We start from the raw sequence: 220,792 nt of genomic DNA, 5'->3' as shown, positions 1-220,792 counted from the left end.
TTGTTGATGATCTGTTCGCTGTAAACTTTGAAGTCCTCGGAAAGTGCTTCCTGAAAAGCAGTGGCCTTCGCTGCGATAATATGCATGAGCGGTCCGCCTTGCATACCTGGAAATACTGTCTTATCAATCTTCTTGGCGTATTCCGCTTTGCACAATATCATACCGCCGCGAGGTCCGCGCAATGTTTTATGGGTGGTAGTCGTTACAAAATCAGCATATGGCACTGGGTTCGGATGCAGTCCTGTTGCTACCAGACCAGCAATATGAGCCATGTCGACCATTAAGTATGCATCCACCGTATCAGCGATTTCACGGAATTTGGCAAAGTCGATAATCCGAGAGTAGGCACTTGCACCAGTGACAATCAATTTTGGTTTCACTTCTTTTGCCTTTTCCAATACAGCATCGTAATCAAGCTGTTCTGTTTCTGCATCGACACCATAATCGACAAAGTTGTAGAGTTTGCCGCTGAAATTCACCGGGCTGCCGTGTGTCAAATGTCCGCCATGATTTAGATTCATACCCAGCACGGTGTCACCTGGCTCCAGCACGCTGAAATATACAGCCATATTGGCCTGTGCACCGGAGTGCGGCTGTACGTTAGCATGGTCAGCGCCAAATAATTTCTTGGCACGGTCACGCGCCAAATCCTCTACTACATCGACATGTTCACAACCGCCATAATACCGTTTACCCGGGTAGCCTTCTGCGTATTTATTCGTCAGGACAGAGCCCATTGCCTCCATGACAGATTCAGAAACAAAATTTTCGGAAGCGATCAATTCAATTTTATCCTGTTGGCGTTTTCTTTCCGCCTCGATAGCTTCATACAACTCTACATCGGTTTGCTTTACATGGTTCACAAGTAATACCCCCTGTTAAAAGATTAGACTATATGGAAACACTGAAAAGCTCTCACCTTGCAGTAATTCACGCTTCGTATGTTGCGCGGTGTCCGCCAATCAGCTTCGGTCTCGTTTTCGCCCCGTTCACCCGGGCATTTCCGATAGAACGTTGTGCCAAACGCAATGGCACTGCCACATGCTTCAAATGCATGCCAATCATGGTTTCTCCTATATCAATTCCTGCTTCGGCGCGAATGAATTCCACCACACAGGGGTTCTCCATGTGCTGATACGCATATGTTGCCATCGAGCCGCCGGCATGGGGCGCTGGTACGACTGTCACTTCTTCCAAGCCATAAGCTTTCGCCGTTTCACGCTCTACAACAAGTGCTCGGTTCAAGTGCTCACAGCATTGAAAAGCGAGTACGATCCCAGTATATTGCTGCAGCTTTTTCATGGCATTGAACAATATGTCCGCAATTTCCATGCTGCCCGACGTACCGATCTTCTCCCCGGATACTTCACTGGTGGAACAGCCGACGACAAAGATATCGTCTTCTCGCAACAATGAAAGGGATACCCATTCCTTCACAAGCGCCTCCGTGTCAGCCTGAACCAGTTGGTAAAAAGATTTTTCCAATGCAACCACTCCTCCCCGTATATGTACGATGACTTATCTGAAGTTGCTGCCACAATCAAATACTATTCTATCATTCATCCAAACGTATCATGATAAAATCACATTCACAACATAATCATGAATCATAGTTTACCAGCTACTCATGACTTGCTTCATATTCGGTAACTTTATCCACTCTTCTTCCATGACGTCCACCTTCAAAATCCGTTTCCAGCCATGTTTTTGCAATTTCTCTGGCCAGCCCCGGCCCGATGACACGTTCCCCCATCGCAAGCATGTTGGAATCATTATGCTGGCGGGTCAATTTCGCACTATACACATCATGAACCAGTGCACAGCGAATCCCTTTCACTTTATTAGCTGAAATATTCATGCCGATCCCTGTGCCGCAAATCAAAATACCTCGGTCAAACTCGCCGCTTGCGACCCGCTCGGCTGCCGGAAGAGCGTAATCCGGATAATCTACGGAAGTTTCACAGCTGCAGCCCGCATCCTCATAGGCAATATGCATTTCCTCCAACAGATTCTTCACTTCATTTCGCAATGACATACCAGCATGATCCGCGCTGATGATCACTTTCATTCTACCCCTCCATTCCTCATTCTCTGCCTATCTATCATTATTACCAGGCATTCTGATGTATTGTAAGAAAAACTTGGCACCCACATCACTAGATGCACGTTCTTTGCATCCAAGTGACAGCCATTCCCATGTTGCCAAGTACAAAGATTACTATTTCCTTATATTTTGACAAATTCATTTTATCATACTGCCATGAGGCATTTCCAGCAGATATCTGCGCAATCAGCTCTAACCGGAAAAAATATGCGCCTTCTTCATTTTTCAATCTACCTTGCATCTTATGCAGAAGGTGTCCTAGTTATTATATCAAACCCTGGTGATCAAGCGGCGGATACTTGTCATTTGGTTGCGAATACTCGTCATTTCTGGGTGATTACTTGTCACTTTGCGCATTTTACTTGTCACTCGGGCGGAAATTCTTGTCATGATGTCAATACTTGTCACCCGAGCGAGAATAATTGTCACTTGGACAGCAATACTTGTCACTCAAGCGGCAATCCTTGTCCTAAACACGATTACTGGTGAGTTTCTCCCAAAAACGAAGTAAATAAAAACAAGTGAGCTAAAAGTTCACTTGTTTTTTGCCTGATATAAACAGTGGAAAATACAGCTACATGTATTTCACCATTTTCCGTTCCATTCAATCTGATATGTTCTGTTCGATCTGGTTTTGTTTATTCTCTTATCTAACTCATCACTTTTTAGCTGTCTCTATTTTACAATGAACGAGCGGATTTGCTGATTCAGTTCATCCGTCTGTTGTGCCAGTTTCTTGGTCAGCTGATCTACTTTGTCGATGCTTGCGGCCTGTTCATAGACTGAGGCATTCACCTCTTCCGCACCTGCGGAAGTCTCTTCAGCGATCGCCGCAACTTCCTGGGAACGGGAGGCAGTTGATTGGATTGATTCCAATTGTTTGTCAACCAGCTTGGTTATTTTTTCGATTTCCTGTGCGGTTTGCTCAATGGAATTCGCCATATCGCTGATTGTTTGATTGGTGGTTGACCCTTTATCAGCTTCTGCTTTCGCCAGGTTTACATTTTCATTAATCCTGCCGACAACCTGCGCTACGTCTTTCTGGATGGCTGCAATCAATTCTGTAATATTGGTTACCGCGCCTGTACTTTCATCTGCAAGCTTGCGTATTTCATCTGCCACAACCGCGAATCCCCGACCGTGCTCACCGGCATGCGCGGCTTCTATCGAGGCGTTCAGTGCCAAAAGATTCGTTTGGGCGGCAATTTCACCAACCATCGTGATAACCGATTCTACTTCCAATGCATTTTCTTTCAAATGGTTGACATCTCCAAGCGAAGCTTCTTGATTGTCGGCCAGCTGTTGGATCCCATTTACAAGGCTGCTGACAATCTGTTTGCTCTCTGCAAGGGTCTTCAGCATGGCGGTCGATTTTTCTTTGGAGGAAAGGGCAGTTGTTTGCACTTGTCCAGCCAGATTTGTCGCCGTTTCCACCGCTTCTGCGGTGTCTTGGATCGCCTCGGCAGAAGCCTGCGCCCCTTTGGATATGTCATCAATGGATGTGCTTACTAGCTCAGAATGCTGACGCACTTGGTTTGATGCTGATTTGACTTCTACCACCGCTTCATTCGTCAATTCAAAATGAGAGTCGATATTGCGCACCATAGTGCGTAAGTTCCCTAACATGGCGTCAAATGAAACAGCCAGTGCGTGGATCTCATCGTCCGTGCCTTTAACATCGATCGGCTGGTTCAAATAGCCGTCGGCAGCTTTGGCAGCCGCCTTTTCCAGTGTCACGAGCCTTTTCGTTATGAAGCCAGCTGCAACATAAGCTAGAATTCCCGACCAGATAATTCCCAGTAATAAAGTAAGGATGGTAAACAGTGTTAACGAGATGTGCAGATACTCTCTTACATAGTCGAATACAATATACAAAAATAATGCACTTGTCGAATAGGTGATGGTCGCCAATATTGTCGTAAACATCACAAGCTTCACACGAAGACTGAACCGGTACCGCTTCTTTTCCATAATTTTCCCCTCATTTTCTATTTGTCAAGGATGGATTGCAGCCGGCTCTGGCGGGGAAGCTATTCTTTAATCATGGATATCAGGCAATCAATATAATCTTCCAGTTCTTCCAGTGTTTCCTGATAGACTTCCAGGCTCCCGCCAAACGGGTCGGAAATATCATAACTGACAAGATTTTGCTCCAGAAGCTGAATCTCTCTGAAATCCTCGGCCAGATATTCGGACAATTTTTTGCTAAGCTCTGACTGATCCATTTGATGTTCATATTTATGCAAGAATGCCGAGCGTTTTGTTTCATAGTCCGTATACCGTTTTTTCAATTCATCCCATACCTTTTTATCGGCAGTGGAGACATATTCCTTTAGGGTAAAATATCGATCCTGGAATTCAGGAAATTGCATGATTAATGATTGCTTATGGCCCGTTGTCATCGTCAGTACAAGATCTGCCCAATGCAACAGCTCTCTCGTTACCGGCTTGGAGCGATGATCGGAATGGATATTTTTCTGTTGTAATGCGGATGCAGCATGATGACTCATACGCTGGTTCATACTGGCAAATATCCCGGCTGATTTCACTTGGGCTCCCTGGAGTTTTTCTTTGAGCAGTGCTTCAGCCATGGGACTTCGGCATGTATTTCCTGTACAAATAAACAAGATTTTCATTCATTTCACCTTTCTGATACCGCCATTTTCCATTCATGTTCTTTCCTAACTATAGCATATTGCCGGAGCCATTGACTATCCTGCCAGCTATAAGCTTCCATTTACTCAGGGAGAAGCTCAGATGCCAAACACCTGCAGCAGTCCGAAACCGCATAGCACGCTGCCTCCCATAATTTCACTGTATGCACCAAACATCCCCTGGACTTTTCTCCCAAGCAGTAATCCGCCCCATGTAAGGATGGCGCTCACAGTACCAAATACAATGACGGACATAATGATTTTTATTTCCGACATACCAATGCTCAGTCCAAGAGAAAAACTGTCCAAACTGACACTGAACGCAAAAAAAATCAGCCCGATCCCCGCAGTGTGGAAGACTTGTCTGGATTGAAAGTTGAACGCTGAAAAGATCATATGGGCACCAATGCCGAACAGGAGAAAACCACTTGCCGCTGCCGCCCAATCTCCAATGCTGTTGGAAATCAGTTTTCCTGTCAAAATGCCGATAAGCGGCATCACAACATGGAAACCTCCTACTACAATACCAATCATTAAAATCCGTTTAAGCCTCAGTTTCTTCATGCCCAGACCGAGGCTGACCGAGAAAGCGTCCATACCAAGTGCCAGGGCTATACATACTAAGGTGAAAAATTCTTGATATAAACCTGCGAACATAAAACATCCTCCCTTGGACACGCTACTAAAATATATGCATGTCCAAAGGAGGATATGAGCTTACATGTTTTTCCGGTTATTCTGCAGAATGAATTTCTTTGGTCGCAGCTTTTTTCAGCCGATTCATGATTGCCTGGCCAATTCCTTCCTCAGAAAAGGCTTCCGCTACAATCACATCTACACTCCCCGTTTTAAAAGTTCTCAAGCCATCATAGAGATGTGCCGCGACCTCGGCTGGATTGCTCCCAAGCAGTATCTTTTCAGCACAGTGGATAGAGGAAGCTGTTTGGTTACCGACAAGTAATCCCGCTCTTTGTCCACTCGCCTGTAAGCTATCCACCACCTCCTGGATGGTTTGTGTAGTGCCATATACGAGCCATAAAGGCACTTCCGGCGCATAATGTCTATATTTCATTCCAGGTGCTTTCGGTTTTTCACGGCTATTTTTCAATGCAGGGTCCGTAATCACTTGTTCAACGACCTGCAATAACTGCTCTTTCGTTACCCCGCCAGGCCTGAGAATAACAGGTATATCCCCTGTGCAGTCAATTACTGTGGATTCGACACCATATCCTGTTGGTCCGCCATCCAGGAGACCGGAGATTTTGCCATTCAGATCTTCCCAGACATGGTCAGCTAGCGTAGGGCTGGGTTTCCCTGAAACATTTGCACTTGGTGCTGCAATCGGCAGGTCGCAGGTTTTCAGCAAAGCCTGTGCCACAGGGTGTCCAGGCATGCGAACCCCGATAGAATCCAGTCCGGCTGTTACATTCGCTGCACACACACCGCTTGTTTTCAAAACGTAAGTCAAAGGACCAGGAGAAAATGCATCCAGCAGTTTTTCCACATAAACTGGTACATCTTTTACCAATCTAAGCAACTGTTCTTTCGTAGCAACATGTGCAATCAAGGGGTTATCCTGTGGGCGCCCCTTGGCTTGAAATATTTTATCCACAGCAGCCGGGTTCGTCGCATCCGCGCCGAGACCATAAACCGTTTCGGTTGGAAAGGCAACTGTCTTGCCGTCCTGGAGCATCTTAGCCGCAGCTGTTACAGTAGAATCATCATCATTTGCATTCCAACGTTTTGTTTCCATTCACTTGTCCCTCTTTCCTCTATTATATTGTAGTGGAAAGAAAGTTGTTACGCAAAATAAAAAAGTTGCCCACAGAAAATGCCGGCAAAATAATAGAATCCACAGTTTTATCCACATTCGGGATGAAAATGTTTACAATATGAAATTACATGGTTTTAATTCATGTCAATTACACGGTTGAAAAAAGAATACTGCACAAGTTACTCACAAGTGTTTGTGGATAATGTGCATAAAGTCCTGTTTATACACAGATTATACGGAAATAACGCTTTCAGCTATGTATTTCCACACCACCGATGCTGAAAAACGTGGTGCAAAGTACCCGTTTTCCGCACAAAAATAGCCCGTATATACAACCTTTCAGGGTGCACATACGGTCTGTTTTATAAATGACCCATACTAGGAAACTTGATATGCCCACCATTTCCCTTTGTTTTCCTGTTGGCTTTCCAGCTGAATCCCATGCTGTTGTGGACAAAACTGTAAAGCGTCAAGTAAGATGTCCACAACCGGCTGGTGACTCTGAACATAGAGTTTCTCCGCTTGCTTTTCCTTGGCCATCTGGACAATCGTTTCTAATACTACTGGTAATTTACCGGCAGCATCTTTCGCGATATATAGTTGCTTCAGCCAGTAAATACCGTTTTCGACTGGCATCCAGATAAAACATCCCTTAATTACTTCATCTATCACGAGTACGTATCCATGCTGCAGTAAACTGGCTTTTTCCACTTTATCCGCTGTCTGCAGGAAAGTCTCCACTTGCTCCAACGGCATCCGATATGCTGCAATTATTTTCACTTTTTTCACCTCTGGGATAGAATGATAGTTTTGTTATCTATTCTATGCAAAAGAAAGGTAAATTATAACAGCGATTGGAAGATTCAAGATACCCCTTTGCAAAAGAAGCGGACAATCTGTTCAGCCGCTGCCTTCGGTGACTCATATATCAAATTTCCTTTGACATCACGTTTATTGCCTATTTTCAGGAGGGAGAGGAATGCCTGTGAACAAAAAGAAACTGAAAAATCATCCGCGATTTCACCACGTTCCTTGGCATATTGAAAAACAGCCGCTATTTCTTCTTCCAACAACCGGATTGCCAGGGACATTCGTTCCCAATCTTTCTCCAGCAGCACATTCTTCGCGGACTGAAGCAACGCATCAAGATCCAAGTGGAACGTAGCGGTGAGGTGGGATACCGTCACATCGAGCAGGTTTTCCTTCAAGCTTTTCCTTTGCGAAATCATCGCTCGGATGTTCATACGGATTCTCCCCATCATACAATCCATCGATTTCGCGTACAGCTCCGATTTATTGGCGAAATAATAATACACAGTTGCTTTGGTCACATCGGCAGCAGCCGCTATTTCATCCATTGAGATATCCTGGTAGGGCCTTTCCAAAAATAATTTGGCCGACACCTGCAGGATGACTTCATCTGTGGGGATGTGGTTGACCTGATATGGCGGTCTCCCAAGCGGCCGCTTTTGCTTATTGCCCATCTGCTTTCCCTCCGATTTTCCAACCACAAATATTTCAAATTTTAATGGATGCATATTTCATACCGTCTGTTGTGGCTTATATAAAAAACGCCGCTTCCAAACAGCAGTGTGCTTTTAAAGAACAACCTAAATTTATCATACATATTCCGTACACAGCAAACAAATCTTTGTAAATTAACTGTCCAGTATATATAATTATGATGGGTAATCAACAATTTAACAGAAAAGGAGTTTGCGAGATGAATAGAAAACACTGGGGTACCATTGTTTCCGGCGTGAAAACAAGGTGGGTGACAGTCGTCGTCTGGATTGTCATCGTAGCGGTGTTATCCATGGTTTGGCCGCAAATCAATTCCCGTGAAACGGATTCGAATCAATTGCTGCCAGATGATGTCATGTCGGTTCAGGCATCCAAAATTGCGAAGGTGCAATTTTCCAATGACGCTGGAACGCCATTACTGCTAGTCTGGTATCAAAAGAACGGGCTTTCCCAAACGGATTATGAACGGATTAAAAAGCTGTATCAAAGCCTCAGTGAAAATCCAGTGACCAAGCAATCATTTATACCGCCATTATACAAAGCCCCTGCACAGGCGCTTGCAACATCCGTGTCTGAAGATGGGAAAGCATTGACGACTCCCGTCTTTTTCGATAAAAATGCATCCACCAAGCAATTGCAAAAAGGTCTGGATGAGCTGGAGAAACAGTTGGATAAAGCATTTGGCTCAAAAGTTTCAGGCAATGCATTGGATAAAGACGGGCTTCATGTCAGATATAGCGGACCCGTTGGAATTCAGACTGACGCAGTTGCTTTATTCAGCAATGCAGATATAACACTGCTGCTTGCAACAATTGCTCTTGTGCTTATCTTGCTGATCATCTTGTACAGATCTCCGCTGCTTGCTATTGTCCCGCTCATCACGGTCGTTGTCGCATATGGCCTGATCAGTCCGCTGCTGGGAATATTGGCTGACAAGGGTTTGATTGAAGTGGATAGTCAGTCCGTTTCCATAATGACCGTTTTATTATTTGGCGCTGGAACAGATTACTGCCTGTTCCTGATTTCCAGATACCGCGATGAACTGCGGCATGAGCCTGATAAATATCGAGCGTTGGAAAAAGCTTTATCCAATACAGGCGGAGCCATCATGATGAGCTCGATGACAACTGTGCTCGGTCTGCTGACGCTGGGGCTGGCATATTACGCTTCTTATGATCGCTTTGCAGTACCATTCAGCATGTCGATTCTAATCATGGGTATTGCAGCGTTAACCATTCTTCCTTCCTTTTTGGCTATCCTTGGACGGATTGCTTTCTTTCCGTTCATTCCAAGAACGAATGAAATGATGGATAAGCTGGAGGCTAAAAAAGGCAAAAAGCTTAAACGGCCCAAGGATAGAAGTGCCTTTAGCAAAGCTTTAGGAAATGTAGTCACCCAAAGGCCATGGTATGTCATTATCGCATGTACCATCCTTCTAGGTGGGCTGGCATCTTTTGTACCAAAAATGAATTTCACATATGGGCTGCTTGACTCATTCCCGGAAGATATGCCATCACGTGAAGGTTTCACTATTATTTCTGACCACTACCCGCCTGGTGAAGTCGCTCCCTTGCAGGTGATTGTCGATACGCAAGACAAGAATGTATCACTCCAAAAAGATTTGCAGCGGCTGCAATATGTTGATACAGTCAGCAAACCCGTGAAAGGATCACAAAATGACCATTTTCAATCCTATGATGTCACTCTCTCGGTTGATCCCTATTCTCCGGAAGCAGTCGCGCACATCCCAGACGTACAAAAGACAGTAGAAAAGTCTTTGCAGCAGGCTGGCATCGCCAAAGCTGCTGATCATGTATGGTTAGGTGGAGAAACAGCCACATTATACGATACAGAACAAGTGACAAACCGTGATCAGTCTCTCATTGTACCAGTTGTTCTCGGGATTATCGGCCTGCTGTTACTGATTTATTTACGATCGATTGTAGCAATGATCTATTTGCTGGTCACTGTAGTCCTCTCTTACCTGTCAGCACTTGGGTTGGGATGGATTTTACTGCATCACGGGTTTGATGTGCCTGCCATCCAAGGTTTGATTCCATTGTATTCCTTCGTTTTCCTAGTCGCATTGGGGGAGGATTACAACATTTTCATGATTTCCAATATCTGGCGCAAGCGAAAAACGATGCCATTAAAGCAAGCCGTTTACGAAGGAGTAGGTGAAACCGGGAGTGTCATCAGTTCTGCCGGACTCATCCTGGCAGGGACATTTGCGGTACTGGCAGTACTGCCGTTGCAAGTACTTGTTCATTTCGGCACTGTCACAGCCATCGGCATTTTACTTGATACGTTCATTGTCCGACCGTTGTTGGTGCCATCCATCACGGTTGTGCTAGGACGATTCGCATTTTGGCCAGGCAAATTGTGGAAATCAAAAGATGAGAAAGTAAATGTGAATGAATAGAAAATTTATAATGACTAAAAATCCCGCTCTGCCAATTGGTGAGCGGGATTTGTTCATCATTCATTTAAAATAATTTTTCCAGCCATTCGAACAGGAAGAATTTGACGGTCATCTCTTCCTCCTCTTCAGGTTCATCTGTGCCTGCTTCGGCTACACTAATGCCATTGGAGAAATCAAGGAAACAAAGCGGCGGGAACAGTACACACCACCAATTAGCACCTTCGCCTTTTCCCAGTGTGATTAATATGGCTTCATATTCGCCCGCCGGATATACATAGGACCCATAAAGTTTAGTAGGGAAAGTCACATTCTTTCCGTACTTCACTGTATACTGACTGGCAGCATGAGCTTTTTGCAGGGTTTTATCTACAATCGATTCGATTTTTGGAAGGCGTTGTTGAATCAAATGCCTTGCCTTATCAATATCATCCAAATCCTTGACCCATTTGGAAACTTCCTTGTTTACCTCATCACGCACAAGTCGCTTTACGCTTTGATCTTTTTCATCATCACTATTTGCCAGGATTCGCAAGCGGATAGCTTCATCAGGAATGACCTGATACTCATCGTCGGCTCCAGCAGCTGACCGGTTACTATCAGGTTGTCCTGAAAAATAAAAATATATGATGAATAGGATAAGTGCAAAAAATATAATTTTCTTCATTCGTTCCCGCCCCTTTACTTATTGACTTATTTCAAGTATGGGCAGGGGAACTCACTTTTAAACTACCAATCTCGCAAAATATTGTTGCTTTTTTTCCAAGAGTTCTTTTTCATTAAAGTTGGTGGATCCTATCCAGCCATGAGAATGTAATTTTTGAATTCATTTACTTTTATCACCGTCCCCAAAATAATGAACCACGCTTGCAACGTGTTTCTTCGTAATTCAGTGGGTCACCTGGTTTATGAACCACTATCGCAATGCGATTCTTCCTATTTCGGTGGGTCATCACGCTCTTGAACCACTATCGCAACGCAGTTCTTCCTATTTCAGTGGGTCATCACGCTCATGAGCCACTGGCGCAAAGCAGTTCTTCCTAATTCAGTGGGTCATCACGCCTATGAACCACTATCGCAATGCGTTTCTTCCTATTTCGGTGGGTCATCACGCTCATGAGCCACTGGCGCAAAGCGTTTCTTCCTATTTCGATGGATCATCCGTCTATTCAGCTGTAGCAGTGCCTGCCAAACCGAGCTACATGCATAGCCGCACACAACAATAGCAATCAAGCATGACATCGTATTATCATAGCCACGAACGGCATGAACCAATCTGCCAGCAAGAACTGGCACAAAAGTATGCATATCTGTATAACTTCTCGCTTATTTTTTCACGAGGGCGCTGACCATCCGATCTTTGCCGTTCATGTCCTGTAAAACATCCGGTTCGCTCTCTGGGAAAGCATTTACAATTATTTCTTTAACGGCCTGTCCCTGTTGGTGGCCAATTTCGAACATGACTTTTCCTTGTTTTTCCAATACAGCCGGCAGCTGCCTGATGATTTCCCTATATGCAGCCAGACCGTCATCCTCTGCGAAAAGTGCCAGCGCTGGGTCGTAATCCTTGACTGTTTTAGAAAGGCTCTCTGCTTCCGACCAGGCGATATAAGGCGGATTGGAAACAATCAAATCAGCTTTAATGGCCTGATTTGCAATTGGTTCTAAAAAGTTTCCTTGTAAAAAAGTGATGTCAGCACCGTGCTGTTCAGCATTTTTTTTCGCCATCTCCAGCGCTGCGCCGGAGATATCTGTTGCAAAAACGGTCGTTTGCGGCAATTCCAGAGCCAGTGTAATGGCGATGATCCCACTTCCTGTTCCAACGTCTACAATCGTGCAGCTTGGGTGATGTGCGACTATTCCTTTTAGATAGGATATCGCATGATAGATGAGTTCTTCAGTTTCCTGGCGCGGTATGAGCACAGCTTCATTGACGGAAAACCTTCGTCCATAAAATTCTGTATAACCCATCAGATGCTGTACCGGGATACCTGTTTCTGCGTGCTGCCTCACAGCCCGTTCAAATTGCTGCATCACTTCCAATGGGACAGGATCTTGCATCCGAGCAAAAAGTTGTGCACGTGTTACCCCCAGATAATGTTGGAGCAGCATCTGAGCTGCATTTTCCTCACAATGATGTTCTTTTAAAAAAAAGGAAGCCCAATTCAGGACTTCATACTGTTTCTGGATGTTTTCCATCATTTCATTCTCCAATTTGTTCCAGTTTCTTTGTCTGTTCCTCCACAAGTAAAGCGTCGATCACTTCATCCAGCTTGCCTTCCAAAATCTGATCCAGTTTTTGGATGGTAAGACCGATACGGTGATCTGTCACACGATTCTGTGGAAAGTTGTATGTCCGAATCCGTTCGCTTCTGTCGCCGGTCCCAACAGCTGATTTTCGAGATTCGTCGTACTCTGCCTGTGCTTCCTGCTGAAATTTATCATAAATGCGGGCACGCAGTACCTTCATCGCTTTTTCCTTGTTTTTGATTTGTGATTTTTCATCTTGGCAAGACACCACGATGCCAGTTGGAATATGTGTCAGACGTACTGCCGACATAGTGGTATTGACACTTTGCCCGCCTGGTCCGCTGGATGCGAAAGTATCGACGCGGATATCTTTATCGTGGATTTCAACTTCCACTTCTTCCGTTTCAGGCAATACGGCAACCGTAGCTGTCGATGTGTGTATTCTGCCGCCAGATTCCGTTTCGGGAACGCGCTGCACCCGATGTGCTCCATTCTCATACTTCAATTTGGAATAAGCGCCGTGGCCATTGATCATAAAAATGATCTCTTTATAGCCGCCTACCCCCGTTGTATGCGATTCGATAACCTCTGTTTTCCAGCCCTGATTTTCAGCATAGCGGGAATACATGCGGTACAAATCCCCTGCGAACAAAGCAGCTTCATCCCCGCCCGCGGCACCGCGAATTTCAAAAATAACGTTCTTGTCATCATTCGGATCTTTTGGCAGGAGTAAAATCTTCATTTTTTCTTCGTATTCCTCTTTTTGGCTGCTCAAATCCGATATTTCAGTCTTCACCATTTCTTGCATATCACTGTCCAGCTCATCTTCCATCATTTCCTTGGCATCTTTCAGCTGCTGGCTAATATCTTTATAGGCACGATAGGCCGTGACGACATCTTGTAAGTCAGACTGTTCTTTTGAGTATTCGCGAAGTTTTTTCGTATCATTAATAATTTCAGGGTCACTTAATAGTTCATTCAATTTATTATAACGGTCTTCCAAAGATTGCAAACGGTCGAGCATCACGTTTCACCTCACTAAATTAACAGTATCATTATATTATACTCCCGAAGGCAGGTCAAAGTTTGCTCGTATGTAACGAAAAAGCAGCTGAACCTGGGTAGAATGCCCCACCTTCAATCGATGTTATTTCCAATATATTTCATAGGCATCATAGGCACCCGCCGGAACATAGCCAAGTTTCTGCGCCAGTGCTGCTGATGCAGGGTTGGCGGCATCCCAGCTTGGGTAAATCCCTTGTTCCAAGCAGTCCAGTATCAATGATGCTGCCGCAACAGCTGCGAGCCCTTTACGGCGGTAGTCACGCGCTGTGCCTATTTCAATCTCAATTCCCCCATTATAAATACTGTAGGAGGAAGCTGCACATACTACCTCACCTTGATGCATGATGCAATGACCGATACCTCTCTTGCAATAGTCTTCCAGCGACTCAAATTGGCCTGTAAAGTCAGGAGAAATAAGTTGCAGTGACGGCATTGCAGCAATTTTTCCGTCTATTTTCCTCCGTTCAAAATCTTTGGGGAGCTTCCGCAGCAGCCGCCGCAAGTGTAGTGGAGCCAGATCAGCAGCATTTTTTCTAAAAGCGTAGCGCTGAATTTTTTGCATATTATCCTGATGAACTTCCTCTATCCGTTTAGCCCAAGCTGCATTCGCAGGAATCACAAGACATTGAGCCGGTAAATGTTGTACTAATGCTATCGCCGCATCAGATTCAGTATCCCCCGCATAGAAAACAAAATCCCCTACAATGATTTGCGCAGCACCCGGATGGCCCATATGATCGACCCATGCCTGCCCCATATGGCCTTGCAAACAGGATAAAATACAGGTATCTTTCATGTCAGCAAATAAAGGAAACAATTTTTCCTTTACGGTGGCATCAGCTTGATAAATCATATACATCGCCTCCTAAAAAAAACCGGCATCACATGTGATACCGGGGAGTATGCTGGACGTCTTATAAACGAACAGGCATTGAGTCAATCTACTTTATTAAGCAAATCAGGTTTTTGTTTGCTTTCCGGTTTATTTGGCACTTCATGATGGTGACGGCAACGCGGTTCATAAGACTCTGAAGCGCCAACCAGGATGACGGGATCATCATAAGAAGCGGGCTTGCCATCAATCAAGCGCTGGGTACGGCATGCCACAGCACCGCAGATTGGACAAATCGCATTCAGCTTCGTTACTGTTTCTGCAAGGGCCATCAACTTTGGCATCGGATTGAATGGTTCCCCGCGAAAATCTGTATCCAATCCAGCAGCAATGACGCGAATACCCCTGTCTGCCAATTCTGTGATAACATCGACAATTTGTTCATCAAAAAACTGTACTTCATCTATTCCGACAATATCGGGTTTGTCCGTAACCAGGTCAAGGATCTCGGCTGAAAGACGGATCGGGTAAGCAGTAACAGATGTCCCGTTATGCGAAACGACTAATTCCTCCGCATATCGGTTATCAATCGACGGTTTGAACACTTTAACAGCTAAATTTCCATAAGCTGCCCGGCGGATGCGTCGGATCAATTCCTCCGATTTACCAGAAAACATGCTCCCGCAAATTACTTCCACCCAGCCATGCTGATGCATATCAAACATAAGGAAGTATCTCCCTTCGAAATTATTCAGTATGTAGCGTCAGGTAATGCTAAAAAGGAATATTCCATGATTCTTTATTAAAACGAAAACATTCAAGTCATTACGTTATGGGAAAACACGACCATATTTTATTCCTTTCATGTATAACATCACGAAAAGCATACGTTTTTTAGTTTACCACAAATGAGGCTGGAATCACCCTTAAAAAGAAATGACTTGCAAAATATTTTTTTACAATCATCCGCCACTCTTTAGCAAACTCATGATACACCACTGACTCTACGAAAACGTGCAAAAATCCAAATTCAGACCATGAAAAAAATGTACGCAAACAGCGGTGCATGCGTACATTTTCTCTTTGAAGCATTATTTCATATTATATTTTTTCTTGAAGCGATCAACACGTCCGCCAACTTTGTCAGCTTTCTGTTTACCAGTGTAGAACGGATGTGAATCCGAACTGATTTCAACACGGATCAATGGGTACGTATTGCCATCTTCCCATTCGATTGTTTCATCAGAGTACTTTGTTGATCCACTCAAAAATTTAAAATCTGAGCTTGTATCAAGAAATACTACTTTCCTGTATTCAGGATGAATTCCTTGTTTCATGTCTTTCCACTCCTTATTGCCCTGAATCCTTTGGAAACAGAGTTAGTTGAAGAGCCGTCCATAGGTCCAACCTATCTAAACTCACGTAAAGATTATAACAGTGAAGCCTTCTGATTGCAATAGCAAGAAGTCAAAACATGTTGAAAATCCTCATTAAACCATCGGATGTTGGTTTACCGTTTGATCCCACGGCGACGCATTTCTTCGCCCATACTTTTCAGAAATTCCTCATTGGTCTCAGTTGCCTTCATTTTACGCAAGAATCGTTCAAGGAAATCGTTCGAATCCTGCATGGTTTTGCGAATAGCCCACATCTTATCCAGCTGGCTCTTATCAACAAGCAACTCCTCTTTCCGAGTGCCTGAACGCAAAATATCGATAGCAGGGAAAATCCTTCTTTCAGATAAGTTCCTGTCTAAATGCAGCTCCATATTGCCAGTCCCTTTGAATTCTTCATAGATGACGTCGTCCATGCGGGATCCGGTGTCCACTAATGCCGTTGCCAATATGGTGAAACTGCCGCCCTCTTCAATATTCCTTGCGGCACCGAAGAATCGTTTCGGGCGATGGAAGGCAGCTGGATCAATTCCGCCAGACAGTGTACGTCCACTTGGCGGAATAACGAGGTTGTATGCGCGTGCCAACCTTGTGATGCTATCCATTAACACGATGACATCCCGTTTATGTTCAACAAGCCGCATCGCACGCTCCAAAACAAGCTCAGACACTTTAATATGGCTCTCCGGCAGTTCATCGAATGTAGAACTGACAACATCGACATCCGGATGTACACTGCGCTCAATGTCAGTCACTTCCTCCGGACGCTCATCGACAAGCAGAATGATCAGCTTGGCATCAGGATGATTGACAGAAATGCTATTGGCTATTTCTTTCAGCAGCATTGTTTTACCAGCTTTTGGAGGAGCGACAATCAAACCGCGCTGCCCAAAGCCTACCGGCGTCATCAAGTCCATGATTCTGGTGGAGAGCTTGTTTGTTTTCGTTTCCAGCTTCATCAGCCTGTCCGGATAAAGCGCGGTCAAAGCTGGAAAATGCACCCGCTCTTTCGATGAATCAGGATCTTCGTCATTGACAGCGTCTACATGAAGCAGCCCGTAATAACGTTCATTTTCCTTTGGAGGACGCACTTTACCGGAAACCTTATCCCCATTACGCAAATCGAATCTGCGGATTTGTGAGGCGGAAATGTAAATATCTTCCGCACTTGGAGAGTAATTAATTGGCCGCAAAAATCCAAAGCCCTCAGAGGGAATGATTTCCAAAATGCCATCCATGAATAAAAACCCGTCTTTTTCTGCCTGTGCTTTCAAAATAGCGAATATCAATTCACGTTTTGTCAATTTGGAATAATACGAAATCTTGTACTCCCGGGCTAATTCATAAATTTCTTTCAAAGTTGATTCACCCAATTGTGAAATTGTCAAAGACACCCATATCACCACGCCTATTTATTTTCAATTGTTCGTTATATTCATTTGTCCATGTAAAAAAATTCCGTGTACTTCTATGATGTAAAATAATTTTAGATGATTTCATTTGGTAGTTTAGCATGGAATATTTGAAGAAGGTAGTAGAAGTCAGAATAGAAGTTTTTTTACGAGCACAAGTTGAATCCTAAAAATCGATCAGTATGATGTTCATAGTCATATATTTACCAATTACGGGACACGCTAAACCTTTTCATTTGAAAAACAGACCCGTTAGTCATCAGCTGATTAGAACAATTCTTCTTGAACATCTTCCATATTACTTCTTTACAATGAAATATTCAATACTTTTTCTATTATTTCTGCTGTTCCCCTATCATGTAGAAAAGAGGGTGAGACAAAACCCCAGGAAATGTAAAATGTTGAGCGGTACCATCTTGACATGGAACCGCCCAACTTTTTTTATCTAGCTTAGCAATTTCGTTGATTTGCACGCCAGGCGCCCCGACAAGGGGTGTGCATCCTTGGCCGCAAAGGCCGTGTGTAGCTTGCCTTCTCTCATGTACTTTCTAAGAAAATCACTTCCTGCGGGGGGCTTCAGACTCGTGCTGGGACTGCGGTTACGCGTCCCATCGAAAACCATTGTTCCCGCAGGACAAGGAACGCTTCGGCAGCATTCACATTGCACGCAAGAAAAGCGAATTTCTTTTTCAAGGAGTCAGCCGCCTTTCGCTCCCAATCAACTAGATGTGAAATGGAACCTTACAGCTTTTTTAGCTGTTTTTAGCTAGTTCTGTCCCACCCTCTTTTCGTTTTCAGCAAAAATAGAAAAGTATCCGTCCCTGATTCTGTTAAACTTGCATGACCATCACAGTGATGACACCAATGTGTACTTCTCAGAGCAAATCGTAAGTCCCAGATAAAAAGTGATGTTGCATCATACTCCATCTGCTTCGCTTGTAACAACGCTTTACGCTTTTCTATCCTTATTCGGGCTGCATCACTAAATCCGGTTTCTTCGTCAGGCTATGCTGCCCATCGATAAAACGGACTGTACCGCTTTTAGCACGCATGACCACTGTTTGCGTCGTCGCTTTGCTGCCTTTAAACTGGACGCCTTTCAGCAATTCGCCATCTGTTACACCTGTAGCCGCAAAAATGGCATCATCTCCGCCACAGAAGTCGTCCATATAAAACACCTTGTTTAAATCTGTAATTCCCATGTTATGGCAGCGTTGCTGTTCTTCCGCATTCGACGGAATAAGCTGTCCTTGAATTTCTCCCCCCAGACATTTCAAAGCGACAGCGGCCAATACGCCTTCTGGCGCCCCGCCAGTACCAAATAGAATATCGACACCGGTATAGTCGAAGGCTGTATTGATTGCAGCTGCCACATCACCATCGGAAATCAGCTTGATACGTGCCCCGGCATCGCGAATTTCCTGGATCAAAGGCTGGTGACGCTCACGGTCAAGCACAATAGCGACAACATCCTCTATCGCTTTTCCTTTCGCTTTGGCAACAGCCTCCAAGTTTTCCTTCGTCGATTTACTAATATCGACTTTTCCGACTGCCTCCGGTCCGACAGCAATTTTTTTCATGTACATGTCGGGAGCATGCAACAGCTTTGTACGGTCGGCAATGGCAATTACGGTCAATGCATTCCACGTTCCCTGTGCAACAATGTTCGTTCCCTCCAGGGGATCTACCGCTACATCAACAAGCGGTCCGGAGCCGGTGCCAAGTTCTTCACCTATGTACAGCATCGGCGCCTCATCCATTTCCCCTTCCCCAATGACTACTGTTCCCTGCATCGGAATCGTGTCAAACACTTTACGCATAGCAGAGGTTGCTGCATCATCCGCTTCGTCTTTTTTACCTCTGCCCATCCATCGTGCTGATGATAATGCAGCTGCCTCAGTTACTCGTACCAATTCCATTGATAAACTTCTTTCCATATTTTTTCCTCTCCCTTTATATGTGTTCTGCCCTCATCCCAAGAAAGCATTTACTATGAAAGGAAAAATCAGGAATTCTGATGCTGAGAAATTTCTTGTGGTGTCATTTCTTCACGCCATACGTTGGCGCCAAGGCTGGTCAATTTATCAGTAATATCCTCATACCCACGGTCGATGTGGTCCAGACCGGTGATTTCTGTTATCCCATCAGCCATTAATCCCGCAACGACGAGAGCCGCACCAGCGCGAAGATCACTCGCCTTGACACGTGCTCCCTGCAGTCTCACTGGTCCAGAAACTATCGCTGAAGAACCTTCTATTTTGATATTGCCATTCATACGGCGCAGCTCATCGATATGCTTCAGCCTCGCAGAGTAGATCGTGTCTGTGATGACACCTGTTCCAGCCGCCCTTGTCAGTAATGATGTGAGCGGCTGCTGCAAGTCTGTCGGAAATCCAGGGTAGACAAGTGTTTTGATATCCACACTACGCAGTTGTTTACCGGGGGCGATAAGCAGCTGCTCATCCCCGGCCTCGATGGTCACGCCCATTTCACGCAATTTAGCTAAAAGGGATTCCAGGTGCTGCGGAATAACGTTGTCAATAATGACCTCTTCCCCCGCAGCTGCCGCAGCAATCGCATAGGTTCCTGCTTCAATCCGGTCAGGAATGATCGTATGACGGCAGCCATGCAATGATTCTACGCCTTCAATTCGGATGACGTCCGTCCCTACACCTTTGATATTTGCTCCCATGCTTGTCAGCAGTGTAGCCACATCGATAATTTCCGGTTCCTTTGCAGCATTTTCAATGACCGTCTTGCCTTTCGCTTTGACAGCAGCAAGCATGATGTTGATTGTCGCACCAACGCTGACCACATCCAAATAGATGCGGGCGCCGCGCAGTTCTTTGGCTCTGAGATAGATAGCTCCCTGTTCATTGGTAACCTCAGCCCCCAATGCCTCAAAACCTTTGATATGCTGATCGATCGGACGCGGTCCAAGATAACAGCCCCCTGGAAGGCCGATAACAGCCTGGTTGAACTTGCCTAGCATTGCACCCATGAAATAATAAGAGGCTCGCAGTTTCTTCACCTTGCCATTTGGCAGCGGCATGGAAATCATCTTTTCCGGATGGATATGGATAGCGTGATTTCCGGGTTCAAGCTCAACTGATCCGCCAATCTCTTCAAGAAGCGCTGCAAGTGTGTGAACATCGGAAATGCCTGGAAGTCCTTCTAGTATCACTTCTGAATCTGCCAATATTGCTGCAGGAAGCAGCGCAACCGCACTGTTTTTGGCACCGCCGATACGCACTTTCCCGTTCAAGACGTGACCGCCTTCGACTAACATTTTCTGCATGTATTAAACCCCGCTTTTATCTTGTTTGGCGAGCTGACTCGCATAAGAGTAACCTACTTCAATAAGTATAACCTGACATTGGGGATGCAAGACCCCCAGAATAGATGTTTTAGATCTTTGTCCACGGAATTTACTTTTGTTGATTCCAGTCAGAAAGAAACTTTTCAATCCCTTGATCAGTCAATGGGTGCTTGACAAGCTGCTGCAAGACTTTAAATGGAATGGTAGCGATATGTGCCCCGTTCAGTGCAGCCTCCGTGACATGCATCGGATGCCTGATGGAAGCCGCAATGATTTCAGTTTTGATGTCATGACGATCAAAAATTTCTGCAATCGTGGCCACCAGGTCCATGCCATTTTGGCCAATATCATCCAGACGGCCTAAAAATGGAGACACATATGTCGCTCCTGCGCGGGCAGCCAATAACGCTTGGTTGGCATTGAAAACCAATGTAACATTCGTTTTAATGTTCAAGTCGCTGAAGGCCTTCACGGCTTTCAAACCTTCCAAAGTCATCGGCACCTTTACAGTAATGTTAGGTGCAATTGCAGCTAGTTCTTTCCCTTCGGAAATCATACCCTCCGCATCTTCAGAAATTACCTCTGCACTGACAGAGCCAGAAACCTCCGCAGTAATTTCACGAAGACGATCGTGAAATGAAACTCCCTCTTTCGCCACCAGGCTGGGATTTGTTGTAACACCAGCTAATAGCCCCAGTTTGTTCGCTTCTTTGATTTCTTTGATATTTGCTGTATCTACGAAAAATTTCATCTTTTTCTCCATCCCTTCGTTTTTTATATTACCCCTGTATAACTGAATCAAGCTTGCTGGGAAGAACCGAATTCACGCATCTTTCCAATAACTGTTTCTTTAATAGCCTCACGGCTGGGACCCAGATATTTGCGTGGATCATACAAATCAGGTTTCTCAGCTAGCACTTTTCGAATTTTATTGGCTTGCGCAATTTGGTTTTCCGTATTGACATTGATTTTTGCAGTACCTAGCTGAATGGCATGTTTGATATCTTTTTCAGGAATGCCTGTACCGCCATGCAGCACCAGCGGAATACCAGTCAGATTCATGACTTCTTCCATCCGGTCGAAACCGAGATTCGGTTCACCCTTATACGGGCCATGGACTGAGCCAAGCGCAGGAGCAAAGCAATCAACATTTGTTTCTTTTACAAGTCTATCGCATTCAGAAGGAATTGCATAGTTCGCATCTGCTTCATCCACTTTGATATCGTCTTCCTGCCCGCCAACTCGTCCAAGCTCTGCTTCCACGGAAACACCATTGATATGAGCCAGCTCAACGACCTTTTTAGTCATTGCGATATTGTCATCCAACGGCAGTGCGGATGCATCGATCATGACAGAAGTAAACCCGGCATGTATCGCCTTCGCACATTGTTCGAAACTTGAACCATGATCCAAATGAATAGCCACTGGCACACTTATGTTATATTCTTCCATCAGTGCTTTGACCATAGCAGTTACAACTTTGTAACCACCCATATATTTGCCTGCCCCTTCAGATACACCTAAAATGACTGGTGATTTTTCCTCTTCGGCGGCTAAAAGCACAGCTTGTGCATATTCAAGATTGTTTAAATTGAATTGCCCTACTGCATAATGGTTTTCTTTTGCTTTTTGCAGCATTTCTTTCATTGAAACTAGTGGCATGGGATTTTTTCCTCCTTTGGATCAGCAGCTTATCTCCACATGTATAGAATACCAACAAGAGCGTCAACTGGCAACAATGTAAAAACGCAGAATCAACTCCAATATTTTTGAACTATCCTATTTTTTTCATACCATTAGCTTATGCAGCTCAATTGAGCCAATACAAAATTCTTCATCTATGTTTTTGGGATCTTCCATTTCCAGGGGTGGGGGAAATGTTTAAGAATTGCTGGCGGCTGGGTGTCGCCTTGCTCTGCGCCAAGAGCAAGGCGGAAATAATGTGTTGAAAGCAGGTGTTATTTCAGTATTTCTTCTACTTTCTTTAAAACGTCTTCAATATCAAAGGGTTTTGCCAATACATGTTTGATGTTTTTTATCGATTTCTCTTCTGTAGAGACGGTTTCAACCATACCTGTCATTAAAATGACTGGTATGGTTGGGCAAGAATGTGCCATCTCCTTAATGACCTCCATACCATTCTGTATCGGCAATTTATAATCGATCAGCAGCAAGTCGACATTGGTCTGCAGCAGTTTTTCCAAGGCTTTTGGACCAGTATCAGCAGAATCGACCTGGTATCCGGCGTTTTTGAATACTTCTTCTAGCAGAAGCCTGATACCATACTCATCATCAACAATTAAAATACTAGCTTTCACCGATTCATTCCCCCTTCACTATTAGTAATTCGATAGTCATCCAGTAAATTCCTTCTTATGAATCCAATTTCGAAACTATTCAGGCTGTCAAAGCTGCAAAAAACCGCGAGCAGCACATGCTGTCCGCGGTTTTTGAATAAGCCAGGTTATTTTGCTGCTTTTTCCGATGCCGCACCAATGAATCCCGAAAATAAAGGATGTGCATTTGTCGGGCGTGACTTAAACTCAGGATGGTACTGGCAGGCAACAAACCATGGATGATCCTGCAACTCGATTGTTTCGATTAAGCGGCCATCTGGGCTTGTACCGGAAAAGACAAATCCCTTCTCTTCCATTTGCTCACGATAATCATTGTTGAATTCATAACGATGGCGGTGGCGTTCTTCAATCATATCGGCCTGCTCATAAGCAGCCTTTATTTTCGTGCCATCCACTAACTTGCAAGGATATTTGCCCAGACGCAATGTTCCGCCCAAATCACTCAAGTGTTTCTGTTCAGGCAACAAATCGATAATCGGATTCGGTGTCTTCGGATCAATCTCGGCGGAATGTGCCTCTTTCAGCCCAAGCACATTTCTCGCAAATTCAACTGTAGCCAGCTGCATACCTAAGCAGATTCCAAGGAAAGGAATTTGATTGACCCGGGCGTAATGGATTGCCGCAATTTTCCCCTCGATACCACGGTTTCCGAATCCGCCAGGAACAATGATGCCATCTACATGGGAAAGCTCCTGCTCGATCGTTTCCTTGTCCAGGTCTTCAGAGTTGATCCAATGAACATTGATTTCAGCATCGTAAGCATATCCAGCGTGTTTCATTGCTTCAACAACAGACAAATATGCATCTGGCAGTTCTACATATTTACCTACCAAACCAATATCGATTTTTTTCGTCAACCCTTGTACTTTTTCAACGAGTTTTTTCCATTCACCCATATCCGCAGTTTGGCAGGACAGTCCAAGATGATCACATACTAGCTGATCGAGATGCTGCTCCTGCAAAGCAATTGGGATTTGATACAGGACAGAAGCATCACGCATCTCAATCACAGCATGCTCGTTGATGTCACAAAATAGTGCGATCTTCTCTTTCATTTCCTTGCTGATTGCCATTTCTGTTCTAAGGACAATGGCGTCTGGCTGGATTCCAAGGGAACGCAATTCTTTTACACTATGTTGGGTCGGTTTTGTTTTCAATTCCCCAGCCGCCCTAATGTAAGGCACCAATGTACAATGGACATACATCACATGATCCCTGCCGATGTCGCTCTTTATCTGGCGTATTGCTTCCAGGAACGGCAATGATTCGATATCGCCGACTGTTCCCCCGATTTCAGTGATGACTACATCAGCACCGGTTGCTTCCCCGGCACGAACTACTTGTTCTTTGATTTCATTTGTGATATGCGGAATAACCTGTACGGTTGCGCCCAAATAATCGCCACGGCGTTCTTTCTTAATCACACTGGAATAAACCTTTCCAGTCGTGATATTACTGTATTTATTCAGGTTGATATCAATGAATCGTTCATAATGACCCAGGTCCAAGTCAGTTTCAGCACCATCTTCAGTCACAAAGACCTCTCCATGCTGGTATGGGCTCATCGTTCCCGGATCCACATTGATATATGGATCGAATTTCTGGATAGTCACTTTCAAACCACGGTTTTTCAACAATCTGCCCAATGAGGCTGCTGTAATCCCTTTGCCTAGCGATGAAACAACACCGCCTGTTACAAAAATATACTTGGTCACATTTATTCCTTCTTTCTATTCCTGATTCATATGATTAAAACGTTCTACACTGTTTAGGCTTATTTTGCCGCAAACATGTTTTCGAATACAAAAAGCGTACAATCGGCAGCGACTGTAACTTTTTAAATACCAGAATAGGATGCATCGATTTTCCAGCCCAGAAAATAAGAAAAGCGCATCCCCGATTTGCCAGGGGATGCGCTTGGATTTCCAAATTTAAAGAGCCCAATAAAGATTGTACTCATTTGATGTAAAAAAGTCAAGCAGTTATTAAGAAGTATCGGGATGTTGAACCAGCATTTCCGGAAAACAAACCCGCTATCATGAAAGAGAATGTCCTACTTGTTCTCCTCTTCTTCTTCGTCGTCCAAATCGTCTTCATCTTCTTCAAAGTCATCGTAATCTTCTTCATCCAAGTCTTCTTCATCAAGCTCATCATAGTCATTCTCAAATGCATCTGCATCTTCTTCGCGAGGATCATAATCTTCTTTCATATTTTCATCAACCACGATTTCTTCCATATCCAACTCATCATCCAGTTTTTTCTTTTTCGCTGGTGATTTCTTCTTCGTCTTTTTCTTCTTCGGTTCAGCAGTGATATCCTCATCAATTTGCTCTACCGGATACCAACGCTTCAGCCCCCACATATTCGAACCAAGTGTCAGGAATTGGCCATCAACGTTCAAATCTGTATAAAATTGAACCAATGCCTCCTCTTTTCCTTCTCCAGTAAACCCTTTGATGTCAGCAACTTTTTCATAGATATCGTGAAAATCCATCGCCTTTTTTTCTTCCGTTAATATCATGGTTGCCAAATCGATCATCGCTTTATTCTGCAGCTCATCCTTGTTCATGCTCTTCAAACTCATGTTTCGCACTCCCTTTGATATATTCGTACATATGAAAAATCATTGCCTGCCTTGTGCGGGCATGATGGCACTTACCATTTATTCCACATAAATCCTATCATACATTATAAACAAATTATAGTGAAATATGCCAGAAAAAAAGCTGATTCTCTTCGTAGTTTCAGCTAAAACAGATTGCTGTTCCTGCCCATGTATCCCTCATTTATCATATAAGCGCAATGGCATCCTTTCCAAAAAGATGCCATTGCGAAGTAAATTTTATTATATTGGAGAAACTTGCAATACGCGTAAGAGATAGGAAGTCTGCCGATCCACATATTCATTCAATGTGCATTGTTTCTGCAGGATCCATCTTCTGAAGCCCCACATCTGCCCTTGCACGAAAATATTATTGGCTAAAAGTTCAGCATCTGTCATTGATAGATTCTCCGGCAAACAATCCATGATGACATTTTTCAGCATATCGACCATATCCCGCTCTTTTTGCAGTACGTAATCCTGAGAATCTTTCTGCAACGATTTCACTTCCTGATACATGATCAATACTTCCTCTTGCATATCGTTCATGATGTCAAAGTATGCCTTAACTACTCTTATCAAGTTTTCAACCGGTGCATGCTGCAGATCAATTGCCTCTTCCAGCTTGCTTCGCACCTGATTGTAAATCGCATCTACTACAAAAAACAGCACATCTTCCTTCTGGCGGATATATTCATATAACGTACCGATGCTGAAACCGGATTCTTTAGCGATTTCTCTTGTTGTTGTTTTATGAAAACCTTTTTCTTTAAAAAGCTTCATAGCCCCTTTAATCATCTGGCTGCGCCGCTTTTCTACCAGCTCTCTATCCTTTACCACAGACAACCGCTCATGACCCGGCATGAAATACCTCCTTTTCGGGGGACAGCGCCCCGTTTATTTTGTCAGCATTCGTCCGATGACGAGACGTTGGATTTCATTAGTGCCTTCATAAATTTGAGTGATTTTGGCATCACGCATATATCTTTCCACGGGGTAGTCCTTCGTATAGCCGTACCCCCCGAATACCTGAACTGCTTCGGTCGTAACACGCATTGCTGCATCTGATGCAAATAGTTTGGACATGGCCGATGCTTTTCCATACGGCTCTCCCTCACTCTCCAGCCATGCTGCCTGATAGGTAAGCAGGCGGGAGGCCTCTACAGCTGTTGCCATATCAGCCAGCTTGAAGGAAATCCCTTGATGATGGGATATCGGCCTGCCAAACTGTTCCCGTTCTTTCGCATAGACGACAGCTGCATCTAAAGCGCCCTGAGCAATACCGACTGCCTGGGCAGCTATACCGTTTCGTCCGCCATCAAGTGTTGTCATAGCGATTTTGAACCCTTCCCCTTCTGCCCCAAGTATGTTCTGCACTGGGACCCGGCAATTTTCAAAAATGAGTTCCGTTGTCGGGGAAGAACGAATGCCCAATTTCTTTTCTTTTTTCCCAAAAGTGAAACCTTCCATACCCTTTTCGACGATAAATGCACTGATCCCTTTGTGTCCTGCAGGGGGATCCGTCTTGGCAAAAACGATATACACATCTGCCGCTCCGCCATTAGTGATCCACACTTTGCTCCCATTTATCACATAATGATCACCGTCTCTTTTGGCAGTGGTTTTCATCGAGGCAACATCGCTTCCCGCACCGGCTTCAGATAAGGCGTATGCACCTAACGCTTCTCCCGTTGCAAGACGATATAGAAATATTTTTTTCTGTTCTTCACTGCCGTATTTGTAGATTGGCCAGCTGGCAAGTGATACATGCGCAGACAATGTCACCCCGGTAGAAGCGCACACACGGGACAGTTCCTCCACTGCGATCACATAACTGACAAAGTCTGACCCGATTCCGCCAAACTTCTCCGGCCAGGGGATGCCAGTCAGACCCAGTTCAGCCAGTTTATCAAAAATACCACGGTCAAAACGTTCGTTTTCATCACGCGCAGCAGCGGAAGGCTCCACCTCCTTTTTCGCAAAATCCCGGATCATTTTTCGCAGCATCTCTTGTTCTTCTGTCAATTGAAAATCCATTTTTCTCCCCCCACTAACTTTTTAACAGCTGTTTACTGATTACGATATGCTGTATCTCATTCGTACCTTCATAAATTTCCGTTATTTTTGCATCGCGGAAGAGTCTCTCGGCTGGATAATCTTTTGTGTAGCCATAACCGCCGAATATTTGGACTGCTTCTATCGCATTTTTCATAGCTGTACGGCTGGCCATCAACTTGGCCATAGAGGCCTCTTTATTGCATGGCTTATCAAGCTGAAGCATAGAGGCAGCCTGATAAACCAGCAATCTGGCTGCTTCTGTATTCATAGCCATATCAGCCAGTTTAAACGAAACGCCTTGATGCGCAGAAAGTGGTTGATGGAATTGCTTGCGCTCTGCGGCATATGCTGTTGCATGCTCCACCGCAGCTTCCGAGATACCAAGAGCCTGGGATGCTATACCGATTCTGCCGGCATTCAAGTTGGCCATAGCAATTTTGAATCCTTCTCCCTCTTGGCCGAGCATTTGCTTTTCATGGATGCTGCAGCCGTCAAAATGCAACTGTACAGTACTTGTGCCATGCAGTCCCATTTTCTCCTCCATTTTGCCTACGGTAAAGCCCGGTGTGTCCTTCTCCAGAACAAATGCGCTGATGCCTTTTGCGCCCGGCTGATCATTTGTACGGGCGAAGGTGATGTATGTATCGGCATAACCGCCATTTGTGATGAAAACTTTGGAACCATACAATACATAATGGTCCCCCTTCTTCACCGCCTTCGTTTTCAAGTTAGCGGCATCAGACCCCGCTCCTGGCTCCGTCAGCGCGAACGCTCCTAAATATGTCCCGCTTGCAAGCTTCGGCAAATATTTCTGCTTTTGTTCTTCCGTACCAAAATAAGCAATCGGATTTGTACCCACCGAAGTGTGCACAGATAAAATCGCACCAAGCGCTGCGCTGGCTTTGGAAAGTTCATGGACAGCGATGATGTAAGATGTGAAATCCATCCCCCCTCCGCCATATTGCTGTGGCACAAGTATTCCCATCAAACCGATATTCCCCATTTTTGTAATCAGTTCTGAAGGAAATCTATCCTCTTTTTCCATCCGAGGTATTTCGTCCATCACCTCTTTTTTGACAAAATCACGAACCAGCTTCCGCATCATTTTTTGTTCATCGGTCAGATGCAATTGCATGGCGATCCCCCTCTGTGTTCTCATGATGATACTTAACTAATCATATTGATAGAATCCTCTGCCTGTTTTCTTGCCATACCACCCTGCACTGACATATTTTCTTAGTAATGGACATGGCCGGTACTTATCGTCACCGAGTTCTTCGTGAAGGACTTCCATAATATACAGACATGTATCCAAGCCGATGAAGTCCGCCAGTGTCAAGGGGCCCATTGGATGATTCATACCAAGTTTCATAACCGTATCCACATCCTCAATCGAAGCCACCCCTTCGTATACCGCGTACACTGCCTCATTGATCAGCGGCATGAGGACACGATTAGCGACAAAACCTGGAAAATCATTCACTTCTACGGAGGTTTTCCCGAGTTTTTCTGACATACGTGCAATCGCATCATACGTTTCTTCACCTGTTTGCAGTCCCTTGATGATTTCAACTAATTTCATGACTGGTACAGGATTCATGAAATGCATGCCAATCACTTGTTCCGGACGATTGGTCGCAGCAGCTATTTCGGTGATTGGCAAGGAAGATGTATTGGTTGCAAGAATCGCATGCGCCGGTGTGATTTGATCCAGCTGGCTAAACACTGACTTTTTGACGCTCATATTTTCGATTACTGCTTCGATAACTAAATCACATTGTTTAGCCTCATCCATCGCGGCTGCCGGAGTAAGTCTGTGCAATGTTGCTACTTTTTCTTCCCCCGTCATTCGCTGTTTGTCCACAGCTCTTGTGAGGAGTGCGTCGATTTGTTCCATACCTTTTTGCAATGCTTTTTCGTCCATATCATGCAACAGTACTTCGTAGCCCGCTTGGGCACATACTTGGGCAATTCCCGCTCCCATTTGGCCCGCCCCTACGACCATTACTTTCTCAATTTCCATCGCCATTCCTCCTCGTATCGTATAACTAGGCATTGATTTTCAGCCTATCCATTCTGATATATCAAGCTGTTGTAATTCTATTACCTTACACAACAGAAGCTTTCGGCGGGCATGGCTTGAGCCCCCCATTTTTTCTTGCGATATTGCCCAGCCATTCCAATTATTTTGGCACCTCGATCAATATGGCGTCTCCTTGGCCGCCTCCGCTGCAAATTGCTGCGATGCCGCGTCCGCCTCCGCGCCGTTTCAGTTCATGGATCAGTGTCAAAATGATCCGCGCACCACTTGCGCCTATAGGGTGCCCCAGTGCAACGGCACCACCATTCACATTGACTTTATCCATATCCACGCCGGAAATCTTTCCGCTCGCTAAAGAAACAACTGCGAAAGCCTCATTGATTTCGAATAGATCGATATCCGTTTTACTGTAGCCTGTTTTTTCCAGGAGCTTATTGATGACAAGACCTGGCGTTTGCGGGAAGTCCTTCGCCTCCACTGCCACTTCAGCGTGTCCGAGAATGGTTGCAAGCACCTGTTTATCCAGTTCTTTTGCCTTTTCATCAGACATGACGACAAATGCGCAAGCGCCATCATTGACACCTGGCGCATTCCCAGCTGTTACCGTACCCTCCGGATCAAATGCCGGATGCAGCTTGCCTAGCTTTTCCATATTTGTATCTTCGCGGGGAGCTTCATCTGTATCGACTATCGTCACTTGCCCTTTGCGGCCTTTGACTTCGAGCGGGATGATTTCTTCCGCAAATTTGCCGTCCTTGATCGCTTGGATTGCACGCTGATGGCTGCGATAGGCCCATTTATCCTGTTCTTCTCTTCCGACTTCAAATGCTTCGGCAGTGGAGTTTCCATAATTCCCCATATGCACCCCAGTAAAGGAACACGTCAACCCGTCATGAATCATTAAATCCTTCACAGTTTGGTCTCCCATTCTGAAACCACTGCGGGCATTTGCCATAAAATAGGGCGCATTGGACATACTTTCCATTCCTCCGGCTACAATCACTTCTTCATCACCGAGACGGATCAGCTGGTCAGCCAACGTCACACTGCGTAAGCCCGAGGCACATACCTTATTGATTGTTTCTGTTTTGACCTCCCAAGGGATACCGGCTTCCCGGGCAGCCTGACGGGATGGAATCTGTCCCTGCCCCCCTTGCAGCACGGTGCCCATAATCACTTCATCTACCTCTTTGCCGTTCATATCCGCACGGTTCAATGCTTCTTCCATTACTTTTCCGCCCAATTGTGATGCAGTAAAAGATTTCAGAGAGCCCCCCAGCTTTCCAAACGGTGTTCTCGCTCCGGAAACAATAACTGTTTTTCTCATTTGATTATTTTCCTCCTCCGCATTGATAGCGCTTTCTAAAATACGTTCTTTCGCTACGCTATTATCTAAATCCTTATCTACATCGGTTGAAATCTCACAGGGCTGTTTAGACCAATCCAACCCTGTCAACCATTGGCACACCCGGCACAGTCGTTCAGCATTTGACTGAACGCTCGCTCGATTCGCCGGTAATTAAAGGGAGAGAAGACGTTCCTCTCCCCTCTTATCTATCAGTCTATCATTTTTTAGTGATCAAAACCAATGACCCATCACGCTGATTTCTCTTCGTTTCGCGGCAGTACAGACAAGGCCAGAATTTCAGCTACATCCATGGTGCTGATATCCTCCTCCACTTCTTTTGCTTTTGTCCCATCACTAAGCATTGTCAGGCAGTATGGGCAAGCACTGGAAATCATGGTGGGATCGACTGCCATCGCCTGTTCCGTCCTGGCAACGTTGATACGATTGCCAGTCGTTTCCTCCGCCCACATCATGCCGCCTCCGGCTCCGCAGCACATTGCATTTTCTTTGCTTCTTTCCATTTCAACAAGCTGCAGTCCAGGGATGCTTTGCAAGATTTCACGCGGTGGATCATATACCCCATTGTATCTTCCTAAATAACAGGAATCATGATAAGTAAGTCGTTCTTTGATCTCGCGCTGCGGCTTCAATTGACCTTGGTTCACCAAATCATAAAGCATTTGCGTATGATGATAGACCTCCGCTTCAAAACCGAAATCCGGGTATTCATTTTTGAAAATATTGTATGCGTGCGGATCAATGGTAACAATCTTGGCCACACCATTTTTTTCAAATTCCTTGATGTTTTTTTCCGCAATTTCCTGGAATAAAAACTCATTTCCGATCCGTCTTGCTGTATCTCCAGAGTTTGCCTCCTTGTTTCCAAGAATAGCGAAGCTAATGCCAGCTTGATTCATCAATTTCGCAAATGCGATGGCGATTTTTTGGCTGCGGCTGTCATATGCCCCCATCGAACTGACCCAAAAGAGGTATTCAAATTCCTTGTCTTCTTTTTTCAGCTCCTTGACTGTTGGAATATATACATCTTCATCCTGTTCGCGCCATTTGATGCGATCTTTTTTCGAGAGTCCCCAAGGATTACCCTGTCGTTCAATATTCATGACTGCTCGTTGTACATCTGCGTTCATTTTACCTTCTGTCATGACCAGATATCGGCGCAGATCGATAATTTTATCGACATGTTCATTCATTACTGGGCAGGCATCCTCACAGTTGCGGCACGTCGTACATGCACTGAGTTCCTCCTCCGTAATGACATCGCCAATCAAACTAATATTTTCCACAGTTGCAGCAGCCTCACTGCCAGCTGCCCCCGCCAACCGGTTGCCTTTTGTATTGGAAAAAGCGAACGCCGGAACCCATGGTGATTTACCTGTGACCGCGGCACCTTTTTCTGTTAGATGGTCGCGAATTTTGATCATCAAATCCATTGGTGACAGCATTTTTCCAGTAGTGGACGCCGGGCAGACATTCGTACACCGCCCACACTCTACGCAGGCATAGAAATCGATCATTTGCACTTGCTCAAAATCTTCTACTTTACCTACGCCAAAGGAAATATCTTCTTCTGATTCTTCCTCATCAATATCAAAATCGATTTTCTGCAGCTTTCCAGGAACATGCTTGCTCAAGAACACATTCACAGGCGCAGCAATCAAGTGTGCATGCTTGGATTGCGGCACATATACGAGGAAAGTCAAAATGGTGACTGTATGGATCCACCAAAAGATGAAAAACATTACTGCAGCTGCAGTTGGCGACAGCCAGCTGCATGCACCCGCTATTAAACTGGCAACTGGTTCAGACCATGTCAACGCTTCTCCGTGCCATACCATCATCATTGCATTGCCAAACAGCACAGAGATCATCAATATGCCAATGAATAAAAGAACAAGTCCTGCTTTAAATCCTCGTTTCAGCCTGACAAGCTTCTCAATATAGCGCCGATGGAAAGCCCAAACGACCGCAACCAGGATCATCAGGGTAACGATTTCCTGGAAAAAAGTAAAAGCCGGGTAAACTGGTCCGAAAGGCAGATGCGCCCCAGGTGAGAGACCCTTCACAAACATATCGATGGCACCGAACTGTACCAATAAAAAACCATAGAACATCATGACATGATATGTTCCTGATTTTTTATCCTTCAAGAGCTTGGACTGCCCGAAGACAATCTTGATGATCTTCTCGACCCTTTCCTTCAGCTGAAGATCAAATGCTGACTTCTTTCCCATCTTGATGTACGTAACCCTTGTCGCCACCACCCTGGCGAACAAGTAGATGCCATATGCTACGATAGCGATGAATGCTATTGCATTTACAGTCAAAAATACAGACAACTCCAGTTCCCCCTTTGCCGAAATCGATGCTTTTTGGTAACGTTTACATATTTAAATAATCATGTAATCCAAACTATTTATTCTTCCATGCTATCTCTACTATAGATTATGAATGATCATTCAGTCAACTGATATTTTTCTGTCAGTTCATTTTTATGCCATACAGGGAGCAGAGAATTGCTGGATAAACCATCCAAATTCTCTGTCCTTCCATCTCTTTTACAGACGTCCTCACATATTTTTCATTGTTCATGCACATTCTCTATGAACGAATTGATTCGTTTCTTCCCTTTAAGAAAATACACCGCTCTTCCTTCCCCATCTGCTTGGAAAGATTGCAGCCACTTCCGCATTTTACGCTTGCGCGGGTAATATGTCGTGCAGATGAAACTGATGAATTCCCAATCCAATTTTTCAGGGCAGCCCACTCCGAGGTCAGGGCGCGTTTTTCCTCTGTTTTTCAACCAGCGTTTAAAAACCCGATATAAACATATATACAACGGTAATTCCAAGTATATGATCGTATCTGCATGTTCAGCTCTGATTTCATAAGTGCCTGTGTAATTTCCTTCTACAATCCATCTATCACGTCCATGAACAATTTCTCTTTGTGATGATGCAAATTCTTCCATCCCGGTTTGTATCCATCCTGGTTTCCAAAAGAGAGCATCCAGATGAGTCACTTCAATATGTAGTTTGCTTCCCAATTTCTTCGCAAACGTGGATTTACCTGCACCTGCTGAGACTCCCATAACCAAGATTTTCTCCATTTATCCATCTCCTTTACTTGTCAATAGCCTTTACTTCATCATGAATTTTCCAAATAGTTTCTCCATATATTTTTATCATACTATTCCAGGACAGACAAATTATTTTAACAAAAGGGAGGTCCGCTATCATTCCCCGGGAAGCGATTTATCGTCAAAAAATGCAGAAACTCTCAAGGATGAGTGCTTCTGCATTTTTGAGTATCATCGTTTCATTTTTTCACGCTGCATAAGGAGCATTCGGGATATGCTATCCGTTTTACATTTTTTCCGGCGCGCTGACACCAAGTATTTTCAACGCATTAGCAATAGTAGTTCGTACAGCCTTCATCAACGCGATACGTGCCTGTGTCAATGCCATATTCTCTGGAGCAAGCACTTTTTCCGCATTATAGAAGCTGTGCAGTAGTGCAGCAAGGTCAAATACATACTGTGTCACCTTATGCGGCGCCCGCTTTTCTGCAGCATCTGTGATCATCTGCGGAAAGGCAGCTAATTTTTTCAATAAATCCAACTCTTTTTCGGACGTGAGCAAACTTGGATCAAACGTTTGTTCAATATCTGTGGAGATGTTTTTTGCTTCAGCCTGCTTCAGCATCGTACAAATTCTGGCATGAGCGTATTGAACGTAGTAAACCGGATTATCATTAGACTCCGAACGAGCCAGATCAATATCGAAATCAAGCTGCGCATCATTGGAACGCATGTTAAAGAAGTACCGTGTCGCATCCACCCCGACATCGTTCATCAACTCACGCAATGTGACAGCATTTCCGGTTCTCTTGCTCATGCGCACTTTTTCACCGTTTTCAAACAAGTTGACCATCTGAATGATTTCCACTTCCAATTTATCAGAAGGATAACCAAGTGCCTGAATGGCCGCCTTCATGCGCGGAATGTAGCCATGATGGTCTGAACCCCAAACATTGATAAGCGTATCAAAACCACGGTCTAATTTATTTTGGTGGTAAGCGATATCCGGTGTCAGGTACGTGTAGCTGCCGTCACTCTTAATCAGCACGCGATCTTTGTCGTCACCAAAATCCGTTGAGCGGAACCAAAGCGCACCGTCTTGTTCGTAGATATAATCTCCCGCTTTGAGCTTATCCAGGACACTTGCAATTTTGTCATCCTGATACAAGCTTTTTTCCGAGAACCAGCTGTCGAATACGACATGGAATGCCTCCAGGTCATCGGCGATTTTCTTGAATTCGTACTTCAACCCATATTCTTTAAAAAATGCAAGCCGCTCTTCAAGCCCTGTATTCGCCCACCTATCTCCATCTTTTTTTGCCAGCTCCTGGCCGATTTCAATGATATCGGTACCACGATAACCATCGTCTGGCATTTCTCCATCCAGTCCCAAAGCCTGCAGATAGCGGGCATTGATTGACTTTGCGAGATTATTGATTTGGTTTCCCGCATCGTTCATATAATATTCACGTTCGACCTCATAACCAGAGCTTTCAAGGAGATTGCAAACAACATCGCCAAAAGCTGCACCGCGGGCATGCCCCAAATGCAAATCACCTGTTGGGTTGACTGATACGAACTCCACCTGAATTTTTTTGCCTGCGCCAGCTTTGGTTTTTCCGTAATTTTCGCCGGAAGACAAGATTTCACTGACCATATCTGTCAAAAAGTCCTGTTTCATGAAAAAGTTGATGAAACCGGGACCAGCTATATCCACCTTTTCAACGGAGGCCTTTTCCTCATCGAGGTTTGCTACAATGTCCTCTGCAATGAGCTTCGGTGCCTTTTTAGCAATACGAGCCAGCTGCATCGCAATATTGGCAGCAAAATCGCCATGCGCTTTGTCCTTCGGTTTCTCTAAAATAATTTCAGGCAATTGCTCAGGTTCTGCTAAACCGGCATTCAACACTGCATTTTTAATAGCTTCTTTCAGTGTTGCCTGTGTCTGTTCCAATGCGTTCATCAATTTTCCTCCTTAAATTGCAGCTTCAGTTGATGGCCTCGTTCTTCCTGGCCGTTCAATTTCACCGAATACTCTATCGTCAATTCCCCGTTTCCGGCAGATTGCAGATTATAATCGATTTTTCTCGTGTAGGTCTGCATATGCAAACTTCCGTGAGGGTGCGTGTATACATTTTCAGTATTTTTTCCTAAAACGAATTGCTGGTTCATATTCACAGAACCAGTTCGCTTCACATTCACTTTATTTTTTTGGATTGTCATCAAATTTCTCACAGGAGGCAGTTCCTTGTCGATTTGTTCATCAAATATCAGGACATCCAGCTGTCCTTTTCTAGTGAAAGCGCCCTGCTGTGTCGTGGCATGATGTTCCATTTGTCCATTATCATCGATAATTGTCTGCAATGATACGATAACATTTTTTCCCATCGAACCGCCCTCGCCAACTTTTTATCTCATATGAAGGTGTTTTGACATTGTTTCTGCATTTCTTACCATATTCGTTAATTATAGCGATAAAGAAGGTGGTTTATCAATAGTTGCTGGAAGTTTTGTTGGAAAAATATCATTTACAGGGGATCTTGCATATGTAGTGGGGTAATTTCAGACTATGATTCCTGTTGCAAAACATCCTATCCATTATTTCGCTTCTTATCTTCCACATCTGATACTGCTTTCCGACATAGAAGTTTAATTTCCGCCATTTTTTCCCATAATATTTGTAAAGCAGTAAAATCGTACATTGGAGCATACAAACATGAAAAAACAGCGCCACTTCAGCTCTTATCAAAAAATACTCGCCAGAATGATCGTATATCCGGTATTTGCCATTTTACTTGGGCTGGCAGTCATTTATACGGCTGGTTATCTGATGGGAGCACCTGATTTATCGATGGACCATCAGACAGTCTATTACAATCAGGACGGAAAAGAAATCACCAGTGAAACAAAAAAAGAAAAAAAGTGGGTTGCTTTGAAGGACATGTCTCCATATATCATCGATGCAACTATTGCGATTGAAGACCGTCGTTTTTTCGAACACAAAGGATTCGATTTCAAACGGATTTTCGGGGCCATTTATAAAGATATCAGGACAAAGTCTTTGAAAGAAGGAGCCAGTACGCTAACCCAGCAATATGCCCGCAGCATGTACCTATCCACTGAAAAAACATGGCAGCGCAAGCTGAAAGAAGCTTTTTACACAATCAGGCTGGAAATGTTTTATTCCAAAAAAGATATTCTCGAGGGATATCTTAACACCGTCTATTACGGCTATGGTGCATATGGTGCCGACGCAGCGAGCGAAGTATATTTCCAAAAATCCGTATCGGAGCTGACTTTGGCAGAGGCTGCAATGATTGCCGGTATACCGAAAGGACCGACCTATTACTCGCCGTTCAACGATGAGCCGCGTGCCAGAAAACGCCAGCAGCTGATTTTACATGAAATGCTTAAAGCAAAGATGATCGACCCCAAATCGTATACGGCTGCTATCGATACACCATTAAAATATGCCGGCAAGAAACAGGAAGAGGATGTGTCCAATGTCCATTATTTTACCGATACCGTATTACGTGAAGCATCCAGCCTGTTAAAGCTGGACAGACAGGCTGTACAAAATGGCGGTTTTAAAATATACACAACGTTGGATGAAGATGCACAAAAGAAATTGGAAACAACCGTCAAACGAACCGTTCCACATGACAGTGAAATCGAACTGGCTGTCATTTCCATGAATCCTGAAAATGGCGCCATCCATGCACTGACTGGCGGAAAAAGCCATCAGCAAAGCCAATTCAATCGGGCGATTGATGCAAAACGCATGGCAGGATCCAGTTTTAAGCCTTTTTTGTATTATGCCGCGTTGAACAATGGCTATAACCCGACGACAATGCTCAGCAGCAAACCGACAACTTTTCAGCTTGCAAATGGCAACACTTACGAGCCGGGTAACTATAATGGCTATTACGCTGACAAACCGATCACACTTGCACAAGCGCTGGCATTATCCGACAACATTTATGCGGTTAAAACAAATCTGTATCTCGGTGTCGACAAATTGCCAGAGGTAGCAAAAAAATTCGGTTTTACGAGCAAATTGCCCGCTGTGCCCTCTTTGGCACTTGGAACCGCAGCTGTATCACTGAAGGAAATGGTGACGGGATACGGCATGTTAGCGAATGGCGGCCATAAAATAACGGCACATACGATTGACAAAATTGTCGATGCCCATGGACAGACCGTTTATGAAGCGGGATTCAAGCATGAGAAAAACATTCTCGATCCGAAGAAGGCTTTCATTCTGACAGAAATGCTTACGGGCATATTCGATACATCTTTGAATGGATATATGTCCGTAACCGGTTCTTCCATTGCCAACAAACTGAGCAGGCCATACGCTGCAAAATCCGGCACGACAGATTCAGACAGTTGGATGATCGGCTATAGTCCCGACCTGGTAACAGGTGTCTGGACAGGCTATGATGACAACAGAGCCATGAATAAAGTCAAAGAGCACACTTTTGCCAAGGAAATCTGGGCGGATTTCATGGAATCCGCACATCAGAAAAAACCAGTACATGATTTCCCTGTTCCAAAAGGTGTGGTCGCTATTCCTATAGATCCTGAAACCGGTGAACGTGCAACACCATATTGTCCGTCCAGCCGTGTCATGTATTTTGAAAAGGGTACAGAACCGGAAGATTATTGCAATATTCATCATGAACGGGAGCAAAAACCAGAAGAAAACGAAAAAGGAATATTTGAGCGTTGGTTTGATCTATTGTTCGGATAACAGGTTATTAAAAGGACAGAAACTATCCTAAGTTTCTGTCCTTGTTTATGTATTGCCCTATTTTATCTGTCATTTCGCTTTGACAATTTCTCAGTTTTATTATACATTATCTAATGTACGAACAATAATTGAAAAATGACATTTATCATTCGGATATAAGAGGTGTTCATGATGGAAAACGTATTTGATTATGAAGATATACAACTAGTACCGGCAAAATGCATTGTCAATAGCCGTTCTGAGTGTGACACAACCGTGACATTAGGCAGTCGAAGTTTCAAATTGCCGGTAGTACCGGCAAACATGCAGACAATCATCGACGAAAACATGGCTGTTTTTTTAGCCGAAAATGGATATTTTTATGTGATGCATCGGTTTGAGCCGGAAAAACGAATCGCTTTTACCAAGGATATGCAGGAGCGCGGATTATTCGCTTCCATCAGTGTCGGAGTCAAGGATGAAGAATATCGTTTCGTAGAAGAGCTTAAGGCTGAAGGACTAACCCCTGAATTCATAACGATCGACATCGCACATGGGCACTCCAATGCTGTCATTCGAATGATTTCATTCATCAAGGAGCATTTGCCGGACAGCTTCGTTATCGCTGGGAATGTCGGCACGCCCGAGGCAGTCAGAGAGCTGGAAAGAGCCGGCGCTGATGCTACGAAAGTCGGTATCGGCCCAGGTAAGGTCTGTATCACAAAAATCAAAACGGGCTTCGGTACCGGCGGATGGCAGTTGGCTGCATTGAAATGGTGTGCCAAAGCAGCGACAAAACCACTCATCGCCGATGGTGGTATCCGCACCCATGGTGATATCGCGAAATCTATCCGTTTTGGAGCAACGATGGTCATGATTGGCTCTTTATTTGCTGGACATGAGGAGTCACCTGGGCAAACCATCGAAAAAGACGGAGAACGATTCAAAGAGTACTTCGGTTCAGCCTCTGAATTCCAAAAAGGCGAAAAGAAAAACGTCGAAGGGAAAAAAATGCTTGTGCCGCACAAAGGGGCGATTACGGATACACTGAATGAAATGCAACAGGATCTCCAGTCCTCTATTTCTTACGCGGGAGGAGACACTCTGGAAGCGATACGAACAGTAGATTATGTCATCGTCAAAAACTCCATATTCAATGGGGATAAAACATACTGATTTCTTAAATGTCAGGCTGTCCTATGCTTTTTAAAAGCTGATGGACAGTCCTTTACAGTCTTTCGGATACATGCGACCAGGGCCTGCATTTTGTATATGAAAAGAAGCCGATTCTACACACAGTAATGTGAGAGTCGGCTTCTTTTTGTCCTAGTAATGTGCTTTGAGAGCCCATGTATATATATTTTACAAACTTTGTTTGAAAATCACAAGATTTTACAATCATTGTTCATGATTCAGTCACAATTCCGTCAAATTCAGGCTCAGATTCTCTGATTAAAATTCTGAGACCTCTTGGATGGAGTCACATCCCTACACTTTTAATGCTTTTTTCAATTCATCGGTGGAATTATTCCACATATCAGCATTAAATTCAGCTAAAAAATCACCTAGCAGCTTCTTGGAGTGATCGTCCATATGTTCTACGATGATTTTGCCCTTCAGTGATTTTTCCATATACGTCACATGTTCTGCCATCGACTTATATGCCCTTTTATTCGGTTTATCCACCCGCAGTTCACTGCCTGCAACACCTGCATAGTAAGGGCCGTTTTCACCACGTTCTACATTGACCCACACAATCCAGTATAATTTACCGTCAGGAACAGCATCTTTTTCAGGGAAATACTTAACCCGCCGCTCAATTTCACTGCGCGCATGCATGGCAGCCATATCTACGTACGCTCTGTCCTCATTTGGATCCACGATGACCGATGACATATTTTCCAAACTGATGGAGCCAGCCCCGTAACCGCCATGTCCATCATTCGAATCGTCTTTGATAATTGTAAATGAATTTTTGGGCTTCTTTTTTGAAGAATCGTCTGCGCTCATATGATAGCCTCCTTTGCAGTTATCTAATGCCATCATTGTAGCACATCCTTACACGTCTTTTCATGTTTGCGGTCCACCTGCCTCCAAATGGTTCAGCATCGGACAATGCTGCATGTTTTCCAATGGTAGGCTTAATGCAGCTGCCTTAGCTTATCAATCATTTCCCAGGCCTGGGTAAATTCCTCCGTGGTATAGCGTTGCTTTGGCTTCACTTTTTTGACTTTCTCTTCTACTTCGTTGTGGTTCAGATCACGGAAAAAGAGCATGGTTGCAACCAATTCAAGAAAACGGGAGCTTTTATCCATCAAGACTGCCGCTTTCTTCTGATAATCAGGCATGTCCAGGGAAAATTGCTGCAGGAAATCCTGCCCTTGGTCAGTCAGGCAGTAGTGATATTGTATGTAGCTGCTTTTTTCTTCTTTCATCTCGGCAACAAAACCAAGGTTGCACAATTCTTCCATCCGCAACGATAGTTCCTCCGAATAAGGACCATAAAAGTGAAATTGATATTTTTCTTCGAAAGGCACCCCGCTCGACTGCAGAATATAGATCATTTTTTGCAATTTTTTTCTTCCGGTCACCTCACCGACCTGCGAAAAAAAACCTAGAATCCTTGCATGATTATTCAGCATCATTTACAACTCCTTGCCCGTTTAAAATAGTCATGATTCGCTTTACATCGTTGTTTTCCCATTGCTCCATCAGCATGTCCATCGGGAAATACAATTTGTGGTCCGTCCGTTTTTTTCCTGAGATCGCTTCTACGATATCCGATTGTCTGGAAAGCTCTTTTAATTCATTGTTTTCCATCAGCAGATAAATGGGAACCCGTTCACCTTCTTCACCAGGCCTGTAAAAATCATACGGCAGGTCAGAAGAAGAGTCCGCGACAAGATAATAGTCAGGGTTGATGCCCACTTTCTGAAACAACTGATGCAATTCCATCCATTCATTGATCATGTGGTTAGGATTGAACTCGATATACTTGAAGAGCCTCCGATTCATGAATCGTTCACAAAGATCGCTCAAAATCTCGTCTTCTTCCTCCTGCCAAAGCTGGAAATAATAATGTACAATTGCCTCGTCCAAACGCAAATAATCCTTCAGTGTCACCTGGTCAGTGAACAGCGTAATAAAATGGGCCGGCCGCAGTTTGAAAGCATAGTTATTTTCAAATAGATGCTTGACTCTGTGCAATATTTTCGTTAGAATCACTTCTGCACTTCTCGTCACCGGATGGAAATACACCTGCCAGTACATTTGGTAGCGGCTCATAATATAATCTTCCACCGCGTGCATCCCGGTCGATTTAATGACCACCTGTTCTTCCATCGGACGCATGACACGCAATATCCGCTCCATATCAAAGTGTCCATAGCTGACTCCGGTAAAGTATGCATCACGCTGCAGATAATCCATTCTGTCTGCATCGATTTGGCTGGAAATCAGACTGACGACAAGCTTGTTGGCATACGTCTTGCCGATCACATCAGCCACATCTTGTGCAAACCCCTGCCCTACTTTTTCCAGTATCTTATTGACCCCTGTATCTCCCAAAATGATTTTTTGAGTAAACTGTTCATGGTCCAGTTTGAACACTTTCTCGAAAGAATGAGAGAAAGGACCATGCCCTAAATCATGCAAAAGCGCCGCACACAAGCACAGAAGCCGTTCTTCATTATCCCAATTAGGCCGGTCATTGAAATTATAGATAATCCTGCGGACCACCTCATAGACCCCAAGTGAATGATTAAAGCGGCTATGTTCCGCACCATGAAAGGTCAAATTCGATGTGCCCAGCTGTTTGATACGCCGTAATCTCTGAAACTCCGGTGTGCCAATCAGATCCCAAATCACTCTGTCACGCACATGGACATACCGGTGCACCGGGTCCTTGAACACTTTCTCTTCCCTCAATTGCTCATCTTTATATGCCATGTTTCGTTTCAACTCGTTTCTTTTCGACAGTTATATATTATTATATAATAGAGTGCCTGGGTAAAAAAGGGGAACACTAAGATTCCTTCTTGCATTTTCCCTTATACTGAGTCAAACATGCTTCCTAAAGGAGTTTAATATGAAAAACTGGAAAGAAATCATACATCAGCAAACTTTTCGATATATAGACCACACAGCTAAAAAAGAATTTGCATCTGAACCATATACTGCTATGACTTCCTTTGCAGTGGATGATGCTTTGGCCACTTCTGCCAGTGACGGACAGTCCCCCCCTTCTGTCAGGCTGTGGGTCCATCCAGATACTGTCGTACTTGGTATTCCAGATTTGCGCGTTCCTAACTTGGAAAAAGGGGTCCGGCAGCTGCAGTATCTGGGGTACCATGTAGTCGTGCGCAATTCTGGCGGTCTGGCGGTTGTTCTGGATGATGGCGTGCTCAATATTTCGCTTGTGCTGCCTGATGTCAGGCATATTTCCATTCATGACTGCTATGAAGCGATGGTCAGCCTTATCAAGTCGATGCTTTCAGATGTAACGAATGATATTGAAGCCTATGAAATCGTTGGGTCATATTGCCCGGGGGATTATGATTTAAGTATTGGCGGGAAAAAATTTGCAGGCATCTCACAGCGACGTATCAAGCATGCCGCGGCCATCCAAATTTATTTGGATGTTTCAGGCAACAGCCAGGCCCGTGCTGCTGCAGTTCGGGACTTTTACCATGTAAGTGTCCACGGCGAGGTAACAAAGTTTGCCTATCCGGACGTCCTGCCGGAAAAAATGGCATCTTTGTCTGAATTGCTGGATATAGACTTATCTGTCGAGGATATGAAAAAACGGGTATTAACCACATTGCAATCCTTAAGCAGCGAAATCATCACCCCGCCATTTTCAGAAAAAGAAATGCATGTATTTCAAACGAGAATGGGGCAGATGAAAAAACGCAATGAAAAAATTATGGCACTGCTTTCGGGAGAATGACCGATGAAGGTAAACTTCCCCAGCCCCGTCAAAAAAGGCCAGCCCGTACACCGGCTGGCCTTTCTCTTTGACTATGCTTTTTGTGGATGAACTTCCATGTCAAGACATGATTGATACTGTGACTGGACAGGAAATTGGTACTGCGTTTTATCTTTGTGAAATGTAACTGATGACATAGCGAAATGCCTCAAATTCATTCCGCTTGTGCAGCGGTAATCAAAGCCAAATGGTAGACATCCTCTACACTGCAGCCTCTGGAGAGGTCATTTACAGGCTTGTTCAATCCTTGCAATATCGGACCAACGGCTTCAAAACCACCAAGCCTTTGCGCGATTTTATAGCCGATATTCCCCGCTTCCAAACTTGGAAAAACAAATACCGTGGCATCACCTTTAATATCAGCATCCGGGGCTTTTTTAACTGCTACCTCCGGAACGAATGCAGCATCGAACTGGAATTCCCCATCAATCAGTAAACCAGGGTCCTTTTCTTTGGCTAACCCGATTGCAGCACTCACTTTTTCCGTTTCTTCGGATTTTGCCGAGCCTTTCGTTGAAAAACTGAGCATGGCTACGCGCGGCTCTACACCGAAAAGCTTTCCTGTACGGGCACTCTCTACCGCGATTTCTGCCAAATCCTGGCTATCCGGAGCAATATTGATGGCGCAATCAGCAAACACATATTTTTCTTCTTTGCGCGCCATGATGAAAACACCGGATGTTTTACGAATACCCGCTTTCGTCTTGATGATTTGCAAGGCCGGACGAACTGTATCAGCAGTAGAATGTGCTGCACCACTGACAAGGCCATCCGCTTCGTTCATATAAACCAGCATCGTTCCGAAATAATTTTCATCCAATAATATTTTTTCAGCGTCTGCTTTGGTCGCCTTGCCTTTTCTCCGCTCCACAAAAGCATCCACCATCGCATGGAACGCTGCATAATCACGAGGATCGATCACTTCACAATTGGAAATATCCACCTCCAGTTCAGCTGCTTTTCCTTGCACAGCTTCCCGGTTTCCAATCAAGATCGGCTGTAAAACCCCTGCAGCTCCAAGCTGACTGGCTGCCTGCAAAATACGATCGTCCAAGCCTTCTGGAAATACGATAGATTTCTTGTCGTCTTTTATCTGGTCTTTCAATTGTTCAAATAAATCACTCATCACAAATACCTCCTTACAGGTTGTCCGTACTTATATATATCATATTACTTTTTCATTGTTAACAAAAGCGGTACGCTGTATGCAGAGATTGGTAAGGGGTGATCGGGCGGGAAAGTAATTTGATGCAAGCGATTTTAAGCAGCAAGCAAGATCTTTTCAGCTAAACCTGTAACAAACTTCTCACAAGCGGACCCCTATTTTTATGTTATAGTGGAAAGTGGATGAGATATTTTGGATAAGCTATAACTAACCAGATTTGATAAAGGAGAGAGATATAATGGTAGAAGCTGTGGAAACAATGGATGGCTGGTGCTCCTTACATGATTTGCGCACTATTGATTGGAATGCTTGGAAGCTGGCTTCAGAAAGCGAAAGAGAAGCTGCCATCAGCAGTTTCACGAAACTGGTCGAAAAATGGGACGCTGTTGAAGAAGAGAAAAACGGCAGCCATGCGATGTATACAGTTGTCGGTCAGAAGGCAGACCTTATATTCATGTTCCTGCGTCCGACAATGAATGAGTTGAATGAATTGGAAACAGAATTTAATAAATCCAAATTCGCTGAGTACTTGATTCCTGCACATTCCTACGTATCCATCGTAGAACTCGCGAAATACCGCGAAAGGAAAGATGGTGTCGATCCGGAAACATTAAAAGGCACGCAGGCAAGGCTCAAACCGATCCTGCCAAAATGGGAGCATATCTGTTTCTACCCGATGGATCGCAGACGCGAAGGCAATGATAACTGGTATGTACTCGAAAAAGATGTTCGCGCTGAATTGTTGTATGAACACAGCAAAACCGGTCGGAAATATGCTGGCAAAGTGAAACAATTCATTACAGGGTCCATTGGTTTGGACGATTGGGAATGGGGAGTTACGCTTTTTGCCCATGATCCGCTGGAATTCAAGAAAATCGTCTATGAAATGCGTTTTGATGAAGTTAGCTCCCGTTATGGGGAATTCGGTGAATTTTTCATTGGCAACCTGTTGAAAAAAGAAGACATTGCCAAATTCCTGCATGTTTAATATATTGCTTTGACAATGAGGACTGCTCTGTTGTGAGCAGTCTTTTTTGCGTCCTTCACTTCCTGATATTTGTTTTTATTCCTTCGCTCCCCTTGTCATACTTGCCAACACTTCCACATACATTTAAATTGGTACTTCATTTGATGAAACAGGACTTTTCGTTCAATTCAAGCAACGTTGACATTTCAGCTTGGCAATATACATGCACTCCGCATGGCAGGTAAACAAAGATGTTTGTATTTACAGTCAGAAAAGAGGTGTTTGCAGACTTCAAAGTGTATGTGTTCCTTCGTCTTTGTATAGTTCATTTTAATTTCGATCATTGTTCAGTAAAAAATCAACTTCAGGAGGTTTTCGCATGAGTGAAAGTCAAGAAAACTACAGCTATTCAACGTATCCTTATTTTTACTATCCACAAAGTTCTCCAGCATTTTATCCTGGGTATGGCTACAGGCAGTTTGCACAGCAGCCGCCGCAAAACACACAATCTGGAGTGACACCAACACAGCAAGGGCCTGATGTCCCTGGCATGATGCCTATCCAGCAATCATACATCGAAAACATTTTACGTTTGAATAAAGATAAATACGCCATTGTCCATATGCGCTTCGATGACACGCCAAAAATATTTAGAGGAAATATAGAGGCAGCAGGACGGGACCACATTATTATCAAGGACACCCAGACAAATAAAAGATACTTATTGCTGATGGTATATTTGGATTACGTGGAGTTTGATGAAAAAATCAACTACTCGTATCCATTCCAAGGAGCAGCAGGACCGACAAGCCAATTCTCGAATTATCCACCAAGGTAAGGAACAAAAAACACAGAAAACAACAACATTCCACAATGTTTAATCTGCATTATGCTTCACTTGACCTTTTATGAAAGTGAGTGACACTGAGCAGAAAGGAAAGGGCTTATACTTTCCTTCCTGCTAAAAAATAAAAAGATAGCATGGAAAATCGGGAGAAAGCCGATTCAGATGCTATCTTTTCCTTCAATAGGGGTGGGTCCATTGAATCATCCATATAAAAAAATGGTGTTGGCCGAAATGGCAGCAATCGGATTGCCGGCAGTGCTCGTGCTGATCGCCTTGATCAAAGGCTTCGCATTTCTTGTTTTACTGGCAATTTTATCCCTGGCATTGAGCCTGATCCTGAGTGCGATGACCATTTCTTTTACACCGCCTCATATGATGGCTATCAAACAATACGCCCGTGCCGGACTGCTGATTTTTTGCATGATTTATCTGCTGTTCATCTTGCTGTAAAACTACTTAGGCTCTTCCCTTTATAACATCTTGCAATCAAATAAATTTCAATGCGCTATATCCCAGCAAAACCCAAGCGATCAGGAAGGCGACACCGCCGAGCGGCGTAATAATCGCAAATGCCGTGATTTTTGTCGTCGCATAGATGTAGAGGCTTCCGGAAAACAAAATAATCCCGATGAAAAAAATCCACCCGGCCCAAGTGATGCTGGCTGCCTGTACTTTGGCTGCCACGAGCGCGGTGACAAGTAATGCACTCGCATGGAACATTTGATATTGGACAGCTTTTTCCCAAATACCTAATTCATGCTGGGAGAGCTTCCCTTCCAGTCCATGCGCCCCGAATGCGCCAAGTGCAACCGCCAAAAATCCGTTCAGGGCACCTAAAAATAAGAATACCTTCATGAATGACACCTCTTTTTATCGTTAAAAATCAAAAATGGACATGCCGTCCTTTTCCGCTGGTTTTGCTGCAGGTTTTACACTGCCGAGCATGGTTTTAAACTCAGCTTCCGTATAACGTTCACTTTCGCTCGCAGGTTTTTGCAAGCTCTCTGCTTGCTTAGTGGCTCCCTCGGGCGTTGGTCCCAAAAATAGTTCACAAAGCAACTGTATATTGCTGATATGCTTGACCAACTGATCATGATCATGCTGATTGTTTTTCGCTTTTTCCAACTCGTCAGCCATTTTGGCAAAAACAGTTTCATTTTCCACAGACATTTTCCACCTTTCCTGCAAATCTGCTGATTATAGTATAGCATTTTGTTTCTGCACGCCCAAACAGAAGCTATGCCGGAAAGCCACCCCTTGAATAGATTGAGAACAAAAAAAAGTGCCTTTTGGCGAGCTGATAAGCCCCGCAGACCAAAGCACTTTCCGTAAACCGTATTTCAAATTTATAGCATTCATTTTTTATGCTTTTTCATGATACATTCAGCAATTCAACTGCAGTACTTCTGTTTTTTCATCGGGATGATGCACTAACATAGATTGGCGATTGAAAACCCATTGCAAAAATGCTGTTTCTTCTTTTGAAAGCTGCCTTCCGAGTTCCTGCTCTGTTTCAATAAGCAATTGCAAAAAGTCTTTCATACGTCATTGTCCTCTCCCTGATTTCCTTTTCATTTTACAATGATTTTTATGATCAATCAAGTATTATTTTCCCATTTTATGAAATAGTCTGTCATGTTTCTTTTGCTCAAGAATTAAAGTAGGGGTTTCCTAAATTATCAGACAAAAAATACATACGATCGTATGGACATTATCGAAAACTCATAGACTTTTCCAATAGGTATGTGGCCGGCTCTCAAGACAAGTCAGCCTTGGACCAGCCATCTTTTGCAGGAACAGGGAGGTCTCGGTGATCACATCCCAAGAGCTATGATGAAAGTGACCATCCCATCAATGAATCAGCTCGCTTGAGGACTTTCCTTGGGCAACTTCACGGAAACGGCTTTTATAAATAATGTGCTGCCTGGTGAATTTCGTCGGACTGTCAATTCCGGTTACCTCTGCCATTTCAAATAATCCTTCTCTTAAGGAAACAATATAATTACAGACTCGGTATTTTTTTTCATCGACATACAGCGCCTTTTGATACCGCGGATCTGTTGTCGTGACACCGGTCGGACAGCGATTCGTATGGCACACTTCTGCCATGATGCATCCTACACTCATCATGAACCCACGTGCGACATTGACCAGATCGGCTCCCAGGGAAAGAGCCATCGCAATCTTATCTGGTGTCAGCAGTTTGCCTGAAGCGATGATATGTGTCCTGTCCCGCAGATCATATTTACGCAGCAGATCATCGAGCATTGGCAATGCCGAAAAAGCCGGCAATCCGACAGATACCGCAAGTTCATAATAGGTTGCACCTGAACCTCCTTCACCACCGTCTATCGTAATGAAGTCCGGCACGATATCTGTTTCTTTCATTGCTTGAACATATTTTTCAGCTTGTTCTTCACTGCCAATAACAATTTTTGTTCCCACCGGTTTGCCGCCTACACTCCTCATTTTATCTACGAACTCTAGCAGTCCTTTCGCATCGGTGAATTCCTTGAAACGGTTCGGGCTGTTGATCGTTTGATGGGGTACCAGATTGCGGATTTCTGCGATTTCTTCTGTTACCTTTTCCGCTTCGACGTGGCCTCCGCGCTGCTTCGCACCCTGAGCCAGTTTCAGTTCGAATGCTTTGATATTTTCCATGGCGCTCTTTTGTTTGAACAGCTCCCAGGAAAATTCGCCTGCTTTGGTTCTGACTCCATATAGTCCAGAACTGATTTGCATAATTAAATCAACATTTCCCTTCAGATGATAAGGCGAGACACTGCCTTCCCCTGTATTCATCCAGGTCCCGCCGGCCATCCCGAGCCCCAGCGACAATGCCGTGATTGCCCGGTCACCGAGTGCGCCATAACTCATGGCTGATTGCCCGATCAGTCCCTTCACTTTGAAAGGTTGTGTCACCGTGTCCTTACCGAGTATGACCGCGTCTTCATCGGCCAGGTAATATGGGTCGATTTCGGCATCTTCCATATGCTCTTTACGGCTAAACAGCTTTTCATTGTCAATTTGGTACAATTTCGTCTTGATTTTCGGTTTCTGTTCAATCCGCATTTCTTCCCGCTGTTTCGGAAACATATCATTGACAATATAGAAACCGTCATTTTCAAAATCACGCTCAGAACCGAATCCGATCATACGTGCCTTATATTTCGCTGCTTTGTACACATATTCCATTTGCAGGCGATTGAAGGGCTTCCCTTCATTATTATTATTGAAAAGATATTGCCGCAGTTCAGGTCCTGCTTTCTCAGCAAAATAACGCACCCGCCCTAAAATTGGATAGTTCCTCAAAATGGAATGCTGTTCCTGTTTTCCGTCTTCAAAAAAGATGCGCAGCAAAATCAATAACGGTATAATCACTACAATTGCAACGATTGCAATCAAAGCGATTAACAATCCCTTGACTAGCATAACCCTTCCCCCTCATTAAAATAGGTATGGCAAATAAACAATAACAATAATAAATACCCATACAATATCTACAAAATGCCAGTAATACGAAAATATTTTCAATTTTTCCTGGAATAACCCCCTCGGAATGCCGCGAAAATGGTGTCCGAACAGCATAAGCATCCATCCCGAACCAAATGTGACGTGCGCAGCGTGCAATCCAACAAGAACATAGAAAGAAGCAAGAAACACATTTTTACTTGTGGTATATCCTTGTTCCACATAACTATAGAAATCATGCAGCTCAAACCCCAGAAAAACGAGACCGAATAACAATGTGACCCCAAGCCAGGCCAGTAATCTTTTATCATTTTTATCTTGGAAGCCTTTTTCGGAAAACATCAGCGTTCCGCTTGAAGCCAGTAGAAACACTGAAGAAAGCACAAGGCTCTTCACTTCGAAGATATCATTTGGCTTCGGGTCGATCGGCGCCGGCGTGAAAATGATATATGTCGCGAATAGCGTCAAGAACATGACAGCTTCCACGCCCAGATAGATAAAAAACCCAACCTGTTTGTCCTTGAATAATGCTGCCTCATTCTTTGTCATCGGTCAGTTCCTCCTTTTCATAAAAACCTTCACGTTCATCCGTGAACGAACGAATGACCATACATATCAGTACACCGATTCCAGCTGCTGCCGATATCCAGAAGAATTGATATATCATGCTGAAGCCTAGTATAAACAAACAGGCTGTCAAGACCAGTGGCAAGATACTGCTCCTGGATAGCGGGGAAATTCGGTGATTATCCGTCGTCCGCACTTTTCTGTGTGCCATTTTCGCCACCCAGAACGGATCAATATCCTCAACTACCGGCATCGGCTCAAAAGTATGTTCCGGAGCCGGGGAAGATTGTGTCCATTCCAGCGTCCTGCCGTCCCAGGGGTCATTGCCGACTTTTTCCGCTTTCCGATGCGTCTTAAATATATTCCAAAACAAGAACAGAATGCTGATTCCCATTATGAAGGCACCAACAGTCGCGGTGAAGTTGAGTATGTTAAGCCCTTCGTCCGCATCATATGTAAACACGCGACGAGGCATCCCCTGCAATCCTGAAATATGCAGCGGAAAAAATGTGAGATGGAAACCGATTAAAAACAACCAGAAATGCCATTTTCCAAGTTTTTCATCCAACGCATAGCCGAACATTTTCGGATACCAATAATATAGCGCGCTAAAGATTCCCAAAATCGTGGAGGCTAAAATCACATAGTGGAAATGTGCCACAACAAAATAAGAATCGTGGAACTGAAAATCTGCTGCTGATACGGATAACATCACACCAGTCACCCCACCCATGACGAAGGACGGAATGAAACCAAGCGCAAACAACATTGCTGTAGTAAAACGGATAACACCGCCGCGCATCGTGAACAGCCAGTTGAATATTTTGATTCCGGTCGGCACTGCGATCGCCATTGTTGTTATGGCGAAAACCGTATTAGCCATCGGTCCAAGACCGACGGTAAACATGTGATGGGCCCAAACCATGAAGGACAGGAAACCGATCGCTGCCAGCGACAGTACCATGGCGGGATAGCCAAACAATCTTTTTTTCGAAAAAGTAGATATGACATCAGAAAAAATACCGAATGCCGGCAATGCCAGTATATACACCTCGGGATGGCCGAAAATCCAAAATAAATGCTGCCAGTAAACCGGATTGCCACCTTCCGAAGTAAAAAAATTCGTACCGAACAATCTATCAAACATCAATAAGTACAATGCGATAGCAAGTACAGTGAAAGCGATCAGTATCAAAAATGCTGTGATGAGTGTTGCCCAGGCAAACAGCGGCATTCTTGTCAGTTTCATGCCTGGTGCTCTATGTCTTATGATCGTAACCATCAGATTCAATGCCGTGAGTATCGTTCCAAGACCTGATATCTGCACACCGAAAACATAATAATCCGTGTTGACGCCAGGTGTGAAGGTGGGACCCGACAGCGGAGCATACCCTGTCCAGCCAATTGCCGGCGCACTGTTGAAAAAGAACGCCAGATTGAAAAGCATTCCTCCCATAAAAAACAACCAAAATCCAACTGCATTCAAAAAAGGATATGCCAAGTCACGTGCACCGATTTGCAACGGTACAGCGATATTCATCAGTCCAAGCAGCATCGGTGTGGCTGCAAAGAAAATCATCATTGTTCCATGCGTTGTGAACACTTCATTATATTTCTGGAATTGAAATACCCAGAAATCATTATTCGGAACGGCGAGCTGTGTACGAATGAACAGCGCGTCCATACCAGCTCTCAAAAAGAAAATGAAACCGAACAGTATGTACATGATTCCTATTTTTCGGTGGTTGGTTGTACGCATATAATCCCAGATGACAGGAAGCTTTTTCTTTTTCAGCACAAACACAGCCAAGATGATTCCGATGATGATGGTAAATACCCAAGCTGAGATAACGTCTGTTGGAAGATAATACGTTTTTCCAAACAATGGTATATTCATGCTTTCTTGTTCACTCCTCTTTGCAAAATCTATCTATTTTTATGCAAATCCGCCTGACGCTTATTTCATTTCTTCCAAATAGGTGCGATATGCTTTTTGGGAAACTACCCGGACTTCAAATACCATATTGGCATGCTGAATACCGCAATACTCGGCACATTTCCCTTTATATGTCCCCTTTTTAGGATTTTTAATTTCATAGGTGACCTGCTTTCCTGGTATAGTATCGATTTTCCCTGCCAGTGCGGGTACCCAAAAGGAGTGAATGACGTCTTTGGAACTTAAATGCAATGTCACTGTCTCCCCTTCCGGAAGGACCAGTTTGTTTTCTTCCGTTTTGCCATTCGGCTGTGAGAATGTCCATTTGAACTGCTCGGCAGCTACGCCGATATCCATTCCTGCATCCGCATCTGCAGATGTCTGAGGAGATTGGTCATACGTAATTTGAATAGTGGGAACGGCAAGAACAATCAGCAGGATGATCGGCAGGATCGTCCAAGTCAATTCCAACTTTAGATTACCTTTCACATCTTCGGGCAGGAAATCGTCTTTTTCTTTTTTATAGCGGTATTTGATGACAAAGCGTGCAAATAGAATGAACACGACCGCAAGCACTATCATCATCAATCCAAGGCTGAACCATATCAGATAAGCCTGCTCCTCACCGGTTGTGCTTTTTGCATCCAATACAGTGATGCCGCTGCAACCTGCAAGCAAGGGCAGCAAACCGATTACCAACCATTTCTTCATATGCCGCTCACCTTTCCAAAAAATAATTCACTCTGCCTTTCCTTTCCCTTTTCAACTTGGATTAAACATGGTCCATTGTCTATGTTACAAAAACCTCCAAACGGGGTAATAGTCTATCAATCGGAAATTCAAGACGGAGGGATCGTTTTGTTAAAAAAAGAAAGCTTGATATGGACATTATTCATCATCTTAACAATTACTGTTGCTGCCTGCGGTAATGGAAATGATAACGGTTCATATGAAAGATCATCCATCCAGGACAGTTTGGATAACTTGAACCCAAATAAAAAGGAAGACGCGAAAATCCTGTATGGAAGGGAAATATTCAATCATACTGACACAGCAGTCCCTGAAAATGTCGGAAACAAGCTTTCATGCATCAGTTGTCATGGTGATGATGGACTTGATGCGAATTCTCCTATGGTCGGTGTGAATGTTACATATCCAAAAATGCATCACGGGAAATATACAACGCTCGCTGAACGTGTGAATGGGTGCATGGTACGGAGTATGAATGGTCAAAAATTCAAGGAAGACAGCAAAGAACTGGATGCTGTCGTCTCATTCTTGGATTTCATTTCAAAAGATGTGAATTCAAAAAAAGATGTCACGTGGCGTATGGACAATAATATGGAAAAGACACCAGAGCCGGATATTACACGCGGGGCCGAGCTGTTCGACAGAAAAAATTGCATTTCCTGCCATGCCACAGATGGGTCGGGAACAGGCAATGAAACAGGACCGGCATTATGGGGAGAAAATTCCTTCAACGATGCTGCCGGCATGGCCAGGTTTTCCAAAGCAGCGGGCTATATTCAAAATAATATGCCGCGCGGTTTGGAAAACACCTTAACAGATCAGGAGGCTGCAGACTTAGCAGCGTTTATGCTGTCTCACGAAAGGCCAGTTGCTGACAAATCAGAGGTAGGAACCTACCATCTGAATCCCGGAAGAGATTATATCACTAAAGAACGCCGGAAAAAAATCCGCGACAAAACATTTGATTGGGAATCGCTGGACAGTGTGAAGAAAGCAAAGCAATGATTGTGATGCAGCTTTCTTCATCTCAATGGTCGAAAAAATGGAGCCCGATATAGTTTAAATCGGACTCCATTTATTGTAATTCTGCTGTAAGCAGTTATCATTTCCCTTGAAAGTTGTCGGAATACCAACTCAGTTCCTAGTATGCCAAGGACCCGGGCCGTGGTTATTCCTGCGGATCTTTGAGCTTTCTTTCCAGTACACTGATGCGCTCCTTCAAGGCGGCGATATCATCCTTTGTCGCCAAGCTCAACTCTTCACCAAGCTTTTTCATTTGTTCTCTGCGTTCTTCATCCCAGACATCTGTCTGATTTTGCCCCTTCTCAATAAAGCTGTCCATCAACTGTCGGGCTTGGTCTTTTGACAGTTCATTTTTTTCTACAAGTTCATTCAGCTTTTGCTGCAGTTTTTCCTTTCCGGCAAGCGCCGCACCTAAGCCTAACAAGAATCCATTACGAATAAAATCAGCCATATTCCATTCCTCCTGTTATTTTTTTCTAATCATGCGAAAATGCCTTACCAAAAGCAAAAGAAACAAAACCACCCATATACCTTCCCAGCCATATGCCGCCATCTTGCTGATCGGGAAAGGTTTTAAGTACCACAGGATAGTTCCTGTTAAGATAAGGATAAAACAACAAAGCTCCAATGTTAAGTAAAAATGATGCATTTGCTGTTTCTGCTGCTTTTCTTTTTCCCATTGCCTATCTTTTTCCCCATTTTCCAGAAACGCAATCATTGCTTTCGGAAAATGGATCAGCGGCTGTATTGTCGTTTTGTTGATACGCTCTGATACAAAATCGATAATCCCTTTTTTTCCAATCCATCTTTTCACTTTTGGCCTTGCTAATTTGCCGATATTCAAATCCGGCTGCAACGCCAGCAGGATACCGAGAATGATGGAAGCTGATCTTCCAAGAAACGCATATTTCGCTGAAAGCTGAATAGGTTGTTCATGTACGAATTCTTTGATATCATTCATGATTAATTGAATGACATCATTATTCATTTGGAAGGAGCCATTTTTATAGATTTCGACCGTTTGCCGAATCATATGCTTCAATTTATCTTTGTTCGCCCCTGGCAAAATGAAGCCCATTTCCTCCAGTGTTTCTATCATGACATCATAATCATCGATAATCAGACCCTGAATCAGGTATTTAAAAAATCTGATGTCCTGCTTGTGGATGACGCCGACCATGCCAAAATCAAGCAATACAATACGGCCGTCTTTTTGAACCATGATATTTCCCGCATGGGGATCGGCATGAAAGTAACCTTCATGAAGGTATTGATCCAAAAATATCGCAAACAATTTATCTGCCATTCTTTCCGGATGAATATCATGTTCTTCCATGAACTTTCGATTGGTCACCTTTTTTCCGTCAATCCATTCCATCACAAGCACACGCTTCGTGCATAAATCCTCCATATATACCGGAATATGAATATCTTGATCGTCACGATAACGCAGTCGGAAGCTATTTGCAAAACCGAGTTCCTTTTGGAAATCCAATTCCCTGTTCGTTACCTCCACAAATTCCCTGTACAGCGCACGCAAGTCAACTATTCTGCCAATAGAAGTACATGTTTGCAAAATGCGGAATACCAGTTTCAAGGCTTTGAAATCTTTATGGAAGATGTCCTGGATGCGATAGCGCTGCACCTTGATGGCAACCTTTCGTCCATCAGGCAGCACACCGAAGAACACCTCTCCAATCGATGCAGATGCGACCGGCTGCTTATCAAATTGCTTCATGACTTCTTCAGGAGGCGATCCCCATTCTTCCCGCAGCAATTTCTCTGCATGCGCGTATGGATCTGCCGGAACCCGATCTTCCAGTCCTGTCAATTCCCGCAAGAACACAGCTGGCATAAAGTCGGCCCGGGTGCTCAAAAACTGTCCGATTTTAATCAGAACGCCGCCAAGCTTGATCGCCTTTTTACGATATTCTCTTGCCTGTCTGGCCAGTAAATATTCCCATTTTTTCTGGATTTGTTCGTCCCAAAACCGGTGCGTAAAATAAAAACCATAGATTTGAATCATGAATTTGACGACCATCCAAACAATGATGGTCCCTCTGTATAACAGGCTATAAGACAATTTACTCGGCACGTTTAACACCTCTTCCTTAATCTACCCTAAAAAAGTGATTCAATAACTTTGAAAAACGATTGATTATATATCCATATTAATGTATATTTATACATGTTCTATTATTTTTTGCTATAAAATCTATGATTGATTATACTGAAATTAACATATATTACGGGGGTCCTCATGGAACAATTTAAATTTAGTGATCATTTAAAGTTTATCATTCCGTCTTGTATCGGCGTTTTCTTATTTATAATGCCTATCAAAACTTCCGAAGGCTATACAATCCCGATTGGAATGCTTGCTGACTGGGTCCAGGATAAGCTGGCTGACCAGCTGTCACTGATCATGATGGCAATTGTTGTCATCACCGCCCTATTGACCATTCTTGCTTCAATCGCCGGACCGGACAAACTGGCTAAAACACCTTTCTGGCAAAATCTATTATGCGTGAGCAAGTTCTGGCTAATCGCAAGAATTATCGCAGCCATATTCGCAATTATGGTTTACTTTCAGATCGGTACACCTGTCATTTATGGTGATGAAACCGGTGGTATGTTACTGGGAGATTTATTGCATGTGCTATTTGCAGTTTTCCTATTCGCAGGTCTGTTCTTGCCGTTGCTGACAGATTTCGGATTGCTCGAGCTCTTCGGCACCTTGATGACCAAGGTCATGCGCCCGCTTTTCAGGCTGCCCGGCCGCTCCTCCGTGGATGCCCTTGCTTCCTGGATTGGTGATGGGACCATCGGTGTCCTGCTGACAAGCAAACAGTATGAATATGGATTTTATAACAAAAGAGAAGCCGCAGTCATCGGAACAACCTTTTCTGTTGTTTCCATCACATTTACACTCGTTGTCATTAAGCAAGTCGGCCTTGAACGGATGTTCGTACCCTTTTATCTGACAGTAATTATTGCCGGGGTCATAGCTGCTTTAATCATGCCAAGAATCCCGCCGCTTTCGCGTAAGGCAAATACATTCATTTCGGATAAATATAAGGAAGTCGATGAATCCCTCCCGGCTGGGCAGCGTTCTCTTTCTTACGGCTATAAGAAAGCACTCGAACGCGGGAAATTGGAAACAAGTGTCTTCAAATTTTTCAAAGAAGGATTAAAAAATGTACTGGACATGTGGATGGGCGTCGCACCGGTCGTTATGGCACTGGGGCTGATCGCTCTGGCGATCGCCAACTATACGCCTATTTTTCAATGGCTCGGGGTACCATTCATTCCTTTATTTGAACTATTGCAAGTCCCCCAGGCTGCTGAAGCCTCACAGACCGTATTAATCGGCTTCGCAGATATGTTCTTGCCATCCGTGCTGGCATCGTCAATCACTTCCGACATGACCAGATTCGTTGTGGCAGCCTTATCTGTAACCCAGTTGATCTATATGTCAGAGGTTGGCGGGCTCTTATTGGGGTCCAAAATCCCTGTTTCTTTTAAAGATTTATTCATTATTTTCCTGGAACGTACAATCATTACATTACCTGTTATCGCGTTAGCAGCACATATTCTGTTTTAATTAAAACCCACGACTCCCGCAGCGTCGTGGGTTTTGGTATGATGAAACAGAAGACCTGAAAACAGCAGAAACCTGTTTAAGTGACGATACTGCGCGCTCACACCACACTACTCACTCAACAGCAGCCTAAAAAACCGGAAATGAGCAAGCGAGCTCCATTTCCGGTTTAAAGATCACCAATTGTCCTATATCAAACGCTTTTCTCCCGAAGTATTGTTCCTGATGAGGCATCTATTTGCTGAACAGGTGTACGTTGTTTCTTCGATGGTATCATATTGAAAACAATGTTCAGAAATATAGCTGTCAGACTGCCTGTTACAATACCATTGCTTGTCAGTATCTGTACACTTGCCGGAAGATGGTTGAACAAATCTGGAACCACGGTCACACCAAGCCCCATCCCTACGGAACATGCAATGATCATGGCATTTTCCTGTGAATCTCCAACTACCTTGCCAAGCATCTTAATACCTTGCGAAACTATCATGCCAAACATGGCGACCATGGCACCGCCAAGCACCGGATCAGGGATGATGGTTGCCATGGCTGCTACCTTTGGTAAAAATCCAAGTACAACCAACATGCCTCCCATCAGCATGACCACTTTCGAAGAACGAACCCCAGACATTTGCAAAAGACCGATATTTTGTGAAAACGTCGTATATGGAAAAGAATTAAAAATTCCTCCAAGTACAGAAGCCAATCCCTCTGCCCGGTATCCCTTTGCAAGATCCTTTTCCGAGATTTTTTTCTCACAAATATCACTTAATGCAAAGTATGCACCTGTTGATTCAACGAGTGAAACAATCGCCACCAATGTCATTGTCAATATTGGCGACCATTGGAAGGTCGGTAAACCAAAATGGAACGGCTCCACCATATGAAAGTAAGAAGCTTCCATGATTGGTGCGAAACTCACTTTCCCCATGAACATGGCTGCAATAGTACCTGCTCCGAGACCAAGCAAGATAGCAATCGATTGGGCAAATCCTTTTGTAAAACGATAAATGAAAATAATAAAGAGCAATGTACCAAAAGCAAGAGAAATATTGGAAATCGATCCGAAATCGCTCGCTCCGTCGCCTCCGCCCATATTTGTGATGGCGACTGGAATGAGAGAAACACCAATGATTGTCACAACGGAACCTGTGACAACTGGCGGGAAAAACCTTACCAGCTTCCCAAAAAAGCCGCTAATTAACACAATGATGATACCTGAAGCAATAATTGATCCGTAAACCGCTGATACACCATACTGCATGCCAATGGCAATGATGGGGCCGACAGCAGTAAACGTGCATCCCAACACGATCGGCAGACCGATTCCAGTGAACCGGCTTTTCTTGATTTGCAAAATGGTGGCGATCCCGCACATTAAAATATCGATAGAGACCAGATATGTCAGCTGTTCTGAATTAAAACCGAGCTTCCCGCCAATGATGAGCGGAACGAGAATTGCTCCCGCATACATCGCAAGCAAATGCTGGATACTGAGTGTCGTCAGCTTCATGGTGTTTTTCAATTCAGCTGCTCCTCTCGTTGAAAGGTTACTTTGCCTTCTTTCATCGACATAATGTTGGCCAAGGATTCGATGCGGATTCCTTGCTGGCGTATCTTGTCGCCGCCTTTTTGAAACCCTTTTTCTATCACGATGCCTGCCCCGACAAATTCAGCGCCTGCCTGTTTGACAATCTCGATCAGTCCCAGCAATGCCTGTCCGTTCGCCAAGAAATCATCTATTAATAAAACAACATCATCGTCATGCAAAAAGTCTTTAGAGACAGCAATTTCGTTGGCTGTCTGTTTTGTATAGGAATATACCTGAGCTGCATAAACATGATTTTTTAAGGTCAGGGATTTACTTTTTCGGGCGAAAACGACAGGCACACCCATGATAAGGCCAGCCATCACTGCTGGTGCGATACCTGAAGATTCGATGGTGAGAATTTTTGTGATCCGCTCATGGGCGAATCGTTTGGCAAACTCCTCTCCGATTTCCCGCATCAGGTCCGGATCGATCTGATGGTTCAAAAAGGAATCGACCTTTAAAACGGTGTCTGATAATACTTTGCCTTCTTGTAAGATTTTATCCTCCAATGCTTGCACAGCAAAATTCCCCTTCCTGTTAAAAACAATAAAATGAAAAAACCCGGGCAATGCCTCCCTCAATTAATGAGTGAAGCATCCTCCCGGGCTTAATCAGCAAAAGGAAAGAATAAAAATCGACGAAACCGTAAAGTCTGCATCGACTTTCATTCAAAATGCCACTCATAGTCGGTTTATTTACGGTAAACCGGTAGAAACTTACAGGCCGTATTCCTGTCATTATACGAGTGAAGCATATGAAATTTTTAAGAATGTACTTATTATAGCATGTCCTGTGAGAATTTCAATGGTTTTTTTGCAGGAACAGTCCCCCACTGCTTTACAAGTTAACGAAGCAGCGCGGTGGAAGACTCTTCCCATAGTGTTATGATGCATTTTCACCCGCGCGTTTTTGCGTGAGTGTTTTTTTCAGGATAGACATTTTTCCTTCTATAAACGGCTGCCAGACACCCAGTACTGGTTTACTGGACAGCAACAGTACGATGAAGGTTGCGACCAATGCCAGCAACGGCAAATCGAATACGCTGTTTACATTGAAAAAATTTGTTTCCCGGAAAAATTGGATGAAAAATCCATGGAGCAAATATACATAGAGTGTCCTGCTGCCCAATGCTGTAAGGACATTTTCTTTCCGCGGGATCCAAGCTAAAATACTCGCCGCCATTATTCCTGCGGTAATATATACCATGAATCGGGCGATTCCGCCATATTGTGGCAGCCCTAAATCACCATATGATTTGGATGCAAGCAGCCAGCCTGTTTTAATCTCCGGCGCATAATAAATACCGATGGCCACTGCAGCCATGACGAATATAGAAATAATCCTGACACTTTTTCTCCTTAACCACATGACCTGTTCAGTCGTTACCCAATAACCCAAAAGGAAAAATGGGAAGAAGACAAAAGTCCTCGACAAACTGAATGACTGGCCGATTTGTCCAAAATAGCCGACAAGCAGGCCGATTTGTACAGCCACAAGCATTCCCAGTACTGGCGGAAGTTTTTTGAACCAGAACAGGAGAATGTGCCAACAAAACAGGCTGAACAAAAACCACAAAGCCCAATGCGGGTAAAACAAACTGTCTGTCATCCAATTATCCCTGCCTAGCAGGAAATAATAACCACTGTAGATGACTTGAAAAATGATATAGGGAATGAGCAATTTTTTTGCAAGTTTTATGATATATTCTTTATTGCCAGCGCCCTTGGCAAAAAATCCAGCCAGGAATATAAACGCAGGCATATGGAATGTATAAATCCAAGTATATATTGTATTGACACCGTTGGAGTTGTCTGTAAATGGCTGCACCATGTGTCCAAATACTACAAGCAATATCAACAATAATCTCGCATTATCAAAGTATGCGTTTCTTTGCATCGGAATCATCCTTTAAAAAATTTAAATACCTTGCTGCTTCTATTCTACCCGCTAAAAGCTTTCTTCAAGCTGATTTCACGTGGTTGTTAGCAAGTTGTAATTCTAGCGAAAAAAAATTATTTTTTTGTAACATTACCTGTAAAAATACGATAATTTACCATGTAATGGTCAGACACAACATGGCTGCAGGGATACTGTCAGTGAGCAGCAGCATCCCTGTGCATGATCTGCTGGCAGCTGGTTCAGCCTTCAGCAGTTTTTTTCGGCTTAGCCTTCGCTTTCTTAGATTTAGGCTTCGGCTGTTTAGGTTTCGGTTTTTCTTTTTTTGCTTTATCGATAGAGGCTTGCAATGCTGCCATTAAATCCGTCACATTATCCGGTGTAGGCTTGACCGCTTCAGCAGCTGTAGCTGTCTCATCGTTATTTTTCTTTTCCTCAATACGTTCCAGCAAAGCGATACGGTACTCATCCTGGTATTTTTCTGGATCGAATGTCGTTGTCAGCTGGTCGATCAGCAGTTTCGCCGTATCCAGCTCTTTTTTTCCTGTCTGGATTTCCTCTGGTACATTCGGCACTTCACTAACGTTGCGCACCTCATCAGGATAGTGGATGGTCTCCACTACCAATGTGTTCTCGTAAATCCGGATAACAGCCATTTGTTCTTTGGACCGGATCATCATTCTGGCTATTCCAATTTTCCCAGTGTCGTTTAAAGCAGTTCGCAGCAAGGCATATGCCTTCGTGCCCCCCTCATTCGGCGACAAATAATAGCTCTTCTCAAAATAGATCGGATCGATTTCCTCCAACTTCACAAAATCGATGATCTCTACAGCTTTATCTGTCTGTTCCTTTTGCAATGCTTGTAAATCTTCCTCATCCAGTACAACAAATTTATTTTTTGCATATTCATATGCTTTGACAATTTCATCATTGCCGATTTCTCGATCACATACCGGACATACCTTTTCATACTTGATCGGCGATTGGCATTCTTTATGCAGTTGTCTTAATTTCACATCATTATTCTGCGTGGCAGCATGCATTTTTACTGGGATATTGACAAGACCGAAGCTGATTGTTCCCTTCCACATTGTATGCATGGCAAAACCTCCTCTTTTCGAATTAGTTTCTGCATGCACTGTTTTTTTATGCGGGGACAGTTTCCCTTCTGATAAAGCAAGTAACGCCGGAAAAGGAGCATATTCTCCGTATGTTAAACCATGCTAAGAAAATGAGAAGTTTACTAAAGGAGAGCGCCTGAAAATGGATATCATGAAACCAATCGCCAGTGAGGATATACCCATTGGAAAAGAGTGGACCTACGAAGTGAAATATGACGGGTTTCGCTGCACAATACATTGGACGGCGGAGTCAATCCGTTTAATCAGCAAAAACAATAAAGATTTAACAGCAAATTTCCCAGAAATGATAGCTGCTTGCCAGGATTTGCAAACTAAAATCATACCTTCTTTACCACTTGTACTTGATGGTGAACTGTGCGTACTGAATAATTCTTTTCAGGCAAATTTCGGATGGATTCAGAAAAGAGGACGGCTAAAGAATACCGGTACTATTGAAAAAGCCGCTATACAACGGCCCGCAACATATATGGCATTCGATTTGCTGCAGGAAAAAGGCTCCCCTCTTTTGAAAGAAAATCATGAACAAAGAAGAAAAAAATTGCTGCATGTATTTCAGAAGCTCTCGCTTCCAACTAGCCGTATCCAACTGGTTGATTCTTACCGAGATGCAGAAGCGTTGTGGAAATTGATATTTGATCATAAAGGGGAAGGCCTGATAGCAAAGCGTCAAAAAAGCGTCTATGCCCCTGGGAAAAATCACCATGATTGGTTAAAAATAAAAAACTGGCGGATCATCCATGTCATTCTGTCCAGCTATCAGCCGAGCAATGACTACTTCAATGCCGCTGTATGGCGGAACGACTCCCTTATTTCAATTGGCAAATGCAAACATGGACTAGATGCTGAAGCGCGACAGACTGTGACAAAATTATTTATGGAGAGTGGCAGCTTCAATGGGCAAAGCTATACCCTCCCTCCGGCTATTGTCGCTGCAGTTCAAACATTGGATTTGTACCAAGGGGAACTGAGGGAGCCAGCATTTTCTGGTATTGGGGCCGAAGCCGAACCAGCAGATTGCACGTTGAAAACCTTGCAGCGAGAACAAGCCATGCTGCCTGCTGCAGTCGATTTTTCCAAATTCGATAAATTATACTGGCCCAAAGCGGGCATCGACAAATCCGCTTACCTCGTCTATATGCGGGAAATTGCACCGTACATGCTTCCATTTCTGCGCGAGCATTTGCTGACACTGATTCGCTGCCCGGAAGGGGTTGAAGAGGAGTATTTTTTTCAAAAGCATTTACCAGAGTATGCTCCTAGTTTTATCAAGCCTTTTCAGTCAGAAGAGGAGACGTTCATGCTATGTGATTCTCTGGAGAGTCTGCTTTGGTTTGCGAATCATGGCGGGATTGAATTCCATATTCCATTTGAAAAAGCCGGGTGTATGTATCCAAATGAAATCGTTTTTGACCTGGATCCGCCCAATCGGGAACGTTTCGATTTAGCGATCAAGGCAGCGACTATTATCAAAAAGTACCTGGATAAGCTGAAGTTGTCCTCTTTCGTGAAATTATCCGGCAACAAGGGGTTGCAAATTCACATTCCTATCATGGAAAAAAGCATGTCCTATGAACAGACAGCACTGTTTACCCAGGCCATCGCCCAGACGGTCGAAAATCAACATCCTGCCTTTTTCACCACCGAACGGATGAAAAAAAATCGCCATGGCAGATTATATATCGATTATGTGCAGCACGGCAAAAACAAAACCATCATCGCACCTTATTCAGCAAGGAAAACAGAGGAAGGAACAGTTGCCGTACCTTTGCGTTGGGAAGAAGTGGAGCCCAGCCTGGAGCCGCAAAACTTCACTATTAAAAATGTGGTTGCCCGCGTCCAGAATATGGGCTGCCCATTCGCAAATTACGAACTGGTTCGCCAGCAGCAGAATCTCAAAGAGGTATTTACATTGCTTGGAGAAAGCCCGCCGCTTTGAGACATCAAAAAAGCCACAGGGACTTTGTACTGAACAGCACCCTGAGGCTTTTTGCTTTTAGCAATCAAACAGCGATATCTTTTTCAATTGCATCTTTGTCATTGAATTTTTTCATATCCAGTTTTTTCAATATGCGGCTCGTCAACGTGCCGGCTACCATACTGTCATTGACATTGACTGCGGTACGCCCCATATCAATCAATGCCTCGATGGAAATCAACAAGCCCGCCAGTGCAACCGGCAGTCCCATGGAAGAAAGTACAATCAATGCAGCGAATGTTGCACCGCCGCCGACGCCTGCTACACCGAATGAACTAATACCAACGATCAAAACCAGCTTAATCAAAAATCCTGGCGTAAACGGATCGATACCTACTGTGGGGGCGATCATCACTGCAAGCATCGCCGGGTACATGCCAGCACAGCCGTTTTGCCCGATTGTCGCCCCGAATGAAGCAGACATATTCGCAATGCCGTTATCGACCCCGAGTGAATTCCGCTGCGCCTGGATGTTCAACGGAATCGTTCCTGCACTTGACCTGGAAGTAAATGCGAACCCGAGCACCGGAATAACTTTGCGCAAATATACAAATGGATTTAATCCAAACAAGCCGACTAACACTAGGTGGAATACCATGATGACTAGCAGTGCTACATACGATGCGATCACGAATTTACCCAGCTCCATGATGCCCGCAAAGTCAGTGTTGGCTACTGTATTCGCCATTAATGCCAACACACCGAATGGCGTAAGACGCAGGATTAGCGTTACTATTCGCATCACAACAGCATAAAGCGTATTGACAATATTTGTGAACCTTTCTGCCTGCTCAGGGTTTTTACGCCTTAAGCCCAATACAGCGATACCGACAATCATGGAAAAAATGACGACCGCTATGACCGAAGTCGATCTTGCACCAGTCATGTCCTCGAAAATATTGGATGGGATAAAGCTGAGGATTTTTTGTGGTGCCGTCTGGTCCTGGACATCAACCAATTTATCCTGCAGCATCGTGCCGCGTTCTGCTTCCGCCTCGCCGGCATGGATTTGCCCCGCATCCAAATGAAATAATGCTGCTGAGCCGATACCAATCAAAGCGGCGACCATTGCCGTCGTAACAAGAATACCAATGATCCAGGCAGCGATTTTTCCCAACTCAGCCGTTTTTTCCAAGTTGATGATCGATTGGATAATCGACACCATGACAAGCGGTACAACGATCATCATCAGCAATTGAATATAACCGTTTCCGACGATGCTGAACCAATCTGTCGTTTTGACCAGCACATCGGATCCTGTGCCATATATAAGCTGTAAGATTGCACCAAGTACGATCCCCGCTCCCAAACCAGTAAATACGCGTTTTGTAAATGATAGATGTTTTTTCTGCATATATATTAATAGACCGATTAAGATACACAAAACAGCGATATTTACAATGATTAAAAATACATTCACTTCTGTCTACCCCCTGTTGAATAATGTTTTTGCTGATAATGCTTGTGAAGCATTCGCCGTGCTTTAAGCAGGCAAATGAATCAGGATGTTTTTCTTATAAGTATGCACACAGGTATGATCACGCCACTTTTTTTGATAATTCCCATGAAAATACTCGGCTTTAATATTATAATATTTTTCCAAGACTTGCAAGTTAATTTTCTCATGTTGCAACAGGCACTCGCTCATTTCAATAGCGAATGCCTGTGTCTCACTTCGAGTAATCATATACTTTTAGTCATACGAATTTCTTATTTACTGCCAGCTTGCTAAGGCAAATGATTGTTGCAAACAATATTCTACTAACGAGGCAGTAACCGACAGCATTATTGTATGCTCTCCTCCAATTCTATGTCCACATTCCCTTTGATTGCACGGGAAATCATGCAGGAGCTTTCAGCTTGGTGAACGAGTTTTTCCAATTTGCGATAATCTTGGGATGATGCTTCATCTGTCAGAGAAACTGTCGGCCGGTGTATGATCTTTTTATAAGTGAATACACCGTCGGTTACATCAACCACTGCTTCTGAATCCATAGACATCTCCTGCAATGGTAATGCAGCCCGTTCAATCATTGCTGCCAATGTGATAATATAACATGTGGCCGCAGCCCCAAGCAGCATTTCGTCAGGGTTCGTACCTGCTCCCGGGCCATACATTTCCGGAGGAATGGAAATTTTTGTTTTTAAATTACCTGCTTCAATGTAGCCAGTGCTATTTCTGCCGCCTGGCCAGTCGGCTTTTAAATGAAAATGATGCTCTGCCATTTGAATCACCTCACTTTCAGCGTAGCAAAGTAAATCAACTTGAAGCAACTATTTGTCATTGAAACCAAAGCAATGACTCCATCGTATATATAACAGCTGTTCTTGAAAGGAGCATGTCAATGGATGTGAACCAAAGCATCACCACATACACGGACATTTTTGAAACGCTGAAAAAACAACTGCGCTGGAAGGTCTCCGGCAATCAATTGCTGATGACCATCGCCTCCACCTACTTGACAGGTGAGAATACCTTTGACAGTGAACGTTTCTTGGTCATTGCCGATGAAATCAAAGCTCAATCCAAACCTTTTTCTATCTGGCGGTCTCCATCCAGGTTCGGCATTGCTGCTGTGCTGGACGCCCATTTCGATGATGCTGCAGAACAAATCAGACAGCTTTTCCAAGTATACGATCAAATGACCGCGGCAAAATTTCATCGTGGACCTTTTACGTGTATTGCGGCTGCAACCTTATTAATGCAAGGAAAAAATGAGGACATCGACACGGATGTGATTATTGCACGTGCAAAACGAATTTATAAAGATATGAAAGACGAACATATTTTATTGACTTCCTCCCAGGATTATCCGATGGCTATCTCATTAGCATGTCAAAATAAAGAAGATATCATCCAGGAGGCAGAGCAGCATTATCAGCGATTGCATCTCCATGGGTTTCGGAAAGGAAACGACCTGCAATTTCTCAGTCATATCCTTGCGCTGGGGCATCCCTATTCCGGCCAATCCCTTGTCAGTAATACTGCAGATGTGTTCGATGCCTTTAAAGGCATCGATCTTAAACCAAAGCCTTCCTATTATCCGTTTATCGGAATGCTTGCTCTGCTGCCTGATGTAGAGCAGCATGTACAAATGGTCAAAGAGCTATATAGCAAGCTGCGGATGCAAAAGCATTTCAAATGGCAAAAAGACATGAATATCATGTTGGCTGCCGGACTGGTTGTCAAAGATCAGCTGAAAGATCGATCAATTGTAGATGCCAGCCTGTTTACCATCATGGAATCCGTTCTCCAGGCACAACAGGCCGCTATGACTGCAGCTGCTGTCAGTTCGGCTGCTGCAGCACAGAATAATAGCGGTTCCAATTGAACATATCTCCCTGATTTTTCATCTAGATGAGCGGGTAATACTGTTCATATCTTGGATGACAATAATATGGCGGTCTCGGCCCGATTTGCGGTTCCAGGATCGCCTGCTTATTTTCATCATATTTGATGGCAACCTTTTCGTCAGATTCATTCATCAGTAAGTATGTCGCATAAGGACTGTAGAAATCCTTCATTCTCATTTTCCTCTCCTCTGTTTTCTGCCATCTTATTCAACTCCAGGGGAAACGGGAATTTCTCTAGGTATTCCAGGTTATCACGGGAACGTTGCTGCATACAACCGGCTGCATCGCCCTACTACATTCGCACACGCAGCGCCCATGTAGCATATTGTATTTCGGAACGCTTTTCAAGGAGGTTTACAAGCTATATGTCCGATAAAAAAGAACAGCCTGTTTATCCGATGTATCCGAACTACGGGAAAATCACCCGTTATGAAGAAATTGCGATGACTGTGCCCGAGCAGCGGCAATACCGCCAGCCAGGTGAGGAAAATTTGATGGTTCCCAGACCCATCATCGAAAATCCGAATTATCTCGGGAGCGAAAAACTCATTGGGAAAATTGCATTGATTACTGGCGGTGACAGTGGTATGGGCGCCGCAGCAGCCATTGCTTTTGCTAAAGAAGGCGCCGATGTGGCGATATCTTATCTTGATGAACATGCGGATGCCGAGAGAACCAAAGACAGAATTAACGAACTGGGCCAGCGTTGTTTGCTATTGCCTGGTGATTTAAGAAATAAACAGCAATGTGCGGATATTGTGGAGGAGACAGTAAAAAAATTTGGCGCTCTTGATGTCCTATGCAACCATGTGGGCATTCAATTTCAACAACTAAGCCTGCTAGACATCTCCGATGAGCAGTTTGATGATACGATGAAAGTAAATGTCTATGCGCATTTTTATACGACACGCGCCGCATTGAAACATATGAAAGCCGGCGGTTCCATTATCAATACATCCTCTGTGGTCGCTTTTGACGGCAACGAGCAACTGATGGATTATACTGCAACAAAGGGAGCCATTATCGGATTCACACGTGCACTGGCAAAGAATCTGGTAAAGGAGGGTATCCGCGTCAATGCAATAGCACCTGGGCGGATTTGGACGCCGCTGATACCTGCCAGCTTCTCTGCAGATCAGGTGACATTGGCCGGAAACCCGATGGATCGTAACGGCCAGCCTTTTGAAGTTGCACCTGCCTTTGTTTATCTTGCCTCAGACGATGCCAGATTCGTAACCGGGCAAACCCTTCACGTCAATGGCGGACAAATATTTGGATGAAGAACAGGGACAGACCCAATGCCCGATGGTGCACATAGGATCTGTCCGCGTTTCCTTTCACTGGTGATCTAAAATCTCTTTTAAAACAACTGCCTGATTATGTTCTGTGTCTTTAGCACTGTATAGCAATGTAAGGTTTTTGTCATTTTCCTTGGCGAGCTTCTTAAGCTTGTCCAGCGCTTCTTTTTGCTCGTCGTTCTCTTTCAGTTCTGACTTATATTTTTCTTTGAAATCAGGGAACTTATCCGGGTCATGGCCAAACCATTTTCTCAGCTCGCTGGTCGGTCCAGCTTCCTTGATCCAATGATCCACTTTTGCTGATTCCTTACTCATGCCACGCGGCCATACCCGATCAACCAGCACCCTGACACCATCATTTTTATCGTATTCTTCATAAATCCGTTTTACTGAAACCGGCATCATTCATCACCTTCCAATTTATATTTCTACTTTTGGCATACCCTTTATGATTGTTTTTTAACAGTCTCATTCATTACTTGCTTTTTTTGTTGAAGATTTCCCTGCTTTTTTCCCCGAAAAAAACCAGCCCGCCATAGCAATCCCGATCAAGACAACATAAAATATGATTTTCCATAACGTACCATGAGGAAAGTCATGTGGTATCAACGCGACATCTTCATGGGCCAGTACAATCATTGCCAATTTGACACCAACCCATCCAACAATTGCGAAAGCCGCGATTTCCAACCCTGGACGTTTTTTCAACAAATCGACGAATACATTTGCTGCATATCTCATGATAATGAGACCGATCATGCCGCCCGCCAGCACCACCATGAACTGTGCTGTATCCAGGCTGCCAATATGGCCGAGTCCAGTAGCGGGTAATGCCACTGCCATTGCGACTGCTGCCAGGATGGAATCGACAGCAAAGGCCATATCTGCGAACTCTACCTTGAGAACTGTCATCCAGAAATTTCCGTTGGATACTTCTTTTTCAGGTTGTATTTGTTTTTTAACAGGTTGGTTATGCGCTTTATCTGCCAGCTTATCATATAAATGTTTTACTGACATGAGCAGTAAATAAGCGGCACCGATTGCCTGCACCTGCCAAACATCCACCAGGAAAGAAATAACGAACAATGAGCCGAAACGGAGTATGAATGCCCCGCCCAATCCATAAAATAATGCCCTTTTCCGTTGTTTCTCCGGTAAGTGTTTCACCATGATCGCCAGTACAAGCGCATTATCTGCAGCCAGCAGCCCTTCCAGTCCGACGAGTACGAGAAGCACCCATCCGTATTCCATGATCAGATTCAAATCCATGTCTGCCACTCCCTTTTATTGGCAGTAAAGAAAGTATACAATCCTTTCTTTCTGCATAAGTGCAACTATGACATTCACCAAGGCTCTTGGTAAATGCTAGTTTTCTAAGATGGGCATCTTTGCACCATGCAAAAATGGCCCTGAGCCAGCCAGGCCAGGACCATAAAAAAAGACCTTTACCAGCTGACGGTAAAGGTCTTGCTAACAACGTCGGTTGCCAATTTGAGCCGGAGAATTTTTCTCGTAATGACGACTCAAACTGTTCAGCTACTCCCCTTTAGTTAATTCTATTAAACAGGGTTTCACGGAGAAAGTCAACTATTTTTTACGAATAGTCACTTCCCTTTCACTTCTGTTAAAGAAGCATTTATTGGTACGGAAGCGGCTTACATCAGCAGCCAAAATTCACGGGATAGTTAAACATAGGGACTCAGAAGCAAGTTCATATATCATGCAGGGAAAAAACTGCAAAACTCCGATTCATCACTATGTCGCCTATATTTTACCGCCAAACCACTACTTGCATCATATGCCAGAAACAATTTCTTCCATAGTCTGTACCATTGTTTTTTGCAGGGCGGACAATTTTTCTTCACTTGCATGCAAACTTGTTTCACACACTCCGAAATAACATTTGATTTTCGGTTCTGTACCTGAAGGGCGCAGACAGACCCAACTGTTATTTTCCAACATGAATTTCAGCACATTTTCTTTTGGCAAAAGGATTTTCTCGCTTTTTCCATCCGTCTTATCCATACTGACAGACTCCAAATAATCCTCTACACGCAATACTTTCAATCCTGCAATTTCCGGCAAGCTGTTCTTCCGCATTGTCTCCATCAGTATCGCGATTTGTTCAGATCCTTTTCTTCCCTTTAGCGTCATGGAAGACTGGCCTTCCATAAAATAGCCATGTTTTTGATAGAGCAAATCCAGTGCCTCAAGTAACGATTTACCCTGGCTTCGCCAAAAATAGGCCATTTCAGCGGATAATACTGCTGCCTGGACAGCATCTTTGTCGCGTGCAATGCTGCTAATGAGGTAGCCATAACTCTCTTCGAATCCGAACAGGAAGTTTTCACCTGTTTCAGCAAATTCATGTATCTTTTCCCCGATATATTTGAAACCTGTGAGTGTGTCTATGGTATCCACACCATATGAGGCGGCAATAGTGCGCCCCAGCTCAGTGGTTACAATCGTTTTTAATATACGCCCATTTTCTAATTCCTTCTGGTCGGAGTGAGACAATATATAATCGATGAACAATGAACCAAGCTGATTTCCCGTCAAAACCTGGTATTCTCCTGAAGCGTTCCGGACAGCAACGCCGAGACGATCGGAATCTGGATCTGTTCCAAGTAAAATTTCCGCTCCAAGGCTCTCTCCTTTTTCAATCGCCATGGCAAAGGCCTTGTGTTCCTCCGGATTTGGAGAATCGACCGTGGAAAATTCCGGGTCAGGAACTGCCTGTTCCGGCACGATTTCCACATTTGTAAAATGGAGCTGCTCTAATCCCTTCATCACGAGTTTTCCAGCTGTTCCATGCAGTGGCGTGAACACGATTGGCAGTTTCTTCTCTTGTTGTTGTTCAACATCTGATAATCTGGAAATCTCCAGAAGTTTTTCCAAATAAGCCTGATCAATCTCCGCTCCAATCCATCGCAGCAAATCGTGTTTGACAAGGTTATCCTGTGTCATCACCGGCACTGTCAACTCGTTTTCAACCTCTTGTATCTTACGAATCACTTGCTCGGCCTCTTCGGGAACAATCTGTCCCCCCTCTTCATTATATACTTTGAACCCATTATATTCTGGCGGATTGTGGCTGGCGGTGATCATGATACCGGCAGCGGTATGTAAATGACGAACAGCGAATGACAGCAATGGTGTCGGATGTAATGTATCGAATACATAGGAACGGATGCCATAAGATCCGAGCACTTTAGCTGCTTCCAATGCAAATGCTCTGGACATGTGGCGGCAATCATATGCAATCGCTACACCGCGCTTTTTATAATCTGCCGTTGTGTCCCGTAAATACCGGGCCAAACCATCCACAGCCTTACGGACAGTATAAATATTCATGCGGTTTGTCCCTACCCCGATCACACCTCGCATACCACCGGTGCCAAAGGTCAATTCCTTGTAAAACGCATCTTCAAGTCTCACAGGATCCAGCTTAATTTCTTCCAATTCCTCTCTTAATTCCTGATCCAGTGGAGCATATTTGTTCCATGTTTCGTATACTTTTTGCCAATTTGTCATCTGGTACTTCCTCCAACAATATTTATATCAATGTGCCAATTTTATCATATTTTGAAGCAATACACTATTGTACAGCCATGACAGCGCTCCCTGTTTCTCTTTCTATGTCGCCATGCTTCCAGAGCAATTCATCCGATTATTCTATGGTACATTCCCATGTAAATCAAAAATCGTGCATCCTTCTTCCTTTCTATTGCAGCCTTCTTTATCGATTGATAAACTGAAAGCGTAGAGGAGTGAGAAAATAATGAAAGAAAATGCCTCAAAGGAAGAGCTAGAGCATGAGTTGATCAATTTAAAAGCTGATTATGCCCGCATTCAAAGCGATATGGATAAATTGGAATACGTGCGAGGACGTGTTTCTTCAGCAGAAGAACAGCTCATCCGCCTCGAAAAAGAAATTGCTGAGGTGTATAAGCAGCTGGAACATTTCGAATAAAGGCAGACCGGTTTTGTAGCTGATACGGATTGTCTGAGCTGAAAAAAACTTTGTGCTTAGCCCAAACAATTGGCTATCAAATTTAGGCTTGGATGCGCAAATCATTGTCCCGGAGACCTTATGACTCTTCGATCAAAAATAGATAGACTTCATCAAGCCCCGTATCCAGCAAAAATAAATTACTAAAAAAGCCATCAGTTCAGCAGAAGGCCACTGAAAATCTAAGGTTATTTTATGATATAGGTCTTCTGTACACTAAAACCCCCACTAAAATTCTTTTTTTGAATTTTTAGTGGGGATTTTATATTTGGAACGTTCCACGACATCCACATCGGATAAGTCAAAAATGGATTTAAGAAGATGGTATTTGAACATGCGAATGGGCGGGACTGCATCACGTCCGTTGTCATGACAATATTTGTCATTTAATTCATGGCGTACAAAAGAGAAATCTACAAGCTCATTGACCTGGCGCAACATATTATCCTGTGGCACGACAAGATCATAAATTTGTGTAAAAGGACTAAGCGATAGAGATTGCTGGTTTGAGACCATCCGATACACCACCTACATTTGTTGAAGAAATCGTATCCCGTTGATTGTAACGGAGGGTGGCGACTCCTATGTGAAAAGCAACAGCCGAAAATCCCGCAGAAAGCATACTTTGCTTTCAAGGAAGTGGAGGCGTTGCCCGCGGAAAGCGTCCACCTGAAGTAAAAATCAACGGTGCTTCCCGCCATATAAGTTATATTAGCCTTTGGATTTTATTGGTTAATTTCAATGATACAACAAAAAAGCAAACTAGAGCCTTATAAAGAATCTAGTTTGCTTTTTTGAACTTTTTCAGCGGTCTCGTTCAGCTGCGCTGTTCTGATAGCTTTTCCTGTATTACTTGCCTGAAGTCATGCCATTGCTGTTGCCATTTCGCTGGCTTTCCAGCTTCGCCTTAATCTTCGCTTTTTCTTTATTCGGCGGTGTCAGACTGATAATGATATCGCCACTTTCTACATTCGTCTTCATTTCTTCTGTGAAAAACTTGATTTGTCCTGACGGCTTCATCAAATATAGGAAGACAGTGGCGCTATCTTTTTCCTTCATATATTGCTGGAAAGTGAACTGCTCGGTGATCGATGTTTGCCTGAATACAAAATGATTGTCCAGCTTTTCATTCAGGTCATCCATCGTGACATCTTCCTTGAACAAGACACGTCCGCCAACCTTGGAGACGATTTCGTTGGTTGTGTTGATATACATCTTATTATACGGACTGATTTTGAACACATTCGTCCGCCCATATTCCGGCATGAACGTCGTGCAGATCAAGGAATTATATGCCTGATCATCAGTCGCTGCAATCAGATATTCATACGGTATCGTGTCTAGATGATACTCCGTTTGTTCTGATAGCATCTCCCCATGATAAAAAGGTATGCCTGCCTCGCGCACACTTTTAAGATTCTCCCAGGAAGAATCAACCACAATCACTGGAGTGTTGACTTTCATCAAGGATTTCGCCAACTGCACTGTAAAACGATTACTGCCAACAATTAATGCGCCAGGACGTCCTTCCATTGAAAGGTTCAGCTTTTTCGCAAGCGAACGGATAGAAAATCCGTGCGCGACAACTGTGAAAAAGACCAGACCGAAAGTCAGTGTTGTGAGAATCTGCGCATCTTTGTACCCGGCGTCAAGCAAAATTTTCGCGAAGTAGCTGGATACAGTTAATGCCACAATGCCTCTGGGGGCGATCCACCCAACAAGCAGCTTTTCATTGAAAGTCAAATTGGTGCCAATCGTTGACAAAAAAATCGACAAAGGGCGCACCGCAAACATCATCAGCAATACGTAGCCAATAATATTCGGCTGAAAAATGTGCAGCAAAGTTTCCATATTCAGCGATGCTGTCAGCATAATGAATATGGCGGAGATAAGCAATATAGAAACATTTTCCTTAAAGTGCCGCATGTCCGCGACAGAATTGATACCCATATTTGCCAAAGTCATCCCCATCGCGGTTACTGCAAGCAGTCCGGTTTCATGAGTAATTGTATCCGGTATGGTGAAGCTTAAAATGACTGTAATGAATACTGCTGGAGATTTTAAATATTCCGGTATATGACCTGTTTCGAACATCCAGCCAATCCCCCGTCCGCACAACCAGCCAAAAATTAATGCAAAGACAGAGACAGCAAAGAACATGAACAGCTTCGTGCCATCCGGATTTTCAGATGTCATGAAGGCGATGATTTCAAATGCAAATACGGCTAGTAACGCACCAATCGGATCGACAATAATACCTTCCCATTTAAGGATTTTTGCTGGCCTCGGTTTCAGTTTGGACTGCCTCAGCAGCGGTAAAATCACGGTCGGTCCCGTTACAATGAACAGCCCGCCAATGACAAAAGCAACCGTCCAGCTTAATCCAGCTATATAGTGTGCTGTCAGCGAACCCAATATCCATGCGAGAAATGCTCCGAAAGTGGCAATTCGGAATAATGGTTTGCCTAATCCTCGCAATTCCTTGAAGTTCAAGTTCAAGCTGCCTTCAAATAAAATGATGGCAACAGCGACAGTTATAATCGGACTATATAAATCGCCAAAATCCTGCTGTGGATTGATAAAATGAAACACCGGGCCAACAAGCAGCCCTGTAATGGACATGACGACGATCGCCGGCATGCGGTATCGCCAGGCAGCCCATTGCGAACCTATACCCAATAATCCAATCAGCATGATTTCAAAAAGCAATGTAGGACTCATTTCATCCCCCTATTCTTTAATGAGGTGTTGGACAACCTTGCACTCATGGCCACTGCCAAATGCCTTAGGTGCACGTTTGCAGATAGGACAGTATGCTACGATCGATATACTTTCCTATCTGCAAAAGGCTGTTTCTAACCACTCATTTCAATTAAATATAAAGACATTTTATATGCCCGAAGGAAGAAAGTAAACTATTTTAGCCCGCTTTTTTCATACAGAAAACATTATCATTTACCCCAGTAATTTCCAGTTGTGGATTTTCTCGTGAATCGCGTCTATATTTGTTTGGAATCGAAAGTAACTCTCTTATATTGTACTTGCGGAATTGCCGAATGCCAGTACAGCGATACCGTGTTTTCTTGCACTTTCGACAACTCCGCTTGTTCTTAGAGATGTTCCATAACGACTATAAATAAAATGACCAGTGCGAGCAAAATGGTAAGCCCGGAAAACAGCTTGATTGTACCTTTTTTTGTCAGCTTTTTTTGTTCATCTATATCTCGTCTGATCGCTAAATATATAATCACCAATCCTAAAATGAAAACACCGAGAAATATCATGCTTGGCAAGAGGATCACTCCTTGCTGAATTACATCTTAACTTATTTTACATTATAATTTACGTTTGTCGTATTTAAAAGATTCATTACCTCCAGGCAACTGGTCAATGAAAGATTTCCCATGCATGCTTCTTTGAAAATATGATACGATGATGGGAGCCTGGAACCACAAAGGAGGGAATCTGTTTATCCAACAGCCAGTATAGCACTTGCTTTAAATTCTGTCGTGAATCAGCAAATGATGCATACAGGGCGTTGACAACAGATGTGTATGATGGAAACACAAGAGAAGATTCTGCAAACGTACTTTGGCTACGAACATTTCCGTCCTGGTCAACAGGACGTTATCACTTATATGATGCAACACCATAATACCTTGGCTGTCATGCCGACCGGTGGCGGAAAATCGATTTGTTATCAAATTCCCGGCCTCAGTATGGATGGAACAGCTATGATCATATCTCCGCTTATTTCCCTGATGAAGGACCAAGTGGATGCACTGCAAGCCTTAGGAATCGCTGCTACATATATCAACAGCTCTTTGTCGGTCGATGAACTGAAAAAACGGATGCATGACATTGCCATAGGTCGTTACCGTTTTGTTTATGCTGCGCCTGAACGCTTTGAGACAGCTTCTTTCCTTCATGTCATCAAGCGGTTGGATATTTCACTTATCGCTTTTGATGAAGCGCACTGCATCAGCCAGTGGGGCCATGATTTCCGTCCGAGTTACCGTTCGATCGTTCCCGAATTGAAAAAACTCCGCAACGTCCGGGTTTTCGCCGCCTTGACCGCAACAGCGACCGAAGCTGTCATCTCGGATATTCAACGTCTGCTTCATATATCTGATGAGCACGTTGTCAATACGGGATTTGCTAGAGAAAATCTGGCATTCCATGTCATCAAAGGACGTGATAAGACCAGTTATATCCGTGCCTATATGAGTGAACACAGTGATGAATCCGGCATCATCTACGCCGCAACTCGCAAACAAGTGGATTCACTATATGAGAATTTGAAAAAACAAGGTTACTCAGTCGCCAAATACCACGCCGGACTTTCAGAAGAGGAACGAAAAAATGCCCAGTCAGCTTTCATTCATGATGAAAGAACCGTGATGATTGCTACGAACGCATTCGGGATGGGGATTGATAAATCAAACGTCCGCCATGTGATACATTATGCGATGCCAATGAATATCGAATCCTATTATCAAGAGGCCGGCCGTGCTGGACGAGACGGTGAAATGAGCAATTGCATCCTGCTTTTTTCCCCGCAGGATACACAGCTGCAAAAATTTTTCATCGAGCAATCGCAAATGGATGATGACAGCAAACAGCAAGAGTACCGTAAACTGCAAGCAATGATCAATTACTGCCACACACATCAATGTTTGGCAAATTATATATTGGACTATTTCAATGACCCTTCGCCAAAACCTGCCTGCAAGCAGTGCAGCAACTGCTCGAAAAACCATGAGAAGGTCGATATCACTGAAGAAGCGCAAATGATTCTGTCCTGTGTTAAACGTATGGGCGAACAATTTGGCGTCACAATGACTGCAAAGGTGCTCAAAGGATCCAAAGACAAGAAAGTTGCCGGCTTCCAATTTCAAAAGTTATCCACTTTTGGAATTATGTCTGCTTATACAGAAAAAGAATTGATAGAACGTATTCACTTTTTGATTGCAGAAAAATTTCTGAGCATGGAGGAAGGAAAATATCCTAAAGTCCGCCTGAATGCCAATTCAGTCGATGTGCTTAAAGGAAAACAGGAGGTCATGATGCTCCAGGCTCCCATTCCAATATACGCAGAAGAAGCAGACTATGATGCAGGATTATTCACCCAGCTGCGTCAGCTGCGCAAAAATCTTGCCGATGAGCAAAATGTTCCCCCTTATGTTTTGTTTTCCGATGTCACGTTAAAGGAAATGAGCCGCTATATTCCAACAAGCCGCGATAGCATGCTGCAGATCAAAGGAGTCGGAGAGAAAAAACTTCTGCAATATGGAGAGCCGTTCCTAGAGGTTTTAAAGGAATGGGATCAGGCACATTCTACACGCAGCAAAAAGGTGAAAATTGGCGGAGACACACCGACAGTGGTCAAACAAACAAAAACAACTGACGAACGTCCGAGCCATCTCATCAGTTACCAGATGCTGCAGTCTGGAAAATCATTGAAAGACATTGCCGTTATTCGCGAACTGTCTCAACAAACCATTGAAGGACATATATTTAAAGCAGCCAAGGAAGGACAGCCGATCATGTGGGATATCTTTTTCGATGAAGATATTGAAAAAGCTGTCATCGCAGCCCGGGAAAAAATGAAGGAACCAAAATTAAAGGAATTGAAAGAAGCCCTGCCTGAAGAAACGAATTATACTGCCATCAAAGCCGTGCTGGTGAAACATCAATATATGTAATCGAGGGAATCACGCCGTTTGGTTCAACAGATGATAATATAACGGCGGTTTTTAAGAAATAACACCATCCACTTTGGCCAATGTCCCTCAAAGTGGATGGTGTGTTTTACAGAAGAGTGGGTGGGAGTGACGTAATTAAAGTAAAACGCATGATGAATGCATATGAGAGCATACACCAGCTGCATTCAATACTTTAATCCTTTTTCGGGCCTATTTTCTGATAAAAAGAGAGTACAGCCCAAATCGCAGTTGGCAGCACAATCGCCCCGATTATCGCAGATGTCAAGATATCAACTGCAGTATCTGTACCGCCGGCAAATAACAAAATAACGGCAATGAATACAAGAAAAAATGGCATTACTTTCCCTAGATTGGCTAATTTTTTTCTTCCATCTGCCTCCCATTTGTTACTGTATGTCGCGATTGCGGTCCAGACTGCCGGGAAGGCAATTGCACTGCAAATAGCAGCTAATACAAAAAGGGTTGCTTTTAAGGTACCTGAGCTTATCATCGCGCCAACCCATACGAGCGCAGTTATTAAAACAAAAGGAACCACAAATTTCATGATGGGGCCAATTGAACTTTCATACTTTGCAACTGTTGTATCACTGTCAGTATATATCGGCTTTGTACCAGGATGCGCCCGGAACAAATGAATATTTCCTTCTGATGCAACATGCGACCATCCAACCGAAGTAAAAAAGTCAAAGTATTCTTCTTCATCTTCCTTTTCTAACCAACGATAGTCTACACTGTAGATAAAATCCGAGCTTTTTCCTTTTTTAAGCGTGTACCCCATAAACTTAAAATCACTGACATGCCAACCTTTCAAAGAATATCGGCGCAATTTCTCCATGTCTTTATTTTCAGAAAAAGCTAACCCGCCTGATGTGATATACTTTGTTTGTCTCATTCTTCAACCTCCTTTAATCCAGATTCAGCTAATTGAATCAGCAGTTTCCTCAGCTTCAAATCTTCCGCTAATATCTCTCTGCCCTTCTTGGTAAGCAGATAGGTTTTACGTCTTGCATCCGAATCATCATACAAATAAATCCACTCTTGTTTTAATAACTTTTTAATAATCGTATACATGGAGGCTGGCCCTATCGTGATCGCCCCTTTTGTTGTTTCTTCAATCAGATTCATCATAGCGTAACCATGCCTTGGTTTAGTTAGGGTAGCCATAATATAGAACATGGAATCCGTTAATTGTCCAGTTGTTTTCAATCAGTCACCCCCTATATTACTTTAAGATATATCATAAAGTGATATGTGAATTAACATCACTATATCATTTTATGATATATATGTCTATACATTTATTAAATTTAATACATATTCCGTAAAACATTTATAGAATCATGTACGTTACTCTCAGTCGTTCTCCACCCCTTTGTGATCCTGATAAATGCTCATTCATGCAAAACAGAAATACAAATACGAAATAATCAAACAAAATGATCAAAAATGCGTTACAATACAGGTAAAAGTTTTCCAGTTATTTACCATGGAGAATAGAAGCGGGGTACTGCATGTTAAACGAAACTGCACAGGAATGAAGGAGAATTCGCATTACTTTGGTTATCATCGCTATTCTTATGTTATTCACAGGAGGAAGCGACACTGTCACTGTCGACCATGAGTCAAGTATTGACGATTTAAATCTTTATCACGCCAATATGATTCCGTTGGGCAATGGTTATTTTGGGGTGCTAACAAGCGATACAGACAATATCGAGCAAACAATGAGGATATATTTTTTTGATGAAAAGAAGAAGGATGTCATCTTTATCAAGGAAAAAGAACTGAGCGTAATGGAATAGTGTGCAGCCTGCATACAAACATACCCCTTTGAATATACCAAAGGGGTATGCTGAACCATGATATCATTTCACATCTAAAGCCCATGTACCATTACGGAACACTGCCTCTGTTGTACCATCTGCTTTTATACCCTCAATATCCAGCTTTTCCGACCCGATCATGAAATCGACATGATTCAAGCTGTCATTGACACCGTGCTTATCCAGTTCTTCGGCATTCATCTTGGACCCGCCTTCCAAATTAGTTGGATATGCTTTTCCAAGGGCGATGTGACAAGATGCATTTTCGTCAAATAATGTGTTGTAAAAAATTAGCCCTGATTGTGATACAGGAGATTCATGCGGCACGAGCGCCACCTCGCCAAGCCTTCTCGATCCCTCATCCGAATCCAGCAAGTGCTTGAGCACTTCCTCACCTTGTTCGGCTTTGAAATCGACCACTTGACCGTCTTTAAAGGTCAGGCTGAAGTTGTCAATCAGGCTGCCTCCGTAATTCAAAGGCTTTGTACTGGAAACAGTACCATTGACACCGTATTTATGCGGCATAGAAAATACTTCTTCAGTCGGCATATTCGGATTGAATGTGATACCTTTTTCAGACACCGCTGATCCGCCCTTCCAAATATGTCCCTTTGGCAATTCCATTTCCAAATTGGTTCCGGGGGCCTTGAAAACCAATTTATGATAATTTTTCTTATTTAGCACTTCACGAGCTTTTTCCAGTGTTGCATTGTGCTTGTCCCAGGCTTTGATTGGATCTTCCTGGTCGACACGGACAATCTTGATGATCGCCTCCCACAGACTTTCCATTGCATCTTTCTTTGATTTATCCGGGAAAATTTTCTGAGCCCAATCTGCCGTTGGAATCGAAATGATCGACCAAGTGATTTTATCGTTCATTGTATATTTACGAAAGTTCACCAGCGCTTGTGCGGCTGCCTTATTTGCTTTGGCTACACGAGTCGGATCAATGTCTTTCAATAAATCAGGGTTGGTGGAACGGATATTCAGTACTGCCCCGCCGTCCTCTGCAAACGTATCATGCAGCTTTACTTTCCATTCTGGATAATCAGCAATTACTTCTTCTGGCGCATATTCATATTTCAGCAATGTAAGTTCGTCATCCACCCAATTGATATGTACATCTTTTGCACCAAGCTGCCAAGCTTTTTTTGCAACCAATCTGGTAAAATCCGCGCCTTCTATCGGCGCATTGATCATCAATGCCTGCCCCTTCTGTAAATTGACACCCGTTTTCAAAGCTAATTCCGCGTACTTTTCTTTGATTTGGACATCTGTCATCGTTTTTCCTCCTATTTTTTAATCAGCTTCAGCTATTCCTTGAATTGATATCACATGTCCCAAAGGCAATCTCATTACCGCCCGGCAATAAGATCACACCCGAGAAATTGATGAATTGTATTTAATTTTCCTATTGAAAATTCAAAGAACATAGAAATTCGTCATTGTCATTATATCTTTCCTATTACATTTTCGCTAGACAAAAGATTGAAAGTTGTCCGTCTGTTGGAAAAATAACACCGCTCTACTTGGAGCTTCATACTTACTGGAATTCATTACCAAAAAAAATCGTGAAGTTCATGCAGCATTATGGGAATCAACGATAATGTTTATTGTATTTTTCAATAGCTCATTCTATTGATTATATCGGTGAAAACTGATTAAATGACTATAAGCAATATTCTCACGTTTTGATAGCGCTTACAAAAAGGGGACTGATAATGTATGAAGGAACGAGAACAGTTGCAAAAAACACTGAAGCCGCATTGGGTATGGGCCATCGCCTTTGGATCCGCAATCGGCTGGGGAGCTTTTGTTCTGCCTGTGGACTGGATGGGCATGGCCGGGCCATTGGGGGTCATCATCGGTTTTATGATCGGGGCAGTACTAATGATCATCATTGGCGTGAGCTACGGTTTTCTAGTAGAGAAGCTTCCGGTATCTGGCGGGGAATTCGCCTATGCTTACTATGGTCTTGGCCGCTATCATGCTTTTTTTTGCGGCTGGTTTTTGACACTTGGCTATGCATCGATTGTCGCTTTGAATGCCTCAGCCATCGCATTGCTTGGTAAATTTGTTTTGCCGCAAGTGATTGAACAAGGGTACATGTATGATATCGCCGGCTGGCACGTATACGCAGGTGAAATTGTTGTGGCCTGTCTTTCCTTGATTGTATTTGCTTTTCTGAACACGCGCGGAGCCGGGCTTTCAGGGCTTGCGCAGTTTGTATTTTGCGTTTGTCTGATCGTAGGTGTTGTGATATTAACAATTGCAATGATAGTCCATCCTTCCAGTTCTTTTTCAAATCTGACACCTGTTTTCAAACCGGGAATAGGCGCTTTTTCTTCCATTATTGCCATTGTGGCAATTGCGCCATGGGCCTTTGTAGGCTTTGATAATATTCCTCAGGCTGCAGAGGAATTTGATTTTTCACCCAAAAAGTCATTTAAAATTATTGTCATTGCACTGCTTTGTGCTGGTTTGACTTACGGATTAACTATTATTGCTACCGGTGTCGGCCAGTCCTGGTCAAGTGCCGTTGCCGAACAAAATGTTTGGGGAACAGGCACCATCGTCGAAAATACTTATGGAACAGTCGGTGTGCTCCTGCTTTCTTTTGCTTTACTAATGGGCATATTCACCGGATTGAACGGGTTCTATTTATCTACAAGCCGCCTGCTTCTCGCTATGGGCCGCGCCAGAATCTTGCCAGAACCTTTTTCAAGATTGCACCCAAAATACAAAACACCGCATATCGGCATTTTATTTACGCTTGGAATGACATTGGTTGCTCCATTTTTCGGTCGCCAAGCACTAATGTGGGTGGTTGACATGGCGTCCATCGGTGTTACAATTGCTTATTTCTATTCCTGTTTTGTCGCATACCGTCTATTCAAATGGTCTGATAGTTCACCTCAGGCCGCAGTCGGGAAGTCAAAATCAGTCGTAGCTCCGTTCCGAAAATTTATGTCCTTACTAGGAGTCATTTGTAGTGCAGGATTCTTTCTTTTGCTTGTTGTGCCGGGATCGCCTGGATTTTTAGCGACACCTTCGCTCATTGCACTGGCCGTCTGGGTTGTACTTGGTGCTATCTTTTTCCTCGCAAAGCTGAAAAACTACCGTGCTATACCAAAAGAAGATCTGGATCATTATATTTTGGGAGACTTTGCTGATAGCAAAGACAATACAGATGAAGGAAAAGATATGCCAGCAGCGGCAATAACAGCCGCACTGTCTGATAAAGCCGTCAGTGAAGATTAGCATAAGCATACATTCATTAGTAAACCCGATTATCCGTTCATGGATGGTCGGGTTTCTTGTGCATTAGTTTAATAAGCTTATAAAATACCATCTGTCTTTATAATAAGTAAACTGTTATCATGATATTATGAAATATCGTTTAATGGGGAGGCCGCAATATGGATCAGCATTTGCAAGTTTTTGTCACTGTCGCAGAAAAAAAGAACTTTTCCAGAGCTGCGGAAGAACTGCACATGACACAACCAGCGGTGAGTCAGTATATCCGGACATTTGAGGACCGTTTTGGTGCACGGCTGCTGGAGCGTACAAACAAGTATGTTCGCCTGAACAAAGCGGGCGAAATCGTTTATCATCACGCGAAAGAAATCGTCGGTCTGTATGCAAAAATGGAGAGTCTTGTAGATGACTTAACAAACAAAGCCAGCGGCACTCTGTACATCGGGGCCAGCTATACGTTTGGCGAATATATCCTGCCACATGTGATTGCACAACTGCACCAACTGTACCCCGAAATCATCCCTGCTGTCACCATTGACAATACCGCGAAAATCGCCGCTCTCATGATGGCAAGACAGCTTGACATCGGTATCGTCGAAGGCCATTTCAAAGAAGAAAAACAGTTGGAGACAGATGCCTTTGCGGAAGATTCAATGGTATTAGTTGCTTCACCAAACCACCCAATCGCGGTGGGAAATGAAGAAATCACTGCTGCTGATTTAGCAGCTCAGACATGGATTTTGCGTGAAGCAGGTTCCGGCACAAGGGAAGCCAGTGAAATGGTTCTGCAGCGAGGTCATATCACGCCAGCTAACATTATCAGCTTCGGGAGCACACAGGCGATTAAGGAAGCTGTCGGAGCAGGGCTAGGCATCAGTCTGTTGTCGAAATGGGCAGTGCAAAAAGAGCTTCATCATGGGGAGCTAAAGATTATAGAGACGGCAGGCATGCCATTCAGCAGGCAATTTTACATCATTACCGCCTCCCCTTTCCAGACAAAGGCGCTCCAGGTTTTTCTGGAACTGTTGCGGGATAAGCGAAAATGGTCCTTATTTCGCGGGAAAATATAGCTCGCAGGCTGCCTTAATCTTATATGGTGTCTTAGAAGTCAATTTTGTGTGCGAATTACTAATCTTTGTCTTCAGTTCTAACTTCCAAAGGCCCATGTGATAACTGCGATCCTTTTATGTAGCACTTCTGCCTTTATACAGCTTTTTCTTCACAGAGAAACCAGCCCGGCGCTAGTGAGGCACCGGGCTGTTCCATATGCAAACTATATTTATTTCTTCCAGGAGCTATAATCCAAATGCTTATATTTTTCCAGGAATCTGATCGGCATATGCAGTGCATCTTTACGGAATGGAGGAGCCAGTTGCGTGCCGTCCACATAGATATTGAGTACCGTTGGTTTCCGGTCTTTCAAAGCCTTCTCGACAATTGGTGCTACGTCTTCCGCTTTTTCAATTGTGTAACCGGCAGCTCCCATCGATTTAGCCACCTCAGCAAAGTTCGGGCCCTCTATATTAGATCCGATATAACGGTCATCATAATAATCGACCTGGTTCTTTTTCTCAGCTGCCCAAGACCTATTATTGAATACACAAGCGACAACAGGAATATTCTGCTCAACCGCTGTGCTCACTTCGTGCAGGCTCATCCCCCACGCACCGTCGCCGACAATGGCGACAACTGGTGCATCCGGTTCAGCGAGCTGCGCGCCAAGTGCTGCAGGATAGGCAAAACCAGTATTTCCAAAAGTCAGAGCTGCAATATGTCTCCTTGTTTGCGTGAACTTCAAGTAAGCATTTGCTGTCGAAGATACATTGCCGATATCCGATGAAACGATAGCATTGGCTGGCAGTGCTTTTGTAAGCTCCAGCAATGCACGGCGCGGGTTGATCGGATCTCCGTCCACCATTGCTAAATCGACGAGTTCCTGCTCCCATTCTTCTTTGAGCTTGCTCACTGTAGACAATCTCGCTACGTTTTTCTCAGGAGACGGGTCGCCGGCCTGTAATTTTGCCAGAATATCGTCACTTGTCGCCTTCGCATCCCCGATGATGCCGACTGCCACAGGATGCGTCCTTGCGATATGCCTTGGATTGATGTCTACTTGGATGATAGCCGCATCTTTCGGGAAGTAATCGATATCATAGCAAGGCAGGGTCCCGAAAACAGAGAGCCTTGTTCCAATCGCAAGCACCACGTCCGCTTTCTTCAAGGTATGCATAGCAGCCTTGGATCCCATGTAACCAATTGGTCCCACGGCAAGTGGATGGTCTGCTGGGAAAGCGTCATTATGCATGTAAGATACCGCAGCGGGGGCTGTCAGGTGCTCTGCGATCTTGACAACGGTCTCGACACCATCAGAATCGACTGCGCCACGTCCGGAAATGATAACAGGATGCTTGGCATTTTTCAGTAAATCAACTGCCTTTTCAATAGATACCGGATCGCCGCTGCCGCGTTTGTCTGCACGATACTGATGCGGCTGTAAAATCTGTTCTTCCAACTCTCCATAGAATAAGTCACGTGGAATATCGTATAAAACAGGTCCGCGTTCAGCGTAGGCGATCCGGAATGCTGTCCGCAAACAATCCGCCACACGGCTTTTGTGTGTTACCCTTACTGTTTCTTTTGTAATGTCTTCAAAGATGGACACTTGATTCGCTTCCTGGAAACCATCCCAGCCAATTGTAGGTGTCCCGGCAGATGGAGAGATTACAACCATCGGCGTGTGTGCCTGGTTGGCAGCAGCCACAGATGTAACCATATTAGTGATTCCTGGACCATTCTGACCAACAATGACCCCTGCTACCCCGGAGACACGTGTATAGGCATCTGCCATGTGTCCGGCACTTTGCTCATGGCGGACTGGCAAGAAACGAATGCCGGCTGTCGGGAACAAATCCAGCATATCCATGAATGCGGATCCGACGATGCCATATACTTCTTTGACACCTTCTGCAACGAGAGTCTCAACGATTGCTTCACTTGGTGTCATTTTCACCTTTTGCTGTAATTGTTTTTTCACGTCTTCCTGTTGTTTTACCATTAACGATTCCTCCCTTGTTTTCATACCATCCATTATTTTTCCGCTTACATTCTGTATTTCAGGCATTCCCTGCCGGCAGGTGAATCAGATTGCTTTCTACCTTTTGTTCGATGATGTCGTGTAATTCCTTGATGAAATGTTCGGTAATTGATTTAATGACACGATTTTTCGGCAATGCGATATAAAAATATCGAAAGAATGGAATGCCCTTCACTTGATAAATCTTCAGCAGTTTTAGTTTTTGCTCTTTCTTCACAGCATTCCTGGAAACAAAGGAAACGCCTAAGCCTGATTGTACTGTCGCTTTGATCGCTTCTGTACTGCCCATCTCCATCACAATATTCAGCTCATCCAGCAAGAGACCCGCTTTATCCAGATAATCATGCACCACTTCCCTTGTTCCTGACCCCTGTTCACGCATAATGAATGGCAGCTCACGCAATTGCTCCGCAGTGATGTGTGTCATATGTTTCGGAAAATAGTCGGGAGCCGCAATCAATACCAGCTCATCCTTTAAAATTTGTTCGACAAGGATTTGTTTATCCGAAATCGGTGTTTCAATTAAACCGACATCAATCAGCTGATCTTTCACGTTATTAATGATGTTGGCAGAATTGGCTATTTCCACTTGCATATGGACATCCGGATGCGCATCTTTGAACGTCTTCAGGAATTCCGGCAAAATATATTCACCAATAGTCAGACTGCAGCCTAGCCGCAAATCTCCATGAATTGTATTTTCCATCTCCAAAATTTTCTTTTTGGCCAGATCGCTCATATGGACGATTTTTTTGGCGTAACGCAGCAATACATTGGCAGACTCAGTCATTTCCACTTTTTTTGTAGTTCTTTCAAACAGCTTCGTTTGTAATTCTTCTTCCAGAGCTTTAATCTGTGCTGTAATGGTTGGCTGTGTGATATACAGAATTTTTGCAGCTTCTGAGAAACTCTTTTTCTCTGCCACAGCAATGAATGTTTTCAACCTTTCGTGATTCATAGGCAATCACCTTCCTATCCAACCCCGAAGTGCAGGTTTACTCGATACTGCGAATGACTGACTCCACCGTATCTACCATAAAATCCAGATCTTCTTCCGTACTGGATAGAGGCGGAGCAAGAATCAGCACATTATTGAAGCCAGGTACAGTATCACCATTTTTACCGATGATGAGGCCTTTTTCTTTGCACTTGCCTACAATAGCACTCACAGTCGCTTCATCAAGCGGCTGTTTTGTGGCTTTGTCGGCAACCATTTCAATACCTAACAAGAACCCTGCCTGCCTTACTTCACCGACATTTTTGTGATCTGACAGGTTATGAAGCTGACCCAGCTTCAGTTTGCCAAGTTCGCGCACTCTGGCAACGATATTTTCTCTCTCAATTATTTCGATATTTTTCAATGCAACTGCACATGCTGCAGGGTGACCGCCATAGGTTGAAACATGACGCAAATGGTTATCTTTGCCATCGTGTTTGAACACTTCATAGATATCAGATTTCACTGCAGTCGCACCAAGTGGCAAATACCCGCTTGTAAGTCCTTTGGCCATCGTAACGATATCTGGTTCCACTCCTTGAGAATGCATGAAACCAAACATCTCTCCTGTTCTGCCGTATCCTGAAACAACTTCATCCACAATAAGCAGCACATTGTGTTTCTTACATATTTCAGCAATTCGCTGCATGTATTTTGGTGATGGGACGATCACACCGCCCCCGGAGATGAACGGCTCCATAATGAAGGCGGCAACAGTTTCCTCGCCTTCCCAATTAATCATTTCCTCCACCATTTGCGCCGCTTTCAGATCTGACTCTTCCGGATCCCCGCCAAAAATTGAACGATAGCTATAAGGTGGATAGACATGCAGGAAGCCCGGAGCAGAGGGGTCATATTTCACACGTCTATTCGCTTGTGCCGTTGCGCTTAAAGCGCCAAGAGTCGAACCATGGTAAGCCCGGTAACGGGAAATAACCTTGAATTTGCCAGGGTTTCCTGTTTGATTGTGATACTGGCGTACAATCTTGAAAGCCGTTTCATTTGCTTCAGATCCACTATTCGAGAAAAATGTCTGGTATTCACCGCCAAGCAGTTCGCTGATTTTCCCTGCTAGTTTCACTGCCGGAGGATGATTCATCGTCAAGGGAAAGTAAGACAGCTGTTTCATTTGCTCAGCCGCCGCTTCGGCAATTTCCTCACGGCCATATCCAAGATTTAGACACCATAAACCTGAAACACCATCCAGATACTTCTTGCCATTTTCATCGACAAACCAGGAGCCCTTTCCTGAGACTGCCATCATTGTCTGTGCATCCGGGTTATAACGATGCATGGCGTTCCAAAGCTTGGAAGCCGTCTTTGCAGCTACTTCATTTATTTCCGATCCGACCTTCATTTTCATTCCTCCCTTTCATGATAGGGGGTGCTCCCCTGTATGAAGTTATTTGTTACTAGTCCCCGATGCTGACGGCATCTTTGCGAAGCGCTTCTGACAGTGAATTGTATGGGAGCTGATGGGTCTCCGCAACTTTCTCATGGGTGACATAGCCCTTTAGTGTATTGACCCCTTTTGCTAACGCCGGGTTTATTTCCACTGCCTGCTCCAAGCCTTTGTTAGCAATAAAAACGCCATATTGGCAAGTATTATTTGTCAAAGATAATGTTGCCGTCCTAGACACAGCTCCAGGCATATTAGCTACTGCATAATGCAAGACACCATGTTTCAGATAAACAGGATCATCATGTGTCGTCACATGATCAATAGTTGCAATTGATCCCCCCTGATCAACAGCCACATCAATGATTACCGAACCAGGTGTCATCTCTTTCACCATGTCCTCTGAAACGAGTTGAGGTGCTCTTGCTCCGGGGATAAGTACAGCTCCGATCAATAAATCTGCATTTTTGACAGCTTTTTGTATGTTCAACGGGTTGGACATCACAGTTTTGACTGCACCGCCGAATAAATCTTCCAGTTCCCGCAGACGTTTTACGTTTATATCAATAATGGTCACATTCGCACGCAGACCAAGTGCCATTTTCGCTGCATTTGTCCCGACTGCTCCGCCACCAAGAATGACCACGTTGGCCGGCTCTACCCCAGGGACGCCGCTAAGCAGAATTCCTTTTCCACCATTATTTCTTTCAAGGTATTGCGCGCCAATTTGCACGGACATCCTGCCGGCTACCTCACTCATTGGAGCCAGCAGCGGCAATGACCCATCCTGCAGCTGAATCGTTTCATAAGCAATGGACGTAACTTTCTTCTCTACAAGCTGCCTGGTCAATTCAGGCTCAGCAGCAAGATGCAAATAGGTGAATAATAGCAATCCTTCACGCAAAAATGCATATTCAGATGACTGCGGTTCTTTGACCTTCATAACCATATCTGCCGACCATGCATCCTTTGCATTGCTTACAATTTCCGCACCGGCTTGTCGATACTCCTCGTCAAGGAAACCGCTTTCATTTCCTGCATTGGTTTCAACCAGCACCCGATGCCCCGCATTGATAAATGCCGTCACCCCGGATGGGGTCATAGCTACCCGATTTTCATTATTTTTCACTTCACGAGGTACACCAATAATCAAAGTCATCACTCCATTCTCGAAAAGACTTACTCATTTTATAGGTCACGATGTCCGTACCAGTTTCAATGAGTCTATATTCAATATATTCCAACGCGATAATTATTTCAATATATTTTTTCAATTTCGATATTAAAAGAAGCGATAAGACTTATAAACTTTTTTTATAAGTCCTCTACTACCCGAACTTTCGGGACAAATTGATCGTAAATGCATACATATCACTGCGATAATACGCTTCTTCAAATTCGATGATATGACCTTCTTGATCTCTGATCATTCGTTCAGCTATTAAAGCGTATCTGTTTTCATCGATGTCTAATAAAGTATGGTCTTCCGGCAGCAGTGGACCACAGGAAATGGTCTGGTCGGCCACGGCAAACTGAATACCTAATTCGTTTTCAATCAAATCGTAAAGTGTCGCATCATTCAGATCGTACTGAATCAGCCTCTCCCCTATTTCCGGAGGGTAATAATGCCGTTCCACCCCAATGGCTATATCGTCTGCATAACGAATACGCTTGATAAAGTATGCTTCCTTAAAGCCTGTGCGTTCTTCAATATAGTCAGACGTTTTTCTTCGGTAATGTTGTACTAGTCTGGCGCCCGCTTTCATCCCCATTTTATTTATCGTTTCTGTGGTACTGCTCAAATTGCCAAGCCAATCATGAATAGGCTTTAATGAAACGAAAGTACCTTTTCCATGTCTTTTCTCCAGAATTCCCTCCCGGACTAAAACATTTATCGCCTCCCGAACTGTACTGCGGCTGACATCATATTCTTCCATGTATTGTCTTTCACTGGGAATCTGATCGGTCAATACACCTTCTGATACCTGCTTTTCAATGATTTCTTTCAGTTGTATATGTAATGGTAATGAGCTTTTATGGTCAAGTGGCAACAGACCGCCCCCTCTCTGTCTTTTAAATAAGGATAGCAAATTAGGCAATCTATTGAAAGAGAATTCTAATATGAGCGGTGAACGAGCAAATACTTCCAATCCATTTACAGCTTGACAATGTTATGATAAGATAATATATATGAAGTTACTTTTCGTAAGCAGATAAACATCTCTTATTCATTGATTATCGTTGTAGACAAGGGGAGGGATAAAGGATGAGCAATTTATGCCCCAAATTTGAAAAAGCTATGCAACTCTTAAGCAAGCGCTGGGTCGGCTTAGTACTGTCTGAGCTCTTGAGTGGAACGAAGCGCTTTTCTGAGATGGAAGCCGATTTGCCAATCAGCGGCCGATTGTTGTCGGATCGATTGAAAATGCTGGAAAAAGAAGGAATTGTCAAACGTGACGTCTATTCAGAATTCCCAGTACGGATTGAATACTCTTTGACTGAAAAAGGCAAATCCCTGCAGCCTGTCGTCGCTGCAATTCGCCATTGGGCAGATGATTGGGTCCGGCCGGAGGAAGTCGAGGAGCACGTAAATTGAATTACAAAAGGCACCGTTGACTGTACTGAACCCCAAAAGTCAGACCAAAAATCTAACTTTCGGGAGGCATCACAGACCGGTGCTTTTTTCAATGGGAAACTGCCTCTAATAGACCACAGCCATTTCTTCGGCCAGCTTGGGTGATAGAATCTTTTAGTAACGTGATGGTGCAGGTGACTATCATATTGCGAAAATCTTTCTTCACGTGGTCCTTTGATTTACATCGCTTAGCGCTTCCGTTCCTTGCATTTTAACCTCAACCCTTTTTTCACTTTTCCCATGGTATTGATTAATCATGTCAACATTTCTTTTTCCGTTATTGATTTCCTATCTTCCCGGTGCTTTACAAATTGGTTCAAATCCCTTATATCTTTCTTAAAGAGCCAATCTGCGAGATTTTCGATGTCCATTGCAAAAACTCGGTCTTTCACGATACTCGGGACTATTTCTCTAGCTTGATCATAAAAATCCCTTGTTGCTGCAGACATCATATCAACTCCCCGATACTCTGCAGCTTGCATCGCACATATCAATTCAATGGCTATCACACGACGTGAATTTCCAAGCATTTGCAATGCATGTCTGGCAGCGATCGTTCCCATACTGACATGATCCTCCTGATTTGCTGAAGACGGAATGGAATCGACACTTGCCGGGTGGGCCAAGGTTTTATTCTCCGAAACAAGCGAGGCTGCGCTGTATTGCATGATCATTGCACCTGATTCAAGCCCCGGGTTCGGACTCAAGATAGGTGGTAAATCATTCAGTTGCGGGTTGACCAAACGCTCTATCCGCCGTTCGGAAATATTAGCAATCTCAGCAATTGCCAGCTTTAAAAAGTCCATGGCAAAAGCGATCGGCTCCCCATGAAAATTCCCGCCAGAAATCACTTTACCGCTATCAGAAAAAATCAGGGGATTATCTGTCACCGCATTGATTTCCATTTCCAATTTTTCTTTGGCATAGTTCACGACTTGCCATGCTGCACCGAGTACCTGCGGGATACATCTTAATGAATAGGCATCTTGAACACGCAGTTCGCCCTGTCTGGTTGTCAATTTGCTATCTGTTAGAAGCATCTGTATGCGGTTTGCTACTTCCAATTGTTCGGGATGCCTGCGGACCGCATGTAATTCGGGGGCAAATGCATCGATGATCCCCCGCAGACCTTCCATCGTCATTGCCGCAACCAGTTCGCTTTGCAGCAATAACTGCTCCACTTGCAAATAAGTAACCACACCCACAGCCGTCATTGCCTGGGTCCCATTGATCAGTGCGAGTCCCTCTTTTGCTTCTAATTGCAAGGGGGAGATTTTAGCCCGCTTCAATGCATCTTTTGTCGGCATTCGTTCTTCCTGGTAGAACACTTCCCCTTCACCAAGTAAGGCCAAAGCCAGATGAGACAGTGGCGCCAGGTCCCCGCTTGCACCAAGAGAACCTTGCTGCGGAATAACCGGATGGATTCTACAATTCAAAAAATCAATCAGCTGCTGGACTAATGCGACCCGTACACCTGAATAGCCTTGGGCCAAAGCGTTAGCCCGGAGCAGCAGCATCGCCCGGCTGATGGATTCTGCAAATGGTTCTCCCACGCCACATGCATGGGAATGAATCAAATTCAACTGTAATTCCTGGAGATGATCTTGCTCTATGATGACATCACTGAATTTACCAAATCCCGTGTTGATGCCATACATTGTTTTTTTATCAGCAATCATTTTTTCCACTATATCTCTATTGGCAGCTATTTTGACCACTGCAGATGGGGCAAGCCCGACTTTCTCGTTCCCTTCGATAATAGATTTAGCTTCTATTAAAGTGAGTGGTTTATCTGCGAGCATAAACATATACCTTCCTCCTTTTATCACTTTACAGAACTAAAGTGCAATCTAAAAGGAGATCCGCCGCGGCAGATCTCCTTTTATATATATGCCATATATGGTTGTATGATGGTGCATAAAATGCCTGCGCATATCAATCACACCTTGATTTGAATTTTTCCTTTGTATCATTGTAAACGTTTTCACAAGGGTTTACAAGTGTTACCTGAAAAGATAACATTATAATTTGGAATTCGACTATGTCAGTAGGCGTTGACCGCAAAATTTCTTTGATGTTTTCGATTTTTTTATTAGTCAAAATATCCATAGGATGTATTTTATCTTATTTTTGGCTTACTGTTTTTGGCTTAATGCTGGCAAAGTGAAAATCAATGCTATAATACATATGAGTTGCCCCACCCCGGAAAACCACCCTAATACTTCAGTTTAACAGAGAAAATAGAATATGGATAAGGAGGCAATGAAGTGCCTTACAAACCTCGTACGAAATCAAATGAATGATTGATCCTGGAATTAGTGAAGAGGAGGATGCATTTATCGAAAAAGGACAAACAATATTATCTCAATCTTAAAAGAGGCTTTGCCCGCGAAAAACAATTCGAGGCTTTCACTGAAAAACTTCAAAGTGAATGCTTGATACTAAACGATTTATTATTGGAAATAAACCATACGACATTCCAGATTGATTCCCTTTTTATCACACACAGTAAGTTTTATCTCTATGAAGTCAAAAACTATCAAGGCGATTATTATTACGAATCTGACAAGCTCTTCAAAAAACCCAACATAGAGGTTATTAATACACTTCACCAATTAGGAAGAACAGAATCCTTACTACGTCAATTACTCCTTAGTATTGGAATTGAACCTCGAATTAATGCTTTCGTGGTTTTTATCAATCCCAACTTCACGCTGTACCAAGCCCAGATGGACAAACCATTTATTTTTCCAACTCAAATTGAGCAACACATGAAAAACCTCCATGCAATATCATCGAAACTAACGGAAAAACACAAGAATATAGCAGCTCAACTATTGTCTCTAAACATAACAGATTCTCCATTTACTCAAATACCTGCCTACAATTTTGACCAATTGAAAAAAGGAATTATATGTCCGTAATGCCACTCTTCTATCTTAGCTGCGGAAAAAAGAATGTGTGTCTGCACAAAGTGCGGATATAACGAATTAATTTCAAATGCTGTCTTAAGAAGTATCAATGAATACAAGATACTGTTTCCAAATGAAAAAGTTACTACAAATGCTATTTATGACTGGTGTCAGTTGTCACTGTCCAAAGAAACAATAAGAAGGATTCTAGCTAAAAATTTTCACATCTCTGGGGTTCATCAATGGGCTTATTACAAATAAAATCCCGAGCCAAAGCAAGGTATGGTTTTTTTGAGCCATCTTCCTGGTGGTTACGTTCATCCAGCTTACGAAACACTCTTGCTCGGCTCTTTCTGCTATTTCGGTGGGTCATCCGGCCTATGAAACAACTTTGCTCGGCCATTCCCGCTATATCGGTGGGTCATCCGACCTATGAAACAACTTTGCTCGGCTCTTCCCCTTATATCAGTGGTTCACCCGGATTATGAAACAACTGTATTCGGGCATTCCTGCTATATCAGTGGCCGAAGTCCGCCTCAATGCTCAGGCATCTTTATTCATCGTTTCGCGATCCCAGTACACGATTCCATTATCATCGTCCAGTACGTCCTTGTAAAACACGGGATCTTTTTTCTCTTTTCGCTGACGCATATAGTCTTGCAGCACTTTTCTCGCAACAGGGAATAACCTGGTGACAGCGTATAAGTTGATCAATGCCATGACACCCATTGTCACGTCAGCCATATCCCAAACAAGATCGAAGCTTGCGAGCGCACCGAAGATGACCATTAAAAGCACTGCAATCCGATAGATGAACAATCCGGTTTTGTTTTTCTTGATATAAGAAATATTATTTTCCCCATAATAGTAATTTCCTAAAATAGAACTGTATGCGAATAAGAAAATGGAGACAGCTACGAAAATACCTGCCCAGTCACCCAGATGCTGTGCAAAGGCATTCTGTGTCAGCTGGATGCCATCAAGTTTGCTCCCTGCATAACCGCTGGAGGACAATATGATGAATCCAGTTGCGCTGCAGACAAGAATCGTATCGAAAAATACACCCAGCGCCTGAATCAAGCCCTGCTTGACAGGGTGAGATACCTCTGCTGTTGCCGCTGCATTCGGTGCACTACCCATACCAGCTTCATTAGAGAACAATCCTCTTTTGATACCGAATGAAATCGCCGCACCAAATCCGCCGCCAGCAACTTCTTTAATGCCAAAGGCGTTTTGAAAAATCAGTCGGAACATATCTGGAATCAGATTGACATTAACAATCAATATAACTGCCGCAACGATAATATAGAGTATTGCCATCACAGGCACAATGATTTGTGTGACATTGGCGATGCTTTTCAGCCCGCCAAAAATAACGATCGCTGATAAGATAAACAATATGCCGGCAATCAGGTATTTGCTCATATGGAATTGTCCTGAAAATGCCAGACTAATGGTATTGGATTGTACAGAATTGAAAACCAGGCCATATGTAAAAATAATGACAACCGCAAAAATAATTCCAACCCAACGCTGATTGAGACCTTTTTCCATATAATACGCCGGTCCGCCATAATATTGGTTTTTGTCGGGAATTTTATAGACTTGTGCCAGCGTACTTTCCACAAATCCTGTTGCCGCCCCGACTAGTGCAAGCATCCACATCCAGAAAAGTGCTCCAGGCCCCCCCATACCGATAGCGGTCGCCACACCGGCCATATTCCCTGTTCCTACTCTTGCGGCAGCACTAATAGCGAATGCCTGAAAAGAAGAGGTTCCTTTTTTTCCTGAAGCGCTAACCGCTCTCTTGTCAAAAATGACCCGGAACATTTCTGGTAAAAGCCTGAATTGCACAAACTTCGTCCCAAACGAAAATATCAGCCCCAAGCCGATTAGCACAACTACCAGAATATGCGAAACTATCTGTTCATCTAAAAATGCCACCAAATCGTGAAAAGTGCTCAATGTTATTCATTCCTCTCTGTTTCATATTAAGCAAAATATATGTATGCTCTATTTCCTGTTGCATGGTGTTTTCCCTAAATAAAGCGACCTTAAAACAAAAATCTTCAAAAAGTTTTACAGCCTGGAAAATTGCAGACCTCTCATATAAATAAAAGAAAAGCCATGACCCCTTAGGATCGTGGCTTTACCGGACAGCAATTCAAGGTTTTTCAATCCAAGGGTAGTCTGTTCCGAATGCCTCGGCAAATTCCTTCGATTCCTTGCGTCTTTCCTTTCGAGCCTTGGCACGTTTGGGAGCACCCTCATACAGCCTCTTTTCCATCTGTGTCTCAGGCACAATAGGAGAAACAGGGATCGGCCTGCCATTTTCATCTACAGCCACAAATGTCAAAAATGCCGTTGCGCTCACTCTCCGTTCCCCTGTGAGCAAGTCTTCCGTAACAGCTTTCGCAAAAACCTCCATCGACGTTTTATGTGTCCATGTGACGAATGCTTCAATACAAATGGAATCGCCTTCCTTGACAGGCTCCAAAAAATCAACGGAGTCTGTAGATGCGGTCACAACATTTTTCCTTGCATGCCGTACTGCAGAAATAGCTGCTACGTCATCGATATGAGCCATTAATTTGCCGCCGAACAGCGTTTTGTATGCATTTGTATCGGGAGGCAATACATGTGATGTTTTGACTGCCAAAGATTTGGAACATGTTTTTTCTTCCATGCTGAATTCCTCCAATGGGTGATTTCAAATTTGAATGTTTGTATAGCCTTCACCCGGCTATGGATAACATGTATCATAATACCGGGGAAAGCAACCTGGATATCGATTCCTTGAATCGGACACCAAGAGATCTTTTATCATAGAGTTTCTTGGTCATTTGTGTCGATATGGCAATGTCATTCATGAACGCGGCCTCCAATTCCTGAGCGATCGCGATATCATATAGAAATGCGTTCACTTCAAAATTAAGGCGGAAACTGCGCACATCGATATTCGCTGTGCCAACCGAAGCAATTTTTCCGTCCACGACAATTGTTTTGGCATGCAGGAAGCCTTTTTGATAAATATAAATTTCAGCCCCTGCGTTCAGCAGGTCACCAACATAAGAAAGCGTCGCCCAATAGACAAATGGATGATCTGGCTTGTTTGGAATCATTATTTTGACATCGATTCCTGAGAGAGAGGCAATTCTGACCGCATCCCGCAAGCTCTCATCCGGAATAAAATAAGGGGTTTGGATATAGACATATTTTTTTGCCGACAAAATCATCTTGATATAACCGTTTTTAATTTGTTCCCAGTCGGAATCCGGTCCGCTGGATACAATTTGAATGCCAGTGTCTCCGCTCGACTCTGCTGCGTAATAATGCTCCTCGTATCCAATATGGTTTCTTGATGCCTGGTTCCAGTCCAGAATGAACCTTGTCTGCATATTGTGGACGGCATCACCTTCAATACGCAAATGCGTATCGCGCCAATAACCGAATTTTTTGCTCATCCCCAAGTATTCGTCCCCGATATTGAATCCTCCGGTATAGCCGATTTTCCCATCAATAATCGCCAGCTTACGGTGATTGCGGTAATTGATTTTCAAATTGATCTTAGGTATTTTCGGTGGAAAAAAAGCTTCCACTCGGACACCGTGCTTTCGCAAATTGCGAATATATTTAGGGCGCAGCAGCCTGGAGCCCGTATCATCATACAGCACACGCACTTCTAGACCTTCTTTGGCTTTTTCAATCAGCACCTGCGCGATTTCTTGTCCCAGCTGGTCATGGCGGATGATATAATATTGCAGATGAATATGGTCTTTCGCTTTTTTTATATCATTGATTAAAGCATTGAACTTTTCGCGCCCGTCTGTGTATATCTTCACCTTGTTATCCTGTGTGAAAACAGCATCATCATTGCGCAGATGCAGATAAAAAAGATCTTTATAAATAGCAATTTCGGGCTGGCGGAATGTGAATTTATCATCTTCCAGCGCCCGGAGCTGAGCCTGAACAGCAGTTTTCACTCCAAGGCGGCTCTTGGTATCCCATGTAAAAATCCTGCTGGAACTCAATCTTCTTCCAAAAATCAAATACAAAAAGAAGCCTGCAATCGGAATGAACAACAATACCATCAACCAGGCCCAAGTTGATGTAGCATCCTTTCTCTCCAGGAAGATGATTGAAATTCCGAGACCGATGTTAAAAATAAAAATGAAACCGACCAAATAAGCCAGGAGCTCCATCGAACATATCCTTCCTATAAAAGAATTGTATAAGCTTTACTATAGCACAATTGGTAAATAATTTGCCATTTCGAGAACGCCAACTTTTAGCACAGGTCTTGAGAACCGCGAATATGCAGCTGGCTTGCGGACTGGCTGAAGACATGGCAAGGGATGTTTGGTTCAATGCGGCATACATCATTCAGTGATTGGTTTCCAATCCTCAGACGAGATTCGTGTGTGCTGTCTTATTTATCATATGCAGGTGATCCGCTTCATGCCGTCATATGGATATTTCTTTGCAACACACCATATACTTGCACATAATAAAAACGATACCACCCTCCCCTTACGGCAAGAATGGTATCCATTTACATGCAAATATATTAACGAACCAGCTTTTCCGTTTCTGTCATTGTCTTATTATGACTTTTTGATGAACACCAGTCTAATGCTTGCTGCAAGTCTTCCCAGATATCTTCCCAGGCCTCCAGCCCAACTGAAAGGCGGATCAATTGATCCGTAATGCCCATTTCCAAGCGATTTTTTTCCGGCACGGCAGCATGGGTCATTGTCGCCGGATGTTCAATCAATGTTTCTGCATCTCCGAGACTGACAGCAATTTTCAAAAATTGCAGCTGATTCAGTAATGACTGCGCATCTTTTTTTGTGCCTTCCATTTCAAAGGCAATGACTCCGCCGCCACGCTTCATTTGTTGCTGCATGAGTGCGTAATCAGGATGGTCCGCATCTCCTGGGTAGTATACATGCTTGACAGCAGGATGCGCTTTTAAATGCGCAGCTATTTTTTCTGCATTATCGCAATGGCGCTCCAGACGTACCGGCAGCGTTTTTAAACCGCGCAGCAGAAGCCAGGCATCCATTGGACCAATAATGCCGCCGATATCCTTTTGCGTAGTCATAGCCACCTGATCAAGAAAATCTTTTTGACCGACAGCAAGCCCCGCAATCACATCGCCATGACCACCGATATATTTGGTCGCACTATGAATAACCACATCACAGCCTAATTCAAGCGGGCGCTGCAAGTATGGCGAACTAAAGGTATTATCGACCACGACTGGGATGCCGTATTCCTTGGCCACTTCGGCTACCAAGCGCAAGTCTACCAGCTTCATTGTAGGATTGATTGGTGTTTCTACATAGATGCATGCTGTTTTATCATTTATGAGGGAGCGGATGTCCTCCTTTGTTTCCATCTCGGAAAAATCATGTCTAATATTGTATTTATCTTCGAGCATGGTTAAAAGACCGAATGTGCAGCCATAAAGCCCTGAGGAACAGAGAATATGGTCATTGGCTTTTGTCAGTGCAATCAAGATAGCCGAAACAGCTGCCATCCCCGATGCAAATGCCAATCCACGCTCACCGTTTTCCAACGCCGCTATTTTTTCTTCCAATGCCGCTACTGTGGGATTTCCCAGCCGGGAATAAATATAACCATCCTCTTCCCCTGCAAATCTCCTCTCTCCCTGCTCGGCCGATTCAAATGTGAACGTCGATGTTTGAAATATTGGCGTGGTGAGACTCCCATCCATCGTTTTAGCATCGTATCCGGCATGAATAGCTGATGTTTCAAAATGACGATATGTTTTAGACATGGTGGACCCCCTTTTATCAAGTGAAACGATTTAAACGCTTCTTCTATAATTCTATTTTATGTTATTCCCTTCAAATTTGAAAGCGTTTCCTGATAATTCACAAGCAATTCAATTGCCTTTTTGCTATTAATTTTCTAAAATTAGCTTATTTACCAGAACGAGAGGAGATACATATGAACCAGTCATCACAGAAAAACGGCATTATACTTGTTGCGTTAGCGTATGTATTTTGGGGGTTCTTACCCATTTACTGGAAGCTGGCTGATCGGGTGTCTGCCGGCGAGATTCTTGCTCATCGGATTATTTGGTCATTTGTTTTTATGGCACTGCTAGTAACTGTTACAGTCAAATGGCGCCCTTTTATTACTGAATGTAAAGCAATTATTCATGATAAGCGTAAGCTGCTTGGCATAACTTGTGCATCGATCGTCATCAGTTTGAATTGGCTCACCTACATATGGGCAGTGAACGCAAACCATGTCATTCAGGCAAGCCTTGGATACTATATCAACCCATTAGTCAGCGTTTTGCTAGGTATCATCTTTCTGAAAGAAAGCCTAACGCGCAGACAAATTCTATCTGTCGTCCTTGCGGCAGCAGGGGTCATTTACCTGACAATCAGTTACGGTGTATTTCCGTGGATTTCATTGGTACTAGCTATCACGTTCGGCTTATATGGCCTGCTGAAAAAGACCGTGGATATTTCTGCTATGTTCGGGTTGACAGTGGAAACATTGGTTGTAACACCGATCGCATTGATATATCTTGCGTTTTTGCCGGTCCAGGCATTCCATTTCCATTCCCTGTTTACGGGAACCAACATGCTTCTGATGGGTGCTGGTGTGGCCACAGCAATCCCATTGCTTTTGTTTGCTGCAGGGACGAAAACCATACCACTTTCTCTGGTCGGTTTTCTGCAATATATAGCACCGACAATCATGCTTTTACTCGGTGTTTTCTTATATGATGAACCCTTCACAGTTGCTCATATGATCGCCTTCAGCTTGATTTGGTTCGCCTTGATCGTTTACTTGGCATCGATATATCGTCCGAAGAAACAATCCATGCAAGAACATTAATAATTTTTCGTGCCTGCTGTTGACACTTATGTTTTTGTCCGTTATAATACTGATTAATTTCAAAAATCAAATCTCTTATCAAGAGCGGCGGAGGGAATAGGCCCTGTGAAGCCCGGCAACCAAAGAGGGAGCATTGCTCGCTTTTAAGGTGCTAAATCCTACAGATCATACGGATGGTCTGGAAGATAAGAGGAGGATACGCATAAATAAATGCAATCGCCTCTTCTTAGGAAGAGGCGTTTTTTTCATTCCACCTCTTCCTCCAGAACCGAAATCAAAGGAGGAATTTTTCATGTCAGCATTTTCATTCAATCAACCAGAAACAGTATTATTGCACGGTGGCCAGCAGGTGGATCCCGCAACCGGGTCACGTGCCGTGCCAATCTATCAAACAACTTCCTACGTCTTCCGTGACACAGAACATGCTCAAAATCTGTTCGGCCTTAAAGAGCCTGGAAATATCTACTCCCGTATCATGAATCCGACAGTAGACGCTTTTGAACAGCGTGTCGCTTTGCTGGAAGACGGTGTCGCTGCTGTGGCCACATCGTCCGGTATGGCAGCTATCACCCTCAGCATCCTCAATATAGCTGGTGCAGGGGACGAAATCATCGCCGACAGCAACTTGTACGGCGGCACATATAATTTATTTGCTAAAACACTGCCGAAATACGGAATTCATGTTATTTTTGTCGACGGTACTAATCCTGAAGCAATCAAACAGGCGATTACGGATAAAACGAAAGCAGTATTTGCTGAAACAATTACCAATCCAAGCCTGAATGTGTTCGATATTGAAACAGTGGCAGAGATTGCCCACGAGTACGGTATCCCGCTCATCATCGATAATACTTTCGGAGTATATGCAGCCAAACCATTGGTGTGGGGCGCGGATATTGTCGTTCATTCCGCAACGAAATGGATTGGAGGCCATGGGACCACTATTGGTGGTGTTGTCGTAGATGGCGGTCGTTTCGACTGGGGCTCGGGCAGGTTCCCCGAATTCACCGAGCCGGATGAGAGTTATCATGGGCTGAAATACGTAGATACAGCACCTGCAGCGTTCGCGACGAAGTTCCGTGTCCAATTGCTGCGCGATATCGGCGCATGTCTCAGTCCCCAGAGTGCTTTTCTCCTCTTACAGGGACTGGAAACACTGCATCTTCGCATTGAACGGCATCATGCCAACGCGAAAATAATAGCTGACTATCTGAATGAGCATGCGCAGGTGGCATGGGTCAATTATCCAGGGCTGGAATCACACCCTTCTAATAGTCTTGCAAAAAAATATTTACACCAAGGGACCGGCTCAATGATTACATTCGGTATTCAGGGCGGCCGTGAAGCCGGCAGAAAAGTAATCGACAACATCAAGCTTTGGTCACATGTTGCAAATGTAGGAGACGCGAAATCACTTATCATTCATCCTGCATCCACCACTCACCAGCAGTTAAGTGCGGAGGAGCTGGTGCAAAGCGGTGTCAGCGAGGAATTGATTCGACTGTCCGTAGGTATTGAGTCCACTGATGATATCATTGCAGATCTGGATCAAGCGATTGCTGCAGCTACTGATTCGTCGCCAACTGTAGCCTCATCTGAGGATAATGTAGTCCAGTGGCTGTTGCATTCACCTTTTGAGCGAACTGAAAATGGCCCGAGACAAAAGACGATTGCTGTTTTCGGTCTGGACCAGTCAACGAGCACTTTTTATGATCAAATCAAGCATCTGAAAGCACGCGGTTTTCAAATCCTGCCAATCGCATCCAATGCTGGCACTCTTCTGCAGGCGACATCCTATGAACGTTTGCCAGATGCAAAAGAAGATATCGATGCTGTACTCGTTAAGCAGGACAGCATCCCAGCAGACCTGGTAGAACAGCTGATTCAAAAAGATGTGAAAATCATCTGGTTTGAAAATGGCTACCCAGATACTCCAATACTTGATAACGCTGAGGCAGCAGGTGTCACAGTCATTAAAGGACTTGAACTGTATGCGGAAGCAAACCGGATTCGCGGGGGACAGTCTCCCGCTGTGGTAAAGTGGTAAAGCGCTACGGAACTGTAAATATTGGCAGTTTGAATTTAGAATCTGGCGTTTTGTTGGAGGATGTGATTCTGCAATATGAACGGGCTGGACTGTGTGATGGACCAGTAGTGCTGGTTTGCCACGCATTGACAGGTAACCATGCAACGACAGGAACAGAAGATATCCCTGGCTGGTGGAGCGGTTTGATTGGTGAAGGCCGCTCCATCGATACAACCACTTACCAGGTGGTCACATTCAATGTACTTGGGGGTTGCGACGGTTCCACCGGACCCACCTCCATCAACCCCAAAACCGGGCAGCGATATCGTTCCGATTTTCCCGCTATCACCGTACGTGATATGGTGCATGCACAATACAAAGCTTTGCGGGCACTTGGAATCTTAAAAATCCATACTGTCATTGGAGGATCGCTTGGCGGTATGCAGGTCCAGGAATGGGCTCTTCTCTATCCAGAACAGATAGAAAGAGCGATCATCTTGGCAGCGACTCCCACGCTTTCAGATTATGGCATAGCTTATAACCACATAGCCAGGACAGCCATCACTTCTGACCCTGCCTGGCAAAATGGCTTTTATCAAAACAACGAGCGTTTAAGGGGACTTGAAATCGCCAGAATGGTCGGGATGGTTTCCTATCGCAGTGCGCCATTATTCGCAGAACGCTTCCAGCGTAATCACTCTGGAGATGACTTTGAAATTAACGCTTATTTGGATTACCAGGGTGAAAAACTTTGCACCCGTTTTGATGCCAACAGTTACCTTTGCTTGCTGGCGGCGATGGATCAGCATGATATTGGCCATACCCGAGGTGGATGGAAAAAAGCAGCAGCAAGTTTCACAGTACCGATGCTGGCGATCAGTTTTGCACATGACTTGATCTATGAACCTGTGCAAATCAAAGCATTTGCTTCACATGTGCCAGATTGTACCTATCACCATGTGGAAACGACATTCGGCCATGACGGTTTTTTGACAGAATACGAGAAATGGGGAGATGTGGTGCAGCAATTTGTACAAAAGCCCCTTCATGAAAAGGTGGTCCAATGAATAAGCTGCGTATTGCTTTGCTTGGTTTCGGAACAGTCGGTAAAGGGATCTATCAAACAATAGAAGTACAACAAGCACGTTTACAGCAGCTCACTGGCAAGCAGGTGGAGATAGCAGCTATTGTGGTCAAGAGCTTGAAGAACCATAAAAATTATAACGGCCATGCAAAGCTCACCACCGATTTCCAGGAAGTGTTGGGAGACAAAAACATAGATCTGGTGATGGAAGCAATTGTCGGCAAAGAGCCAGCTTTCACTTATTTACAGCAATCCATCCAACAAGGGATGCACGTTGTTACCGCAAACAAAGAAATGTTCGCACAACATGGCCAGGAATTGAAGAAACTCGCCGAAAAGCACTGTGTACAAATCGGTTTTGAAGCAACCACTGCCGGTGGCATCCCTGTCATTGCAACAATCAGGCAACTCTTACAAGTCAACCGTGTGAGAAAAATCCAAGCCATTTTGAACGGCACTAGCAACTATATCCTGACGGAGATGCGCATGAAGCAGCTTTCATTTTCCCAGGCGCTCAAAAAGGCACAAGAACTAGGTTATGCGGAAGCAAATCCTGCCAATGACATTGATGGCCGGGATGCATATTTCAAAGCTGTAATTCTATGCCAGCTGCTCTTCGGAAGCAAGGCAGATAAAGCCCGCTTCAAACAAACTGGCATCCGTGACATTTCCATGTCATTTCTGGATGAACAAGAAGCCGCAGGTAAGCGTGTCAAGCATCTTGTAACGATCGCCGAGACGGAAGACGGGATATACTGTGATATCTCCCCAGCTGCATTGGAACCCGGCCACCCGCTTTATGCGGTAGAGGGAGTCGATAATGCGGTTCATCTGGAAACAGACATTCTTGGTGAGCTTACGTTAACTGGCCCAGGTGCCGGTGCGTTGCCGACGGCGAGTGCGATGATAGAAGATTTTTGCACGATTATTGGCCGCCCGAATGCCTATTCAGCGCATGAAGAACTGGCCTCTATCCACTGATAATGTATTTTATATTACAAACACCTTAAAAATCGCCTAAAATGTGGGCGATTTTTTTCATTCCATATTAAAGTCAGCTATAATGGGTAAGAATATAAATATGTGTAGATATATGTATCTATTAGAAGTTGTCCAAAAAAGCCAGGTAAAAGCGGTCTATCCATTCTGCTGACTGCTACTCAGAGCCAATGCGGTCTTTTTATCTCTCTTTTTGAACAATACTATGAGCATATGAACATATTATATATAGACAACTATATCAGCACAGGTGTGATCAAATGAAACAGATGAAACATAAAAAAACGTGGCTTATCATTGGGATACTTCTATTATTAGCAGGAACGATATTCGCATCGATTATATATATGAACCGACCAGACCCGGATCAGAAACTTACCCATCTGAAAAAAGAACTAAAACCGCAACAGAATAATGCTGCACCAGGAAAAAAAGACGAGCAGCAAAAAAACCACAAATCGAGTCATCAAAAAGACGAAGCATCAAATAAGGATAATCAAATCAGGGAAACGTTTGAAGTCGCACTGCAACAGACCGTTGATTTCTTCTCCAATCGAAAAACGAATTTTGTGGCCATAGGTGATTCCTTAACAGAAGGTGTGGGCGATACGACGGATAATGGCGGATATGTCGGCTTGCTTGATGATACCATTAACCAGGATAAAAAGCTTGCCACATTTAAAAACTACGGCAAGCGCGGCAATCGAACAGATCAATTAATCAAGCGGCTGGATGATCCAGAAATTATGGCTTCTATGAAAAAAGCTGATGTCATCTTGATCACTATCGGTGCCAATGACATCATGGAAGTGTTGAAAGAAAACATTACAGATATTACTTATAGGGCTTTTTCAGAAGAACGCTCGCATTACGAGGATAGATTACATGTCATTTTTGATAAGCTCCGGAGTATGAATGGTGACGCCAAAATTTACCTGATCGGTTTTTACAATCCATTCGAGCAATACTTCCAGAATATCGATGAACTCGATCGGATTGTCGATAACTGGAATGCCACAAGCGAAAAGGTTGTCGAGACATATGACGGTGTCACATACATTCCAACAAAGGATTTATTCCATCATAAGAAGGATTTATTCGCAGCCGACAATTTTCACCCCAACATAACGGGTTATGAATTGATGGCGAAGAGGATTCTTTCTTATATAACAGAATAGGCCAGAGGATCGTATTAAAACTGCCTGGCCACGCAAAAGAAAGGTGGAGAGTATGTCAGAAAAAAGAGTATCACCGAAAAAAAGCAAATGGAAAAAGCTGTTTTGGCTTTTGTTATCTATTGATATCATTATTATCGCAGTATTACTGGCATTTATTTTTTGGCCGGTTCAGGGTGCAGATATGCCGGCAAAACACAATGTGGATGAGGAGCAAAGTTCATCATTCACGATTCGCACCACAAGGAAGAATTTGGATGAACTAATTAATGCTTACTTGGATAAATTATTGCAGGATTCCAAGCATCATTATAAAATCTCCCTCGAGGACGATGTACATCTGATGGGGGAATTACCTGTTTTTTCAACCACAGTCCCATTGTCTGTTCACTTGGAACCCATTGTACAAAAAAACGGAGATGTGGTGCTGAAACAGAAATCCATTTCAATCGGGCTGCTCGAGCTCCCGAACAAAAAAATCATGGAATACATGAAAAAATACTTGCCAATGCCTGAATGGGTAGCGATCGATCCAGCTAAATCAGAGATTTACCTAGCTGTCACCCAGATGGAAATCAAGAGTAACTTTCATGTGAAAGTGGAGCATCTCGATCTGGAGGCAAACAATATCGCCATACAGCTTAAAGTCCCATACCGTACACTGGGTATCGACCCGATCAATACGAATGGGCAATGATGCTTAGCCATATCTTCATAGAGGCCGTGTAAATCAAACATGGCAGGACAATATCTGATCCCGGCCTTTACGAAATAAGCAGCATGCCGCTGTCAATCTTGATAGACAGCGAGCATACTGCTTATTTTATCTTTGACCGTTTCGACTAAGTAAGCAGGCTCCAGCACCTTCGCTTTTGTTTCCCCAAGTGAGAATCCAATTGATCAATCCATCAGAAAGTTTGGCCTTGGTTTTTAATACAAAATGCTCTTCATCGAACTTCCTGATATCTGCTTGATGCCCGAAACGATCCAGCACGACGTTGACCAGTTCATGCTGAAAGCGTATTTTAATCCATATTTCGGATATTCAGTTTGACAAGTTCATAACCCATATTGGCAGACTGGCTGAACACCATCGCTTGCGGCAATGTTTTTGCAAAATGTTCGCTCGTAAGACTTTTCAGCTTGCTCAGCAGCTGTTTTTTTCTTTCGGAGTGACAAATTTGGCTGATCATACCGCATCGATAATCAAGCGCAGCTGATACGTTTCAAAAAGCCTGGATTGATAGCTGTATAATAATTTTCCATGTTTTCCTATATTGCGAACGATCTCAAAATCCATCCCATCCAACGTTTCCAAATCTTTTCTCAAAGTTCTATTGTCATACTTGCCGTTTATTATGTATGCTTCCATCGCATCTTTGATTTCATTCATGGCAAGCTCATTCGATTCGTCGGTACGCCGAAAAAGCATTTCTCGCAATTTTAGCAGCCTATAGCTATTGCTTCGTTCCAGCTTTTGCATATTTTCCCTGCTCATTTTACCGTGAATAAGCAATGCTGAATTCCTGGTCGTGCGAGATTGCTTGCAGGATCAGTCACACCCCTCATTGTAAATCGGGATTGCAATAGTTAACGAGGCATGACTGATACTCAACGCAAGACTAGCCGTTTAATTTTTTGTGACAGCAACACAAATCTTGATTTTCTTTCATTTACCGCAAACGCAGAACTCGTCTCGGCATCCTGTATCATTTTAGTGGCATAATCACCAAGTCTTCCTTCATATTGCAGACATAGCCCTTCGATACCCCGTATGTCTGCTGGCGTGATAAAGCAGCAAGGTTTGGCCAACTGGAAAGAAAGGCTGTCTTTCAGCATCATCGCCACGAATTGCGAGCAGAAAAAAGCATTTTCCCGCTTGATTTCGATTTGAAGCAATACACCAATCAAACCAAGAAAATTATATCGATAACTTCCCTGCTCCGCTTCCATCGCTGAAATATTATGCAACAGCTTCTCATACTCTGCCTCTTCTATGCAAAATGAATAAATAGCACAATCAGCTTTTTTCAAAAAATCACCACGAATGTTTTCCCGAACGAAACCGCCGCTGAAAGGATTTTTCGGCTTCTTCCGTCCAAAGCTGTATACCTTGGTCAATGCATCATCAAACCCTATTGAAACATGATTCAATGAGCATCTGGTAAACAAATTGATCACTTTTGATAAACATGTTCCCGTATCCGTGAAAATAAAGTAAATCATCCTTTCCCCCATGCCTTCCCCCCACTGTACTATATGAATGGTTGCCTTTTCCTGTACAAAAAGACTTGTTCTCTAAATCACCGTCTAATTCCTTTGTCGTATCAAAACCCCTTTATCCAACGCATAAGCGCAATGAAAGCTTACCCTATTTGTCTGTGAATCCCAAGTTTTCTAAATCCATTATACGTTGTTTACCTGGAAAAATATATGCTTTCCTATATTATATGGTGGATTTGGATTGACGAAACCCCTATTTTCCCGTAAGCTAGCTATGATTGAACTATTTATTGGAGGAAAAACCAACACTATGATAACAGTGAATAATGTAAGTTTACGCTACGGCGATAAAAAATTATTTGAAGATGTCAATATTAAATTCACACCAGGAAACTGCTATGGCGTGATTGGAGCGAACGGAGCCGGGAAATCAACTTTTTTAAAAATCCTTTCTGGCGAAATAGAGCCACAGACAGGTAATGTTTCTTTTTCACCTGGCGAACGGTTGGCTGTATTGAAACAGGACCACTTTGCATTTGAAGAATTACCTGTTCTTGAGACGGTTTTAATGGGCCATGAGCGGCTGTATGCGGTAAAACAAGAAAAAGATGCCATCTACATGAAAGCTGACTTTTCCGAAGAAGATGGAATGCGAGCTGCTGAACTGGAAGGCGAATTTGCAGAAATGAACGGCTGGGAAGCCGAGTCGGATGCCGCCATTTTATTGAAAGGGCTCGGTATTTCTGAAGACTTACATGCTAAATTGATGTCCGAGCTGACTGAAGATCAGAAAGTGAAGGTTTTGCTTGCCCAGGCATTGTTCGGAAATCCCGATGTACTGTTGCTTGATGAACCTACCAACGGCCTTGATATTCAAGCGATCCAGTGGCTAGAAGAATTTCTCATCAACTTTGAAAATACAGTCATTGTCGTATCCCATGACAGACATTTTCTAAACAAAGTCTGCACGCATATCGCTGATGTCGATTATGGCAAAATCCAAATTTATATCGGCAACTATGACTTCTGGTATGAGTCAAGCCAGCTGGCTTCAAAAATGGCGCAAGAACAGAACAAGAAAAAAGAAGAAAAAATCAAAGAACTGCAGGCATTCATCGCCCGCTTCAGTGCCAACGCCTCTAAATCAAAACAGGCGACATCACGAAAAAAGTTATTGGAAAATATTACTCTTGATGATATCAAGCCATCATCCAGACGTTATCCATATATCGCATTTTCTCCTGAACGCGAGATCGGCAATGATTTACTCCGTGTCGAAGGACTGAGCAAATCAATTGGCGGCAAGAAAGTGCTTGATAATATCAACTTTACATTGAATAAAGATGATAAGGTAGCGTTTGTCGGAAGTGACGACATTGCCAAAACAACTTTGTTCAAAATTTTGATGGGTGAAATGGAAGCTGATTCCGGCTCTTATAAATGGGGCATTACAACAACTCAATCCTATTTCCCTAAAGATAATGCTGCGTTTTTCGAAAATGGGGATTTGAATTTGGTCGACTGGCTGCGGCAATTTTCTCCTGAAGACGAGACAGAAACTTTCCTGCGTGGATTTTTAGGAAGAATGCTCTTTTCCGGTGAAGAAGCATTGAAAAAATCAAATGTGCTTTCCGGGGGAGAAAAAGTACGCTGTATGCTGTCGAAAATGATGCTTTCCAATGCCAATGTACTTTTGCTCGATGAGCCGACCAACCACTTGGATTTGGAATCCATCACCGCTTTGAATAACGGTTTGATCAAATTCAAAGGTTCGATCCTGTTTACGTCCCATGACCATCAATTTGTACAAAGTATCGCCAACCGTTTGATTGAAATCACACCAAATGGATTGATAGATAAAGAAATGAGCTATGATGAATATGTCCAGGATCGTGAGCTGCAGAATAAAATTGCCGCCATGTACGCTGGATAAGTGAGTAATTCGTGAAGTGACGTCAAGAAATTTTTCCTCTGGCGTCACTTTTTTATATAAAATGGCGCTTGAAAATTGGATCAGCAAGCGTTCGTAGATTAAACCATCGTGCACTGACAGTGTTTGGAATTTACTGTTTTTGATTTCTCTCGTCAGTTGAAGGGGGATATCTTGTCAGATTGCAGCCTTTACTTGTCAGTTGCTCCAGCTTACTTGTTAATCTATAAAAAAACATCTTCCTTTACAGACAAAAAGCGCTCTTCCCATTAGGAAGAACGCTTTACATTCATTTTATCAGATACTTTTTCAAGCATATCTCTGGTCATTGCATCCAAATCATATGCTGCCTGAAAACCCCACTCTTCTTTTGCTGCGGTCGCGTCAATTTGGTTCGGCCAGCTTTCCGCAATTCTCTGCCGCATCGGATCGACTTCAAAACGCAGTTTAAAATCCGGAATATAACGCTGAATTGCCGTTGCAAAATCTTCTGGTGCTGCAGAGATCGCAGCAATATTAAATGCATTGCGATGCTTCAATTTTGCCGGGTCCGCTTCCATCAGATCGACAATCGCAGCGAGCGCATCAGGCATATACATCATATCCATATACGTATTCGGGGCAATAAATGACGTATATGTGTTATGTTTTATTGCCTCATAATAAATTTCCACCGCATAGTCTGTCGTTCCTCCACCCGGCGGGGCGACATAAGAGATTAACCCTGGAAAACGGACACCGCGTGTATCCAGGCCAAAACGTTCGTGGTAATAGTCACAAAGCAGTTCACCAGAAACTTTGTTTACACCATACATAGTTGTGGGACGCTGCAATGTATCCTGTGGTGTCATGTCTTTCGGCGTTGATGGCCCGAATGCACCGATGGAACTTGGCGTGAAAAATTGCAAATCGAGTTCTCTGGCGACCTCCAATGCATTGACCAGACCGCCCATGTTGATATCCCAGGCTTTTTTCGGCGCTTCTTCCGCTTTAGCTGAGAGCATTGCTGCCAAATGCATGACCGTATCCGTCTGATGTTTTTTGGCAACTTCATACAAACGGTCTGCGTCAGTTACGTCGACAATCTCGAATGGACCGTCATGACGCCCCGGCCTTATATCTGTAGCAATAATATTTTCACTGCCATATACATGGCTGAGTTTAGTGACGAGCTCCGATCCAATTTGTCCAAGTGCGCCAGTAACCAGAATCCTTTTCATAGCACATACCTCTTCCCTATTGATACGTTTAATCCATCTTATACGTCAAATTAAATCAAGTTCATTTCTTTACCGACTTTTTCATAAATCGCAATTGCTTCATCCAGCATTTCTTTCGTATGAGCAGCTGTTGGCATATTACGAACTCTGCCTGTTCCCCTAGGCACCGTCGGGAACACAATCGATTTCGCATAAACGCCTGCTTCTATCAAGCGTTTACTGAATTCCTGTGCAGCTTTTTCTTCCCCGATGATACAAGGAGTGATTGGTGTTTCACTATCACCGATATCAAACCCGAGTTTTTTCAATCCGGCTTTTAAATAACGGCCATTTTCCCACAGCTTTTCATTCAATTCACTGCTCTCCATCAAAATCTCGATTGCTTTCGTGCTAGCTGCAGCGTCAGCTGGAGATACAGCTGTGGAAAATAAGAATGGACGTGAGCGTACTTTCAGCCAATCGATCAGATTCTGTTTGCCCGCAACATAGCCGCCAATGACGCCAATTGCTTTCGAAAGTGTCCCCATTTGGAAATCGACTTTATCTTGCAACCCGAAATGCTTCACCGTACCAGCACCTTTTCCGAGAACTCCTGAACCGTGGGCATCATCCACATATGTCAACAGGTCGAATTCCTCCGCTATTTCTACGATTTCAGGCAGCCTGGCAACATCTCCATCCATGGAAAAGACTCCATCTGTAATGATCATGATTTTATTGTACTGCCCGGATTCTTTGGCTGCTTTTGCCTGCTTGCGCAAATCTTCCATATCCGAATGCTCAAAGCGGATGATTTTTGCTTTGGACAGTCTGCATCCATCAATAATGGAGGCGTGATTCAATGCATCTGAAAGAATGGCATCATTTTTATCCATCACGGCTGAAATGGCTGCCATATTGCAATTAAAGCCGGATTGATAAGAAATTGCTGCTTCCGTACCTTTGAACTGGGCGATCTTCTTTTCAAGCTCCAGATGCAAGTCAAGTGTTCCATTTATCGTTCTTACTGCGCCTGCACCTACTCCATGTGAATCGACTGCAGCCTTAGCCACTTTTTTCAAGCGTTCATCTGTTGCTAATCCCAAATAATTATTAGAGGAAAGATTAATCAATTCTTTGCCATGAATCGTTATCTTGGGTCCGTTGGCTCCTTCAACAGGATCAATTTCATTATAAAGTCCTCGCTCCTTCAAATCTGCAATATTTTCATTTAAAAAAACATCCAGTGTTTTGCTGCTCAATGCAAAGGCCTCCTTTATCGTTGTATACATGTGTCCGTTCCAGAAGGACATTCATATACTTAAAATCCTTTATTTATCCATAGTTTAACATACATCAGAAAAAATGTTTACTTAAAATGTACATTTTTTATACCTATTTCATTTGTATTCACTTCTAAACTTACAACATTGTAAGCTTCCGTCATCATAATCAATAGGGACAGCAAACCCGTTTATCATATAATCGTTTTAACAGTTAAAATGAATGGGAGGGAGAATAATGAAGAAATTACTCATCGCTGTTTTCATGCTGATTATTCTCGGATTTTGTGTGTTCGGATATGCCGCCTCAAACAAGCCTGTGACCAATGATGCGGTAAACGAGGATGGACAGACAATCATCACCAACTTAAATTAATGTTTACAGAGGAAAATAAAAAGGAAAACATCAATTAAGATGTTTCCCTTGAAGTTTGGAGATATGGATTATTTGATTATTTAACGATGGTTACATTGACATTTTTTACGCCCCATGCTTTGGCTTTGCCATCATTTGGCATATGGACATCAATTTTATGTCCTTTGATTGCGCCACCGATGTCGCCTGCTGTTGCATAGCCATAACCATCCACATATACTTTGGATCCTAATGGGATCACATTTGGATCAACAGCAATTACTTTTTGATCAGGATTTTTCTTTAAATCAATGCCTGTTGAAGTTACACCTGAACAACCATCGCAATTTGCTGTATAAGCGGTAGCAGTTACAGAAACTGTTTTTCCTTCAGGTGTGCCATTTTCATTGCTCGCTTGTTTTGGTTCAGCTTTTTTAGCTTCCGGTGCTGGCTTGTCTGCTTTTTCTGCTGGCTTAGCAGCACTTTGATCTTTTGATGTTACCGGCGCTTTTTCAGCTGCTGGAGCAGGTTCATCTTGCTTAGGAACGTTTACTCCTTTAATGTCGAGCTTTTGCCCAACAACGATCAAATCTGAATCCAAGTTATTCCAGTTTTTAATATCTTTTATGTCAACGTTGAATTTTTTTGCGATTTTACTTAATGTATCGCCTTTCTCTACTTCATAATCCTCGTTGATGAATATTTTTTGATTTGGGTGGATGACATTTGAATCAAGATCGTTCATCTCCATCAGGTCATCAACAGAAGTATTATATTCTTCGGCGATTTTCCAAAGATTATCTCCATCTTGTACTTTGTACTCCTGCGCTGAAACATTTGTTACAGCCGCGCCAGCAATTACGACACCCATAGCAAGTGATGCTACAACTTTCTTCATTTAGGTAGTCCCTCCTTAAAATCTGACAATGCCTATATTAACACAGTTTCATAGGCTTGTAGGTTACAAGACTTTTAAAAGTCTATTACAAGGATTACCTTAATGAAGGACTTTTATTACAAGTTTGTTAGATGTGTGACATAATTGTCTTTAAAAAAGGATATGTAGTCATTTTGTCTTATTTGTCATTTGGAACATTTTGATTTAATGAATTTCATTATCACAATCTGTATATTCTAAAATATATCTTGTGCATTTTGAAGTATTATTCAGTACCCATAAAATCGTTTTTCTTCCTATATAAATAGGGCTTTATAAAAATAAACAAAAGGACATCCCCAAAATGGGCAGCAAAAAGTTAGAGTTTCATATGAAGATACCTTTTCAATCAGAATTCTCCTTGATTTCAAATGATAGCGTTGCTCAAGCTTTTCAAGATGGCTTCCGTATTCATTCTAAAATGCCCTTGACTTTTCAGATACCTCAACTTCCAAAAGAAAGAGTTCAGTTTTGCGATCAAGTTTCTGGTTCTCGTGTGTATTACCTAGTTTTATTTAGGTTTTTCTGTTATTCACTTTATACACATCGCTGGCCGTTCCACTCGGTTTTCTAACGTTTGCCGTTCCTTCAAAAAATCATTTCTTCCAAAGAAATCATCTGTGGGTTCGTTAAACCAAATGCCATTGCAGTTTCATACTTCAAAACTCCTGTCCTTTTCATAAAGTTTTGTACACCCAGTTTAAATTGAAGAGAATAAACTACATTGTGTCGTTTTTTCTTTAGACCCTCAGTATCGAATTTCCTTATACAGCCACCCACCGCTTAAGTTATGCATCCGTTTTTTGTAATCGCGGCTTGAACTGCGAGTAACCTAACGGAAGATACAAAGACTCCTTCATCCATGAAAAAATCGTCATATTTACTCATAAATAAACACCCCGAAAGTTAGCTTTCTACTCAAACTTTCGGGGTGCACTTCAAATCTGATGGATCCTTTATTAATCTACTTTATTCCGTTACACCAATTTGGTATTTGAACGGTTCTCTATCCTCATGTGCAATAGTGTAATTAGCAACTCGTTTGTTAACCGGAACCAATTGTGCACGGAATAGTGTTGGGAACACCGGTACATCTTCCACCATCAGCTCTTGCCATTTTTTGTAGACATCTTTGCGATAATCCATATCGAAGGCTTTATCAGAAAGTCCTTCTTTCAATAGTTTATCATTTTCTGCACTTTCATAACGAGAGAAGTTGAACATGGCATCTTTGCCATAAAGACCTGATGGGTCTACATCATCACCTGTACCCCATGCACCTTGGAAAATATCAACTTTCGGATCATCATTACCGCCATTTCCTACACGATCATAGAATGCTTCAAATTCCTGCAAGCGACCATCCAACAATTCTACATGAAGGCCAACTTCCTTCCAAGCCTGGATATAGTATTTTGCGATTGGTTCTGCTGTGTCACCACCAGACATAGAAGCAAAGTTGATAACCAATTCTTTGCCATCTTTATCTTCACGATATCCGTCGCCATCCTTGTCTTCAAATCCCGCTTCATCCAAAAGCTCTTTCGCTTTTTCCGGATCATATTTCGGGGTTTCGACATCGTCCGCTCTCCATGTCGGATGAGCAGGATCAATCAATGTATCCGCAGACCAACGCAGACCATGATAGAACTTCTCACCAACAGCATCATTGTCTACTGCATACCACATAGCTTTGCGCAGATTCACATCACCCATTTTCGCATCTGGATTGGGCTTAACCTGGCCTTTTTTCTTATCCCAGGTACCTAGTTTAAAGCCAATATACGTATAGGCCATATCAACGTTACCAAGAAATTCGACATTTTTCATATCTGCATTGTCAGGATATTGGTCAGTAGGGAACGAACTCACCATATCAACTGATCCATTTTGCAATTCTTTCACAACAACAGATGGATCGATTACTTTAATGGTTACTTTATCGAGGTTAGGTTCACCACGCCAGTAGTCCTTGTTTGCAACCAATGTAACAGATTCACCTGGGACAATGCTGTCTACTTTAAATGGACCTGATCCAATTGGGTTTTTACGAACTGCATCCGATTTTGTCATATCTTTTACTGGAATATCTTTAAAAATATGTTTCGGCATAGCATATGGCCAAATACCACCAGCCAACAGGGACGGAGTCGGATCAATAAATGTCATTTTCAATGTTTTCTCATCGACAACCTCCAAGCCGGAAACCTTGTCAGCTTTACCATTATGATACTCTTCCATCCCCTTGATGTTTTTCAGAGTGGAGTCATACCGCGGACCATCATAATCCTTATTAGCAATTGTCTCAATGGCAAATGCCCAGTCTTCTGCTTTCACAGGCTCTCCGTCCTGCCAATTTACATTATCCTTAATTTTAAATGTGTACGTTTTTTTATCGTCACTTACTTCAATGGAAGCTGCTCCATCCTTATAATTGTGATCCTTATCTATATCGAGTAAAGCGTCATCCACCCACTTGAGAATTTGTGAGTCCGGATCTCCATCATAGAAGGTCCAGTTCAGTGTACCTTTGAACGGACTGTCGGAAACAAGCCCGAAAGTAATCTCTCCCCCTTTTTTTACTTCTCCATCATTGGAAGTATCTTCATTGAAATCCTCGATGGAATAAATACCGTCCTCGGATTTACCACCTTTTTCGGCTGTTTTATTTTTATTGCCGCCACCTTTTGCTTTGTCCCCGCTTCCGCCGGAATCCTTGCTGCATGCCGCCAATGCAAGTACCAATACGAGCATCATTGCGAATAACAGCTTTGTCCACTTTGTCTTTCTCATTCGTCTTAACCTCCCCTTTTGATAACGATCATTGTGAGCCGGACGTTGCCGACTGTGTCTTACCCCACTAAATGGAGTACTTTTGCCTGGATAATGATGCATTCTGTTATCACAGTCTGCCGCTACGCCTCACCCCCCTTAAATTGACCATTCCTCTTTTATATTTATTGCATCGTGTGGCCAAACATGTCAGAATATCTTTTACCCCCGCCGCTGTCTCGCATCAGTTGCTCGTTTCAATGCTTCACCGATATTACGAACAGCCAGCATCAGTACCAGAATTAATATTGCTGCTGGTACCCAAATCCACCAGCGGAATTCCAATGTTTGCGGGTTTGTTGCATAGCTTAACAAGGTCCCAAGACTAGGCGTACTTTCGGGAAAACCGAACCCTAAAAATGACAATCCTGACTCAATACCGATGTTACCTGCCAGGTTTAATGTCATGTTAACGATGATAATGGATGTCAGATTCGGAAGCATTTGTGTCAGCATGATTTTCATATTGGAGGATCCCAGTGTCCTTGATGCCTGGATATAATCCAGTTCACGTTCTTGCAATGCCTTGGATCTGATCAGCCTCGCTATCCCCATCCAAAGGAACGCTGTCATAATCAAGGAAAATGATAGAATGCTGTATTTGGGTACCATCGCAACAAACACAATAACAATCATCAAAAATGGTAATACCATGAAGAAATCTAAAATTCTCATTAATACATTATCTACCGCACCGCCAAAATAGCCAGCTATCAAACCAAACAATATTCCTATGACACCAGACATGACTGTCACTAGTATTCCGATCGACAGCGAGTTCCTTGTACCGATAATCAACTGTCCAAAAACATCCCTGCCCCCATAGTCTGTGCCAAGCCAAAATTCACTGGAAGGTGCCTGATGGATGGAAAACAAATCTACTGTTACAATTTCATCCTGATCCATGAATAATGAAATACCGTATACAAAAGCTGTTATTAATACTAGAAAGATTAATGAAATCAGCGCTAGCTTATCGCGGACAATCTCCCTCCAGAAGATAGAAAAACCAGTCGGGCTTTTACTTTCATCTATCTGTTCCACTTCTTCTAAAACCACTGTATTTTTCTCCAATTTTATTCACCCCAGAAATTATCAGTCTGTTTATTTCGAAATTTCCACTTGCAATCATGTTCATAGTGTTTATACATCTTGCATTTCTTATTTGATTCGGATACGCGGGTCGACCAAACTTAGCACAATATCGGATATCAATGTACCCAAAATTGCTGCGATTCCGAACAGCAGTGTCAGTGATGTTGCCACACTATAGTCACGCGTTGTAATGGATTCCAAAAACAACTGTCCCATGCCAGGGTAACTAAAAATATTTTCCACGAAAATGGTCCCACTGATTAATCCGGTAATTTCATATCCAAAGAATGCAGCGATCGGAAGCAGCGAGTTTCTAAGAATATGATTATTATAGACTCTAGATTCCGGTGCCCCTTTGGCTCTTGCTGTGAGAATGAAATCCTTCTGCTTGGTATCAATGATTTCATTACGCAAATATTGTACTGTTCCGACCGTTCCGATCAAAGCCATCGATATGGCCGGCAACAGCAAGTGATACAACTTGCTCGCTATATATTCAAATGAACCCGGTATGAGTCCCGGAGATACACTTCCTCCTGTCGGGAACCAGCCGACCTGATAGCCGAATATCCAAAGCAGGACGAGTGCGAAAATGAATAACGGAGTTGCAAACCCAATATATGTATAACCTGTGATCGCCTGGTCCGCCCAGGAATCGTTATAGCGCCCGCTAATGATTCCCAGCGGTATGGAAATGACATAGATTAGGATTAATGTCGCTAGCGAGAGCCAGAATGTATTGACAAGCCTTTGCCCAATCAATTCAGAAACAGGCATTTTATAACGGAACGATTGCCCCAAATCTCCGTGGAACAAATCTTTTGCCCAATTGACATATTGCACGTACCAAGGGTCATGAAGTCCCAGTTTCTCCCGTAATTCCTCAATCGTTTTCGGATCGATATTCGGATCGATCATCCCTGAAAGTGCGTCACCTGGCATCATTTTGGCCATGATGAAGATCAGGATGCTTAACAAAACGACTTGCGGAATCATGATTAACAGTCTTCTTACAGTAAATTTCCACATACCGTTCAACCTTTCTCTGGCAGGGCAACATAATGTGTGGCCGATATCGGCTGCAAGCCATATGCCAATCCCTGATTGTCAAAGTAGTCATTATATGATTGCTCATATTCTTTTTTTACCTCTTGACGATAACGCATATGCTGCTGTCGTTTGCTCGGATCAATGTCAGGTATCGCTGCAACAAGACGCTTCGTGTAAATATGCTGCGGGGACCTGAAAATATCTCCGGTTGTTCCTTCTTCTACATAGCGCCCGCGATACATGATACCGATTTGATCACACATATGGCGGATGACACCAAGGTCATGACTGATGAACAGATATGTCAAATTCAATTCCTTCTGGATTTCCTGCATGAAATTCAGTACTTGGGCCTGTACAGAAACGTCCAATGCGGAGACAGGTTCATCTGCGATAATCAACTGCGGCTTCAAAGCTATTGCCCTGGCGATGCCGATACGCTGCCGCTGCCCTCCGGAAAACTGGTGTGGGTATTTCACTATGCTCTCCGGACTTAAACCTACAAGCTCGAGAAGCTCCTGCACCCTTTTCCTTTCTTCCTTTCTGCTCATTTTTTCAAAATTACGGAGTGGTTCAGCAATAATATCCAGTACACGTTTTTTTGCATTAAGCGATGAATAAGGATCCTGGAAAATCATTTGTACGTCTTTTCTGAAATCTTGTTTCGCTTTTCGTGTATCTGTGATGTCTTTCCCTTCAAAGAGAACTTTCCCAGAGGTGATATGATTCAACCCAATAATAGCTCGTCCAGTTGTGGTCTTGCCAGATCCAGATTCTCCAACCAAACCATAGGTTTTGCCTCTCTCAATGTTAAGAGAAACGCCATCAACTGCTTTGACGTAGTCTACCGTCCTGCCGAAAACACCACCTTTAATCGGAAAATGAACCTTTAAATCTTTCACTTCAAGAAATGCCATGGTGTTGTGCCTCCTTGCTTACTTCAGGAAAATGGAAATGCTTATAGCAAGTGCAGCGGACATGATGACCTGGTGCTACCTCGTGCATCTGCGGATTCTCCTCGTGCTCAGTTTCCGCGATCCACGGGATCCTGTCTTTAAAACGGCAGCCTTGCCGCGGCAGATTTTTAAGTGATGGTACAATACCCTGAATGACATGAAGCTCAGTTTGATCTTTTTCGGCATTCGGTACAGAGTTCAGCAATGACCTTGTATATGGATGCAGCGGGTTACTGAATAACGTGACAACGTCAGCGATCTCCACAATTTGTCCTGCATACATGACGGCTACTCGATCTGCCATTTCAGCGACAACTCCCAGATCATGCGTGATCAGGATAATGCCTGCTTGCATGTCCCTCTTCAAATTTGTGATTAAGTCCAATATTTGCGACTGAATGGTCGCATCCAATGCTGTCGTAGGCTCGTCTGCAATCAACAATTCGGGATCATTGGCAATTGCGATTGCGATGACGACCCTTTGCCTCATACCGCCTGACAGTTCATGCGGAAATTGCGTATATGTATGTTCTGGCCGGGGGATTCCCACCTTATTTAAAAGATCAATTACTTTTTTCCTTCTTTTGCCTTTGCTTATTGATTTATTATGTAAAAAAATGACTTCGCCGATTTGGTCCCCGATTGTCATCAAGGGGTTAAGCGCTGTCAGCGGATCCTGAAATATCATTCCCATATCCTTTCCGCGCAGCTTATTCATTTTTCCCGAGGTTATATGGGCGAGATCCTGGTCTTTAAAAAATATATTTCCCTCTATCTTGGCCCGGGTGTGCAATCCCATGACGGAAAATGCCAGTGCACTTTTCCCGCATCCCGATTCACCAACCACAGCCAGGACTTCGTTTTTATTTACCGTCAAAGATACATTATCAACGGCCGCATAGTAATCATCTTCAATTCGAAATGATGTCTTCAAGTTTTTAAGCTGCAATAATTCCTGTGCCAAAAAAGACCCTCCTAACATAAGAGAAACTTCCTTATTTTCATAAAAATATCTTGCTGAAAATCAAGGCTATTAGATTTTTAAATGCGTCCCTATTTATACATTTCTGAAAATTCTTATTAGACTATTAGTGTAATGGTTTTGTAATAAATGGGAACTGATTTAAAGTATATATTAATTTCAAATTTATGACAAGACTTTTTTAAATTTTTTTATTCGTAATTCGGGACGTTAGAATTAAAATTCGGTTAAGCATTTTTTTCTTCTTCTTAAAAAAAGAAAAACCGGCCTGACACCGATTTTTCCTTACATTAACACATTAATGGTGTTGCAATTCCATCGCCTTATTTTCCGCATTATAGCGGCTGTCATATAAATGGCATGCAGCCCAGTGGCCATCCTCATATTCTTTGAGCTCAGGAACTATCTTGCTGCAAACCTCCATTGCCATCGGGCATCTAGTCCGGAATCGGCAGCCGCTTGGAGGATTGATTGGGCTTGGAATATCACCCTCAATGATGATACGTTCTCTTGTCCGTTCGACTTCCGGATCGGCTAATGGAATGGCGCTCAACAATGCCTGAGTATAAGGATGCATGGGGCGTTTGTATAACTCATCACTTGTTGCTATTTCAGCCATTGCACCTAGATACATGACCCCGACACGATCACTAATATGCTTGACCATGGATAAATCATGCGCAATAAACAGATACGTCAAATCACGCTCCTGCTGAAGCTCTTTCAGTAAATTGACAACTTGGGCTTGAATAGAAACATCCAAAGCTGAAATAGGTTCGTCCGCAACAATAAAGTCCGGATTTACCGCCAATGCCCTGGCAATACCGATACGCTGGCGCTGACCACCGCTAAATTCATGTGGATAGCGATTGCCGTGATCGCTGTTCAGGCCAACTGTTTGCAGCAACTGGTTAACGACTTCTGACCGTTGTTTGTTATTTTTCACCAATCCATGAATATCAATGCCCTCAGCAATAATGTCCTTCACTGTCATCCGTGGATTGAGGGAAGCATACGGGTCTTGGAAAATCATTTGCATGCTGCGGTTGAATTTTTTCAGATCTTTTTTGCTTTTTTTAGCATGGACGTTTTCACCTTTGAAATTAACTTCACCCTCTGTCGCTTCATACAAACGTAAAATGGTTCGTCCTGCCGTCGATTTTCCGCAACCGGATTCTCCCACCAATCCAAAGGTCTCACCTTTGAATATATCAAAGGAAATGCCATCAACAGCTTTTAGGACATTGGTACTATCAATCTTGAAGTGTTTTTTCAGATTTCTGATTTCCAGCAGTTTTTCTTTTGTATTAGCCATGCACCTCGGTACCTCCTACCTTTGCGTATTCAGGCTGCTCCACTTTTGGTGCCCGCTCATCAAGCAGCCAACATGCAGCATGATGGGATTCGGACAGTTCCGTGTACTGCGGCATTTTTTTGTCGCAGATATTCATTGCAAAAGGGCATCTCGCAGCAAATGGGCATCCCTTTGGAGGTTCCGCCAAATCTGGGGGAGAACCCGGAATCGCTTGCAGTTTTTCTCCCGCATTTTGGTCAAGTTTCGGCATAGAACCCAATAGCCCCCATGTATAAGGATGTTTTGGGTTGTAAAAAATTTCATCAACCTTACCTGTTTCGACAATTTTCCCACCATACATCACAGCTACACGGTGTGCAGAATTGGCAACAACCCCCAGATCGTGGGTAATCAAGATAATAGCAGTGCCTGTTTTATCTTGTAAATCCCGCATCAGATCAAGGATTTGCGCTTGAATTGTCACATCCAAAGCAGTTGTCGGCTCATCAGCAATCAAAACTTTTGGATTGCAGGCTAGTGCAATAGCTATCATGGCACGCTGCCGCATCCCTCCCGAATATTGGTGTGGATATTGATTAATTCTTCGTTCCGGGTTCGGGATCCCCACCAGCTTAAGCAATTCAATTCCCCTTTGAAAAGCCTGTTTTTTCGACATATTTTGATGCTTAATCAATCCCTCTGAAATTTGTTTACCGACTGTCATCGTTGGATTCAGTGATGTCATCGGGTCCTGGAATACCATACTGATGTCTTTCCCGCGGATAGCCTCCATTTGCTTGTCCGATTTTTTTGTCAAATCTTCACCTTGAAATGTAATAGATCCGCTGACAAATTTCCCGGGCGGCATCGGCGTTAGTCGCATGACGGCTTGTGCAGTCACACTCTTGCCAGAACCTGATTCCCCAACGATAGCCAATGTTTCTTTCTCATATAAATCGAATGTAACACCTCTGACCGCTTGCACCTCAGCTCCATATGTGTCAAAAGAAATAGACAAGTTATCTACATCCAATATTTTTTTCATGGTCTTATGTCCCCCTTACTTGCGTTCCTTTGGATCCAGTGCATCACGCAAACCATCACCAATGACATTGAATGCGAGCATCGTTAAACAGATGAAGAATGCCGGAAAAAATAACTGGTACGGGTAGTACTGGAACGATTGCAATGCGTCCGATGACATAGTTCCCCAGCTTGCTAAAGGCGCTGGTACACCCAGACCCAGATAACTTAAAAACGCTTCAGTAAATATCGCGTTCGGAATGGTCAGTGTCAATGTTACAAGAATAGGTCCCATCGTATTTGGTACGAGGTGCTTGAAAAGCAAACGCATATTGCCGGCGCCTAGTGATCTAGAGGCCATGACATATTCTTCTCCCCGCAGCTGCAGGACTTGTCCTCTAACAATTCGGGCCATATTGATCCAGCCGGTTATCGTCATAGCAAGAATCAATGTCCACAAACCCTGTGGCATGATGACCATCAACAAAATAACGACCAACAAATACGGAACACTGTAAAGGATATCAGCGATACGCATCATATATTCATCGATTCTTCCTCCAAAGAAACCAGCCACAGCACCCCAAATGACTCCGACAATCAAGTCGATCAAGGCTGCCATCAGGCCAATGAAAAGTGAAATTTTTGCTCCATACCATGTTCTCGCAAAAACGTCTCTTCCCAGGTTGTCAGTCCCGAACCAATGCTCTGCTGATGGCGATTTATTGGCATCGATCAATTTATTCGAATAGTAATTATGTCCCGATATTGGTCCCCCGGCAAATGACATAATTGCAAGTAATATGATGATGACAACAGATGCAACAGCTATTTTATTTTTACGGAAACCCCTCCAGGCATCACGCCAGTATGAAGTGCTTTTACCAGAGATTTTTTCTGCTTCGGATAGGTCAACATGCAACGGTTTAAAATCATTATTCTGCATTTCTGCTTGTGCCATTATTTGCTTGCCCCCCTTCCAGTAACCTTGATGCGCGGATCAATCATGCCGTATACCAAATCGACAATCAATATGGAGACTAGCAGAAGTATACTGAAAAACACTGTTGTTCCCATAATTACTGTGTAATCCCTGTTTGTGACACTGGTGACAAATTCATTGCCAAGACCAGGAATACCAAAGATTTTTTCAATAATAAAGCTGCCTGTCAGTATGGAAACCACAAGTGGGCCAAGATAGGAAACAACAGGAAGGATAGCATTTCTCAGTGCATGCCTATAAGTGACAACACGTTCTCCAAGTCCTTTCGATTTTGCTGTTTTGATATAATCCGCACTCAGCACATCCAGCATACTGGAACGCATCAGCCTGGCAATGAAGGCCAGTGGCGTGGTGGCCAACGCTACCGCTGGTAGTATCGTGTGCGCAAACGAATCGAATCTGGCAATTGGAAACATGTCCATTTTAATCGCAAAAATGTATTGTAAAATGGTAGCCATGATGAAGCTTGGTACACTGATGCCAAGTACGGCTACTATCATTAGGGAATAATCCGCAAATTTATTATGTCGAATCGCGGCGATTACTCCGAATAATACCCCGAAAGCCAAGGCGATGAAAATAGCTTCTGCTCCTAAAATCACCGAATATGGTGTACTGCGCTTAATGATATCGAGTACATCTTGACCTTTCATCTTGAAAGATGGACCAAAATCAAAAGTAGCCGCCTTGACAAGGTAATCCTTGTATTGCTTGATAATCGGGTCATTCAAACCATATGCTTCTTTCATTTGCTGTTCAATAGCCGGTGATGTTTTTCTTTCTGAGGTATAAGGTCCACCTGGGGCTACTTTCATCAAGATGAATGTGATTGTCACGATAAAAAACATCGAGACGAGAATATATGCGAACCGCTTTAATAAAAATTTCGTCATGAGATGTCTCCTCCACTTCCTTGTTCATTCCATTTAGAGCAACTGCAGTTATAGACCCAAAAAAGAGGGGTGAACAAATCATTCACCCCTCTTTTTTGGCATAAGGTCAACATAATGGAAAGCTGCATTACATTTTGTCAGTCACTATCAATTACTACAAAATGCATTATAGGAGTTATGATCATGATGTAATCTTCCAATGTTGGTGAAATGGGTTTATTTATAACCCGTTTCTGATTTGCTATTCTGCGAGATATCCCCATTTGAATTGAATATTTCCAAGTGGAGAGACTTCCACATTTTTGAGTTTCTCGTTTTGTGTCCAGACGTTTGTATAGAAGTACACAGGTGATAACGGAAGTTCATCCATGAATAAATCTTCTGCTTTATGCAAGATTTCTTCTCTAGCTTTTTCATCTTTTTCTGTTCTTGTCTGCTTCAGCAATTTCTTGTAATCATCATTTTCCCAGTTTGTATAGTTATTGCCGCCTTTGGATTGGAAAATTTCTAAGAAATTGATGGCATCATTGAAGTCACCTATCCATCCCATACGACCGATTTGGAAATCCCCAGCACCCATCGAATCCAGATATACTGCCCATTCCTCGTTGCTTAATTTAACATCCACACCAAGGTTTTCTTTCCACATATCCTGTGCCGCTTGGGCAATAGCCTGATGTCCTTCGTCAGTGTTATAAGAAATTTTCACCGTCGGCAACTTTTTCAAGCCTTCTTCTTTCAAACCTTTTTCAAGATATTTCTTCGCTTCATCTATATCATTATCTTTGAAATATCCTTTTTCATTGTCTTTAAAAATGGAAGGCGGAACCAAAGCCATAGCAGGTTTTTGTTCACCCTTTGTGATATTATCAACAATTGCCTTACGGTCAAGTGACAATGCAAATGCTTTACGGATATTCACATTATCGAAAGGCTTTTCTTCAATATTAAAGGCATAGTAGTAAACCCCTGCTTTATCATTGATATTCAAATCACCGGAATCTTTTAAAGCTGGGATAGCAGCCAAAGGAACAGCATCAAGCGGGTCGCCCAGCCAGTCGAGTTCACCGTTATCAAACATTTGCTTTGCTGTATTTTCATCATCGATCATATACATCGTGATATTTTCCAATTTAACTGTATCGGCATCCCAGTAGTCCGGATTTTTTTCAAGAACAATTTCATCTTTATGCTTCCAGCTTTTCATTAGGAATGGACCGTTAGTTACATAATCATCTGAAACATCGTTCGCCCATTTATCATTGTCCTTGGCTACTTTTTCATTTACAGGAAAATATGTGTATGTCGTAGTTAGATCAAGGAAATAAGCTGTCGGGTTTTCCAATTCCACTACCAATGTATGGTCATCTTTTGCTTCAATGCCTACATCATCCATTGATGCGCCATTTTCTTTGGCATCTTCTGCTCCTTTAATCGGGTATAGCTGGTATGCGTAGTCAGCATCAGCATTTTTGGGGTTAAGAATCCATTTCCATGCATATTCAAAATCCGCTGCGGTTACGGGATCACCGTTGGACCACTTCGCATCTTCACGCAAATGGAAGGTATATGTCTTCTTGTCATCTGAAACGTCATATTTTTCAGCCATGGCCGGCTCAACTTCTTCGTCTTGGTTCATGCGCAAAAGTCCTTCAAATGTTTGGTTCAGCACAGCTCCTGAAGTGGTGTCGGTTGCCAAACCTGGGTGCAATGAAGGCGGTTCCGTTTTGATATTTACTTTTATAGATTGATCATCGGCAGGTTTTGCATTGCCATCATCTGTTTGTTCTGAATTACCATTATCTTTCTTGTCGCCACCTGCTTCTTTATCCTTGCCACCACATGCCGCAAGGAACATTGCCATGGCCAAAATCAAGACAAGAAGCAAAGGCCATTTTTTCAAACTTCTCATGTAGACCCTCCTAAATATGTATTTTTTAAATTCTGATAAATTACAATAAATAATAATTTATCTTCACTTTTATTATACTATCCTTCTAGTAAAATTTCACCATTTTTTTAAAATTATTTTTATCTAGTATTTTTACAAAATACCGCATTGAAAGTTTTCAAATACTATTCCCTTTATTTGGCATAGTAAAAGACAGGACTTACCCTGTTAAAAATGCAGTGATTTTGCATTTTCAACAGGCGTCCTGCCTTTTCGCGATAACTATTATATCTTATAATTGTCCTGATACTGTTTCATTTCTTTTAATGAACATCTTACGTAATGTCCAGGTACAATTTCTCTCATCTTTACCTCTTCGCCTGAATCGTACTGGTGAGAATTAGGGTCATACGACTTCCTTTTGCGTTTACGTTCGTAATTAGGGTCCGGCAAAGGGATTGCAGATAATAGTGACTGGGTATATGGATGCATCGGGTTGCGGTATAAATCTTCAGATGTTGCCAACTCAACCATTTTCCCAAAATACATGACACCTATTCTATCACTGATATATTTTACCATGGAAAGGTCATGGGCAATGAATAAATACGTCAGATCTTTTTCTTTTTGCAGATTTCTCAATAGATTAACAACCTGTGCTTGAATGGATACATCCAGTGCAGATATTGGTTCATCAGCAATAATAAATTCGGGATTTACCGCTAGTGCCCTGGCAATTCCAATTCGCTGCCTCTGGCCTCCGGAAAACTCATGCGGGTATCGATTGGCATGGTCTTTATTCAAACCAACCGTCTCCAGCAGCGCCTGCACTTTGTCTCTTCTTTCCTTATTGTTTTTTGCTAACCCATGTATATCGATTCCTTCTGCAATTACCTCGTTGACTTTCATTCTAGGATTTAGGGAGGCATACGGATCTTGGAAAATCATTTGCATTTGCTTATGAAGCTCATTTAGCTCGGATTGTGATTTTTGAGCATGGACATCTATTCCTTTGTAGAGCACTTTTCCCCCGGTTGCATTATACAAACGTATAATCGTCCTGCCCGTTGTTGATTTTCCGCATCCAGACTCTCCTACTATTCCAAGTGTTTCCCCTTTATAGATATCAAAGGTGACATCATCCACTGCTTTAACTTCGTTCGCTTTTCCTTCATTAAAATATTGCTTCAGCTGTTTTACTTCTAATAATTTCTCTTTTTCCGCCATCTCATATTTCCCCCTTAGCAAACATGTGCATACGCTCTTGAATATCTGCGGGAGGCTCTACCTTGGGCGCGTCTGGATGCAAAAGCCATGTTGCAGCATAATGTGTATTCGAGATTTTAAACATTGGGGGTTCCTGTTCCAAATCAATTTTCATCGCATAGGCGTTCCTTGGAGCAAATGCATCACCTTTTGGCGGGTTTAACAAGTCTGGAGGGGATCCCGGAATGACATATAATTCATCCTCCGTTTCATCCAAAGAAGGCATAGAACTAATCAGCCCCCATGTGTATGGATGTTGTGGGTTGTAGAAAATCTCATCAACCGTCCCTATTTCGACAATTTTTCCGCCATACATAACCGCTACACGATCGGCAACGTTCGCAACAACACCCAAATCATGTGTAATAAAAATAATGGATGTTTCGATTTGTTTCTGCAGTTCCTTCATTAAGTCCAGAATCTGTCCTTGAATAGTTACATCAAGGGCCGTAGTCGGTTCATCGGCAATCAGTATTTTAGGCGCACAGGCAAGTGCGATTGCAATGACTACCCGCTGCCGCATCCCACCGGAAAACTGGTGCGGGTACTGCTTCATTCGCACTTCAGGTTTAGGAATGCCAACTAGCTCCAACAGATGCAAAGCTCTCTTTTTCGCTTCATTTTTTCCTAGTCTTTGGTGCTTAAGCAGTGGCTCCATGATTTGTTTGCCAACAGTCATTGTTGGATTCAAAGAAGTCATGGGGTCTTGGAATATCATGGAAATATCTTTTCCACGAATTTTTTGCATTTCTTTTTCAGTCGATCGTACAATATCTTTATCTTTAAAAAGTATTTCTCCTTTTTTTATTTCTGAATTACTTGTCGGAAGCAATTTCATAATTGATTTTGTCGTGACCGATTTACCAGATCCCGACTCTCCCACTATCGCGAGTGTTTCTCCTTCATATAAATCAAAATTGATACCGCGGATCGCTTGCACTTCACCCGCAAACGTATGAAAAGAAATATGAAGATCCTTCACTTCGAGCATTTTCTTTTCCACTTGTTTTCACCTCACTGTTTAATCACGCATTTTAGGGTCGAATGCGTCTCTCAATCCATCACCAATCAAATTGCAGGCAATCAGGATGACACAGATAACAAGACAAGGAATAATCATCAAATGCGGCAAAAATTGAAATGTTTTGTAGCCATCCTCGATCAATGTACCTAGCGATGCTCTCGGTGCCTGCAGCCCAATCCCAATAAAACTGAGGAAAGCCTCAAAAAATATTGCACTAGGAATGGTAAACATCGTATTGATGATAATAACGCCCGATAAGTTGGGGAGCAGGTGCTTCGTTAACAACCGTTTATTTTTAGCTCCAAGCGTTCTTGAAGCCAGAATGTATTCCTGATCTTTCAATTTCAGGACTTGTCCGCGTACTACCCTAGCCATCCCAACCCATCCAGTAATAACCATCGCAATTGTAATTGACATGATACCTGGTTTTAAGATGAGAAGCATTAAAATAACAACAATGAGGTTTGGTATTCCTGAAATGACCTCGAGAATCCGCTGCATAACGTTATCGGTCCTGCCGCCTGTAAAACCGGAAATTAACCCATAAGCGACACCAATAAGCATATCAATCAACGCTGCTAATAGCGCAATGTAAAGGGATACTCTTGTCCCTAGCCAGACACGTGAAAATAGATCACGACCAAGGCTGTCTGTGCCAAACCAATAGTTTTCTTTTATACCTTGTTGTTTGTAAACATCGGTTTCTACCCCACCAATTTTCTGGGTTCCGTCAAATATCCCAAGTTTTTCGATCCCCGGTATTTTAGGTGGTAGGTTCGCTTTGGTTACATCCTGCTCATTAAGCGAATAAGAGTTAATATGGGGACCAACAATTGCCATAATGATGACCAACGCTAAAACAACTGCGCTGATCAGGGCACCTTTATTTTTTCGAACGCGCAGCCAGGCGTCTTTCATAAAGGAAAGTTGCGGCTTTGCAATCACTTCATTATCCAAATGATCGGTTTGTGCTGGTTCAAATAATTCCTTTGATATTTTTTCAGTGGGATTGTTCATTTCTTAGAGCCCCCTGCCAATCTGATTCTTGGGTCGATAATGCCATAAAGGATATCAACAATTAGAATGATTACTGTCAATAAAAACGCAAAGAAGATCGTCGTTCCCATAATAATTGGAAAGTCGTTAGTCTGTATCGACTTAACAAACTGCTCACCGATTCCAGGGATGGCAAAAATTTGTTCAACAACCATGGACCCCGTCATCAAACCGACTGCCATTGGTCCAAGAACGGTAATAATCGGAATTAATGCGTTACGGACAGCGTGTTTGATAGATACTTCCATTCTTGAATTTCCCTTTGCTTTTGCAAGTTGTATATAATCGGATCCAAGCACTTCAATCAGTTCCGTTCTCATAAAACGAGCTGCTGTGGCAATTGGGAAAATAGCGAGTGCAATGGTAGGCATAATCGAAGAACTGAATCCGTCCCAGGAGGCAACCGGGAGCCATTGCAATTTTACACCAATATAGTATTGCAACAGGGCCGCGAATACAAATGATGGGATTGATTTTCCAAGTACTGCAAGAAATGTACTACCATAATCAATCCATGTATTTTGAAACATAGCGGCTATAACACCCAGGAATATTCCGATAATCGTCCCGATAAACATAGCTTGAAAACCAAGTTGCAAAGACGGACCCATCCGATTAATCAGGAGGTCTGTCACGGGCTGATTGTCAAATTGGAACGACACACCCAAATCTCCTTTGACAATATTCGCCAAATAATTGGCATATTGTACAGGTATCGGTTTATCCAGACCGTACTTTTCATTTAGTATTTGTACTTGTTCTTCTGATAGTTTTTCTTCATTTTGAAAGGGGGTGCCAGGTAAGAATTTCATCAGGAAAAACGTTATTGACGCTATGATAAACAACGTTATAACCATATACAAGATACGTTGCAACACGTATTTCGTCATGTTGTTTCCTCCTCAAACAAATAAATGTAAATTTTCAAATTAAAAAGCGATGAAAAGGGGGAAAGAGAGTACACTGAAATACTCTCTTTCTCAGATTAACTATTTCATTTTAGATCCCTTTTCTACTTTTCAATCTTTACATTTTTCAGTGTATAGTCAGGACCAAATAGATGTTCTTCGAGGTTTTTGACATAAGGTTTCAAAAGAACAAGTCTTCCCCGTTGGTAGATTGGAGCAACAACTGTATCTTCCTGTACAAGTAATTTCTCGGCTTTCAACATTGTTTCCCAACGTTTTTCAGGATCATTGGCATATTTCACTTTTGCATCGTCAATTAATTTGTCATATTCCTTGTTGGAGTAACCAGTTTGGTTATTTCCTCCATCTGTTACATACAAATCAAGGAAAGTCATCGGATCAAGATAATCCGGTCCCCAACCATGCATGACAATATCGTAGTCCCCATCGTTTACTTTTTGAAGACGTACTTTAAATGGCACGTTTGTCAGTTCCAGTTTCAGCCCTTTTAGGTTTTTCTCCAATTGACCTTTGAAATATTCACCTGTTTTCTTGGCATTTTCTGTGTCATCACTTAAATATTGGAGTGTCAAATCTTTTTTACCGAGTTCTTTCAGCCCTTTTGCCCAATATTTCTTGGCTTGATCTACATCATAAGAAATCAGATCGCCACTTTCTTCACGGAAATCCTTCCCGCTTTTTGGGTCCTTAGCCAATCCTGTTGGAACATAGCCATCGGTAGGCACAGAACCATTTGCTAGAAGTTGATCTGTGAATGACTTCTTGTCGAACGCCATCGCCAGTGCTTTACGAATATTTTTATTAGCTAAAGGAGAATCTTTGCCATCTTTCTTCTGGTTAAACTTCAAATACCATGAGCTTCCTTCTTGGAACGTAGAAGCATCTTTATCATTTTGATACTGTTTAGCATATTCCGCACTTAATGCAGCAGTACGGTCTGCTTTGCCTGTTTGATACAGGTTGATTGCGGTATTTGGTGTTTTGGCAACTTGTACATTAACTTTTTTCAAGTTCACTTTATCTTTATCATAGTATTTATCATTGGCTTCATAAGACCATGTCAATCCGGTGCCGTCCCAATCTTTCAAAACGAATGGGCCGTTAGCCAGCATGTTGTCACTGTTTGTTCCGAATTTATCGCCTTTTTCTTCAACAAACTTTTCATTCAGCGGCAGATAAGTGCCAAATGCCAATAAAGAGTCGAAGTACTGGACAGGCTGTTCTAGTTCTACTTTCAACGTGTAATCTCCATCTGCTTTTACACCAAGTTCTTCCGGTTTCGCCTTACCATTCATGATGTCTGTTGCATTTTTGATAACACCGGAAAACATATATGCGTATTCAGAAGCTGTATCCGGGTCTACTGCCCTTTTCCACGCGTAAACAAAATCATTGGCGGTAACAGGGTCCCCATTAGTCCATTTCGCGTCTTCGCGGAGTTTAAAGGTATAATTTTTGCCGTCTTCGCTTATCTTTGGTTCCCCATCAGCGATTGCCGGTACTGGTTTATCGTTTTTATCAAGAGTATACAGACCCTCCATTGTTTGTCCAAACACAATAAAGCTTGCTGCATCTGTTGCTTTGGCAGGATCTCCAGTTGGAATTTCAGCAGTTTCAATCATGTTAAAAACTTGATCGTCTGTGTTTCCTTTTGCTGTGTCGCTTTTATCACTTTTTTTACTGTCACTGCTTCCAGAACCACAAGCAGAAACAAACAATGCAAGAGCAGAAATTAAAGCTATGAAGAGATAATATTTTGATTTTTTCAATTATTCCACTTCCTTTGCGTAAATGATAATTTTGATAAATTTTATTATACACCACTTTAAAAAGATGTAAATTGTTTTATTTTTCCATTAAATAGTGTTTTTGTTTTTTTATTAATTTTTTTGATATATAATCACGTATATGTTATTTCATATACTGAATTCCTTATGGAGGTACTCACAAACTAATGAAAAAAAATATCATATGGATTGTCTCCTCACAAGCTTTCATATTATTGCTTTGTAAAGTCGTTTACAATAACTTCCATCTTTTGAGTTATATCAATATTTCGTTTACTGTTTCTATTTTGCTAATACTCATCTCCTTAGGGGGTATTGTTACCAAAGCCCGTTTCTTTGATATTGTGTTTTACAGCTTCCAGTCCTTTTTTAGCGGTATGAAGAATAGAGGACGTGAACCGCTCTCAAAACTAATCCCACAAAACTATGATGTGCCATTAATCACTGGTGCTGTAGACCTATGTTTGATGTCTGCCGCTTTAGTTCTCTACTATGCATAGGCAGATGTCAACATTAAAGCCTTCAAAGCGCCTTTTATCAAGAATGAAGAAACCTTTTGTCCAGTTTGCTATCAATGTAGTGATGCTTATATTCTGTACATTAACATGCAAACAATGCATAAGAACAATGTCTGTATTATATTTTACGGACTTTCAAATATATAAAATTTACAAACATTTCCGGGTTTACTTCCGCCCAATATTCTGATAATTTCGCTTTACTATGTCGAACTGTAGTGAACATTATACTATCATTCGACAAGATTTGCACTACCATTTTTAATTTTTTTACAAAAATAATACTATTTTTTATCAAATCAGCGCAATACTGTTACAAACACGAGGGTTTAGTGATATCCTAGATCATATTTACCATATTTCTATATACACTGAATTGTCGAATTTCATTTAGCGACATACAAAAAAAGAACCCTGACAATTTTGCCAAGGTTCTTCTTAAATAATGATTATTTAGCGACGTGATTGATTAATTGAATAATCCTTTAAAGAAGTCTGCAAGAGACTGGAACAGCTGACTGAAAAAATTAGCGACTTTTTGCCAAAACCCTTCGTCATCGATTAATTTTCCAACCTTATCCTTTACCTTGGAGGCTATATCGTTTAGTTGCCCCTTCACGTTATCGAAGTTGATATTCAGATCCCGCATTTTTTCAAATAGGTTGGTTAACATTTGACGGTCTTTATCACTAAGCTGTATATCCAGTTTATCCAACTGCTCTTTTACAATTCTTTCTACATCTTCTTTCGTTGCTGGATTTTGCTCTGAAATTTGCTTTTTGATTTCAGTCAAGAGCTCGCTGACTTTTTCCTGACTTACCCCATCTTTTTTTGCAAGCTCAGTTGCAACATCCAGCTCGTCATTCGCCAGCTCCATCCGTTCCTTATCCAGCTTGTCGCCTTGAACATCATAGGCCTTATATATGCCGGTCAACGCCGAATGACCAGTCACCTTCACTGGTGATGCAACCTCCACTGTGGCATCCTCTACTCCTGCAGTCAGCAACGCATTGGCATACATCTCACTCGTTACTTCCGTTATATTGCTTGGAGTCACAATTTTGATATTCAGTCCGTTCCCTTTATCTTCACGGGTTATTTTAGCAGACGAATACATATGCGAACCAGGGTCACCATTAATGTATTTCACAATGTCCTGACCAGTAACAGTATATTCTTTTGTATTTTCAGGATCATTCACACCTAACTGTTTGCGAACTTCATCCTTTTGAGATGGTGTCAACGTTTCACCATAGACAACAATTGGCACACCGAATTTCTCGTTGATGGCATCATCATCTCCGTTGCCATCATCAGCTGCGACATGGAGCGTGGTGCCAGCTATCAAACTGGTAACCAAAATAAGTACCATTGTCATTTTAGTTACATATTTTATCATTTTATTATTCTCCTTTTTATGGGGAATTTTAGAAGGGAACAGGAGCCATGCTCCCATTATTTTCTTATTATAACGTTTCATTTGCCTTCTGAACACTATTTTCACTATTTCTACATGAATCTCGGGATGATTTTTGTTAGTTTGAAACTGTTTAAACACAGGGAAAAAGCTGGTTCAGGGAGCGTTTGTCAAGTTTTGAGCAAATTTCTTTATCTATGATTCTTTATATGGTATATATAATATGGTATATATTTAGGATAACGAAATAAATACTTTAGAAAGAAGGCGCTTTTCCATTAGGAAACAACAACTTCAAGCAAATCGTAACTTGGTGATCATGTGGATTGCAAATTTTTTTGTAGCAGGAAGCATGACGATGGTTGTCCCTTTTATTTCTTTATATGTCGAGTCATTCGGCAACTTCTCTGATTCATATGTACAATCTTGGTCAGGATGGATTTTTGCCATCACATTTGTCGCAGCCTTCCTCTTTTCGCCTATTTGGGGCAGAATTGGCGATAGACATGGCCGAAAAAAACTATTGGTCTTTTTCGCTGTTGGAATGGGACTATCCATATTTCTCATGGGGTTTGCCGAAAACGTTTGGCAGCTTTTTTTATTGCGTATGATCATGGGTATCTTTACTGGGTTTATCCCTATGTCGCAAGCGTTGATTGCTACGCAAACTGCGAAGAACGTAGCAGGTAAAGTACTGGGAACCTTACAGACTGGAAGCATCACCGGACAATTACTTGGACCGATGCTTGGCGGCGCATTAGCTGATGGATTTGGTTATGATGCATCGTTTAAAATCACAGCATTCAGCATATTCCTCTCTGCAATCATCGTTCTTTTTGGTGTAAAAGAAACAGAACCATCCGCGGAAAACAGTACAGTAGATACGGATACAAAAATATATTCCAGTAAAGAAGTTATTCTTCATATTGTTAAAAACCCTGTATTTCTTGTGGTGATGCTTATATCTGCATTAGTACAGATTGCACATTTCAGTGTACAGCCGATTCTTTCGCTATATGTCGCAGATATACATGGTCCTGCCAGCATTGCTTTCTTTTCCGGCCTTGCCTTCTCTGCGGCCGGTGCAGGCAACTTGATAATGGCTAGAAATTGGGGCAAGTGGGGGGATCGTATTGGCTATGTCAAAATCATGATTTTCCTTCTGTTCATGGCTGGTATTGTTTATTTCCCTGCTGCATTTGTCACAAACCTTTGGCAGCTTGTAGCCTTACGCTTCTTTCTCGGGATTGCCATTGGCGGGATTGTCCCCGTCCGGATTGCCTACATCCGCCAAGAAGCACCTTTATCCATGCAAGGAGAAGTACTTGGCTATAATACAAGTTTGCGTTTCTTGGGCAATATTATCGGCCCGGCTCTTGGTGGTTTGATTGCCGGCTTTTTCGGTTTTACAGGAGTCTTCATCATCACGAGCAGTCTGCTTATCATTTGCGGATTCATTCTGCTGGCAGCCTGGTATAAGCATGAATACAGCGGCACAAGCAGAAAACACGGACATTTACTATCTATCTTGAAAAGATGACAAAAAATGCTGACCATGAAACGCATGGTCAGCATTTTTTATAATTATTTGAATCCCCGTTTGGAGAATCATCTATAGTGTATTACAGAAAAAATGTGTGTTGGCACTTTGTCGATGATATACATGAATGATTCGACATATATATTTCCTGGGAAATATTTTGTCGCAGTCTGAATGATTTTTTCAGGTGCGGTTTGGTCATCATACATTGCCATGGTTATTATTAATCGTATAGATTGCATCCATGGAATCATTCTTCCTTTAGGTAATCTTTCTCTACACAGAATAAGGGCCGAATGGTGAAAGGTTATCCATCTATCAATTCAACAACTGATAAAACACTTTCTACACATATAAATATACACCCACGCTACTATATTCCGATACAGCATATGCCCGATTCCGGTCCATTACCATTACAAAGATGCCAGATAGATTTGTCGTGCATCTTCTTTGCTAAGTGGTTTGAAATTACCCGGCTCTGCCCGAACCTCAAATGCTTTTTCGATCATCCATTCAACACTCTCTTGTTTGATGCCATAGTCTGAGAGGTTGCTCGGGGCACCCAAGCTATCCCAGAACTTACGCAAAGCAGCTATCCCATCATTAGCAATTTCCCAATCTGTTCTTCCTTCCGTACTTACATGAAATACGCGGGTGGCCAATTGAATAAATCTCCCAACATTACCTTCGTCAAGGGCATGCTGCATCCATTGTGGGAAAATGATGGCTAAGCCCCCGCCGTGAGGAATATCGTGTACCGCCGAGACAGCGTGTTCTAAATCATGTGATGCCCAATCACCGCGATATCCCATATTAAGAAAATCGCAAAGAGCCAATGAGCCGCTAAGCATGATCGTCTCGCGATAAGCATAATTCTGCAAATCGTCCATAAGTTTCGGAGCAGTATCAATGATAGTCAGCAAAAGTGATTCACAGAAGCGATCCTGTACCGGTGTATTTGATGTATGATGAAAATAATGTTCCAGGACATGGGACATTATATCTACAATGCCAAGCACCGTTTGTTGCTCAGATACAGAAAAAGTGAATGCTGGATCGGCTATGGTAAACTTCGGATAAGTGTATGGACAGCCCCATCCGCATTTTTGCTGTGTTTCCGGGTTGGAAATAACACAGCTGCGATTCATTTCTGATCCTGTTGCTGCATGCGTCAAAATCACACCCAATGGTAAGGCATCTGTAACAGTTGACTTTCTTGTGATTACATCCCACATATCTGCCTCTGTTTTGGCACCCGCCGCAATCGCTTTGCTAATCTATTACACTTCCGCCTCCGACCGCCAAGACTAGATCTATGCCATTATCCTTACAAAGCGTCACTCCTTTGCGCACAGTATCCACACGTGGATTTACCTCCACGCCGCTACATTCTGTGACCTCGGCATCGATTTGGGAGAGTTTCTCTTTTACTTGTGTATAAATACCATTCTTTTTGATGCTTCCACCACCATATACAAGCAAGATCTTCTTGCCATACCGTTTGGCTTCATCAGACAAAGCTGATATTTGGCCTCTGCCGAATATCAGCTTTGTCTGATTCCAGAATGTGAAGTTGTTCATGAACCACACTCCCTTATGACGATATAGATTAAGATACAGGGGGGATTTCACAGGAAGTTGCTTATACTGTCCCCTGACGTTCCATCTATTATTTGAGATAAGCTACAACGTCCATCTCCACATATACATCTCTTGGCAATCTGCCAGCTTCAATACACGCCCGCGCAGGATAGGGTTCTTTGAAATAAGTTCCATAAATTTCATTTACTGACGCAAAATTAGCCATATCATGAAGGTAGATAGTTGTTTTGACAACTTGCGAGAAATCCGCACCAGCTTCATTCAAAATGGCCTGCAGATTATCGAGAACCTGCTTCGTCTGCGCTTCAATCCCCTCAGCCTTTTCGTCTGTCTCAGGGTTCAAGCCAATTTGGCCAGAAACATAAAGAAAATCACCTGCTTTGACCGCTTGTGAATAGGGGCCGATTGCATTTGGAGCCTTATCAGTATAAATTTTTTCAAACATTCGGAATTCCTCCTTGGTTCTTTTTTCTCTTTAACTATTTTTCTACAACATTATATCATTAATGGCAACATAAGTATGGTATATTGTCTATTCCATTTCAAATTATCTGAATGACAAAACGAATTCCGCCTCAAGCAACATAGTCTCTATACTGGAGAATCATGTGTGATGAATCATATTACCAACAAAGTTATACACAAATCGACAAATTTCATCTTACCGTATTTTGATTTCTTCTTAAACGCCAGCACCAAATATGGTGTTATATACAACTTTATACACAGTTTGTGCATAACTTCTTAAAAGTTATCCAAATAAATTTATTTTATACACAAATATGCACATGTTGCTCCATTCATTGTGGATAAGTGCGCTTCGTGATCATATTTTATAAAAAATAACACAGGGAATCATTTTGTTTCCCTGTGTCAACTAAATTTACGCTCCAGCACCGCTAGCGTTTCGAGTGTTCTCTTTCACACCTTTCCCACGCTTATATACAAACTGCCAAACAAGCATGGCCGCGAAGATGACAGCCCCTATCATATCGGAATATCCTCCTGGATAAATTAAGAGGAGCCCGCCAACTACCGAAATAATCCTCTCGAACCAGAATAACTTTCTGTACCAGAATCCGATCATACCGGCACCAATGGATATCATGCCTGCGAATGCTGTGATCAGAATCAAAATCAGTTCAAAAATGTTTGTGTCAATCATCAGCAGCTGTGGCTGCAAAATGAACATGTATGGAATGATGAATGCCGCGATTGCCAGCTTAGAAGCATTTATTCCTGTCTTTATCGGATCCCCCCCCGATATGCCAGTCGCAGCAAATGCAGCTAAAGCAACTGGTGGCGTTATGTCTGCAACAATTCCAAAGTAGAATACGAACATATGGCCAGCCAGTACAGGAATAGCGACTTCAAGCTGGTCATTCAATGCAAGGATTGCCGGAAGAGCTATAGTCGAAGTAATGATATAGTTCGCTGTTGTCGGCGATCCCATGCCCAATATCAATGATGTGATCATGGTGAAGAACAGTGTCAGTAATAATAAGCCATTGGGGTTTTCGGTAATAGTCTTGGCCATATCGACCAGTCCCTGTCCCAGCTTCAAGCCCAACCCTGTTTTCGTGACGACCCCGACAATGATTCCCGCACATGCAGTTGCAGCCGCTACTCCCAGTGCCGTCCTGGCTCCGGAAATCAGCGCCTCCACGAATTTCTTCGGGGTGATTCGCGTCTCCTTCATGAAAAGACTGACGATGATGGCGCTCAAGATGCCATATAATGCCGTTCTTTCAATACTTAATCCTATATATAGGAACCATACGATCACAAAAATCGGAAGTAATAGATGAATTTTTTTAAGCACGACCAGCTTAGATGGAATCTGATCCTTCGGCAGTCCATGCAGGCCGGTTTTCTTTGCTTCCAAATGTGTCATAATCCAGATACCGGAAAAATATAGGATTGCCGGAATGATGGCAGCCTTGGCGATTTCCCAATAACCGACACCCGCAAATTCAATCATCAGAAACGCAGCTGCCCCCATGATCGGCGGCATAATCTGTCCGCCTGTAGATGAAGCGGCTTCCACTGCGCCTGCAAAGTTTTTATGATAGCCCAGTTTTTTCATCAATGGAATCGTATATGATCCAGTTGTTACAGTATTTGCCACGGAGCTTCCGGAAATCGTCCCTTGTAATGCACTAGAAAAGATCGCCACTTTTGCCGGCCCGCCGGTACGCCTGCCAGCAAGTGAAATTGCCAAGTCGTTAAAATAGTTTCCCACTCCTGTCTGAACCAAAAACGCGCCAAATAATAAGAACAAGAATATGTACGTGGACGAAACCTGCAATGGCGTCCCCAAAATGCCCTCTGTCGTAAAATACATGGAATGTATCAGTTGTTCCAGGGTTAATCCTCGGTGAATCAGCATCCCTGGCATATATTGCCCAAATAGCGCATAAAGCAGAAAACAGATTGCAATAATTGTAATTGGAAGACCGACTGCTCGCCTTGTCGCTTCCAGAACCAAAAGAATGGCTACTGCACCAATCACTATTTGAGCCTGGGTTATCCCTCCAAACTGCTGTACGAGTGTATCGTAATAGAATGGCCAGTAAGCAGTTACTGCGATGGATAAAAGAGCCAGCACAAAATCATACCAGGCAATCTTATGTTTCGCTCCTTTTTTCCTTGCTGGAAACAATAAAAATATTAACACCAAAGCAAACCCAAGGTGAACTGTTCGCTGTATATACGCTGTAAACTGGCCGAATGCTCCTGTATATAATTGAAATAGAGAGAATGCTACCATAATCAGGGAGATAACGACAAAGATAGTCCCTTTCAAGTGGCGCGTATTAGACTCTGTGTCGTATTTCTGCATGAGCTCCTGCTGTTCTTTTTCTGAAAGCTGCTCTATTTTTTCACTCATGTACTTTCACTCCTTTCAAATATGTCCACCAAGACAGCTTTTTCGCTTTCATTTTATACCATGCCCCCGGCTGGAGGTATTGATTGAACCATACCATATGCTCACCTGTTTTCCCCCAGACAAGCCGGTGTTTCGAAACCGTTTTTCCATTTCGAATATTGATTTCCGGAAAGACATTTTCCAGATTGCTAATATGATATTTTCCATTTTTGTAGGTGAACTTTTCTCCTTTTAATGCATAGGATGGCATCCCAATGCCGAAATGTTCATAAACGATTTCATATTGCTTGATATCACCATTATCTTGCAGTTGATATTTTTCAGTCACATCGGTCAAATGAATGGAGTGTTTCCAAACCACTTGAAAATTGCCGCCTTTTTCCATAGGTAAAAATGCAGCCATCTTATCTGTTTTACCATCATAAAAAACGAGCGCCGTCCTAAAAGGTATACATGCAGTAATAGATATAACCATAAAAATCGGGAGGACAATCAAAATGGCTTTTTTCCATTTTTTCTGGTGTTCCATGCTATCATCCAAATCTGTCAGTCCGTTTTTTTAAAAAAAGTGCCAGAGGCCAATATAAGCACTAAAATGCCATGCGCTCTCTTTGCCAGAAAGCAAGAAGACCAGTAACTGCCTGGAACAGGCTTGAAACTGGCCTTCTATGACCTGGTTTATTTCATTTCTACACCTTTTTCATCAAAGTATTTCTTTGCACCGGGATGCAAATCAATACCGATACCATCCAATCCGCTTTCTGGCTTGATGAATTTTGCTTTGTCATGTTTGATTTTATCCGGGTTCTCATAAATAGCTTTTGTGATTTTGTAGACTGCGTCTTCAGAAAGATCATCTCTAACAGCCAACATCGCAAGAACAGCCACTGTCTGGACATCTTCTTTTAAGCCATAGGTGCCAGCTTCGACTGTATCTTCAGCATAATATGGATACTTTTCCACCAATGCATCGACTTTTTCTTTGTCGATCGGCACGATGCTCACTTTCGCAGATGCGGTCAAACCTTCGACAGCACCAGTCGGGGTTCCCGCGGTGATGAAAGCAGCATTGATCGTGCCATCCTGGATACCGCCAGTCGACTCGCCAAAGTCCAGATTCTGCGGCTTGATATCATCCATTGTCATGCCATAAATTTCTAGAATTTGTTCTGCATTAATATATGTACCAGATCCAGGAGCACCGACTGATACAGTTTTCCCTTTCAAATCTTCCACAGATTTAATTCCCGACTTTTCCGTCGTCACGATTTGAATAGTCTCCGGGTAAAGTGAACCGAGCGCTTGGACGTTATCCACTTTTTTCCCTTCAAATGCGTTCGTTCCTTCAATTGCGTTTGCAATGACGTCCGTCTGGACAAAAGCGATATCGGCTTCCCCATTTGCTAAAGAGATTACATTATCAGCTGAAGCATTGGAGGATACTGAATCTGTTTGAATACCTGTCTCGTCAGAAATGATTTTGGCCATCTGTCCGCCAAGCGGATAATATGTACCGCTGGTGCCACCTGTCAACATTTGCATCAGCTTGGGGGTATCCCCTTTTGATGAATCTTTCTCTTTTGAATCCGTTTTCTTATCTCCGCATGCTGTTAAGAACAAGGCTAAGACCAGTAGCATTGCAACAGATAAAAATGCCCCTTTTTTTCTCATGTAAAAAATCCCCCTTTTGTACTTGCACATAGTTATACCTCACATATTACTAAATTTTTTGCACAATTGTCAACAAATTTTAAAATCAAAACAGTTTGTGGAGTCGCTTATAAAGAATGTAGTCATCCATCTTAAATCGTCCGCCACACAGGAGATGAACAGACTCTCGATACCAAGCAGCAACTACAAAGTTTAGCAGCTTCGTTTGCTAGAGGTAAAATCCTATTCCATCATCCTGTCTGGTTGATTCATGAAAACGCTTTCCAAATAAACTGACTCGTGGTAATATAAATATAACTTGCAATAATACATCATGATTGGGTTAACTGCCTTGTAAAATATTTCCCAAGGGGGGATGCTGCAAAATGATGAATGCACAATTAACGATCGGTTCGATGATGGAGCATGCTGAAACGTTTTTTTTCAAAAAAGAGGTCATTTCACAAACGCATGACAAGCTGCACAGGTTCACCTATAAAGAGATTGGGCAGCGAACGAGAAGGCTGATGTCCGTTTTACAGGGACTCGGAGTAAATAAAGGTGACAAAGTCGGCACACTGGCCTGGAACCATCACAGACATTTGGAAATCTATTTCGCAGCACCGGGCATGGGAGCAATCCTGCACACCATCAATATCCGTCTTTCCCCTGAACATATTATCCATATCATCAATCATGCGGAGGATAAAGTTCTTTTCGTTGATGAAGACGTTTTGCCGCTTATTGAAAAAATCAGCGCTCATTTACAAACCGTAGAAGCTTTCATTGTAATGACTGACAAGCCGGAACTTCCTGCGTCTAAGCTGCAGCCGTTGTATTCGTATGAGAATTTGATTGCTTCCGGTGATCCCGCCCACCCATTCGCTCAGGACATCAAAGAAAACGACGCTGCCGGTATTTGCTATACTTCTGCAACAACCGGCAAACCGAAGGGGGTAACCTATTCGCATCGCGGCATTGTATTACACTGCTATGCATTAGGATTAGCAGATGCTGCCGCCATATCCGAATCAGATGTTGCCATGCCTGTGGTCCCGCAATTTCATGTCAACGCCTGGGGTATGCCGTTTGCGTGTACATGGTTTGGCAGTACGCAGGTCATGCCAGGTCCGCAATTCACGCCTGAAAGACTGGCGACATTTATCGAAGCATATCAAGTGACGATCACAGCGGGGGTGCCGACAATCTGGCTGGCGCTGGCGAAGGAGCTGTCTAGAGGCAATTATGATACGTCCAGTTTGCGGGCGGTATTATGCGGAGGATCAGCAGCGCCTTTAGGTTTGATCAAAACATTTGAAGAACATTTCGGCATCCCTTTTTTCCATGCGTACGGTGCGACCGAAACTACGCCGCTGGTAACATTTTCCCGATTGAAAAGCTATCAGCGTAACATTACCAGTGAAGCTAAATTGGAAGAAAAAAGCAGACAGGGAATCCTTGTTCCCGGCTTGAGAATGAAAGTTGTCGGCAGTGACGGACCTGTCAAATGGGATAATAAAGAAATGGGAGAACTTTTGCTGCAGGGACCTTGGATTGCCGATTCCTATCTTCATGATGAACGGAGCGATGCAGCATTCACAGAAGGCTGGTTTCATACCGGGGACGTCGTGACCGTCGATGAGGAAGGTACAATCAAAATTGTCGACAGAATCAAAGACCTGATCAAAAGCGGCGGCGAATGGATTTCTTCAGTCGATCTGGAAAATGCACTTATGGCCCATGAAAGTGTGTTTGAAGCAAGTGTTGTCGCTATACCTGATCCGCAATGGCAGGAACGGCCAATTGCGTGCGTCGTATTGAAAGAAGGATATGACACTGACAAAGAAGAACTGATAGATTTTTTGCGGCCGCAATTTGCTCATTACTGGCTGCCGGATGATATCCTGTTTTTTGATGAAATACCTAAAACGGCTGTCGGGAAATTTCTTAAACGACAGCTGCGTGAACAAGTTAAAGCGAGATACACTCCCAGCAAGTAGCATGCACTTGAATAGGCGCTTCCCTGTGCTTTCACAGGTTCGGGAAGCGCATGATGTTTTTCATCGTCTTTTGCCCACCATATCATAAACAATCGCTTTCGCAGATTCCACTTTGTGTAAACAGCCGACCCCTTGGCCGGCCCACAGTGACTGCAAATCACTAAGGGCGTATTCTTTCGCCGCGGCTCTTATATCTTTCGTCAACTCGTTTTGTATCGGAAAAGGTTCTGTCTTAACTCCGCAGTTTTCCATATCAGTGATAAATCGATTACGGATTGCTCTCGCTGGACGGCCGGAAAATGCTTTGGTGATGACGGTATCAGCTGTGCCGGCATGTAACAATGCATTGCGGTACGCCGCATTCGTACCTGCTTCCCTGGCCAACAGAAACCTGGTTCCGATCTGTACGCCTGATGCACCGAGGGTCAATAACCCGGCAAGCTGTTGTCGAGTATATATTCCACCGGCAGCGATAATAGGAATAGTCAGATGTTCAAGCAATTCCTGCACCAGCGTATATAGTCCAATATTACAGCCTTCTGGATATTTTTCTATATCAAACGTCCCACGGTGTCCGCCAGCCTCCATCCCCTGTGCGACAATGATATCATACCCTGTTTCAACAAGCTGTCTCGCTTCTTGAAGATTCGTAGCCATGCCGATCACTTGGGTATTGGCAGTTTTTAGTTTCTCCATCCAGGAAGCAGAAAGCGCACCAAATGCTGTGCTTACAATCTTGATACCCTCCTCAAGAATGACCTGTAATTTTTCCTGCAGATGGTCGTTGACTTTGACAGCTTCCTTTCCTTCTTTCAGATCCAATTCTGCCCGATATGTATTTAAAAATTGTTGCATTGGCGTCGAGTCTGTCGAAAACGATTCAAGATTCAGCGCGAACAGATTAACTGCAAAAGGCTTCTTCGTCAGCTTCTTTACTTCTTGAATGTCGTTTTTAAGAGCTGATGCACTCATATAACCAGCTCCGATTGTCCCCAATCCGCCTGCGTTGGAAACTTCAGCCACTAATTTTGGTGTTGTGATGCCTCCGGCCATCCCTGCTTGAATAACCGGATATTGTATGTGGAGTAAGTCCATTGCTTTTCTTACCAATTTCATTCGCCTCCATTTTCCCTCTGTTTTCTTAAGCATATCACAAATCTGTCAAAAACGATGGCGAAGCACGTATTATCAGTAACTAAATCTTTCCCGCTGGTGCATGGTTTCGCTTAAGGATTTCACTTAAGCCATGCTCGTTACAGCTTAACAGGCGCTTGTACTACTTTGTTTTCAGGGGGTTTTTAGCTTTCTTCAGAAAAATAAAGAGATGTGGCTTGATCGGCTGTTTGCCATGTGTCTGATAATGCTCGGGTGTCGCCTTACTTCCTTAATTACGAGACAGTTTAAACGACGATGCAGTGAAATCTTTCCCTTTTTTTCTTCTTGACAATATTAAGAAAATTCCATAGCATAGATAATATTAATTTATAACTTTTTTATGTTTTATTATCGTTTATTTACTGAATTATGAAATAAATAAGGAGGGACACCATGCAGGTAAAAATTGCTGCGATAGGGAGAGAGCAGCACCTTTCACAATTGTGCCAAATAGCTCGGGATAATCCGGATATCGAAATTGTACCTTTTCGTTATAATTCCATCCGCGAATCACCTGGTTTGATAGAAAAGGCTTTTATGTGTGATATCTATTTATTTACCGAAGTAGCGGGCTTGCTAGCGGCAAAAAAACTGATTGAGAAGAAGAAATTGCCGGTTGTGCATGTGCCGATTGATACCTATATGGTGCTGTCATCACTTTATCAGGCTAAAACAGCATATGAAAATCTACCGTTAGGGAAAGTGTCCATTGATGTACCGCCATGCACACATATCGAAGAAATGCTTCTTGATCTGCGGTTTACAAAGTCATTCATCCTTACATACGGTGATATTGGTAACACAGATTTCGACTGTTCCAAAATCGTGGAGCATCACAAACAATTGTGGGAACAGGGGAAAATCAATCATGTACTAACATCCTTATATGAAGTACACGAGCAGCTCAACCGCCTGCAAATACCTAATCATTGCATGCCAATACCATCAAAGAATATAAAGGAGGCATTGGAGGAATCACAATCCGTTGCCAGTTTGAATCAAAGCATCAGCGCCCAAGTCGTTGCGGCTTTTATCCGAATAAAAAACGCGCAGGCACTGGAAGACAAATATGGAGAAGCAGAGGTACTTGATTATCAGAAAAAACTGTTCGCCATATTGGAATCATTCGCAGCAAAAGTGGAAGCTTCTATTTTTGAAAATGAAAAACAGGTGGTCCTTTTCGGTACCCGTTCGTTGCTTGATTATTTAGCAAATCATTTACGTCATCTGCCATTGCTTTTTGAAATAGAGCAGGAAATCAGGAACCCGGTTGCCATTGGATTCGGATTCGGGCTGACTGCCAAGCAGGCTGCGCTTCATGCCAGCTTGGCGATCCGGGCATGTGAAGAAATGCAAGGAAGCAGCTGTTATATTGTCAACGATCGTAAGGAAACAATCGGGCCGCTAGGCGTTAAAAAACATTTCAATACATCAGAACTTTATCATGCATTGATTCACGGAGCCCGACTCAATAATGAGCTGTCCTATTCATTCATCGACTTTATCAATTTTCGCAATAATGAGCCTTTCTCTTCCCAGGATATAGCTGCATATTATCAAGTAACAAAGCGGAGTGCAGAACGGACTATTAACAAATTGCTTCACGGTGAAGTCATTAAAGTTGTTGGCAAAGAACGCCCATATGCAAAAGGAAGACCGAGAAAGCTATTCCAAATCAATATGTAAACATGGCGTAAATCCGTCCGTTTAATCCGGGCGGATTTACATCATGGTGTGACCCATCACACTGACCAGCCATTTTCTACATGAAAAAGAGCACCCTATGGCACTCCCGTCATGCATATCCCCGTTGTATAACATCATCCTTTGGTAGAAAAAAGGTATTCAATCAGTTGATTCATGATAGAAACATCATCTGTCACAAGAAATATCGGCAACATCATGATGACGAGCAAGACAGCAAGGTTCGCAACGATCATTTTTCCGATTCCACGGAATATTTTCATTTGTAGCCCTCCTTCATGATGTGTCTTCTTCATCATAATTCCCGGAAAACATTTGTCACAAACCTGTCACAGTCCTCCTTTCAAGAAGAAGTCTCATGAAACTGCCTGCAACACCTCATTTAACTGTTTCCATTTTGCTTCTAGCGGACTAACCCTGCGTGAAACGACTAGCAGTCTAAGTACCGGAAAACGTATGGTTATGGCAAAGATGTATGCTTCCCAAGCAAACCCAAAATAAGGAAAAAGACGATATCGTCTTTTTCCTTATTATTATATGCGCAAAAGTTCGCGAATGTCCTCTTCACTCAAACTTGAGAGCATTGTTTCTCCAGGCTGAATGACTTTATCAATCAACGCCCGTTTTTTTTGCTGCAGTTCAAATATTTTTTCTTCGATGGTCCCATCTGTAATCATCCGGATAACTTGCACAACATTCTTCTGGCCAAAGCGATGTGCTCTTCCTGTGGCCTGATCTTCAACTGCTGGATTCCACCATAAATCATAAAGTATTACAGTATCTGCCCCAGTAAGATTCAAGCCTGTGCCGCCTGCTTTTAACGAGATAAGGAAGACAGGCTTCTCTCCTTGATTAAATCGTTCACTCATTTCCACTCGTTCCTTGGAAGGTGTCTGGCCGTGGAGATAAAAGTATTCGATTCCCGCTTCCTGTAGTTTGGAAGCAATGATTTCGTGCATCGATGTAAACTGCGAGAAAATCAGCATGCGCTTACCGTTATCCATCGCTGTTTGTACCGTCTCCATCAGTTGTGATAATTTCCCGGAATCTCCTTCGTAATTTTCAATGAATAAAGAAGGGTGACAGCATATTTGTCGCAGCCTTGTCAAGCCAGCAAGAATTTTCATCCTATTTTCCTGAAAGCTGTTTTCCTTTAAAGATAAAGCAGTTTCCTGCTGCAGTTTACGTAAATAACCGACATATAAATCCTTTTGTTCCTTTGTCAATTCGGATACGCTCACTGTCTCGATTTTTTCAGGGAGTTCTTTCAGAACATCGCCTTTTAGACGTCGCAAGATAAACGGTTTGGTCAAAGAAGCAATTTTTTCATGTGCCATCTGTCTGAATTCCTTCTGAGCCGGCATCTGCCCTGGCAGAATCACTTGAAAGATGGACCAAAGCTCACCGATCGAATTTTCAATTGGCGTCCCGCTTAGCGCAAAACGTCGGTACGCTTTGATCTGACGGATTGCCTGGGAGGTTTTTGTCGCATAATTTTTTATATACTGTGCTTCATCCAAAATCATTGTTTGAAACTGCAATGATTGATATAGCGCTATATCCTGTCTTAAGGTTGCGTACGAAGTCACCCAGATATCTGCTTCGTTGGATAATTCCATTTCTGCATGGCGCTGTTCGGCAAGCCCGGTCAGTACAGCGACAGACAAAGATGGCGTGAATTTTTCAATTTCATTTTTCCAGTTATAGACCACCGAGGAAGGCGCTACAATCAAATGTGGATAATCGCTTGGCTCGGAGGCGATATAGGCAATACTCTGCAATGTTTTTCCAAGCCCCATATCATCTGCCAGTATCCCACCCAGATGATATTCACTCAATGACTTGAACCATTGGAAACCGGTCAGCTGATAATTGCGTAAATCAGCCTGCAATTTTTCCGGTAATTCGTATACTTGTTCCTCCGGCGATTTTAAATGATTCAGCAGTCTTCTGAAAGTAGGATCGTAATCTTTTTGTGTATGAAGCAATTCATCAATTTGCATGCCTCGGTAAACCGGCATTTGCAGTGTTCCATCCTCATTGATATCACTTTTTTTTATGTGCAGATCATTAACAAACTGGCTGAGTGAGGAAAACTCTTCTCCCTCAAGCGATAACAATGCACCGTTTTGCAGACGGTAGTAGCGTTTTTTTTCAATAACAGCCTCCAGAATCTGTTGGACTTCCCCATCCTCGATCCCTTGCATGTCAAAGCCTACTTCAAGCAGATCCGTATCCCCTTCAAGCCGTATGCTGGTACTTGGACCTTGTTTCATATCGAAAATCATATGCCGAATTTCTTTGGATAAATATAGCTCCACATATTCGTCGAGAATAGGCAGCAATTTGTACAGGAAGTGATACATCTCTTCCTCATCGTTTTCCATATACAGATCCTTGCCATTATAGTGGAAATTGACATGCTCGATCAGGCTCATAATCTGGTTTTCTTTTTGCACATCGCGAATCAGGATGAAATCACTTTTTTCAGTAGTGCCAAAAGGCAGAATGATGGTATCACCATAATGATACTCCAGTTTTCCGATCACCAGTTCATCACGAAGCTGCAAATACAATTTCGCGTGCAGTGGATACTGGACAATCTCTTCAGATACTTTCTCAGAAATTTGCACGTCACCAACTTTTTTTAAAGACGGCAGTGCTTCAGAAATGAAAGTATCGGCCTGTTTCCTTTCGATCGCCATGTTTTGCTGCATTCCCCCAAATGCCACTACCTGTTCCAAAATAGGGAGCTGTTCCTTCTTTGGGAAATAAAATACACCTCTGTTGTACAGCATTTGGTAAGAGGGGAAGAGCTTCATGCTTGAAATGTCTCCCAAGGCAAGCTGCAACTCCCCTTGTTCGTTTTTGGTAATGGAGAACTGGAAAGGCAAACTGTCTGTTTCAATCGCTATCTGGCTGTTTTGATTGACTGTATTTTCCATCTTAAAGTCACGCCCGACCAATTTGGTGAAAAGCTTTTTGACAAGCAACGGCGCAATCCTGATATAACGTTTATCCTCTGTGTGTCGTTGGGCATAGAATGAAAAATGATTATCATGATAAATGGATTCATTGCGGTACATATCAGTCAGCATTTCGAAAATTTCCAAATCCTGCTGCTGTATTTGATGCGTCTCAGGAGAGTATGAAAAATTTTTGGTGAAGAAATAAGAATTTCCACGTAAAACCGCTTTGAGGAATCCCTCCGCATCCTTTACAACATAGCAGCGTTTTTCGCCGACTTTCATTTCGAGATAGACATATTCTGCATAGGAAAATACGCAGTAGTATTCCACATGTAACGGTACTTTTTCTGGTAAAAGTTCAACCGTGGCCTGTGGCTGCTGCAAGGAAGTGAGCGCCTGTATGAAACGGTTTGACGCCTCATAATTTCGGGTTGCTTCAGAAGGGGGGGTATGGCCGCCGCGTTGCCAATTCGATTCCTTATGTTTGATATATATCAATGTGGCCGCAATATGCTTGCATGTATCATACATATCAAAAGCAGGACAATCACATTCTGCATCCAAATGTCCGGTAAAAATGGATGGTGCCTCTATTTGTACGAAATAAGGCTGCGAACCACGTACGGTTGCCGTCCATAATTCATTATTTACATCGTATAAAAGGTCACGAACGCGTTTTTGATGATAATAATCCAAACCTCGCCTGTATATAAAACTGGGGAACAGCTGCTGGATATCAATTTCGCTTATATTTTTCAATATGCTATGAACCTTCCTTTACTTTTGCTTATCCCTCTATTGTAAACGAGAAATAACATTTTTAAAATGATTTGTATAGAAAAGATACGCAAATTGTATTTCAAAGTACATTTCCATATATAAAGAATGGAGCCGTCTCCCTTAAGATGTGCTTCCTTACAAAATTGTAAGGCTGATGAAAGCTGAATCCATACCTTATGGCCATTAAAGCAGTTAAACTAAAAATAGATATTATATTGGAGGGAAACAAAATGAATGAACATGTGCTTTCAGTAAAGCATCTTTATAAGGTTTATGGCAAAAGCAACCCTTTCCATGCATTGCAGGATGTCTCTTTTGATATGGCAAAAGGTGAATTCATTGGAATCATGGGACCATCGGGGGCTGGAAAAACTACCTTACTAAATGTCATATCGACATTGGACAAAGCCTCTAAAGGTTCCGTCGAAATCGCCGGAACGGACATCACAAAAATGAAACAGGGCCAGCTTGCTGATTTTCGTTCTGCTGAGCTAGGATTCATTTTTCAAGATTTCAATCTGCTGGAGAACTTGACTATCTACGAAAATATCGCCCTGCCACTGTCACTGCAAGGAGTGGCCTCACGCGACATCAAACCGCGCGTGGAGCAGGTCGCCAAAAAATTGGGCATCGTCCCCATTCTTCCTAAGTTACCTGTCGCTGTTTCCGGCGGGCAAAAGCAACGTGCAGCTGCTGCAAGAGGCTTAGTCCACGATCCTGCCATCATATTAGCTGACGAACCGACTGGTGCACTGGATTCCAAAAATGCGAAAAGCCTGATGGAAACGATGGTACAGCTCAATGAAAACCATGATGTATCTATCATGCTGGTCACTCATGACCCGTTAAGCGCAAGTTACTGCCAGCGGATTCTGTTCATCCAGGATGGAAAATTAGATCGGGAAATACACAGAACCGGCTCACAAGGGCAGTTCCATCAGGAAATCCTGGATGTTCTTGCACAAATCTCTTCACCGGATCTATTGGATTAGGAGTGAAAACATGATGCTATTCAAATTATCAATATCCAGTATGAAAAAATTACGCAAGGATTATCTTGTTCTGTTGTTCGGCCTCACGATTTCCATCGCGATTTTTTATATGTTTGAAACGCTGGCTCAAAACAAAGTATTTATTGAGGCGAACAGCATGATTTCCGCCATCGTGTTCGTCTTTCATATTGGTACGTTCATCCTAGGCGTGATCACCGTTTTTTATATCTTTTATGCTACCTCCTTTATTCTGTCGATCCGGCAGAAAGAAATGGGGATGTATTTAACACTTGGGGCTAAAAAACGCAAAGTTTCACAAATGATGTTTTTAGAAACCTTCGCTATCGGTATCATTTCTTTAATAGCTGGTATCCTCATTGGTGTCGGTCTGGCCAAGGCAGTCGCAATGCTTTTCACCTGGCAGCTGGATTTTTCCGCAAAAGGGTTCGAGCCATTTTACATGTCTTCCATCATCACGACTGTCGTATTTTATATCATCTTGTTTTTCCTGACGGCTTCGACCAATGCTTTCCAGATCGCTCGTAAACCTGTACTTGCCCTGCTTCACGCAGATCGCAAACAAGACAATGTATACGGAAAAGGGATTTGGACATTCATTGGGGTCATCCTGTCTGTCGCGTTGATTGGCTTCGGTTACTGGGCCATGGTACACATGGAAAAGCTGGGGCAATTTGGTGTCATCGTAGCAGCGATAACAATTACACTTGGCACTTACTTGTTTTTTATAGCTTTTCTGCCATTTTTCATCAAGCGAATGAAAGGCATTAGAAGTCTAAATGAAAAAGGAATCAATTCTTTCACATTGGCACAGCTTCGCTTTCGAATTCAACAGTTGACAAAGGTCCTGGGAACGGTAGCCATGCTGATTGCATTAGGTCTTGGCGCCATGACAGCGGGGCTTGCTTTCTATCATAATATCGAAAAACAAGTAGACATGTTTTTTATCAATGATGCGACTGTCTATCAACCTGACGAAAAAGATGAAAAGTTGCTGTCCACCATGGATATCAAGGAAAAAAACGCTTATCATTATAAAATCACGGACAAAAAAGTTTACTTTCTTAAAGATGATTTGATGGCTCATCCACCGCTTACGATGGTATTCGATCCAGGAACGATGAAATACCCCAAAAGCCAAAGAGTCGATACGAAACTTCCAAAAGCAATATATGCTGCCAATGAAGAAAAATCTGTTACGCCCCTTCCTAAAAAATGGCTGGATGCACTGCAACAAATGAACGCAGGCCCTGAAATGTTTGGCAGCCGCACCATTTACGTTGTGGATGGCGCAAAGTACGATAATATCACCGCAAAATCAAAACAGGTGCTGCTCATCCGCACGAATGGATACGAACCATATCTGTCACAGTTCAAACAACTCGATTCACGGCAAATCAAGCTTGCCTCTGATTATCGGGGAGAAAAGGTAGATTCTGTGAATGATAAATATGCTGGTTATGTAGGATTCAAAGCCATATCCAGCGGAACTATTTTTATGGGGTTATTCCTCGGAGTCGCATTTTTGATGATGATGGCCAGCGTGCTTATGTTCAAGCTGCTGTCCAGCGCTTCATCTGATATCGGCCGTTATCAGATGCTGCGGAAGATCGGTGTGCGCACTGCGACGTTATCAAAGTCGATTTACCGGGAAGTATTTCTCGTATTCCTATTTCCGGCTATCATCGGGCTATTCCATGTGCTTATCGGTATGAAGATGTTCGGCTTCATCCTGATAGACCCATATGCAAAAATTTGGATACCAATCAGTATTTTCCTCATCATATATGGTGTTTATTATTGGTTGACAGTCACCATGTACAAAAGTATCGTTTTACCGAAAGAAAAATGATGCTTATGACGTCGCCAACGGCTGCTTATGAAAATTGTTTAAGAAAGCACCAGGTTCTCTTTTTCATTGAACCTGGTGCTTTTCATGTTGCTATGAAACTATTTTTCTCGAACGTATGAGCAAATACACATACAATAGCATGGAAATCGCCACAGAACCTGCAGCAGTTACATAGATGGCATAGTAGCCCCAAATTCCTGCCAATTGTCCGAACACAATCGCTCCCAATCCGACACCTAAATCAAAAAAAGAAAAAAATGTCGCATTTGCCATACCCTTTCGGTAGGATGGGGCTTTATCCACAGCCCACGCTTGCAAGGCAGGCTGCACACTGCCAAAACCAAGTCCGTAAAAACCGGCGGCAACAAGCATGACAGTCAGATTCGGCAGCCATGACAGCAGGGCCATCGCGATCAGAACCATTGCCGTTCCTGGCAGAAAAACATATAGATGGCCTTTTTTATCGTAAATTCGTCCAGCAAATGTTCTGGAAACCATCAAAAAGATGGCATACACGAGAAAATAGAGTTCAATCCCGTTAATATGTTTTTGTGCTGCATATAACGGCAAAAACGATGCGATCCCGCCAAACGTAACAGTGATAAAAAATAGGAGTACTGAGGGCTGTATTGCCGTTTTCTCAAAGATATCGAATTTGACAGTCGTCGATTTATCCGGCAAAGCTTCCACTTTTTTATAGCGGATTTTCGATGAGAGCAGCAATGCCAGTACTCCCATGCTGCCACAGATGAGAAACAGTTGCATGAAGGTGATTTTCCCTGCCAGTGTCAGTCCGAGCGTAGGACCAAAAGCCAACGCAAGGTTCCCTGACAAGCCAAAATAGCCCATTCCTTCACCCCGGCGTTCAGACGGTATCAAATCCGTTGCAATCGTACCTGTCGCGGTTGTCGAAAATCCCCAGCCGACACCTTGCACAACCCGCATCATAAACAGGATGACAATGCTGGTGATAAAGGCGAATGAGCCAACAGAAATCACAAAAATCACCAGACCCAGCATATATACAAATTGTCGTCCTTTTGACTCCAGCGTATGGCCGGCATAAGGGCGCAACAGCAATGCGGAAAAAGTAAAAACACCTACAATGATGCCAATTAACTGGTCACTGCCTCCCAGCTCTTTGACAAACAACGGCAGGGTTGGCAGTGTCATTTGAAACCCTAAAAAAATAAAAAAATTGGCCAAGCAGATCAATATGAAATCCCGTGTCCAAATCTTTTCCTTTCTTAATGCAGTTTTAACAGCCTCCTGGCTTTTCATATACAGACCACTTCCTTCGATATACGAAGTATATTATACAACAGGAACAGTTTGAAAGCCAGTCGTTGATCACAATTTTTCTCAAAAACCACTTAGCTACAAGATTGATTGCAGTCGACACTTTCCTTACCATCAAACGAGTGACATGACATCCAAAAGTTGCTGTTACCGGATACGGCAAACCTGTATAGGTGACATGTTATCCACAGAACTGCATCATCTGGTAAAGCACTTTAATGATATAGCCACTCCTGATGACAGAAAATATGTGCATTAGATAGTTATTGCGGAAACCATGTCCAATATCGAACTTAGCAGGTAATCATCCAAACAAATCAAGGAGTGACTGGCAGTAGTCACTCCTTGATTTTAGACAATATACGCAATCATTCTCCTATGCCAAGTCCATCACTCTGATTTTCTTCAGGTCAATCACGGTTCTGTTATTGTATAGGGAAAGGATCAGCAAACCATAGTCTGTCTTCTATTGTGATGTTGCTGTACTCATTTTCTCAATTTCCCCGCAGGCAATACGGTCGCCTGCATCCCCGGCGGGTTGTGAAACGTAATCATCGGGCTTGGCGTGGATAATGAATGATGTGCCACCTTCTTGAAACAATGAATTCTTTTTTCCTTTGGCTAATGTAACCCGATCATTGATGAATGTTGCCTCTGCAGTGCCGTCTGCAGTCACCTCCAAATTGGGAAAATCGCCATCATGCGGTCCTCCTGCTGCATCGAAACCGTGTTTAGCGTTGGTGGGGTTAAAATGGCCGCCGGCTGATTCGAATGATGGTGCTTCGCATAAACCTTTTTCATGGATATGAAACCCGTGCAATCCCGGCGGCAAATCGGAAGCCTTCAATGTCATTTCCACCCCTTTATCGGTCTGATGCATATCAACAGTCCCGACTTTCAATCCTTGTGAATTGACTAGCACTGCCCTGGCAGCCAGACCAGCAGTTTCCTTGGCTGCAGCAGCTTCTATATCAGCATCTTGCTGCTTGTTGTTCCCGCTTTCTTCCTGCTTGGGGCCCGAGCAGGCAACAAGCAGTATTGAAAAACTTAGAACGAATGATATGTACATCCATTTTTTCACATGCATGGAAATCCCTCCAGGATCGTTTTAACATCATTGTTGCCAAATCTCGGGAAATTATCCACATTTGTCACATGTACTGTCGGATGTTTTAAAAGCTGAGCTTAGTGGAAACAAAATAATATAAATGATTTCATTGAAAATGGAAAGGAGCAGTTAATTAATATGAAGAGCGATGTATTGTTCACCTCCCACGCCACAGCGAAAAACGGCCGGGAGGGTCATGTCAAGTCAGATGACGGATTAATTGATTTGGACCTGACAATGCCCAACAGCGATTCCGATAAAAAGGGCTCCAACCCGGAGCAGCTATTCGCCGCAGCCTATTCAGCTTGCTATGATGGTGCCTTGAATTTGGTCGCTTCCAAAGAAAAGAAGAAAATTGATTCGACAACCACGGCAGATATCAGTTTTTTGAAAGACTCTGAGGATAACGGCTTTAAAATCGCTGCGACATTGCATATTGAAATAAGCGGAGTTGGTCAGGAAGAAGCTGAGGATTTGGCACAAAAGGCTCATCAGGCCTGCCCTTATTCCAAAGCAACCCGCGGCAATATCGATGTTACATTGAATCCAAAGGCTGTTTAAACAAGCTGTAAACCCCGGTTTCCGTTTAGTATAGGAAAAACCGGGGTTTTTAAGCCTTATCCCAGCACTGCTCGGCGATACTTCAGTCAAACCATCCGTAAATCCTGCTGTAATCTGCTCTCGTATGTATACAAATATGTAGGATCCTTCGGTTTAACAGCTGCCAGATCTCCTCACGATGTGGTTTCGATATACAATTTATAAAAAGTCGCCAGATGACCAAGATTACTTTGCATTGACGTACGCAAATTACGGATTTGGAGATGTAATACCTTTCTGGAGTCACCAGATGCATTTTTCACATGCTGTGCCTGTTCTTCCAGCGACAGAAAATCAATAAGCATCAGTTTTAAATAATTTCTAGTTTCTTCATCATATTTTTCTGTGAAGGCCAATTCTACGATATCATCCCTTGTCTTACGGAGTACCGCAATTATTTCGTCCAATGTATCTATTGATATTTTCATAGCCTTATCATTTGTCAAAAAAGGTATTTGATATGCCTGTAATATATACTGCACATGGTCACTTGTCACATCATCTTGTTTTTTGTGATTGTGATAATAGTTTTTGAACTGCTGCAACTCTTTCCGATACTCCGTGAATAAAAGATTGTGCTGGTCAAATGTCACTGCATGATACAAACTAAATGCGGAAAAAGGATATCGCCAGGTGGCAAATCCTAACATGAGCATAGTCAAAACAAGCAACACAGCAGCGGTCTTTATGATTGTCTTCTTCATGGGCGTCCCTCGACTTATTATTTATTCGTGTTTTCATTTTATCATGCGCGGTCATGTTAGAATACCCTTGCTTCTAAACGCAAAAAAATGAAACACCTTACCCTTCCTAGCTGATCATGAATCAACTATGTCTATGAATACGTCGGCGCCACTACTTTATTTCTACTTTAAGCGTGTACTTTTAAAGCAAATTTAGACTATTTTCTACAAAATAATTTCATCCAGAAATGGAATATGATACCATGAATCTAACTAACTATCATTCACTTTAGTTAGCAGGTTTTCTTTTGAAAATTGAATTCATCTTAACAAAGGAGGCAATCATGACAAACGCGAAAAGATTTTCAATGGTCGGATTTGGAATTCTGCTATTTTTATTCATCTTCCTTCCGGCAGCAAACGCACAGAGTGGAGATGCGTATAAGGTTGGTACATCATCACTGGTGGTGCGCAGTGCACCTGCAAGCAACAGTGAAATCATAGGCCAATTATCCCAAGGACAAACTGTGATTGTTTTCAAGGAACAGCACGGCTGGGCAATGACATATTATGCTGGCAAGGAAGCATGGGTCGCATCCCAATTCCTTGTTGCGGACAGCCAGCAAAGCACTGATTCCGGTGAAACAGTACACAAACCATCCAATGATTATATTGCTGTGGCAGCGGATGGGGTGAATCTCCGTACAGGGCCTGGGACGAACCATCAGGTCATCGGCTCTGCTTTACATGGTGACACATACAAGCTTACTGGTACGAAAGGTGATTGGCATCGGATCGTTCTTGGGGATGGCACCACCGCATGGATTGCTGCCTGGCTGACTAGTCCGACAAACGTTCATCAGACAACCCGACAAACCAAAGCGACCAATACGTCACAAAGTAACGGTACGCAAACAAAAAGAGCATCACTAGCAGGGTATAATATTGTCCTTGACGCAGGACATGGCGGAAAGGATCCCGGCGCACTCGGTCTTGACGGCCTAAGAGAGAAAGATTTGACATTATCTACCGCCAACAGGGTTCGCGATGTATTGCAAAGTGAGGGAGCGACCGTGGTTGCGACACGTTCCGGTGATGAGTTTCTTTCGTTAGACAAACGTGTTCAGATTAGTAATTCCTATAAAACTGACGCATTCATCAGCTTACATTTTAATGCCTACCCAACAATGACGGTCCGTGGTGTAAGCACCCATTATTATAGCAATGGCGGAAATGATATGGCGCTTGCCCAATCAATCCAGACTGCTTTAATGCAGCATGTGAATATGCCAAACCGAGGCATTCACCAATCCGATTATCATGTCCTTCGCACGAACAGTGATCTGGCTGTACTTGTCGAACTCGGCTTCATCACCAATCAATATGATGCTGGCAACATTCAAACCAATCAATACCAGACAGATGTAGCCAATGCGATTGCAGACGGCTTGAAGACATATTTTAACTGACAGACATGCAGCTGTTTTCTATGCAGCTGCATGTTTTTTATTTAGAAAGAATGCCTCTCTCTATAAGCGATTTCTTTTTCAGTTTCAGCCGCAATGATTTACACTAATGATACAAGCAAAGAAAGAGGAGGACTGGATAATGGATGAACAGCTCCGGAATATCGCTTCGGACGTTCAAGCTGCGTATGGCTTGGAAGAGTATTATCTAAAAGAACAAGACTGTTGTCTATTTCGAGAGCGTAATGCCTTACATGAATCAATCTATATTTATTCCATGACATTTTACCCGCAAAGATATGCTGAAAATGAACAGGAAGATGAAAATCCCGAAGGGGCCGCCATCGTAGAAATCAATTTTCACAGCAAACAACTACGCCGAATGGTTTTTGTGCAAGGGAAATCATTCGCTAACCAGACTGGCGCCTACCCGGATAATGACAGGGAATCTGTGATCGACTGGGTAGAAAACCGGACAGGATTGGCTTGGGGAAGGCAGTTTCAACTAGCAGAATCCTCGGACGGTACATACAAATTCCACGCTACTGTGGATAATATTCCTGTTCACCCAGGCGGAATAATTAAGGTCCGTTTTGCTGATCAGAAATTGGTATCTTTCTCCATATATGGCGTCTTCCCTCAGGAAGAGCAAGTCATCTGGGAGCCTTTCGCGCTGTTGCCCGAAGACGTAGAAAAGATATCGTTCAGCCAACTGAAGTTAGTCGATTTCCCAGTGCATAGCCAGAAAAAATGGGTGCCGATTTATGGATTGGAAGAAACGTTCATTACCAATGACAAACGGATCATTCCCATGGAAATAAATGATAGCAGCGGGGCATTTATTAAAATGGACAAGGTTATTGAATGGAAAGAAATTGCAGTGCCGGAAGGTTTTCGACGCCAAGAACTGAAACTCGATGATAAAGCCCCAATGGAGGAAGCACGCGAAAACGTTGCTGACCCTGATACAAAACCGATTACAAAGGCACAGAAAGAAGCATGTGTGAAGACAGTAACACGTTTCTTGCAGGCTGTTTACCCAAATGACTCCGGCAAATGGCGATTAACAAAGTTACAGCGTGACCATGGTTACTTGGCTGCCGATCTTAAAGAAACGGAAATGAAACGGCAGCGTATTCTAGCTGACAAAGTCCGCTTATTCATTCTTCCGGAGACGATGGAGCCGCTGAATTATATCGACAGGAAATCCTTTTTAGATACATTTACGGAATATAAAAACAATGAGACAGTCACTGTCCCAAAAGAAGCTGCACTGGAAAAAATTCGGGATGATATTACGTTAGAGCCAATTTATGTGTACGATCATGAGAGAAAATCGTTCATTCTATGCGGAAAACTGGATTGTGATTATGGGGTGGATGCCGTAAGTGGCGAACGGGTATGGTTAGACGATTTTCAAGATTAACCATTCGAAAAAAATGAAAATCCCTCGTTCAATTGCAAAATAAAGGAGGATCCCTGTCTTGTGGATCCTCCTTTATTGCTTACAAGTCATCAAAACCGTTCAAATCGCTCGTTTTTGAATACTGGCGTGATTTTTGCTCAAAAAAGTCTGTTTTTGTACCGTCAATGTTATCCACATACGCTCTGATCCACTTCATTGGGTTGTCCACATGCTCGGGATATAGTTCATGAAGCCCCATCATACGCAGCATTTTATTGGCACGGTATTTTACGTAGCCACCCATTTCTTCCAAGTCGATGCCATCCACATCGGCTAGTACATATGCCGACCATTCCAGTTCAGAAGCAACGGAACTGCGGAATGTATCATATACCCAATCGGTGAATGCAGCCGTATTATATTCCGGGTTTTCTCCCAACGTAGCACGGAACAATTCTGCGATAAAGCGGCCATGTTCCAATTCATCGCGATTGATATAGCTGATCATCGTGGAAGTGCCGACCATTTTATTCTGTCTTGCCAGATTGTAAAAGAAAGCGAATCCTGAATAGAAGAACATACCTTCCAGCAACGATGTATACACCATTGTCTTCAGGATGTTTTCCAATGTCGGTTCTTCCACGAAAGCATTGTACTGCTCTGTCAATTTTTCATTACGCTTTAGTAAAACCGGATCAGTCCGTCCTAATTGGAAGGATTCATTTTGTTTATCCAACGATACAACAGATGAAAGCACATAAGAGTAGCTCTCGTTATGAACAGCTTCCTGTTGGGCGATCACCGCCATGATGGACTGCACAGATGGATCGGTCGCATACAAAGAAAGCAGCAAAGCAGTTCGCGTTTGTGGTGCATCCAAAGTAGAAAGCAGACCAATGATTTTCAAATAAGCATCCTGTTCAGATTCGCCCAGGTTGGCAAACTGTTTCACGTCTGTAGACATATTGATTTCATCAGCCTGCCAGTAATTTCCCACTAGACGCTTATACATTTTATACCAATGCGGATAGGCAATATCGTTCCAGTTGAGTATTCCGCTTGATTTGCCGCCGAACAATCCGGTAGATTTGTTCGGGTTGCGCGGTTCTAATGTTTTAGCTTTTTCAAGCATAGTTTTTTGCATCCTGTAAAACTCCTTCCAGCCATGATTCGACAAGATTCTCTTGCTGTCCCCGGGGAGACTGCTCTATCTTCAGACCCGGCCAGTTGCTGTGATAAAATTTTGCGAGTTTATCGACCGCCAGACAAAATAAGTCATCTCCGCCAAATTGTGTATCCCCACTGCCGAATACAGCAACATTTTCCGGTTTATAGCCTACTTCCAATACAAAGTCTTTCATTTCATCCGGTGTACTTCCCATATCCCAAGTGAATGTCCCAAGGAAAATGAAGTCATATTCATGCGCATCTATCGGGGCATCCAGGCCAATCTGGTGTTTGTCCACCTGCATGCCGTCCATTATGAGGTGATCTGAAATCATGTCGGCTATTTCTTCTGTGTTGCCGCTAAATGACAAGTAAGCTACCAACGCCTTCATATATTTTTCCACCACCAATCATAAGATTTGTTATTCTGCCGCAGACAGGTGAAACCAATTTCCCATCAGCTTTGGCACCATTCACATTCTTCTACATCATTTGCTGTGGAGCGTACATAATATGTCGTTTTCAAGCCTTGCCGCCATGCCTGCAAGTGTAAGTCGAGAAGTATGGAGGCACGGATATTATGCGGCACATAAAAGTTGAATGAAATACTTTGATCCACATGCCGCTGTCTTGCTGCATTTTGCGCGACAGACCACCGCTGATCCACAATGTAAGCACTCTTGCGATAAACGTCGTACGTACGGTGATTCAGCTCGGGGGCTGTATATGGAATTTTGAAATCTTTCTTTTCTTCATAATAGAACGGTTTGAAAATCGGATCGATGCTCGCGGTTGAACCAGCAATGATCGCAGTCGAAGAATTCGGCGCCACCGCCAGCAGGTAACTGTTTCGAATACCTGTTTCCCGGACGGTCTCTCGCATTTCATTCCATTCATCACTGTCATATCCGCGTGATGTGAAATATTCCCCTGTTTCCCAACGGCTGCCTTTAAATGCAGGATAGCTTCCCTTTTCCTTACTTAGCTCTGAGCTTGCCTTAATGGCCAAATAAGCGATTTTTTCATATAGATCATTCGCATAAGTGACTGCTTCTTCTGTTTCCCACTGGATGCCTTTCAACGCAAGCAGATGGTGCCAGCCGAATGTCCCCAGTCCAATTGCACGATATTTTTGGTTGGTGAGCTGCGTTTGCATGATCGGCAATGTATTGATGTCGATGACATTATCAAGCATACGCACCTGAATTGGAATTAAACGTTCCAGTACACCAGCTGGGATTGCCCGTCCAAGATTCACTGAACTTAAATTACATACGACGAAATCTCCTGCTTCATACTTTTTAACGATCTTATTGTCTGCTTCTACAATTTCTTCAAGAAATTGTGTTGGAGATTGGTTTTGTGTGATTTCAGTACACAGATTTGAGCAATAAATCATGCCATTATGCGGATTGCTGTTTTTACGGTTCACTTCATCGCGATAAAACATGAATGGAGTTCCTGATTCCAACTGTGATTTCATTACTCGTTTCATAATAGCGATAGCTGGAACCTTCTTCTTACCAAGACGGTCATCAGCCACACATTCTTCATACTTCTCGCGCCACGTACCTTGCCCGTTTTCCTCATCATAGAAATCTTCCAACGAATAACCCATCACCTGTCTGACCTCATGCGGGTCGAACAAATACCAGTCTCCTCTTTCGTCAACCTTTTCCATAAAATAGTCTGGAAGACAGACGCCTGTGAATATATCGTGGGCTCGCATTCGATCATCACCATTGTTTAATTTCAGGTCGAGAAAGGCCTCAATATCCTGATGCCAAACGTCCAAATAGATGGCGATTGCACCCTTGCGTGTACCTAGCTGGTCAACGCTTACCGCTGTATTATTCAATTGTTTGATCCACGGAACGACCCCGCTGGACATCCCTTTGAATCCCTTGATCGCACTGCCCCGCGCACGGATTTTACCCATGTAGACTCCGATTCCGCCGCCATTTTTCGACAACTTGGCAATATCGGTATTGCTGTCATAGATGGACTGCAAACTATCGTCCACAGTTTCAATAAAGCAGCTGGACAATTGGCCATGTGTTTTGCCGGCATTATTCAATGTCGGCGTTGCAACCGTCATATACAGGTTACTCAGTGCCCAGTAGGCTTCCAGCACATAGTCAGTACGCTTCTGGCGATCTTCATCCTGCATCAGATGCATGGCGATAACCATCCAGCGTTCCTGCGGCAGTTCATATGTATTTTTTTCATGATCCGTTGCTAGATATCTGGTTGCCAATGTATAAATCCCCAGATATGTAAACAGATTGTCGCGCTCCGGTTCTAAATGGGATGCGAAATGTTCAATTTCTTCTTTTGTATATTTATCAAGCAGCAGATTTGTATAAATGCCTTTCTCCGTCAACATCTGCAGTAATTCATAAAAATCTCCATAGCGTTTATCCGCATCATAAGAACGATTTGCCGCTGCTTTTTGGTAAAGTGCATGCAAATATATCCTGGCAGCAAAGAAAGTCCAGTCAGGATTTGCTTCATCAATATTTTCCAATGCGCGCTTCATCAATACATCAGCCATTTTTGACGCAGACATGTCTGTTGTATTGAAAACTTTCTCCTTATAACCGTCCAAATCGAGATGAAGCCCTTTTGCAGCCTCATCTATCAAATTTCTGACATTCTCACTACCCATGGTTGTAATCATTTATTCCATCCTCCCCATTTAATGAAAAAAGCCGCCCATTCCAGTGAATAAACGACATAAAAACAGATAGATCCATTTGTGCCTCTATCATTTATGCAGCCTCTCCCAATTGAGGTGCAAGCATATGGTCGTTTCGGCCTGCAATGATTTTGCGGCATTGGTCGATATGTTGTGTTTCCAGACTACCGTATCGGTTCACTCTGCTTTCTCAGCAATGATGCAAACCCCTGCTTTTCTCTGTATTCCTCTTCTATATACATTTCCTGTCGAATTTGCAATAACCACTATATATAGTGTTTTTATTTTTAACTAATCTCTATATATTGTATTTAAAGCTTATCACAGAAAGGGAAATTTGACAATGAATAAACCATATATTTTTTTAGTCCAAAGGCAATTCTCGCATGAAGACCTGCAAAAATCAATATTGATAGCGTTTCAGCCTCTTAAAAAATTCTTTCAGGAAGTCATAGAATAATTTCTCTGTTGGCAATAATTGTCGATCTACCGGAATAATCACGCCTACTGTCCGTCTCACTTCAGGATCTTTTACAGGTACCTTTGCGGCTGAGCGGATTTGTCCGTCCACCAGTGTGATTTCCGGAACGAGTGAAATACCAAGACCTGCCGCGACGAGTCCTTTGATCGCTTCTAATTCTTCTCCTTCAAATGAAATATCCGGGCTAAACCCAAGTTGCCTGCATGCCTGCACAACGATATCCCGTAATACGAATCCCTCTGGAAATAAGATGAATTTCTCCGCCCGAAGCTGATCCAGCTGTATGGATTCCTTACATGCCAACGGATGATTTTCCGGCAAAAGTGCTACCATATTCTCGTGGAACAAGATTGTCCCATCCAAGCTGCTGGATTTTGTCGGTACAGGACCAAGCAGCGCCATATTGATTTCTCCGCTTACCAGTTTTTCCTGCATTTCATGATGGGAACCTTGACTCAGTCTGAATTGCACATTCGGGTATTTTTCACAGAATGCAGAAATGACATTCGGAAGAATATACGCCGCCATACTGCTTGTAAAACCTAATCTGATAATACCCCTTTCCGGGTCCATATACTCTTCAATAACCTGTTTCGCATGTTCAATAACATGGACCGCTTGCTCCATATGCTGCAGGAAGATCTGCCCGATAGCTGTTAATTTGACATTTCTTCCTTGACGGATGAATAATTGCACACCCAGTTCTGCTTCCAAATTGGCGATCTGTCTGCTGACTGCTGATTGTGCCACATGTAATTTATCCGCAGCTTCCGTCACATGTTCTTTTTTTGCCACTTCAATAAAGTAGATGATTTGCCGCAATTCCAATTACGCCACCCTTTTCTGCAATGCTAATTTTAAACTGTCCCAGTATTTCAATAAAAAATTGTTCTATCATCTAAAGCTTGAGCAAGTTCATAACTAAGATGAAGGAGCCGCATGGTATGATGTAGTACGGCATAAGTGTGGCGAAAGGCCAAGTCGGTGTCTGTCACTTTATGATATCGATAGCATCCATACATCCAGAACAAAACGCAATCCTACATGACTTTTTCAGAATGGGAAGACCGTGCTTTGCCTCTAGTCCTACTATATAATTCCTTTACCAGACTTTTTGTACATCCTCTATTATCTCATATCGGCATCAATTATATCTATAATTAATATTGATTCGATAAATAAAGTAACGTAAAATATTTTCATACAGAATGTTGTGACATATGGCTCGGCACAAGCCGTGTTTTCTTTCTACACCATGGCACATGCACATAGTCAGATACTATCAAATTTGAAGGGAATGATTCTATGCAGACAATACTAAAGGAAAGCACATCTGAGGTTGAAAAACGCGTTCAATCATATATTGATGATGTGTTCACGATGATTAAGAGAAGGGACCCGCACGAAACAGAGTTCCATCAAACCGTCAGCGTCATATTCAAGTCTATCAAGCCCGCATTAGTGAAAAACCCCGCCTATATCGAACACCAGATTTTAGAACAAATTGTTGAACCTGAAAAATTGATTACCTTCCGTGTGCCTTGGGTGGATGATCAAGGCAAGACACAGGTCAACCGTGGATACCGCGTCCAATTCAACAGTGCCATAGGTCCTTATAAAGGTGGTTTACGCTTTCACCCCACCGTCAATACAAGCATTGTCAAATTTCTTGGTTTCCAGCAAATATTCAAAAATGCTTTGACTGGCCAGCCAATTGGCGGCGGAAAAGGCGGATCCGATTTTGATCCTAAAGGCAAGTCCGACATGGAAATCATGCGTTTTTGCCAAAGTTTCATGACAGAACTCGCCAACTATATCGGACCTAACACCGATGTTCCTGCCGGAGATATCGGCGTCGGTTCCAAGGAAATTGGCTATATGTTCGGACAGTATAAAAAAATCCGAGGCAACTTCGAGGCTGGCGTGCTTACCGGTAAAGGATTGAATTACGGTGGAAGCCTTGCCAGGAAAGAAGCAACTGGATACGGTTTGATTTATTTCGTAAGCGAAATGCTTAAAGGCAAAAAGGAAAAGATCAAGGGAAAACGTGTGGTCGTTTCCGGTTCGGGAAATGTATCCATCTACGCTATGGAGAAAGCAATCGAACTTGGTGCAAAGGTCGTTGCTTGCAGTGATTCCGATGGGTATGTGTATGATGAAAAAAATGGCATCGACCTGGATACGGTCAAACGGTTGAAAGAAGTGGAGAAAGGCCGTATCAGTGATTACATCGATGCGCACCCGACTGCAGTCTATAAGGAAAATTGCAAGGATATTTGGAATATCCCTTGTGATATCGCATTGCCATGTGCCACTCAGAACGAACTTGATGAAAAAGCGGCAGCCGCACTTGTGCGTAACGGCACTGCGTATGTAGCGGAAGGAGCGAATATGCCGTGTACACCAGAGGCCATTCATATTTTCCTTAAAAACGATGTATATTATGGTCCTGGAAAAGCAGCAAATGCCGGCGGTGTCGCAGTCTCCTCCCTGGAAATGGGGCAAAACAGTTCCCGTATGGCCTGGTCCTTCGAAGAAGTGGAAACCCGCCTGCAGGAAATCATGCGGGACATTTATAAAAATTGCGAACAGGCAGCTAAAATGTACGAAAAAGAAGGCAACCTTGTTGTCGGCGCAAATATAGCCGGTTTTATAAAAGTTGCGGATGCCATGATAGAATTGGGTGTTGTTTGATTATCTGAATATGCTTCATGGTTTTAATAAGGATTGATTCCTCGTGTAACTGCGGCAGCTCGCGTTTCCTTTTGGGAAACTGCGCTGCAGCATCATGCGGAACCGGTCTTTTTTATTTTATGCTGGCGGGAACCACTTCCTGCTCATTCAGCACCGTATCCTGAAGGAATAATAAGCATGCACAAATTTTCGTTTTACCGCTTGCTACGTTTGAATTGTAAAATTCTAAATGTTATGATGTCCATAAGATTTCACAGAAAGTTCACAATTAAAACAGAAAAGGGGTAAAGTATGCGAAACAAAGTGAAAAATCGCTGGCTTATTGCCGCAAGCGGTGTCGGAATCCACATTTCGATCGGATCCGCTTATGCCTGGAGTGTTTTTACTAATCCAATGGCTGATAAATTCGGCTGGGAAACAACCGAGATTTCATTCGCTTTCAGTATGGCCATCTTTTTTCTCGGTTTTTCAGCAGCATTCATGGGGCCATTTGTCGAGAAGCACGGCCCGAGAAAATCCGGTATGCTCTCTGCCTTATTTTTCAGTGTCGGCGTTGCCGGATCTGGAATCGCAACTGCAGCAGGCTCTTTGTACTTGCTTTATTTCTTCTACGGTATCGTCGGGGGAATCGGGCTTGGGATCGGCTACATAGCACCTGTTTCCACGTTGGTAAAATGGTTCCCCGATCGCCGGGGACTTGCCACAGGCATGGCAATCATGGGATTTGGCTTTGCTGCTTTAATCAGTGGACCGGCTGCAGCTTCCCTGATTCATTCTATCGGCATCTCTGCGACATTCTTCGTTTTGGGGGCAGCTTATTTCGTTGTCATGATGTTATCTTCTCAATATCTGTCAGCCCCTCCAGAAGGATGGCTTCCGAAAGGCTATACACCGCCAGAAAGAAAGGAACCAGCTGCGCCTAGCGGAAAAATCAGCAGGGATCTGTCTCAGTTGACAGCGAAAGAAGCCATTAAAACCAGGCGTTTCTGGCTGCTGTGGTTCATGTTATTTTTGAATGTCACATGTGGTATTGCTATCCTTTCTCTCGCCTCGCCAATGGCCCAGGAAATTGCAGGCATGTCCGCTATCGCAGCGGCGGGAATGGTCGGTATCACCGGTTTATTCAATGGAGCAGGAAGAATTGGATGGGCGTCTTTGTCCGATTATATTGGAAGACCGAATGTCTACACCACCTTTTTTGTGATGGAAGTCATCGCCTTTTTCCTGATTCCGTTTGCGTCGAACCCTTTTTTATTTCAAATCCTTGTATTCGCTATCATCACCTGCTATGGCGGCGGTTTTGCTTCTGTTCCGGCTTATATCGGCGACTTGTTCGGCACAAAACAGCTTGGAGCGATTCACGGTTATATTTTGACAGCGTGGGCGATGGGCGGAGTTGCTGGTCCCTTGCTCTTATCCAGCATCTATGACACCACACACAGTTATGATTTGACCATGAATATCTTTGGTGTGCTATTTATCATCGCTTTGTTGCTTTCTTTATGGATCCGGGCTGATATCCGCAAACTCAGGGAACAAAAAAGTCAAACGGATACAAATTTCAATACAGGGACCGATTCCCCCAATGTCCATTAGCATTGTTTATCTGCCATTTCTCAGGAGAATGGTGCCATGGATGAGCAGAAACCTGATATGTTTATAAAACTTTCAAGCAAGGTATGGAATAAGATCATGGTATTTTATTATTCTCCGAAATATGTTCTGAAAATCGGTTGTTGGAACATGTTATAATAGACAGCAAAACCTTATTTTGCAGGTGAAGGCTGCCAATCCGCCCATTTCACAGTAAAACCTGGTAGATTGGCAGCACTGTATGTGTGTGGAACCATATCCACGAGAAAGGCTGGTAATGACAATGGATGAAACAGTGAAATATGATTGGGAAATCATTCATTTCAATGAAAGCTCACCCATTTTGCAGGATGAAACCATAGCAAGTGAAAATCCGCTCACTGTGATGATTAATGGGATGGAGTTTGCAACGATGGTCTGTTCCCCTTCGAATGTCAAAGAACTGATCATCGGTTTTTTGGCTTCAGAAGGTATCATTCACACATTTCGCGAAATCGCTTCGATAGATATAGACATCAAACAGGGATTTGCGTATGTGGAGGTCACTCGGCCAATCGACATGGCACAGGTTGACCATTCCAAACGATTCATTGGCTCCTGTTGCGGAAAAAGCCGGCAGTTCTATTTCAAAAGTGATGTCAAAACAGCTAAAACGGTTCTGAACCAGCTGGTTGTTTCTGTAGCACAATGTTATACATTAATGGAAAAACTGCAGCAAGCATCGATTTATTTTAAAGAAACCGGCGGTGTTCATAACGCTGCTCTTTGCAGTGTAAAAGAGATTATTTCCATACAAACGGATATCGGCCGTCATAATACACTGGATAAAATATATGGTGACATATTGATCAGGGAAATCCCCCTGCGAGATAAATTGATTGTTTTCAGTGGCAGGATTTCATCCGAGGTGCTGCTGAAAATTTCCAAAATGGGCATTGGCATTCTCGTATCCAAATCTGCACCGACTGATTTGGCATTGAAGCTTGCCAATGATTTGGGCATCACCGTTATCGGTTTTGTCCGCGGCCGCAAAATGAACGTTTATACACACCCAAAGCGTATCTATGAAGCCATTAAAACAAAACAGGATCAGCTGTCACCATAAAGCTGTTCCTGTTTTGTTCATTGGCAGAAAGAAAATTTTTCTTAAAACTGCCAAACCATGATTACTTATTGATTTTGTGAAAGAGGATTAACTAATGAAAATTCCTCCGACAGCAATCCACCTTGTTGCTTCAGGTCTTCATCTTTTTGACTGCATGCTGCCTAAGGCCCATTTTTGCAGGTGGCAGGATACCTGTCCCGTTGCTGAAAACTGCAGGCTGTCATTCTCAGGTTTCGGAAAAAATCTGGAAGTGAAAACGATCCCCCCGTCATTTACAAATATCTCCAATGAAGATGTATCCATAAAAATATGCAATTTTTCCAGTTCATCCACTTCACAAACACGTTGCTCCCAAGATTGGTCAAGCAAACTTACACGTCTGAATACCAGGCGTTGCCGATTCACTTCATAGCTCAGAGAAGCACTGCCCCCAAAAGAAATGGTAAAATCCGCAGCTTCGGATGTATCGATTTCCTCCATGAGCAGTTCCAGTGACTTTCCGGATACCTGCGGCAATTCTACTGTGTCTTGAATGAATACATTCGTGTAAGCAGTATGGCTTTTGCGAAGTTTCTTTAATTCCACTGCGGGACGCTGTATGATTTTATCGCCTTTGAGCGACAATTCCCTTGGGATTGTCATCGCGTGAATCCAGCCATTCGCTATTGTCGGGTGATTTTGTTCACTGGCATCCGTTATCCCCATCCAAGCAAACAATATTCTTCTCCCATTTTCATCAGTCATTGTCTGCGGTGCATAGAAATCGAACCCGCTATCAAGCTCCGTGAAACCTTCCGTCTGAAAAATTCCTTTTTTATCATCGACCACTCCAACGAAGTAGCCTGACTGGTATATATTTTGGAACCTGTTTCCCTCCTGCTCCATCCCTTGAGGACATACAAGCAATACATCCTTTCCAGCCCATGAAAGTAAATCCGGGCATTCCCACATATAACCGTAATATCCAAGATTATTTCTATGGGTGCCTGCCAGCACTCCCTGATATTCCCAGCTGGACAAATCATCTGAGACAAACATTACACAGCAGCCCTGATTATCTATATCTTGGGCCCCGATCAGCATGTAAAATCGGCCGTTACGCCGTACTACCTTCGGATCGCGGAAATGGGCGGTGAAACCGTCAGGCAGCGTAACCACCGGTCCTTTTTTAGTAAAATTGCTGCCATCCCCCGAAACCGCCAAGCATTGATATGATTCTCTTTTTCCACTGGGCCCCTTCACATTCCCGGTATAAAAGATATGCATCTTCCCATTGTGTTCAATTGCACTGCCAGAATAGCAGCCATTTTTATCGAACCAGTCAGCAGGCGCCAGTGCGATGTCTTCCTGCCGCCAGTGGATTAAATCATTCGAAGTGCAGTGCGCCCAGCATTTTGCTCCGTGCTTTGTTTCAAATGGATTCCATTGATAAAACAAATGATAGATACCGCGGTACTGGATCAACCCGTTTGGATCATTCAAAAGACCTGACGGCGGCATCACATGATATCGCAAACGATAAGGATCATTTCCGCGGGACGGGCAATATTTTTTGATTTGTTTTTCTGCTTCCTTCATAAAGTGCTCTCTCTCGTTGTAAATCAAGCAATCATGCTCCTTCAGTTTGTTTTCCATCATTTATAACGTAATAATGGGCTGTCATCTTCCGATGGACAGGCTGTACTGACAAACAGAAACAATAAACTGCATGTCATATAAGTGTTTAACCATATATTGTCCAGCTTATCATCAGCCATTTTGGCCCGTTGTTTCTTTGACTACATTATGTTTATCCGAATAGCCGAACATCCATGTCAAAACAAAAGCAATAGCGATTGCCAAGAGATTCACGAATATATACCCGATAATTTGATGATTCAAGTATAGTAAAGTCCCCGGTATCACAGTAATAGCCATTCCCGTTGCTTTCAATTTCAATAATGCGGCCGTAAAACCGCCGACTCCTCCGCCAATCAGTCCCATGACAAACGGCTTTCCATAACGTAAATTCACCCCAAAGATTGCCGGCTCAGTAATACCGAGCAATGCCGAAAAAGAAGATGGTAAAGCCAGGGCTTTCAGTTTTTTTGATTTTGTCTTCAAACCCACCGCCAAAGCTGCGCCTCCTTGTGCAGCAACCGAACAAGTGACAATCGCGTTATACGGGTTAAAGCCATATTTTTCGAGCAGCTTGATTTCCATCAGATTGAAAATATGATGGACACCGGTAATAACAATGACTTGGTTCAAGAAACCGATGATTAAACCCGCCAGACCAAGAGGCCAATTTAGTACAGCCACTGTACCAGCCATGATATAATCTTCCACTGTATGAAAAATCGGCCCGATAATAAATAATGCCAGGGTAATCATAACAAGCAATGCCAGAAATGGCGTCACAATCAAGTCAAGTGACTCCGGCACCCGCTTTCGGATGCCCCTTTCCAGTTTGGCTCCAACAATACCTGCGATAAAGGCGGGCAGCACAGAACCTTGGTAACCTACTACCGGAATAAATCCAAGAAAATGAAGCGGATGGACATCACCACCGGCAACATCCCAGGCATTCGGCAAAGAAGGACTGACAAGCATCAGACCCAGCACAAGGCCAATCACCGGTGTGCCACCGAACACACGAAACGTCGACCAGGTTACGAGCGCCGGCAGGAAAATGAAGGCGGTATCCGTCAATACTTGCGTAAATAAAATAAAGTTCTCTGATATATCATCCGGTGTCATACCGAACAATCCCAAAATTTGTTCCTGCATGACGAGCCCGCGCAGACCCATGAATAAACCAGTCGCGACAAGTACAGGGATAATCGGGACAAACACGTCACCAAATGAACGGATAGCTCTCTTCCACGCTTTCTGCTGGCCCTTCATCTCTTCTGACTGTTCTGCCTTTGTCGCCCCTGCAATTCCTAACTTTTCTACTTCTTCATAGATTCTATTAACCGTTCCCGTACCTAGAATAACTTGAAACTGACCTGAGTTGAAAAACGCCCCTTTCACTTTATCAATGCCTTCTACAGCCTCCTGGTCTATGGCATCCCTATCATTGACCATGATTCGCAGACGGGTGGCACAATGTGCGATTGAATGGATGTTTTTCTCACCCCCGACAGCTGTAATGATTTCTTTGGCAATTCTTTGATTCTCTTTCATCCCCATCACCCCATTTTTTATATGTGGAATCGATTCCATAAAATAGATAAAATAAAGAGCATGCGTTGATTCACAGTATGAAATCGATTCCATATGCTCTTGTAGCGTATTATACACTATCTCTTTCGATAATGCTATACGGCATAACCACTTTTTTTATGGACAGTTCTTTTTTGCCAATTTGATCGATAATCAGCTCAGCAGCCTGTTTCCCTGCCAATTCGTTCGAAAAATCGATTGTTGTGAGTGCTGGTCTGATATATTCGGAAACCCGCGAATTTCCCGTGCCGGCTATAGCCACATCCCCCGGAATATCGTAGCCATGCTCCAGTAAATAATGCATCGCTCCAATCGCAATTGTATCGGTAACAGCAAATACTGCAGTCGGTTTTTGCCGCTTTGCCTCCGCGATTGTTTTCATTGCCTGATACCCAGACTGTAAATCGAAACCAGCCTCAGCAACCCATTTTGGATCAACATACAAGCCAAGTTCGTTCATAGCGTCCAAAAAACCTTTCTTTCGCAGATGCCCGACTGCGCGATCTTGTTCAGAAACCCCGATGAAAGCAATATCCTGATGGCTCTGTTCCCCAAACAGCTTGGTCATGTCTTTGGCAGCTTGATAATCATCGTTGAGGATGACAGAGATACCAGGTATCTCTTGCCCAAGAGCGACAAGTGGTACAGTCAGGTTTTCAATTTCTTTAATTAATGTAGGGTTGATATTCGTGGCCAGCAGAATGATGCCGTCCACTTGCCTGCTCCGAAGCAATCTCAAGTTAGCAATCTCTTTTTCCGGATTCAAATTTGTATTAGCAAGGATGATTTGATACCCCTGTTCTGCCAGGATATCATTGATGCTGTTGACCAGCCTGCTTGATGTATCTGTGCTGAGACGCGGTACAATGACGCCGATGACTTTCGTCTGCTTTGTCCGCAATGATTTTGCTTGCTCGCTTGGCACATATCCAGTGGATTTAATGACTTTTTCAATTCGTTTACGCGTCTCTTCGCTCACATAACCCGAATCATTTAGATACCGGGATACTGTCGAGCTGGAAGCATTCGCTAATTTAGCAATTTCCTTGATGGTGATCATTGTTTCAGCCCCTAAACATCTCATCTACAGCTATATTACTTCATAATCTGCGCAATTGAAATGATAAACATCTGCATGCAGTATGACCAGCTTATTTTTTGTTGGAAAATTTTCTGTTTTATTACTATTTTTCCCAAATAGTGTGGTATGATAGGTGATATAGGTAATAAGACCTATTTTAAAAAGGGGTGGGGAAATGAAACGTGTTAATGTATTCATCATGTGTCTATTTCTTGTTTCTGTAGCCACAGCAATTTCATTCGGTAAATTAATGACGGATACTGGCACTTTCCTCATTGCCCTGTTGTTTTTCTGGATTTTTTCCACGTTATATTCTCATCTGAGTGTTATTGTCAATAAAGGAAAAATTCGAATGGACTATAGTATATCCTATGGGTTGGCCATCAGTCTGCTTGCCGGTCCACTCGGTGCCTTCATTTTCGAAGGTGTACAGCGTTTTATCGTCTATTTGATACGGAAAATGACCAAAACAGCTGATAAGGAAGAATTCATACATACGTTTTATAATATCGGAGCTTTTGCGTTGAATAACAGTATCGCATATTTCTTATTCATCTGGCTGTCTCCCGCTCTTGAGCATCTCCCCTTAAATCTTGGGTTTTGGCTGCTGATCATGTTGATTGTCAGTATCGTTTCTTTGCTATCAGATTGCTATCTGATCACCGTCTTTTCACTAAGCGGGGAGATGAAATCTATCAAGGAAGCATTCGAATTTATTAAAACACGGAACTTGTTCGATATGGGCAAGACAGCTTTCTCAAATGGCCTGCTATTTGTATTTTTAAACGAGCAGCGCTGGGAAATGCTATTTGCTTTGTTCTTTCTGAATTATCTTGTCAGCCGCTCTTTCTTTGAAAAAACGAATCTGCTTCAGCACAAGATGGAAAGGGATAAATTCAAAGAAATGGCCTACACAGACTTTTTAACCGAGGTACATAACCGGGCTTTCATGGACCACATTATGAATGAACTGGATCAATCCGTTGAAGAGCTGGGAATTGTCGTATGTGACATAGATAATTTCAAGCGGATAAACGACTCATACAATCATGCCGTTGGTGACCGGGTCATACAACAGTTTGCAGCTACTTTACGCCAGCACTTACGGGATGAGGATTATTTATTTCGCAGCGGCGGAGAAGAATTCACGATTTTCCTGCGGCATCGAAGCTATGATGAATGCCTTGTGCTCGTTGAACAAATACGTTCATCCGTCGCCTGCCAGCCTGCCGAAGCAGAATTTAAAGGCCAGCCCATCTTCATAGCGTATACAGCCACTTTCGGCCTATATTACCACCAGACTGATCAGTTGATCGATATGAAATCTGCCTATGTCAGTGCGGATGATCTGCTTTTGTTCACAAAGGATCGGGGTAAAAACGGTTTCTCTGCTAAAAATGGCAAAGACGCAGTACAAGAGCCTTTTTTGTGAAAAATGGATACTGGAGCATCAGCCTGGACTGCCGCCGTATCAGCATGCCTGGGCCATGATATATACACCTGTCCACAGCGCTAAAGACCACGGAAGGCGTTTCAAGTCGTACCATATTGATAGCTATGAATATATAGCTTTCTCAGTGAGATTTTCCTGATTTTTCGCTTATCAACAATTGTCTTTTAAGGAATTTTATGTCTTTCCTGACAAAGGATATGAAGAGTCTCCTGTACTAACTATTGTCCTGCAATGCGAATGAAGTCTTCTGAAAAATTGTTGCATTTTTCTTATTTTCTTAGAAGAAACATAAAATGCGAAGTGGTTAAAAATGAAAATGCTGAATGGCCACTTCAGAAAAACACTGCGCTTTCCGTGGGCGGCTGATGAGCCTCCTCGTGCTATCGCACTGCGGGGTCTCACCTAGGCCTTCGCTCCCACAGGGGTCTCCGTGTTTTTCCTCCGCTGGTATGTGTTATTAATCATAGCGTTCTCTAATATGGCGAATTGTAAATAGTTTTTGTAATTAGCTATACCAGTTCGGATGAGCGCAGAGCGGTGACTCCTTGAAAAAGAAACTCGCTTTTTCTGCGTGCGTTGTGAGTGCTGCCGTAGCGATCCGGACGGAGGCATCAGCAATCCTATTAGACAATTAAACTGGCTGTCAAACTTCAATAGTAACAACCTAGGCGAAGATCGCTTGAAAGAAACTTTAAATGTAGATCAAAAGTCAGATAGTAGTAAGCTGAAGCTGGTGATCGACTACCTCAAGGTTTACCAGCCTTTTTCAGCCTGCGAAAGCTGAGTTAATTAAAAAAACAACTGGCGTTTATAGTTTATTTCGGAAATAGTTCCAAAAAGAATTCCAGTACAAAATGAAGAGCGCGAAAATCTGCGCTCTTCATTCTCTATTATATATTAACCAGCGGTCTTTTTTATTTGCTTGCTGCGTAATTGTCCACAGGCAGCATCGATATCCGCCCCGTTTTCCCAGCGGACCCCGCAGTTGATATTCTTGCTTTGAAGTGTTTCATAAAAATGCTGAATAACAGCAGTATCACTGCGCTGGTACTGATTATGCTCATCAACGGTGTTATACGGAATCAGGTTGACGTAGGACAGGTGCCGCTTATCGTGTAAAAGCCTGGCAAGCTGTAATGCCTCTTCCTCATGGTCGTTGACATCTTTAAGCATAATATATTCAAATGTGATTCGACGGTTGGTCTGTTCCAAGTAATAATCAACGGAGGCCATCAATTTTTCAATTGGAAACGCCCGGTTGATTTTCATAATCTGAGTGCGCAGTTCGTTGTTTGGCGCATGAAGCGAAATGGCCAAATTGACTTGTGACTTCAAGTCGGCAAACTGGTAAATTTTATGTGCAAGGCCGCTTGTTGATACAGTAATATGACGGGCGCCAATTGACAAGCCTTTTTGATCATTAACCACATTTAAAAAGGCAAGCAGATTATCATAGTTATCAAACGGTTCACCAATTCCCATGACCACGATATGGCTGACCCTTTCTTCCTTTCCAACCTGATCGAGATGTGCCTGCACATGCATAATCTGTTCTACAATTTCGCCTGCAGACAGATCACGATTCTTGCGCAGCAATCCGCTTGCACAAAACGAACAGCCGATATTACAACCAACCTGTGTGGTCACACATACTGACAAGCCATACGGAAATCGCATAAGTACCGTTTCAATCAAATTGCCGTCGGGCAATTTGAAGAGAAATTTGATGGTCCCATCACTGGAAACCTGTTTGATTTCTTCTGTTAAAGCATGGATCGTGAAGTTCTCCTCCAATAAAGCAATACAATCATTATTCACATTGTGCATTTCCGAAAATGCGTTGACACGCTTTTCATACAGCCAGTGCCAAACCTGCTTCGCGCGAAATTTCTTTTGTCCGTTTTCGACAAGCCATCCTGTCAATTGCTCGAATGTCATGTTATAAATAGATGGTTTCGACATGGTAAACCTCTTTTCCTGAAAACAATATAAAAAAGGACTGCTATGATACAAGATTCAAAACAGGCCGTCATCACATACGTATTCATCCGTCTCGTTAGTTTCATTCATTACCATACTACCGAAAAATGGGCAAAATGGCAACGATTTATTAAAAGGCAGACATCAAAATCTGTGATTCCCGCCAAAGGGATATGATATTATGATGTTTTATACAGAATAGATAGATCCAATTGTTTTACATCCCTTTGTCCGGCAAGACCAAGGGTGATATCCAAATCAGCGACCATATTCCGTAAAACTTCCTTTACCCCTTGCTCTCCTGCTGCAGCAAGTCCATACATGGCGGGTCTGCCGACAAGAACAGCTTTCGCGCCCAATGCCATCGCCTTGATGATATCCGATCCTCTTCTGATCCCGCTATCCATCAAAATGGGGATCTTGTCCTGCACGACATCGCAAATCTTCGGCAAAGCATGCAAGGCTCCTATCGCCCCATCGACCTGACGTCCCCCATGATTGGAAACAATGATGCCATCTGCTCCATGTTTTATTGCAAGCTTGGCATCTTCCGGGTGAAGTATACCCTTCAGAATAAGCGGCAAACTTGTATGCTTCCGTAAAAAAGCAATATCATTCCATGTCAGACCCGCGTTGCCGAATACCTTTGTCCAATGCATAATGGCAGCTTCAGGGGCCTCTTTTGGATTTCTTTCCAGCTTTGAAAGAAAAGCAGGGTCTGTGAAATAATTACCCACCCCCTCACCCGCAAGAAACGGTAAATAAACATTTTTCAAATCAAATTCACGCCACGCCATCATTGGTGTATCCAGTGTCACCACAATCGCTGAATACCCGCAGTCCTCGGCACGCCGCAAAAAACTTGCTGTTATGTCAGGGTCCCGGCTCCAGTATAGTTGAAACCATTTCGGAGCGTCCCCCATCAATTCTGCCAGTTTTTCCATCGGCACCGTCGAAGCTGAACTTGCAATATATGGCACCCCTAGTGCTGCACAAGCTTTAGCAGAGGCTGTCTCTCCATCAGGATGTATGATTGACTGCACACCGATCGGTGCATGCAGTATCGGATAAGGAAATTTATTTCCGAAGAGATTGACTGAAAGGTCCCTTATCTCTACATCACGCAGCATTCTTGGTACGATTTGCCACTTTTCAAACGCCCGCAAATTCGCTTTCATTGTCTGTTCTCCACCTGCACCGCCAGCAATATAATAGTACGGGCCATCTTCTAATGTTTTCCTTGCCATATCTTCCCATTCTTCATAGACAACCGGCAGTCTACCCGGATCAGGATGCATCATTGTGCTGTATAACTGAAACTGGATAATATTTCCAATGTTTTCCACCAACTCACCCCTGTTCTTTGATTATCCTTTCATGTTAACAGAATTATTCGGCTACATATATATCCCCGATCCATTTATTGGTTTTTTTCAAGAAATAAGCGTAAGCTTTTCGATAAAAGGAGGTATATCTCATTGTTTCAATTAACTGCAGAAAACAGTAAAACATTTCAAGGCATTCCATTATCCGTACTGGATTTGGCTCCTATCAATGAAGGAAGCGACGCGACCACTTCCTTTCAACATAGTGTTGCACTGGCACAGCACACCGAAAATCTTGGATTCAACCGTTATTGGCTGGCAGAGCACCATAGTATGCCAGGCATTGCCAGTTCAGCCACATCTGTCATCATCAGCCATATAGCCAACCATACAGAGCGTATCCGTATCGGTTCTGGGGGTATCATGCTGCCGAACCACGCTTCTCTGGTCATTGCTGAGCAATTTGGCACGCTCGCCTCATTGTTCCCAGGGCGTATCGATTTGGGTTTAGGAAGAGCTCCCGGTTCTGACCACATGACCTCTTACGCGCTTAGAAGAGATCTTCGCCAACGTGTCGAAGAATTTCCAAGTCAAGTAGAGGAGCTGCAGGATTATTTTGCTGGCACCGCTATGGTTCAGGCAGTACCTGGAGAAGGGGCAGATATTCCCATTTGGCTGCTTGGTTCCAGTGATTTCAGCGCCAGGCTTTCTGCTGAAAAAGGATTGCCGTTTTCCTTTGCCAGCCATTTCGCTCCCGATTATATGGATGCTGCTTTAAATCTGTACAGACGAAACTTTAATCCGTCAGATGATCTCGACAAGCCATACACCATGCTCGGCGTAAATGTCATTGCTGCAGATAGTCAAGAAGAAGCAGAATATCTTGCCACTTCGCAGGATCAACAATTTCTTGCATTGCGCAGGGGAACACCTGGGAAGCTTCAACCACCTCTTAAAAATACAAAAGAAGCCTTTTCTTCCATTGAATCTGCCGCAATCGCAAAGAAAAACTTGTCTCGAGCAACGATTATCGGTAATTTGGATACCGTCCGAGTGAAGCTGGCCCGGTTTATTGAGGAAACGAAAGCCGATGAGATTATCATCAACTCGCAAATTTTTGATCCTCAGAAGCGATTACATTCCTATGATTTGGTCGCTGAGTTGTTTGAATAAAAAACGCACAAAACCATTTTGTGGCACAGCGATTTTTGATGAATTTGCTGCCATAGGAGAAAAAGGCTGTTCCAAAGGTCTTACTGTGACTTTCGGAACAGCCTTTCTATGATATGGCTTTTAAACCGGTAACACCGACAATAATGGCGAGTAAACTGACAAGGCGGAAAGCATTTTTGGATTCTCCAAAAAACAGCATATTCAAGATAACAGCGCCAGCAGTACCGATTCCTGTCCACACGGCGTAGGCGACACTAGTCGGCAAATATTGAAACGATGCGTAGATGAACGCGAAAGACAAGCCAAGTCCGCCCGCATAAATCAAACCATGCCAAATATTCCTTTTTCTGCTGAACAGATTCAGGCCAAGTACGCCGACTAATTCACTCACAGCAGCCAAAGTTACAAAAAGCCATCCCATTATTGTGCAGCTCCTTTCTGATTATCGGCAAGCTTCAAGCCGATGACGCCAGCAATGATCAGCACCATGAAACCAACTTTTCCCCAACCAATTGCCTCATCAAATAAGACCAAATCCATAAAAAATGTACCTATGGTTCCAAATCCAGCAAAAATGGCGTATACCGTACCCGTTGGCAGATTTTCACAGGCCTTTGCCAAAAAATGAAGATCCAAGCATATAAAGCTGATGATCCATACCCAATGCCACCACACATGTGCTGTATTGAACCCGTAAATCCAGACAAGCTCCGCCAGGCTTGTCAATATAACGTATAACCATGATTTATTCATTCGTTTTCATACCTCTGTTTCTTTCAATCCTGTTGTAATCATTTGCAGCTTCCCATTCCGAGTGCGCGAGCCGCAAATTCAGTGACCTCTTTCTTTTTCAATTCAGCCGCCTGATCGCCTGCATGTGAATACAGATAGAGCTGTTCAGCTGCTGATTCAATCAGCCCGATCAACAAGACGGCACTCTGTTCCGGATGAATAAGTTCGCTGATGTTGCCAGAAGCTTTTGCCTTAGATAAAAATTCGCTCATCCAGTCATAGTAAGGTGCGTAAATAGTTTCCCAGCTCTGGAGGTATTTGGTGGAGGCTAGTCCAGCATAGACCAATGCAAATACGTCCCGGTACTCGCTCGTCAGCTTGAAAACAATATTGACGACCTGTTCCAGCTGCTCGGCGAAAGTAGCTTTTCCTGGAACCTGCCGTTCAATCTCTCCAAGCATTTTCATCACCATTTCTTCCGCGATGACAGGCATTACAGACAGTTTGGAAGGATAATATAAATAAAAAGTGCCTTGTGCAACGCCAGCCTCTTTTACAATGTCAGATACCTTTGTATTCTCGATGCCTTTTTCTTGGAATACTTTTACGGCTGCGCTGGCTATTTGATATTTTTTTGTCATATTCGCCTCCATTTAAAAATGACTGACTATCAGTCATTTTTAAATCCATTTTACTTCATTCTCACTCTAAATGCAAACCACTGTAGATTTTCCATTATCCTCCAATGTATTTTCAGCTACACAGGATAAACTAAACATAATAAATATGAAGGTGGCTATATAAATTGGAAGAAAAGAAAACATTAGATCTTATCTCTATCGCATCCATTCCGTTAGTCATAACCTTGGGTAACTCCATGCTAATTCCAGTATTGCCCGTTATGGAAAAAAAGCTGGATATCAGTTCTTTTCAAGCCAGTCTGATTATCACGGTTTATTCCTTGATAGCTATTTTCCTTATACCGATAGCCGGCTATCTATCGGATCGATATGGCCGTAAAAAGGTCATTATCCCTAGTCTCATCATTGCTGCTGCGGGCGGATTAATATGCGGTATTTCCGCCATCTTTATCAATAACTCATACTATTTCATCCTCATTGGCAGACTGGTCCAAGGAGTTGGAGCAGCTGGTACATTTCCTGTTGTACTCCCCCTGGTGGGAGACATGTACCGAAATGAAAAAGAGGTCAGCAGTAATCTCGGTTTGATCGAAACAGCTAACACGGCAGGTAAAGTGCTTAGTCCCATCATAGGTGCTTCGCTTGCCCTTATTACCTGGTTTGTGCCTTTGCTAGCCATTCCGGTATTTTGTGCCGTTTCACTTGTTCTTGTCATGTTATTTTTAAAAGTACCTAAGGATGATAAGGGAGAAGCACAGCCAATCAGAGAATTCCTCGCATCCGTCAAAGATATTTTTTCGGAAAAGGGCCGCTGGATTTACACGGTTTTTGCTATTGGCGGTATTTTAATGTATGTCCTTTTTGGTATATTGTTTTATTTATCCAACTTGTTGGAAGAAACACATCATGCAAGTACGATGCTTACCGGGTTAATACTGGCTATTCCGCTTTTAGCCCTGTCTTTATCATCCTACATCACAGGCAGAAAAATTGGAGAAAACAAGCTGAAGATGAAATGGATCACCTTCATCGGCTGTCTCATATTGTCTTTGGCGGTTTTTCTGACTAGTTTCACGCAAAACATTTACATGCTTATTGGAGCAATACTTTTGGGCGGAATCGGCATTGGTGTCAGTCTGCCATGTCTGGATACTTTTATCACTGCCGGGGTTGAAAAATCAGAAAGAGGAACTGTCAGTTCTTTCTACAGCAGTATGCGCTTTATAGGGGTTGCGCTTGGTCCCCCGCTCTTTTCCGTTATTATTAAAAGCTCCCATCAGATTTTATTTTTGACGACTGCCGGAGTAGCTGTTGTAGCCTGCCTATTAACATTAATATTCATCAAGCCAGGGGCCCAAAAGCAAACGAAGCGGATGCAATTTGAATAAAAAAACCTGTGCCACGATTTAATTAGTGGTACAGGTTTTTTCAAACTTTAGTTTATACAAGGCTACAGGCGCTTTTCTTTGTTAAGGTTGTCGTTTGAATGAACCCATTAACCTTTGATACGTTGAGCTATTTCAATGGTGCGTTTTGCCTGGTGTTTGACTGCTGCTTCCACATCTTCCACCATATTTCCGTCTTGATCCACGCTAACGCTGGTGCCGTATGGGTTTCCGCCAGCACCGAACAGAACTGGATCTGTAAAGCCTGGTGCAGCAATAATCGCTCCCCAGTGCATCATTGCAGTATAAAGGGAAAGTATGGTTGCTTCCTGACCGCCATGCGGGTTTTGTGCGGAGGACATGGCACTGACAACTTTATTGACTGTCTTGCCTGTTGCCCATAAACCACCCTGCATATCAAGATATTGCTTCATTTGAGCAGCCATGACACCGAAGCGAGTCGGTACACTGAAAATCACAGCGTCTGCCCAGTCCAAATCATCAGAAGTTGCTTCACGAACATCCGCTGTATTGTCTACATGTTTTTGCCAGAGTGGATTAGTAGCAATTGCTTCTTTTGGAGCAAGTTCAGGAACTTTAACCAGTCTTACCTCTGCTCCAGCTTCCTTCGCTGCTTCTTCAGCCCACTTCGCCATTTGGTGGTTCGTGCCTGTGGAACTGTAATAAATGATAGACAATTTAACATTTGCCATATAAAATCAATCTCCTTTTATTTATATTTCTTTTTACAAACCTAGCATGCCTTATGCCAACAATTCTAATCGCTCATGTTTATAAAAAGTTATGTAACCATTAAGTTCCTTTCAGAAACCTAGTTACTTTATGTAATAAATATAATACGTTATTAACGTTATGTCAAGTAAGTCAGTAATAAAAAATAATCCTAAATCGTAATATTTTTCTGCATAAAAAAAGAGGTATTCGCCAATACGGCGAATACCCTGGTTACATTTACTTCAGAAATCGGCTTTTTTTCCTTTCATTTTACCGCAACCGCTCATCATGCCAACATTATTTTCTCAAGTGCAAGTGGCTGTACATACTCGCCGTCCTTATATACACGCATATTGCCACCGGATATTTCGTCAATCAATAGAATTTCACCGTTGGTATCGCGCCCGAATTCTAATTTAATGTCATAAAGATCCATATCTTTATCAGCAAGCTGTTTTTGGATAATCCGCGCGATTTGCTGTGTCAGTTCTTTCAGTATATCATATTCTACAGCTGACAAAATGCCGAGCATATCAAGTGCATCCTTCGAAATAGGGGGGTCTAACCTTTGATCATCCTTCAATGTCACTTCCACGAATGCGTCCAATGGCTGCCCCTCTTCTGCATATTTTTCATAACGTCTAAGAAAGCTGCCTACAGCGCGGAACCGGCAAATCACTTCCAATCCTTCCCCAAAAACGGTCGCCGGAACTACTTTCATTGTTCGGGCTGCGATATCGGCATCCAGATAATGCGTAGGAATCCCATGTTCTTTCAGTTTTTCAAAGAAAAACGATGTCAGGCGAAGACCGGCTTTCCCTGCACCTTCCATTGTCAGACCAACTGTATTGGCCCCCGGATCGAATACACCGTTCTCACCTGTCACATCATCTTTAAATTTCAATAGATAATTGCCGTCCTCAAGTCCATACACATCTTTTGTTTTCCCGGTATAAATAGGTTTCATGCGACAAATCCTCTCTGTGTGTTGGTATGTGATTCGCAATTCATATGTAAAGTTTCGCCTTCATTATACCAACAGGTAAAACCTGCGACAATAGACCATTTGCATTTTTCATTTTTTTCTTGATTACATAAAGGCACATACAGCAATAGTGTTGTACGTGCCTTATGCAGGGAGTCAGCTGAATATTCTTTTGATTTCCGAAATCTCTTTCTCATTCAATGTCACTTCTGCAGCCTTCAAATTAGCAAGGACCTGTGCAGGCTTTTTCGCTCCTGGAATCACGACATCGATCGGTTTCTGTGTCAGATACCAAGCAAGCACCAGATTTGCAGTATCGACTCCTTTACTGTGCGCGATCTCTTTCAGTTGTTCAACTTTTGCAAGATTTTTTAAGAATGCTTCACCTTGCAAGTGCGGTTTTTCCGAGCGAAAATCATCAAACATCGTATTTTCATCATATTTCCCTGTCAAAATTCCTGATGCGAACGGAAAATAAGGGACAAAGGAGATATTTTGCTCTGTGGCATACGGGAAGATTTCCTTCTCCGCGCCGCGGAACAACAGATTATATTCTCCCTGGTACACATCCACATATCCATCCATATTCGCTTCTTTTAATTGGTCAGTGGTGAAGTTAGAAACACCGATAGCCCGAATTTTACCAGCATCTTTCATCTCCTTCAGCGCGCCGACAGCTTCATATTTTGGCGTGTTCTCATCAGGAAAATGAATATAAAACAAATCGATATAGTCTGTCTGCAGCCGTTTTAGACTGGCGTCGACACATTCCTTCAAAAACTCAGGGTGGTTATCGTGAACATAATCGCTGCCTGACTTTTTATGGGAGCCTTTTGTGGCCAAAACGATATGATGACGGTTGCCTTCTTCTTTTATGACTTGGCCGGTTAATTCTTCCGAGCGGCCCTCGCCATAGATGAAAGCAGTATCGACAAAATCTAAACCATTTCTTATGCCTGTGCGAACAACTTCTTTCCCCTTTTCCTCATCCAAATTGGGGTATAAATTATGTCCTCCGACTGCATTTGTACCGAGTCCGACTGGATGAACCTGAAAATCGGTTTTCCCCATGGTTACTTTATTCATGCACTATCATCCTTTTTTAGGTTTTACGTCCATGTAACCTGTCATGCTTCCTTTCAAACATTCAGGCGCAGACTGCTAAATCATTTCATCATCGTTTTAGGCATTAGCGCTGCGACCACCTCGCCTTTAACGCAGCACGTATCACCGGCGAAAAGTTCCGTATGTACTATCCATTTTTTAGGATGAACTTCTTCGACGGTTCCGACCAGTTTCAGCGGGGTTTCATGTGGTGTCGGCTTCAAAAAGTCAACATGCAATGAGGCTGTCACAAAACGCGGCGGTTCTATGCCATCACCGGGTTCATGGCCATTTTTGCGGTGCAAGGCCAAAGCAGCAGACCCCGTGCCATGGCAGTCAATGATGGAGGCGATCAATCCGCCATAGACAAAGCCAGGAATAGCTGTATGTTCTTTTCTCGGATGAAAGATAGTAACGGTTTTATCTCCTATCCAGCCTGTCCGGATATGCAATCCATCGGCATTCAGTTTGCCGCAGCCATAGCAAAAAGAGTAATCATCGGCGTACTCATCCTGAATAGCATAGGTAACTTGCGTCGTAGTCATGTAAATTCCCCCTTTTCCTCATTGTATCATACCATCCGGAAAACTTTGAAATCGTTTTCTATGATAATGGTTGTTTTTAAACGTTTGACCACATATAATGAATCTTAATATGAGTTTGTCTAACTATTGTTAAAAAACATATAAGAATGAGGGGAATTTATGGGTAAGCGGATTGTTTATTATTTGCTGACAAATATTTTGGTCGTACTTACGATTGGTATCATTTTCTCTTTGATTGGCCGAGGCTGGTACATTGAAAATGGACAAATCAACTTGATCGATTTGCTGATTTTTAGTGCTATTGTCGGTTTCACCGGTTCATTTATTTCACTGTTGATGTCACGATGGATGGCCAAGAAAATGATGGGTGTACAAGTCATCAACACCAACAGCAACATGTCCGAAAGCGAACGGCAGCTCGTTGAAAAAGTGCATCGTCTTTGTCGTGCAGCTGGATTAATGCATATGCCCGAAGTAGGTATTTATCATTCTGCAGAAGTGAATGCATTTGCGACTGGACCATCCAAGAAACGTTCTCTTGTAGCTGTTTCAACAGGACTGCTGCAAGAAATGGATGACGATGCGGTAGAAGGGGTCCTCGCACACGAAGTGGCACACATTGCCAACGGTGATATGGTCACCATGACCCTTTTGCAAGGCGTCGTAAACACTTTTGTCGTATTCCTTGCACGCATCGCCGCCTTTATTGCATCACGATTTGTTAAGGAAGAAATGGCACCGATTGTCCACTTCCTTGCGATTATTATATTTCAGCTCATTTTTTCCATTTTGGGCAGTCTCGTTGTTTTCGCTTACTCCAGACACAGAGAATTTCACGCGGATAAGGGCGGGGCAGATTTGGCTGGGAAAGACAAAATGCGTCACGCATTAGAATCCTTGAAGCACTACACAAATCGTATTCGCGGTGATGAACAGACTGCCATGTCTACACTGAAAATCAACGGAAAACGTAGAGCTTCCATTTTCGCCACGCATCCTGATTTAGATGAGCGGATCAGCCGATTGCAATAAAATGACTTAAAATGCACTTGACACTGTTTCTCCTGAAATCTGAGGAAGATATAGTTCAAGTGCTTTTTAGATAGCGTGATACTTTTTTTACGAACCTTCCTGCTTCTCGGCTGCCAAAGCTTCTCACCTCTATTTAACCTTCCCCAACTTGTTTTGACTCCTTATGTTGAATCCCAGCTCCAAATCCCGCATTGGAATCACATTTCATAACTGTATTACCTTTGGTGGCACCGGGTTTCCCTCTTCCAAATTTTTCTGGTATTCCTACGTTTTTTTTGATAACCTTGAGTAGGATTATTGGAAGTGCTTTTATACTATCTTTTATTTTACCTGGAGGGAAATGCATGAGACATATCGTTATTCTAGGCGGAGGCTATGGCGGCATTAAAGTGCTCATCGGGTTGCTCAGCCGGAACCTGCCGGATGATGTACAAATCACCCTGGTCGATAAAAACCCGTATCAATCATTGAAAACAGAATTCTTCACCATTGCTGCGGGGACTGCTGCGGAAAGAGATGTTCGCTTGGATTTCCCTGAAGATGACCGCATACAATATATTTTTCATGACGTGAAAAAAGTAGATACGGAAAACCAGCAAATCCTATTCCATGATTCGAATGACATTGTATCATACGACTATCTTGTTTTCGGATTAGGCTGCGAGGATAACTACCACGGTGTGCCTGGTGCTGAGGAGTTCACCCATAGTGTGCAGTCTTTCAGCCAAGCCAGAAGTACAGGTCTTGCTGTTTGTAATCTGAAAGCCTATGGTAAAGCGACCATTGTCGGTGCTGGCTTAAGTGGTATTGAAGTGGCTGCAGAAATCAGGGAAAGCAGAAAAGATCTGAATATCCGCTTGCTTGACAGAGGTGGATCCGTCTTAAAGGCTTTTGATGCCAGAATTCGGGCATATGTAGAAGATTGGTTTTTAAAAAACGGTGTAGAAGTATTGCATCATGCTGACGTGGAATATGTGGAAAAAGACGGCGTTTGCAATAACGGTGTCTGTTATGTGAATGATACAACCATATGGACTGCAGGTGTACAGCCGCACCACGTATCAAGAGACCTTCCCTTTACAAAAGATCGCCAGGATAAATTGGTCGTCAATGAATTTTTTCAAATACCTCAACAGACTAACATTTATGTTGTCGGTGATTGTGCATCATCCGAATTTTCTCCCAGTGCCCAGCTTGCTGGCGCACAAGGAGAGCAAGTCGCAGATGTCCTGCATACTATTGTTCACGGCAAAGAGCCAAAAATTCCAAGGCCTATCAAACTGAAAGGGACACTTGGTTCGCTAGGCAGAAACGACGGGTTTGGAAATATGTTCCAACAGCCATTCACCGGATTTCTGCCCCGACTCGCCAAGTCCGGTGTACTCTGGCTGAGCAAGCGTCATTAATACGTTAGAAAACCTTTTATTTTTTATCGTACATCCAATGCTTATTTTAAAAGGATGCGCACCAGGCGGTACGCATCCTTTTGCTTTATCTTTGTTTTTTGCTGATATATTCGTTTGGTTCTTCTTCACCTTGCGAATTGTGGTTTTTAAATTGACTCAGTCGGCCATTGCGGTGTTCTCCTGCATTTTTATTTTCCTTAAATTGATTGTTGAATTCTTTTTCCTTATTGACCAAGTACATCCCCTCCTTCATGTATTAGTTTTTGAGCAAGTGACAAAAACTATACAATGTAAGGGTATTTCTTAAGCAAGCTGCTGCAATGCATCCGCTATGTCTGTATCCCCTGACACAACATCGAAAGCCCGGCGATATGAATTACTGTCATCAAGCAATGTGCAGATGATTCTTGCAACATCTTCCCTTGGAATACTACCCCCGGTGAGCTGTTTTCCAACTGTTACTTTCCCGGTTCCAGCATCATCAAGCAAACCTCCTGGCCGTACAATCGTATAATCCAGGCTGCTTCGCATCAATTCCAGATCAGCATAATATTTCGCGACATAATACGGCTTAATTTTTTCATTCCAATTCTCCCGATTATCCGCTTGAAGCGCGCTGACAATGACAAAGCGCTTAATACCAGCGACTCCAGCTGCTTCCATCATTTTAACCGCTCCATCCAAATCGACAAGTAAGGTTTTATCTGGGCCAGTGGAACCGCCCGAACCTGCTGTGAACACAATCGCATCACAGCCTTTTGCCGCTGCTGCAAGTTCATTGACAGGATCCTCCAGATTAGCCAATACCGTCTCTACTCCGGCTTCCTTGAAAGCGCCGGCCTGTTCCTTTTTGCGGACCATGGCTTTTACAGTATGCTTATCGCCATCTTGCAGCATATCCACGAGTTTACGACCTATTTTTCCATTTGCACCTGCTACTAAAACTTTCATATCCAATTTCTCCTCATGATCATATATTTAGGCTTGTTTTTGCCTATTTTGCTAATCGATGTACGGTTGACAAAACTGCTATCATTAAATAATTGCGCTTGGTTAAAAGCGGTGTTTGGTATCTTACCGCGGGAATTTCTCACTTGCAAAAATGGCAGGCGCACCTCAACTATGTACGCCTGCCATATTTTTCTATACTAAACAAGATAAGTTGCTGCTTCCGGGCTGTTCTCTACCATAAGCAATACATTCCCCTGGTCCATGTCCTCTTCATATTTTTCTGCCTCAGCTTGTGAGAAGCCCATATCATTCAGCTTGTTGCGCAATTCATCCCCTTTTTTATTGAAAAGGTTGCCTACCGCATTTCCGAAATCCATTTCCTGGATTCCAACTGTGTTTGCACCGGCATTTCCGGCCACCCTTTTCGTCCGATCATCGTCGTGGGATAAAATATAGATGTTCTCTTTAGATACTCCTTTGTCCTTTAGCACTCTTACGTCATTTTGCAGCTGTTCATCATTTTTATATTCTTTTACAAATGGTTTCATACCTTAAATTATCCTCCTTATTGTTGTTGTTGATAATGATATTCCCGTTTTGGGATTGGCTAAACATCGCAGCACACCCGTCAGCAAGCAAGCGTTATATGTGATTACGCAAAAAAATCATCCGCTTGCTGTGGATGATTTTTTGAACTCTTTCACTAAGCATGTAACTTTTCCGGATGCCCGCCAAGCAGTATAGCCAATAAGGCTTTTTGTGCGTGCAGCCTGTTTTCAGCCTGCTGAAACACGGCAGATTGTTTGGAATCCATCACTTCTGAAGCGACTTCCTGCCCGCGATGAGCAGGTAAACAGTGCATGAATATTGCATCTGGCTTCGCTTCATGCATCATTTTTTGATTTACTTGAAATTTGGAAAATAATTCATTTTTATCTTTTCCTTCTTGCCCCATACTTGTCCAAACATCCGTATAAACTGCATCTGCCTTGAAAACGGCCGAGAAAGCATCATTGGTGACAGTCACCTTCCCTCCTGAGGCAGCCGCCAGCTTTTTCGCCTGCTGAACCACTGCGTGAGACGGTTCACACCCAGGCGGAGTCGCCACCGCAATGTCCATCCCCATCATTGCAGCAGCAATTAGCAGGGAATGAGAGACATTATTGCCATCACCAATATAAGTAATTTTTAAACCCACAAGGCTTCCCTTATTTTCTTCAATTGTCAATAAATCTGCGAGTGCCTGGCATGGGTGATATAAATCCGTCAACCCGTTGATGACCGGGATAGACGCATGCGCTGCCAGCTCTTCTACCATCTCCTGTGAAAATGTGCGAATCATGATACCATCCAAATAGCCTGATAGTACCTTAGCTGTATCAGCAATACTTTCTCCCCTGGAGAGCTGCATGTCTTCTTCTTTCAGGAACATAGCGCTGCCGCCAAGCTGGAACATACCTGCTTCGAAGGAAATTCGTGTTCTTGTTGAAGGCTTTGCAAATATCATTCCCAGCATTTTTCCTTTTAAAAGCTCCGTGGGTCGTTCTTTTTTATGGTATTCCTTCAGTGTTGCTGCCAAATCAAGTATATACTGCACTTCTCCGGCACTATATGCGGACAGGGTCAACAAATCTTTTCCAATCAATGTTTTTTCTGGTTTCTCTTTGACAGAAGCAGTATTCATGATAAGTGAGCACCTTCCTTTACAGATGTTAGTTTTTCATACTTTTGAGCTGTCCATTCATCCGTTTCCTGCAAAAGACATTCCACTGTCTGCAGTTGTTCATGGACACGATTGATAGCTGTACCCCCAGCGACGTCACGCGCATTGACGACTGCCATCCCTGTCAACGCTTGGTAAATATCTTCATCAATCAGGTCCGAAAAGCTTTTCATTTCCGCAAGCGAAAGATCGAGAATGAACTTGTCGCCTTGTTGTATACAATACAACACAATCTGTCCTACAACAGCATGTGCTTCTCGAAACGGCAGTCCTTTTGAAACGAGGTAATCTGCTAAATCAGTAGCATTTGAGAAATCGTCACTTACCGCCTGTTGCATTTTTTCCTTATTCACCCTCATGCTTTCGATCATGGGTGAGAAAAGCTGTAATGCGCCTTTTAATGTATCTACCGTGTCAAACATCCCTTCTTTGTCTTCTTGCATATCTTTGTTATATGCCAGCGGAAGACCTTTCAGAGTGGTTAACATTCCCATCAAATTGCCATACACACGGCCACTCTTACCACGCACGAGCTCAGCCACGTCCGGGTTTTTCTTTTGCGGCATCATGCTGCTGCCCGTACAGAAGGCATCATCCAATTCAATGAATTTAAATTCAGCACTGGACCAAATCACGAGTTCCTCACATAGTCTCGATAAATGGGCTATGAGCAAGGAGGCGTTCGCAAGAAATTCAACAACAAAGTCCCGGTCACTTACAGCATCCAGACTATTATCACATATACCGTCCATGCCAAGCAGATCGCTGACGATATACCGATCAATTGGAAAAGTTGTTCCGGCCAAAGCCCCAGCCCCAAGCGGAGACTTATTAACCCGCTTCCAGCTCTCCTGCAGGCGTTCAATATCACGCTGCAGCATAAAAATGTAGGCAAGCAAATGGTGGGCAAAAGACACAGGCTGTGCTCTTTGCAGATGGGTATATCCCGGCATGAGCGTGTCTGCCTGCTCCTCTGCTGTATTTGCAAGGGCCTCTTGTAACGAAGCCGCCAGTGAAATCAGCTCAAGTAATTCTTCTCGCAGATACAATCTCATATCCAGCGCTACCTGATCGTTACGGCTGCGTCCGGTATGAAGCTTTCCACCCACAGGGCCAATTTCATCTATCAGGAGTTTTTCGATATTCATGTGGATATCTTCGTTTTCTACATGCATTTTTACTTTCCCAGCCGCTATTTTCTCAGCGATGGCACGCAAACCGTCCTGAATATTTCCCGCTTCGGTTTCAGAAAGAATATCACACTGCTTCAGCATCTCGACGTGTGCCATGCTGCCAATGACATCTTGTTTCGCCAGTCTTTTATCAAAGTGGATCGATGCCGTATATTCGTCTACCAGCTCATTCGTAGGTTTCGTGAAACGCCCCCCCCACAGTTTCATGACTGCACCGTCTCTTTTACATCAGGTTTTGCTTTTTCAAGCAGAGATTGCTTGTTTTCATTTTGATTCACTTTCGCATGTACCTCTGTTGGCAAACCCCATAATTTGATAAAACCAAGCGCCGCATCATGGTCGAAACTGTCTTCCTTTGTATAAGTCGCCAGGTCCATTTGATATAGTGATTGTTCTGAGACACGTCCAGTCACTTGCACATGACCTTTATACAGCTGCAAACGTACTTTACCGCTGACCGTTTTTTGCGTTTCGCTGATAAACGACTTCAATGCGCTGGTTAACGGGGAATACCATAGTCCGTAATAGATGGCCTGGGACAGCTTTTGTTCAATAATTGGCTTGAACTCGGCAACCTCCCTCGTCAATGTCAGCGCTTCTAATTCCTGGTGGGCAGCAATCAGCGTTACAGCTGCAGGCGCTTCATAAATCTCCCTTGATTTAATGCCGACCAAACGATTTTCCACATGATCGATTCTGCCGACGCCATGAGCTCCTGCCAGCTTATTTAATTGCAAAATCAATTCATCTAATGGCAGTGATTCACCGTTTAAAGCAACCGGCTTGCCTGCTGCAAATGTAATCTCTAGTGTTTCCGGTTCATCTGGTGCATCTTTAAGTGAAGCGGTCAGATCGAATGCTTCTTCAGGCGGTGTAGCCCATGGGTCTTCCAGCACACCGCATTCATTGCTGCGTCCCCACAAATTTTGATCGATGCTGAACGGATTATCGACATCAATCGGAATAGCTATGCCATTTTGTTGTGCATAAGCGATTTCCTCTTCACGTGACATTGCCCACTCCCGAACAGGGGCAACGATTTTCAATTCTGGTGCCAGCGCTGTGAAAGCCACATCGAAACGCACTTGGTCGTTACCTTTTCCGGTACAGCCATGTGCAATAGCAGATGCTCCTTCTTTATGCGCGATTTCAGTAAGGATCTTTGCTATCAAGGGTCGCGACAAAGCAGATATCAATGGGTATTTTCCTTCATAGAGTGCATTCGCCTGCAAGGCAGGCAATACATACTCCTCAGCAAGCAATGCTTTTGCATCAATACAGTACGACTTGATCGCACCTACCTGCAGTGCTTTCTTTTGTACAAAGTCCAAATCTTTGCCTTCCCCGACATCCAAAGCCACTGCAATGACATCATATTCATATTTGTCCTGTAACCATTTGATAGCCACTGATGTATCTAAACCACCCGAATATGCCAATACCACTTTTTCCTTAGCCATACTACCCCTCCGTTATCTATGTGTTGTATATTTATTCTCGTTATTGAATTATTATGCATCAATTTGCATAGAAATGCAAGAGGTAAATTTAGAAAAATGAATTAGTTGCAAATAAACTGCTTTAGGTTGAAATATTTGATAAAAATTACAAATGAAATTTCAGTATTATAGATATCCTGCAATCGATGCGGATAAACTGCTTAAGCGGTGATATTTCTACTGGAAAAAACCTCGCCCATATACTGCTTAAACAAACAGCCATATGAACAAGGGGGTCAAAATGGATACAAAGACGGTACTGAAACTCATGGCAACTGTACTGATGGAGCCAGCTCCAGCATTCACCTCCATGACACGCGCTGTGCCAATGGCATGAGAAGCACTGCCTGCGCCGACACCTAAGCCTACCTTATGATGAATACGAAAAACCTTACAAATGATCGTGCTGAAGATCGCTCCGCCTATTCCAGCAATCATCACAAAAACCGCAGCCAGCGGCATGATACCTCCCTGCGCATCAGCTAAAACCATCGCAACCGGTGTGGTGACAGACTTAGGAGCGATGGACTCGATGATCACCATATCGAAACCAGCCCATTTGGTCAACAACACACCGCTCGCAATGCCTACAGCAGCACCAATGAAAGTGCCGAGTGCAATAGGCATCAGCAGTTTTTTCAATAGCGTGCGGTGCTGATAAAGCGGATAAGCCAACGCAACGACAGCAGGGCCAAGCAGCTTGTTGATCCACTCCCCGCCTTTCATATAAACGTCATAAGAAATATGCAAAAGCATCAGGCCCGCGACCATGATGACTGTTGCGATTAACACGGGGACCGTATAAGGCTTGCCGTATTTCTGATGTATTTTTGTTGCAATGGTATATGCGAACACAGTCGCAGCCACCAGCATCACGGAAGTGAAAAAAGATGTCATGCCCGTTCTTCACCTCTCCCGCCCAACTCTCCAGCTGTCTGGACATGTGCATTCCTTTTATTTTTCCTCATCACGAGCCATTGGCTCACCAAACCTGAGGTCGCCATTACCATCACCGTACTGACAAGCACAATCAAAATGAGCAGGATGCCTTTTCCCTGAAACAAATCTAAATAATTCATGATACCAATTGTTGCCGGGATAAAAAACAGGGAAAGGTGCGCGACCATAAATTGCAATCCTTCCTCCAGCAACCGAACATTCAACACACCTGTAGCCAGTAAAATGAATAAAAGCACCATGCCAATCACACTGCCGGGAATGAATAAATGAAACAACTGCTGAATCCCATTTCCCACTTGATAAAAACCATACAGCAGCAAAATGTGAACAGCAATACGAACCATTCTCACAAATATCGTCTCCAATTTCTCATGCGAAGCAGCTCCCGCCTCTCTATCACCTATGCATTCCAGTATTAGTGCAGCGGGGACTGCTCCGTGTCTCAAGATATTTTTGTACCATTAGGAACAGGTTCATCGATGTTGAGCAACACGACGTCATCCGTTTCCGGTACCCCGCCAAGTACAAGTACTTCTGATTTATATCCCGCAATGCGCATCGGCGGAAAGTTGACTATGGAAATAACTTGTCTGCCGAGCAATTGTGCAGGACTGTAACGTCTTGTAATTTGCGCTGATGATTGTTTGATGCCAAGTTCTCCAAAGTCGATTTTCAGCTTGATTGCCGGCTTACGGGCTTCGGGGAAATCTTCTGCCATAACAATTGTCCCGACTCTTAAATCTAATGAGGCAAAATCATCAATCGTTGCCACTCTTTTCCCTCCGGTTCCTATTTCATATTGTCCTTCTATTCAATCATTTCATCGCTGGAACTGCAACCTTATACTCCAATCAGCAATCCCATCTATACCTGGACAAATCCAGCTCTCCTTGAAACGATACTTCGATCTCCTCGTTTTCCAACAGCTCTCTTTGCAGCCAGGCCATTTCATCATCACGCAACACAATCCGGCCCTGCTTATTCACCACACGATGCCAGGGTAAGCCGTATTTGTCGCTCATCGTATGCAAAATCCGGACCACTTGACGGGCGGCACGCGGACTTCCTGCGAGCGCGGCAATTTGACCATACGTCATCACTTTTCCGGCCGGTATGTTTTGGATGATATATATGGTCCTTTCTGTAAATGGTTGCAACGGAATCACCTATTTTTTTCAACTATTATACCATGCTGAACAATTTTTATCGAAGCACCTTAAACATTCTCACTTAAATTATAGGGTGGTATCGCTGGAGTCGACAGACAAAATGAAAACTTCACATCCACCATTTCGTAAGACGTGAAGTTTTCCGCTATCCCCCGCACAAAACCCGCATCCCTATTATAAGTCTCAGGGGTCAACTGTATACTGCTGCAGCCTCCGACTGTGCTTGTTCCGAGCCGTTGGCATTTTCATAAGCTTCCAGCAAGAAATCGACGATATGGACAGCCTTCATTTCATCTGATAAACCTTCTCGTTCAATACCCAGCTTCATCTGCAGCAGACAGCCAGGGTTTGCCGTAGCAATCGTTTTAGCCCTTGTTTTTTGTGCCTGCGCCATTTTATAATCCAGGATTTGCATCGACATTTCCGACTGGACAATATTATAGATGCCTGCCGAGCCGCAGCATCTGCTGGCATCCTTCATTTCCACATAATCGACATTATCGATAGATTCCAGCAGTTGGCGTGGTTCCATGAAAGTCTTCTGTCCGTTCTTCAAATGGCATGAATCCTGATAAGTGACAATTTGATTCGGCATACTTAGTGCCTTTTTGTCAAAATTCAATTCCATGAGGACGGTAGTGATATCTTTGATTTTACGGCAAAAAGCTTCAGCTCGTTCCTTCCATTGCGGTTCATCACCAAGCAAGTGATCATATTCAACTAGAAATGCGCCACACCCGCCGGCATTGGTAATAATATAATCGACCTCCGCTTCTTCAAAGGATGCGATGTTTTTCTTAGCCATCTCTTTCGCTCTTGCCACTTCTCCACTGTGTCCGTGAAGCGCTCCGCAGCACCCTTGTGTTTTCGGGATGACAATCTCACAGCCAGCATGTTGTAACAGCTTCACAGTTGAATCGTTCGTATCCATGAAAATCGTATCCATGAGACATCCTGCAAAAAAAGCGACTTTCTTCGTTTGTTTGGTCAAGGGGCGTAAATAGGAAGGTCTGTCCTTCATCCTTTTTTTCTTAGGCACTTGCGGCAATACCCGTTCCATTGCCTGCATGCTTTCGGGGAAAAGATTCATGATGCCGATTGCCCTGGCTATTTTTTGCGCTCCTGAACGCTGATAAAAACCGAGCAGACCAGTTAGACCGATCATCCGGTTCTGATGCGGGAATACGTGTTTAAAAAATGTGCCGCGCAGCATTTTTTCCGGAAGTGTTTGTTTATTGTTTTGATAGATGGCATCACGTGCTTGTTCCAAAAGCCGTCCAAACTTCACGCCAGAGGGACAGACGGTTTCACAAGCACGACAGCCCAAGCACATGTCGATGGACGCTTTGACTTCTTCACTTGGCTCGATAACACCGTCCACCAGTCCTTTCATCAAGGCAATCCTGCCCCTAGGCGAATGCACTTCATCTCTGCCCGTTTCAATGTATGTCGGACAGCTTGGCAGACAGAATCCGCAGCGTGTACAATTCATCAATTCATCGTAGTCCATTTTCTGTTTAAAAGCAGCTTGTATCCGTTCTTTTTCCGCTGTCTCCATTATGCTTCACCAACCTTTTCTTCAATGATAGCCAGCATTTTCCCTGGATTCATAATCCCATTCGGATCCAAAGCTTTTTTAATGCTCTGCATTGCTGCAATTCCCGCCTCTCCGGCTTTCAGATGCAGGTAAGGCAATTTCATCATACCGACGCCGTGTTCACCTGTTATTGTTCCTCCCAGGTCAACTGCCCGCTGGAAAATTTCCGCAAATGCTTTTTCTACTAATTCAATTTCCTCCGTATTTCTGGCATCCGTCAGGCAAGTCGGATGCAGATTTCCATCCCCCGCATGTCCAAACGTACAAATAGTCACGCCATATTTCTCAGCAATCTCCGTAATCGCTTTAACCATCTTTGGAATTTCTGAACGCGGTACAGTGGCGTCCTCCAAAATCGTTGTTGGTTTTAATCTTGATAATGCCGACAGCGCAGACCGTCTCGCTGTCATCAATTGCTCTGCCTGCTCATCCGTTTTGGCAACCTGCACATCGAATGCCTGATTTTCTTTGCAAAGCCTGACAATTTTTTCCGCATCCCGGTCTACCACTTCTGATGCGCCATCTTGCTCAATCAACAGTACTGCTTTAGCTTCTGTCGGTAAACCGATTTGGGCAAAATCCTCAACCACCTTCACTGTCGCCTGGTCGAGAAATTCCAATGTCGCCGGGATAATACGGTTCGCGATGATTGCTGATACAGTCTCTGCCGCTGCATCTATATCATGATACAGTGCAAGCATTGTTTTCTTTGTTTCCGGCTGCGGTATAGCCTTAGTGATGACGCCCAATGTACCTTCTGACCCCACGTACAGCCGTGTCAAATCATAACCAGCCACATCCTTCGCCAATTTGCCCCCGGTCTGGATTATTTCCCCATTGGGCAGTACAATTTCCAAACCCAATACGTAATCACGCGTCACGCCATACTTCAACCCGCGTAAGCCCCCGGAGTTCTCACTGATATTTCCGCCTATTTGCGAAATATGCATCGAACCCGGATCTGGCGGGTAAAACAAACCTACCTCTTGTGCAGCTTCGAAAATGTCCTTAGTAAATACGCCAGCCTGAACAGTTATGGTCAGATTTTCTTCATCAATTTCCAAAATCCGGTTCATATGCTTGAATGTAAGCACAATCCCCCCAGCAGTTGGAGTCGTCCCAGCACACAGATTTGTGCCTGATCCACGCGCTACGATAGGAATCCGATTTTCATTGCACCATTTTACCACCGCAGCTACTTCTGCCGCATTGCGCGGCGCGACCATTGCATCCGGCATTGCCTGATAGCGGGCTGTCGCATCGTAGGAATACGCCAACAAGCTGGCATTATCTGTTTCTACATTTTCTATTCCAACCATATCGCTTAATTTCGCTTTCATTTCATTTGTCAACATACACATGTCTCCTATACTAATCTATATATCCATTTTATGTGTTTAATCATGAAATTTATATGTGCAAAAGCACAAAAAGTAAGCGCTGCATTCTATACTCATTGTAGTTTTGTACATGGAACAGAGAAAACTGGATCAATATCTGAAAGTATCGTTTTTGGTTTTAATGATATGCTGTCATGAACTTACCTCCTGCTGAGGGAAGGTGGTAGATCCCAAATAAGAACGCCGTACAAAAATACTCCGTGCCGATTTCGATTTTAAAGAAATAACTCATCACACAACAAGCATATCCTTCCAAAGAAGGTGTAACAAATTTGGTAACAGGTTGTCCCACTATCCGGGAAAATGGAGAAAGGGATTCGGTCATTCATCAAATTGTATTGTTGTGCAAAATATATAACTACCTTTTCCCTTGCAACAGTACGAATCCCAGGTACAACAATACAAGGTCCTCCGCCCTGTTCAACCGTAAACCTGTTAATTCCTCCACTCGTTTAAGCCGATAATGCAGCGTATTCTTATGTACATGCATCCTTGTTGCAGCTTTACTCGTGGACATATCATTTTCAAACCAATGCTGCAGTGTCTCCAGCAAGTATGCTTCCTTTGACAATGGTGCAATGGTCCGCTTCACAAATTTTTCTCTCGTGGTTTTTCGCAATTCCTGAATTATCATTTCTAACCGCAAATCTTCCTCAAAAACAAGCGGTTTCTTTTCCGAAGCAATCTCACATGCACGTTCAGCCTGTTGATAAGAATTCCGCAAATCACCACCTGTAACAGCTTGTCCCACCCCCGCACAGATATGGACATGCAGCATTTGTATAACGTCGGTCATAAACTTCTTCAACTTCTGTTCCAGCCTGCACTTTGATATATCTTTTATAAGCAGCAGCAGTCTCCCCTGGCCCCAGCGAACGAACAAAGCATCACCTTTCTGATCCCACATTCTACGCAGGGCTTTGACATCCTGATAAGATAGGCCCAAAACGTTATCTCCTGCGCGAAACATAACCACTTGCGAATACAAGTCCATTTGAATCTGGAAGAATTCGCTTCTCTCCATTAATGTTTGCAAATCACCACGATGATGAAGCCAGTCGAACACGAAAAACTCCAGATCCCGTGCCTGTTTTTCTTGATCCATTTGTCTGATCGTTTCCTGAATGAACAGTTCCGCAACCTTTTGCACGAGCAAAGCATAAGGCCCCACCGCTGCAGGCTCACCTGTAATTCCCAAAACAGCGATTGGATTGCCATGGGTGATGATTGGCAGGACCACCCCTTTACGAACCCCTTCCAGACGGTTAGACATTTCCTTCGTCATATCCAGTCTGCTCTTTTTTTGCATGGCAAGCTGGGCTCCTTCATGAAAAGCACCTAAACGATCGCGATCTGTACTGGCAACTATCATCCCTTGCTCATTCGTGATAATGACCTCACCATCGATTAAGCGGGACAACTCTTCTACAAGGGATGTAAAAACATTTCTATTGTACAACGCCGACTGTGCCATATTTTCCACCTGCTCTGACTCATTTCAAATCTCAATAAAATACCCTTTAGACACAGATTATCCAAAGGGTAAAAGGACTGCAACCTTTATTTTTTATAAATACGGGTAAAACAAAATGATTCCTCCAGCAATCAAGCATCCTCTACAACAATATATATCGCACGAACAGGCCCATGAACCCCTACAATCAGCTTCATTTCGATATCCGCGCTGTTGCTCGGCCCAGTAATGAAGCTGACGCAGCTGGATACTTCATTTCCAGCAATGTTCGCTTCATGTATCTGCTTTGCTGCTTGCGTCATCCTCGGTACAATCGTGCTTTTGGGAATGATTGCGATATATGTTCTGGGCAGCAAACTGATGGATCTTCCGTTATATTTATTATTGAATAAAACGACTGTGCCTGATTCCGCAAGCGTTACATCACTAAATGTAATACCAATGTCCGCTCTTTCCGCGACTACCTGATTTTCTTTCCCTTTCGATTCATCCCAAAGATGAACGTCGCGGTTTGCTGCAGCCAAGTCTTTATAGAAAGTATCCAAACCAAAATCCTGATTGCGGGAATCACTGGAGGCAACAAGCGTTCTTCCGTTCTCATTTTCAATCACAGCTTGGAGTGCTTTGGTAAGTCCTGCTCGGTCTGTTCGTCTAAAATCAGTATGGATGACATTGGAAATTTCCTCCAATTCATCAACCAACTCATCCTGGGAAAGTCCTGCAAACACATCATACTGCGGGTTGACACTCCATTGCGGCCGATCGACACCTTCTGTTCTTCTGTTCCGGCCGAGATTGGCAGCGACGTTTTCCAGGAAGCTGTCTCTATTTACGATTGTCATTCCCCTGAACCTCCTTTTTCTCTCTCCTTGAACCAAGAACGGAATGACTGTTTTGATGGTGCAGGGAAATTACGTGTTTTCGTCCACCCTTTCATCGGGCCGGGGCCATTAGAGATCGTTTCATTCCTGGACCAAGGTTTTAAAGCAGTTCTTGCCATGGCCGCACTCATTTTATACGCAGCAGGGGTGGAAGCCCATTTGGCGAACCCTTTCATCATTGCTTTCTCTACCTTTGGTGATCTGTTCTCTTCCTCCACTATGATCTGTCTGTGTCTGATCAATTGTTCATGTAAAGGAATTTTCACCGGGCAGACTTCTGTACAAGCCCCGCAAAGTGATGAGGCATATGGTAATTCCTTATGATCCTCATAACCATCCAGCAAAGGGGTGAGCACCGCACCGATCGGCCCTGGATAAATAGATCCATACGCATGTCCGCCAACGTGGCGGTACACAGGACAAACATTTATGCAGGCCGCACAGCGAATACAGTGCAACGCTGATTGAAATTCGGTCCCCAGAATTTTCGAACGACCATTATCTACGATGACTAAATGGTATTCTTCCGGTCCATCACTCTCACCTGGTAGCTTTGTCCCGGTAATGGAAGTCACATAGCTTGTCAGTTTTTGCCCCACCGCCGCACGGGTCAGCAGACTTACAAGCACATCCAGCTCCTCCCATGTTGGTACAATCCGCTCCATGCCCATAACAGTGATTTGTGTATCGGGCAAAGTCGTGACCATCCTGGCATTCCCCTCATTAGTCACGAATGTCACAGCCCCTGATTCAGCAACCGCGAAATTACAACCGGTGATTCCCACATCTGCAGATAAAAAGTCTTTGCGGAGTTGTCCCCTGGCAAACAAGCCAAGTTCTTCCGGTGTATCAGATTTGGTATAACCGCGCTTTTCAGCAAAAGTTTCACGAATCTGTTCCTTATTTTTATGCAGCGCTGGTGTCACAATATGGGATGGCGGATCCTCATCCAATTGCAAAATCCATTCGCCCAAATCAGACTCAACCACCTCTGCACCGACATTTTCCAATGCCTTGTTCAAGCCGATTTCTTCAGTTACCATCGATTTGGATTTCACAACTTTTTTGGCATTTTTTTCTTTGATCACATTTTGTATATAAGCATTGGCTTCTTCTGCTGTTTGTGCAAAGCATACATTACCGCCTCGTTTAGAAACATTTTCGCTTAACTGCTGCAGATAGAAATCAAGATTTTCCATCGTATGCGTACGGATTTCTGCCCCCAGCGTGCGCCAGTCTTCCCAGTTGCCCAACTCATCTGCCTGTGCCTGGCGGCCACTGCGGAAACGGCCCTGTGCTGAAGCCACAGCCAGACGCATGAAGTCGTTGTCCAACCCTTCCTGAATACGCGCTTTATATGGTGCCTCACCTATTTTGATACTCATCCTTTCCCTCCGTTCTATGTTATTGATGGTTTAAGATTTCTGTAATATGAGCAATTTGGACGTTTTTCCCTTCCCGTTCCATCATCCCTCCGACGTTCATCAGGCAGGCCATATCTCCGCCAACAAGATACTCTGCTTCCGTTTCTGATACATGACGTGATTTTTCTTGGGCCATGGCAGTCGATATTTGTTCGTTTTTGACTGCAAAGGTACCTCCAAATCCACAGCAGTCTTCTTTAACCGGCAATTCGACAAAGTTGATCCCTTTCACGTTTTTCAGCAGCATCATAGGTGCTTTCTTTACGCCAAGGATCCGTGTCATATGACACGATGGATGGTATGTAACTTTTTTTTCAAATGTGGCGCCTACGTCCTCGATACCCAGCACCTCAACGATGAATTGGGTCACTTCGTATGATTTTGCTGCCAGCGCTTTGGCCTCTTCTTCCCAAACAGGATCTCCCTTGAATACTTTTGGATATTCTCGCAGCATGCCGATACAGGAGCCCGAGGGGCCAACCACATACTTGGAAAAACGGAAAGCTTTCATCGTCTGCTTCATTGCTTCTTTTGAATCCTGCAGATAACCGCTATTGAATGCTGGCTGCCCGCAACAAGTCTGCTGCTGGGGGAAATCCACTTCACAGCCAAGCCTTTCCAGTAATTCCACTGTGTCCTTGCCAACATTGGATGCAAAAATGTCGCACATACACGTAATCATTAATGAAACTTTCATTTGTATCCGCCTCCACAAATCATTATACACCTTATAAAGCAGGTCATCATATGACTGAATTGAAAAATATTTCCTTATTATTATTTTTAAGGAGACTATTCGAATGCTAAGCTAAAAAGCTGGGAAGGTGAACGTGAGAATGGCTGTTTGTCACGTTCACCGCTTTGAGTCAATGTAGGGAGTCGACAATTTCTTCCTTAGATTTCTTTTAAAACCGTATTGGAAAGCATAAACTCAGGTCAAATATTTTGAAAGGATTTTTTCCACCGCAATCAGATGATCGCGCATTTCCTGTTGGGCCTGCTGTTGGTCCCTGTCTTTGATAGCATTAAAAATCCGCTGATGTTCCTTGAAAAGCTGCGTCATACCTTCTTCAGAATATAAAACAAGCCGCCTCGTTTCTCTCATCGCTTCCAATGTGATATCGGAAACGCTGGCCATCAAATTGATTAACATTTTATTATGTGTGGCTTTGGCTATGGACAGGTGGAAGTCAAGGTCAGCTTGTTCTCCAAGCTCTCCTTTGCCTTTTGCATCTTCCATCAGATGCAAAGCTTTTTCCATCTCCACTAAGTCGTTCTGGTGGTAGCTTGCTGCTGCCAATGCTACCGCCCCAATTTCCAGAATCCTTCTCACAGAAGCGAGTTCCTTGATATCATCGCGCTTCATGATCAGCGCAGTAGCTGCAGGCAGCGCAAATGCAGACGCATCAAAACTGGTGATAAACGTTCCTTCCCCCTGACGCATTTCCACAAGCCCCATAGCACGGAGACCGCTAAGTGCCTCACGGATCGCCGAGCGGCTCACACCGTAATTCTTGGCAAGCTGTTCTACAGAATCAAGTTTGTCGCCAGGACTGAGCTCCCCTGCTTTCACATGATCGATGATAACCTCTGCCACTTCTTCATATATTTTTTTGGGTCTGATCCTCTTCGTTTCCATATGACTATCCTCCAACTAGATCTCTATTCCAGTTTACTTGATGCAGTACGATTACGGAAGAGGAAGAATTCTTTTTGCTATGCCCTAAACAAAAAGCATCAATATGAACGCGCCAATGCCAGTTAAAATACCATACAGTATAGCAGGGGCTAATGTTTTCCGAATGATATCCCCTTCTTTTCCGGTCAGTCCGACCACAGTCGATGCAGCAACGACATTGTGTACACAAATCATGTTACCCGCTGCAGCCCCAACAACTTGTAATGCCAGAATAAAATGAGAATTGGCACCAGTACTGTGGGCGATGCTGTCTTGCACTTGGGAAAAAGTAAGCGTGGAAACCGTGGCACTTCCTGTAACAAAAGCCCCAAGCTCTCCAAGAAAAGGTGCAACAAAAACCCACATGGGACCAAATGAATTGGCAAGTGCATTAGCAATATACTGGGGCATACTCAATAAATCTGAAGTGTTCATGCCACTATGGGTAAAGACCTGTACCAAAGCCAATGTAGAGAATAAGGCAAGCGCTGCATCTCTCATGGACCTCAGCGATTCACTTGCTGCCTTGGTAAAATCTGTAACAGATTTCCTTTGGATGAAGACTGCCAGTACAGCTGCCAAAATCAATATGGTTCCTGGAGAATACAATATTTCCCAGCTTGATGTAATCCCTTTCACTCCTAAAATATCACTCCATGACAGATCCATATATTTTAATGTGAACGCTTTAATCGGAGTGATGATTCTTGTCAGCAAAAGCAGTCCGACAACTACCAAATAAGGGGACCATGCTGTCAACAATCCCATATCTGATTTATTTTCACTAATTTTGAAACCTTCCTGTAAGGCATCTGTCCAAGCAGCAGATTTAGGCAGCAAAACTCCCTTTTTTGCTGTCACCGCTGCGATGATCAAACCTGTCAGAGAGGCCAGAATTGATACGAACTCTGGTCCGAACAGCCATGCATAAAGCAATGCGGAACCTGTATAAATAACTCCAATCATGAATGTCCAAGGAAGCAGTGGCAAAGCTTCTTTAACTGATTTCTTTTTCCCAAAAAAGACTGTGAGCATAACAACTAATATGAATGGTATAAAAGTGCCCGCAAATAAGTCGATAGCTGTGATATGTATACCGATTGATTTAAAAAAAGGAATACTTGCGTCCTGAATATTACTTAAACCGACGATTACCGGGGTCCCCACCGCTCCAAACGATACAGAAGCGCTGTCAGCGACCAGGGCCAATGTAGCCGCTGCCATTGGATTGAATCCCAAAGCAACCATTAATGGACCGGTTACTGCCGCAGGGGTGCCAAAACCTGCCGCTCCTTCGATCAATGCCCCGAATAAAAACGCGACTAAAATGACTTGTACACGCATATCGGCAGAAATGCTGCGAAAACCCTGATTGATACGAACTACTGCGCCTGTATGCTGCAGTGTATTCAGCAGAACAATCGCCCCAAAGAGAATAAGTAAAATGGTGAGCGCCTTATGCAGCCCTTCCAAAATCGAAGCAGTGACAATAAGACCGCCCATCCCCCATACAAAATAAGCAAGCGCAATCACAATAACAGCACTGAAAAACATGCCTTTTTTTGCAGGCATGCGACATAAAACCAAGAATACAAAAGGTGCTATGATCGCACTTAGTGCAACAACCAACATAAAAAACTCCATCCCCTCTTCATAAAGCGTTTTCATATCGTAATAAAATCAATCAACAGAAAAGGTGCTGATAAGGTCATCAGATGACCTAACTACTAGATTATCCCTTCTCCCCTTGGACGTCAACAACTTATTTTTTTGTTAGCCCAAATAGAGCTCATTTTAAAATCGTTGCAGCCAAACAAAACTCAGTTGGTTTTTGTGATATGGTACCGCGCTCCATAATCTACTTCGATATTGCAGCTAAATTGCTTTGGGCTCCATGCACCTGCATTGTTAAGAGCACGGCAACAACTGGATGAACCAACTTGTATGGATGTTTGAAGCGCTTTCGGTGGTTCCCATGGCCGATGAACCACTCTTTTTTTGCTTTCCAAACTGACTGGTGGCTCATTCAGCTTATGAACCACTTTTTTCTTGCTTTTCAACCTAACTCAGTGGGGCATCTGGAGCACTTTCGTGGTTCACATACCTTTTGAAGATCTTGCCGTGGGATGGTTTCATAAATTTGCATCTGATTGGAGATTAAATCGCAGTCGACTACCGTGAACCCACTAGTCCAACTAACAAGCAACATTAGGCATTTGAGATGGTACTAAAAAAATATCCGTCTGGTAGAATCCCAGGCGGCAGTAGTCTTGTATTAGTAACACCATGTATCTCTACAATTGTAGTTTACACCACTAGCGTATTGATTGAGGGAAACAGTCTTTTTCTTTTCCTCATGATTTCTCTGCTTTCCAAATCGTCCATCTGTCTTTTTCATATATTTTTTCATTTGCTGGGAGTTTCCTGTCGATATACGCCAGCAGCATGTCTAATTCTTCCTCATTCAATTCATGAAGAATACTTCTACCGGTTCGCTCGCTCAAATCCTGCTGTAATTTTTGTTTATCCGTATGGACTTTTCTTATCTCCCATAACTTGACTTCTTCAATTTGATTGAATCCAGCTTCTTTTAGCATACGGATCACAAACTGGCTCTTATGCCGGCGGCTGACTTCTCTTTCCATTAATCTTGGAAAAAGTTCAAAGCAGTATCCCCTGATATGAGTATTATCCCCTTCCAGCAAGCAATCTTCCGGGGTCCTGTCTTGCAAAATATAATATCCGCCGTTCTTCAATAATCTGTATACTTCTTGAAAACAAGAAAGCAAGTCTTCTACATGGTGAATCAACGCTCTTTCAAGTACGAGATGATAGCTGTCACTGTCTAAAGCGGTATCAAAAGCATCTCCATATTTGAAAGTCATGTTCTTGACATCTTTATAATGTTCTCTTGTCCCTTCAAGTATGGCATGTGAGAAATCCACACCAGTGACGCTGCCTGCCCCCATATCAGCTAATGCCTTCGTGTAAATCCCTCCGCCGCATCCAATATCTACTGCACTTTTGATATGCTGGACTGGTATAAGATCTTTGATGGCTTCCATCCATGTTTTATCAGCAATTCGCATCGTATACGTACGACTGTTTTTGGGATCGTGAAAGTCAATGCCCATCTCTTCCACCTGCCTTCTGCTTCATAAAAAATTATAATGTCCTCCCTTTAAGGATAGACCAAGACGACTGGTGGAGAAAATACCGACTTATTATACCAGATGATAAGTTTTCATTATGTCAACGTCTCTGTTTAAAGCCTCCCTCGATTGTTCAATGAGGATGCTGCTTATTATTACTCGCGTTTTTCATAGCCGTTTAGTCCTGATGAATGCGATCGCTTGATTCATTTCTTCATTAGAGATTGGTGTGTTATCCACCAAAAATGAATAAGTATCAATTTCATCTTTATCTTCAGGTTCAATCAGCAGGCTTTCTCTTTTTGACCCAGCAAATAGCGGATACATCAAAGTAACTGACAATTTTTTCAAATGCAATATTCCCAATTCATAGCTCCACATGATACTTTTGGCAAAAAGAACCTGTCTTGCGAGCTCTTCCGAAGTGAGCTCTTTTGCGCAGCTGTTTTAACTCGTTGTCATTCATTTGTACACCCACTTCACTCATATTTTATACATTCATTATACAATAGTTTTCCGTTCAATTTAATGACTATTCAGACATCTGCAGACGGTTTACTATTCAATGGGTAAGATACAGCTCATAAAAATACAGAGCTGGAAAACTGATCCATACTCTGCAATTCGAATGATATATAATTAAAGATCGTGTGGCCCCTGGAATTGAAATTCCTGCAGGAAAAGATCGTATAGGCTGCCCATCCAAGTCATTTATTCAAAAATAAAAAGTACTTTGTATGTAACTGATCTGGCAAGGGATGCATCAGATAGTTCTGGCGCAAAGTCTCGAGCATATCAGCAAGGGTTTCATACTTATTATTCCCTGCCTCCAACGCCAGTTTTGTGCATTCTTCTTCTGTCAAGTCGCGTATTTTTCCGTTCTCAATGATAAAATGTTTCATAAAATCCAGATCCCTCCATCATAGAAAATCGACACAGCAAAAATCCGGGTGTATTTCCCCGGAGGCATGCAAATGGTTCACAGCGACAATTTGGGATAATCACAACTTTTCCTGAATCAAAGACTATTGTCAATAAATAATGTCAATACCCTGGCACCCGTATTGTCAATCGGAACAAACAAATGTGGCTTAGTCCCTTTGAAGTAAGCTGTATCTCCCTTATGAAGCAGGTGCTTTTTCTCATTATACAGGAGTTGTATAGAGCCTTCAATAATGTAAATAAACTCATCCTGTGAATGCGTGTATGGTTCATGTCTTAAATTAGCGTTTTTCGGTGTAACATGGACAATGGTTGGTTCCACTCCGGAAAAACGCGGACGGTTAGCAAGCAGTTCATATGTATATCCCATGCTTTCATCGCCTATTCTTGTCTGTCTATCTTCTTTGGCAAGAAGCACCAAGTCTTCTTCGATATGATCATCCAGCACCCAGGAAAGCGGGATGTCCAATGCCTCGCTTATTTTGGAAAGGGTGGCGACCGCAGAAGATGTTTGCCCATTTTCAATCTTGGATAAAAGACTTTTGGATATGCCGCATTGGTCTGCAATCTGCTGCTGTGTTTTTTTATTGCGCAGCCGGGCCTGTTTTATTTTTTCACCGATATGAAGTAATTCTATCGAAGCCAACTCCTTTCACGAATGACCGTCGTCACTTGCTCGAATGACTTCATGATAAGGCAGGATCGCTTCTCCGTCAAGATTTAGGCTGGTTGAAAAGATCAGTTCTCCCCGCCGCAATAATCCAGTCTTCTGATGCATTGAGAAGGCTGGATTGTAGCGAGAAAAGAGTCAGGCCCGTCAGTAATAAACTTTTTAAATTAGCCAAGCAGTTCATTCGCCATCGCTGCAAATGACTTACTCGGCAACGGCTTCCCCAATTTACTTTGGATGAACCCGGTTGCCTCTTGTATCTTTTGTTCATGGATGCCCGTCTTTATCCCGAGTCCGTGAAGGAGGTACAAGACATCATTAGTGGCAACATTTCCCGCTGCACCTGGTGCATAAGGGCATCCCCCCAGCCCCCCAGCTGAGCTATCGAAACGAAAGATCCCGTATTCCAAAGCCTGAAGAATATTGGCTATTGCCATCCCGCGTGTATCATGAAAATGCAGGATGATTTTCTCTTTCGGGTAGCGTGACAGGACCACGTTGAGCAAATTCTCCACTTGCGGCGGGACGGCCGTGCCGATTGTATCCCCTAGCGAAATGTCATCAACGCCACATTCCAACAACTTGTCACATACCGCAACCACTTTATCCGGGTTGATGCGGCCCTCGTATGGACAATCAAAAACAGTGGATACATACCCCGTCACATGTTTTTTTGCCTGTTTTGCTTCCCGCACCACCTTAAAAAGGACTGGAAAAGTTTCAGAGATGCTTTTATTAATGTTTTTCTTATTGTGGGTTTCACTTGCCGACATAAACACCGATGCGCCATCGATACCGGCTTCTAAGGCTAACTCAAGACCCTTTATGTTCGGTACAAGAGCGGAGTAACGGACATTCGGAAAGCGCTTGATCTTTTGGCCGACTTCATGTGCATCTGAGAGCTGCGGAACCCATTTGGGGTGTACGAAAGACGAATATTCCACCTCCTGCAATCCTGACTCTGATAATAAATCAATAAATGTGATCTTATCTGTTGAAGAGACACGTTTCTCTTCATTTTGTAAACCATCTCTGGGACCTACTTCTTTGATTTGGACAAATTCCGGAAATCGGGCCATGTTATTTTCCTCCTTCGTAAATTTTTATTTCCCGATATTATGAATGCGCTTTCAATAGTGAAAGGACTGATTTTATAAAGGCGTCACAACTTGGATTCAATAAAGTTTCTTTACATTCAACATTGTTGAATTAACTATATAACAAATTTTCTTGCAATGCAACTGTTTTTGAGCGCACGCTCAGTTATCCTATATTTTATGTGACCATAACGCGTGTGTGTAAGCAAGAAATGGAAGCAGTGCAGACGAATGTATGTCAAATGGCAAAAAAAGGGTGAGACAAAACCCTGGGAAATGTAAAAAAGTTGAACGGTACCATCTTGACATGGAACCGCCCAACTTTTTTTATCTAGCTTAGTAATTTCGTTGATTTGCACGCCAGGCGCCCCGACAAGGGGTGTGCAAGCGTTGGCGGCAAAGGCCGTATGTAGCTTGCCTTCCCTCATGTACTTTCTAAGAAAATCACTTCCTGCGGGGGCTTCAGACTCGTGCTGGGAATGCGATTACGCTTCCCATCGAAAACCATTGTTCCCGCAGGACAAGGAACGCTTCGGCAGCATTCACGTCGCACGCAGAAAAAGCGAATTTCTTTTTCAAGGAGTCAGCCGCCTTTCGCTCCAATCAACTAGATGTGAAATGGCAATTTATAGCTGTTTTTGGATAGTTCTGTCCCACCCTCTTTAATGGACGACAACCGGGCCGACTAAAATACGTGGATTCGTTCCCAATGCCAACCGGCTGATATTAGCATAGCCAAGTTTTTTATAGCTGGATAGCAATCCCCTGATATCTTCTGCACTCTGGTCTTTCTTCAATTTGTCTATCTCCTGTTGATAAACTGAAAGCACATATGCATTTTGATGGGATGGTTCAAACCTTGCTGCATCTTCTTCCATAATCAACGCTCCCATATACTGAAATCTATATTGCAGCTGGCGGGTAAGCTGAACAACATTAATGAATTTATGGAACAAGGCTGGTTTTTGCCTCTGGATGTCTTCAAGTGCTTTTTTTGCTTGCAAAAGATCGCTGAAACTCGTCATGAACATTATATCGCCTCCCCATTTTCATTCGTATACTGATCCCAAGGTTTTTCCAACGTCAATCTGGCAATCAGCTCTTTGTTCTGCTGTCTCTTCATCTTGCGGATTTGCGCGCGTTCTTTTCCTGTTTGATAAAGATATCTTTCCTCATCGGTTTCCGCAATGACTCTTGGCACTTGGGTAGGCCGCTTATGCTCATCCAATGCGACAAATGTTAAAAAAGCAGTCGCCGCAAGCTTGCGTTCCCCTGTTACGATATTTTCTGCTACTACTTTGCAAAAAATTTCCATTGAGCTAGTGCCTGTATATGTCACCATCGATTCAATGCACACAGAATCGCTTTGCTTGATTGGTGTGATGAATTGCACTTCGTCTGTGGATGCTGTCACACATTCCTTCACCCTGGAAAGTCTTCCAGCAGAAAGTGTTGCGCATGCGTCAAGTTTTTTCATCAGCACTCCGCCAAACAAAGTATGATAATTATTCAAATCATTGATTAGCACTTGGTCTGTTTGCACAACACGTGTATCTTTCATTTTTCTTACTTGCATCCTATATCACCTTTTTTATATAAATTAAATGAATTTCATGTCCTTTGCCTGTATGCATTATTATAATTCCACTCTTTGACCGCTGTACAATGCCGTTTGACTATGGATAGATAACATTTTGTAATGAAACCGGATTCTAATCACATGTAATCGTTTTAACGCCATGGAAATCTTCCAATATCGCCCTAACGAAATGCATAGCATTATAAACCGACCACACAAAAGAGCAAAAAAAATCCGTCTGACAGACGGATTTTTGATCTTACACTATTTTTCTTTCAAGCAATTTTTCGTGGGTGAATTGTATAAACGCTCGAGCGATCTGACTCAAATGGGCATCTTTTTTCCAAATAAAAGCCAGATTCCATGCCACTCGTGGTTGTTCTATATCTATGGATACCACCTCATCGGTCAATTGCGCAGCAACACTTTCTGGAAGCAACGTGATTCCAAGGTCTGCGGCAATCATCTCCTCAATAAAATCAAGCTGGGAGGTTTCTGAAACGATTCTGGGTTTCATGCCAGCATCTTTCAACGCAGCGACCAAAATATTGCGGAGCGCAAAATCCTGGGTGAACATAATGAATTTCTCATTCTCCAGTTCCGTCAATTTGACACTTTCCCGCGAGGCCATGGGATGTGTTGCAGGAACAACAAGACAGAGATATTCCTCAACGATGGCAAAATAATCAATCAGCGCGTGCTCCTCAGGCAAGACTGCCACTCCGAAATCAAGCTTTGCTTCCATCACTTTCTCCTCGATCGCTTTAGAGCCATCTTCTTCCAATTGAAAAACGACCTCGGGATGATCCTGATGAAAGCTGGAAATCAATTCAGAGAAAAAACCCACGTCAGCGATTGTCGGCAAACCAATGCGAATATGTCCTTCCCTTTGGGTGACATACTCATTCAGTTCCGATTTTAATTCAGCAAATTGAGCTTGGAATTTTACTGCGTGGTCATACACGATTTTTCCGGCTTTTGTCAGAATCAGCTTTTTTCGGGATCTGATGAACAAGACTACTCCCAGTTCTTCTTCCAAAGATTTGACAATACGGCTTAAGGCTGGCTGGGTGATGTATAAATTTTCCGCAGCACGGGTAAAGCTGCCGGTACGTGTCACTTCTGCAAAATATGCCAGATGCTTCACTTCCATACAATTCACCTCCTCTTCAAATTCAAATAATCATGAAAGGAATTGCACACAAACCCCTTCAGGCACATTGACTACTGAAGATAATTGTTCCAGCTTGCCATTTGCTTCATCTCTCGAAAACAAAACAAGATGATTGCTTTTTTGATTAGCGACTACAACAAATTTTCCAGAGGGGTCCAAAGAAAAATCACGCGGAAAATCTCCACCGGAAGCAATTTGCTGCGTATGTTTCAGTTCGCCGCTTGCCATATCAACATGAAATACCGCCAGACTGTTATGACCTCGATTAGCAGCATAAACATACTTTCCATCGGCGGATAATTTTATTGCGCTGGCATCATTTTTCCCTTTAAATGCTGCTGGAAGCGTGGAGACTGTCTGCTTCTCACGGAAACTGCCAGAGGAAGCATCATAATCCAATACGATGATTTCCGAACTCAATTCTGTAATGACATATGCCCACTTGCCATTCGGATGAAAGGCGATATGCCTTGGCCCGCTTCCGCCTTTCACTTGATAGGAAGCTACCTTTTCCAAATTCTTCGCTGCAGCTTGATATGTGGCTATTTCGTCAGTCCCGAGATCACATACAACAATATATTTTCCATCCGGTGTGAATCCTGTAAAATGAACATGGGATTTTTCCTGACGCTCATGCGGCCCGTGGCCTTCATGCTGGACCACGAAGTAATCCGTTTCAAGGCTTCCCCGGCTATTGATATGGTATAAAGTGACTGTCCCTTCATGATAATTCCCACTGGACAGATGCTGGCTTTTCACCTCGACATGGCAAGGAGAAGCGCCTCGCTGGAGCCGTCTATTCAGATAACGAAGATTGCCCGAATCTGCCTTCACCTCATAGGAGGCAACTCCCCCCATGTCACCATCCTTACAAACAGCATACGCATGTTTATGATCTTCGCTGAAAGCAATAAATGTTGGATTTCCAACTTTTGCAACAAGCTCAACATTTTCCAGCTTTTTTGCTTCTGTGTTCAGACTGAATTTATAAATTCCCTCACTGTTTTCGCGTGTATATGTACCAACATAACCAGTATAATTTTTCCCCATCACGATCCGCTCCTTCCCTATTCTTTCCCCATTATACAAATAAGATGGCAGTAAAATGAAATGAAAAGGATCTGATTCCCCCAACTCCAAAATTGAGACTATCAGACCTTACCGAAATGCAGGCATTTCTGCACTTGCAGTATACACGCCAAGCAGATAAATTCCAAAACATTACTTCCTGATTTTTTTCGGCGAGGTAAGATATATGGCGACAAAGAAGACTAAAAATACTAGGATGATCACCGAATAATTAGCATAGAAGGTTTTTCCCAACCATAGGGAATAAATCATACCCGCCACAGACAATAACAATACCGTGATGATGATGCTCATTACGATACTCGTGAAAAAATGTTTCCAATTTTTCATGAATTTTTTAGCTTGCATGCGCCATCCCCCAAAATATACTATTTTACTGTCTCTTGATATGCCGACATCATACCTTTTTCTGCTTATCAAGCACAACGAGCTGATCACCTTCTTCCAATGACAGTTTCTGCCTAAAAGTTACAAATGAAATCTTATCATCTGGTTTTTTAATGAAAATTGGTATCCCCTCGCCAGGTAAATCCTCCTTCAAATAGGTGTTTTTCTCTGACACCTGCAATGCCTGCAGACTATAGCCTGTGTTCACTTTCTTGTTTAAATTTCTAAATGCTGCCTTCTCGCCAAACAAGAGATGCGCGCGCATGGCGACAGGGACATTTCTCTCCTTCTCTCCATCGTCTTGCTTAACCTTGATTGCAAAGGTATTTTGGTAGCCAAACGCCGGCACATAAGACTGATAGACCAGTGCGTTATATACAGCATCTCCCGTTAAAACCAGCAAAGTTTCGTACGGTGTCAGATCTACCTCGAATTTAGTATGTTCCGCAAGGATTTCTGCCTGGTGCGTTTCAACCCCCGCTTGAACGGCCGGTTCCAATCTGTCAGCAGAAGTGTCCATTACGAGGGCAGGAATCCCGAAATCCTTCAGACTTTTCGCAAGTGCAATGGAAAAACTGCTCGCTCCAATAATCAGCACTCCCGGCGGGGCAGAGCTGGCAAGTCCTAATTTCTTGGAGAATGGTCCGATAGTGAACCCGTGGGCACATACAGTGATAAACACGAGTGCAAGGGTCAATGCGGTTAAAATGTTAGCATCAGGATATCCCTCATCCAGCAGCAGTGATGCAAAATATCCCGAGACGGTCAATGCGACTACCCCTCTTGGGGCTATCCAGCCTATCAATGTTTTTTCAGGAATAGTCAATTCTGTACGTATCGTTGATAACCAAATCGATAATGGTCTTACTAAAAAGAGCATCACGGCCACATACCCGATGATAGGCAAAGTGAACACTTGCCCGATGACCTCGCGAGATAAAGAAGAAGTCAGCAAGATAAAAATCGTTGATGTCAAGATAACCGAAATGTTCTCTATGAAATGGCCGATGTTTTCAATCGAGCTCACATACTTCTTGCTGCGGCCGATGGCAAGGCCCATTACGGTCACAGCAAGCATCCCGGTCTCGTGCATGATGACTTCGCCAATGGCAAAACACAGTAATACAAAAGACAAAATGATCGGGGATTTAAGGTATTCCGGAAAAGCACCTTTACTAACCATGATCGTGACGAACAGGCCGAAACAATATCCAAGGATCGCCGCAAGCAGCGCTCCAAAGAAAAATTCCAGCAATTGATGCAGTGGCACACTGTTATTGGTCAGCACCCTGATGACCTGGTATGCAAACAATGCCAGCAACGGTCCAGCCGGGTCAACTATAATCCCCTCCCATTTCAACACTGCAGCGGTTCTTGGCTTCAGCTTCGCCTGGCGCAACAATGGAATAATTACTGTAGGACCGGTAACGACAAATAAACCGCCTATAATGAAGCCAATTTCCCAGCTTAAGCCTGCGATGTAATGTGCTGCAAGTGACCCGCCTATCCACGCCAGGAAGGCTCCGAGTGTGACAATCCTAAAGACAGATTTGGAAATGCCTTTCAGTTCGCGAATGTCCAGGCTGGAGCTCCCTTCAAACAATACTACCGCTACTGCCAATGAAATCATCGGACTATACAAATCTCCAAGCGCATTTTGAGGATTGACCAATCCGAATATGGGGCCGATCAACAATCCTGCAATAGACATGATAACGATGGAAGGCCATTGGATTCGCCAAGCGAACCACTGTGAAAAAATTCCAAGTCCCAATATGACAACGATACTGATTAAAGCAGTTTGTTCCATGGTGTATGCCTCTTTTCCGTCCAAAGTATGTATTCCCTATAGTTTAACAAACCATGACAAAATAATCATTTACCGGAACGTAATCAAATGGCCCATTTTCAAAATTGTCATTCCATAAAGGAATGCGGTAGGTTATAATTATTTCTAAACTTTTAATATGCATATTTGTCACGGTAAAGGAGGAGATCGCATGCGTTTAACAAGACCTGACGTAAAATGGAAAGAGGAACATGAAGCTTATGTAAGCGAATGGGGCTCATCTCGGATGATTCCAAGCAGCTTTAATTTGAATGGATACGAAAGTTATGAGGCTTATTTAGATGCTTTGTCCATCAGGGAAAATGGAAATGGCAAGTGGCTTCCAAGCACCAATTATTTTCTAGTCGATGAGCATGAGCGTGTGCTTGCGATGGTGGATATTCGTCATGAACTAAATGATCATCTTTACAATGCTGGCGGGCATATCGGTTATAGTGTACGCCCTTGTGAACGGAGAAAAGGCTACGCGACCCGGATACTTGCCGAGGCGTTGATGAAATGCAAGGAGCTGGGCATCCACAAAGTACTAGTCACTTGTGATGCAGATAATATCGGGTCAGCCAAAACCATCCTTCATAATGGCGGTGTAGAGGATAGACCTTTTATGGCGGACAATGGCAATGTAGTGCGGCGATTTTGGATAGATAATTCATTTTAAAAGGAGGGGGGATATGTATTGGACAAAACAATTTGGAAAAAAAATCATGCGCTCCGACATAGATTTGCTGGCATCAAAACTTATTGCCATCAGGGATAGAGACGGGAATCCGATGGAAGCAGAAATGCAGCATTTCGGAAATGCAAGTGCTTTTATTTGCAGAGGGATCCCCGGGCATACGTTCAATATCGTCAAGGGACTCACACAGGAAGATATGATATATATAGATGATATATTCAACTTTTACCTGGACCGGAACATCCCAATACGGTTCGAGCTGGAACCGGAGTGCGCCAGTGCCGAGATCTTTGCTTGTTTAACGGAAAAAGGATGCTATCAATCCGGCTTTCATACGGTTTTATACGGAAATGCAAAAGATTGTATTAATCATGATCATCCTGAAGACATTACCGTACGCTCCTTGGAAAAAAGTGAATTTAGGTTATTCGCTGAGATATATGTTAAGGCGTTCGGGATGCCCGATTTCACCAGTAAGGAAGTTGCCTGCAATAACGCTATCTTGCATGAGGATAAACATTGGCAATTCTTCATCGCGTCTTATCAAGGGGAACCAGCAGGTATCGCCGTACTGTATTTAAAAGATGATGTTGGCACATTGGCAGCTTCTGCGACATTGCCGTATATGCGTAAACGCGGGCTGCACCGGGCAATGATCGATAAACGAATCCATGCCGCATTAAAAAAAAATATTCATTTGATAACCGGGCAAGCTAGCTTTGGCAGCATCAGTCAGTACAATATGGAAAAGGCCGGACTCCAAGTTGCTTATACTAAAGCAATTTGGACAGCCAGTTAAACATATATTTGATGTATTTTTCGGCTTCGTATCCTTTTTCCACCCATACAGCATGGTTTGCTTTCCGTCTAAGATTGTTTATATTCTAAAGCATGAGGGAATTGACACCTTGAAGCTTTAACAATACCGGGTTATTCACGAATATTTAAAGCCGGGTTCTGACAGTCTGTTCATGCGCGCAAGGCTGTTTCAGGATAGGAAAAACGTTAGAGGCACATGATAATTAGAGAATAAATCCGATATGGAGGGAAAGCAGTGGATACTGAATACAAAGTTCTCTCGTCTTTATGCTATTTCAGCATCTTTTTTGCACCTTTTTTATTGCCGCTTATCGTTTACTTTGTCATTTCTGATACCGAGGTGCGCCGACATGCTAAGCGGGCATTGCTGTCGCATATCCTGCCGTTCATTTTGATTTTCGTCGTGATCATTCTTGCATTAGCAATGTTCGATAGTAATATAGCCTTTGCAGTCATTATTTCAGGCTTCGTTTTATCTGGCATTGTCTACTTTGTATTTTTTATCTGGAATATCGTCCAGGGAATCAAAGTCTTTCAAAAAAATGAATTTTAGAAGTTATTTCGTACAGAAAAAGCTCCTCGCCCAGGTGGTTACCCCTAAAAGTTAGAGTTTTATTATGCAGCTGATTGGCTGGATTGAGTTCGGTATTCGAC

General features: G+C 43.2%; 196 protein-coding genes, 2 pseudogenes and 2 riboswitches. Of the genes and pseudogenes, 47 read left to right on the top strand and 151 right to left on the bottom strand.

Going from position 1 to position 220,792, the window contains the following annotated elements; all coding sequences use genetic code 11:
- The 11 genes from ACFSMW_RS09465 to ACFSMW_RS09415 form a co-directional block, all read right to left on the bottom strand.
- A partial coding sequence (locus ACFSMW_RS09465) for a serine hydroxymethyltransferase (RefSeq protein ID WP_390355108.1) occupies positions 1-863 on the bottom strand: 863 nt, incomplete at its 3' end.
- Between the two features lie 67 nt (positions 864-930).
- Positions 931-1,485, bottom strand: a complete 555-nt coding sequence (locus ACFSMW_RS09460; RefSeq protein ID WP_390355107.1) for a TIGR01440 family protein — start codon at positions 1,483-1,485, stop codon at positions 931-933.
- Between the two features lie 136 nt (positions 1,486-1,621).
- The gene (gene rpiB / locus ACFSMW_RS09455) at positions 1,622-2,068 is read right to left on the bottom strand and encodes a ribose 5-phosphate isomerase B (protein WP_390355105.1); all 447 of its coding nucleotides are present in this window, start codon (positions 2,066-2,068) and stop codon (positions 1,622-1,624) included.
- A gap of 88 nt (positions 2,069-2,156) precedes the next feature.
- Positions 2,157-2,333, bottom strand: a complete 177-nt coding sequence (locus ACFSMW_RS09450; protein ID WP_390355103.1) for a hypothetical protein — start codon at positions 2,331-2,333, stop codon at positions 2,157-2,159.
- Positions 2,334-2,374: 41 nt separating this feature from the next.
- Complete coding sequence (locus tag ACFSMW_RS09445; RefSeq protein ID WP_390355102.1) at positions 2,375-2,554, bottom strand: hypothetical protein; 180 nt, start codon at positions 2,552-2,554, stop codon at positions 2,375-2,377.
- A gap of 225 nt (positions 2,555-2,779) precedes the next feature.
- Positions 2,780-4,075 carry a methyl-accepting chemotaxis protein gene (locus ACFSMW_RS09440; RefSeq protein WP_390355100.1) on the bottom strand — a complete coding sequence of 432 codons (1,296 nt, stop codon included), beginning with the start codon at positions 4,073-4,075 and terminating at the stop codon, positions 2,780-2,782.
- A gap of 59 nt (positions 4,076-4,134) precedes the next feature.
- Positions 4,135-4,740, bottom strand: coding sequence for a low molecular weight protein arginine phosphatase (locus ACFSMW_RS09435; protein ID WP_390355098.1), 606 nt, complete (start codon positions 4,738-4,740; stop codon positions 4,135-4,137).
- A 117-nt stretch (positions 4,741-4,857) separates the two neighbouring features.
- Positions 4,858-5,415 (bottom strand): manganese efflux pump MntP, encoded by a 558-nt coding sequence (locus ACFSMW_RS09430; protein WP_390355097.1) that lies wholly within the window; start codon positions 5,413-5,415, stop codon positions 4,858-4,860.
- Positions 5,416-5,491: 76 nt separating this feature from the next.
- The gene (locus ACFSMW_RS09425; protein WP_390355095.1) at positions 5,492-6,511 is read right to left on the bottom strand and encodes an L-threonylcarbamoyladenylate synthase; all 1,020 of its coding nucleotides are present in this window, start codon (positions 6,509-6,511) and stop codon (positions 5,492-5,494) included.
- 399 nt (positions 6,512-6,910) lie between these two features.
- A complete protein-coding gene (locus tag ACFSMW_RS09420) occupies positions 6,911-7,312 on the bottom strand; it encodes a GNAT family N-acetyltransferase (RefSeq protein WP_390355093.1) in 402 nt (133 codons plus the stop codon).
- A gap of 83 nt (positions 7,313-7,395) precedes the next feature.
- Positions 7,396-8,016: a TetR/AcrR family transcriptional regulator gene (locus ACFSMW_RS09415; RefSeq protein ID WP_390355092.1), complete on the bottom strand. Its 621-nt coding sequence runs from the start codon at positions 8,014-8,016 to the stop codon at positions 7,396-7,398.
- A 239-nt stretch (positions 8,017-8,255) separates the two neighbouring features.
- On the opposite strand from ACFSMW_RS09415, the gene ACFSMW_RS09410 reads away from it, so the two are divergent.
- Positions 8,256-10,478: an MMPL family transporter gene (locus ACFSMW_RS09410; protein WP_390355090.1), complete on the top strand. Its 2,223-nt coding sequence runs from the start codon at positions 8,256-8,258 to the stop codon at positions 10,476-10,478.
- 64 nt (positions 10,479-10,542) lie between these two features.
- Here the strand turns inward: ACFSMW_RS09410 and spoIIR are convergent, their stop codons facing one another.
- The 24 genes from spoIIR to ACFSMW_RS09290 all read right to left on the bottom strand — a co-directional run bounded on the left by spoIIR (position 10,543) and on the right by ACFSMW_RS09290 (position 36,638).
- Positions 10,543-11,142, bottom strand: coding sequence for a stage II sporulation protein R (gene spoIIR, locus ACFSMW_RS09405; protein WP_390355089.1), 600 nt, complete (start codon positions 11,140-11,142; stop codon positions 10,543-10,545).
- A gap of 425 nt (positions 11,143-11,567) precedes the next feature.
- Positions 11,568-11,783 (bottom strand): hypothetical protein, encoded by a 216-nt coding sequence (locus ACFSMW_RS09400; protein WP_390355087.1) that lies wholly within the window; start codon positions 11,781-11,783, stop codon positions 11,568-11,570.
- Between the two features lie 18 nt (positions 11,784-11,801).
- Entirely contained in the window at positions 11,802-12,677 is an 876-nt protein-coding gene (gene prmC, locus ACFSMW_RS09395; protein WP_390355085.1) for a peptide chain release factor N(5)-glutamine methyltransferase, read from the bottom strand.
- Between the two features lies 1 nt (position 12,678).
- Positions 12,679-13,749: a peptide chain release factor 1 gene (gene prfA / locus ACFSMW_RS09390; protein WP_390355083.1), complete on the bottom strand. Its 1,071-nt coding sequence runs from the start codon at positions 13,747-13,749 to the stop codon at positions 12,679-12,681.
- Between the two features lie 123 nt (positions 13,750-13,872).
- Positions 13,873-14,643: a GNAT family N-acetyltransferase gene (locus ACFSMW_RS09385; RefSeq protein WP_390355081.1), complete on the bottom strand. Its 771-nt coding sequence runs from the start codon at positions 14,641-14,643 to the stop codon at positions 13,873-13,875.
- A gap of 83 nt (positions 14,644-14,726) precedes the next feature.
- A complete protein-coding gene (locus ACFSMW_RS09380) occupies positions 14,727-15,347 on the bottom strand; it encodes a thymidine kinase (protein ID WP_390355079.1) in 621 nt (206 codons plus the stop codon).
- Between the two features lie 366 nt (positions 15,348-15,713).
- The gene (locus tag ACFSMW_RS09375; RefSeq protein WP_390355078.1) at positions 15,714-15,959 is read right to left on the bottom strand and encodes a type B 50S ribosomal protein L31; all 246 of its coding nucleotides are present in this window, start codon (positions 15,957-15,959) and stop codon (positions 15,714-15,716) included.
- Positions 15,960-16,132: 173 nt separating this feature from the next.
- Positions 16,133-17,410 (bottom strand): transcription termination factor Rho, encoded by a 1,278-nt coding sequence (gene rho / locus ACFSMW_RS09370; RefSeq protein ID WP_390355076.1) that lies wholly within the window; start codon positions 17,408-17,410, stop codon positions 16,133-16,135.
- A gap of 983 nt (positions 17,411-18,393) precedes the next feature.
- The gene (gene glpX / locus ACFSMW_RS09365) at positions 18,394-19,365 is read right to left on the bottom strand and encodes a class II fructose-bisphosphatase (protein ID WP_390355074.1); all 972 of its coding nucleotides are present in this window, start codon (positions 19,363-19,365) and stop codon (positions 18,394-18,396) included.
- Positions 19,366-19,433: 68 nt separating this feature from the next.
- Positions 19,434-20,726: a UDP-N-acetylglucosamine 1-carboxyvinyltransferase gene (locus ACFSMW_RS09360; RefSeq protein WP_390355072.1), complete on the bottom strand. Its 1,293-nt coding sequence runs from the start codon at positions 20,724-20,726 to the stop codon at positions 19,434-19,436.
- Between the two features lie 130 nt (positions 20,727-20,856).
- Positions 20,857-21,498, bottom strand: a complete 642-nt coding sequence (fsa, locus tag ACFSMW_RS09355) for a fructose-6-phosphate aldolase (RefSeq protein ID WP_390355070.1) — start codon at positions 21,496-21,498, stop codon at positions 20,857-20,859.
- 47 nt (positions 21,499-21,545) lie between these two features.
- Complete coding sequence (fba, locus tag ACFSMW_RS09350) at positions 21,546-22,409, bottom strand: class II fructose-1,6-bisphosphate aldolase (protein WP_390355068.1); 864 nt, start codon at positions 22,407-22,409, stop codon at positions 21,546-21,548.
- 296 nt (positions 22,410-22,705) lie between these two features.
- Complete coding sequence (locus ACFSMW_RS09345; protein WP_390355066.1) at positions 22,706-23,065, bottom strand: response regulator; 360 nt, start codon at positions 23,063-23,065, stop codon at positions 22,706-22,708.
- A 146-nt stretch (positions 23,066-23,211) separates the two neighbouring features.
- The gene (locus ACFSMW_RS09340; protein WP_390355064.1) at positions 23,212-24,819 is read right to left on the bottom strand and encodes a CTP synthase; all 1,608 of its coding nucleotides are present in this window, start codon (positions 24,817-24,819) and stop codon (positions 23,212-23,214) included.
- Between the two features lie 338 nt (positions 24,820-25,157).
- Positions 25,158-25,688 (bottom strand): DNA-directed RNA polymerase subunit delta, encoded by a 531-nt coding sequence (gene rpoE, locus ACFSMW_RS09335; RefSeq protein WP_390355062.1) that lies wholly within the window; start codon positions 25,686-25,688, stop codon positions 25,158-25,160.
- Positions 25,689-25,949: 261 nt separating this feature from the next.
- Positions 25,950-26,570 (bottom strand): TetR/AcrR family transcriptional regulator, encoded by a 621-nt coding sequence (locus ACFSMW_RS09330; RefSeq protein WP_390355060.1) that lies wholly within the window; start codon positions 26,568-26,570, stop codon positions 25,950-25,952.
- Between the two features lie 33 nt (positions 26,571-26,603).
- Positions 26,604-27,743, bottom strand: a complete 1,140-nt coding sequence (locus ACFSMW_RS09325) for an acyl-CoA dehydrogenase (protein ID WP_390355059.1) — start codon at positions 27,741-27,743, stop codon at positions 26,604-26,606.
- Positions 27,744-27,756: 13 nt separating this feature from the next.
- Positions 27,757-28,899 (bottom strand): acyl-CoA dehydrogenase, encoded by a 1,143-nt coding sequence (locus ACFSMW_RS09320; RefSeq protein WP_390355057.1) that lies wholly within the window; start codon positions 28,897-28,899, stop codon positions 27,757-27,759.
- A 36-nt stretch (positions 28,900-28,935) separates the two neighbouring features.
- On the bottom strand, positions 28,936-29,787 hold the full coding sequence (locus tag ACFSMW_RS09315; RefSeq protein ID WP_390355055.1) for a 3-hydroxybutyryl-CoA dehydrogenase: 852 nt from the start codon (positions 29,785-29,787) through the stop codon (positions 28,936-28,938).
- Between the two features lie 160 nt (positions 29,788-29,947).
- The gene (locus ACFSMW_RS09310; protein WP_390355440.1) at positions 29,948-31,132 is read right to left on the bottom strand and encodes an acetyl-CoA C-acetyltransferase; all 1,185 of its coding nucleotides are present in this window, start codon (positions 31,130-31,132) and stop codon (positions 29,948-29,950) included.
- A gap of 269 nt (positions 31,133-31,401) precedes the next feature.
- Entirely contained in the window at positions 31,402-33,510 is a 2,109-nt protein-coding gene (locus ACFSMW_RS09305; RefSeq protein ID WP_390355053.1) for a heterodisulfide reductase-related iron-sulfur binding cluster, read from the bottom strand.
- A gap of 242 nt (positions 33,511-33,752) precedes the next feature.
- The gene (locus ACFSMW_RS09300; RefSeq protein ID WP_390355052.1) at positions 33,753-34,280 is read right to left on the bottom strand and encodes a P-loop NTPase family protein; all 528 of its coding nucleotides are present in this window, start codon (positions 34,278-34,280) and stop codon (positions 33,753-33,755) included.
- Positions 34,281-34,536: 256 nt separating this feature from the next.
- Positions 34,537-36,213 (bottom strand): arginine--tRNA ligase, encoded by a 1,677-nt coding sequence (gene argS / locus ACFSMW_RS09295; protein ID WP_390355050.1) that lies wholly within the window; start codon positions 36,211-36,213, stop codon positions 34,537-34,539.
- Entirely contained in the window at positions 36,213-36,638 is a 426-nt protein-coding gene (locus ACFSMW_RS09290) for a YwiB family protein (RefSeq protein WP_390355049.1), read from the bottom strand. Before ACFSMW_RS09290 ends, argS begins: the two co-directional genes overlap by 1 nt.
- A 328-nt stretch (positions 36,639-36,966) precedes the next feature.
- On the opposite strand from ACFSMW_RS09290, the gene ACFSMW_RS09285 reads away from it, so the two are divergent.
- Both ACFSMW_RS09285 and guaC read left to right on the top strand, forming a co-directional pair.
- Positions 36,967-39,003, top strand: coding sequence for a transglycosylase domain-containing protein (locus tag ACFSMW_RS09285; RefSeq protein WP_390355048.1), 2,037 nt, complete (start codon positions 36,967-36,969; stop codon positions 39,001-39,003).
- A 171-nt stretch (positions 39,004-39,174) separates the two neighbouring features.
- A complete protein-coding gene (gene guaC, locus ACFSMW_RS09280; RefSeq protein ID WP_390355438.1) occupies positions 39,175-40,158 on the top strand; it encodes a GMP reductase in 984 nt (327 codons plus the stop codon).
- Positions 40,159-40,470: 312 nt separating this feature from the next.
- On the opposite strand, the gene ACFSMW_RS09275 is transcribed toward guaC, so the two are convergent.
- The 3 genes from ACFSMW_RS09275 to ACFSMW_RS09265 all read right to left on the bottom strand — a co-directional run bounded on the left by ACFSMW_RS09275 (position 40,471) and on the right by ACFSMW_RS09265 (position 42,930).
- Complete coding sequence (locus tag ACFSMW_RS09275) at positions 40,471-40,992, bottom strand: YwhD family protein (RefSeq protein ID WP_390355047.1); 522 nt, start codon at positions 40,990-40,992, stop codon at positions 40,471-40,473.
- 131 nt (positions 40,993-41,123) lie between these two features.
- A complete protein-coding gene (locus tag ACFSMW_RS09270; protein ID WP_390355045.1) occupies positions 41,124-41,624 on the bottom strand; it encodes a YwgA family protein in 501 nt (166 codons plus the stop codon).
- Positions 41,614-42,930 carry an HD domain-containing protein gene (locus ACFSMW_RS09265; RefSeq protein ID WP_390355044.1) on the bottom strand — a complete coding sequence of 439 codons (1,317 nt, stop codon included), beginning with the start codon at positions 42,928-42,930 and terminating at the stop codon, positions 41,614-41,616. The genes ACFSMW_RS09270 and ACFSMW_RS09265 overlap by 11 nt, the downstream gene beginning before the upstream one ends.
- A gap of 139 nt (positions 42,931-43,069) precedes the next feature.
- On the opposite strand from ACFSMW_RS09265, the gene ACFSMW_RS09260 reads away from it, so the two are divergent.
- Entirely contained in the window at positions 43,070-43,930 is an 861-nt protein-coding gene (locus ACFSMW_RS09260) for a lipoate--protein ligase family protein (RefSeq protein ID WP_390355043.1), read from the top strand.
- Between the two features lie 193 nt (positions 43,931-44,123).
- Here ACFSMW_RS09260 and pta read toward each other — a convergent pair whose 3' ends face one another.
- Positions 44,124-45,095, bottom strand: a complete 972-nt coding sequence (gene pta, locus ACFSMW_RS09255) for a phosphate acetyltransferase (RefSeq protein WP_390355042.1) — start codon at positions 45,093-45,095, stop codon at positions 44,124-44,126.
- Positions 45,096-45,372: 277 nt separating this feature from the next.
- Between pta and hemQ the strand changes: the two genes are divergently transcribed.
- From hemQ to ACFSMW_RS09240, 3 genes are all read left to right on the top strand, one after another.
- Entirely contained in the window at positions 45,373-46,122 is a 750-nt protein-coding gene (gene hemQ / locus ACFSMW_RS09250; protein ID WP_390355040.1) for a hydrogen peroxide-dependent heme synthase, read from the top strand.
- Between the two features lie 358 nt (positions 46,123-46,480).
- Positions 46,481-46,939, top strand: a complete 459-nt coding sequence (gene gerQ / locus ACFSMW_RS09245; protein ID WP_390355038.1) for a spore coat protein GerQ — start codon at positions 46,481-46,483, stop codon at positions 46,937-46,939.
- 204 nt (positions 46,940-47,143) lie between these two features.
- Positions 47,144-47,398, top strand: a complete 255-nt coding sequence (locus tag ACFSMW_RS09240) for a hypothetical protein (RefSeq protein ID WP_390355036.1) — start codon at positions 47,144-47,146, stop codon at positions 47,396-47,398.
- Positions 47,399-47,434: 36 nt separating this feature from the next.
- Here the strand turns inward: ACFSMW_RS09240 and ACFSMW_RS09235 are convergent, their stop codons facing one another.
- From ACFSMW_RS09235 to coxB, 7 genes are all read right to left on the bottom strand, one after another.
- Positions 47,435-47,803, bottom strand: a complete 369-nt coding sequence (locus tag ACFSMW_RS09235; RefSeq protein WP_390355034.1) for a DUF423 domain-containing protein — start codon at positions 47,801-47,803, stop codon at positions 47,435-47,437.
- Between the two features lie 21 nt (positions 47,804-47,824).
- Positions 47,825-48,112: a DUF5327 family protein gene (locus ACFSMW_RS09230; RefSeq protein ID WP_390355032.1), complete on the bottom strand. Its 288-nt coding sequence runs from the start codon at positions 48,110-48,112 to the stop codon at positions 47,825-47,827.
- A gap of 219 nt (positions 48,113-48,331) precedes the next feature.
- Complete coding sequence (locus tag ACFSMW_RS09225; RefSeq protein WP_390355030.1) at positions 48,332-48,490, bottom strand: hypothetical protein; 159 nt, start codon at positions 48,488-48,490, stop codon at positions 48,332-48,334.
- A gap of 309 nt (positions 48,491-48,799) precedes the next feature.
- A complete protein-coding gene (locus tag ACFSMW_RS09220; protein ID WP_390355028.1) occupies positions 48,800-50,380 on the bottom strand; it encodes an FMN-binding glutamate synthase family protein in 1,581 nt (526 codons plus the stop codon).
- A 15-nt stretch (positions 50,381-50,395) separates the two neighbouring features.
- A complete protein-coding gene (locus tag ACFSMW_RS09215) occupies positions 50,396-50,968 on the bottom strand; it encodes a cytochrome c oxidase subunit 3 (RefSeq protein WP_390355027.1) in 573 nt (190 codons plus the stop codon).
- Positions 50,955-52,883, bottom strand: coding sequence for a cytochrome c oxidase subunit I (locus ACFSMW_RS09210; protein ID WP_390355026.1), 1,929 nt, complete (start codon positions 52,881-52,883; stop codon positions 50,955-50,957). Before ACFSMW_RS09210 ends, ACFSMW_RS09215 begins: the two co-directional genes overlap by 14 nt.
- A 60-nt stretch (positions 52,884-52,943) precedes the next feature.
- Positions 52,944-53,633, bottom strand: a complete 690-nt coding sequence (gene coxB / locus ACFSMW_RS09205; protein WP_390355024.1) for a cytochrome c oxidase subunit II — start codon at positions 53,631-53,633, stop codon at positions 52,944-52,946.
- Positions 53,634-53,780: 147 nt separating this feature from the next.
- Here coxB and ACFSMW_RS09200 point away from each other — a divergent pair, with 147 nt between their 5' ends.
- Complete coding sequence (locus tag ACFSMW_RS09200; RefSeq protein ID WP_390355022.1) at positions 53,781-54,677, top strand: c-type cytochrome; 897 nt, start codon at positions 53,781-53,783, stop codon at positions 54,675-54,677.
- A gap of 163 nt (positions 54,678-54,840) precedes the next feature.
- On the opposite strand, the gene ACFSMW_RS09195 is transcribed toward ACFSMW_RS09200, so the two are convergent.
- Positions 54,841-55,146 (bottom strand): phasin family protein, encoded by a 306-nt coding sequence (locus ACFSMW_RS09195; protein ID WP_390355020.1) that lies wholly within the window; start codon positions 55,144-55,146, stop codon positions 54,841-54,843.
- 15 nt (positions 55,147-55,161) lie between these two features.
- Positions 55,162-56,790: an ABC1 kinase family protein gene (locus tag ACFSMW_RS09190; RefSeq protein ID WP_390355019.1), complete on the bottom strand. Its 1,629-nt coding sequence runs from the start codon at positions 56,788-56,790 to the stop codon at positions 55,162-55,164.
- A 165-nt stretch (positions 56,791-56,955) separates the two neighbouring features.
- On the opposite strand from ACFSMW_RS09190, the gene ACFSMW_RS09185 reads away from it, so the two are divergent.
- Entirely contained in the window at positions 56,956-58,299 is a 1,344-nt protein-coding gene (locus ACFSMW_RS09185; protein ID WP_390355018.1) for a YjiH family protein, read from the top strand.
- A 190-nt stretch (positions 58,300-58,489) separates the two neighbouring features.
- Here the strand turns inward: ACFSMW_RS09185 and ACFSMW_RS09180 are convergent, their stop codons facing one another.
- The 4 genes from ACFSMW_RS09180 to ku all read right to left on the bottom strand — a co-directional run bounded on the left by ACFSMW_RS09180 (position 58,490) and on the right by ku (position 62,883).
- Positions 58,490-59,809, bottom strand: a complete 1,320-nt coding sequence (locus ACFSMW_RS09180) for a nucleobase:cation symporter-2 family protein (RefSeq protein ID WP_390355436.1) — start codon at positions 59,807-59,809, stop codon at positions 58,490-58,492.
- An 8-nt stretch (positions 59,810-59,817) separates the two neighbouring features.
- The gene (locus ACFSMW_RS09175; protein WP_390355016.1) at positions 59,818-60,405 is read right to left on the bottom strand and encodes a xanthine phosphoribosyltransferase; all 588 of its coding nucleotides are present in this window, start codon (positions 60,403-60,405) and stop codon (positions 59,818-59,820) included.
- A gap of 145 nt (positions 60,406-60,550) precedes the next feature.
- Positions 60,551-60,652, bottom strand: a riboswitch (purine riboswitch).
- Between the two features lie 117 nt (positions 60,653-60,769).
- Positions 60,770-61,783: an acyltransferase family protein gene (locus tag ACFSMW_RS09170; RefSeq protein WP_390355014.1), complete on the bottom strand. Its 1,014-nt coding sequence runs from the start codon at positions 61,781-61,783 to the stop codon at positions 60,770-60,772.
- A gap of 242 nt (positions 61,784-62,025) precedes the next feature.
- On the bottom strand, positions 62,026-62,883 hold the full coding sequence (ku, locus tag ACFSMW_RS09165) for a non-homologous end joining protein Ku (RefSeq protein ID WP_390355013.1): 858 nt from the start codon (positions 62,881-62,883) through the stop codon (positions 62,026-62,028).
- A 163-nt stretch (positions 62,884-63,046) separates the two neighbouring features.
- Here ku and ACFSMW_RS09160 point away from each other — a divergent pair, with 163 nt between their 5' ends.
- Entirely contained in the window at positions 63,047-64,861 is a 1,815-nt protein-coding gene (locus tag ACFSMW_RS09160; protein WP_390355011.1) for a DNA ligase D, read from the top strand.
- 64 nt (positions 64,862-64,925) lie between these two features.
- Here the strand turns inward: ACFSMW_RS09160 and ACFSMW_RS09155 are convergent, their stop codons facing one another.
- Both ACFSMW_RS09155 and ACFSMW_RS09150 read right to left on the bottom strand, forming a co-directional pair.
- Positions 64,926-66,320, bottom strand: a complete 1,395-nt coding sequence (locus ACFSMW_RS09155) for an L-cystine transporter (RefSeq protein ID WP_390355009.1) — start codon at positions 66,318-66,320, stop codon at positions 64,926-64,928.
- Positions 66,321-66,685: 365 nt separating this feature from the next.
- Complete coding sequence (locus ACFSMW_RS09150; RefSeq protein ID WP_390355007.1) at positions 66,686-67,126, bottom strand: OsmC family protein; 441 nt, start codon at positions 67,124-67,126, stop codon at positions 66,686-66,688.
- 119 nt (positions 67,127-67,245) lie between these two features.
- Here ACFSMW_RS09150 and ACFSMW_RS09145 point away from each other — a divergent pair, with 119 nt between their 5' ends.
- Positions 67,246-68,232, top strand: coding sequence for a DUF4003 family protein (locus tag ACFSMW_RS09145; RefSeq protein ID WP_390355005.1), 987 nt, complete (start codon positions 67,246-67,248; stop codon positions 68,230-68,232).
- Positions 68,233-68,254: 22 nt separating this feature from the next.
- Here the strand turns inward: ACFSMW_RS09145 and ACFSMW_RS09140 are convergent, their stop codons facing one another.
- The gene (locus ACFSMW_RS09140; protein WP_390355004.1) at positions 68,255-68,431 is read right to left on the bottom strand and encodes a hypothetical protein; all 177 of its coding nucleotides are present in this window, start codon (positions 68,429-68,431) and stop codon (positions 68,255-68,257) included.
- Between the two features lie 188 nt (positions 68,432-68,619).
- Here ACFSMW_RS09140 and ACFSMW_RS09135 point away from each other — a divergent pair, with 188 nt between their 5' ends.
- The gene (locus ACFSMW_RS09135) at positions 68,620-69,534 is read left to right on the top strand and encodes an SDR family oxidoreductase (RefSeq protein ID WP_390355003.1); all 915 of its coding nucleotides are present in this window, start codon (positions 68,620-68,622) and stop codon (positions 69,532-69,534) included.
- Between the two features lie 57 nt (positions 69,535-69,591).
- Here ACFSMW_RS09135 and ACFSMW_RS09130 read toward each other — a convergent pair whose 3' ends face one another.
- The 3 genes from ACFSMW_RS09130 to ACFSMW_RS09120 form a co-directional block, all read right to left on the bottom strand.
- Positions 69,592-69,954, bottom strand: coding sequence for a DUF488 domain-containing protein (locus ACFSMW_RS09130; protein WP_390355434.1), 363 nt, complete (start codon positions 69,952-69,954; stop codon positions 69,592-69,594).
- A 66-nt stretch (positions 69,955-70,020) separates the two neighbouring features.
- Entirely contained in the window at positions 70,021-70,821 is an 801-nt protein-coding gene (locus tag ACFSMW_RS09125) for a TerC family protein (RefSeq protein WP_390355001.1), read from the bottom strand.
- Between the two features lie 525 nt (positions 70,822-71,346).
- Positions 71,347-73,086 carry a phospho-sugar mutase gene (locus tag ACFSMW_RS09120; protein ID WP_390354999.1) on the bottom strand — a complete coding sequence of 580 codons (1,740 nt, stop codon included), beginning with the start codon at positions 73,084-73,086 and terminating at the stop codon, positions 71,347-71,349.
- 247 nt (positions 73,087-73,333) lie between these two features.
- Here ACFSMW_RS09120 and ACFSMW_RS09115 point away from each other — a divergent pair, with 247 nt between their 5' ends.
- Positions 73,334-73,525, top strand: coding sequence for an SE1832 family protein (locus ACFSMW_RS09115; protein WP_390354997.1), 192 nt, complete (start codon positions 73,334-73,336; stop codon positions 73,523-73,525).
- Between the two features lie 288 nt (positions 73,526-73,813).
- Here ACFSMW_RS09115 and ACFSMW_RS09110 read toward each other — a convergent pair.
- The 3 genes and pseudogenes from ACFSMW_RS09110 to ACFSMW_RS09100 form a co-directional block, all read right to left on the bottom strand.
- Positions 73,814-74,080, bottom strand: a pseudogene (locus tag ACFSMW_RS09110) (transposase); the annotation flags it as partial.
- Positions 74,081-74,413: 333 nt separating this feature from the next.
- Entirely contained in the window at positions 74,414-76,285 is a 1,872-nt protein-coding gene (locus ACFSMW_RS09105; protein WP_390354995.1) for a cation:proton antiporter, read from the bottom strand.
- 389 nt (positions 76,286-76,674) lie between these two features.
- Entirely contained in the window at positions 76,675-76,857 is a 183-nt protein-coding gene (locus ACFSMW_RS09100; RefSeq protein ID WP_390354993.1) for a hypothetical protein, read from the bottom strand.
- Positions 76,858-77,118: 261 nt separating this feature from the next.
- Here ACFSMW_RS09100 and recQ point away from each other — a divergent pair, with 261 nt between their 5' ends.
- A complete protein-coding gene (gene recQ / locus ACFSMW_RS09095; protein ID WP_390354992.1) occupies positions 77,119-79,269 on the top strand; it encodes a DNA helicase RecQ in 2,151 nt (716 codons plus the stop codon).
- Positions 79,270-79,462: 193 nt separating this feature from the next.
- Here recQ and ACFSMW_RS09090 read toward each other — a convergent pair whose 3' ends face one another.
- Together ACFSMW_RS09090 and ACFSMW_RS09085 are read right to left on the bottom strand one after the other, a co-directional pair.
- A complete protein-coding gene (locus tag ACFSMW_RS09090; protein ID WP_390354990.1) occupies positions 79,463-80,182 on the bottom strand; it encodes a DUF2812 domain-containing protein in 720 nt (239 codons plus the stop codon).
- The gene (locus tag ACFSMW_RS09085; RefSeq protein WP_390354989.1) at positions 80,179-80,496 is read right to left on the bottom strand and encodes a PadR family transcriptional regulator; all 318 of its coding nucleotides are present in this window, start codon (positions 80,494-80,496) and stop codon (positions 80,179-80,181) included. The genes ACFSMW_RS09090 and ACFSMW_RS09085 overlap by 4 nt, the downstream gene beginning before the upstream one ends.
- Before the next feature lie 350 nt (positions 80,497-80,846).
- On the opposite strand from ACFSMW_RS09085, the gene ACFSMW_RS09080 reads away from it, so the two are divergent.
- Positions 80,847-81,092, top strand: a complete 246-nt coding sequence (locus ACFSMW_RS09080; protein ID WP_390354988.1) for a hypothetical protein — start codon at positions 80,847-80,849, stop codon at positions 81,090-81,092.
- A gap of 63 nt (positions 81,093-81,155) precedes the next feature.
- Here the strand turns inward: ACFSMW_RS09080 and ACFSMW_RS09075 are convergent, their stop codons facing one another.
- On the bottom strand, positions 81,156-82,394 hold the full coding sequence (locus ACFSMW_RS09075) for an aminopeptidase (RefSeq protein ID WP_390354987.1): 1,239 nt from the start codon (positions 82,392-82,394) through the stop codon (positions 81,156-81,158).
- Between the two features lie 444 nt (positions 82,395-82,838).
- Between ACFSMW_RS09075 and ACFSMW_RS09070 the strand changes: the two genes are divergently transcribed.
- Together ACFSMW_RS09070 and ACFSMW_RS09065 are read left to right on the top strand one after the other, a co-directional pair.
- Positions 82,839-84,374 (top strand): APC family permease, encoded by a 1,536-nt coding sequence (locus tag ACFSMW_RS09070; RefSeq protein ID WP_390354985.1) that lies wholly within the window; start codon positions 82,839-82,841, stop codon positions 84,372-84,374.
- Positions 84,375-84,532: 158 nt separating this feature from the next.
- Positions 84,533-85,441 (top strand): LysR family transcriptional regulator, encoded by a 909-nt coding sequence (locus ACFSMW_RS09065; RefSeq protein ID WP_390354983.1) that lies wholly within the window; start codon positions 84,533-84,535, stop codon positions 85,439-85,441.
- A gap of 209 nt (positions 85,442-85,650) precedes the next feature.
- Here the strand turns inward: ACFSMW_RS09065 and xsc are convergent, their stop codons facing one another.
- The 5 genes from xsc to ACFSMW_RS09040 all read right to left on the bottom strand — a co-directional run bounded on the left by xsc (position 85,651) and on the right by ACFSMW_RS09040 (position 91,912).
- Positions 85,651-87,426: a sulfoacetaldehyde acetyltransferase gene (xsc, locus tag ACFSMW_RS09060; RefSeq protein WP_390354982.1), complete on the bottom strand. Its 1,776-nt coding sequence runs from the start codon at positions 87,424-87,426 to the stop codon at positions 85,651-85,653.
- A 58-nt stretch (positions 87,427-87,484) separates the two neighbouring features.
- Positions 87,485-88,423: a selenium metabolism-associated LysR family transcriptional regulator gene (locus tag ACFSMW_RS09055; RefSeq protein WP_390354980.1), complete on the bottom strand. Its 939-nt coding sequence runs from the start codon at positions 88,421-88,423 to the stop codon at positions 87,485-87,487.
- A gap of 37 nt (positions 88,424-88,460) precedes the next feature.
- Positions 88,461-89,819: an aminotransferase gene (locus tag ACFSMW_RS09050; RefSeq protein WP_390354978.1), complete on the bottom strand. Its 1,359-nt coding sequence runs from the start codon at positions 89,817-89,819 to the stop codon at positions 88,461-88,463.
- A gap of 55 nt (positions 89,820-89,874) precedes the next feature.
- Positions 89,875-91,014 carry an alanine dehydrogenase gene (gene ald / locus ACFSMW_RS09045; RefSeq protein WP_390354977.1) on the bottom strand — a complete coding sequence of 380 codons (1,140 nt, stop codon included), beginning with the start codon at positions 91,012-91,014 and terminating at the stop codon, positions 89,875-89,877.
- A 175-nt stretch (positions 91,015-91,189) separates the two neighbouring features.
- Positions 91,190-91,912 carry a GntR family transcriptional regulator gene (locus tag ACFSMW_RS09040; protein ID WP_390354975.1) on the bottom strand — a complete coding sequence of 241 codons (723 nt, stop codon included), beginning with the start codon at positions 91,910-91,912 and terminating at the stop codon, positions 91,190-91,192.
- Between the two features lie 215 nt (positions 91,913-92,127).
- On the opposite strand from ACFSMW_RS09040, the gene ACFSMW_RS09035 reads away from it, so the two are divergent.
- Complete coding sequence (locus tag ACFSMW_RS09035) at positions 92,128-92,457, top strand: winged helix-turn-helix transcriptional regulator (RefSeq protein ID WP_390354974.1); 330 nt, start codon at positions 92,128-92,130, stop codon at positions 92,455-92,457.
- A gap of 293 nt (positions 92,458-92,750) precedes the next feature.
- On the opposite strand, the gene hutH is transcribed toward ACFSMW_RS09035, so the two are convergent.
- A complete protein-coding gene (hutH, locus tag ACFSMW_RS09030) occupies positions 92,751-94,304 on the bottom strand; it encodes a histidine ammonia-lyase (RefSeq protein ID WP_390354972.1) in 1,554 nt (517 codons plus the stop codon).
- A 522-nt stretch (positions 94,305-94,826) separates the two neighbouring features.
- On the opposite strand from hutH, the gene ACFSMW_RS09025 reads away from it, so the two are divergent.
- Positions 94,827-95,420, top strand: coding sequence for a nuclease-related domain-containing protein (locus tag ACFSMW_RS09025; RefSeq protein WP_390354970.1), 594 nt, complete (start codon positions 94,827-94,829; stop codon positions 95,418-95,420).
- Positions 95,421-95,951: 531 nt separating this feature from the next.
- Here the strand turns inward: ACFSMW_RS09025 and ACFSMW_RS09020 are convergent.
- The 4 genes from ACFSMW_RS09020 to megL all read right to left on the bottom strand — a co-directional run bounded on the left by ACFSMW_RS09020 (position 95,952) and on the right by megL (position 101,211).
- Positions 95,952-97,373, bottom strand: coding sequence for an alanine/glycine:cation symporter family protein (locus ACFSMW_RS09020; RefSeq protein WP_390354968.1), 1,422 nt, complete (start codon positions 97,371-97,373; stop codon positions 95,952-95,954).
- Positions 97,374-97,572: 199 nt separating this feature from the next.
- Positions 97,573-98,094 carry an acyl-CoA thioesterase gene (locus tag ACFSMW_RS09015; protein ID WP_390354966.1) on the bottom strand — a complete coding sequence of 174 codons (522 nt, stop codon included), beginning with the start codon at positions 98,092-98,094 and terminating at the stop codon, positions 97,573-97,575.
- Positions 98,095-98,167: 73 nt separating this feature from the next.
- Positions 98,168-99,610: a cardiolipin synthase gene (gene cls, locus ACFSMW_RS09010; protein ID WP_390354964.1), complete on the bottom strand. Its 1,443-nt coding sequence runs from the start codon at positions 99,608-99,610 to the stop codon at positions 98,168-98,170.
- Between the two features lie 365 nt (positions 99,611-99,975).
- Positions 99,976-101,211, bottom strand: coding sequence for a methionine gamma-lyase (gene megL / locus ACFSMW_RS09005; protein ID WP_390354962.1), 1,236 nt, complete (start codon positions 101,209-101,211; stop codon positions 99,976-99,978).
- A 173-nt stretch (positions 101,212-101,384) separates the two neighbouring features.
- Here megL and rarD point away from each other — a divergent pair, with 173 nt between their 5' ends.
- From rarD to ACFSMW_RS08975, 6 genes are all read left to right on the top strand, one after another.
- Positions 101,385-102,290 (top strand): EamA family transporter RarD, encoded by a 906-nt coding sequence (rarD, locus tag ACFSMW_RS09000; RefSeq protein ID WP_390354960.1) that lies wholly within the window; start codon positions 101,385-101,387, stop codon positions 102,288-102,290.
- Positions 102,291-102,362: 72 nt separating this feature from the next.
- A riboswitch (SAM riboswitch) is annotated at positions 102,363-102,482 on the top strand.
- Between the two features lie 100 nt (positions 102,483-102,582).
- The gene (locus tag ACFSMW_RS08995) at positions 102,583-104,337 is read left to right on the top strand and encodes a PLP-dependent aspartate aminotransferase family protein (RefSeq protein WP_390354959.1); all 1,755 of its coding nucleotides are present in this window, start codon (positions 102,583-102,585) and stop codon (positions 104,335-104,337) included.
- Positions 104,331-105,383, top strand: a complete 1,053-nt coding sequence (gene metX, locus ACFSMW_RS08990; protein ID WP_390354957.1) for a homoserine O-acetyltransferase MetX — start codon at positions 104,331-104,333, stop codon at positions 105,381-105,383. The genes ACFSMW_RS08995 and metX overlap by 7 nt, the downstream gene beginning before the upstream one ends.
- Positions 105,380-106,381, top strand: coding sequence for a homoserine dehydrogenase (locus ACFSMW_RS08985; protein WP_390354955.1), 1,002 nt, complete (start codon positions 105,380-105,382; stop codon positions 106,379-106,381). Before metX ends, ACFSMW_RS08985 begins: the two co-directional genes overlap by 4 nt.
- Before the next feature lie 278 nt (positions 106,382-106,659).
- Positions 106,660-107,577, top strand: coding sequence for an SGNH/GDSL hydrolase family protein (locus ACFSMW_RS08980; RefSeq protein WP_390354953.1), 918 nt, complete (start codon positions 106,660-106,662; stop codon positions 107,575-107,577).
- Positions 107,578-107,629: 52 nt separating this feature from the next.
- Positions 107,630-108,271, top strand: coding sequence for a YpmS family protein (locus ACFSMW_RS08975; protein ID WP_390354952.1), 642 nt, complete (start codon positions 107,630-107,632; stop codon positions 108,269-108,271).
- A 492-nt stretch (positions 108,272-108,763) separates the two neighbouring features.
- Here ACFSMW_RS08975 and ACFSMW_RS08970 read toward each other — a convergent pair whose 3' ends face one another.
- Entirely contained in the window at positions 108,764-109,057 is a 294-nt protein-coding gene (locus ACFSMW_RS08970) for a hypothetical protein (RefSeq protein ID WP_390354950.1), read from the bottom strand.
- A gap of 128 nt (positions 109,058-109,185) precedes the next feature.
- The gene (locus ACFSMW_RS08965) at positions 109,186-109,812 is read right to left on the bottom strand and encodes a hypothetical protein (protein ID WP_390354948.1); all 627 of its coding nucleotides are present in this window, start codon (positions 109,810-109,812) and stop codon (positions 109,186-109,188) included.
- A gap of 295 nt (positions 109,813-110,107) precedes the next feature.
- Here ACFSMW_RS08965 and ACFSMW_RS08960 point away from each other — a divergent pair, with 295 nt between their 5' ends.
- A complete protein-coding gene (locus tag ACFSMW_RS08960; protein ID WP_390355432.1) occupies positions 110,108-111,730 on the top strand; it encodes an ABC-F family ATP-binding cassette domain-containing protein in 1,623 nt (540 codons plus the stop codon).
- A 266-nt stretch (positions 111,731-111,996) separates the two neighbouring features.
- Here the strand turns inward: ACFSMW_RS08960 and ACFSMW_RS08955 are convergent, their stop codons facing one another.
- Both ACFSMW_RS08955 and ACFSMW_RS08950 read right to left on the bottom strand, forming a co-directional pair.
- Positions 111,997-112,947 (bottom strand): NAD-dependent epimerase/dehydratase family protein, encoded by a 951-nt coding sequence (locus tag ACFSMW_RS08955; RefSeq protein WP_390354946.1) that lies wholly within the window; start codon positions 112,945-112,947, stop codon positions 111,997-111,999.
- 50 nt (positions 112,948-112,997) lie between these two features.
- Entirely contained in the window at positions 112,998-114,188 is a 1,191-nt protein-coding gene (locus ACFSMW_RS08950; RefSeq protein ID WP_390354944.1) for a glycine C-acetyltransferase, read from the bottom strand.
- Positions 114,189-114,447: 259 nt separating this feature from the next.
- Between ACFSMW_RS08950 and ACFSMW_RS08945 the strand changes: the two genes are divergently transcribed.
- Positions 114,448-114,585 carry a hypothetical protein gene (locus ACFSMW_RS08945; RefSeq protein ID WP_390354942.1) on the top strand — a complete coding sequence of 46 codons (138 nt, stop codon included), beginning with the start codon at positions 114,448-114,450 and terminating at the stop codon, positions 114,583-114,585.
- Between the two features lie 76 nt (positions 114,586-114,661).
- Here the strand turns inward: ACFSMW_RS08945 and ACFSMW_RS08940 are convergent, their stop codons facing one another.
- The 16 genes from ACFSMW_RS08940 to ACFSMW_RS08865 all read right to left on the bottom strand — a co-directional run bounded on the left by ACFSMW_RS08940 (position 114,662) and on the right by ACFSMW_RS08865 (position 134,564).
- Complete coding sequence (locus ACFSMW_RS08940; RefSeq protein WP_390354940.1) at positions 114,662-115,462, bottom strand: 3D domain-containing protein; 801 nt, start codon at positions 115,460-115,462, stop codon at positions 114,662-114,664.
- Positions 115,463-116,470: 1,008 nt separating this feature from the next.
- Positions 116,471-118,294, bottom strand: a complete 1,824-nt coding sequence (gene opp4A / locus ACFSMW_RS08935; RefSeq protein WP_390354939.1) for an oligopeptide ABC transporter substrate-binding protein — start codon at positions 118,292-118,294, stop codon at positions 116,471-116,473.
- Between the two features lie 201 nt (positions 118,295-118,495).
- Positions 118,496-119,407, bottom strand: coding sequence for an ABC transporter permease (locus tag ACFSMW_RS08930; protein WP_390354937.1), 912 nt, complete (start codon positions 119,405-119,407; stop codon positions 118,496-118,498).
- Between the two features lie 87 nt (positions 119,408-119,494).
- Positions 119,495-120,457, bottom strand: a complete 963-nt coding sequence (opp4B, locus tag ACFSMW_RS08925) for an oligopeptide ABC transporter permease (protein ID WP_390354935.1) — start codon at positions 120,455-120,457, stop codon at positions 119,495-119,497.
- Between the two features lie 5 nt (positions 120,458-120,462).
- Positions 120,463-121,395 carry an ABC transporter ATP-binding protein gene (locus tag ACFSMW_RS08920; RefSeq protein ID WP_390354933.1) on the bottom strand — a complete coding sequence of 311 codons (933 nt, stop codon included), beginning with the start codon at positions 121,393-121,395 and terminating at the stop codon, positions 120,463-120,465.
- Positions 121,382-122,416, bottom strand: a complete 1,035-nt coding sequence (locus ACFSMW_RS08915) for an ABC transporter ATP-binding protein (RefSeq protein WP_390354931.1) — start codon at positions 122,414-122,416, stop codon at positions 121,382-121,384. Before ACFSMW_RS08915 ends, ACFSMW_RS08920 begins: the two co-directional genes overlap by 14 nt.
- Before the next feature lie 298 nt (positions 122,417-122,714).
- Positions 122,715-123,731, bottom strand: coding sequence for an ABC transporter ATP-binding protein (locus ACFSMW_RS08910; protein ID WP_390354930.1), 1,017 nt, complete (start codon positions 123,729-123,731; stop codon positions 122,715-122,717).
- The gene (locus ACFSMW_RS08905; RefSeq protein ID WP_390354928.1) at positions 123,724-124,755 is read right to left on the bottom strand and encodes an ABC transporter ATP-binding protein; all 1,032 of its coding nucleotides are present in this window, start codon (positions 124,753-124,755) and stop codon (positions 123,724-123,726) included. Before ACFSMW_RS08905 ends, ACFSMW_RS08910 begins: the two co-directional genes overlap by 8 nt.
- A gap of 15 nt (positions 124,756-124,770) precedes the next feature.
- Complete coding sequence (locus ACFSMW_RS08900) at positions 124,771-125,679, bottom strand: ABC transporter permease (protein ID WP_390355430.1); 909 nt, start codon at positions 125,677-125,679, stop codon at positions 124,771-124,773.
- 14 nt (positions 125,680-125,693) lie between these two features.
- A complete protein-coding gene (locus tag ACFSMW_RS08895; protein WP_390354926.1) occupies positions 125,694-126,629 on the bottom strand; it encodes an ABC transporter permease in 936 nt (311 codons plus the stop codon).
- A 241-nt stretch (positions 126,630-126,870) separates the two neighbouring features.
- Positions 126,871-128,541 carry a peptide ABC transporter substrate-binding protein gene (locus ACFSMW_RS08890; protein ID WP_390354925.1) on the bottom strand — a complete coding sequence of 557 codons (1,671 nt, stop codon included), beginning with the start codon at positions 128,539-128,541 and terminating at the stop codon, positions 126,871-126,873.
- Between the two features lie 264 nt (positions 128,542-128,805).
- The gene (locus ACFSMW_RS08885) at positions 128,806-129,747 is read right to left on the bottom strand and encodes an ABC transporter ATP-binding protein (RefSeq protein WP_390354923.1); all 942 of its coding nucleotides are present in this window, start codon (positions 129,745-129,747) and stop codon (positions 128,806-128,808) included.
- Position 129,748: 1 nt separating this feature from the next.
- On the bottom strand, positions 129,749-130,777 hold the full coding sequence (locus ACFSMW_RS08880) for an ABC transporter ATP-binding protein (RefSeq protein WP_390355428.1): 1,029 nt from the start codon (positions 130,775-130,777) through the stop codon (positions 129,749-129,751).
- 30 nt (positions 130,778-130,807) lie between these two features.
- Complete coding sequence (gene opp3C / locus ACFSMW_RS08875) at positions 130,808-131,827, bottom strand: oligopeptide ABC transporter permease (protein WP_390354921.1); 1,020 nt, start codon at positions 131,825-131,827, stop codon at positions 130,808-130,810.
- Complete coding sequence (gene opp3b / locus ACFSMW_RS08870; RefSeq protein WP_390354919.1) at positions 131,824-132,756, bottom strand: oligopeptide ABC transporter permease; 933 nt, start codon at positions 132,754-132,756, stop codon at positions 131,824-131,826. Before opp3b ends, opp3C begins: the two co-directional genes overlap by 4 nt.
- Before the next feature lie 122 nt (positions 132,757-132,878).
- Complete coding sequence (locus ACFSMW_RS08865) at positions 132,879-134,564, bottom strand: peptide ABC transporter substrate-binding protein (protein WP_390354918.1); 1,686 nt, start codon at positions 134,562-134,564, stop codon at positions 132,879-132,881.
- Between the two features lie 185 nt (positions 134,565-134,749).
- Between ACFSMW_RS08865 and ACFSMW_RS08860 the strand changes: the two genes are divergently transcribed.
- A complete protein-coding gene (locus ACFSMW_RS08860) occupies positions 134,750-135,082 on the top strand; it encodes a DUF3899 domain-containing protein (RefSeq protein WP_390354916.1) in 333 nt (110 codons plus the stop codon).
- A 487-nt stretch (positions 135,083-135,569) separates the two neighbouring features.
- Here ACFSMW_RS08860 and ACFSMW_RS08855 read toward each other — a convergent pair whose 3' ends face one another.
- Positions 135,570-136,499, bottom strand: coding sequence for a DUF1002 domain-containing protein (locus ACFSMW_RS08855; protein WP_390354914.1), 930 nt, complete (start codon positions 136,497-136,499; stop codon positions 135,570-135,572).
- A gap of 337 nt (positions 136,500-136,836) precedes the next feature.
- On the opposite strand from ACFSMW_RS08855, the gene ACFSMW_RS08850 reads away from it, so the two are divergent.
- On the top strand, positions 136,837-138,057 hold the full coding sequence (locus tag ACFSMW_RS08850) for an MFS transporter (RefSeq protein WP_390354912.1): 1,221 nt from the start codon (positions 136,837-136,839) through the stop codon (positions 138,055-138,057).
- A gap of 416 nt (positions 138,058-138,473) precedes the next feature.
- Here the strand turns inward: ACFSMW_RS08850 and ACFSMW_RS08845 are convergent.
- The 5 genes and pseudogenes from ACFSMW_RS08845 to ACFSMW_RS08825 form a co-directional block, all read right to left on the bottom strand.
- Positions 138,474-139,641 (bottom strand): annotated as a pseudogene (locus tag ACFSMW_RS08845) (iron-containing alcohol dehydrogenase).
- An 88-nt stretch (positions 139,642-139,729) separates the two neighbouring features.
- The gene (locus tag ACFSMW_RS08840; RefSeq protein ID WP_390354910.1) at positions 139,730-140,107 is read right to left on the bottom strand and encodes a RidA family protein; all 378 of its coding nucleotides are present in this window, start codon (positions 140,105-140,107) and stop codon (positions 139,730-139,732) included.
- Between the two features lie 438 nt (positions 140,108-140,545).
- Positions 140,546-142,552 carry a TRAP transporter permease gene (locus tag ACFSMW_RS08835; protein ID WP_390354909.1) on the bottom strand — a complete coding sequence of 669 codons (2,007 nt, stop codon included), beginning with the start codon at positions 142,550-142,552 and terminating at the stop codon, positions 140,546-140,548.
- A complete protein-coding gene (locus ACFSMW_RS08830) occupies positions 142,545-143,081 on the bottom strand; it encodes a DUF1850 domain-containing protein (protein WP_390354907.1) in 537 nt (178 codons plus the stop codon). The genes ACFSMW_RS08835 and ACFSMW_RS08830 overlap by 8 nt, the downstream gene beginning before the upstream one ends.
- 149 nt (positions 143,082-143,230) lie before the next feature.
- On the bottom strand, positions 143,231-144,223 hold the full coding sequence (locus tag ACFSMW_RS08825) for a TAXI family TRAP transporter solute-binding subunit (protein WP_390354906.1): 993 nt from the start codon (positions 144,221-144,223) through the stop codon (positions 143,231-143,233).
- A 365-nt stretch (positions 144,224-144,588) separates the two neighbouring features.
- On the opposite strand from ACFSMW_RS08825, the gene ACFSMW_RS08820 reads away from it, so the two are divergent.
- On the top strand, positions 144,589-146,202 hold the full coding sequence (locus ACFSMW_RS08820; protein WP_390354904.1) for a long-chain fatty acid--CoA ligase: 1,614 nt from the start codon (positions 144,589-144,591) through the stop codon (positions 146,200-146,202).
- Between the two features lie 60 nt (positions 146,203-146,262).
- Here ACFSMW_RS08820 and ACFSMW_RS08815 read toward each other — a convergent pair whose 3' ends face one another.
- Positions 146,263-147,318: an NAD(P)H-dependent flavin oxidoreductase gene (locus ACFSMW_RS08815; protein ID WP_390354903.1), complete on the bottom strand. Its 1,056-nt coding sequence runs from the start codon at positions 147,316-147,318 to the stop codon at positions 146,263-146,265.
- A 432-nt stretch (positions 147,319-147,750) separates the two neighbouring features.
- Between ACFSMW_RS08815 and ACFSMW_RS08810 the strand changes: the two genes are divergently transcribed.
- Positions 147,751-149,043: a hypothetical protein gene (locus ACFSMW_RS08810; protein WP_390354901.1), complete on the top strand. Its 1,293-nt coding sequence runs from the start codon at positions 147,751-147,753 to the stop codon at positions 149,041-149,043.
- A 134-nt stretch (positions 149,044-149,177) separates the two neighbouring features.
- On the opposite strand, the gene ACFSMW_RS08805 is transcribed toward ACFSMW_RS08810, so the two are convergent.
- Positions 149,178-149,324, bottom strand: coding sequence for a hypothetical protein (locus ACFSMW_RS08805; RefSeq protein ID WP_390354899.1), 147 nt, complete (start codon positions 149,322-149,324; stop codon positions 149,178-149,180).
- A 270-nt stretch (positions 149,325-149,594) separates the two neighbouring features.
- Positions 149,595-152,789, bottom strand: a complete 3,195-nt coding sequence (locus ACFSMW_RS08800) for an SNF2 helicase associated domain-containing protein (RefSeq protein WP_390354897.1) — start codon at positions 152,787-152,789, stop codon at positions 149,595-149,597.
- Between the two features lie 251 nt (positions 152,790-153,040).
- On the opposite strand from ACFSMW_RS08800, the gene ACFSMW_RS08795 reads away from it, so the two are divergent.
- Positions 153,041-153,802, top strand: a complete 762-nt coding sequence (locus ACFSMW_RS08795; RefSeq protein ID WP_390354895.1) for an ABC transporter ATP-binding protein — start codon at positions 153,041-153,043, stop codon at positions 153,800-153,802.
- Between the two features lie 10 nt (positions 153,803-153,812).
- A complete protein-coding gene (locus tag ACFSMW_RS08790; protein ID WP_390354893.1) occupies positions 153,813-155,672 on the top strand; it encodes an FtsX-like permease family protein in 1,860 nt (619 codons plus the stop codon).
- 90 nt (positions 155,673-155,762) lie between these two features.
- Here the strand turns inward: ACFSMW_RS08790 and ACFSMW_RS08785 are convergent, their stop codons facing one another.
- Positions 155,763-156,953, bottom strand: coding sequence for an MFS transporter (locus ACFSMW_RS08785; protein WP_390354891.1), 1,191 nt, complete (start codon positions 156,951-156,953; stop codon positions 155,763-155,765).
- Between the two features lie 484 nt (positions 156,954-157,437).
- Positions 157,438-158,058: a superoxide dismutase family protein gene (locus ACFSMW_RS08780; RefSeq protein WP_390354890.1), complete on the bottom strand. Its 621-nt coding sequence runs from the start codon at positions 158,056-158,058 to the stop codon at positions 157,438-157,440.
- A gap of 159 nt (positions 158,059-158,217) precedes the next feature.
- Between ACFSMW_RS08780 and ACFSMW_RS08775 the strand changes: the two genes are divergently transcribed.
- On the top strand, positions 158,218-158,640 hold the full coding sequence (locus ACFSMW_RS08775) for an organic hydroperoxide resistance protein (RefSeq protein ID WP_390354888.1): 423 nt from the start codon (positions 158,218-158,220) through the stop codon (positions 158,638-158,640).
- Between the two features lie 173 nt (positions 158,641-158,813).
- Here ACFSMW_RS08775 and ACFSMW_RS08770 read toward each other — a convergent pair whose 3' ends face one another.
- Positions 158,814-159,383, bottom strand: coding sequence for a hypothetical protein (locus ACFSMW_RS08770; RefSeq protein ID WP_390354886.1), 570 nt, complete (start codon positions 159,381-159,383; stop codon positions 158,814-158,816).
- A gap of 323 nt (positions 159,384-159,706) precedes the next feature.
- On the opposite strand from ACFSMW_RS08770, the gene ACFSMW_RS08765 reads away from it, so the two are divergent.
- Positions 159,707-160,831: an N-acetylmuramoyl-L-alanine amidase gene (locus ACFSMW_RS08765; RefSeq protein WP_390354884.1), complete on the top strand. Its 1,125-nt coding sequence runs from the start codon at positions 159,707-159,709 to the stop codon at positions 160,829-160,831.
- Positions 160,832-160,970: 139 nt separating this feature from the next.
- Entirely contained in the window at positions 160,971-162,254 is a 1,284-nt protein-coding gene (locus tag ACFSMW_RS08760) for a hypothetical protein (RefSeq protein WP_390354882.1), read from the top strand.
- A gap of 79 nt (positions 162,255-162,333) precedes the next feature.
- Here the strand turns inward: ACFSMW_RS08760 and ACFSMW_RS08755 are convergent, their stop codons facing one another.
- The 4 genes from ACFSMW_RS08755 to ACFSMW_RS08740 all read right to left on the bottom strand — a co-directional run bounded on the left by ACFSMW_RS08755 (position 162,334) and on the right by ACFSMW_RS08740 (position 167,407).
- Positions 162,334-163,377, bottom strand: a complete 1,044-nt coding sequence (locus ACFSMW_RS08755) for a ribonucleotide-diphosphate reductase subunit beta (protein ID WP_390354881.1) — start codon at positions 163,375-163,377, stop codon at positions 162,334-162,336.
- Entirely contained in the window at positions 163,358-163,792 is a 435-nt protein-coding gene (locus ACFSMW_RS08750) for a flavodoxin (protein ID WP_390354880.1), read from the bottom strand. The genes ACFSMW_RS08755 and ACFSMW_RS08750 overlap by 20 nt, the downstream gene beginning before the upstream one ends.
- Positions 163,793-163,857: 65 nt before the next feature.
- On the bottom strand, positions 163,858-166,080 hold the full coding sequence (locus tag ACFSMW_RS08745; RefSeq protein WP_390354878.1) for a ribonucleoside-diphosphate reductase subunit alpha: 2,223 nt from the start codon (positions 166,078-166,080) through the stop codon (positions 163,858-163,860).
- Between the two features lie 421 nt (positions 166,081-166,501).
- Complete coding sequence (locus ACFSMW_RS08740; RefSeq protein WP_390354876.1) at positions 166,502-167,407, bottom strand: LysR family transcriptional regulator; 906 nt, start codon at positions 167,405-167,407, stop codon at positions 166,502-166,504.
- Between the two features lie 477 nt (positions 167,408-167,884).
- On the opposite strand from ACFSMW_RS08740, the gene gdhA reads away from it, so the two are divergent.
- The 3 genes from gdhA (at position 167,885) to fdhD (ending at position 171,971) form a co-directional block, all read left to right on the top strand.
- A complete protein-coding gene (gene gdhA / locus ACFSMW_RS08735) occupies positions 167,885-169,273 on the top strand; it encodes an NADP-specific glutamate dehydrogenase (protein WP_390354874.1) in 1,389 nt (462 codons plus the stop codon).
- Between the two features lie 291 nt (positions 169,274-169,564).
- A complete protein-coding gene (locus ACFSMW_RS08730) occupies positions 169,565-170,869 on the top strand; it encodes an L-lactate MFS transporter (RefSeq protein WP_390354873.1) in 1,305 nt (434 codons plus the stop codon).
- A gap of 280 nt (positions 170,870-171,149) precedes the next feature.
- Complete coding sequence (gene fdhD / locus ACFSMW_RS08725; protein WP_390354871.1) at positions 171,150-171,971, top strand: formate dehydrogenase accessory sulfurtransferase FdhD; 822 nt, start codon at positions 171,150-171,152, stop codon at positions 171,969-171,971.
- A 138-nt stretch (positions 171,972-172,109) separates the two neighbouring features.
- Here fdhD and ACFSMW_RS08720 read toward each other — a convergent pair whose 3' ends face one another.
- The 3 genes from ACFSMW_RS08720 to ACFSMW_RS08710 form a co-directional block, all read right to left on the bottom strand.
- Entirely contained in the window at positions 172,110-173,573 is a 1,464-nt protein-coding gene (locus tag ACFSMW_RS08720; RefSeq protein ID WP_390355427.1) for a glycoside hydrolase family 32 protein, read from the bottom strand.
- 147 nt (positions 173,574-173,720) lie between these two features.
- A complete protein-coding gene (locus ACFSMW_RS08715; RefSeq protein ID WP_390354869.1) occupies positions 173,721-175,139 on the bottom strand; it encodes a sucrose-specific PTS transporter subunit IIBC in 1,419 nt (472 codons plus the stop codon).
- Between the two features lie 109 nt (positions 175,140-175,248).
- A complete protein-coding gene (locus ACFSMW_RS08710; RefSeq protein WP_390354867.1) occupies positions 175,249-176,238 on the bottom strand; it encodes a LacI family DNA-binding transcriptional regulator in 990 nt (329 codons plus the stop codon).
- 196 nt (positions 176,239-176,434) lie between these two features.
- Here ACFSMW_RS08710 and ACFSMW_RS08705 point away from each other — a divergent pair, with 196 nt between their 5' ends.
- Complete coding sequence (locus tag ACFSMW_RS08705; RefSeq protein WP_390354865.1) at positions 176,435-177,691, top strand: GGDEF domain-containing protein; 1,257 nt, start codon at positions 176,435-176,437, stop codon at positions 177,689-177,691.
- A gap of 918 nt (positions 177,692-178,609) precedes the next feature.
- On the opposite strand, the gene rlmN is transcribed toward ACFSMW_RS08705, so the two are convergent.
- Together rlmN and ACFSMW_RS08695 are read right to left on the bottom strand one after the other, a co-directional pair.
- Entirely contained in the window at positions 178,610-179,674 is a 1,065-nt protein-coding gene (gene rlmN / locus ACFSMW_RS08700) for a dual-specificity RNA methyltransferase RlmN (protein WP_390354863.1), read from the bottom strand.
- Between the two features lie 197 nt (positions 179,675-179,871).
- Positions 179,872-181,038 carry a lactate 2-monooxygenase gene (locus ACFSMW_RS08695; RefSeq protein WP_390354861.1) on the bottom strand — a complete coding sequence of 389 codons (1,167 nt, stop codon included), beginning with the start codon at positions 181,036-181,038 and terminating at the stop codon, positions 179,872-179,874.
- A 132-nt stretch (positions 181,039-181,170) separates the two neighbouring features.
- Between ACFSMW_RS08695 and ACFSMW_RS08690 the strand changes: the two genes are divergently transcribed.
- Positions 181,171-182,190: an LLM class flavin-dependent oxidoreductase gene (locus tag ACFSMW_RS08690; RefSeq protein WP_390354859.1), complete on the top strand. Its 1,020-nt coding sequence runs from the start codon at positions 181,171-181,173 to the stop codon at positions 182,188-182,190.
- Between the two features lie 106 nt (positions 182,191-182,296).
- Here the strand turns inward: ACFSMW_RS08690 and ACFSMW_RS08685 are convergent, their stop codons facing one another.
- Genes ACFSMW_RS08685 through ACFSMW_RS08675 form a run of 3 tightly spaced genes read right to left on the bottom strand, consistent with a single transcriptional unit; the run spans position 182,297 to position 183,563 of the window.
- Positions 182,297-182,611, bottom strand: a complete 315-nt coding sequence (locus tag ACFSMW_RS08685; RefSeq protein ID WP_390354857.1) for a DMT family transporter — start codon at positions 182,609-182,611, stop codon at positions 182,297-182,299.
- Positions 182,611-182,943 (bottom strand): DMT family transporter, encoded by a 333-nt coding sequence (locus ACFSMW_RS08680; RefSeq protein ID WP_390354855.1) that lies wholly within the window; start codon positions 182,941-182,943, stop codon positions 182,611-182,613. Before ACFSMW_RS08680 ends, ACFSMW_RS08685 begins: the two co-directional genes overlap by 1 nt.
- A 38-nt stretch (positions 182,944-182,981) precedes the next feature.
- A complete protein-coding gene (locus ACFSMW_RS08675; protein ID WP_390354853.1) occupies positions 182,982-183,563 on the bottom strand; it encodes a TetR/AcrR family transcriptional regulator in 582 nt (193 codons plus the stop codon).
- A gap of 164 nt (positions 183,564-183,727) precedes the next feature.
- Here ACFSMW_RS08675 and ACFSMW_RS08670 point away from each other — a divergent pair, with 164 nt between their 5' ends.
- Positions 183,728-184,951 (top strand): MFS transporter, encoded by a 1,224-nt coding sequence (locus tag ACFSMW_RS08670; protein WP_390354852.1) that lies wholly within the window; start codon positions 183,728-183,730, stop codon positions 184,949-184,951.
- A 107-nt stretch (positions 184,952-185,058) separates the two neighbouring features.
- On the opposite strand, the gene wrbA is transcribed toward ACFSMW_RS08670, so the two are convergent.
- The 4 genes from wrbA to ACFSMW_RS08650 all read right to left on the bottom strand — a co-directional run bounded on the left by wrbA (position 185,059) and on the right by ACFSMW_RS08650 (position 188,317).
- A complete protein-coding gene (gene wrbA / locus ACFSMW_RS08665) occupies positions 185,059-185,661 on the bottom strand; it encodes an NAD(P)H:quinone oxidoreductase (protein WP_390354851.1) in 603 nt (200 codons plus the stop codon).
- 308 nt (positions 185,662-185,969) lie between these two features.
- The gene (locus ACFSMW_RS08660) at positions 185,970-186,650 is read right to left on the bottom strand and encodes a phosphoribosylaminoimidazolesuccinocarboxamide synthase (protein ID WP_390354850.1); all 681 of its coding nucleotides are present in this window, start codon (positions 186,648-186,650) and stop codon (positions 185,970-185,972) included.
- Positions 186,651-186,824: 174 nt separating this feature from the next.
- Entirely contained in the window at positions 186,825-187,754 is a 930-nt protein-coding gene (locus ACFSMW_RS08655) for an aldo/keto reductase (protein ID WP_390354848.1), read from the bottom strand.
- Between the two features lie 80 nt (positions 187,755-187,834).
- Entirely contained in the window at positions 187,835-188,317 is a 483-nt protein-coding gene (locus ACFSMW_RS08650) for a PaaI family thioesterase (protein ID WP_390354846.1), read from the bottom strand.
- 159 nt (positions 188,318-188,476) lie between these two features.
- Between ACFSMW_RS08650 and htpX the strand changes: the two genes are divergently transcribed.
- Together htpX and ACFSMW_RS08640 are read left to right on the top strand one after the other, a co-directional pair.
- On the top strand, positions 188,477-189,349 hold the full coding sequence (gene htpX, locus ACFSMW_RS08645) for a protease HtpX (RefSeq protein ID WP_390354844.1): 873 nt from the start codon (positions 188,477-188,479) through the stop codon (positions 189,347-189,349).
- Between the two features lie 344 nt (positions 189,350-189,693).
- On the top strand, positions 189,694-190,755 hold the full coding sequence (locus tag ACFSMW_RS08640) for an NAD(P)/FAD-dependent oxidoreductase (protein WP_390354842.1): 1,062 nt from the start codon (positions 189,694-189,696) through the stop codon (positions 190,753-190,755).
- 85 nt (positions 190,756-190,840) lie between these two features.
- Here ACFSMW_RS08640 and ACFSMW_RS08635 read toward each other — a convergent pair whose 3' ends face one another.
- The 29 genes from ACFSMW_RS08635 to ACFSMW_RS08495 form a co-directional block, all read right to left on the bottom strand.
- Positions 190,841-190,990 (bottom strand): hypothetical protein, encoded by a 150-nt coding sequence (locus tag ACFSMW_RS08635; RefSeq protein ID WP_390354841.1) that lies wholly within the window; start codon positions 190,988-190,990, stop codon positions 190,841-190,843.
- 68 nt (positions 190,991-191,058) lie between these two features.
- Positions 191,059-191,706: an SDR family oxidoreductase gene (locus tag ACFSMW_RS08630; RefSeq protein ID WP_390354839.1), complete on the bottom strand. Its 648-nt coding sequence runs from the start codon at positions 191,704-191,706 to the stop codon at positions 191,059-191,061.
- 197 nt (positions 191,707-191,903) lie between these two features.
- The gene (locus ACFSMW_RS08625; RefSeq protein ID WP_390354837.1) at positions 191,904-192,254 is read right to left on the bottom strand and encodes a YflT domain-containing protein; all 351 of its coding nucleotides are present in this window, start codon (positions 192,252-192,254) and stop codon (positions 191,904-191,906) included.
- 155 nt (positions 192,255-192,409) lie between these two features.
- Positions 192,410-193,390: an ornithine carbamoyltransferase gene (argF, locus tag ACFSMW_RS08620; RefSeq protein ID WP_390354835.1), complete on the bottom strand. Its 981-nt coding sequence runs from the start codon at positions 193,388-193,390 to the stop codon at positions 192,410-192,412.
- Positions 193,387-194,829 (bottom strand): argininosuccinate lyase, encoded by a 1,443-nt coding sequence (gene argH, locus ACFSMW_RS08615; RefSeq protein WP_390354834.1) that lies wholly within the window; start codon positions 194,827-194,829, stop codon positions 193,387-193,389. Before argH ends, argF begins: the two co-directional genes overlap by 4 nt.
- A complete protein-coding gene (locus ACFSMW_RS08610) occupies positions 194,826-196,082 on the bottom strand; it encodes an argininosuccinate synthase (RefSeq protein WP_390354832.1) in 1,257 nt (418 codons plus the stop codon). The genes argH and ACFSMW_RS08610 overlap by 4 nt, the downstream gene beginning before the upstream one ends.
- Before the next feature lie 246 nt (positions 196,083-196,328).
- Positions 196,329-197,018: an LrgB family protein gene (locus ACFSMW_RS08605; protein ID WP_390354830.1), complete on the bottom strand. Its 690-nt coding sequence runs from the start codon at positions 197,016-197,018 to the stop codon at positions 196,329-196,331.
- Complete coding sequence (locus tag ACFSMW_RS08600; RefSeq protein ID WP_390355425.1) at positions 197,015-197,425, bottom strand: CidA/LrgA family protein; 411 nt, start codon at positions 197,423-197,425, stop codon at positions 197,015-197,017. The genes ACFSMW_RS08605 and ACFSMW_RS08600 overlap by 4 nt, the downstream gene beginning before the upstream one ends.
- Before the next feature lie 98 nt (positions 197,426-197,523).
- Complete coding sequence (gene csaA, locus ACFSMW_RS08595) at positions 197,524-197,853, bottom strand: chaperone CsaA (protein ID WP_390354828.1); 330 nt, start codon at positions 197,851-197,853, stop codon at positions 197,524-197,526.
- Positions 197,854-197,932: 79 nt separating this feature from the next.
- Positions 197,933-198,238: an MGMT family protein gene (locus ACFSMW_RS08590; protein ID WP_390354826.1), complete on the bottom strand. Its 306-nt coding sequence runs from the start codon at positions 198,236-198,238 to the stop codon at positions 197,933-197,935.
- A gap of 202 nt (positions 198,239-198,440) precedes the next feature.
- Complete coding sequence (locus ACFSMW_RS08585) at positions 198,441-199,808, bottom strand: (Fe-S)-binding protein (RefSeq protein WP_390354824.1); 1,368 nt, start codon at positions 199,806-199,808, stop codon at positions 198,441-198,443.
- The gene (locus ACFSMW_RS08580) at positions 199,808-201,202 is read right to left on the bottom strand and encodes an FAD-binding oxidoreductase (protein ID WP_390354822.1); all 1,395 of its coding nucleotides are present in this window, start codon (positions 201,200-201,202) and stop codon (positions 199,808-199,810) included. The genes ACFSMW_RS08585 and ACFSMW_RS08580 overlap by 1 nt, the downstream gene beginning before the upstream one ends.
- A gap of 403 nt (positions 201,203-201,605) precedes the next feature.
- Complete coding sequence (locus tag ACFSMW_RS08575; protein WP_390354821.1) at positions 201,606-202,721, bottom strand: CdaR family transcriptional regulator; 1,116 nt, start codon at positions 202,719-202,721, stop codon at positions 201,606-201,608.
- Positions 202,722-202,852: 131 nt separating this feature from the next.
- Complete coding sequence (locus tag ACFSMW_RS08570; protein ID WP_390354819.1) at positions 202,853-203,563, bottom strand: LutC/YkgG family protein; 711 nt, start codon at positions 203,561-203,563, stop codon at positions 202,853-202,855.
- Entirely contained in the window at positions 203,560-204,987 is a 1,428-nt protein-coding gene (locus ACFSMW_RS08565) for a LutB/LldF family L-lactate oxidation iron-sulfur protein (protein WP_390354817.1), read from the bottom strand. Before ACFSMW_RS08565 ends, ACFSMW_RS08570 begins: the two co-directional genes overlap by 4 nt.
- A 19-nt stretch (positions 204,988-205,006) precedes the next feature.
- Positions 205,007-205,723: a (Fe-S)-binding protein gene (locus ACFSMW_RS08560; protein WP_390354815.1), complete on the bottom strand. Its 717-nt coding sequence runs from the start codon at positions 205,721-205,723 to the stop codon at positions 205,007-205,009.
- 234 nt (positions 205,724-205,957) lie between these two features.
- Complete coding sequence (locus ACFSMW_RS08555; RefSeq protein ID WP_390354814.1) at positions 205,958-206,665, bottom strand: FadR/GntR family transcriptional regulator; 708 nt, start codon at positions 206,663-206,665, stop codon at positions 205,958-205,960.
- Positions 206,666-206,749: 84 nt separating this feature from the next.
- A complete protein-coding gene (locus ACFSMW_RS08550; protein ID WP_390354812.1) occupies positions 206,750-208,336 on the bottom strand; it encodes an L-lactate permease in 1,587 nt (528 codons plus the stop codon).
- A 722-nt stretch (positions 208,337-209,058) separates the two neighbouring features.
- Positions 209,059-209,838: a class I SAM-dependent methyltransferase gene (locus ACFSMW_RS08545; protein WP_390354811.1), complete on the bottom strand. Its 780-nt coding sequence runs from the start codon at positions 209,836-209,838 to the stop codon at positions 209,059-209,061.
- 186 nt (positions 209,839-210,024) lie between these two features.
- Positions 210,025-210,222, bottom strand: coding sequence for a hypothetical protein (locus ACFSMW_RS08540; RefSeq protein WP_390354809.1), 198 nt, complete (start codon positions 210,220-210,222; stop codon positions 210,025-210,027).
- Between the two features lie 341 nt (positions 210,223-210,563).
- Positions 210,564-210,758: a hypothetical protein gene (locus ACFSMW_RS08535; RefSeq protein ID WP_390354807.1), complete on the bottom strand. Its 195-nt coding sequence runs from the start codon at positions 210,756-210,758 to the stop codon at positions 210,564-210,566.
- Between the two features lie 116 nt (positions 210,759-210,874).
- Positions 210,875-211,444 carry a helix-turn-helix domain-containing protein gene (locus ACFSMW_RS08530; RefSeq protein ID WP_390354806.1) on the bottom strand — a complete coding sequence of 190 codons (570 nt, stop codon included), beginning with the start codon at positions 211,442-211,444 and terminating at the stop codon, positions 210,875-210,877.
- Between the two features lie 191 nt (positions 211,445-211,635).
- The gene (locus tag ACFSMW_RS08525) at positions 211,636-212,547 is read right to left on the bottom strand and encodes a hydroxymethylglutaryl-CoA lyase (RefSeq protein ID WP_390354804.1); all 912 of its coding nucleotides are present in this window, start codon (positions 212,545-212,547) and stop codon (positions 211,636-211,638) included.
- 680 nt (positions 212,548-213,227) lie between these two features.
- Positions 213,228-213,596, bottom strand: coding sequence for a hypothetical protein (locus ACFSMW_RS08520; protein WP_390354803.1), 369 nt, complete (start codon positions 213,594-213,596; stop codon positions 213,228-213,230).
- Positions 213,596-214,141 (bottom strand): acyl-CoA thioesterase, encoded by a 546-nt coding sequence (locus ACFSMW_RS08515; RefSeq protein WP_390354801.1) that lies wholly within the window; start codon positions 214,139-214,141, stop codon positions 213,596-213,598. Before ACFSMW_RS08515 ends, ACFSMW_RS08520 begins: the two co-directional genes overlap by 1 nt.
- Positions 214,142-214,403: 262 nt before the next feature.
- Complete coding sequence (locus ACFSMW_RS08510) at positions 214,404-215,297, bottom strand: LysR family transcriptional regulator (RefSeq protein ID WP_390354799.1); 894 nt, start codon at positions 215,295-215,297, stop codon at positions 214,404-214,406.
- A gap of 30 nt (positions 215,298-215,327) precedes the next feature.
- The gene (locus ACFSMW_RS08505; protein WP_390354797.1) at positions 215,328-216,368 is read right to left on the bottom strand and encodes a lactonase family protein; all 1,041 of its coding nucleotides are present in this window, start codon (positions 216,366-216,368) and stop codon (positions 215,328-215,330) included.
- A 171-nt stretch (positions 216,369-216,539) separates the two neighbouring features.
- Positions 216,540-216,755: a hypothetical protein gene (locus tag ACFSMW_RS08500; protein WP_390354795.1), complete on the bottom strand. Its 216-nt coding sequence runs from the start codon at positions 216,753-216,755 to the stop codon at positions 216,540-216,542.
- 49 nt (positions 216,756-216,804) lie between these two features.
- On the bottom strand, positions 216,805-218,604 hold the full coding sequence (locus ACFSMW_RS08495) for a cation:proton antiporter (RefSeq protein ID WP_390354793.1): 1,800 nt from the start codon (positions 218,602-218,604) through the stop codon (positions 216,805-216,807).
- A gap of 190 nt (positions 218,605-218,794) precedes the next feature.
- On the opposite strand from ACFSMW_RS08495, the gene ACFSMW_RS08490 reads away from it, so the two are divergent.
- From ACFSMW_RS08490 to ACFSMW_RS08480, 3 genes are all read left to right on the top strand, one after another.
- Positions 218,795-219,301 (top strand): GNAT family N-acetyltransferase, encoded by a 507-nt coding sequence (locus ACFSMW_RS08490; RefSeq protein WP_390354791.1) that lies wholly within the window; start codon positions 218,795-218,797, stop codon positions 219,299-219,301.
- 13 nt (positions 219,302-219,314) lie between these two features.
- Positions 219,315-220,118, top strand: a complete 804-nt coding sequence (locus ACFSMW_RS08485; protein WP_390354790.1) for a GNAT family N-acetyltransferase — start codon at positions 219,315-219,317, stop codon at positions 220,116-220,118.
- Between the two features lie 255 nt (positions 220,119-220,373).
- A complete protein-coding gene (locus tag ACFSMW_RS08480; RefSeq protein WP_390354788.1) occupies positions 220,374-220,691 on the top strand; it encodes a magnetosome magnetite crystal formation protein family in 318 nt (105 codons plus the stop codon).
- Positions 220,692-220,792 lie beyond the last annotated feature (101 nt).

Source organism: Tigheibacillus halophilus (assembly GCF_042683165.1).
GTDB lineage: Bacteria > Bacillota > Bacilli > Bacillales > Amphibacillaceae > Tigheibacillus > Tigheibacillus halophilus.
This window is presented reverse-complemented; position numbering and strand designations above follow the sequence as displayed.

What these genes read in the sequence shown, in the direction of transcription:
- opp3C (WP_390354921.1), bottom strand. Translation starts at nt 131,827, where the DNA reads ATGAACAATCCCACTGAAAAAATATCAAAGGAATTATTTGAACCAGCA.
- ACFSMW_RS08505 (WP_390354797.1), bottom strand. Translation starts at nt 216,368, where the DNA reads ATGGGGAAAAATTATACTGGTTATGTTGGTACATATACACGCGAAAAC.
- ACFSMW_RS08765 (WP_390354884.1), top strand. Translation starts at nt 159,707, where the DNA reads ATGACAAACGCGAAAAGATTTTCAATGGTCGGATTTGGAATTCTGCTA.
- ACFSMW_RS08495 (WP_390354793.1), bottom strand. Translation starts at nt 218,604, where the DNA reads ATGGAACAAACTGCTTTAATCAGTATCGTTGTCATATTGGGACTTGGA.
- ACFSMW_RS09360 (WP_390355072.1), bottom strand. Translation starts at nt 20,726, where the DNA reads ATGCAGAAAATGTTAGTCGAAGGCGGTCACGTCTTGAACGGGAAAGTG.
- ACFSMW_RS08655 (WP_390354848.1), bottom strand. Translation starts at nt 187,754, where the DNA reads ATGAATAAAGTAACCATGGGGAAAACCGATTTTCAGGTTCATCCAGTC.
- cls (WP_390354964.1), bottom strand. Translation starts at nt 99,610, where the DNA reads ATGGAGCTCCTGGCTTATTTGGTCGGTTTCATTTTTATTTTTAACATC.
- ACFSMW_RS08760 (WP_390354882.1), top strand. Translation starts at nt 160,971, where the DNA reads ATGGATGAACAGCTCCGGAATATCGCTTCGGACGTTCAAGCTGCGTAT.
- ACFSMW_RS09410 (WP_390355090.1), top strand. Translation starts at nt 8,256, where the DNA reads ATGAATAGAAAACACTGGGGTACCATTGTTTCCGGCGTGAAAACAAGG.
- ACFSMW_RS08605 (WP_390354830.1), bottom strand. Translation starts at nt 197,018, where the DNA reads ATGACATCTTTTTTCACTTCCGTGATGCTGGTGGCTGCGACTGTGTTC.
- ACFSMW_RS08965 (WP_390354948.1), bottom strand. Translation starts at nt 109,812, where the DNA reads ATGGGGGAAAGGATGATTTACTTTATTTTCACGGATACGGGAACATGT.
- ACFSMW_RS08850 (WP_390354912.1), top strand. Translation starts at nt 136,837, where the DNA reads ATGTGGATTGCAAATTTTTTTGTAGCAGGAAGCATGACGATGGTTGTC.
- ACFSMW_RS08565 (WP_390354817.1), bottom strand. Translation starts at nt 204,987, where the DNA reads ATGAGTATCAAAATAGGTGAGGCACCATATAAAGCGCGTATTCAGGAA.
- ACFSMW_RS08730 (WP_390354873.1), top strand. Translation starts at nt 169,565, where the DNA reads ATGCGAAACAAAGTGAAAAATCGCTGGCTTATTGCCGCAAGCGGTGTC.
- ACFSMW_RS08815 (WP_390354903.1), bottom strand. Translation starts at nt 147,318, where the DNA reads ATGAAATTGGTAAGAAAAGCAATGGACTTACTCCACATACAATATCCG.
- ACFSMW_RS08980 (WP_390354953.1), top strand. Translation starts at nt 106,660, where the DNA reads ATGAAACAGATGAAACATAAAAAAACGTGGCTTATCATTGGGATACTT.
- ACFSMW_RS09050 (WP_390354978.1), bottom strand. Translation starts at nt 89,819, where the DNA reads ATGAAGGTCGGATCGGAAATAAATGAAGTAGCTGCAAAGACGGCTTCC.
- ACFSMW_RS09195 (WP_390355020.1), bottom strand. Translation starts at nt 55,146, where the DNA reads ATGGCTGATTTTATTCGTAATGGATTCTTGTTAGGCTTAGGTGCGGCG.
- rarD (WP_390354960.1), top strand. Translation starts at nt 101,385, where the DNA reads ATGAACCAGTCATCACAGAAAAACGGCATTATACTTGTTGCGTTAGCG.
- ACFSMW_RS08920 (WP_390354933.1), bottom strand. Translation starts at nt 121,395, where the DNA reads ATGGCATTTCTTGAAGTGAAAGATTTAAAGGTTCATTTTCCGATTAAA.
- ACFSMW_RS08820 (WP_390354904.1), top strand. Translation starts at nt 144,589, where the DNA reads ATGATGAATGCACAATTAACGATCGGTTCGATGATGGAGCATGCTGAA.
- ACFSMW_RS08585 (WP_390354824.1), bottom strand. Translation starts at nt 199,808, where the DNA reads ATGGAGACAGCGGAAAAAGAACGGATACAAGCTGCTTTTAAACAGAAA.
- ACFSMW_RS09385 (WP_390355081.1), bottom strand. Translation starts at nt 14,643, where the DNA reads ATGATTTATCAAGCTGATGCCACCGTAAAGGAAAAATTGTTTCCTTTA.
- ACFSMW_RS08960 (WP_390355432.1), top strand. Translation starts at nt 110,108, where the DNA reads ATGATAACAGTGAATAATGTAAGTTTACGCTACGGCGATAAAAAATTA.
- ACFSMW_RS08500 (WP_390354795.1), bottom strand. Translation starts at nt 216,755, where the DNA reads ATGCAAGCTAAAAAATTCATGAAAAATTGGAAACATTTTTTCACGAGT.
- ACFSMW_RS09440 (WP_390355100.1), bottom strand. Translation starts at nt 4,075, where the DNA reads ATGGAAAAGAAGCGGTACCGGTTCAGTCTTCGTGTGAAGCTTGTGATG.
- ACFSMW_RS09035 (WP_390354974.1), top strand. Translation starts at nt 92,128, where the DNA reads ATGAGCAATTTATGCCCCAAATTTGAAAAAGCTATGCAACTCTTAAGC.
- ACFSMW_RS08905 (WP_390354928.1), bottom strand. Translation starts at nt 124,755, where the DNA reads ATGAAAAAAATATTGGATGTAGATAACTTGTCTATTTCTTTTGACACA.
- glpX (WP_390355074.1), bottom strand. Translation starts at nt 19,365, where the DNA reads ATGGAAAGAAGTTTATCAATGGAATTGGTACGAGTAACTGAGGCAGCT.
- ACFSMW_RS09055 (WP_390354980.1), bottom strand. Translation starts at nt 88,423, where the DNA reads ATGAATCACGAAAGGTTGAAAACATTCATTGCTGTGGCAGAGAAAAAG.
- argF (WP_390354835.1), bottom strand. Translation starts at nt 193,390, where the DNA reads ATGAATACTGCTTCTGTCAAAGAGAAACCAGAAAAAACATTGATTGGA.
- gdhA (WP_390354874.1), top strand. Translation starts at nt 167,885, where the DNA reads ATGCAGACAATACTAAAGGAAAGCACATCTGAGGTTGAAAAACGCGTT.
- hutH (WP_390354972.1), bottom strand. Translation starts at nt 94,304, where the DNA reads ATGTTTATGCTCGCAGATAAACCACTCACTTTAATAGAAGCTAAATCT.
- fsa (WP_390355070.1), bottom strand. Translation starts at nt 21,498, where the DNA reads ATGAAATTTTTCGTAGATACAGCAAATATCAAAGAAATCAAAGAAGCG.
- ACFSMW_RS08855 (WP_390354914.1), bottom strand. Translation starts at nt 136,499, where the DNA reads ATGATAAAATATGTAACTAAAATGACAATGGTACTTATTTTGGTTACC.
- ACFSMW_RS09330 (WP_390355060.1), bottom strand. Translation starts at nt 26,570, where the DNA reads ATGCCGGGTCATGAGCGGTTGTCTGTGGTAAAGGATAGAGAGCTGGTA.
- ACFSMW_RS09140 (WP_390355004.1), bottom strand. Translation starts at nt 68,431, where the DNA reads ATGAGAATGAAGGATTTCTACAGTCCTTATGCGACATACTTACTGATG.
- argS (WP_390355050.1), bottom strand. Translation starts at nt 36,213, where the DNA reads ATGAACGCATTGGAACAGACACAGGCAACACTGAAAGAAGCTATTAAA.
- ACFSMW_RS08750 (WP_390354880.1), bottom strand. Translation starts at nt 163,792, where the DNA reads ATGAAGGCGTTGGTAGCTTACTTGTCATTTAGCGGCAACACAGAAGAA.
- ACFSMW_RS09145 (WP_390355005.1), top strand. Translation starts at nt 67,246, where the DNA reads ATGGATGTGAACCAAAGCATCACCACATACACGGACATTTTTGAAACG.
- ACFSMW_RS09430 (WP_390355097.1), bottom strand. Translation starts at nt 5,415, where the DNA reads ATGTTCGCAGGTTTATATCAAGAATTTTTCACCTTAGTATGTATAGCC.
- ACFSMW_RS09415 (WP_390355092.1), bottom strand. Translation starts at nt 8,016, where the DNA reads ATGGGCAATAAGCAAAAGCGGCCGCTTGGGAGACCGCCATATCAGGTC.
- rlmN (WP_390354863.1), bottom strand. Translation starts at nt 179,674, where the DNA reads ATGTCGAAACCATCTATTTATAACATGACATTCGAGCAATTGACAGGA.
- ACFSMW_RS08835 (WP_390354909.1), bottom strand. Translation starts at nt 142,552, where the DNA reads ATGAGTGAAAAAATAGAGCAGCTTTCAGAAAAAGAACAGCAGGAGCTC.
- ACFSMW_RS08890 (WP_390354925.1), bottom strand. Translation starts at nt 128,541, where the DNA reads ATGAGAAGTTTGAAAAAATGGCCTTTGCTTCTTGTCTTGATTTTGGCC.
- ACFSMW_RS09065 (WP_390354983.1), top strand. Translation starts at nt 84,533, where the DNA reads ATGGATCAGCATTTGCAAGTTTTTGTCACTGTCGCAGAAAAAAAGAAC.
- ACFSMW_RS09270 (WP_390355045.1), bottom strand. Translation starts at nt 41,624, where the DNA reads ATGCTGAATAATCATGCAAGGATTCTAGGTTTTTTTTCGCAGGTCGGT.
- ACFSMW_RS08640 (WP_390354842.1), top strand. Translation starts at nt 189,694, where the DNA reads ATGAGACATATCGTTATTCTAGGCGGAGGCTATGGCGGCATTAAAGTG.
- ACFSMW_RS08830 (WP_390354907.1), bottom strand. Translation starts at nt 143,081, where the DNA reads ATGGAACACCAGAAAAAATGGAAAAAAGCCATTTTGATTGTCCTCCCG.
- ACFSMW_RS09290 (WP_390355049.1), bottom strand. Translation starts at nt 36,638, where the DNA reads ATGGGAAAAAATGTTATCGTATCATTGCAGACAATTATCGATGATAAT.
- ACFSMW_RS08685 (WP_390354857.1), bottom strand. Translation starts at nt 182,611, where the DNA reads ATGGGATGGCTTTTTGTAACTTTGGCTGCTGTGAGTGAATTAGTCGGC.
- hemQ (WP_390355040.1), top strand. Translation starts at nt 45,373, where the DNA reads ATGGTAGAAGCTGTGGAAACAATGGATGGCTGGTGCTCCTTACATGAT.
- ACFSMW_RS09115 (WP_390354997.1), top strand. Translation starts at nt 73,334, where the DNA reads ATGAAAGAAAATGCCTCAAAGGAAGAGCTAGAGCATGAGTTGATCAAT.
- ACFSMW_RS08600 (WP_390355425.1), bottom strand. Translation starts at nt 197,425, where the DNA reads ATGGTTCGTATTGCTGTTCACATTTTGCTGCTGTATGGTTTTTATCAA.
- ACFSMW_RS09275 (WP_390355047.1), bottom strand. Translation starts at nt 40,992, where the DNA reads ATGAGCGCAGACGATTCTTCAAAAAAGAAGCCCAAAAATTCATTTACA.
- opp3b (WP_390354919.1), bottom strand. Translation starts at nt 132,756, where the DNA reads ATGACGAAATACGTGTTGCAACGTATCTTGTATATGGTTATAACGTTG.
- ACFSMW_RS08810 (WP_390354901.1), top strand. Translation starts at nt 147,751, where the DNA reads ATGCAGGTAAAAATTGCTGCGATAGGGAGAGAGCAGCACCTTTCACAA.
- fdhD (WP_390354871.1), top strand. Translation starts at nt 171,150, where the DNA reads ATGGATGAAACAGTGAAATATGATTGGGAAATCATTCATTTCAATGAA.
- ACFSMW_RS08910 (WP_390354930.1), bottom strand. Translation starts at nt 123,731, where the DNA reads ATGGCTAATACAAAAGAAAAACTGCTGGAAATCAGAAATCTGAAAAAA.
- guaC (WP_390355438.1), top strand. Translation starts at nt 39,175, where the DNA reads ATGGAAAACGTATTTGATTATGAAGATATACAACTAGTACCGGCAAAA.
- ACFSMW_RS08555 (WP_390354814.1), bottom strand. Translation starts at nt 206,665, where the DNA reads ATGGAAACGAAGAGGATCAGACCCAAAAAAATATATGAAGAAGTGGCA.
- ACFSMW_RS08755 (WP_390354881.1), bottom strand. Translation starts at nt 163,377, where the DNA reads ATGCAAAAAACTATGCTTGAAAAAGCTAAAACATTAGAACCGCGCAAC.
- ACFSMW_RS08610 (WP_390354832.1), bottom strand. Translation starts at nt 196,082, where the DNA reads ATGGCTAAGGAAAAAGTGGTATTGGCATATTCGGGTGGTTTAGATACA.
- argH (WP_390354834.1), bottom strand. Translation starts at nt 194,829, where the DNA reads ATGAAACTGTGGGGGGGGCGTTTCACGAAACCTACGAATGAGCTGGTA.
- ACFSMW_RS08780 (WP_390354890.1), bottom strand. Translation starts at nt 158,058, where the DNA reads ATGCATGTGAAAAAATGGATGTACATATCATTCGTTCTAAGTTTTTCA.
- ACFSMW_RS08795 (WP_390354895.1), top strand. Translation starts at nt 153,041, where the DNA reads ATGAATGAACATGTGCTTTCAGTAAAGCATCTTTATAAGGTTTATGGC.
- ACFSMW_RS08940 (WP_390354940.1), bottom strand. Translation starts at nt 115,462, where the DNA reads ATGAAGAAAGTTGTAGCATCACTTGCTATGGGTGTCGTAATTGCTGGC.
- ACFSMW_RS08515 (WP_390354801.1), bottom strand. Translation starts at nt 214,141, where the DNA reads ATGCAAGTAAGAAAAATGAAAGATACACGTGTTGTGCAAACAGACCAA.
- ACFSMW_RS09325 (WP_390355059.1), bottom strand. Translation starts at nt 27,743, where the DNA reads ATGGATTTTCAATTGACAGAAGAACAAGAGATGCTGCGAAAAATGATC.
- megL (WP_390354962.1), bottom strand. Translation starts at nt 101,211, where the DNA reads ATGTCTAAAACATATCGTCATTTTGAAACATCAGCTATTCATGCCGGA.
- ACFSMW_RS09090 (WP_390354990.1), bottom strand. Translation starts at nt 80,182, where the DNA reads ATGAGACAAACAAAGTATATCACATCAGGCGGGTTAGCTTTTTCTGAA.
- ACFSMW_RS09125 (WP_390355001.1), bottom strand. Translation starts at nt 70,821, where the DNA reads ATGGATTTGAATCTGATCATGGAATACGGATGGGTGCTTCTCGTACTC.
- ACFSMW_RS08580 (WP_390354822.1), bottom strand. Translation starts at nt 201,202, where the DNA reads ATGTTGACAAATGAAATGAAAGCGAAATTAAGCGATATGGTTGGAATA.
- ACFSMW_RS09160 (WP_390355011.1), top strand. Translation starts at nt 63,047, where the DNA reads ATGGATATCATGAAACCAATCGCCAGTGAGGATATACCCATTGGAAAA.
- prmC (WP_390355085.1), bottom strand. Translation starts at nt 12,677, where the DNA reads ATGATGGAAAACATCCAGAAACAGTATGAAGTCCTGAATTGGGCTTCC.
- opp4B (WP_390354935.1), bottom strand. Translation starts at nt 120,457, where the DNA reads ATGTGGAAATTTACTGTAAGAAGACTGTTAATCATGATTCCGCAAGTC.
- ACFSMW_RS08775 (WP_390354888.1), top strand. Translation starts at nt 158,218, where the DNA reads ATGAAGAGCGATGTATTGTTCACCTCCCACGCCACAGCGAAAAACGGC.
- opp4A (WP_390354939.1), bottom strand. Translation starts at nt 118,294, where the DNA reads ATGAGAAAGACAAAGTGGACAAAGCTGTTATTCGCAATGATGCTCGTA.
- ACFSMW_RS08785 (WP_390354891.1), bottom strand. Translation starts at nt 156,953, where the DNA reads ATGAAAAGCCAGGAGGCTGTTAAAACTGCATTAAGAAAGGAAAAGATT.
- ACFSMW_RS08945 (WP_390354942.1), top strand. Translation starts at nt 114,448, where the DNA reads ATGAAGAAATTACTCATCGCTGTTTTCATGCTGATTATTCTCGGATTT.
- ACFSMW_RS09170 (WP_390355014.1), bottom strand. Translation starts at nt 61,783, where the DNA reads ATGCAAAGAAACGCATACTTTGATAATGCGAGATTATTGTTGATATTG.
- ACFSMW_RS09015 (WP_390354966.1), bottom strand. Translation starts at nt 98,094, where the DNA reads ATGGAAGAAAAAACATGTTCCAAATCTTTGGCAGTCAAAACATCACAT.
- ACFSMW_RS08510 (WP_390354799.1), bottom strand. Translation starts at nt 215,297, where the DNA reads ATGGAAGTGAAGCATCTGGCATATTTTGCAGAAGTGACACGTACCGGC.
- ACFSMW_RS09300 (WP_390355052.1), bottom strand. Translation starts at nt 34,280, where the DNA reads ATGGAGAAAATCTTGGTTATGGGAGTCTCAGCAGGTGCAGGTAAATCC.
- gerQ (WP_390355038.1), top strand. Translation starts at nt 46,481, where the DNA reads ATGAGTGAAAGTCAAGAAAACTACAGCTATTCAACGTATCCTTATTTT.
- ACFSMW_RS09400 (WP_390355087.1), bottom strand. Translation starts at nt 11,783, where the DNA reads ATGCATACTTTTGTGCCAGTTCTTGCTGGCAGATTGGTTCATGCCGTT.
- ACFSMW_RS09130 (WP_390355434.1), bottom strand. Translation starts at nt 69,954, where the DNA reads ATGCCGGTTTCAGTAAAACGGATTTATGAAGAATACGATAAAAATGAT.
- ACFSMW_RS09310 (WP_390355440.1), bottom strand. Translation starts at nt 31,132, where the DNA reads ATGAGAAAAACAGTTATTGTTTCCGGAGCGAGAACACCGTTTGGAAAG.
- ACFSMW_RS08995 (WP_390354959.1), top strand. Translation starts at nt 102,583, where the DNA reads ATGTCAGCATTTTCATTCAATCAACCAGAAACAGTATTATTGCACGGT.
- ACFSMW_RS09315 (WP_390355055.1), bottom strand. Translation starts at nt 29,787, where the DNA reads ATGGAAATTGAGAAAGTAATGGTCGTAGGGGCGGGCCAAATGGGAGCG.
- ACFSMW_RS08985 (WP_390354955.1), top strand. Translation starts at nt 105,380, where the DNA reads ATGAATAAGCTGCGTATTGCTTTGCTTGGTTTCGGAACAGTCGGTAAA.
- ACFSMW_RS08680 (WP_390354855.1), bottom strand. Translation starts at nt 182,943, where the DNA reads ATGAATAAATCATGGTTATACGTTATATTGACAAGCCTGGCGGAGCTT.
- ACFSMW_RS08675 (WP_390354853.1), bottom strand. Translation starts at nt 183,563, where the DNA reads ATGACAAAAAAATATCAAATAGCCAGCGCAGCCGTAAAAGTATTCCAA.
- ACFSMW_RS09210 (WP_390355026.1), bottom strand. Translation starts at nt 52,883, where the DNA reads ATGAATATACCATTGTTTGGAAAAACGTATTATCTTCCAACAGACGTT.
- ACFSMW_RS09105 (WP_390354995.1), bottom strand. Translation starts at nt 76,285, where the DNA reads ATGAGTCCTACATTGCTTTTTGAAATCATGCTGATTGGATTATTGGGT.
- wrbA (WP_390354851.1), bottom strand. Translation starts at nt 185,661, where the DNA reads ATGGCAAATGTTAAATTGTCTATCATTTATTACAGTTCCACAGGCACG.
- ACFSMW_RS09320 (WP_390355057.1), bottom strand. Translation starts at nt 28,899, where the DNA reads ATGCAATTGCATCTGACCGATGAACAAAAAATGATGCGGAAGCTGGTT.
- ACFSMW_RS09435 (WP_390355098.1), bottom strand. Translation starts at nt 4,740, where the DNA reads ATGAAAATCTTGTTTATTTGTACAGGAAATACATGCCGAAGTCCCATG.
- ACFSMW_RS08900 (WP_390355430.1), bottom strand. Translation starts at nt 125,679, where the DNA reads ATGCAGAATAATGATTTTAAACCGTTGCATGTTGACCTATCCGAAGCA.
- ACFSMW_RS09380 (WP_390355079.1), bottom strand. Translation starts at nt 15,347, where the DNA reads ATGTTTGATATGCATCAGCATGGCTGGGTGGAAGTAATTTGCGGGAGC.
- prfA (WP_390355083.1), bottom strand. Translation starts at nt 13,749, where the DNA reads ATGCTCGACCGTTTGCAATCTTTGGAAGACCGTTATAATAAATTGAAT.
- ACFSMW_RS08520 (WP_390354803.1), bottom strand. Translation starts at nt 213,596, where the DNA reads ATGTTCATGACGAGTTTCAGCGATCTTTTGCAAGCAAAAAAAGCACTT.
- ACFSMW_RS08705 (WP_390354865.1), top strand. Translation starts at nt 176,435, where the DNA reads ATGAAACGTGTTAATGTATTCATCATGTGTCTATTTCTTGTTTCTGTA.
- ACFSMW_RS09425 (WP_390355095.1), bottom strand. Translation starts at nt 6,511, where the DNA reads ATGGAAACAAAACGTTGGAATGCAAATGATGATGATTCTACTGTAACA.
- coxB (WP_390355024.1), bottom strand. Translation starts at nt 53,633, where the DNA reads ATGAAGAAATGGTTGGTAATCGGTTTGCTGCCCTTGCTTGCAGGTTGC.
- ACFSMW_RS08840 (WP_390354910.1), bottom strand. Translation starts at nt 140,107, where the DNA reads ATGTTTGAAAAAATTTATACTGATAAGGCTCCAAATGCAATCGGCCCC.
- ACFSMW_RS08885 (WP_390354923.1), bottom strand. Translation starts at nt 129,747, where the DNA reads ATGGCGGAAAAAGAGAAATTATTAGAAGTAAAACAGCTGAAGCAATAT.
- ACFSMW_RS08560 (WP_390354815.1), bottom strand. Translation starts at nt 205,723, where the DNA reads ATGAAAGTTTCATTAATGATTACGTGTATGTGCGACATTTTTGCATCC.
- recQ (WP_390354992.1), top strand. Translation starts at nt 77,119, where the DNA reads ATGATGGAAACACAAGAGAAGATTCTGCAAACGTACTTTGGCTACGAA.
- ACFSMW_RS08535 (WP_390354807.1), bottom strand. Translation starts at nt 210,758, where the DNA reads ATGAAACATTTTATCATTGAGAACGGAAAAATACGCGACTTGACAGAA.
- ACFSMW_RS09375 (WP_390355078.1), bottom strand. Translation starts at nt 15,959, where the DNA reads ATGAAACAAGGAATTCATCCTGAATACAGGAAAGTAGTATTTCTTGAT.
- ACFSMW_RS09215 (WP_390355027.1), bottom strand. Translation starts at nt 50,968, where the DNA reads ATGACAAAGAATGAGGCAGCATTATTCAAGGACAAACAGGTTGGGTTT.
- ACFSMW_RS09235 (WP_390355034.1), bottom strand. Translation starts at nt 47,803, where the DNA reads ATGAAGGTATTCTTATTTTTAGGTGCCCTGAACGGATTTTTGGCGGTT.
- ACFSMW_RS09285 (WP_390355048.1), top strand. Translation starts at nt 36,967, where the DNA reads ATGAAAAAACAGCGCCACTTCAGCTCTTATCAAAAAATACTCGCCAGA.
- rpoE (WP_390355062.1), bottom strand. Translation starts at nt 25,688, where the DNA reads ATGAGTTTGAAGAGCATGAACAAGGATGAGCTGCAGAATAAAGCGATG.
- ACFSMW_RS09150 (WP_390355007.1), bottom strand. Translation starts at nt 67,126, where the DNA reads ATGGCAGAGCATCATTTTCATTTAAAAGCCGACTGGCCAGGCGGCAGA.
- ACFSMW_RS08805 (WP_390354899.1), bottom strand. Translation starts at nt 149,324, where the DNA reads ATGAAAATATTCCGTGGAATCGGAAAAATGATCGTTGCGAACCTTGCT.
- ACFSMW_RS08955 (WP_390354946.1), bottom strand. Translation starts at nt 112,947, where the DNA reads ATGAAAAGGATTCTGGTTACTGGCGCACTTGGACAAATTGGATCGGAG.
- ACFSMW_RS08790 (WP_390354893.1), top strand. Translation starts at nt 153,813, where the DNA reads ATGATGCTATTCAAATTATCAATATCCAGTATGAAAAAATTACGCAAG.
- ACFSMW_RS08570 (WP_390354819.1), bottom strand. Translation starts at nt 203,563, where the DNA reads ATGACAATCGTAAATAGAGACAGCTTCCTGGAAAACGTCGCTGCCAAT.
- ACFSMW_RS08860 (WP_390354916.1), top strand. Translation starts at nt 134,750, where the DNA reads ATGAAAAAAAATATCATATGGATTGTCTCCTCACAAGCTTTCATATTA.
- ACFSMW_RS08575 (WP_390354821.1), bottom strand. Translation starts at nt 202,721, where the DNA reads ATGGCACAGTCGGCGTTGTACAATAGAAATGTTTTTACATCCCTTGTA.
- ACFSMW_RS08650 (WP_390354846.1), bottom strand. Translation starts at nt 188,317, where the DNA reads ATGACTACGACGCAAGTTACCTATGCTATTCAGGATGAGTACGCCGAT.
- spoIIR (WP_390355089.1), bottom strand. Translation starts at nt 11,142, where the DNA reads ATGAAGAAAATTATATTTTTTGCACTTATCCTATTCATCATATATTTT.
- ACFSMW_RS08715 (WP_390354869.1), bottom strand. Translation starts at nt 175,139, where the DNA reads ATGAAAGAGAATCAAAGAATTGCCAAAGAAATCATTACAGCTGTCGGG.
- ACFSMW_RS08630 (WP_390354839.1), bottom strand. Translation starts at nt 191,706, where the DNA reads ATGAAAGTTTTAGTAGCAGGTGCAAATGGAAAAATAGGTCGTAAACTC.
- ACFSMW_RS08770 (WP_390354886.1), bottom strand. Translation starts at nt 159,383, where the DNA reads ATGAAGAAGACAATCATAAAGACCGCTGCTGTGTTGCTTGTTTTGACT.
- ACFSMW_RS09180 (WP_390355436.1), bottom strand. Translation starts at nt 59,809, where the DNA reads ATGAAGCTGACGACACTCAGTATCCAGCATTTGCTTGCGATGTATGCG.
- ku (WP_390355013.1), bottom strand. Translation starts at nt 62,883, where the DNA reads ATGCATACAATGTGGAAGGGAACAATCAGCTTCGGTCTTGTCAATATC.
- ACFSMW_RS08490 (WP_390354791.1), top strand. Translation starts at nt 218,795, where the DNA reads ATGCGTTTAACAAGACCTGACGTAAAATGGAAAGAGGAACATGAAGCT.
- ACFSMW_RS08485 (WP_390354790.1), top strand. Translation starts at nt 219,315, where the DNA reads ATGTATTGGACAAAACAATTTGGAAAAAAAATCATGCGCTCCGACATA.
- ACFSMW_RS08745 (WP_390354878.1), bottom strand. Translation starts at nt 166,080, where the DNA reads ATGATTACAACCATGGGTAGTGAGAATGTCAGAAATTTGATAGATGAG.
- ACFSMW_RS08625 (WP_390354837.1), bottom strand. Translation starts at nt 192,254, where the DNA reads ATGAAACCATTTGTAAAAGAATATAAAAATGATGAACAGCTGCAAAAT.
- ACFSMW_RS08825 (WP_390354906.1), bottom strand. Translation starts at nt 144,223, where the DNA reads ATGAGAAAAAAAGGGGCATTTTTATCTGTTGCAATGCTACTGGTCTTA.
- ACFSMW_RS08975 (WP_390354952.1), top strand. Translation starts at nt 107,630, where the DNA reads ATGTCAGAAAAAAGAGTATCACCGAAAAAAAGCAAATGGAAAAAGCTG.
- pta (WP_390355042.1), bottom strand. Translation starts at nt 45,095, where the DNA reads ATGAGTGATTTATTTGAACAATTGAAAGACCAGATAAAAGACGACAAG.
- ACFSMW_RS09265 (WP_390355044.1), bottom strand. Translation starts at nt 42,930, where the DNA reads ATGGCATATAAAGATGAGCAATTGAGGGAAGAGAAAGTGTTCAAGGAC.
- ACFSMW_RS09260 (WP_390355043.1), top strand. Translation starts at nt 43,070, where the DNA reads ATGAAAAACTGGAAAGAAATCATACATCAGCAAACTTTTCGATATATA.
- ACFSMW_RS08525 (WP_390354804.1), bottom strand. Translation starts at nt 212,547, where the DNA reads ATGGCCCGATTTCCGGAATTTGTCCAAATCAAAGAAGTAGGTCCCAGA.
- ACFSMW_RS08545 (WP_390354811.1), bottom strand. Translation starts at nt 209,838, where the DNA reads ATGGGCATTGACTTTCACGATCCCAAAAACAGTCGTACGTATACGATG.
- rpiB (WP_390355105.1), bottom strand. Translation starts at nt 2,068, where the DNA reads ATGAAAGTGATCATCAGCGCGGATCATGCTGGTATGTCATTGCGAAAT.
- ACFSMW_RS08710 (WP_390354867.1), bottom strand. Translation starts at nt 176,238, where the DNA reads ATGATCACCATCAAGGAAATTGCTAAATTAGCGAATGCTTCCAGCTCG.
- ACFSMW_RS09070 (WP_390354985.1), top strand. Translation starts at nt 82,839, where the DNA reads ATGAAGGAACGAGAACAGTTGCAAAAAACACTGAAGCCGCATTGGGTA.
- ACFSMW_RS09025 (WP_390354970.1), top strand. Translation starts at nt 94,827, where the DNA reads ATGCATTTATCGAAAAAGGACAAACAATATTATCTCAATCTTAAAAGA.
- ACFSMW_RS08550 (WP_390354812.1), bottom strand. Translation starts at nt 208,336, where the DNA reads ATGTTGGTTGTTGCACTAAGTGCGATCATAGCACCTTTTGTATTCTTG.
- ACFSMW_RS09220 (WP_390355028.1), bottom strand. Translation starts at nt 50,380, where the DNA reads ATGCTAGTCAAGGGATTGTTAATCGCTTTGATTGCAATCGTTGCAATT.
- ACFSMW_RS09225 (WP_390355030.1), bottom strand. Translation starts at nt 48,490, where the DNA reads ATGAAAGACTTTTTGCAATTGCTTATTGAAACAGAGCAGGAACTCGGA.
- ACFSMW_RS08895 (WP_390354926.1), bottom strand. Translation starts at nt 126,629, where the DNA reads ATGACGAAATTTTTATTAAAGCGGTTCGCATATATTCTCGTCTCGATG.
- ACFSMW_RS08880 (WP_390355428.1), bottom strand. Translation starts at nt 130,777, where the DNA reads ATGCTCGAAGTGAAGGATCTTCATATTTCTTTTCATACGTTTGCGGGT.
- xsc (WP_390354982.1), bottom strand. Translation starts at nt 87,426, where the DNA reads ATGGTAAAACAACAGGAAGACGTGAAAAAACAATTACAGCAAAAGGTG.
- ACFSMW_RS08660 (WP_390354850.1), bottom strand. Translation starts at nt 186,650, where the DNA reads ATGAAACCTATTTATACCGGGAAAACAAAAGATGTGTATGGACTTGAG.
- ACFSMW_RS08915 (WP_390354931.1), bottom strand. Translation starts at nt 122,416, where the DNA reads ATGTTAGGAGGGTCTTTTTTGGCACAGGAATTATTGCAGCTTAAAAAC.
- fba (WP_390355068.1), bottom strand. Translation starts at nt 22,409, where the DNA reads ATGCCACTAGTTTCAATGAAAGAAATGCTGCAAAAAGCAAAAGAAAAC.
- ACFSMW_RS09135 (WP_390355003.1), top strand. Translation starts at nt 68,620, where the DNA reads ATGTCCGATAAAAAAGAACAGCCTGTTTATCCGATGTATCCGAACTAC.
- htpX (WP_390354844.1), top strand. Translation starts at nt 188,477, where the DNA reads ATGGGTAAGCGGATTGTTTATTATTTGCTGACAAATATTTTGGTCGTA.
- ACFSMW_RS08970 (WP_390354950.1), bottom strand. Translation starts at nt 109,057, where the DNA reads ATGCAAAAGCTGGAACGAAGCAATAGCTATAGGCTGCTAAAATTGCGA.
- ACFSMW_RS09075 (WP_390354987.1), bottom strand. Translation starts at nt 82,394, where the DNA reads ATGACAGATGTCCAAATCAAAGAAAAGTACGCGGAATTAGCTTTGAAA.
- ACFSMW_RS09120 (WP_390354999.1), bottom strand. Translation starts at nt 73,086, where the DNA reads ATGACAAATTGGCAAAAAGTATACGAAACATGGAACAAATATGCTCCA.
- ACFSMW_RS09185 (WP_390355018.1), top strand. Translation starts at nt 56,956, where the DNA reads ATGGAACAATTTAAATTTAGTGATCATTTAAAGTTTATCATTCCGTCT.